Consider the following 223,161-nt stretch of genomic DNA (forward strand, 5'->3'; position numbering starts at 1 on the left):
GCCGTGCCCAGGGTGCTGCCCGCGCTCGGCAATTACACGATCTCGATGTTCAAGGAAACCCCGTTGTTGCTGGCGATCGGCGTCGTCGACGTCCTGGCGAGGGCGAAGGAGGTCGGTGCCGACACGTTCCGCGTCACCGAGCCGTACACCCTGGCCGGAGTGCTGTTCCTGCTGGTGAGCCTGCCGGCTTCGATTCTGGTGAGAAGGTTGGAGCGACGTGCCGCCCACAGTTGATTCCCCGATGATCCGGTTCTCGCAGGTGGTCAAGTCCTATGGGGACCACGTGGTGTTGCGGGACCTCGATTTCACCGTCGCGCCGGGGGAGTTCGTCTCGCTGATCGGGCCGAGCGGGTCCGGGAAGACGACGATCCTGCGGCTGTTGATGACGCTGGAGAAGGTCGACGGCGGCACCATCGAGGTCTGCGGTGACTACCTGAGTCACATGAAGCGCGGCGAAAAGCTGGTGCCCGCGGACGAGAAGTACCTGCGGGAAGCGCGCAAGCGGATCGGCATGGTGTTCCAGCAGTTCAACCTGTTCCCGAACATGAACGTGCTGCGCAACATCACCGAAGCGCCGATCCACTCGCTCGGCGTCTCGCGGGACGAGGCCGAGGCGCGGGCCGTCGAACTGCTGGAGATGGTGGGGCTCGCCGACAAGAAGGACGCGCACCCCACCCGGCTTTCCGGTGGCCAGCAACAGCGCGTCGCGATCGCCCGCGCGCTCGCGATGCGGCCGGACGTGCTGCTGCTGGACGAGGTGACTTCGGCGCTCGACCCGGAACTGGTGGCCGACGTCCTGCGCGTGCTGCGCGAGATCGCGGCGTCCACCGACATCACGATCCTTTGTGTCACGCACGAAATGCAGTTCGCGCGGGACGTTTCGGACCGGGTGATGATGTTCGACGAGGGGCAGGTGCTGGAGGACGCCGCGCCGGACAAGCTGTTCAACGATCCGGAGCACGACCGGACGCGGCGGTTCCTCAAAGCGGTGATCGACCGGGCGTGAGGCTCGCGCTCACTGGAGCGCGCTCAAGATCTTCTTCGTCGAGGTGACCGTGGCGAATCCGCCTCCGTGCAGGTTCGTCGCGGTCGCCCGGTACAGCTCGTCCGCGGTCAGGACGCCGCCGTCCGGCCCGGCGAGGTCGAAGGTGAACGTGGCGTCGAGCGCGAAAGTCACGTCGTAGCCGAGGTTCCCGCCGACCCGCGCGGTGGTCTCGCAGCAGAAGTTCGTCTGGATCCCGGCGAGCACGAACGAGCTGATGCCGCGCGTCTTCAGCCAGCCGTCGAGATCGATGTCGCCGTGGAAGGCCGAGTTGACCTTCTTGCCGAACACCAGATCCGCGCGCACGCCGTCGAGTTCCGGTTTGAAGTGGTTGCCCTCCTGGCCGGGCCGCAGCGACGAGCCGGGTTTCACGGAGTCGTGGTGCACCAGCACGATCGGCAGCCCGCGCTCCTGCCAGGCGTCGACGAGCGCCTTGATGTTGGCCTCCGCGCCGGGGTTGTTGCGCGGGCCCCAGACGGGCCGGTCGAAGCCGCGCTGGACGTCGATCACGATCAAGGCCTTGGTTTCAGTGGTCATGGCCTCGAGTCTCGTGCTCGGAGCGGCCGCCGAGGGAGTGGCAGAAGATGCGCGATGCGGTACTTTCCTGCCATGCGAACCGTGGGTGTGCTCCTCCTGCCGGGCAGCCGGTCCTTCGATCTGGGCGTGATCGGCGAGGTCTGGGGCGTGGACCGGACCGACAGCGGCATCGGCCCCTTCGAGGTCCGGCTCTGCGCGTCCGGCCGCCGCCGGGTCGCCATCCACCCGTTCGGCCAGGTCGAGGCGACCCACGGGCTGAGCGGGCTGGCGGGCTGCGATCTCGTCCTCGTGCCCGGCCGGGTCGATCCGCACGCCGAGGTGCCCGCGGCCGCCGTCGCCGTGCTCCGCAAGGCGCACCGGGCCGGGATCACCGTGGCGTCGCTGTGCTCCGGTGCCTTCACCCTCGCGGCGGCCGGACTGCTCGACGGCCGGTCCGTCACCACGCACTGGCGGCTGCTGGACGACCTCGAAACCGCCGCTCGCGACGCGGTCGTCCAGCGGGACGTCCTGTTCACCGACGAGGGTGACGTCCTGACCTCCGCCGGGGTGGTCGGCGGGCTGGATCTCTGCCTGCACCTGGTGCGCCGCGACCACGGCGCCGACGTCGCGGCCGCCCTCGCCCGGCGGCTCGTGATGCCGCCCGCACGGGAGGGCGGCCAGCGACAGTACGTCGACAACCCGTTGCCGCCCAAGCCGTCGCGGCCCAGCGTTTCGTCCACAATGGACTGGGCGCTGGAGCGTATCGCCGACGATATCGGCGTCGACGACCTAGTCGGGCACGCCGGGCTGAGTGAGCGGACCTTCCACCGCGAATTCGCCGCGGCCACCGGTGTCACTCCGGGACGCTGGCTGCGCGCGCAGCGGGTGCGGCTCGCGCGGCGGCTGCTGGAGACCACCGAGCTGCCGGTCGAGCGGGTCGCGCAGCGGTCCGGCCTCGGCACCGCCGCCAACCTGCGGCGACGGCTCCGTGCCGACGTCGGTGTCGGGCCCGATTCGTATCGCCGGACGTTCCGGTCGGTTACCGTCGAAGCATGGCCGAGTACGAGCACATCCTCGTGAAGCGGGACGGCGACACCGTCACGATCACCATGAACCGCGCCGCGCGGCGGAACTCGCTGTCCGCCGACCATCTCGCCGAGCTGCTCGCGGCGTTCCGCGAGGCGGGGGACACCGACGCGACCGGGATCGTCCTGGCCGGCGCCGGGCCGGTGTTCTCGGCGGGGCACGACTTCGGCGACGTCGCCGCCCGCGACCTGATGGGCGTACGCGAGCTGCTGCGGCTGTGCACGGACCTGATGGGCACGATGCAGTCCGTGCCGCAGGTGGTCGTCGCGCGGGTGCACGGGCTCGCGACCGCGGCGGGCTGCCAGCTGGTGGCGTCGTGTGACCTCGCCGTCGCCGCGGAATCCGCCGGGTTCGCCCTGCCCGGCGGCAAGGGCGGCTGGTTCTGCCATACGCCCGCGGTGCCGGTCGCCCGCGCGATCGGGCGGAAACGGCTGATGGAGCTGGCGCTCACCGGCGACGTCGTCGACGCCGCGACCGCGCTGGACTGGGGCCTGGTGAACCGCGTGGTCCCGGACGACTCGCTCGACGAGGCCGTCGCTTCGCTGCTGGGACGTGCGACGCGGGGCAGCCGGGCGAGCAAGGCGATGGGCAAGCAGACCCTCTACGCGCAACTGGACCGGCCCGAGGCCGACGCCTACGCGCTCGCGCTGGAGGTGATGGCTTCGGCCTCGCAGCTGCCCGGCGCCCGCGAGGGGATGGCGGCGTTCCTGGAGAAGCGCTCCCCGGTGTGGCCGGACTGAGCGGCCGTCACAGCACGCGTTCGCGCACGAGCAGGAGCGCGTAGGCCGCCAGCGTCTGCGCGTCGGTGATGTCACCCGCGGCGATCATCTTCTCGAACTCGTCGAGGTCGAACCACGCCGTCCGCATGTCCTGCTCTTCGACCTCGCGCTGGGCTTCACTCTGCGTGAGATCGGTGGCCAGGAAGACGCGCCCGCGCTGGCTCGACATCCCGGCGGCGACGTCCGTCACGCCGAGTTCGGCCATCGAGCCCGCGATCAGCCCGGTCTCCTCGCGCAGCTCGCGCGCGGCCAGTTCGAGCGGCGGGACGTCGGCCAGTTCGGGTGCGGTGCCCATCGGGAACTCCCAGCGCCGCAGCCCGAGCGGGTAGCGGAACTGCTCGACCAGGTGAAACCTCGCCCCGTCGAAGGGGATCACGACGGCGCAGGTGGGTTTGTCGACGACCGCGTAGATCCCCTCGGAACCATCGAGCCGCCGGACGTCGTCCTCGCGCAGGGTCATCCAGTTGTTCCGGTACACCTCACGCGAGCTGACACGCTGAACGGGGTCCATGCGCACAGTATCGCCGTGCTTGTCCTACCCTCGCGGGGTGCGCCTTGTGATCGCTCGCTGCCAGGTCGACTACGCCGGCCGTCTGACCGCCCATCTGCCGATGGCCACCCGGCTGCTGCTCGTGAAGGCCGACGGCTCGGTGTCCGTGCACTCGGACGACCGCGCCTACAAGCCGCTGAACTGGATGAGCCCGCCGTGCTGGCTGATCGAGGACGGCAAGCTGTGGATCGTCGAGAACAAGCAGGGGGAGAAGCTCGTCATCACGATCGACGAGATCTTCCACGACCACGCCCAGGAACTCGGCGCGGAGCCGGGCCTGCAGAAGGACGGCGTCGAGGCGCACCTGCAGGAACTGCTCGCCGAGCACATCAAGACCCTCGGTGACGGCTACACCCTGGTGCGGCGGGAGTTCCCGACCGCGATCGGCCCGGTCGACATCATGGCCCGCGACGCCGACGGGGCCAGTGTCGCCGTCGAGATCAAACGGCGCGGCGAGATCGACGGTGTCGAGCAGCTGACGCGGTACCTCGAACTGCTCAACCGCGACCCGCTGCTGGCGCCGGTGCAGGGCGTGTTCGCGGCGCAGGTCATCAAACCGCAGGCGCGGGTGCTGGCCGAGGACCGGGGGATCCGGTGCCTCACGCTGGACTACGACGCGCTGCGCGGCATCGAGTCGGACGAGTTCCGCCTGTTCTGAGCGTCCCCCCCCTCGCGTTTAGTCCTCTGGATGCGGTAGTTGCGCGCGCAACTACCGCATCCAGAGGACTAAACGCGGCAGGTTCGGGCACTGAGCAGCCGATACCGAATCGAGTCCATGATTCGGGTATCTGCATTCATTCTCGCGCCACAGAATGCCCTAAAGGGCGGCGGGAAATTAACGAACTCGCGTTCTCCCGCAAAAGAACCAGCTACTTCCGGGCCATTCGGGTGAACGCCGGATTCCTCGGTCTCGCGCTGTGTCACACTCGATTTCCGCGAGGGGTACCACCGACATCCGGTGGTCGCGGGGTCCAGAGGTGAAGTGCCATGGCTGATTCTCCGAAGTGTGTCGATCTGGTGCTGGAAGGCGGCGGCGTCAAAGGCATCGGGTTGCTGGGCGCGGTGCTGGAGTTGCACGAAGCCGGTTATTCGTTTCCCCGGATCGCCGGGACGAGCGCCGGTGCGATCGTGGCGACACTGGTCGCCGCTTATCAGAAGGCCGGGAAGGATCTCGGCGGTCTGGAAGCGGTGATGAACGACATGGACTGCCGCCGTTTCCAGGACCAGTCCCTCTTCGACAAGGTCACCGGTCCGATCGGTGACGGCGTGGATCTGCTCCTGCACGACGGGATGCACTCCGGCGACTATCTCGCGGAATGGCTCACCCCGTTGCTGGAAGACGTCGGCGTGCGTACTTTCGCCGATCTCGCCATCGACGATCCGGAAAGTACTTTGCTTCCGTACCAACGGTATTCCCTCGTCGTCCACGTCAGTGACCTGACGCGCCGCGTGCTCGTCCGGCTGCCTTGGGATTATTCCCAGTACGGCCGAGACCCCGGTGCGGAGAAGATCGTCGACGCGGTCCGCGCGTCCATGTCGATCCCGCTGTACTTCCGGCCGGTGCAGTTCGCCGTCCGTCCCGAGGGCACCGTCACCTGGGTCGACGGCGGGCTGCTGTCGAACTTCCCGATCACCGTCTTCGACCGGACAGACACGAAGAAGCCGCGCTGGCCGACCTGGGGTGTGAAGCTTTCCGGGGAACCGGTGGGCGGCAGGGACAAACCGGTGAAGAGCGCGTTGCGGATCGCCATCGGTTCGCTCGAAACCCTGCTCTCGGACTGGAATCGTTACCGGTTGCACGAGGAGGGTGTGAACCGGCGGACGGTGTACGTCGACACGACCGGGGTTTCCGCCGTCGACTTCGGGCTCGGCGAAGAGGAGAAGAAGCGCCTCTTCGAAAGCGGGCGGGAGGCCGCGCGGCGGTTCCTGGAAAAGATCGTGCCGCAATGAACTCGCCGGCGGTATTCCGGTGGGATGAGGGATAGGAGGATCCCATGCGTTATCGCCCGATCGGTAGTGACCCGGCGGACGGCCGACTCGGCCGGTTCGTCCCGGACGACTGGCGCCACGTCGAGCGCTATCCGCTGACCGCGCTGGCCACCGAGGACCGGCCCACCCGGTCGCCGGTCGTCATCGGTGTCAACTGGTACAAGGAATTCGACGTACCGGAGAAGGACGAGAAGTCCGGCGAATTCTTCGTCGCGAAGGGTGGCGCGAAATCGCTCACCAGGATTCGCGGCGGGCATTGCGTCTGCCTCGAACCCGGTGAGTCGACCGACGGCGAAAAGCAATACGCCTTCTACGACCAGGGCCGGGAAGGCGCGTGCGTCGGCTTCGGCTGGTCGCGCTGCATGTCGATGTTCAACGGCGACCTCTACGCCGCGCGGTGGCTGTGGGACCAGGCGAAGATGCGCGACGAATGGGACGAGACCAACCCCGGTGACAACAACGGCACCTCGTGCCGTGCCGCCGCCGAGGTCCTGCTCGAACTGGGGCACGTCCCGTGGTCGGAGACCTACGCCGACGACGATCACGTCAAGCGGGCCGCCTACACGCCCGACGTGAAGAACGGTATCCAGGCGTATCGCTGGGCGAAGTCGGTCGATGAGGTGCACGAGGTCCTCGGCAACCCGCGTGCCGACGAACTCGGCGCCGTGCCGTTCCTCAACTCGTGGGGTCCGGGCTACCCGCACCGCACGTACATGCCGGACGACGTCCTCGCCCGGTTGATCAAGGAGGACGGCGAAGTGGGCCTGCCCACGGACCGGTAAACCCCCGCCGGTCACGGGAGAGGGCCGTTCTCGGCGGAAACGCCGGGAGCGGCCCTTTTTCGCGCCCTTTCCCCGGCGCCGCAACACTTCCACAACATCCCCACTGACGACGGCGGGCACCATCGGCCTCGGTGAAAGGGGAATGAAATGGCCACATCCCATCTCGCTCGCCGCCGGCGGGCGACTGTCTCGGTCTTCTTGGCCGGGGCGACGGTGCTCGCGAGCGCCCTCGCCGCCCCGGCGTCGGCCTCCAGTCACCGGGAAGCCCCGCTGATCTCGGGCGACCCGGCGGTGGACAACACCGACGTGTACGCGTTCGTCAGCCCGGACAAGCCGGACACCGTGACCCTGATCGCGAACTGGTATCCGTTCGAAGAACCCAATGGGGGACCGAACTTCTACCCGTGGGCCACGGACGCGAACCACGACATCAACATCGACAACAACGGTGACGCGAAAGCGGACCTGACCTACCGGTGGACCTTCCGCACCGAAGACCGGCGCGGGAACGACACCTTCCTCTACAACGACGACCCGGTCACTTCGCTCGACGACGAGGACCTGTTGTTCCGCCAGTTCTACACGCTCTCGGTGATCGACCGGGGGACCGGGCGGACGACGAACCTGGTCACCAACGGCAGGGTCGCGCCGTCGAACGTCGGCCCGGCGTCGATGCCGAACTACGGCGTGCTCCGGAACCAGGCGATCACCCCGGTCCCCGGTGGCGGGCAGACGTTCGCCGGGCAGGCCGACGACCCGTTCTTCCTGGATCTGCGGATCTTCGACCTGCTCTACGGGAAGAACCTGTCCGAGGTCGGGCAGGACACGCTGGCCGGCTTCAACGTGAACACCGTGGCTTTGCAGCTGCCCAAGAGCGCGCTGACCCTCGGGGGCAATCCGGCCAGGAACCCGGTGATCGGGGTCTGGAGCGACACCGAACGCAAGACGATCACGCTGCGCACCCCCGGTGCGGAGCGGGCGCTCGGCGCCGACGTCCAGGTTTCGCGCCTGGGCAATCCGCTGGTGAACGAGGTCGTCGTGCCCGCCGGGCTGAAGGACCGGTTCAACTCGCTCCTGCCGGAGCAGGACCGGACGGTGCCCGCGCTGGTGAACAGGGTGACCAACCCGGAGGTGCCGGACCTCGTCCAGCGGATCTACGGCATCCCCGCGCCGGCCAAACCCCGCGACGATCTGACGGAGATCTTCCTGACCGGGATCACCACGAAATCCGGTGACAAGATCAACCTGGATCTCAACTCGCAGCTGAACAACGCCGACGTCAACCCGGCGCGGTTCGCGCCGTCGGAGCAGCTGCGGCTGAACACGTCGATCCCGGTCACCGCGCAGCCCAACCGGCTCGGTGTCCTCGGCGGCGACCTCCAAGGGTTCCCGAACGGCCGGCGGCTGGCCGACGACGCGCTCGACATCAGCGTCCAGGCGCTGGAAGGCGCGGCGGTCAGCGGCATCGTCAAAGCACTCGCGGCCGGCGACCGGGTGGACCGGAACGACGTCCCGTTCGGCGCGGTGTTCCCGTACGTCGCCCTGCCGAACAACAAGGCGGTCAACTCGACCGTCCGGTGATCCCCCTCCCCTCGGTGGCCGCCGCCGACCCCCGGCGGCGGCCACCACCCCCGACTCCGCGGAAGGCGGACCCGATGTCCCACGACGTCCCCGAAAACACGACAGGTATCCGATTCGGGAAGCGCACTCGCCGGTTCGCGCTCCTGGCGCTCTTCGGCGCGAGCCTGCTCGCCGTGGGTGTCGCCGCGTTGATCCCGCCCGAACCGGTCCTCAGCGAAGGGCCGCAGGGAAGTGTGAGCACTCTCGACCGGGCGGTCCGGACGGCGGAAGCCAAGCTCGCGAAAAATGAGCAGGATCCGCAGACCTGGGCCGAACTCGGTGCCGCCTATGTCGAAGTAGCCCGGGTCAAGGCCGACCCGGCCTACTTCCCGAAGGCCGAAGAGGCGTTGCGGAAGTCGTTGCGACAGCAGCCCGACGGCAACGGGATCGCCTTGGCGGGCATGGGCGCGCTCGCCAACGCGCGGCACGACTTCGCCGGCGCTCGCGACTGGGGCGAGAAGGCGAAGGCCGTGCTGCCGGACAACGCCGAGATCCACGGCGTGCTCAACGACGCCTACACCCAGCTCGGGGACACGGCCGCGGCCACCGCCGCGTTGCAGCGGATGCTCGATCTGAAGCCTGGCGTCGCCTCCTTCACCCGCGCCGCCTACGAATTCGAAATACACGGTCGCGTCGACGACGCCCGGCACGCGCTCGATCGCGCGCTGGCGGACGCCGTCGATCCCCACGACGTCGCGTTCGTCCGCAACCTGCTCGGCGAACTCGCCTTCGACAACGGGGATCTCGACACCGCGCAGCTGCATTTCGACGCGGGCCAGCGCGCGGTGCCACAGGAAACCTCGCTCCAGCAAGGAAAGGCCAAGGTCGCGGCGGCACGCGGGCAGACCGCCAAGGCGCTCGCCGGCTATCAGGATCTCGTGGCCCGTCAGCCGAACGTGGGGAATCTGCGTGAGTACGCCCTGCTGCTGTCGACGTCGGGGGCACCGGAATCCGCCGCACGTCAGTACGAGCTCTTCGAGGAGCAGCGACGTCTCGAAGTCGCCTCCGGTGCGAACGTCGATCTCGAAGCGTCCTTGGTGGCCGCGGACCGCGGCGACGCCGTGCAGGCACTCCGGTTCGCGCAGGCGGAATGGGAACGCAGGCAACCCGTGTTCGTCGCCGACGCCATGGCCTGGGCACTGCACCTCAACGGCCGGAACGCCGAAGCCCTCACCTTCGCCGACCGCGCGGCGGGCACCGGCTGGCGCAGCGCCTCGTTCGCCTACCACCGCGGCATGATCCTCGCCGCGCTCGGACGGCCGGGCGAAGCCGTCAAGGCACTCGCCGAAGCGCTGCGCATCAACCCGAACTTCTCCTTGACCGACGCGCGGACGGCACGCACCACGCTGGCGAACCTCGGCGGTGCCGGATGAGTCCGCAGCGGCGGGAACACGACCGGAAAGGCGGCCGACCCATGCGCAATCTGCCCACTGAAAGGGTTCCGCGCCGGTTGCGCGGAGCCGCACTGAGCACGCTGGTCTTCCTCGCCGTCGTCGTGGCGTGTTCCGAGGAGGGGGCCGACACCGGGCCACGGTTCGACGACGAGACCACCGACGGCGTCGTGACCGAATTGACCTGTATGAAGCATCAGCCGCGGGCGCCGGGCGCCCGCTACACCGACGACTCGATCCGGCGCACCGACGAGACCCTCGCCCTGCTTCGCTACTACACCGCGAACGGGGCCAAGCCATACTGCGACGGCAACGACGTCACCGACATCGATCGCCAATGGATCGACGTGTACCTCGCACTGGGCGCGGACGAGGAAAAGGTGAAACGTCCCTGAGGCGCGCCTAGACCGGACAGGAATTGTCAAGAATCGCCCCGAAACAGACACTTCAGGGCGGTCGGCGCCCACCCATACTGCCGTTCCTGAATCCATGCAGTATGGTCCGCGATTGACGCGATACCGGCGTTTCTCGTGGACATTTTCACTATGGAGGTGGGTCGGTTGCACGTGCTGGCCGATGCGAACCTGCGGCTCGACGCAAGTCCGATCGACTACGTCCTGCTCGCCTTCTATTTCGCGCTGGTGCTCGGCATCGGGTACATGGCGCGGAGGTCGGTCTCGAGCAGCCTCGACTTCTTCCTCTCGGGCCGGTCACTGCCCGCCTGGGTCACCGGTCTCGCCTTCATTTCGGCGAACCTCGGCGCGGTCGAGATCATGGGCATGTCGGCCAACGGCGTGCTCTACGGCCTGCCGACCGTGCACTACTTCTGGATCGGCGCGATCCCGGCGATGCTGTTCCTCGGCATCGTGATGATGCCGTTCTACTACGGCTCGAAGGTCCGCAGTGTTCCGGAGTTCATGCTCCGCCGGTTCGGCAAACCCGCCCACCTGGTCAACGGCATCAGTTTCGCGAGCGCGCAGATCCTCATCGCGGGCGCGAACCTGTTCCTGCTCGCCAGCGTGGTGAACCTCCTGCTCGGCTGGCCGCTGTGGGTGTCGATCATCGTCGCGGCCGCGGTCGTGCTCTCCTACACCGCGCTCGGCGGTCTTTCCGCCGCGATCTACAACGAGGTCCTGCAGTTCTTCGTGATCGTCGCGGCGCTGCTGCCGTTGACCATCGTCGGCCTGGTGAAGGTCGGCGGCTGGCAGGGCCTGGTCGACAAGGTCACCGCGAGCCCCGGCGGCGACGCGCAGCTGCACTCGTGGCCGGGTGACAACCTCACCGGCTTCGGCAACAGCTTCCTGTCGATCCTCGGTCTCGTCTTCGGTCTCGGTTTCGTGCTGTCCTTCGGCTACTGGACCACGAACTTCGTCGAGGTCCAGCGCGCGATGGCGTCGAAGAGCATGTCGGCCGCGCGGCGGACGCCGATCATCGGCGCCTTCCCGAAGATGCTGGTCCCGTTCATCGTGATCATCCCCGGCATGATCGCCGCGGTCACCGTTTCCGAGTACGTCCAGGACAAGCAGGTCCTGCTCGACGGCGGCGACGCGCCGAGCGGCGTGACCGCGAACAACGCCATCCTGCTGCTGATGCGCGACCTGCTGCCCAACGGCATGCTCGGCGTCGCGCTCGCCGGTCTGCTCGCCTCGTTCATGGCCGGGATGGCCGCGAACCTGAGCTCGTTCAACACCGTGTTCACCTACGACATCTGGCAGTCGTACGTGAAGAAGAACGAGTCGGACGGCTACTACCTCCGGCTCGGCCGCCTGGTCACCGCCATCGGCACCGTGCTCGCCATCGGCACCGCGTTCATCGCGTCGAACTCCGGGAACATCCTGACCTACCTGCAGGACCTGTTCTCCTTCTTCAACGCGCCGCTGTTCGCCACCTTCATCCTCGGCATGTTCTGGAAGCGGATGACGCCGACCGCGGGCTGGGTCGGCCTGGTGTCCGGTACCGCCTCGGCGATCACCGTGTGGCTGCTGTCGCAGGCCGGGGTCCTCGGGCTCACCGGGCAGGGCATCAGCTTCGTGGCCGCGGGTACGGCGTTCGTCGTGGACATCGCGGTCAGTGTCGCGGTCTCGCTCGCCACCGCGCCGAAGCCGGAGGCCCAGCTGGTCGGCCTCGTCTACTCCCTCACCCCGAAGGAGTCGCTGAAGCACGACGAGACGGGCGACGACGCGGGCTGGTACCGCAAGCCGGGCCTGCTCGCGGGCATCGTGCTGATCCTGACCATCGCGCTCAACATCATCTTCTAGGAGGCCGGAGATGGCTGCTTCGCAAGCTCCCAAGAAGGCCGGCGTCTTCGACATCCGGCTGATCATCGCCCTGCTCATCGGCGGTTACGGGCTGGTGCTCACGATCATGGGCATCGGCTTCACCACCGAGGAGGAGCTGGCCAAGGCCGCCGACGTCAACATCAACCTGTGGGCGGGTATCGGCATGCTGGTGTTCGCGGCGTTGTTCGTGCTGTGGGCGAAGCTGCGGCCCATCGTGGTGCCGCCGAGCACCGACGGCGAGAGCGGCGAATAGGCGGGTTGTCCGGACAGCGGCGAGGGGCTCCGGCTACCGTGCATCTCGTGCTGCTCAACGCTCGACGTCGCCGGATCGCGTCCGTGCTGGCCCTGGTCATCGCACTGGGCGTGCTCTCGGCCTGCGGTCAGAACCTCGGCAAGTCCAACTTCGCCCGCACCACCGTCGCCGCCGAACCCGGCTCCGGTTCCGGCTCGGTACCCGACGGGGACATCAACGATCCGGCGGTCACCCCAGCGGTGCTGCGCACGGTCGACCCGTGCGGGCTGGTGAGCAAGGAGATCATGAGCGGCCTCGGCACGCCCGAGGACCCGACGGCGAATCTCAGCTCGTTCGGCACTTGCCGGGCGAAGGCCGTGGACGCCGGAGGCAAGACCCTCACGGTGAGGGTCGAGATCGGCGCGTCGACCTACTCCTCGATCAATGGCGTCACCGTTTCGACGGTCGACGGGCTGCCGCAGATCGAGCGGAAGGACAAGGACGGGAAGAGCTGCGACGTCGGCATCATGACCCTGCGCAAGCCCGAGCGCGGGATCAACTTCTCGGTCACCTACGACGGCGGCGACCCGTGCGCGACAGGCCGTGCGGTGGCCGCGAAGGCAGTGAAGAGCCTGCACGCGTCACCGGCGAAGTACCCGGCGGTGCCAGGCACGCTCACCGCGGTCGACCCGTGCACCGCCGCCGACACCGCCGTCCTCAACGAGGTGGTGCCGCACGGCGCCGCCACGCTGAACTCCTTCCATTTCTGCGATTGGACCCCGGGGTCCAACCCGAGGATCTCGATCGGCTTCCGCCGCTCTCTTCCGCCGGCGGAACGCGACGGGAACAAGAAGATCGACATCGACGGCGTCGCCGTGTACCAGAAGGTCGGCAGCGGCAGTGACGCCGAGTGCAAGCTCGAGTGGCAGCACAGGCCGTGGGCGGACGACGAGGTGGAAATCGTCAGCGTCGACTACAAGAACTACGACGAGAAGAAGGACGAAGCGGCGTCGTGCGGCAAGGCGGCCAAGGTCGCCAAATCGGTGATCTCCAAGCTGCCGAAGCCCTGACGCTGGCGGCATCCGGCCGGGAGAGGTAGGAAGGGGGCACCCCACCCGCCGACGTGCCGGAGGCCACCTTGAAGAAGATCATCAACGACCCGAAGACGGTGGTCGCGGAATCGTTGCGCGGACTCGCCGCGGCGCACGCGGACGTCCTGCGCGTGGAGGACGACCCGGCGATCGTGGTGCGCGTGGACGCGCCACTGACGGGCAAGGTCGCGGTGATCTCCGGCGGCGGTTCCGGGCACGAGCCGCTGCACGGCGGCTTCGTCGGGCAGGGCATGCTCGCCGCCGCCGTCCCGGGCGCCGTGTTCACCTCGCCGACGCCGGACGCCGTGGAAGCCGCGGTCAAGGCGACCACCGGGGACGCGGGCGCGCTGCTGATCGTGAAGAACTACACCGGCGACGTGCTCAACTTCGAGACCGCCGGGGAACTCGCCGCCGCCGAAGGGCTGGACGTGCGCAGCGTTGTCATCGACGACGACGTCGCGGTCAAGGACTCCACCTACACCGCCGGCCGTCGTGGCGTCGGCGGCACGGTGCTGCTGGAGAAGATCACCGGCGCCGCGGCCGAACGGGGCGACACGCTCGACGCGGTGGAGGCCTTGGCACGCAAGGTGATCGGCCAGGTCCGGTCGATCGGGGTCGCGCTCACCGCGCCGACCGTGCCGCACGCGGGCGAGCCGAGTTTCGACCTCGCCGACGACGAGATCGAGTTCGGCATCGGCATCCACGGCGAGCCCGGTATCGAGCGGACCGCCGTGACGACGGCCGACGAACTCGTCGCGCGCATGGTCGAAGCGGTGGTCACGGACCTGCCCTTCGCCGAGGGCGACAAGGTCCTGCTGTTCACGAACTCGATGGGCGGGACCCCGCTGGTCGAGCTGTACTTGGCCCACGGGATCGCCGAGCGGCTGCTGGCCGAGCGTGGGATCGTGGTCGAACGGCGGCTGGTGGGGCCGTACATCACCAGCCTCGAGATGCAGGGGATGAGCCTGACGTTGCTGAAACTGGACGACGAGCTGACCGAGTTGTGGGACGCGCCGGTGAACACCCCGGCCCTGAGGTGGGGAGTCTGATGGCCTGCACCGCCGAGACGCTCGCCGCCGCCTTGCGGGCGGCGGCCGCGGTGATCGCCGAGCATCGTGCCGAACTGGTCGACCTCGACCGCGCGATCGGCGACGCCGACCACGGCGAGAACATGGACCGGGGCTTCACCGCCATCGTGTCCGCTTTGGACTCCGCCACGCCCGAGACCCCCGCCGCGGTCGCGAAACTCGCCGCCACGACGCTGATCTCGAAGGTCGGCGGCGCGGCGGGCCCGTTGTACGGCACGGCTTTCCTGCGCGCGTCGGTCAAACTGGGCGACGCGGCCGAAGTGGACGGTCCGCTGCTGGTCGAGGCCCTGCGCGCGGCGCTCGAAGGAGTGCAGGCGCGCGGCAAGGCCGTCGGGGGAGACGCGACCATGGTCGACGCCCTGATCCCCGCCGTCTCCGCCGCCGAGGAGGCCGTCGGCGACGGTGTCGCGGCGATCCTGTCCGCGGCCGCCGACGCCGCGGACAAGGGCGCCGAGTCCACTGTGGACCTCGTACCGCGCAAGGGCCGGGCGTCGTACCTCGGCGAGCGGGCGAAGGGGCATATGGATCCCGGTGCCCGCTCGACGGCGCTGCTGTTGCGAGCCTTCGCGGAGGCCGCCAAGTGAGCGTCGGAATCGTGCTCGTCTCCCACAGCGCCAAACTCGCCGAAGGACTCGCGGAACTCGCCGCGCAGATGGCGCCGGACGTCACCATCGCGGCGGCCGGTGGCTTGGCCGACGGCGGGATCGGAACCGACTACGACGAGGTCGTCGCCGCGACGCAGCGCGCCGATTCGGGATCGGGCGTCGTCCTGCTGTACGACCTCGGCAGCGCGCAGATGACCGCGGAACTGGCGGTCGAATCGCTCGCCGACCCGTCGGCCGCGGTCGTCGTGGACGCGCCGCTGGTCGAAGGCGCGATCGCCGCCGCCGTCGCGGCGCAGGGCGGGGCGGACCGCAAGGCCGTCGCCGAAGCGGCCGCCTCGGCGGGAGCACCCCCGGACCTGACGTTCGACGAAGGCGCGCAGGACGGCGAGAGCAGCGTCGAACTCACGCTGCGGAACGACGTCGGGCTGCACGCGCGGCCGGCCGCGGTACTGGTGCGCAGCATCGCGGGGCTGGACGCGCAGGTCACCGTGCGGCTGGGCGACGAGACCGCGGACGCCAACAGCGTGCTCGCGCTGATGGCGCTCGGCGCGCGCCAGGGCGACCGGATCGAGGTCCGCGCGAAGGGTGCGCAGGCCGACGAAGCGCTCACCAAGGTCAAGGATCTGGTGGAGCAGAATTTCGGCGAGTGAGCCGGGGCTTCGTGCCGTGAAGGCCTCCTTGCCTACCTTGAGGGTAGGGAAGGAGGCCTTCACGGACTTGAGCCAAGTACATGAAGGCCCCCTTCCTTGCGTCTAGCGCGGTGAAGGGGGCCTTCATGTACCTGATTGTCCATAGAGGACGCCCACTGTGGTGAATTGCCCGATTTGCGAAGATTTGTCCGTATTCTCAAGTCCGTGAAGGCCTCCTTGAGGGACCCAGAGTCCCTCAAGGAGGCCTTCACGGACTTGAGGATCCTTGTCGGCGGACCATCGGCACCCGGCATCGGCCGGGCGGTAGCAAAGGTCCCTTGATCCGGCCATCGGCGCCGGAGGAAAAGCGTCCCCCGGTCCTCGTCCGCGAGTGACACTTACTCGATTCGGAGGGTGACAGCCGCTGCTTTCCGCGCCCCGGCATGGCACGATCGGAGAAACTACCAGCGAGTAACCTCCGGAGGCCGGTTGTGGCGCGGGAAATCTCGAGTGTGGGAGTCATCGGTCTCGGCACCATGGGCGCCGGGATCGCCGAGGTGCTCGCGCGGAGCGGCGTATCCGTCGTCGCGGTGGAGATCGACGACGACGGCGTCCACCGCGGCCGAGGTCATCTGGAGCATTCGACCGAACGGGCGGTGTCCGGCGGCAAGCTCGACGCCGACGGCCGGAGCGCGCTCCTGGACCGGATCCGGTACACCACGTCGCTGGCGGAGTTGTCCGATGTGGACCTGGTGATCGAGGCGATCCCGGAGAACCTCGAAGCGAAATCCGACGTGTTCGCGCAGCTGGACAAGATCACCGGCCCGGACACGATCTTCGTCTCGAACACCTCCTCGCTGTCGATCACCGAGATCGGCGTGCACACCGCGCGGCCGGGCAAGGTCGTCGGGATGCACTTCTTCAACCCGGCGCCGATCCTCAAGCTGGTCGAGATCGTCCGCACCGTTGTCACCGAACCCGACGTGGTCACCGATGTCGTCGCGTTCGCCGAACGGCTCGGCAAGACCCCGGTGGTGATCGGCGACCGCGCCGGGTTCATCGCCAACGCCCTGCTCTTCGGATACCTCAACCACGCCGTGCGGATGTACGAGCAGCGCTACGCCACCCGCGAGGACCTCGACGCCGCGATGCGGTTCGGCTGCGGATATCCCATGGGGCCCTTGGCTTTGCTCGACCTCATCGGCCTGGACACCGCGTACGAGATCCTCGACACGATGTACCACCAGTCGCGTAATCGGCTGCACGCGCCGGCGCCGCTGCTCAAGCAGATGATCACCGCCGGGCTGCTCGGCCGCAAGACCGGCCGGGGTTTCTACACCTACGACGAGCCCGATTCGCCGACGGTGACCGACGCGGTCACGAAGTCCACAGTAGACACTGCGGCGCCCCGTGAGGTGCGCAAGGTCGGCGTGGTCGGGACCGGGACCATGGCGACGGGCATCGTCGAGGTGTTCGCGAAACGCGGCTACGAGGTCATCCTGCGCGCCCGGAGCGCGGAGAAGGCCGCGGCGTCGGTCGCGCGGGTGAAGAAGTCGCTGGACAAGGCCGTCGTCAAGGGCAAGCTGTCCGAAGAGGACGCCACCGCCGCGCTCGGCCGGATCTCGCCCGCCGTGGAGTTCGAGGAACTGGCCGATGTCGACCTCGTCGTCGAGGCGGTGGCCGAAGACCTGGCCGTCAAGCAGGCCGTCTTCGCCGCGCTCGACGACGTCGTGAAACCGGGCGCGGTCCTGGCGACCACCACGTCCTCGCTGCCGGTCATCGAATGCGCGGCCGCCACTTCGCGCCCTTCCGACGTGGTCGGCGTGCACTTCTTCAACCCGGCGCCGGTGATGAAACTCGTCGAGGTCGTTTCCACCATCGCCACCGCTCCCGACGTGATCGCGACCGTAGACGCCGTCTGCGCGGCCGTCGGCAAGCACCCCGTGCACTGCGGCGACAGGGCCGGGTTCATCGTCAACGCGCTGCTGTTCCCGTACCTGAACGACGCGGTGAAGATGCTCGAAGCGCACTACGCGGAGGCCGACGACATCGACACCGCGATGAAGGTGGGTTGCGGGCTGCCGATGGGACCCTTCGAGCTGCTCGACGTCGTCGGGCTGGACGTTTCGCTGGCGATCCAGCGGACGCTGTACAACGAGTTCCGCGAAGAGGGCTTCGCGCCGGCGCCGCTGCTGGAGCACCTCGTGACCGCCGGTCGGCTCGGCCGCAAGACCGGAAAGGGGTTCAAGGACTACTCGGCGCGGTAACTTGGATGCCATGCCGGTTTCCGCGGGGGTCAGGAAACGGATCAAGGAACTCCTCGATCCGGACGACGAGATCCATTACGTGTTCCCGGCCGACGTCTTCGGCAGCACCAACCCCGGAGTGTTCTTCGCGGTGACCCGCAAGACGATCACGGTCCTGACCACCGGGTACCTGAGCCGGAAGATGCCGAAACGCGTCGTCGCGACGACGTTGCGGAACCATCGGATCGGGCCGGTCGACACCTCGACCGTCCCGTGGTTCAAGTTCAACGGCGTCGACTACGAGATCGACGACGAGTACATCGCCGTCGTGCACGCCGCCGACGCCGAGATCATGCGGGCAAAACCTGAAGATCCGCTGCCGGACCTCTAAGCTCCCGGGAGTGCGTCAGCTCACATACGACGGGGTGCCCATCCCCGGCCTGAACGACCTGGTCCGGACGGCCATCCGGCTGCACCCCGCGCCGGGATTGCCCCGTCCGGACGAAAGCCACTTCGGCGGCCCGCTGCTCTGGCCGTCGGACGAGCCATGGCCGGAGTGCCCGGTGACCTGGCCGCCGGACCCCGACGCGTCCGACGACGCGTGGCCGGCCGGGCATCCGCTCGACGAGCCGGTCCCGGCGATGGTCGGCGCGGCGCAGTTCTTCCGCGACGACTTCCCGGAGCTGCCCTTCCCGGAGGGCACCGATGTGCTGCAGATCCTGTTCTGCCCGCTTGAGCACGACAACCCGTACCACCGCGGCCCCGCCGTCCGGCTGGTGTGGCGCGATTCCGCCGAGGTGGGGGACATCGCGGAGCCGCCGCCCGCACCCGAGGACGCCCAGGACGCCTACCTGCCGGAACCCTGCGTCTTCGAACCGTGCTCGATCGACGAGCTGCCGCGCCTCTGCGACTTCCCGCCGGAGACCCGCGCCGCGCTCGGCATCCCGGAAGGCGCGAGCGAAGACCCGGACGGCTGGCCCGAGCTGGACCACTACGCGAAGATCGGCGGCTGGACGGCCTGGCACGCGGCCGGTCGTGTCGACCTGGACTGCCGGGAATGCGGTGCCGAGCTGAGACAGACGCTCGCGCTGGCCACGGAGGAACACGAGGTCGGCTGCGGCTGCGGGGTCGACGACGACGAACCGGCGTGCTGGGCGTTCGGCGACCGGGGAGTGCTGAACATCTTCACCTGCCCCACCGATCCGCGGCATCCGTTCAAGGTCCGGATCGCCTGATCAGCCGGGTGGTAGCAAAGGTCCCCCGCTCCAGTGCTGGAAGACGAGGTTCGTGTGCACCCTGGCGACCTCGTCGCGGGCGGTGAGTTCGTCGAGTACCAGCCGTTGCAGCTCGGTCGCCGACGCGGTGGCGACATGCGCGAGGAAGTCGTCCGGGCCGGTCAGGTGGTAGACGGCGCGGACCTCGGGCAACGCCAGCAGATGCTCGACGAACGAATCGACCAGCGCGCGCCGGTGCGGGCGGACCTGCACGAACAGGAGCGCTTCCAGTGGGCGGCCGAGTTTGGCCGCGTCCACCTCGGCGCGCTGGCCGATGATCACCCCGAGCTCGCGCAACCGGTTGACGCGGTCGAGACAGGTCGAGGGTGCGACGCCGACTTCGGCCGCCAGATCCTTGTTCGAGATCCGGGCGTCGTTCTGCAAGAGCCGCAGAATTCGAAGATCAACCGTACTCAGTTCGACGGAATCCGACATCGGCGAATGATATCCGAGGATATTGCGGCTGTTCCGGAGAAAATCGCACCATCTGGAGTATGACCGCAACGCTGCGCACCCGAGCCGTCCACGCCGGCCGTGACGATCTCACGGACCTCGGCGTCCACGCCGCTCCGCTCGACCTGTCCACGACCTACCCGTCGCGGGACAGCGTCGAGGAGGCGGGCCGCATCGACGAATTCGCCGCCTCGGGCTCGCTGTCCGGGCTCCCGGTCTACGGGCGGCTGAGCAACCCGACCGTCGAGCGTTTCGAGAAGGCGCTGGCCGAACTCGAAGGGTTCGAAGACGCCGTCGCGTTCGCCACCGGCATGGCCGCGGTTTCGGCCTCGCTGCTCGCCGCCGTCGCACAGGGCAAGCGGCACGTCGTCGCCGTCCGGCCGGTCTACGGCTGCACCGACCACATGCTCACGTCCGGGCTGCTCGGGACCGAGGTGACCTGGGCCGATCCGGAGGACGTCGCCTCGGCGCTGCGTCCCGACACCGGGCTGGTGCTGCTCGAAACCCCCGCCAACCCGACCCTGCGCGAGGTCGACATCGCCGAGATCGTCCGCGCCGCGGGCGAGGTCCCGGTGCTGGTCGACAACACCTTCGCGACCCCCGTGCTCCAGCGGCCGGGACGGCACGGCGCCCGGTTCGTCCTGCACAGCGCGACCAAGTTCCTCGGCGGGCACGGCGACGTCATGGGCGGCGTGGTGGCTTGCAGTGCCGAAGACGCGGGGATGCTGCGGCAGATCCGCTTCGCCACCGGAGGCGTGCTGCACCCGCTCGCCGGATACATGCTGCTTCGCGGCCTCTCGACTCTTCCGCTGCGCGTCAACGCCGCGTCCGCGACGGCGGCCGAACTCGTCGAGCGGCTTCGCGGCCACGCGAACGTGAGCGCCGTGCATTACCCGGCCGTCGGTGGTCCGCTGATCGCGTTCGAGGTCGACGGCGATCCGCACGCGCTCATCGGCGCGGTCCGGCTGATCACCCCGGCCGTCAGCCTCGGGAGTGTGGATTCGCTCATCCAGCATCCCGCCTCGATCAGCCACCGGATCGTCGCCGAGGACGACCGGCGCGGCGCGGGGGTCACCGACCGGCTCATCCGCATGTCGGTGGGGCTGGAGGACGTCGAGGACCTGTGGCACGACCTGGATCAGGCACTCAAGGCGTGCTGAGTGCTTGGTGGTGAACCCGCGTCCGCGATCGACGTCGGCAGGGCGCCGCCATGTCATCCACCTCACGGACGTGGATAAGGCGCCCTGCCACCGCGATAGCGGGGCCTTCGGCCGGGCGGGTTCACGCGTCTGGTCGGCTTCCGGATCAAATCTCAGCTCCGCCATCAGGGCCGAGTTCTGCGATCGTCATCACCGGGATGTCGACAAATCGTCCGGCCTGGCTAACCTGGTCGGGTGAAAGATCTGGTCTCGTCCTGGGTGGAATCTTCGGCTCGTAGCACGCTTTCCCGGCTGCACCAGCAGATCGGTGTGGCCGGGCTCGCCGCCGCGGCGGCCGTGCCCGGGCTGTCCGCCGTCTTCGATCAGCACTCCGCCGCGGTCCGCGACATCCTCGCGGTCGGGGTCGAAGGCTCGGCGGCGGTGGCCGGGGTCGTCCTGCTCGCCGGCTACACGCGCGGGCTGCTCGACGAGGCGAAGGCCAAGGGCTGGACGTTCCGTGCTCCGGCCGATCTGACCGCGTGGACCACCAGCGACTGGGTGACCGCGCGGCTGGTCGGCGTGTGTTCGCTGGCCGCCTCGTTGGACGACCGGCGGACCCAGCCGACCGGGAACGGGTAGGGCGGCCGGACGCCCCACCCGCTCCCGTGGAAGGTCAGCGGTACTCCGGCGGAGGGGGCATGTTTCCACCGGGGGGCCGCTGGCCGGGATCCTGGTGCTGCGGCACCTGACCCTGGCTGGGCGGGAACTGCTGGTGCTGCGTCGGCGCGTTCGGGTTCGCGGCGTGATGCCCGGCGGACACCGGCTGGCTGACCGCCGTCCGCTCCGTCGGCACCTCACCCGAGCGGCCCGCGTCCTCGCGACCGCGCTGGTAGGCCTCGGCCTGCGCCTTCGCGGCGGGGATCTCCGCCTCGGCCCGGCCGAGCCACGTCTCCCAGCGCTGCTGCATCGGCTTGATGAGACCACCGCCGACACCGACGACGGCGATACCGCCGACCGTGGCGAGCACGGTGATCAGCACCGGCATCGTGACCGCGGTGGCCACGCCGATCTGGTTCAGCGCGGCGATCGCGCCGAGGCCCCAGATGAACACCGAGGCGATGGTGGCGAGCACCTTGCCGTAGGAGACACCGCCGAGGGCGTTCCCGATCAGATCCTTGACCGCCTTGGCGACCGCGCCGGCGATCACCACGATGACGATCGCGACGATGGCACGCGGCAGCCACGCGACGATGTCGTTGAGCAGCGCGCTCACCGGGTTCGGGCCGAACACGCCGAACGCGAACTGCAGGGCGATCAGCAGGATCGCGTAATAGACGATCTTGCTGATGATGCTCGACGCGTCGAACTGGCTGCGCGCGAGCATCTGCTTGAAGCCCCCGCGTTCGAGGAGCCGGTTGAACCCGACCTTCTCGAGCACCATGCTCACGGCCTTCGAGAGCGCCTTGGCGATCAGCCAGCCGATGAACAGGATGACCAGGAACGCGAGCAGTTTCGGGACGAAGGTGGCGACCGAACTCCAGGCGCTCGACACGCCCTGACCGAAGTCGACGGCCGCCAGTGCTGATGTGGCCACTGGACTTTCTCCCTTCCCACCACTGGAGCTTCCAGACTGGTGGGAAGGGGGTACCCGCCATTCGGGCGATCACACGTTACGCCACCCGAACGGGTGGGTCAGCCGCAGCAGCCTCCGCCGCAGCAACCGCCTCCACCTGCGGGAACAGGGGCCGGACCGGAAGCGGACCCGGTCAGCGCGACGGTCGTCAGCAGCTTGACGGTGTCCTGGTGGCCCTCGGGGCACGGCGCGGGCGCACCGGACTCGCTCATCGGCCGCAGCAGTTCGAAGGTTCCGGCGCATTCGCGGCAGCGGTAGGCGTAGGTCGGCATTCCGGCATTATCCCATCTCCTTCCGGCCGCCGGGATGGCAAGCTGGCCGGGTGGAACTGCCTGTCGCGGCGCATGTGCCGCATCTCGGCCAAGTCGTCCCGTCCGTGCTGTCCGCCCTCGGCGCCGAGGGGTTCGCCAATTCGCTGAGCCTGGCGGAGGCGTCCAGCGCCTGTGTCCTGCTGATCGACGGTCTCGGCTGGGAGCTGCTGGCCGAGCACCCCGCCGACGCGCCGGTGCTCACCCAGCTGGCGAAGTCGCCGCTGCGGGTCGGTTTCCCGGCGACGACGGCGGCCGGGCTCGGCGCGATCGGCACCGGCCTGGCGTCGGGGGAGCACGGCCTGGTCGGGTACAGCTTCGAGGTGCCGGGCACCGGCGTCCTGAACGCGCTGCGCTGGAGCAGCCACGTGGACGGCGGCGATCTCCGCGGGGCTCTGCCGCCGCGCGAGGTGCAGCCGCTGCCGACGACGTTCGAACGCGCGGCGGCCGCCGGGATCACGACCAGCGTGGTGTCCTCGGCGAAGTTCGCCGACACCGCGCTCACCCGGGCGACGCAGTCCGGCGCGCGCTATGTGGGCGTCCACGCGCTCGGTGACCTGGCCGCCTGCGTCCTGCACTGTCTCGAAGCGCGGCCCGCGTTTTGCTGGGGCTATCACAGCGAACTCGACATGCTGGGCCATATCTACGGGCCCGGTTCGGCGCCGTGGCGGATGCAGCTGCGGCAGGTCGACCGGCTCGTGGAGTCTCTTGTGGACGGTCTACCGTCGGGCGCGCTCCTCGCCGTCGTGGCCGACCACGGCATGGTGACCGTCGAGGGCGCGCTCGACATCGACGAGACACCCGCGCTGCTCGGCGGCGTCCGGGCCATCGGGGGCGAGGTCCGGGCGCGGCACGTCTACAGCGAAGCGGGCGCGGAGGCCGACGTCCTGGCGGCGTGGCGCGAGGTGATCGGAGACCGGGCTTGGATCCTCCCGCGCGACGAGGCCGTCGAGGCGGGCTGGTTCGGGCCGGTCTCCGATCGGGTCCGTCCGCGTATCGGCGACGTGGTCGTGGCGGCGAAGGGACGCTTCGGGCTCGTGCGGGAACTGGCGGAGGCCGTCGAGTCCTCTTTGGTAGGGCAGCACGGCTCGCTGACCCCCGCCGAGCAACTCGTCCCGTTGGTCCTCGCGCGCGGCTAGCCGCAGAATTCGGCGAACATCGCGCGCAACACGGCCGAGCGCGCGGTTTCGGAGGTCAGGTTCGTGGTGACGCCGACCGTGATCTGCCTGGTGCCGTCGGAAGTCCGCATGCTCCAGGTGTTGTAGCCGGGTACCGAACCGTTGAAGCCCCAAGCCTCCGGCGCGGCGCAGCCCTGCGGGAGCCGGAGCCGCATGACGCCGAGGCCCGAGTCCACCGCGGGAACGCCGCTGGGCACGGTCTTGCGCATCTCGGCCAGCTGCGCCGCGGGGAAGAGCCGTCCGGTGAACAGGGCGCCATAGAACCGGTTCAGATCGTCGGCGGTGGAGATCAGATTCCCGGAACCCCAGAACCGCGACATCTCGTAGTCGGTGACATCGGTCAGCGGCGCGTCGGGACCGTACAGCCGTTCGTAACCACGGGCGGCCGCGCGGTGGACGTAGGGATAGCGGTACGGGAGGGAGCTGTCCCGCATGCCCGCCTTGTCGAGAACCCGGCGCTGCAGCACGGAATTCAGCTCGTCGCCGGTGAGTTTTTCGACGAGTTTCCCGAGTACGGCGTAATTGGTGTTGGAGTACACCATGCCCTGACCGGGCGGGAAGGCCAGCGGTTTGCCCTCGGTCCCCAGCCGGATGGTCTCGTCCGGTGACTGGTGCCGCCAGCGGGTCGTGTCGATCTCCGGGAGGCTGTTCCACCGGTCGGTCGCGGGGATTCCGCTCGTGTGCTGCAGCAACTGGCGAACGGTGATCGGCTCGGTGTAGGGCAGCAGCCCGGGAAGGCGGTCCTGGACGCGGTCGTCGAGGCCGACTTTGCCCTCGCCGGCCAGTTGCAGCACGGCGGTGGCGACCACGCTCTTGGTGATGCTGCCCGCCCGGAACCGGCCGCGGGGGTCCGGCGCGCCGCCCGTCGTGACGTCGCCGACGCCGCTCCGGCCGTACCAGCCGCCGTCCTGGTCGAGCACCGCGGCGTACGCGCCGGGCGCACCGGCGGCGACGGCGTCGTCCAGCGCCTTTTGCAGACCTTCCCTGGCGGGGGCGGCGACGGCCTGACCGGCCGCGAGTGTTCCGGAGAACAAGGCGGTGCCGGCGACGATCGCCGCCAAACCGCGAAACAGACGATTCATGCACCTGACGCTAGGAGGCGCCCAGCGCCGGGACAGCCCCTAAAACCCCTGCTGTGCCCGGACTTCTCGCGAGCGACCCCCTAGGCGGGCTTCCTTGCCGAGAACTTCACGGAGCGCTTGGGTACGTGGTCGACCTCGATGTCGGTGAATCCGGCGTCGGTGAGCCGGGGCCAGAGCGAGACCGGGTCGAGCGCGTTCATCGTGTCGCCGAGGTGGAGGAGCCGGAACGGCGCGTTCGCCAGGCTGTCGATCGCGCGCAGGACACCGCCGGGGCGGAGCACGCGGAACGCCTCGGCGAAGATCGAGTCCTGTAATGCCGTCGTCGGCACGTGATGCAGCATCGTGAAGCAGACGACCGCGGAGAATTCGCCGTCCTCGAAGGGCATCGCCGCCCCGTCGCCCTGGACGATCCGCACCCGCCCGTCGAATTCCCGTTTGAGGAGGTCCGCGGACGCCTCGTCGATCTCGACGGCGGTGAGCCGGGGGACGAGCCCGGCGAGCGCGCGCGTGGTCGCACCGAAGCCGGGCCCGATCTCCAGGACGGAGTCACCCAGGTCGAAACCGGCGACGTTGCCCGGCATCTCGGCGGCGACGGCCTTCGCCCACAGCGCGGAACTGCAGAGTTTGCGGTGCACCAGGTTCATCGGCATGCATTCGAAGCTAACGGTGACCGATAGGCGATAGGCTGCCAACCGATGTCGAATATCGGACTCCTGCCGCCGATGTCCACGGCGATGGTGCTCGGTGAGATGGACCTGCCCGCGGGCACCTGGCTCCCTTGGCACGAACACGACGGCCACCAGCTCGCCTGGGCGGCGCGGGGGATCCTGAGCGTGAACGTCGGCGAGCGGTACTGGGTGCTGCCGCCGACGCGGGCGCTCTGGATCCCGGCCGGGGTCGTCCACCGGACCGGCGCCACCGCGCAGACCGTGTTGCGGGGGATCTACGCCGCCCGGGACCGATGCCCGGTGCGCTGGCCCGAGCCGACGCTCGTCGCCGTCCGTCCACTGCTGCGCGAACTGCTGGAGCACCTCGGCGCGGCCGACCTCGGCGACGACGCGCGCCGCCGGGCCGAGGCGGTCGCGTTCGACCTGCTCGAACCGGTGGACGTCGTGCCGATCACCGTGCCGATGCCGTCCGACGAACGTGCGCTGGCCGTCGCGCGGGCGGTGATCGCCGATCCCGCGGACCGCCGCGCCCTCGCCGATTTCGTCCGGCACGCGGGCGCGAGCGAACGCACGCTCGCGCGGCTGTTCCTCACCGAGTGCCGCACGACGTTCGGCGCGTGGCGGGTCCAGGCGCGCCTGCGCGCGTCACTGCCGCTGCTGGCCGAAGGCATGCCGCTGACCGCGGTCTCCCGCCGGATCGGCTATTCCTCGCCGAGCGCTTTCGTCGCCGCGTTCCGCCGCGCGGTCGGCGTGACGCCGGGCGCCTACTTCGGCGGCTGACTCCCCGAGTCACGCCTTCGATCACGCGTGTTCCGGCTTCGATCACGCGTGATCGGCCGGACGTCACGCGTGATCAGACGGACGACACGCCTGACGGAAGGCGGACCGGGTGTGACCCTGCGCGCCTACGTCGGCGGCCGGCCGGGCCCGCCGTATACCGTTTCGGGCGTGCCACGACGTAACCGGCCCGAACGCGGTGGGCGCCCCGACCTCGGCGCGTCGACCGGCTGGGCGCGCTCCGAATCCGCCTCCGACGGCGAATGGCTGGTGCGCACCGTGCCCGGCGCGCAGGCCACCAAGGACTACCGCTGTCCCGGTTGCGACCACGAGATCCGGCAGGGGACCCCGCATGTGGTCGCCTGGCCCGCCGACGACACCGGCGGCGTCGCCGACCGCCGCCATTGGCACAAGGCGTGCTGGGGCGCGCGGTCCCGGCGAAGGCCAGGTCGTTGGTGAGCTTCAGCGCCGCAGGTGCAAGGAAGGTTCTCCCGCGAATTCCTCCTCCGTGTGGATCTTGAAACCGAGCCGCTCGGCGACCCGGATGGACGGTTTGTTGGACGCCATGATGTTGGCGATCACCGGGACGTCGGGGATCTCCCGCTCCGCCCACTCGACGACGGCGGCCGCCATCTCCGTCGCGTAGCCCTTGCCCCAGGTGAACGGCCAGAAGCGGTACGCGAGGTTCAGCACGCGCTCGCCGTTCCATTCGTGATAGCGGACGCCGCCGAAACCGAGGATCGTCTCCGGATCGTCCGAAGCGGACACCGTGAGATAACCGAACCCGTACTCGGCCCACTGCTTCAGCCAAGCGTCGTACAGCTCGTTCGCACCCTCGACGGTGTGCGGCTCCGGGTTGAACCTGTTCGTCTCCGGATCGGCCTGCAGCGCGACGATGTTCTCGCGATCCGCCTCGCGCAGCCTCCGCAGCAGCAGCCTCTCCGTCTTGATCTCTGTCAGCACGGATCTGACGGTAGCGCCAGGGTGCGACAGAATTATCGCCATGAACGATCTCCCGCTGGTCCTTCTGCACGCCTTCCCCGTCGACGCCCGCATGTGGGACGCGGTCCGCGCGCCGCTCTCGGAACGTCTGCGGCTGATCACCCCCGACCAGCGCGGCCTCGGCCGCAGCCCGCTGCCGGAAACGGACCGGGAGCCGGATCTGGACGACGCCGCCCGCGACGTGGTCGCGTTGCTCGACCAGCTGGAACTCGACAAGGTCGTCCTCGGAGGCTGCTCGATGGGCGGCTACCTGACGATGGCGGTGCTGCGCCTCGCACCGGAACGTGTGGGCGGGCTCGTGTTCATCGACACGAAGGCGACCGCTGACACTCCCGAAGCCGCGCAAGCCCGGCACGACGTCGCGGCCCGGGTCGAAGCGGAGGGCGCCGGTTGGATGCCCGAAGCCGTCACGCCCGGACTGCTCGCGGAGAAGGCGCGCCCGGAAGTGGTCGAACGGCTTCGGGAGCTGATCACGACACAGCCGCCGTCCGGGATCGCGTGGGCGGCGCGCGCGATGGCGGCCCGGCCCGATTCGCTCGAAACGCTGCGATCGGCGGACGTTCCGGCGCTGGTCGTGGTCGGCGAAGAGGACGGCCTGACCCCGTTGGAAGCGGCGAACACCCTGGTGGAAACGCTGCCGGACGCGACGTTGGTGGTGCTGCCGGAGGCGGGACATCTGACGCCGCTGGAGGATCCGGCCGGAGTCGTCGAAGCGATCTTGGGCTGGTATCCCGCGTAAGAAAAGGTTCCCCTCGCCCCTTTAAAGGTATAGCCGACCCCGGGGCTTGCGGCAAGCCCCCATTCCCGGTCCACAATTCGTGCCTTCACGTTTTTGCCGAAGGGGGATTCCCATGCGTGTACTCCTGTCCACTATCGGGACGAGGGGTGAGGTGCAGCCGCTGGTGGCACTGGCGGTGCGATTGCGGGAACTGGGCCAGGAAGTCCGGCTTTGCGCGCCGCCGGATTTCCGTGAGTGGGCCGAAGGTCTCGGGATCTCCTTCGCGCCGTTGGGGCCGGAACTGCGGTCGACGGCGAAGCCGGATTCCGCGATGACCAAGGCGATGGCCACGCCGGAAGGGCGGCGTGCGATGGCCGAGGCCATGGTGGTGAACCAGTTCGAGACGATGCCGGACGTTGCCGAGGGCTGCGACGCCGTCGTCGCGGGAATGGCCTTGAACATCGCCGCCCATTCGGTGGCCGAGCGAAAAGGGATCCCGTATTTCTTCACCGCTTACTGCCCGATAACGCTGCCTTCACTGCACCATCGTCCGCCCGTTTTCCCGGGATGGGCGCCGAAGAATCCCGACGCCGACATCCCGGCGTTGTGGGCCGACGACGCGGAGCGGTGGAACGCGCAATGGGGCGACGTGCTCGACGCTCAGCGGAAACTGCTGGGCCTGCCGCCGGTCGACGACGTGCGCGGGCACATCTTCACCGAGCGTCCGTGGCTGGCCGCCGATCCGGTGCTGGCGCCGTGGCGGGGCCCGTCGGCGCTGGACGTCCACCAGACCGGTGCCTGGCTCCTGCCGGACCACAGCCCGTTGTCGCCGGAACTGGAGGCGTTCCTCGACGACGGGGAACCGCCGGTCTACTTCGGATTCGGGAGCATCCGCGCGCCGGAGGAGATCGCGAAGGCGATGATCGAGGCGGCGAGGGCGCACGGACGGCGGGCGATCGTGTTCCGGGGCTGGACCGGACTGGCGCTGATCGACGACGAACCCGACTGCATCGCGATCGGGGATGTCAATCAGCAGGCGCTCTTCCCGCGGGTCGCGGCCGTCGTGCATCACGGCGGTGCCGGCACGACCACGGCGGCGACCCGGGCCGGGGTGCCGCAGGTGCTGGTGCCGCAGATGTTCGACCAGCCGTACTTCGCCCAGCGGGTGCGGGATCTCGGGGTGGGGACGTCGATCACGGGGGAGCCCTCGGTCGAAGCGCTGACGCTCGCTTTGGGCGAGGTGCTTCGTCCCGAAGTCGCCTCCCGGGCCCGGCAGGTCGGCGGCGAGGTGCGGACGGACGGCGTCGATGTGGCGGCTGAGCTCCTGATGTCCGGCGTTTAGTCCTCTCGATGCGGTACTTGCGCGTGCAACGACCGCATTCAGAGGACTAAACGCGGGAGGTGAAGTAGCGCTCCAAGGCCGCTTCGGCCTCCGGGAGCCGTTCGGGGAACCGCTGCGCGATCACGAACCGCCACGGCACCTCGAACAACCGCCGCAACGCGATGAACGGCTCCAGCGACGAAGGCGCCACGTCCGCCGGGTACGCGTCCAGGGTCGCGCGCCCGGCCTCCGCGTAGAGCACGCCGAGGTCCCAGCCGAGCGGCCCGCGCCAGGTGTCCTCGAAGTCGAGCCAGCACGGCCCGGCCGCGGTCGCGACGACGTTCCCCCGATGGGCGTCTCCGTGCAGCGGTCGGGCCTCACCCTCCGGAAGCGCCGCCGCGACCCGTTCGAGTTCGTCGTACAACCGGGGCGCCGCACCGCCCATGACCGCGCCGTGCCGGTCGAGCAGTGTCCGGAGTTCGCGGACGGGCCCGAGTTCGGGCAGTTCACCGGGGTAGTCCGCGAGCGCCTCGTGCACCCGGGCGAGGGACAGAGCCACCTCACGAGGCGGCAGCGTGTGGCCCGGCTCGTGCGGCGTGTAGTGCCAGAGAGTGACCGGCAGCCCGTTGGCGAAATGCGGTCCTGCCGGGGGATCCGTGGTCGGTGAGACGACGAGCACATCACGTTCCGTGAGATGCCTCGACAGCTCGACATCGCGCGCGAGCCAGTCCTCGGGCGACGACCGGGCGAGCCGGGTCGTGCCGGGCACCCGTGCCACCACCGGACCCAGTCTCACCAGCACGTTCGACTTGAAATGCAGGACATCGGGACTGCCGGTCGGCAGCCCGTACCGGTCACCGACGGCGAGCGCCGCGGCCACTCCGGCACGCGTGTGTTCGTCGGTCACGGCCCGATCTTGCCAGCCGGTGCGCGCGACTGTCGGTAGTGAGGGCTACGATCCCCACTAGCCGCCGGATTGGGTCCCGAACCCGCCCGGCGACCGCAAATTGACCACCACAAGGTTTGAGTGTTGGAGGCAGGAGTGACGGCCGTAGCCCCCAAGCCGATCGCCACGCGCCCGTATCCCGCGCGCGAGTCGGTTAAGGGTTCGTACCTGCTGCGGTTGTTCCGCACGACGGACCACAAGCAAATCGGCATCATGTACCTGGTCACGTCGTTCGCCTTCTTCATGGTGGGCGGCGCGATGGCGATGCTGATCCGCTCCGAGCTGGCGCGTCCCGGGCAGCAGTTCCTTTCGCAGGAGCAGTACAACCAGCTGTTCACCATGCACGGCACGATCATGCTGCTGCTGTACGCGACGCCGATCCTCTTCGGTTTCGCGAACTTCATCCTGCCGCTGCAGATCGGTTCGCCCGACGTCGCGTTCCCGCGACTGAACGCGTTCTCGTACTGGCTGTACCTGTTCGGCGGCCTGATCGTGATGTCCGGCTTCCTGACCCCGGGTGGCGCCGCCGACTTCGGCTGGTTCGCCTACACCCCGCTGTCGGACGCCATCCACTCGCCCGGCGTCGGCGCCGACCTGTGGATCTCCGGTCTGGTCGTGTCCGGTCTCGGCACCATCCTCGGTGGCGTCAACATGATCACCACGGTGATCTGCCTGCGCGCCCCCGGTATGACGATGTACCGGATGCCGATCTTCACCTGGAACATCCTGGTCACCAGCATCCTGATCCTGCTGGCGTTCCCGATCCTGACCGCGGCCCTGATGGGCCTGCTGGCGGACCGGCATCTCGGGGCGCACGTGTTCGACCCCGCGAACGGCGGCGTGATCCTCTGGCAACACCTGTTCTGGTTCTTCGGCCATCCAGAGGTCTATATCGTCGCGCTACCGTTCTTCGGGATCGTGTCGGAGATCTTCCCGGTCTTCAGCCGCAAGCCGATCTTCGGTTACAAGGGCCTGGTCTGGGCGACGCTGGCGATCGCCGCGCTGTCGGTGGCCGTGTGGGCGCACCACATGTACGCGACCGGCGCCGTGCTGCTGCCGTTCTTCTCCTTCATGACCTTCCTGATCGCGGTCCCGACCGGCGTGAAGTTCTTCAACTGGATCGGCACGATGTGGAAGGGCCAGCTGTCCTTCGAGACGCCGATGATCTTCTCGATGGGCTTCATCGTCACGTTCCTCTTCGGCGGTCTGACCGGCATCATGCTGGCCGCGCCGGCGATCGACTTCCACGTGTCCGACAGCTACTTCGTCGTCGCGCACTTCCACTACGTGCTCTACGGCACGATCGTGTTCGCCACGTTCGCCGGGATCTACTTCTGGTTCCCGAAGATCACCGGCCGCATGATGGACGAGAAGCTCGGCAAGTGGCACTTCTGGACCACGTTCATCGGCTTCCACGCCACGTTCCTGGTGCAGCACTGGCTCGGCGCCGAAGGCATGCCGCGCCGGTACGCGGACTACCTGCAGTCCGACGGGTTCACGACGCTGAACACGATCTCCACGATCGGCGCGTACATCCTCGGTGCCTCGACGCTGCCGTTCATCTGGAACGTCTTCAAGAGCTACCGGTACGGCGAGATCGTCACGGTGGACGACCCGTGGGGCTACGGCAACTCGCTCGAATGGGCGACGTCCTGCCCGCCGCCGCGGCACAACTTCACCGAGCTGCCGCGGATCCGGTCCGAGCGCCCGGCGTTCGAGCTGCACTACCCGCACATGATGGAGCGCATCCACAAGGAGGGTGAGATCGGCTTCTTCGGGAAGCAGAAGGTCAACACCCACCGGGCGCCGTCCCAGCTGCTCACCGAGGCGGCCATGCCGGGTGACCACTCCGAGGACAACTCCAGCGAGAAGTGACCCGATAAGCGGAAACGGCGCGTGCCTTGCCTCACACAGGGGTAAGGCACGCGCCTTTTTCATGGCCGGCTGAGGGAGACTGACCTTCGTGACGCAGACACCAGTTCTCATCACCACCACCGGACCCGACAAGCCGGGCGTGTCCTCGGTGCTGTTCGCCGTGCTGTCACGCCATGACGTGGACGTCCTCGACGTCGAGCAGGTCGTGATCCGCGGCCAGCTGGTGCTCGGCGTGCTCGCCGGCGTCTACCGCGACCCCGAGGGCCTGCAGGAGTACGTCGAGCAGGCGATGGCGTCGGTCGGGATGCAGGTCGAGGTGAAGATCGGCTCGGCCATCGGCGCCGACCCGTTCGCCATCGGCCAGAAGGACTCGACGCATGTCCTGCTGATGCTCGGCCGCCCGGTGACCGCGCGTGCCTTCTCCGACGTCGCGCGCCGGCTCGCCGCGCTGGACGTCAACATCGACTCGATCCGCAGTGTCGCCGACTACCCGGTGACCGGGCTGGAGCTGTACGCCTCGCTCGCCCAGGACACCCCGGAGGCCGACGCCGCGCTGCGCACCGCGCTCGCGGACGCCGCCGTCGAGGCCGGGATCGACATCTCGGTCGAGCGGGCCGGGCTCGCCCGCCGCGCCAAGCGCCTGGTGGTCTTCGACGTCGATTCCACCCTCATCCAGGGCGAGGTCATCGAGATGCTCGGCGCGCACGCCGGGGTCGAACCGCAGGTCCGTGAGATCACCGAGGCCGCGATGCGCGGCGAACTGAACTTCGGCGAGTCGTTGGAACGCCGCGTCGCGCTGCTGGAAGGGCTGCCCGAAACGGTGCTGGACGAGGTCGCCGCGTCCATCGAGCTCACCCCTGGCGCGCGCACGACCATCCGCACGCTGAAGCGGATGGGCTTCCGCTGCGGCGTCGTCTCGGGCGGGTTCACCAAGATCATCCAGTCCCTCGTGGACGACCTCGGCCTCGATTTCGCCGCCGCGAACGAACTCGAAGTGGTCGACGGCAAGCTCACCGGCCGGGTGGTCGGGGAGGTCGTCGACCGCGCGGGCAAGGCGAAGGCGCTTCGCCGCTTCGCCGACGAGTACGAGATCTCGCTGCAGCAGTGCGTCGCGGTCGGTGACGGGGCGAACGACATCGACATGCTGTCGGTCGCCGGGATGGGTGTCGCCTTCAACGCCAAGCCCGCGCTGCGCGAGGTCGCCGACACCGCGCTTTCCCACCCGTACCTCGACGCCGTGCTGTTCCTGCTCGGCGTCACCAGGGCCGAGATCGAGGCGGCCGACGCGGCCGACGGTCTCGAGCTTTCCCGGCCATGAGCGTGCTGGAGCCGCTGGCCGCGCGCTACGCCCATTGGCTCGGCCTCCCAGCGGAAAGCACGGTGGACACCTCGGACGAGGATCCCGCCGAGGTCCGCGCCATGCCGGTGATCCTGCGGATGGAACGGGCCGAACCGCCGTCGCGGACCGCGTTGCTGGAGGCCGCCGCGGCGGCCGCGGTCGCGGTCTGCCTCGACGAACGCGCGCTGCCGGGAGGCGACTGGCACGACCCGCTCAAGGCGTGGGTCGACGGCCGGATCCGCAAGGTCGCCCGGCGGGCGCGCGGCGCGCACTGGCAGGCGGTCCAGGAACTGCCGGGTATCACGGTCGAGGTCGACGGCGCCGAGGCGCGGGCGTTGCTGCCCGGCCGGGTCGTGGAGTCCCCGAAAGAGGTCTCGCGGCTGCAGATCTCCGGCAGCGAACTCCCCGCCGACGAGCCGGGGCCCGCGCCGGAGGGCCTCCCGCGGCTGCTGCTGAACCCCGAGGTCTCGATGACCGTCGGCAAGGGCGCCGCCCAGGTCGGGCACGCGACGATGATCCTGGCGTCCGTGCTGGACGAAGCCGAACTGGCCGCGTGGGCCGCGACCGGGTTCCGGTGTTCGGTGCGGACTCCTCCGGTGGCGACCTGGAAGGCACTTTGCCCGGTCGAGGATCCCGAAGGTTCGTGGCGTCGTGACGGCGTCGTCGCGGTCCGGGACGCCGGGTTCACCGAAGTAGATCCCGGAACCGTCACGGTCATAGCCCAAAGGGCTTAGCCTCCTATACTCCCCGCATGGGTGACCGGCTGATCGCCGGGCGCTATCGCTTGGAGGAGCGGATCGGCGCCGGGGGTATGGGCGTGGTCTGGCGTGCCACCGATCTGGACCTCGGGCGGGTCGTCGCCCTCAAGCGTTCGCAGGCGGGCGACAGCGGTCAGATCCGGCGCGAGGCACGGATCGGCGCCGGCCTGCATCACCCGAATGTGGTCACCGTCTTCGACGCCGTGATCGACGGTGACGACCGCTGGCTGGTGATGGAGTACCTGCCCTCGCGCAGCCTCGCCGACGTCATCGACTCCGACGGGCCGTTGGCGCCCGGCAAGGTGGCCAAGATCGGCGTCCAGCTCGCCGCGGCGCTCGCGGCGATGCACGAAAAGGGCATGGTCCATCGCGACCTCAAACCGGGCAACGTCCTGGTGGCCGAAGACGGAACCGCGAAACTCACCGATCTGGGCATCGCGCAATGGGCGGAGGTGACCCGCACCGGCGGCGGTCTCGACGTCGGCACTCCGGGCTACGTCGCGCCCGAGATGGCCGAAGGGCGGCAGGCGGGCGCGGCGGCGGACGTGTTCTCGCTCGGGGCGACCCTGTTCGCCGCCGTCGAAGGCACCTCGGTGTGGGGCGACGCGAACGTGGGCCCGTTCGTGCAGCTCCGGCGGGCGACGGCGTACACCCTGGAGCCGATCCGGCGGGCGGGGCCGCTGGCGCCCGCGCTGACCGAACTGCTGCGGCGCAGGCCGGCGGGCAGGCCGAACGCCGTCCGCGCCGCCGAACTGCTGTCCGAGGTCGCGGACGTCGACGGTCCCGTCCGGACGCGACGGTTCCGCGTGCCGAAACGCGCGCTCGCGATCGGTGCCGTCGTGGCGGTGCTGGTGCTGACCGGGGCGCTGTTCTTCGCCACCAGGGAGCCCGCGTCGATCGCGGCGGACCCGCCGTCCGAGCTGATCGGGGACCGGCGGACGGCGGATCCGTGCGCGCTGGTGGACCCGTCCGTGCTGAACCATCTCGGGACACCGGAACTGGACAGCGCAGGCGGCAACTTCAACGCGTGCGGTGTCCGGCTGCGCCTGAGTCCCGACGCCGAGGACGTCGTCGACATCAGGCTCGAACTGACGACGCCGACGTCACCGTTGCTGGACAAGCCGATGCCGGGCCAGCTGATCGTGCGCGAGGTGCCGAGCGACTCGGAGGACAAGTGCGCGCGGGGGATCCCGCTGCCGGACGGCAACCAGGTGTGGGTGCACGCCCGGCACATCAAGAACTGGCACGCGCATCTGTGCGACTACGTCGATCCGGTGGCCACGCACGCGGTGAGCGTGCTGAACCGGGAGCCGGTCGAGCGGCGTCGCGCGCCTTTCCCCGCCGGTTCACTCGGGAGTCTCGACGCCTGTGCGCTGGGCGGGAACCTGCCGCAGGCGATCGTCGGCGGCCCGGCGACGCCGGATCCGGTCTTCGGCAACTGGGAGTGTTACTGGAACCATCGCGAGACCGAGGTGACGGTCCGGTTCGAACGGGAGCGGGCGCCGTTCGAGGACGACGGCAGACGCGTCGCTCTCGGATCGCGGGAAGCCTTCGTCGAGATCTCCACCGAATGGAAGGCTTGCCAGGCGGAGATCCCGCACCGGGGCTTCACCGGCGACGGTCGTGCCATGATCGAGACGGTGGAGATCTACGTCGCGGACAAGGTCAAGCCGCCGCAGGAGATGTGCCCGGCCGCGGAACGGCTCGCCGGCGAGATCGCCCCGAGGCTGCCGCCCCTCTGAAAGGAAACACCGTGTCTTTGGAAGTCCAGCGCGACGGTGAGCACCGCTTCATCGGCCGCAACGAACGCGGTGCCGAGGTCGTGATCGGCCGCAAAGGTGCCGAGGGCGCCTTCTCTCCGGCCGAACTGCTGCAGATCGCGGCGGCGGGCTGCTCGGCCGTCACCGCCGAGAACCTCATCACGCGCCGGATCGGGGAGGACTCGAAGTTTCGCGTCGGCGTGACCGCGGACAGGCGCGAAGGTGCTTCGGAGCTCGATGCCGTCCACGTGGCTTTCGACGTCGACGTGTCCTCGCTGCCCGCCGCGGATCGAGAGGCGCTCGCGGCGGCGGTGGATCGCGCCATCGAGCGGCTGTGCACGGTGAGCCGGACGCTGAAGAAGGGCATCCCGGTCACGGAAAGCTTCCCCGTCGAGTAGCCGCCTCCGGATGCCATGAAAGGTCCTTTCCTTGCAAAATTTGCAAGGAAAGGACCTTTCATGGCACTCGGGCTCAGTGTTTGGCGGCGTGGCCTTCGGAGCTCCACACCACGTACGCCTCGTCGGCGTCGGTGGTCATGGCCTCGATGAACTTCTCGTTGTCGAAGCCGGGCAGCGTCTGCAGCCGCTCGATCAGCGCGTCGGCGGCCGGGTCGCCGCTGGGGATCGCGGTGCCCTTCCCGTCGGCGCCCGCGAGCATGAAGAAGACGTCTTCCTTCCACGGGCCTTCAGGGATCACTCTGACCACCACCGCGGACAGCTCGGACCACGTGACGGCTTCTTCGCTGCCGTCCGCGAGCTGGCGCCGCACTCCGGTGTCATCGACGCTGACGGTCCGGGATTGTGCGTTGGGCGACTCCTGGGACAACCGGTTCTCCCTGTCTTCGGCGTTCCGTTAACGGTACTCGGCCGTGTTCCAGGCCACTCAGGCCGGGGCGGCCGCGTCGAGGCGGCGCAGCGCGTCGCGGGCGACCTTCGGGTCCATGGTCGGCCAGAACGGCGGCAGCGAGGCACGCAGGAATCCGCCGTAGCGGGCGGTGGCCAGCCGCGAATCCAGGATCGCCACGACTCCGCGATCGGTGACCGAACGGTGCAGCCGCCCGGTGCCCTGCGCGAGCAGCAGCGCGGCATGCGTGGCCGCGACGGTGAGGAATCCGTTGCCGCCCCTGGCTTCCACGGCCCGCTGCCGCGCCGACGAGACCGGATCGTCCGGGCGGGGGAACGGGATCCTGTCGACCACGACGAGCTGGAGCGACGGGCCGGGCACGTCGACGCCCTGCCACAACGACAGCGTGCCGAACAGGCAGGTGCGCGCGTCCTCGGAGAACTTCTGCACCAGCAGGCCGGTGGCGTCATCGCCCTGGCAGAGGATCGGCAGGTCGAGCCGCTCCCGCATCTCCTCGGTGGCCTGCTTCGCCGCGCGCATCGAGGAGAACAGGCCGAGCGTGCGCCCGCCCGCGGCCTCGATGAGCTCGGCCAGCTCGTCCATGGTCGAGGGCTGCAACCCGTCCCTGCCCGGCGGCGGCAGGTGTTTGGCCAGGTAGAGGATGCCGTTGCGTTTGTGGTCGAACGGCGAGCCGACGTCGAGGCCGGTCCACTTCGGGCCGTCGGCGTCGTCGCTGTCGGCGGGCGCGGCCTTGTCCGTCGCCGCGCCGGGTGCCTTCTCGACCCTGGCCCCGCCGGGCGGGAGACCCCACTGCCGGGCCATCGTGTCGAACGTGCCGCCCAAGGTCAGTGTCGCCGAGGTGAGGATGGTGGTGTGCTGGTTGAAGACGCGCTCCCGCAGCAGGCCGGCGACACCGAGCGGAGCGACCTTCAGCGCGGGCGGGCGCGGATTCGTGGAGAAGCGGTCCCCGGTCAGCCAGACGACGTCACGCTGATGCGCCTTGTCGTCGTCGAAGGCTTCGAGCAGCCGGACGGCGGTGTCGTGGACCTCTTCGAGCAGTGAACGCGCCAGTTTGCGGGCCGTGGCCTCGTCGACGTCCTCCTTGCGGTCCTTGCCGAGCGAGGTGAGGCAACGGTGCGCGGCGTCGCGGACCGCGGGGATCGCGCCGGTGAGGGCCTGGGGCAGCGAGTCCATGCGGCCCGAGGGCAGGTCGTCGAGGATGAGGGCCAGCCCGTCGCTCGCCTCCAGCAGCTGATCGGCCACCTCGTCGTCGACCAGTTTCCCGCAGCGCCGGGCGGCGGCGGAGACCATGCCGCTGGTCAGCTCGCCGGTCGCCACGGAGGTCACGCGGTCCACCAGGTCGTGCGCCTCGTCGATGATCACCAGATCGTGCTCGGGCAGCACCTGATAACCCTGCAGCGCGTCGATCGCCAGCAAGGCGTGGTTGGTGATCACGACGTCGGCCTTGCCCGCTTCGGCGCGGGACCGCTCGGCGAAGCAATCCGTGCCGATGGGACAGCGAGACGCGCCCAGGCATTCCTTGGCGGTGACGGACACCTGGCGCCATGCCTGGTCCGAGACGCCGGGGACCAGCTCGTCGCGATCACCGGTTTCGGTGTCGGACGACCATTCCCGCAGCCGGGTGACCTCCTTGCCGAGCCGGGAGACGGCGAACGGGTCGAACAGCTGCTGGTCTTCCGGCTCGTCCGGGGCGCCGGAATCGAGCCGGTGGAGACAGAGGTAGTTACGGCGGCCCTTGAGGATCGCGAAGGTGGGCTCGCGGCCGAGGGGCTTCTTGAGCGCCTTCGCCAACCGGGGGAGATCCCTATCGACGAGCTGGCGCTGTAGCGCGATGGTGGCCGTGGAAACCACGACCGTGGCCTCCTTCTCCACCGCGTGCCGGATCGCGGGGACGAGATAGGCCAACGACTTCCCGGTGCCCGTGCCTGCCTGGACGGCCAGATGCTCGCCGGTGCGGATGGCGCGGCCGACGGCGTCCGCCATCTTGACCTGGCCCTCGCGCTCGGCACCGCCCACGGACTCGACCGCGTGGGTCAGGAGTTCGAGGACACCGGGGAAATCAGCACGGGAGGGCACGGGACAAGACGATAGCCGGGGGCACCGTCAAGATCGTCCGCCCCGTGCGATGAAAGGTCCCTTCCTTGCGAAATTTGCGAGGAAGGGACCTTTCATTGCAGCTCGTGGAGCGGTGAAAGGACCGGTCACGACTCCTTGTTGAAGCGCGAGACCAGCGCCCAGGTGCCCGGAAGCAGCGCCGCCGCGACGGCGATCTTCAGCGCGTCCCCGATCAGGAACGGCACGACACCCTTGTCGAGCGCGGTCGACAGACCCATGCCGGTCGACGCCATCAGCCACGGCACACCGACCGAGTAGATGGCGAGGTTGCCGAGCACCATCGTCCCCGCCGTGCGCAGCGGCGTGCGGTCACCGCCGCGGCCGGCGAGCGCGCCCACCAGGGCGCCCGCGAGCACGAAGCCGACGATGTAGCCGGCGCTGGCGCCGAACAGACCCGAAGAACCGTTCTGGAACCAGCCGAACCCGGCCGCGCCGACGGCGAGGTACAGCGCCATCGACAGCGCGCCGCGCTTCCAGCCGAGCGCGGCGCCGACCAGCAGGGCGGCGAACGTCTGGCCGGTCATCGGCACCGGCGAGCCGGGGACCGGGATCAGGATCTGCGCGGCCACACCGGTCAGGGCGGCACCACCGGCGACCAGGACCGCGTCACGGACCAGTGCGCCGGGAACGAGGTCGGCGAGAACCGGGCGGGTGCCGGTCACGGACAGCGAAGACACTCAGACCTCCTATGAGTACACGAATGTGAACCGAGGTTAACGTCAGATGGCGGGACGCGGACCGAATGTCGGGCACCTCACGATCCACTCGACCGGGTGGCATGACCCTGCACGGGACAGGCGGTTGGTGAAGGCTGCCGGATATGAGGAAACCCGTTTCGAGGCTGTTGTCGGTGACGATGCTGACCGGGGCGCTGGTGACGGGGGGACCGGCGATCGCGTCGGCCGGACCCGCGCCCGCGACGGCGGCCGCGTCGGTCGGTTCGCTCGACGTGGAGATCGGCGACCAACACGTGGTCACCGGCGAGCTGGCGCCGTGCGACGTCGATGGCCCCTTGAACGCGAAGACCCAGGGCGGATCCACCGGCGACTTCGCCCGGTTCGGCGGCGGCGAGTCGCGCTGTGGCCGCAACGGCGCCGCGGCCATCGGCGAGGCGGCCGGGCGGCGTTTCGAGACGACCCTGCTCAAGCGGTTCGGTGGCCCGGTGATCAAGGTCCGCACGTTCCTGGCGAAATGCAGTACCACCGAGGACGGAAGCCTCGGCTACATCGAGTTCGGCGACGTCAGCGGGTTCACGCTGCCGGAGAACATCCCGCAGAACTACCGGCTGACGATCTCCGGCGGCAAGGGCGGGACGGCGCTGGCGTCGCTCACGGTCAACGAGACCGTCACGCCGACGCCGCCCGACGGCAGCCTCGTGACCCACATGCTGCACATCAAGCTGTTCCCGCAGGGCGGCGGACCGGCGAAGGGCGACATCTACCTCGGGACCGCGCGCTGCGACCCGTACGGCAAGAAGAAGCCCTGACACCCCGCATTTCGTCCTCTGAATGCGGTCCTTGCACACGCAACTACCGCATTCAGAGGACGAAATGCGTCAGGTGCGCGAGACGTACTTCGCGGCCGCGGCGACGAACTCACTCGCCCGGGTGGCGAGATCGGTCAGCGAGCCACTCGAGGTGAGCGCGTCGCCGATCAGCGGCGTGGCGGCCGCGACGGCGATCGAACCCGACTCGAGGTACTTCGCGACTTCGGCCAGGTGGACGCCGCCCGTCGGGACGAGCGGGATGTCCGGCATCGGCGCCCGGATCGCCCGCAGGTAGGCGATCCCGCCGACGGCCGCGATCGGGAACACCTTCACCGCCGCCGCGCCGAGACGCCACGCCTGGTCGATCTCGGTCGGGGTCAGCGCTCCGCAGATCACCGGCAGCCCGCGTTCGTGCGCGCGCTCCATGACCAGCGGGTTCACCGTGGACGTGACCAGGAACATCGCGCCCGCGTCCGCCGCTTTGTCCACATCGGACACTTCGCGCACGCTCCCGGCGCCGACGTACGCGTCGTCGCCGAGCTTCTTCCGGATGGTCGCGATGGCATCCGTGGCGCCCGGCGTGGTCAACGCCGCTTCGAGTACCCGCACGCCCGCCGCGTGCAGCACCGTCGCGGCGTCGGCGAACCGGCTCGCGTCCGCGGCCCGCAGGATCGCGACGAGCCGGTTTTCGATCAAGGTGTCCTGGAGGTCGTGCTGGATCATGCGGCGGGGACCGGCGCCTTCCCGGTGTAGGTCACGCCCGCCTCGTCGAAGTCCTTGAGCGCGGCGTCGACCGTCGGCTGCGAACCGCCGACCGTGAGGTCGAGCAGCACCCGCACGGTGAAGCCCGCCTTCGCCGCGTCGAGCGCCGTCGCGCGGACGCAGAAATCGGTCGCGATGCCGACGACGTCGACCTCGGTGACGTCGTGCTCCCTCAGCCACGCGTCGAGCGTCTTGCCGTCGCGCGCGTTGCCCTCGAAACCGGAGTACGCGGCGGTGTACTCGCCCTTGGAGAACACCTCGCTGATCGGGACCACGTCGAGCGCGGGGTGGAACGACGCGCCGGAGGTGCCCGCGACGCAGTGCCGCGGCCAGCTGTCCTTGAAGTCCGGCGTCTCGCTGAAGTGGTCGCCCGGGTCGATGTGGTAGTCGCGAGTGGCGACGACGTGCGCGTAGCCACCCTCCGCGGCCTGCTTGGAGATCGCTTCGGCGGCGGCGGCGCCACCGGGCAGGCCGAGCGACCCGCCCTCGCAGAAGTCGTTCTGCACATCGACCACGATCAAGGCGGTCCCCATGTGTTGCTCCTGAGTCTCTTTAGACGAATACGGTCGGGATGGCGGGCTCCCCGTGCGAGAGCTTGAGGCCTTCCCACGGAAGGCTCACCAGCGCCCGCCGAAGCCGCTGGCGCGCGTCGTCCAGCGTGGGCAAATCATCCACCGTCCGGCCGCCCCGGACCAGCGGAATCTGCAATTCGTGGTCGTTCGGTCCCCGTTCCGGGACCGGCGAGGCGGCCGTCCAGATCACCTCTTCGACGGCGGTGCCGGTCTCTCGGTGCCGTCGCAGCGCGGATTTCCGCCCGCCGCGGGATTCCTTGTGCGCGCTGCGCTTCGCGACCGGTTTGCCGTCGACCTCGACGAGCTTGTAGACCATCCCCGCGGTCGGCGCGCCGGAACCGGTGACGACCGAGGTCCCGACGCCGTACGCGTCGACGGGTTCCGCCCGCAGCGCCGCGATCGCGTGTTCGTCGAGGTCGCCCGACACCACGATGCGGGTGTCCTTGGCGCCGAGGGCGTCCAGCTGCTCGCGGGCCTTGCGCGCCAGCGGGCCCACGTCGCCGGAGTCGATGCGGATCGCGCCGAGCTCGGTGCCCGCCACCCGGACGGCCGTTTCGATGCCCTTGGTGATGTCGTAGGTGTCCACCAGGAGGGTGGTGTCGGCGCCCATCTTGTCCACCTGCGCGCGGAACGCCTGCTCCTCGCTGTCGTGCAGCAACATGAACGCGTGCGCGACGGTGCCCCGCGTCGGGATGCCGTAGCGGCGCCCGGCTTCGAGGTTGGAGGTCGTGGCGAACCCGGCCAGGTACGCGGCCCGCGCGGCGGCGACGGCGGCGTATTCGTGCGTGCGGCGGCCGCCCATCTCGATGATCGGCCTGCCGTGCGCGGCGCCCGACATCCGCGCCGCCGCGGACGCGATCGCGCTGTCGTGGTTGAGGATCGAGAGGATCAGCGTCTCCAGCACGACGGCCTCGCCGAAGGAACCGGTGACGGTCATGATCGGGGAGCCGGGGAAGTACAGCTCGCCCTCGGGATAACCGTGGACGTCCCCCGAGAAGGAGTAGTCCGCGAGCCACGAAAGTGTGGCGTCGTCCACCACGGCCGTCGCTTCCAGCTGGCTCAGCTCGGCGTCGGTGAACCGGAAGTCCGCGATCGCGTCGAGGACCCGGCCGGTGCCCGCGACGACGCCGTAGCGGCGGCCGTCGGGCAGACGACGTGCGAAGACCTCGAAGACGCAAGGCCGGTCCGCCGTCCCGTCGGACAGGGCGCTGGCCAGCATGGTCAGCTCGTAGTGGTCGGTGAGCAGCGCGGTGCTGGCGCCAGTGGCCGCCTCGGGGAAACCCATGGCACCAGCCTATTCACCCACATGGCCGGACCTGCCAGCCCGTACCGGATCGGGCCCGTGACACCATGGAGTGCATGTCCACGCCTGTCGCATCCGAGCAGACGCAGGTTGATCCACAGGGAGTAGAAGTCGTCTCTGAGGACAAACCCTGGCGGACGGTCGTCTGGAACGATCCGGTGAACCTCATGTCGTACGTGACGTACGTGTTCCAGAAGCTGTTCGGTTACAGCCGGGACCACGCGACGAAGCTGATGCTCGACGTGCACCAGAAGGGCAAGGCGATCGTGTCCTCCGGTTCCAAGGAGAAGGTGGAGACCGACGTCGCGAAACTCCACGCGGCCGGCCTCTGGGCGACTATGGAGCAGCCTTCATGAACGGATGGCGCCGCAAGGGCGAGACCATCGTCGCCGGGTTCGAGCAGCAGGAGGCCGCGGTGCTGCGCGGTCTGGTCAGCCAGCTGGAGGACATGCTCACCGCGCGCGCCGAGGAGGCGCCGCAGGACGAGCTCGCCGAGCTGACCGGGATCCGCACCGGCCCCACCGAATCGCCGGACGACCCGGTGCTTTCGCGGCTGCTGCCGGACTTCCACAAGCTCGACCCGGACAACCCGACCCGCGAGGACATCGACTCGGCCGCCGCGATGCGGTCGATCCACGAGCCCGAGCTGCTGGACAAGAAGGTCGGCGTCGCGAAGATCGTGCTGGACACCCTGCCGCGTGACGGCGGGAACGTGCGGCTGACCTTCGAGCAGGCCGACGCGTGGCTGGGTGCGCTCAACGACGTCCGGCTGGCGCTGGGCACCGCGCTCGACGTCACCGAGGACATGCCCGACGAACTGCCCGAGGACGATCCGCGCGCGCCGCATCTCGGCGTCTACCACTGGCTGACCTGGGTGCAGGAGACCCTCATCCAGTCGCTGACGTCATGATCACCGACGTCCCCGGCGTGCTGGTCGGGCACCACGAGCGGGTCGGCGACGGCTGGGCGACCGGGACGACGGTCGTGCTGGTGCCCGGTGGCGCCGTCGGGGCCGTCGACCAGCGCGGCGGCGCGCCCGGCACGCGCGAGACCAACCTGCTGGAGCCGGAGAACCTGGTCCAGCACGTGAACGCGATCTGCCTGTCCGGCGGGAGCGCGTACGGATTGGCCGCTGCGGACGGCGTCATGCGGTGGCTCGCCGAGCGGAACCAGGGCATCCCGGTGGGGACCCAGCCGCACGAAGTGGTGCCCATCGTTCCCGCCGCGGTGTTGTTCGACCTGCCGCGCGGTGACTGGGGCAACCGTCCGGACGCTTCCTTCGGCTACGCGGCGTGCCAAGCGGCCAAGGACGGCCCGGTGCCGTCGGGGACCGTCGGTGCGGGCGCCGGGGCGAAGGCGGGATCACTCAAAGGTGGGATCGGGACGGCCTCGGAGAAGGTCGGCGAGTTCACCGTCGGCGTCGTCGCCGCCGTGAACGCCGCCGGCGAGGCCGTCGATCTCTCGACCGGACGCGCCTACGCGGCGGATCACGAGGTCGACGGCGAGTTCGGCGTCCGCTGGCCCGACCGGCCCGGCGACGTCGAGGCGAAGGCCGCGGGGCTCAACACGACCATCGGCGTGGTCGCGGTCGACGCGGCACTGTCCAAGGCGGAGGCGCGACGGCTCGCGGTGGCCGCTCAGGACGGCCTCGCCAGGGCGGTGCGGCCCGCGCACACGATGTTCGACGGCGACACGGTGTTCGCGCTGGCGACCGGCGACCGGGAGCTTCCCGGGGGCGCGGGCCCCGTCGCGGCGGCGCGGCGCGCGCTGGTGCTGGACAAGCTGTGCTCGGCGGCCGCGCGGGTGTTCGGGCGGGCGATGGTGCACGGTGTGCTGTCCGCCACTTCGGCGGGGGACATGCGGGCGTACCGGGACGTGTGGCCCGAAGCGCTCACCTGACCACGCGTTTCGTCCTCTGAATGCGGTCCTTGCGTGGGCGACTACCGCATTCAGAGGACGAAACGCGGGGGTGAGTGGCGGCAATCTCAGAGTATGGACCGGCTCTGTCCAGCACCTAAGATGGGCGACGTGCTCCGGATCCGCCGTGAACTCGTCGACGAGATCGTCGCCCATGCCCGTCGTGACCATCCCGATGAGGCGTGCGGGGTGATCGCCGGTCCCGAAGGATCGGACAGCCCCGAGCGGTACATCCCGATGCTGAACGCGGCGCGCTCGCCCACGTTCTACGAATTCGACTCGGGTGATCTGCTGAAGCTCTACCGCGAGATGGACGCCAACGACGAGGTGCCGGTGGTCATCTACCACTCGCACACCGCGACCGACGCCTATCCGTCCCGCACCGATGTCTCGTACGCCTCGGAACCCGACGCGCACTACGTGCTCGTTTCCACCAAGGACCCCGATTCGCATCAGTTCCGGTCGTACCGGATCGTGGACGGGGAGATCACCGAGGAGCCCGTCGAGATCATCGGCTGAACCCGCCCCGTCCGGGAATAACCCGGACCGGCCCGAACGTCTGCGTTGCAGAGAACCCACCGGAGGTAGAAAACCATGGCCGTGACCGTGTCCATCCCGACCATCCTGCGTACGCACACCGGCGGCGAGAAGTCCGTCGAGGCGACCGGCAAGACCGTGCTCGAGGTGATCGACGACATCGAGTCCCGCCACGGCGGCCTCAAGGCCCGCCTGGTCAAGGAAGAGAAGCTGCACCGCTTCGTCAACGTCTACGTCAACGACGAGGACGTCCGCTTCTCCGGTGGTCTCGAGGCCGAGGTCAAGGACGGCGACACCCTGACCATCCTGCCCGCCGTGGCCGGTGGCTGATCGATGGCTCGCTTCGAGTCGCTGCTCGACGCGCTCGGCGGCACCCCGCTGGTCGGCCTTCCCCGGCTTTCGCCCACCCACGACGTGCGGTTGTGGGCGAAGCTGGAGGATCGTAACCCGACCGGTTCGATCAAGGATCGCCCCGCGCTGGCGATGATCGAGGCCGCCGAGCGTGAAGGCACGCTCCGGCGCGGCTCCACGATCCTGGAGCCGACGTCGGGCAACACCGGGATCGCGCTCGCCATGGCCGCGAAGCTCAAGGGCTACGGCCTGGTGTGCGTGATGCCGGAGAACACCTCGACCGAGCGCAAGCAGCTGCTGCAGGCGTACGGCGCGCGGATCGTCTTCTCCCCGGCCGCCGGCGGGTCCAACGAGGCGGTGCGCCGGGCGAAGGAGCTCGCCGAGGCGAACCCGGACTGGGTCATGCTGTACCAGTACGGCAACCCGGCCAACGCCGACGCGCACTATCGCGGCACCGGGCCCGAACTGCTCAAGGACCTGCCGACGCTGACGCATTTCGTCGGCGGCCTCGGTACCACCGGCACGCTGGTCGGCGTCGGGCGCTACCTGCACGAGGCGAAGCCGGACGTGCAGATCATCGCGGCCGAGCCGCGCTACGGCGAGCTGGTCTACGGCCTGCGGAACCTCGACGAGGGTTTCGTGCCGGAGCTCTATGACGCCAGCGTGCTCAACGGCCGGTACTCCGTCGGCGCGTACGACGCGCTTCGCCGGACACGTGAGCTGCTGGAGCACGAAGGCATCTTCGCGGGGATCTCGACCGGTGCCGTGCTGCACGCCGCGCTGGCCGTCGCCGAGAAGGCCGCCGCCGCGGGGAAGCCGGCCGACGTGGCCTTCGTGGTCGCCGACGCGGGGTGGAAGTACCTCTCGACGGGCGCGTATTCCGGCTCGCTCGACGAAGCGGCCCAAAGGCTCGACGGGCAGCTCTGGGCCTGACCCCCTCTGCGCGCGCTATGAAAGGTCCTTTCCTTGCAAAATTTGCAAGGAAAGGACCTTTCATAGCGTTCGGGAGCGGTCAACCGGATGTCATGAAAGGGTCGTTCAGGACGGAAAACGTCCTGAACGGCCCTTTCATGACATTTGGGGAGTGCCTCGAAACCCGAGGCGGTCCGGCGCTGGCACGATGGCGGGCATGAAGGTCATCGGGTTGCTGGGCGGGATGAGCTGGGAATCGTCCGCCGAGTACTACCGGCTGGTGAACGCGCGCGTCCGTGAGCTGCGCGGCGGGTACCACTCCGCGCGCACCGTGCTGTACTCCGTTGATTTCGCCGAGATCGAAGCGATACAGGCCGAGGGCCGCTGGGACGACGCCGGACGGGAACTGAACCGTGCCGCACGCGCCCTCGAAGCCGCCGGAGCGGATTTCGTCGTCCTCTGCACCAACACGATGCACAAGGTCGCCGACCGGCTCACCGACGGTCTGGACGTCCCGCTCCTGCATCTCGCCGACACGACGGCCGTCGCGATCAAGGCCGCAGGCATCAAGCGTGTCGGGCTCCTGGGCACCGGTTTCACCATGGCCCAGCCGTTCTACCGCGAACGCCTCGCCGCGCACGACCTCGACGTGCTCGTGCCGGACGAGGACGACCGCGAGACGGTGCACCGGGTCATCTACGACGAACTCGTCCACGGCGTGGTCACCGAGGAGTCCCGTGAGCGGTACCGCGAGGTCATCGCGAGGCTCGTCGAGGCGGGCGCGGAAGGCGTGATCTACGGCTGCACCGAGATCGAACTGCTCGTCGGCCCGGAAGACAGCACGGTGCCCACCTTCCCCACGACGAGGCTGCACGCCGAAGCGGCCGTGGACTACGCGCTGGGCAAGGCCTCACTCCCTCCCGCGGTGTGACGTTCGTGCTGGGCGACGGCCTGCCGCCACAGCCTGTCCTGTTCTTCACCGGTGAATCCGCCGCGAGGCACGCCGAAGACGTCCTCGATGGCCGTCCACCACTCGGCCGGTGAGTCCAGCACGGTCTTGCCGCCCGGCAGACCGGTCAAGGTCAGCGCGCGCAGCGAGTCCACGCCGTCGGCGTCGCGCCGCTGCAGCACCAGCGTGCGGACGAATCCGGAATCCTCCGCCGTCGACAGCTCGACGTGCTTCTCGGCGAAGTCGGCCATCGCGGCCGTCTCCGGGGCGAAATCCATCCCGACGAAACTGCCCTGCGGGTCGTGGTCGAGCCGCCAGCCGCCCGGCGTGACCTCCGAGGGCCGGATCCGGAACACCAGCGGGCCTTGTTTGTACTCGCCCTCACGCAGCGGGAGCGGCTCGTGGATGCCGTCTCCGAGCCCGACGTCGACCAGCCAGCCGACTTCGGGCGTTTCCGGCAGCCCGGTCACCTTCAGGGCCAGGTGGTTGAGGTGGATGCCTGCCTCCCCGCCCGGCATCTGCGCTCCGCTCGGATGCCGGGTGACCTGGTAACCGAGCGTCCCCAGCAGGGCCGAGAACGCGCCGTTGAGGTGATAGCAGTAGCCGCCGCGGCCGGCGGCGATCCGGCCGAACGACACCGCCGGGTCCAGCGAGGTCACCCGGCCGAGCTGGACTTCCAGATCTTCGTACGGCACGCGCTCCACATGGGCCGCGTGCAGGCGGAAAAGGGCGTCGAGACTCGGCGGCTCGTGCTCGAGGCCGAGTCGCGCGAGGTAGGCGGGCACGTCGACGTGCTCGGAAGAAGGGAACCCCATGTGATCGACCGTAGCGGGCACCACCGACAAATCAGGGTTCTCACGGAGGCGACCCCGCCGATCCGCGTCGTAGCCTGGGGTGGTGACCACATTGCCTCCCCAGCCGGTCCCGGCGAGCGAGTCGTCCGGTACGGATCCGGCCAAACGCGTCCTGCCGCCGAACCCGAGGGCCGCCGCGATCGTGGCGCTCGCCTTCACCGCGCTGCTCTACCTGGTGGAGCTGGTCGATGTCGTGCTGCCGGCCGACCTCGATCAAAGCGGGGGCATCGTCGCCCGTGAGGTCTCCGATCTCGACGGCGTGCTCTGGGCGCCGCTGCTGCACGCGGGCTGGGGGCACCTGTTCTCCAACACCGTCCCGGTGCTGGTGTTCGCCTTCCTCGCGATGTCCGCGGGGATCGGCCGATGGGTGCTGGTCACCGCGATCATCTGGGTGCTCTCCGGCCTCGGCGTCTGGCTGATCGCGCCGAGCGGCACGGTGACCGTCGGAGCGTCCGGCGTCGCGTTCGGCTGGCTCGCGTTCCTGCTGGTCAGGGGCATCTTCAACCGCGCCGTGGGGCAGATCCTGGTGGCCGTGGTGCTGCTGGGCATCTGGAGCGGGATGCTCTGGGGACTGCTTCCCGGTGACACGGGCATCTCCTGGCAGGGACACCTGTTCGGCGCGCTTTCCGGGGTGTTCGCGGCCTGGTTGATGGCGCGGGCCGACAGGTCCCAGGCCAGGAAAGCGGCGGGCCCCGGTAGCCTCGCCGTGTGACCAAGCCGAGCGCCGACGCCCCGATCGGCGTCTTCGATTCCGGAGTGGGCGGGCTCACCGTCGCCAGGGCGATCCTGGAGCAGCTGCCCGGTGAGCAGCTGCGCTACGTCGGCGACACCGCCCGCAACCCGTACGGTCCGCTTCCCATCGCGACGGCACGCCAGTACGCGCTGGAAGCGCTGGACGACATCGTCGAAGGCGGGGTGAAGGCACTGGTCATCGCCTGCAACACCGCCTCGGCCGCCTGCCTTCGCGACGCGAGGGAGCGCTACGACGTCCCTGTGATCGAGGTCGTCCTCCCGGCCGCGCGCCGGGCCGTGTCCGCCACGCGTTCCGGGCGGATCGGCGTGATCGGCACCGAGGGCACCGTCCGGTCCCGCGCCTACGACGACGCCTTCAACGCCGCGCAGGACGTCGAGATCACCAGCGTCGCGTGCCCGCGGTTCGTGGACTTCGTCGAACGCGGGATCACCACCGGGCGCCAAGTGCTCGGGCTCGCGCAGGGGTATCTGGAACCACTGCTGGACGCGCAGGTCGACACGCTGGTCATGGGCTGCACGCACTACCCGTTGCTCTCCGGGGTGCTGCAGATCGTCATGGGCCAGGACGTCACGCTGGTGTCCAGCGCCGAGGAGACCGCGCGTGACCTCGTGCGCGTCCTCACCGAGGCCGATCTCCTCGCCGAGCGCGACACCCCGCCGCGGCACGAGTTCGTCGCCACCGGATCCGCCGAGCCGTTCACCAGACTCGCTCAGCGGTTCATGGGCTTCGCTCCGGGTGTGCTGGCTCCCACCAGCGCCTAAAACGCCGATTCCGTGCTTAAGGTGTCACAGTGCGTCTCACGATCCTCGGCTGCTCAGGCAGCATCCCCGGGCCCGACGCCGCCGCGTCCGGCTATCTGCTCGAGGCGGACGGGTTCGTCCTGGGGCTCGAACTCGGCAACGGGACGCTCGCCAGGCTGCAGGCCCTGCGCGACCCGTTCGACCTGGACGCGCTGATCCTTTCGCATCTCCACCCCGATCATTGCGCCGACGTCAGCGCGCTCACCGTGCTGCGCCGCTACCACCCGGCGCTGCCGTATCCGGCGAGGCCGCGACGGCTCCCGGTGTACGGGCCCTCGGACGTGCACGAGCGGCTCGCCCACGCGTACGCCGCGAACGAGGACGAGCGGGCGACCACCGATCTTTCCGACGTCTTCGCCTTCGACGCGCTGCGGTCGGAGCCGATGGAGATCGGGCCGTTCACGGTCACCGCGGTCCCCGTCGACCACCCGACCCCGGCGTTCGGCCTGCGGTTCGCGTACGGCGGCAAGACCCTCGCGTACACCGGTGACACGGGTGTCTGCGACACCCTGACCGATCTCGCCTGCGGCGTCGACGTTCTGCTGTCCGAAGCGTCGTGGACCGACTCGCCCGACCGGCCCGCCGGGGTCCATCTGTCCGGCAAGGAAGCGGGCGAGCTGGGACGCAAGGCCGGGGTGGGGCGATTGCTGCTCACCCACGTCGCGCCCTGGACCGACCGGGACGCCGTCCTCGCCGAGGCGGCCGTCGCGTTCCCCACGGCCGAGCTGGTCGAGCAGGGCGCCGTCTACGACCTCTGACGCGGGGTTCTAGAGTGGCGGCCGTGGCGAGAAAAGACGGCAGGAACGACGACCAGCTTCGCGACATCAAGATCACCCGCGGCTTTCAGCGGTGGCCGGCGGGATCGGTGTTGATCGAATTCGGCGACACCCGGGTGCTGTGCGCGGCGAGCGTCACCGAAGGCGTCCCCCGCTGGCGGGCCGGTTCCGGCCTCGGCTGGGTCACCGCCGAGTACGCGATGCTGCCGTCGGCGACCAACACCCGCAGCGACCGCGAATCCATCAAGGGCCGCGTCGGCGGCCGCACGCACGAGATCTCCCGGCTGATCGGCCGGTCCCTGCGCGCCTGCATCGACCTGGCGGCGTTGGGGGAGAACACGATCGTCATCGACTGCGACGTCATCCAGGCCGACGGCGGCACCCGCACGGCCGCGGTGACCGGCGGCTACGTCGCGCTCGCCGACGCCGTCACCTGGCTCGGCGCGGCGGGCCGCCTCGCCGACCCGCAGCCGCTTTCGTCTTCGGTGGCCGCGGTGAGCGTGGGCGTCGTCGACGGCCGGGTGCGCCTCGACCTGCCCTACGAAGAGGATTCGCGCGCGGAGGTCGACATGAACGTCGTCGCCACCGATGCGGGCACCCTCATCGAGGTGCAGGGCACCGGCGAGGGCGCCACCTTCGCGCGGTCCACTTTGGACACCATGCTGGACGTGGCGCTGGCGGGCTGCGAGGAACTGACCCGTCTGCAGACTGAAGCGCTCGCGTTGCCGTACCCCGGCGAACTCCCCGAGCCGCGCCCCGACAAGAAGAAGGGCGCCAAGTGACCAAGCTGCTCCTCGCCACCCGCAACGCGAAGAAGCTCGGCGAGCTCCGGCGCATCCTGGTGGCGGAGGGGATCGAGGGCGTCGAGGTCATCGGCCTCGCCGACGTCCCCGAGTTCCCCGAAGCACCCGAAACCGCTCCGGACTTCGAAGGCAACGCGCTCGCGAAGGCCCAGGACGCGGCCGCCGCGACCGGTCTCCCGGCCATCGCCGACGATTCGGGTATCACCGTCGACGCGCTCAACGGTATGCCGGGCGTGCTCTCGGCGCGCTGGTCGGGCAAGCACGGCGACGACGAGGCGAACCTGGACCTCGTGCTGGCACAGCTGTCCGACACCCCCGACGAGCGGATGGGCGCGGCTTTCGTCTGCGCGGCCGCGCTGGTCGTCCCCGGCGGCGACAAAACCGTGGTGCGCGGGGAATGGCGAGGCTCGCTGATCCGGGAACGCCGCGGTGCCAACGGATTCGGCTACGACCCGATCTTCGTGCCCGAAGGGGAGACACGGACCTCGGCGGAGCTGGAACCGTCCGAAAAGGACGAAGCTTCGCACCGGGGGAAGGCGTTGCGGGCGTTGGTGGGAGAGCTGCGGAAGCTGGCCGGTTGAGTTGGTCGTGAGTGGCGTTTCGGGTTAGAACCCGAAACGCCACTCACGACGCTCACGCGAGCGAGAGGTCCCGCAGCAGCTTCGCGACGTGCCCGGTGGCCCGCACGTTGTACTGCGCCACCGCGATCTTGCCCTCGGGGTCGACGACGAACGTCGAGCGGATGACGCCCTCGTAGACCCTGCCGTAGTTCTTCTTCTCACCGAAGGCGCTGTACGCCTTCAAGACCGTCTTCTCCTCGTCGGACAGCAGCGGGAACGTCAGCCCTTCCGCCTCGACGAACTTCGCCAGCTTCGCGGGCTTGTCGGGCGAGATGCCGAGCACCTGGTAGCCGGCGTCGTTGAGCTGCGCGAGGCTGTCCCGGAAGTCGCAAGCCTGCTTCGTGCAGCCCGGCGTGCCGGCGTTCGGGTAGAAGTACACGACGACCGATTCGCCGCGGAAGTCGCTGAGCTTGACGTCGTTGCCCTCGCTGTCGGGGAGGGTGAAGTCGGGCGCTTTGTCGCCGGGGGAAAGTCGCTGCTCGGTCATGACGCACACGTTAGCGAAACCGGCGGCGTCAGACCTTTCCGCAGTACTTCGCGGCGACGGGCTCCGCCGGGCTCGGCCGCACCTGCAGGCGCAGCTTCACCGGCCTGTCCGGAACGGCGAACGCCAGGTTGAGGTGGACCGACCGGCCGGGCGCCACGTCCTTGCCGGCGTCCGCGACGCCGTTGTAGCCCTGCACCGGGTCGACGACCTGTTTGACCGTCGCGGTCTCCCCGTCGACCTCGCCGGTCACGGACAGCCCGGAGAGCCGGTACGTGCCGTCGCCCGCGTTCGTCACCTCGATGCCGAAGGCCACCGCGCGCGGGCTCTGCGGATACGCCGACGCGCTGGGGCGGAACGACTTCGGCGCGGAAACGGAGATCGTGACGCCGGTCGCGAACCGGTGCGGGGCGCCGAACGCCAGGTCGCCTTCCGCGTGCGTCGCGGCCAAACCCTGCGCGGGGGCGTCCGCGCCGAGCACGGCGGCACCTTTTTCCGGTGCCGGGACCCCGCACGCGGCCGCCAGCATCAGCGAGCAGGCGGCGATGAAGAGCTTCGGGGTGCGCGGGGGCGCCATGTGCGGTTACTCCAGTCGGAGGTGCGGGTGGGCCGTTCGAGGTAGGTATTAGTGCCGAAGAGTCCAGAGTGACGGTCTTCCGCAGCCGAGAGGAGCGGCACGGCCGGGTTGAGGCGCACCTGGTGTACAGCCGTGGCCGATCCGTGATCGGAAGGGTACGGCTAGTGACAGCCGTCACCTCGATGGCACATCCGCGACGGGTCAGACGGCGAAGGCGAAGAACAGGATGAAGATCGCCAGACCGGACACCCAGGCCACGATCAGCCAGCCGAAATCGCGCATCGGATCGACCGCCCGGCTCTCCTCGCCCGGGACGTAGACGCCGCGCTCTTCGAACCAGTCCGCCCACCGGGTCAGCCAGCGAAAGGGGCTTCGAGACGCCATGGTGGTCACAGTACGGGCATGGGTGAGCCGCGTCAGCCACGGAGGGGCCGCCCGAAAGGGCGAATCGGACGAACCAGTTATCGCCCACTAGGCCCTTTTGTCCAACTGGTTCACCCGTCAGGCTGTAACGATGGCGCTGGGAATAGATATCTACAGTCGCTTTCAATCCGTTACCAATTGGCAGGCCGTCAAGGATCACGGCGTGACGTTCGTGTTCGTCAAGCTCAGTGACGGCGGAGGCCTCCCGAACGGCGGCCGCAACACCGGCGACGCGTTGGTGGCAGGGGCGAGATCCGTGGGAATCCCGGTGGGGGGATATCACTACGCCCAGGCGAGTCCTTCGCCGGAGGCGCAGGCGGACGTGCTGATCGGGGAGGTCCGGCGACTCGGGGCGACCGGATGTGTCCCGATGCTCGACCTCGAGGACAACCCGCCGGGTTCGGGGACGCCGAACATCCCCGACTCGCGCAAGCGGGACTTCTCGATCAGATTCTGCAATCGCGTGGCCGGGCACGGCTTCCGGCCGGGCATCTACATGAACAACTCGCTCGCCAAGATGCTGCGCCCGGACCAGTTCGGCGTACCGGACCTCGTCATCTGGATCGCGCGCTACGGAGCCAAACCCGATCCGGCCGCGGGCCGGTACGACATCCACCAGTATTCGGACGCGGGCCAGATCTCGGGCATCCGCGCGAGCGGTGTCGATCTCAACGAGTCCTACACGAACGCCCACTTGACCGGCGGCGGCGCCGCCCCGAAACGGAAGGCGACGACAGAACTCATGGAACGCAGGACCATTCCGGCCAGTCCCTCGACCACCTCCGTGCGGCTGTTCCTCTCCGGCAGCGAGACGGCCGCGATCATCGTCCGCCCGCGTGTCGACGGGGACGGCGTCACCGACGCGCCCGTGTGGCAGGGCAACATCTACGCCTGGGGCAGCGACAAGGTCGGCGTCGGGGGCAATCCCTTGCAGACGCCCGGATTCAACCCGAAGACGGTTTCGCACCGGCGGTACCACCTGCCGGGCGCGGTGTGGGCCGACTTCGAATACAGCTCGAACATGGAGTTCGAGATCGACATCGTCGGCTGAGGCCGGAGTACGAGACTGTGCGCCCGATGTGGCATTGGGGACGTCGGGTGTCCCCAATGCCACATCGGGCGCGCGGTGTAGTGATGATCCCTCACCGGGCCGCGTCCCGGATGGCGTCCACGATGAACTGATATCCCGTGCACCGGCACAGATTCCCCGAGATCGCCTGCCGGATCTCGGCGTCCGTCGGGTCCGGGTTCTCCTTCAGCAACTCGGTCGCCGTCGCCAGCATCCCCGGCGTGCAGAAGCCGCACTGCAGCCCGTGGTGCTTCCGGAACGACTCCTGCAGCGGATGCAGTTCGCCGTCCGACGCCAGCCCCTCGACCGTGACGATCTCCGATCCTTCCACCTGCACCGCCAGCAGGCAGCACGCACGCGCGCTCGCTCCGTCGAGGGTGATCGTGCACGAGCCGCAGACGCCGTGTTCGCAGCCGACGTGCACCCCGGTGAAACCCAGGTCGTGGCGCAGGAAATCGGCCAGCGTCCGCCGTGGTTCGCAGTCCGCGCGGTAGGTCCTGCCGTTCACCGTCAGGGTGACCGTGATCATGCGCCCTCCTTGGCTCGCGCCAGCGCCCGACGGGTGAGCACCGCGGCCATCTCGCGCCGGTAATCGGCCGGTGCGTGGAGGTCGCCGGGCGGATCGGTCGCCGCGGCGGTGAGATCCGCGGCGCGGGCGATCGCGTCGTCGGTCACCGGCCCGCCGATGAGCGACTCTTCGGCGGCGGTGGCCCGAACCGGCGTCGGACCCGCGCCCGCGACGGCGATCCGCGCGGATTCGCAGATTTCGCCTGCCATCGTCACGATCGCGAAGATGGCGACCAGCGCGAGATCGCGACTCCGCCTGCTCAGTTCTTCGACGGCCCAGCCGCCTCGATGCGACGGCACCGAAATCCGCGTCAGCAATTCGCCCCGGCCCAACGCCGTCCGATGCGGGCCGAGGAAGAAATCCCGTGCCGCGACGGTCCGTTCCCCGGAGGAGCCGCGGACGGTGAAATCGGCGTCGAGCGCGACCATCACCGCGGGCAGTTCCGCGGCCGGATCGGCGTGCGCGAGACTGCCGCCGATCGTGCCCCGGTTCCGGATGGCCACGTGCCCCACGTGGCCGAGCGCGTCGGCGAGCAGCGGGACTTCGGCCCGGACGACGGCCGACGTCTCGACCGCGCGGTGCCGGGTGAGCGCGCCGATCTCCAGCCGTCCGTTCTCCTTGCGCAGGAAGGAAAGTTCGTCGAGCCGGTTGATGTCGACCACCAGCGACGGGCGCGCTTGGCGCAGGTTCAGCAACGGCACGAGACTCTGCCCGCCCGCCAGCACCCGCGCGTCCGGGGTGCCCAGCGCTTCGATGGCCTCGTCGAGCGACGAAGCCCGCAAGTACTCGAACGGCGCGGCCTTCACCGGCCCGCTCCCCGCTTCAGCGCGGCCAGCAGCCGCGGCGGCGTGATCGGCAGCGAGGTGATGTCCACGTCGTGTCCGCGCAGCGCGTCCTCGACGGCGTGCGCGATCGCCGCGCCGCCGCCGATCACACCCGCTTCCCCCATCCCCTTGAACCCACCGGGAACGTGCTCGGCGGGAGTCGACATATGCGACACGGAGAACGGCGGGATCTCGGTCGCGGTCGGCAACAGATACCCGGTGAACGAAGTGGTCTCCATCCGCCCGTCGGCGCCGTAGACCAGTTCCTCGTACAGCGCCCCGCCGATCGCCTGCGCCGCGCCGCCGTGCAGTTGCCCGTCCACGATCGTCGGGTTGATGACGGTGCCGCAGTCGTGCGCGATCAGGTAGTCCAGCAGCGTCACGACGCCGGTCTCCTTGTCGACTTCGGCGAGGACGGCGGTGCAGCCGAACGAGGTCGCGACGTTGACCGGGTCGTAGACCTCACGTTCCTCCAGCGTCGGCGTCTCGTCCTCGGGCCAGACGCCGTTCAGCCGCCGGTACGCCGCGTCACCGATCGCGGCGAGGGTGACCTGCCTGCCGGGTACGCCCTTCACCGCGACGACACCGTCCTGAATGGACAGATCGTCGGGGGATGCCTCCAGGATGTGCCCGGCCACCCGCAGGATCTTCGCCCGCAGCCGGGTCGACGCGTTCAGTACGGCCGCGCCGCCGACGGCCGCCCCTCGGCTCGCCGCCGTGCCGTAGCCGGTGTACGGACAGCTCTGGGTGTCCCCGGAGAGCACGGTGACGTGGTCGAGCGGGACGCCGAGGGTGTGCGCGGCCACCTGCGCCAGCGTCGTGTGGATGCCCTGCCCGATCGCGGACAGTCCGGTGTGGACGGTCACGTGGCCGGTCGAGTCGACCCGCACGACCTCCTCGTCGAAACCGGAATGTCCCAATCCGGCGAGGTTGATGATCCGGCTCGGCCCGAACCCGGTCAGTTCGTTGTGGAACGCGTACCCGATGCCGACGCCGTCTCCGCGACGTTCCGCCCACCCCGCGTCCTCGACGGCCTTCAGGCAAAGATCCAGGCAGTCCTCGTAGCGGCCGCTGTCGTAGACGAACACCGGGCCCTGATACGGAAACGCCTCCGGTGGGATGAAGTTCTTGCGCCGCACCGCGTGCGCGTCCATGCCGAGCCGTTTCGCCAGCTGCTCCACCAGATGTTCGTGCACGAAGTTCGCCTTCGGCAGCCCGTAACCGCGGAACGAGCCGTACGGGGACCGGTTCGTCATCACGGCGACGAGGGTGAGTTCCGCGTTCGGGATGGCGTACGGCCCGGTCAGCAGGGCGGTCGTCGTCCAGCACGGGCTGGCGCCGACGGTCCCGAGCACGCCGCCGAGGACGCCGTACACGGTGGCGCGCAGGCCGGTGATCGTGCCGTCGTCCTTGGCCGCGAGTTCGACGTCGATCTTCTGCTCGCGCGAGTGCGCGTTCGCGACGAAGCTCTCCGCGCGGTCCTCGATGAGCTTGACCGGTTTGCCGGTGCGCCGCGAGAGGATCGCCGCGACGACTTCCTCGGCGTAGAAGTCGAACTTGTTCCCGAAGCCGCCGCCGACGTCGGGCGTGCGCACGCGGATCCGGTCCATCGAGAGTCCGAAGACCTCGCCGAACAGTTCACGCGCGAGGTTGGGCGCCTGCGTGGCGAGCCAGACGTCGAGCCGGCCGGTGAACGGGTCCCAGGTCGCCACCACGCCGCGCGTTTCGATCGGCGTGCCCATCTGGCGGGCGAAGCGGAACGACTCGGTGAGCACAACGTCGGCTTCGGCGAACGCGGTGCTCACATCGCCCATCGGGATGGTTCCGGTGCCGACGATGTTGTCGGGCCAGTCCTCGTAGAGCTTCGGCGCGTCGTCCGCCAACGCCTCTTCGAGCGTGCCGGCGGCGGGGAGTTCCTCGTACTCGACTTCGATCAGTTCCAGCGCGTCTTCGGCGGTCGCCCGGTCCTTCGCCGCGACGGCCGCGACGCCTTGGCCGTGGTAGCGCACCTTGCCGATGGCCAGGGCGTGGGTCTCGGGCGTCCGCATGTCCGGCAGATTCGACCAGATCACCGGTTGGGGTGTCTTCGTGATCGCCCGGACGTCCTCGCCGGTGATGACGGCGTGCACGCCGGGATGGGCTTCCGCCGCCGCGGTGTCGACGCGCAGGATCCGCGCGTGCGGCAGGGGACTGCGGAGGACGGCGGCCTCCAGCATCCCCGGCAGCCGTACGTCGTCGATGTACTGCGCCCGTCCGGTCAGCAGGCGGACGTCCTCCTGCCGGGTCACGCTCGCGCCGATCAGCCCCATGGGCTCACTTTTCCGTACCGAGGGACCCTCGCGCATCGTGCACACGGGTCATGGCCTCCCGATCGGACACCGGGAGCCACTGCCGCTCCGGATCGAAGGGCCGGTACGCGGAGCGGACGTGCTCGATCAGCAGCGGCAGCGTGGGGTGCCGGTTGTCGTGCCGCCACAGCAGCGAGAACGGGTACACCGGCGTCGGGTCGACGAGCGGGATCTGGACGACGTCCGGATGCCAGGGCACGTGCATCTTCGCGCCGACGAAACCCAGCCGGTCCTTCGACCCGCCGAGTACCTCGATGTGGTGTTCCAGCCCGAAGTTCGGGCCATCGGTGTCGACCAGGATGCCGAACGCCGGGCACAGTTCCGCCCAGAACTCCGCCCACTCGCTGGCCCGTGCGTTGTAGGGCATCCAGGCGGTCAGGCCTTCGAGCTCCGCCATCGCCACCTTTCGCCGCCGTGCGAGCGGATGCCGGCGCCCGACCAGCAGGTTCGCCGGTTCCAGATAAGCGGGCGTGCGGCCGATCCCCGGGGACGGCGCCGTGCTGACGCGGGCGAACGCGGCGTCGACGGACTCGGGCAGCATCGACCGGCGTACCGCGCCCAGCCCTGGGGTGACGAGTTCCAGTTCGTCGTCGTGGTCGGCATGGAAGGCGCGGATGACCTCCATGGTCGCCAGCCGGGTGCCGAGGACGTCGACGCGCAGGGGACGTCGCCTGCCCTGAAGGCGCTCGACGGCTTGATCGGCGAGGCTGATCAGCGCCCGGGCGTGCTTGAGGAACTCCTCGCCGTCTTCGGTCGGCTCGGCGCCACCGCGCGTTCGCGACAGCAGCCGCACGCCGAGATCGCTCTCGAGTTTCGCGACGCGTTTGGAGACCGCCTGCTGGCTCATGTCCAGCCGGATCGCGGCCTCGCTGAAGTACCGTTCCTCGGCCACCGCGACGAACGTGCGCACCGCGCCCAGATCGAGTTCCCTTCCCGGCATCACGCCGCGCGCCGCTGCATCCTGAGCTGCCCGATCTCCGACACGTTCTTCATCAGTTCGGCGTTCACCCAGGCGACGGTGTGGGCGAAGGTCAGCCCGGCTTCCTCGCCGAACGGATAAGCGGAGGGCGCGTCGAGGTCCGCGTCGGTCAAGCGGTCCAGCCATTCCTCGCGAAGGCCGCGAAGCCAGGCGACGGCGGTTTCCGCGCCGGGCCAGACGATTTCCGTGCGCTCGCGCGGAGTCCGCCCGTTCGCGTGGTCCAGTGCGACGCTCCACCACCAGCCGATATGCCAGGTGAGCCAGGCGATCGTGGGGACCGGCACGGGGTCGGGTTCGGTGTCCGCCCAGTCGGGTGTGCCGTCCGGCCGGATCGTCCAGCAGAGGGACGTGGGCTCCCAGAGGAAGTCGCCCGGCTCCAGGTCGGCGAGGTGATACTCGAACAAGGACCAGGTCAGATCGAACTGCCAGCGGGACAGCTCCGAACGCGAGGCGGGCACCCGCCGGATCCTCCCTTCAGGACATGGCGGTCGCAACCGGTTTACGGTGCGGGCATGAGTCCCTATGTCGCGCAGCGGAACGGCCGGACGGCGACCGCCGAAGACCTGGCGCCACTCGCCTTCGCCGGTTTCGCCCACTTCACGGCCATGCAGGTGCGTGACGGCCGGGTCCGCGGCTTCGACCTGCATCTGGATCGGCTCCGGACCGCTTCGCTGGAGCTGTTCGGCGACGCCCTGCCCGACGATCGGATCCGCTCGTACGTGCGCGAGGCGCTGAAGTCCGGACCCGCCGACGTCTCCCTCACCGTGACGATCCACCTGCCGGGTGATCTCGAAGTCCTGGTGCGCACCCGGCCTCCGGCTTCGGGCCCGGTGGGCCCGCTGGCGCTGACTGCCGTCGACCACGAGCGCGTCCTGCCCGCCCTCAAACACACCGGTGAGATGGCGAAGACTTATTTCCGGCGGCGGGCCGTCGCCGAAGGATGCGACGACGCGGCGTTCGTCGATCGCCGGGGCAGGCTGAGCGAGGCGACGATCTGGAACCTCGGCTTCTTCGACGGCGATACGGTGGTGTGGCCCGACGCCGATCTGCTGGAGGGGACCACGATGGGCATCGTCCGGCGTCGGCTGGCGGCGCTCGGTGTGCCGCAACGGGTCCAGGAGGTCACGCTCGCCGACCTGCCGGGGCTCGCGGGCGCGGTGGTCATGAACTCGTGGACCCCGGGGATCGCGGTGCACCGGATCGGCCCGGCGCCGCTGCCGGATGCGCCGTCGTTCGTGCAGACGCTGCACCGGGCCTACGAAACAGAACCTCTTGTGCGACCTTGAAAGGAATGACGCCGATGAAGATCCTCGTGGTCGGTGCCACCGGGACGATCGGGGCCGCGGTCTCGTCGGCCCTCACCGCGCGCGGGCACACGGTGCTCGCCGCTTCCCGCTCGGGCGAAGTCAAAGTGGACGTCGAAGAGCCCGCCACTGTCGACGCCCTCTTCGCCGCCGAGCCGGGTATCGAGCACGTCGTGTGCTGTGCGGGGAGTGGCTCGCTTGTCCCGGTCGACGGCGGCGCTGACGAAGAGTTCACCCAAGGCCTGCAAGGGAAACTGCTCGGGCAGGTGTTCCTGCTCCGGCACGCGATCCCGCATCTGCCGGACGGCGGATCGGTCACGCTGACCGCGGGCCGGATCCCGGAAACGTTGCGCGGCAGCGCTTTCGGCGTCCTGACCAACGCCGGTCTCGAAGCCTTCGTCGCCGCGGCGGCCCGCGAACTGCCGCGTGGACTCCGCGTCAACGCCGTCAGTCCCGGCTGGGTGCGCGAAACGCTCGCGGCGCTCGGTGAACCGGAAGGCGGCACCCCGGCGGCCGACGTCGCGCGAAGTTACGTCGAGGCCGTGGAGAACGCTGACCTCACCGGGAGGACGTTGGTGCCGTAAGTCGGTTGACCGCGCTGCCACAGTGGTCAGTCGTGACCACTCATGACAAGGACAGACAGGAATTCCTCCGGCTGGCCGGGCTCGCGACGCCGATGGCGCTGCGCGTCGCCGTGACACTGGGACTGCCGGACCGGTTGTCCGGCGACGGCGCGACCGCCGTCGATCTGGCGGCGGAACTCGGCCAATCCCCGCTCGCGCTCGATCTGCTGCTGGGGCATCTGACGACGCTCGGGGTCCTCGAACGGACGTCGACCGGCTACCGCACCACCGAGTACGGGGCGAAACTCCGCGCCGACGCGGGCAACGGTCTCGCCGGACTGCTGGACATCAACGCCGCCGGCGGGCGGGGCGAACTGGCGTTCGTCGAACTCGCGCACAGCATCGCCACCGGCGAGGCGGGCTATGTCCGCCGCTACGGCCAGGATTTCTGGACCGATCTCGCCGAAAATCCCCATCTCCGGGAGACGTTCGACCGGCAGATGACCCAGCGGTACCTGACGCAGGTGCCGCGGTTCGTCACCGGTTTCGACTGGTCGCGCTTCGGCACGCTCGTCGACGTCGGCGGGGGTCACGGCAGCCTGCTCGCCGCGATCCTGAAGGCCAACCCCTCGATGCGCGGCCACCTGGTCGACCTCGCGCCCACCGCGGCCGCCGCCGAAGCGGAACTGCGCGAGCAAGGGCTCGGAGACCGGGTCGAGGTGAGCGCGGGCAGCTTCTTCGACCCGCTTCCGGCCGGGGCGGACGCGTATCTGTTGTCCGACATCCTCCACGACTGGGACGACGAGCGCGCCCATCGCATCCTGGCCCGCTGTGCCGAGGCGGCCGGTGCCGGAAGCCGGGTCCTCGTCATCGAGGCGGTCGGCGGGCTCGGGGCCCAGACCGAGTGGGACCTGGTCATGCTCGTGCTTTACGGCGGCCGCGAGCGACGTCTCGACGAGCTTCGCGAGCTCGCCGCCGCGCACGGTCTGGTCTTCGACTCCGTCACCACCCTGACCGAGCAGCGCAGCTTGCTCGAGTTCCATCGCAAAGATATTCCTTGACAAGAATATTCTGCTGAGTGAATACTTCTCGGCATGGAGCAGATCGCAGCAGCACTGGGAGACGGAGCGAGGTGGCGCCTCGTCGAGCTTCTCGCCGAGCGGCCCCGGTCCGTCGGTGAGCTCGCCGAGCTGACCGGCCTGCGGCAACCGCAGACCACCAAGCACCTGCAGACCCTTGCCCGTGTCGGGCTCGTGACGGTGTTCCCGCTCGGGCAACGTCGCGTCTACGCGGTCGAAGCCGGCCCACTGAAGGACCTCGAAGAGCGGCTGCGGACGCTGAGCACGACCATCGAGGCGAACGCGGGCGAGCGCGACGTCCTCACGCGCTATCAGGCCGCGATCGGCGCGGACACCGAGGCCGCGAAACAGGACCGGTGGGCGGACGGGCGGGCGTTCTCGTTCGACCGTCTGCTCACCGCGTCGCGGAACGATGTCTGGCGGCATTGGACCGAGCCCGTGCTGCTCGCGTCCTGGTGGGCGCCGCCCTCGATGACCGTGACCGACTGCGTCATCGAGCCGTGGAGCGGTGGCCGGGCCGTGCTCGACTACCGCGACGCCGAAGGGCGCTACCGGTCCGCGGGGAAGGTGCGCGCCGCGACCGAACCCGAACATCTCGAGTTCGACCTCTCGGTGCTGGACGCCAAGGGGGACACCTTCTTCACCGGTCACTACGACCTGCACTTCACCGAGGCGCCGGGCGGGACCCGGCTCCGGCTCGACCTGCGCATCACCGAAACCACCGTCGAGGCCGTCCCCTTCATCGCCGGTATCGAAACCGGCTGGGGCCAGGTGCTCGACAACCTCGCGACAACGCTGACCCAGGAAAAGGACTGAACGACATGACGAACCACACCGGCCGCCGCGTCACCGCCAACATCAGCCTCACCCTCGACGGGCACTACAGCGGTCCCGGCGGTCCCGGCGACATGGGCGCGATCGTCTCGTACGCCACCACCGACGTCGCCCGCGCCCACCTCGGCCGCATCCACGAGACGGCGACCACCGCGGTGCTCGGCAGGCTGAACGCCGAAGGCTTCCTGGGCTTCTGGCCGACCATCGCCGCCGACGAGAACGCCGACCCCCGCGACCGCGCCTACGCGAAATGGCTCACGGACGCCGAAAAGGTGGTCTTCTCGACCACGCTGACCGAAGCGCCCTGGGACCGCGCCCGCGTTGTGAACGCCCCCGTCGCCGAGGTCATCGCCGACCTCAAGGCGAATGGGGAAGGCGACATCCTGGTCAACAGCAGCGCCAGTGTCATCAAGGCCCTGCTCGCGGACGACCTGATCGACCGGCTGTACCTGATGATCTGCCCGGAGATCACCGGCGGCGGGCAACGGCTGTTCGTCGACGGCCTGCCGGCTTCGAAGTGGGCGCTGGCTTATCAGGAGGTCGGGGAGCTGGGGGAGATGGCGCTGGTCTACGACCGGGTGCGCTGACTTTGGGTTCTCGCCCGGGTCGTTACGATCACTTCGTATAAAGTACCTTAGGATCTAAGTAAGATTGAATCATACTTAGACAAGGGACAGCTTACATGCGATTCCAGGGACGTACGGCCGATCTTGCCCTGCTGGATAAGCGGCTGCGGGTGGTTCGTGACGCGGTCGCGACCACCCCCGGGCAGGCTGTGATCGTGACCGGCCGTCGCCGGGTGGGAAAGTCGAGGTTGGTTCAAGAGTTCTGCGACCGTTCAGGCGTGCCGTACGTCGTGTTTCAAGCCTCCCGCGGTCGTAATCCGGCTGCCGAGCGCGCGGACTTCACCGCCGCGCTGGCCCAGTCCGCATTGCCTGGCGCCGATCTCGTCGCCGGTGCAGCCGGCGCCGATTGGAACCAATCGCTGCGCAGTCTGGCGGTTGCTGTCCCGGAACGCGAACCGAGCATCGTCGTCCTGGACGAGGTGCCATGGCTCGTCGAGCAGGACGGCGAGTTCGAAGGGGCCTTGCAGACCGTGTGGGATCGCTACCTGTCGGCGAAGCCTGTGCTTTTGCTGCTCGTCGGCAGCGATCTGTCCACGATGGAGGCCCTCCAGGAGTACGGCCGCCCATTCCACGGTCGCGCCGCCCGCATGCTCGTCCGACCACTCGACCCCGGCGACGTGCAGGAGATGACCGCGCTCGAGCCTGCTGAAGCGATCGATGCGTACCTGATCACCGGAGGCTTCCCGGAGATCGTCCAACGCTGGAAGCCGGGCATCGACCGGAAGGCGTTTCTGGAGGACCAGCTCGGGGATCCGCTTTCTCCGTTGCTGATGGCAGGTGAGCTGTCGCTGCTCGGTGAGGTCCGTGAGCCGTCGCACAGCCGCTCGGCGCTTGAGGCTATCGGAACGGGCGAACGGACTTTCAGTACGATCGCCAACCGGATCGGCGCTGGTGAACCGATCCCGTCAGGGACTCTCGCGCCTATCCTGACCACGCTCACGGCCAAACGCATCGTCGCCGTCGACACCCCATTGGCCACTCGCCCCGACACCAAGAACAAGCGCTACCGGATCGAAGACTCGTACCTGCGGTTCTGGCTCACCTTCCTGCAGAGGGGGATCGCCGAGGTTGAACGTGGCCGCGGCGACCTGGTAGCCGCGCGGATTGAACAGTCGTGGACGTCTTGGCGTGGCCGCGCCGTCGAGCCGCTTGTCCGGGTAGGTCTTGCTCGGCTATTGCCTGACGAGCGGCTGCCTGGCGCGGAGTTCGTCGGCGGTTGGTGGAACCGTCAGAACAACCCGGAGATCGACTTGGTCGGAGTCGACCGAGAGCGCCCGGCGGCTACTCGCATCGCGTTCACTGGCTCCATCAAGTGGCTGGAAAACGACCTCTTCGGCAAACGTGAGCTAGAGAAGCTCGTCGCGGGGTCCATGTCGATTCCGGGACGTGAGCACGCCACCCCGCTGGTCGCCGTGTCCCGCGCCGGTGTCGAAGAGAGTCTGCCGCTGGCTGCGACGTTCGGTCCCGACGAACTCATCAAGGCGTGGCGGCGCTGAGATCGCTCGGCGAGTAAGGCGAGTGCACGCTGCATGTCTCGGCTGCGCCCAGCGGCTGAGGTGTCCTGGATGGTTGGAACTCCGCGCGAGTCTGTGTGACTCCGATCACATAAGCTCCTTCTTGTTGGCGCCGTTCCGGCTGGGGTGGCTCGCTTGAATGCGTTCGTGAGCTGCAATGCCACGCGAGACTCATTGCGCAGCATCGCTGCGCACATATGCGGGCAAGGGGGCCCCGGGGAAGTCGGCCAATGGTCTCGTGCCCTTTTCGCTGTTATCTTCACTCTCGTTCGGTGCGGATCTGGGGGTTGGCGTCGCTTGTTGTTAATCGAAGGCGACCACCAGGTTGCTGCGCAGTGCTAGTGCGCATGTAGAGTGATCTGGAAGGCGGGAGGAGTTCGAGAGTGAAGTCGTTCTTTGAGCTGTTGGGGAAGGCGATGCAGAGCACAGGCGCGACACTGAGGCTGAGCTTGTTGGTGCTTGTCGTCGCGGCGGCGTACTTGATCAGTCAACTGAAGTAAGTCAAGGGTGGAAGGGGAGTTCCAAGTGGAGACCATCGTGACAAAGAGTCGTGCCGCGGATGTCGTCGACCGGCTCTGGCGAGCGTACGCGCCCTACCAGCGTGGGAGGAACACATCCGATGACCTCGCGTCCATGCTCGCGATCCTGGTGCTCGCACGATTCGTTGTAACAGCGGGTGGACCGGCCGATGACTTCGTCAAGCGGTGGGCTCGTGCGGTCGCGGAGGCGCGAATCGGTCTCTCGCCGCTGATCGACCTCCGCGCTGCGATGACGGACGCCAGTCGGCACGCGCGCTTCCCTGTGCCCGACCTCCGCGAGCTCGCTGCGGGGAGGCTCGGCGGCGAAGGGGCGGATGACATTCCATGGGTGACCGCCTTCCTTGTCGCCCTAGAGCAGCGTCCGACGCTAGAGGAGGCTGGGTTGCCACAGGTTTGCGAACTGCTCTTCGAACGCCACGTTCAGGAGAGCACGGTATCCGTGGGCGAGTTCTACACTCCGCGTGCTGTCGTAAATCTGCTCGTGGGCTTGGTGTCCCCGCAGGCCGGAGATCGGATCCTCGATCCGGCCTGCGGGGTCGGTGGTCTGCTCGCGGCCGCGGCGCAACGAATCGCAGGAGACGGTCGGGTCGACGGTGGTTCTTTTGAGGCATACGCCACGGATCGCAGTAATCCGCGGTTGGCGACGATGAATTTGGCCATCCACGGCGTGGACCGGCCCGTCGTACGTGCCTCTGACCCAGCGTCGCTGTTTCGGGCCAGGAACAATGGCCTTGTTGACCAGGTGATCAGCAATCCGCCGTTCAATCAGCGCGTCGAGGACCTCGACCGCGACGTCTGGCCCTTCGGGCAGCCGTCCTCGTCCAACGCGAATTTCGCGTGGCTTCAGCTTGCGTGGACCCGGCTGAGCGAGGAAGGGATCGCGAAGATGATCATGCCGCCGCGGGCGGCCTGGTCCGACGGTCGCGACGCGTACATCCGCAAAGGAATGATCGCCGGTGGCGCGGTCCTTGGCATCATCGCCCTGCCGTCGAATCTTTTTCCGAACACTTCGACCCCGGTGCACATCTGGATACTCGCGCGCGACAAGTCTCGCCACCTGCCTGCGGGCGAGTCGGATGCCGTTCTCTTCATTGACGGCAGCCGACTCGGGACCCAGGTGCCGAGGCAGCCCCGTTTGCTGACAGCAGAGGACATGGACCGCATTACCGGCAGGTTCGATGCGTGGCGTCGGTCGCCTCGTGCGACGCCTGACGAACCAGGGTTTTCTCGCTCCGTCACGCACGAAGAGATCTTGGAGAACGGCGGCAGTCTTGATCCACGACTGTACGTCGAAGTCGAGCAAGAGCGGTCGGCGACAGCGCATGACGTGAACCGCATGCTGGATGAGCTGGTCCGGCATGACGAGGTCATGTCTGAATCCAGCGCCGCTCTCCTGAAGGACTTCAATCGATGCGACAGGTTGACTCGCGGCGGTATCGAACCTCCACGGGTGCTGCTTGAGGACATCATGAGCGGCGTGGGGGAGGGGGTGATCGAAGGTGGGAGCCCCGGTCGGCTTATAGCCGGGCCCTCGGGAAGTCTCATTCGTGCCGAAGACTACATAGACGTTGGTGGCGTTCCCGTCGTCATGCCCAAAGACTTGGCCGGCGACGGTTTCAGCGTGGCGAACATCAGGTGTATCACCGAGGAGCAAGCCGACAATCTGGAACGTTTCAGGCTACGCAGTGGCGACATCGTGTTGGCGCGCCGGGGAGAGTTGGGGCGGTGTGCTGTGGTTCGCGATGAGCAGCGAGGCTGGCTTTGTGGAACCGGCTGTTTCCTGCTCCGTCCCCCCGCAGGTATCAACGCCGACTATCTCGCGGCCTACCTCCGCAGCCCGGAGGCCCGCAAGTGGCTGGAAGCCCACTCCACGGGAGGCATGACGATGAAGACCATCTCGCTCAACGTATTGGGTGAGCTGCCGGTTGTGCTGCCCGATCTCGGCACGCAGCAGGTGATCGCCGACACGATGATGAGGCTGGATGAACACGAGCGACTGGTGCGAGAACAGCTCGTACTGACGCAGGAGATCCGCCGTGATGCCATGGCCGGGTTCTTCCCGAGCTAGGACGCGGTTACTTGGGTGGGCCCGGAGAGACTCGAACTCTCACTGGCACGGACCTAAACCGTGTGCCTCTGCCAATTGGGCTACGGGCCCCCAGTACTGCCCCGAAATCGTAGCGTGCGACACGATCCGCGTTTCTCGGCGTGGCCGGTGCCACGGTGAGGGGTGGCGTCCTCTAACGTGGGCTTCCAGCAAGTCCGTCGCGGCGAGGAGGACACGTGGCTCGCGATCCCGAGACCATCGAGCGTGAGATCGAGCAGGCCAGGAACGCGCTGGTGGCCACGCTCGACCAGCTGGGCACGAAGGCGAACCCCGCGAAGCTCGTGGATTCCGCGAAGACCGGTCTGCGCGCGAAGCTGGACGAGCCCAAGGTGAAGTACCCGCTCATCGGCGGGGCTGTGCTGATCGGCGTCCTGCTGATCCGCAAACTCCTGAAGTAGGTCTCAGGAGGTCTGGGCCGCCTTGGCGGGTCTCTTGGCCGGCTCGGACTTCTCCTTGGACTTCGCCTCGTCGACGGCCTTCGGGAGTTCCTTGCCCTGGGGCACCGGAGGCTTGCCGCCGGTCTTCTCCTTGGCCTTGCCGTTCGACGGCGGGGGAACCTCGAGCGGTTCGATCTCCGGGAGCGTCAGCCTCGCCGTCATGTAGGCGGCGGTGAACTCGAGCGCGCTGCCGTTCAGCAGGTGCACCACGGTCGAATGTTCCGGCGGGGACAGTTTCTCGACCAGCTGGTCGGCCCGGTCCCGTGCCGCGATGATGCCCGGCGCGCGACCGGTCAGTTCCTTACCGGAGCCGCTGACCGTGACCTTCCAGTCGTCGTCCTCTTGGACGTACGACGCGGTGATCGGTTCGGTCATCCGCCTCACCCCTCTCCTCGCGAGCATGCGTCACTCAATGGACTTCGTCACGCCGCCGTCATGACGCCACTTTCGGGTGGTGGCGCCCCCTCCTGACGGAGGCCGCGACTGTCCATCAGACTTTCTACAGTGTCATCGATACAGTAGGACAACTCTGTGTCACAAGACACTGGCGGCAATGTGCTCTGAGTGACGACCGAATGGCCTAATGCACGAGCATCTTCACAGTCGTTTCAGCGGGCCCTCGCCGACAGGCCTGACCAGAGGATGTCCATCGCGTATCCGGTCGCCGTTTCGGGGCTGACGTCCTCGTGCCGTTCGCACCAGATCGCGAGCCGTTCGCAAGCCCCGACGACGAACTCCGCGGACGCCTCGGCGCGGAGGTCGTCGGCCTGGTCGAGGTGGTCGCTCATCAGCGCGGCGATCAGGTCGGTCTGCTGGCGGCGGGTCTGCTCGATCTCGTCGGCGGCGCCGGTCCCGATCAGTGCCATCTCGTGGCGGAGCAGTGACCAGGCCTGCCGCCGTTCCCGGATGAAGACGAAGAACGCGAGCAGTCCACGCCGCAGCGCGTCCTCGGCCGACGTCGCGCCGACGGTCGCCCGTTCGGTGACTTCGCGCAGGGCCGCCCGCGACTGCTGGATGCAGGCGAGCAGGAGTCCCTCTTTCGAGTTGAAGTACTCGTAGAGCATCGGCTTGGACACCCCGACGCGTTCCGCGATGTCGTCCATCGACGCCGCGCTGTAGCCGCGATCGGCGAAGACTTCTTCAGCGATTTCGATCATTTGCCGCATCCGCTCTGCTCGTGGCATGCGTTTGCGCTTCGCCGTCGTCACCACAACACTCTACCGAAGGTAACCTACTTCGAGTAAGGTGAACTCCCGGTAACAGGTAATACGAACGAGAGGTCGGGGTCATGGGCAACCGCACCGAGACCGGTGTCGTCATCGTCGGAACCGGCTTCTCCGGGTTGGGTATGGCCATTCAGCTGCGGAAAGAGGGCACGAGGACTTCGTCATCCTGGAGAAGGCTGACGACGTGGGCGGCACCTGGCGCGACAACACCTACCCCGGCTGTGCCTGCGACATCCCTTCGCATATGTACTCGTTCTCGTTCGAGCAGAACCCCGGCTGGTCCCGCGCGTACTCGCCGCAGCCCGAGATCTGGCAGTACATGCGCGACGTCGCCGCGAAGTACGACCTGCACCGCTTCATCCGCTTCGGCCAGGAGATGACCGGCGCCCGCTGGGACGCCGACGAGAACCGCTGGCACGTCGCCTCGAAGTCGGGCGACGAGTTCGTCGCGCCCGCGCTGGTCGCCGGCGTCGGCGCGCTGCATCTGCCGCAGATCCCGAAACTGCCCGGCATCGAGCGCTTCAAGGGCCGTGCGTTCCACTCGGCGCAGTGGGAGCACGACTACGACCTCACCGGCAAGCGGGTCGCCGTGGTCGGCACCGGTGCAAGCGCGATCCAGTTCGTGCCTCGGATCGCGAAGGACGTCGCCGAACTGACCCTCTTCCAGCGGACGCCGCCGTGGATCATGCCGAAGCCGGACCGCGAGATACCTGAAGCGCTCCGGAAGACGTTCAGCTCGGTGCCGCTGCTGCAGCGCGCCTTCCGCGACGTTCTCTACTGGGGACTCGAAGCCCGCGCGATCGGCTTCAACGGGCAGCCGTGGGTGATGAAGATCGGCCAGCGCATCGCGAAGCGCAACATCTTCAAGAGCGTCAAGGATCCCGAGCTGCGCCGGAAGCTGACGCCGGACTACACCATGGGCTGCAAGCGGGTCCTGGTCTCCAACGACTACTACCCGGCGCTCGCCCGGGACAACGTCGACGTCGTCACCGACGGCGTGAAGGAGGTCCGCGAGCACAGCGTCGTCGACGGCGCCGGCGTCGAGCACGAGGTCGACGCGATCATCTACGGCACCGGATTCCACGTCACCGACGCCTTCGACGACCTGGAGATCATCGGCCGCGACGGGCGCAACCTCGGCAAGGAGTGGGCGACCGAGGGGATGCGGACCTATCAGGGCATCACCGTGTCCGGGTTTCCGAACCTGTTCTTCCTGCTCGGCCCGAACACCGGGCTGGGGCACAACTCCGTGGTGTTCATGATCGAGGCACAGATCTCGTACGTCGCGCAGGCGCTGCGGCTCGCGCGCGGCAAGGCGCTCGACCCGCGGCCGGAGGCGCAGGAGCGCTTCAACGACGAAATCCAGCGCAAACTCGCCAAGGGCATCTGGACCCAGGGCGGCTGCAAGAGCTGGTATCTCGACGCGAAGGGCGTCAACCGCACGATCTGGCCGGGCTTCACCTGGCGGTACTGGCTCGACACCCGCAAGGTGCGCCGCGAGGACTACGAACTCCTCGGCTGAGGAAAGGGGGAGGGTCCGTGAAAGCCAAGATGGGGGGCATGGCCTTCACGGACCGGGGAATGCCGCGCTCATGAGGGGTTGAGCCGGCGAAGCCTTCCGATGAGATCGACGGTGGGGATGCCGCACAGCTCGGCCATCCGTTCCAGCGCCGCGAAATCGAGGTGGACCTCGGCCGAGCCGTTGTCACCCGATCTCTTGAGCCGGTCGTCGGCCCACCGTCGCAGCGGGAGCAGTTCCTGCTGCTCGTCCTTGATCACCAGGCGCAGGTCGATCCGCACCCGGCCCGGTTCGTCCACGAACACGCGCCGATGCACCTTTGCCAGCAGATCCTGTGGCAGCTCGTCCATCGCGACGCACAGTTCGACCAGCCGCACCACGGAACAGTGCCGGGTGCCCAGCTCGTAGGTGGCCAGCGTCTGGAGCGAGATCTCGCTCTGCAGATGCTGGTTCAGTTCCTTGCGTGTCCAGCCACGTTTACGGCGGAGCTTGCGGAGCTCGTCTCCGAGTATCCGCTGATAGCTCTCAGCGTCGATCAGCACTCCCCATCCCCTGCCTTGCCAACCTTCTCCACCGCCCGTCCCGTGTGACAAAACCCGGGACGAGCGCGCTCACGTGTATGAAAGTCGGCAGGGCCGCGGCTCTTACGCGGTTTCGGGGGTGGTTTTCCCATCTATTTTGGCTTGTTGGGCCGAATGGGTGAACAAACCTGGCTCGAAGAGCGCGTCAGTTGACGCAGGGCACACCTTCGGCGGTGATCGGCTTCTCGTCGGACTGCTCGGGCGGCGGAGCCGCGGCCGACGAACCGGCGGCGTTCTGCGAGGAACCGGAGCCTTCGGCGCCGCTCGGCGCCTTGAAGTCCGAGCCGAGGAAGACCATCACGTGCCCGGCCTCGACACTCTTGTCCTCTTGGACGGTCGGGTTGCCGCCGAGTGCGTCGGCGACCGCCTGGCCCGCCGCCTTCTCACCCTTGGCGACCCAGACCACCGTCTTCTTGCGCGCGCTGGCGGTGGCCGTGTCGCCCGCGGTGAAGCCCTTGTCGACGAGCTGCTTCAGCACCGACGAGGCCAGCCCGTCCCGGTTCGTGGAGTTGCGGACGTCGACCGTGGTCGCCTTGTTGGCCGACTCGGCGGGCGGGGCCTGCTGCTGTTCGCCGGGCTGCGGGCCCGCGAGCCCCTGGACGAAGCTCTTGACCTGTTTCGGGTCGACCTGGATGGCGACGCCGTCGTTCGGGGTCTTGTACTCGATGTTGACGATCGGGATCGTCCGGAACTCGAGCTGACCGCCGGTCAGGCTCTTCATCTGCTGCGCGAACCCGAAGACGTCCCAGTTCTGGTTGAGCACGACCGACTTCTTGATGGCCGTGATCAGGTCGTTGAGCTTGCCCGGGTTCGCGAGCGTGCCCGCCGAGAGCACCTTCCTCGCCATCCCGGCCATGAACACCTGCTGCCGGACGACCCGGTCGAGGTCGCCGCGCGGCAGACCGTGCCGTTGCCGGACGAAGCCGAGCGCCTCGACGCCGGAGATGGTGTGCGGGCCCTTGGTGAACTTCGCGCCGGAGAACTGGTCGTTGACGTCGTCGTTGAGGCAGACGTCGACCCCGCCGATGGCCTGCGTGATCTCGCTGAAGCCCAGCAGGTTGATGGCGGCGTAGTTGTCGATGGTCGAGCCGGTCAGCTGCTCGACCGTCTTGATCAGCGTCTTCGCGCCGGCCTCGTTGGCCTTCTGGTCGAGTTCCTTCGGGTCGGAGACGCCGTCTTCCTGCAGCTTCTTGCGCTCGTCGAGCATCGCGCGGGCGTAGGCGGAGTTGATCTTGTGCTTGCCGAAGCCGCCGGGGATGTCGACGTAGGAGTCACGGGGGAGCGAGATCGCGACGGCCTTGGAGCCGTCGTTCGGGATGTGCACGAAGATCAGCGAGTCGGTGTTCAGCTCGCCGTCGGCCTGCCCGGCGCGCAGCTGGGCCAGCACTTCCTTCGACAGCGGGTTGCCCTGCGCGTCCGTGCGGCTGTCGAGGCCGACGAGGAGGATGTCGCGGGCACCGTCCGCGGGTTTGTCGCCTTCGTCCGCGCCGATGCCGACGTTCGCGAAGGTCAGACCGTCCATCGCGGCCCACGCGTACCCGGTCAGGCCCATCACCAGCAGCGACACGAGGCCGAGGGCGATCTTGGGGCCGCGGAACGACTTGCGCCGCGGGGCCGGGCGCCGGGGCGGCTGGCCCGCGGACTGCCGGGCAGGCACCGGGCGGGCTCCACGGGGCGGGGCCGGGCGGGAAGGAACGCGTCCGGGCGCGTCCTGCCTAGGCCGGGCGGGACGTCGATCCCCATGCCCATTCCGAGGCGGGTACTCCACGCGGTCTGCTCCTTCTGGTCGTTACCGGTTCGACGGTCTCTTCAAGGGACGCATGGTGCCTGTTGCGGGTTGTCGCAGGATTACACATCCCCCCGAAGATGTGGCACGCACCACCGGTTTCCTCTCAAGGGTACGGAAATCCCCTGGTCAGCGCCGTGTGGTTCAGGGAAGGACACGCCGGGCCGCGCGGGCGGGGACCAGCGTGGCGGCCGCCGCGAGCATCGCGACGACGATCGTCGCGACCGGCAGCGCGACGGAAGCGGCGCTCACCCGCTCGCCTTCGAGGGCGGTCATAAGGGGTGGCGCGCACGCGACCGCGCAGACCAGCCAGGTCCCGGTCATCCGGCTCGTGCCGTTGCGCACGGTGTGCAGCAGGTACACCCCGAGCAGCAGGTTGACCAGGCTCTGGACCGGTCCGAACCGGATTCCGAGGAGGTCGGCGTCGGCCGAGGCGCCACCGAACCGGGTCAGCGCGAACCCGAACACGCCGAGCATCGAGTACGCCATGCCGACCGTCGCCGCCGCGCGGCAGAACACCGTGGCCCGCAGCCCCGGCTCGTCGACCGCCCGCTGTTGAGGCCCCGAATGCCGTTCGAACCACCAGAAGACGAGCACGGCGGGCACGGCGAGCAGGGCCATCGCGAGCAGGACCTTCGGGCGGGCCAGCCAGCTGAGCCCGTCCACGAACGGCCCCGGCAGGTAGACGACCGCCACGAGCAGCAGCATCGCGGAGAGGAAGCCGAGGTACAGGCTCATCGGGGCGCGCAGGACGAGACGCGCGGCCGCGGCGATCGCCGGACGTCCGCCGAGCCGGGCCAGTGGCCGGGCGAGCAGGCCGAGGAGCGCGAGCTGCACCAGGCCGAGCAGGAGCACGCCCCACGGCGGACCCGAAAGCGCGGCCGGGGCGCCGGGACCGCCGAGCAGCATCGGTCCTTCGCCGCGGACGGCGACCGTGAGGCCCAGCCCGGTGGCGCCGGTGAACGCCGTCGCCACGAGGACGCCGCGTGACGGGCGGGCACCGGCGGCGTGGGCGAACGCCAGTTGCTGGACGAACAGCGCGAGGAACAACGTCTCCGCGTAACGGGGGACGGCCGAGCCGGACCAGTGCGCGGCGGCCTCGCTCGCCAAGGTCAGCGCCAGCAGCCCGGCGACGGAGGCGGCCCGCGTCCGGTGATACAGCGCCAGCAGCGCCGGCGCGAGGACGACGGTGAGAAGGAAGACGCCGAGCAGCCAGAGCGGATGCAGCGCGATCCGCATGACCGTGGCGTTCGTGCCCGTCGGGATCCCCAGCACCTCCAGCGCGAGCGGGACGACCAGCGCGACCACGGCGAAGATCAGCGCCGGGCGCAGCAGCGGGCTCGCCCGGTCGGCGAGGTACTGCGGATAGCGGCCGCCGCTCGCGCGGATCGACCGCCAGCCCGCCTCGTTGATCCGGCCGACCGCGAAGAAGATGAGCGGACAGAGCTGGGCCAGCCAGGTGAACGGCCACAACGACCGCTCCGGCGCCCCCGCCCAGTGCGCGAGCGCGACGGCGGATTCGCCGAGCACCATGAGCGCGACCCCGGCGACGCCGAGCAACGCCCATCGGCCGACCGGGACGACCGGCCGCGGTTCGCGGGGGAGCGTGACGGCCGTCCGGCGGGTGCGGACCCAGCCGCGGAGGCGGAACACCAGCAGCGCGCCGATCACCAGCACGCCGACGATCATCGGGCCGAGCGGGTCGCCGACCGGCGGACCCCAGCGCTGATGCCAGGAGTTGAGCACCAGACCGGCGGTGTAGAGGGAGGCGACGACGTCGCACGTGCCGCGTGAGTCCATCGGGTTGAGGACGCAGGCGTTGTGCATGTCCGCGGAGAGCCGGTCGTCGAGCGAGGCCCGCGCCTCCTGGCCGAGCGGGTGCCCCTTGCGTTCGGCGTAGCGGAGGATGTCGTAGCCCAGGTCATGGGCTTTGCAGGGGACCGCGTAGTCCCACTTGGTGTTGTCGTCGCCCCAGGGCGCCGAGCAGCCGCCGTCGGTGTGGACGGCGCGCACGGTGCCGTCCCGCGCCGTCATCACCCCCGGGGTGATGCCGCTGACCGCGGTGAAATCGGCGGGGAGTTCGGCGATCACGTTCTCGACCGGGCCCGGCCGCACCAGCGCGTCGACCGCGTTCTGCGCGGCGAGGAGATCACCCGTCGGTGGGCCCTGGTCCGGCGGCGAAGCGGGGCGTGACGCGATCAGACCGAAACCGAACACCAGCACCGTGACCAGCAGTAACCAGCCCGACGTCGACCATGGCCGCCGGATCCGGGCAGGTCGAGCGGCGGCGTCGGCTGTCGCTGGCATGGGATCAAGGGTGCCATCCGCCGATCGGGGCCGACATCCGGATAACCCCCGGGTTCACCCACCGGGTGTCCCTGAGTCAGGTGGCGGGCCGGTCGACGTCCTGGGCGAAGCGCACCTGGTTCCGGCCGTTCTCCTTGGCCACGTAGACGGCGGCGTCCGAGGCGTGCAGGAGTTCTTCCAGGGATTCACCGTGACGAGGGAACAGTGCCGCCCCGATCGAGGTCGTGCGGCCCGAGATGGTCACCCGGCTGCCCCTTTTGTCGGTAGTCACTATATGCAGTTCGGCGATAGCGCTGCGCACTCGCTCGGCGGCGAGTTTGGCCGCCGTTTCGTCGATATCCGGCAGGAGGACAAGGAATTCCTCGCCACCGAACCGGCCGATGACGTCGGCGGGCCGGGTGACCTCGTCCAATTTCCGTGCCACATCGCGGAGGACGTCGTCGCCCGCCGGGTGTCCATATGTGTCGTTAATCCACTTGAAGTGGTCGAGATCAATCATCAGAAGTGCCAGGTTGTCGTCCGATCGGGCGGTCCTTCCGAGCGCGCGATCGGCCGACTCCGACCATCCGCGCATGTTGAGAACACCGGTTTTCGGGTCCGTCCGCGCGTCGTTTTGCAGTTGGTCGATCTCGGCGAGGCGATTGAACACCACCGTCACCACGGCCATCACGATCACCATCGGTGGCATGATCAACAGCAGTACCGCGGTGACCGCGCCGAGGCCGATCGTGATGGCCTCCAGCAGGTTGTCCGCCGCGTTGCCGAGCACGGTGGACAGTGACGGCCGCTTCGGCGAGCCGATCGCGAGGATGCCGCCGATGTAGGCGATCTGCACCGCTTCGAAGACCATCCCGGTGACGATCAGGACACCGAACTCGCCGAGGGTGTCCCAGCCGGAAATCCTGCCCCATTCATGCGGTCCGAACGCGGCGAAGGTGAGCGAGGCCAGTGTCACCGAAACGCCGTGCGTGACCGACGAGAACACGAAGTTGTGCGCGGGACGCCGGGCGATGAACCAATGCTGGATCCGGACGATCGCGATGATGGAAAGCGTCAGCGAAAGCGGCAGGATGACCGCGGCCGGAAATGTCCAAACCGCGGTGAGGTCGATGAGGACGGTACGACTTCGATCGCGTCGTCTTTCTTCTTGACGCTGAGTGAGCTGAATATGTGCCGTGGCGCCGACGGCGAGAATGGCGAAACGAACCCAGTCGATTCTTCCCGGATTCGTGGAATTCATCGTCGCGACGACCATGATCGCGATTCCGATGGCCTCCATCGCGAAAAGGAACGCGATGAACCGCTTCGGCCGCTGCCACAGCGCCCACGCCCTGGGATCGTAGGGATGGCGCTCCGGCGGTCCGGCCTGGTCACCTTCCGGGCTTGCCTGCCCGCGTTCGGTCACCGGTACACCGCTGTCCGCGGCGGCCGCGGCCGTTGCGCCGTCAAGGTCGCCGGTGCCGTCACCGTGCTGGCGACGGTCGCCGGTCTCGGCTGGCAATTGCTACCTCTTTTCCGCCCGGACGGCACGGCTGAGTAATCTCACCGGTACCGACTGATACACCGTTCGTATTCCACGGCCGGTATCATCCCATCGCAACAGTTGTCCGACACCGGCAAGGGTGCCCGCGAACACGGACCGGAGGTGGCAATCGTGTCCCGTGATTTCTGATCTTGGCAGCTGAATGTTTTTCGAGACGCGTCGCGGAAGGGGTGACGGATAGTGTCCAGTCGTGACTTCTGAGCCCGGACAAGGTATTAGTTCGCAGCAACGAGGAGGCCGGGAGGTGTCGGACAGTGTCGAGCCGTGACTTCTGATCGAGTGTCGTTTCTTTTCGCCCACGTGGTGAAGGGCCGAGTGTGGAAGCAGTGTCGAGTGTGGATTCCTCATGACAGCAACGGTTCCGGGCTGGATCCGTTGATGTGGCCCCAGCTGAGCGCGACCAGTACGGCCAGCAGCAGGCCGACCACGCCTGCCAGCGCGATGGCCGAGGTCGCCGCCCCGAGCCGATCGGCGGCGAGCCCGCCGAGTCCCGCCCCTATTCCTTGAGCCACCCGCAATCCCGTGCGGTACACCCCACCCGCACCGCCCCGGAGTTCGTTCGGGACCCACGTGATGAACGTGGCGCTCACCGTGATCAGGTACGCCCCCGCGGCACCCGCCGCCGCCAGCAGGAGCAACGCCGGAATCAGCCCCGGCTTGAGCGCGAAGGCGATCAGGGCGACCATCGGTAGTGCCGCCAGCACGCCGAGCAGTTTCCTTCGTTGTTCCGCCGAGACGAATCGGGACAGCAGGAACGCCCCGATCACGAAGCCCAGCGGATCGGCGGCCAGCAGCCAGCCGACGGCCTGTTTCCCCACACCCATCTCCGCGGCGAGCGGCGCGGCCAGCCCTTCGGGGATGACGGCCAGGCCGACCAGCCACGAGAACCAGATCAGCACCCGCAGATGGCGGTTGCCGAAGACCTGCTTCACCGCGCCGAACCAGCTGCCGTTGCCGTCGGACGCCGCCGCCCGCCGGGAAACCGAGAAGCGGACCACGGCCGCGCTCAGCAGGAACGTCGCGGCGTCGAGTGCCAGCGCCCAGCTCGCCCCGACGTGCGACACCAGCAGACCGCCGCCCGCCAGCCCGAGCAGCATCGCGGTGTTGGTCGAGATCCCCCGGATGTCCTGGCTCTTCAGATAGAGGTCGTCGTCGGTGAACACCTCGCGGGTCAGCGCGTTCTGCGCCGCGTTGCCGGGCGCGTTCGCGAGCCGGGCCAGCACCACCAGCCCGCACAACAGGGCGAGCGGGGTGCCGGGGATCGCCATGATCGCGATCAGCACGCCCTGGATCAGGGACGAGACGACGAGGACGGTGCGCCTCGGGTAGCGGTCGGCCAGCTGGGAGAGGCCGAGACCGCCGGCGAGCGCGGGCAGGAAGGTCAGGGAGTAGACCACCGCGGACAGCAACGCGGAGCCGGTCCGGTCGTAGACGAGGATCGCCAGCGCCACGATGGTGAGCTGGTCGCCGATGAGGGACTGCACCTCGGCGAGCCAGAGTGCGCGGAACTCGCGGTTCGCCAGGGCGGCGGTCATCCGCGGCGCCGCGTTCATCTTCACTGCGTGACCACCTCCCCCCGATCGGGTGAACTTGCTTTCCTCGCATTCTTGCCTGCCGTGTTACGTGGTCAGCGAGGGAGTCACAGTTGCCGTCCCGCCGGACAACGTTCAGTATGCCTCCGGCTACAGCGAGACGAACAGAAGACCGGCCGATCCTTCGCCTGTTGGGCCGATCGGGCTACGCCGTCTGACCGGTGGGTGATGTCGGCCTGACTCGTCCGCGGGTATCTCCGCGCCGATCGCCCCGCCCTCGCTCGGCGCAGCCGGGCCGCCGTTCGCCGCCGCCGGAGGTCCGGCTGGGCCGAATGGTCCAACACTGAGTAGAGACCGGTCTGGAGGTGGAGGCCGGCTGGGTCAAAGGGGTGAAGGCGATGAACGGTTTGCTCGACGACAAGGCCGTCGTCGTGACCGGGGCGGGTCGGGGCCTCGGCGAGGCGTTCGCGGTGCACGTGGCGAGGGCGGGCGGGGCCGTCGTGGTGAACGACATCGACGCCGAACTCGCCGAACGGACGACGGAGAACATCCGCCGGTTCGGGGGCAGGGCGGTCGCCAGCGGCCACAGCGTCGCCGATCCGAAGCAGGCGCAGGAGATCGTGGACCTCTGTCTCGCGGAGTTCGGCGCGATCGACGGGCTGGTCAACAACGCGGGCCTGAACTACGAGGCGCTGCCGTGGGAGGACGACGTCGAGCAGGCCCGCGAACTGGTCGAGGTGAACGTCCTCGGCGTCATGTACACCGGGCTCGCCGCGATCAAGGCGATGGTTTCGCGGGGCACGCCCGGCTCGATCGTCAACATCTCGTCCGGGGCGTCGCTCGGGCAGCGCAAGCTCGGCGTGTACGCCGCCAGCAAGGGCGCCGTCGCTTCGCTGACCTACTCCTGGGCGCTCGACCTGGAGGAGAGCGGGATCCGGGTGAACGCGGTCTGCCCGCTCGCGCACACCCGGATGGTGTGGAAATCCGAACGGTCGCTGCGGGCCTGCCCGCCGGACCGGACGCCGTCGCGGATCGCGCCGGTCGTGCTCTTCCTGCTCGGCTCCGGATCCGACGGGATCACCGGGCAGATGATCCGCTGCAACGGGCCGCAGCTGCACGTCATGGGCCAGCCGTATCTGAAGCAGCCCATCCTCGAGCGGCCGGTGTGGGACACCGAGACCGTGCAGCGCGCCTTCGACGAGGTCTTCAGCGCGCACCTGGAGAACTACGGCCTCGAAAAGCGTGTCCCGCCCCGGCTCCGCAAGTGGACGGAGTCGACCCGAACCGCGTGACACGCGTGATCAGACGGACGACACGCGTGATCAGAGACGGAACTCGCGTGATCAGGCGGCGAACTCACGTGATCGGAGACGGAACGCCTTCAATCACGCGAGTCCCGTCCCCGATCACGCGAGTTCGCCCTCCAGTCACGCGTGTCGTCCGGTTTAGCCGATGACGAAGGGCAGCTTCGCGGCCAAATCGCCGAGGGCGGCCTTCTCGGCGTCGGTCGCTTCGCGGCGTCCGGTGCCGACCAGGAGCGCGTCGGTGTCGGAGAACGACTCGGGGAACTTCTCGCCGGTCCGCTCCTCCAGGATCCGCCGCGTCTCGGCGAGGCCGTCGGCGGCGGGGCCGTCGAGGTGCGGGAGATACGCGACCAGGTCGAGGTGGTGCAGCGTCCACTCCAGGACGTACGCGGAAAGGAAGTCGCCCGCGGTCAGGACGATGTCGCGGGTGGCGACCCGCGTCGCCGGGTCGGCGAGGGTGGCGGCCCGGCCGGCGGCGGAACCGACGTCGTCGAGGTGGAACTTGAGCAGCCGGGGCTCCTGATACGCGGCGGCGAGCCGCACGATCAGCGCGTCGAGGTCGTCCTCACCGGTGGGAGGTTCGTCGGAGACCTCCCAGTAGGTGACCGCGTCGCGCGTCGGTTCCGTGTCGGCGGGGGTGGCGAGGGTGATCAGCACGTCCTGGGCGTCGATCACGAGGTGACACGCCAGGTCCCGCACCAGCCAGCCGGCGCAACCGGACGGTTTGTCGAAGTCTTCGTCGGGGGTTTCGGCGACGGCGGCGAGCAGCGCCGCCCAAGATCGGGAAAAGAGATCCACGGCGGCAAGTTAGCAGCGGTCGCCGATCGGTCGCGACTCCTTTCGGCCCGGTGCGCGTGCAATGAACGGTCCTTTCCTTGCAAATTTCGCAAGGAAAGGACCGTTCCTGGCACGCGTGAGAGGTCAGGAGCCGGCGGCAGGAGCGGGTTCAGGGGTGGCGGCCGCGTACAGATCCGCGATGGTCGGCGCGTACCGGTCGTTGATGATCCGCCGCTTCAGTTTCAAAGTCGGCGTCACTTCGCCGGTTTCCGGCGTCCACGCCTTGGGGATCACGTGATACCGCTTGATCTGCTCGATCCTGGCCAGCCGCGCGTTCGCCGCCTCGACGGCCTTCTCGATCTCCGCGCGGACCTCGGCGTTGTCGGCGAGCGATTCGCCATCGGCGAGCTGGATGCCGTTCGCGGTCGCCCAGCCCGGCGCGATCTCGTCGTCGACGACGATCAGCGCCGTGACGTACGGCCGTTTCTCGCCGATCGCGACGGCCTGCCCGATCAGCGGGTGTTCCTTGAGCAGCCCTTCGATCTTCGTCGGGGCGATGTTCTTGCCGCTCGAGGTGATGATCAGTTCCTTCTTGCGGTCGGTGATCGTGACGAAACCGCGTTCGTCGATCGTCCCGATGTCGCCGGTGGCGAGCCAGCCGTCGGCGTCGACGTCCGGTTTGATCGTGCCGTCCGCCTGCAGGTAGCCGAGGAACACGATCGGGCCGCGGACGAGGAGTTCGCCGTCTTCGGCGACCTTCACCTCGATACCTTCCAGCGGACGGCCGACCGAACCGGCCTTGAACGCCGTCGGCGTGTTCGACGTGACCGCGCCGGTGGTCTCGGAAAGTCCCCAGACCTCCTGGATCTCGACGCCGAGCCCGGCGATGAAGTACAGGATCTCCACCGGTAGCGCGGCGGCGCCGCTGGAGGCGACCTCGATCTGGTCGAGGCCCAGCATCGCCCGCACCGGCGCGAGCGCGGCCGCGTCGGTCTGCGCGATCTTCTCCGCGAGTTCCGGCGGCACCTCCTTGCCGTCGCTGCGCAGTTTGTAGCCCTGCTGCAGCAGTTCGTTCGCGCCGATCAGGCCGTTCCGCTTCTCCTCCGGCAGCGAGCCGAGCAGGTTCTTCAGGCCCGCCACCATCTTTTCCCACACGCGCGGGACACCGAAGAAGCTCTTCGGGTGCACCTGGCCCAGCGCGCCGACGACGCCCGTCGGATCGCCGACGGTGTGCACGTGCCCGGCCCACACGATCGGCATGTAGATCGACAGTTCCCGTTCGGCGATATGCGCGAGCGGCAGGTACGCGATGTTCGTGGCGTGCATCGGGGAGTCGTGCAGCTTCTGGACGGCGACGGCCTGGTAGATCGCGTTGCGGTGCGACAGCACGACACCCTTGGGGTCGCCGGTGGTACCCGAGGTGTAGATCATCGACAGCGGGTCGTCCGGCGTGATCGCGGACCACGCCGTCTCGAACGCCTCCGGGTCGGCCGCGTGCGCTTCGGCGCCCGCCGCGCGAAGGTCGGCGAAGGACAGGAAACGCTTGTCGTCCTGGGGAATCACGGACGCGTCGAGCAGCACGACGTGCCGAAGCGCGGGCAGGTCGTCGAGGACCTGGGACCAGCGTTCGAGTTCGTCGGCACCGGCGAGGACGACGATGCCGGCGGCGCTGTGCCGGGCGACGAACCCGATCTGCTCCGGGCTCAGCGTCGCGTACGCGGTGCAGGGGATCGCGCCGAGATGGGCGGCGGCGAGGTCGGCGATCAGGTGCTCCGGGCTGCTCGGCGCCATGATCAGCATCCGGTCGCGGACGCCGAGCCCGAGACCGGCGAGCCCGCGGGACACCTCCGCGATGGCGGTGCGGAATTCGGCCCAGGTGAGGGTCGGCTTGCCCTCGACGTCGAGTGACGTCACCGCCGGCAGGTCACCGAACTCCTGGGCGTTGCGGTGAAGCAGGGCGGGGATGGTCTGGCCTTCGATCTGCTCGGCGACGGTCGGCTGGGTGGTCAACGCTGGCCTCCTCGATGCTGCCTGATCAGGCACACTGTAAGGGCTGTCGGCAGTGCTGGATAGAGAATCGCGGCCACGGTTGCGCTACGCGAAATGTCCACCTTTTCCGTTTTCACCGCGTCAGCCCCGAACAAGGAGGAGCCTCGACGATGACCGGTTCGGCACGCGAGTTGATCGACGCGGTCCAGGCGGAACTCGCCCCCCGCGACGGCGAGAACAGGCTGGTCCCGGCGGTCGAAGCGGGCGAGGCGCCGCGGGCGGTCTTCGCCGCGATCGCCGAGGAGGAGTACCGGATCGTCCGCAGCGACTGGCGCAGTTTCCTGCACCTCGCCTCGCGTGCGGGGGAGCGGAACGCGCGGGAGTTCTTCGCGGCCTTGGCTTCGGGCGAGGGGCTGGCGCTCGGCAAGCTGGCTGCGCTCGCGGAGGAATCGCCCGCTTTCGAGCCACGCGCGGGGTGCCAGGCGTATCCGGCGTTCGTCGCCTGGCTGGCGCTCAACGGCGAACCGGCGGACGTCATCGTGGCGATCGTCGCGAACTTCGCCGCCTTCGGCCGGTACTGCGCCGCGATCGCCGCCGCGATGCGCGAACGGTACGGCTTCGACGACGAGGCCTGCGCCTTCTTCGACTTCTTCGGCGCGCCGTCGCCCGAGCTCGAAGACCTGGCCGTCCGTGCCGTGCAGGCCGCGCTCGACGCCGGTGAACTGTCCGAAAAGGACGCTCGGACGCATGCGCGGCTCTTCCAGTCGTACGAACTGGACTTCTGGAACACACTCGCCGACGATGGTGGCCGTGACTGACCTCGTAGCCGAGGCCGCGGCGCTGGACGCGGCCGATCCCTTGGCGCACAAGCGAAATGACTTCGACCTCGACGCGGGCGTGGCCTATTTCGACGGCAACTCGCTGGGCGCCCCGCCGAAGCACGTGGCCGGTCGGCTCGCCGCGGTCGTCCGCGAGCAATGGGGCGGTCGGCTCATCCGGTCCTGGTCGGAGGGCTGGTGGGAGGCTCCGGTGCGGGTCGGCGGGCGGATCGCGCCGCTGGTGGGCGCGGCGCCGGGTCAGGTCGTCGTGGCGGACTCGACGAGTGTGAACCTGTTCAAGGCGCTGGTCGCCGCCACCCGGCTCCAGCCAGGCCGCGACGAGATCCTCGTCGACACCGACACCTTCCCGACCGACGGCTACATCGCCGACGAGGCCGCCCGGCTGACCGGGCGCACGGTGCGCCGGGTGGTCGCGGAGGACATGCCCGACCAGGTGAGCGAGCGGACGGCCGTCGCGCTGATCAACCACGTCGACTACGTCACCGGACGCGCGCACGACATGGCCGGGCTGACCGCGGCACTGCACCGCGCCGGGGCGCTGGCGCTCTGGGACCTCTGCCACAGCGTCGGCGCGCTGCCCGTCGAGCTGGACGCCACAGGCGTGGACCTCGCCGTCGGCTGCACCTACAAATTCCTGAACGGCGGCCCCGGTGCGCCCGCTTTCCTTTACGTGGCGGCGAAATGGCTGGACCGGTTCGACCAGCCGCTGGCGGGCTGGGCCGGCGACCGGGACCCGTTCGCGATGCGGGGCGCGTACGAGGCGCACGCCGGTATCGAGCGTGGCCGCGCGGGCACGCCCGACATGCTTTCGCTGCTCGCGCTCGACGCCGCCCTCGACGTCTGGGACGGCGTGGACCGCGGCGTGCTGCGGGAGAAGGGCCTCGCGCTCGGTGACTTCTTCTTCCGGTGCGCGGACGAGCTCCTCGAGGGCGCGAAGATCCCGACCCCGCGCGGCCGGGACCGCGGGCACCAGATCTCGGTGATCGACGACGACGCGGCCGAGACGATGGCGGCCTTGATCGACCGCGGGGTGATCGGGGACTTCCGCCCGCCCAATGTGCTGAGGTTCGGGCTCGCGCCGCTCTACACCACGTACGGCGAGGTGCTCCGCGCCGTCACGACGCTGCGGGAGCTCCGCGGCTGAGCGCGGAGTGACACCCGGTGTGGTGAAAATGGTGAACCGCATTCGGAAATGGGTGGCAAATAGGTGATCGCCTCGCCCCGGTGGGGGAGAACGGGCGATCTTTCGCGAATCCGCTGTTAATCTCGACATTCGCTCTCGCCGCGAGTGTGACGTAGATCCTTCCCCTGTGGCGTAAGGAAAACCCGCGCCGCCCGTCTCACTCGTGAGGCGCGGGCCACGGCGCCTGGAGAAGGAGGGGATCATGTCGTTCGCCTATGTCGTCGTCGCCGTGTTCGGTGTCGCCTCCGGTTTTCTGCTCAACGAATTCGGCTCCCGGTACCCGGTGGAGACGGTTCTCGTCGCGATCCTGATCTGCGGGGTGGCGACCCTGTGCTGGGCGGGCGTCCGGATGCTGCGGGAGGCGTCCGGACGGGTCGAGGCGCTCATCGACGACGAGCTCGGCCGCACCGAGGAAGATCATTTCGCCGAATCCCCGGTGATAAGCGTCGGCAATTCTGGATTCCGTGGCGCGAAGGGTGTTACGACGGCGTTCCTCCGTGGTGATGTCGTTCGCAAACCGAACGGTATGTGGAGCCCTGGTCCGAAAGCGTGAGCGACGTCACGGCGAGTAGTTTTCGTCGACTTTTTCGCCGGGACACGGACGCCGTGAGGTGTGACTTGATCGTGTCCGAAGAGTGCCGATCAAGCCCCTGCCTGCGCTAAACCGCCAGGTGATCTACTGGTGGGTCACTTAGCCGGGTGCCCCGTCCCACGTGGTGGACTTTCCTGGTCCGTCCGCCTCTTGTCAGCAGGTCACGGCCATATGCGACTACCCTTCGCGTCCGGACTTGACTCACCCGTTTGGGTCTCCTAGCGTCTTCGCGGGCGGAGCGGACCACGCTGTGTTGATCCGGCTATCGGATCCCGCGGGTATGAGATCCCCGGCGACCCGACACCAATAACTGCCGGAAGGAAAACGGACCACGGTGAAGCAGATTTCCCTTGGACGAGGCCGCGGCTCTTCGATTCGTTCGCGCGTTCTGACGATCGCGCTCATTCCGAGCATCGCGCTGATGCTGGTCGGTCTGGCGATCGGCGGGTACCTGATCTTCGACGCGGTCAATGGCCGTGACTACGCGCAGCGAATCCGTGACTCGGAAGCCCCTTCTCTCCCCTTCTTCGTCCAAGTACAGGAAGAGCGGCGCCTGGCGCTGCGCGAGCTCGCCGGCGACCGGTCGCAGCACGCCACGCTCACCGAGCAGCGCGCCAAGACCGACGCCGCCGCCCAGGGTGTCGCCGCACATCTGCAGAAGTTCATCGGGGACTCGCCCGACAGCGTGCAGCGCAACATCGCCACGCTGAACGGGCTCCTCCAGAAGATGCCGCAGATCCGGCAGTCGGCCGACTCCGGCCAGCTTCCGCTGCTGGACGCCTTCACCTTCTACAACCAGATCCTCGACCAGTTCGTCGACGGTCTGACCGGGCTGGCCCAGGACGCGCCGAACGCCGAGAACGCGTATCAGCGGATCACGGCGGTCCCGCTGTTCACCGCGATCGACCAGATGCAGCGCGCGAACGCCCTCGCCGCCGCGGCCGTCGCGGGCGGCGGCTTCACCGACGAGACCTACCGCGCGTACGTCACGGAGGTCGGTTCCTACCGCTCTCAGCTGGAATCGTCGGTCTCGCGGATGCTCCCGGACGTCAAGGCGAAGTTCGACCAGCTCGTCGCGAGCGATCCGTGGAAGGCCGTCAACACGGTCGAGAACACCTTCCTGCAGAACAGCAAGGCCACGCTCCCCATCCCCGAGCAGACGTGGCTGCAGGCCGCGCGCGGCGTCAGCGACGCGATGATGCGCGGCTTCGTCGAGCAGAGTGGTACGGCCACGACGCAGGCGGTCGACGACGCCGACCGGACGCTGATCACGTCGGCCATCGCCGCGGCCATCGCGCTGCTGGTGGCGATCGGCGTGTTCGTCATCGCCCTGCGGCTGTCGAACCGGCTCATCGGACGGCTGGCCCGGCTGCGCGAGGACACCCTCGACGTCGCCGAGATCCGGCTGCCGGAACTGGTGGACCGGGTGCGCGCGGGCGAACCCGTCGACCTCGACGACAAGGGTCACTTCCTCGACCACGGCGACGACGAGATCGGCCAGGTCGCCGAGGCCTTCAACAAGGCGCAGCAGACCGCCATCGCGGCCGCCGTCGAAGAGGCGAGGACCCGTGAAGGCACCAAGACGGTGTTCCTCAACATCGCGCACCGCAGCCAGGTCATCGTGCACCGCCAGCTCAAGGTGCTCGACCAGGCCGAGCGCAAGCAGGAGGACCCGGAGCAGCTGGACACGCTCTTCCAGCTGGACCACCTCTCCACCCGCGCCCGCCGCAACGCCGAGAACCTGATCATCCTCGGTGGCGGCCAGCCCGGCCGTCAGTGGCGCAAGCCGGTGACGCTCGCCGAGCTGACCCGCGGCGCCTCGGCCGAGACCGAGGACTTCGCCAGGGTGAAGACGGCGAAGATGCCCGCGATGGCGGTGCAGGGCCCGGTCGTCGGCGACCTCGTGCACCTGCTCGCGGAGCTGATCGACAACGCGACCTCGTTCTCGCCGCCGCAGTCGCGCGTCGAGCTGCGGGGCAACGTGGTCGGCAAGGGTGTCGTGATCGAGGTCGAGGACCAGGGCCTGGGTATCGAGCCCGAGCAGGCCGCCGAGCTGAACGCGATGTTGGCCGATCCGCCGGACTTCGGCATCATGGCGTTGTCAGCCGAGCCACGGCTGGGCCTGTTCGTGGTCGCGCGCCTCGCCGCACGGCACGGGATCTCCGTGCACCTGCGCGAATCCGCGTACGGCGGCACCAGGGCCATCGTGCTCGTCCGCACCGACCTGCTCGCGCCGGTCCCGTCTGATGAGCCGGAGGACGAGGTGGACCCCGAGAGCACCGAGGTGCCGGAGGCCGCGCCGCTGCTTCCGGGCCGTCGTGCCCGCCACCGCACCGAGTTCCCCGCGGAGCGGCCAGAGCTGCCCGTGCCGATGCCGGTCGCGCCGCAGCCCCAGCCCCAGGCTCAGCCGGGGCCGGAGCAGTCCGGAGGCGTTTTGCCGCCGCTGCCCCCGCGCCCGCCGCGCGTGCCCCGGCCGGAGACGCCGCGGCCCGAGCCGATCCGCCCGGAACCCGCGCGTGCCGAGGCTTGTCCGCAGCCGGTGCAGCCGCCGGCGTGGCCGCCCGCGGACACCCGGCCCCAGGACGGCCGTCCGCCGCAGACCCGGCGGCCCGGCCCCGAGGCGCCCGGCAGGCCACCGCTGCCGCAGCGCCGTCGTCAGGCGAACCTGGTCCCCCAGCTGATGGAGGACCGGCCCGCCGCCCAGCGCGAGGACGTCCGCGAGGACACCCCCGAGCTGGCCAGGAACCGGCTCGCCGCGTTCCAGCAGGGCACGCGCCGCGCCCGGGACACCGAACCCACCGACGACTACACCGACCTCGACATGTACGGAGATCGTGACTAGATGGCCAACGCGGGAGTCAGTGAACTCGACTGGTTGCTGGATGACCTGGTCAAGCGTGTCAGCGGGGCCGACAGGGCGGTAGTCCTGTCCTCCGACGGCCTGCTCATCGGACGGTCCGGGAACCTGTCGGAGCAGGACGGCGAGCACCTGTCCGCGGTCGCGTCGGCGTTCCAGAGCCTCGCGCGGGGCACGGGACGGCACTTCGGCGGCGGCAACGTCCGTCAGACCATGGTCGAGATGGACCACGCCTTCCTGTTCGTCACCGCGGCCGGCCGTGGCGCGTGCCTCGCGCTGCTGGCCAAGGAGGACGCGGACATGGGCCTCGTGGCCTACGAGATGAACCTGATGGTCAAGCGGGTCGGCGCGGTGCTCACCTCGGCGCCCCGCGCCGCGACTCCCACTTCGCCATGAGCGGGCGGCACGAGTCGTGGTTCGAGGAGGAGGCCGGCCCGCTGGTCCGGTCGTACGCCGTCACGGGCGGGCGCACCCGCTCGGACACGCTCGGCCTCGACCTGATCACCCTGGTGGTCGCCATGCGCTCCTCGCACGAGGTCGCGGGCTTCGAGCCGGAGTACGGGCGGATCCTCAACCTGTGCCAGAGACCGACGTCCGTCGCGGAGGTCGCCGCGCGTATCGATCTGCCGTTGCCGGTGGTGAAGGTGCTGCTGAGCGACCTCATCGAACAGAACCTCGTGCTGTTCCGCACCGCGACCCCGGTCACCGACACCCCCAACAAACACGTACTCCAGGCGGTTCTTGATGGCATCCGGAAACTCTGAGCCCCGGCGATCCTTGACCGCGAACGCGGTCAAGGTCCTCATCGCCGGCGGGTTCGGGGTCGGTAAGACCACGATGGTCGGTTCGGTCAGCGAGGTTCCCCCGCTGCGCACCGAGGAGGTCATCACCGCGGCGTCCGAGGGCGTCGACGACCTCACCGGTGTCGAGAAGAAGACGACCACCACGGTGGCGCTGGACTTCGGCCGCATCACCATCAACCCCGAGCTGATCCTGTACCTGTTCGGCACGCCCGGTCAGGACCGGTTCTGGTTCATGTGGGACGAGCTGGCCGAAGGCGCGCTCGGCGCCGTCGTGCTCGCCGACACCCGGCGGCTCGACAGCTGCTTCGCGGCCGTCGACTTCTTCGAGCGCCGCGGGCTGCCGTTCGTCGTCGCCGTCAACTGCTTCGACAACGCGTACCGCTACGGCACCGAGGAGGTCCGGCAGGCGCTCGACGTCGGCATGGACGTCCCGCTGCTGCTGTGCGACGCGCGGGAACGCGAGTCGACGAAGCAGGTGCTGACCGTGCTGATGGAGCACGTGCTGGCGCTTTCGGACTTGGCCGCCGGGTTGCCGCAGGGCCGCTGACGCTCTTCTGTCGTTGGTGCAATGAAGGACGCTTTCATCGCAAAATTTGCAATGAAAGCGTCCTTCATGTCATCCGAGGCGGGTCTTCAGGACTTGCGGCGGCGGCGCCACGTGTCGAGCGCGTAGGTGCCCGGCCCCACCACCGCGAACAGCAGGAAGATCCAGGAGTACAGCGCGGCCGTTTCGCCCTTGTTCTGCAACGGAAGCAGCGCGTCGGGCTGGTGGACGACGAAGTACGCGTACGCCATCGTGCCCGAGAGCAGGATCGCGACCGGGCGGGTGAACAGACCCGCCAGGACGAGCAGCGAACCGACCGTTTCGATCACCCCGGCGTACCAGCCCGGCCAGGTGCCGACCGGTACGGCGGCCTTGTCGAACAGGCCCATCTTCTGCAGACCGTGGCAGAGGAAGAGGAACGAGACCACGACGCGGACCACGGAGAGGGCCAGTCCCTGCCACTTCGGAGCGATCGGGCCAACCTCGGTGGTCGTGGCGGCGGCTGTCTGGGTCATGACGCATCCTTCCGGCTCAAGGTGGTCTAAACCATTGATGCGATTGAGGATGCCGGATACCCCCGTCGGTAGGGAACTTTCTTTCGGGGGGTAATTCCATGTTATGCCCTCATTTATTGACAGCGAATCGACAGGTACGCGATAAAAAGGCCCCTTTCCTGGAATCAATCCAGGAAAGGGGCCTCGCGATTCCCGTTCAGCGGCGGCGCAGGGTGTCGAGGGCGTAGGTGCCCGGGCCGATCGCGGCGATCAGGAGGAAGATCCAGCAGTAGAGGGTCGACAGCTCGCCCATGTTCTGCAGCGGCAGCAGCCCTTCCGGCGCGTGCACGGTGAAGTAGGCGTAGGCCATGACGCCGGAGAGGAGCACCGCGACCGGCCGGGTGAACAGACCCACCAGCACCAGCGCGGCGCCGACGACCTCGATCACGCTGCCGTACCAGCCGGGCCAGGAACCGAGCTCGACCGAGCCGCCCGCGCCGTCGACGCCACCGAAGAAGCCGAATCCCTGCAAACCGTGGCAGAGGAAGAGGAACGAGACGACGATCCGGACGGCCGACTGGATCGCGCCCTGAGCCTTGGCGGCACGCGAGGTGGTGGCGGTGGAGGTCTTGGCGGGGGTGATGGTCTGCGTCATGGTTCCGGTCCTTCCGGGAGTGTCTGTCGGGCGGCTTCTGACAACGCGTCGGACGGGATCGACGCGAATCGACATCCATGACGAAAATTTTTTCGCGGGCCGGTCACATCACCCGGTCGGAGCAAGGCCAGACTGGACGGCATGGCGGGTAAGACGAGTGCCGGGATCCTGCTCTTCCGCAGGTCGGGCGAGGTGACCGAGGTACTTCTCGGGCATATGGGCGGGCCGTTCTGGGCGAAGAAGGACGCGGGCGGCTGGTCGGTGCCCAAGGGCGAGTACGAGCCGGACGAGACGCCGGAGGCCGCCGCGCGGCGCGAGTTCCAGGAGGAGCTGGGGCTGCCGGCGCCGGAGGGGGAGTACCTCCCGCTCGGCGAGGTGAAGCAGTCCGGCGGCAAGGTCGTGACGGTCTGGGCGGTGGAGGGCGACCTCGACCTGGCTCAGGTCGTGCCGGGTGTCTTCGAGATGGAGTGGCCGCCGCGGTCGGGCCGGACGCAGGAGTTCCCGGAGGTCGACAGGGTCGCCTGGTTCGGGCTGGCCGACGCCGAGGAGAAGCTGCTCAAGGGGCAGCGCCCGTTCCTCGTCCGGCTGGGCGAGCTGCTCGACGGTTGAGCAGTCCGGCGCCGGTGACGCTTGGGCTGGGTGGGTCGTGAGTGGCGTTTCGGGTTAGAACCCGAAACGCCACTCACGACCACCTGTACCGACGACGGGCGGGGGCCTTCGTCCCTCAACGGCTGAGTAGCTCGCCCAGCGGTTTGTCGGCCAGCGAGCCCAGTACGAGGTCGGCGTGGTCGAAGTTCAGCACCGCGGTGATCGCGTTCGGCACGGCGACGCATTCGAGCCCGGCGGCCTTCGCCGCGGTGACGCCGTGCGGTGAGTCCTCGAACGCGATCGCCTCGGAAGCGGGCAGGTCCAGCGCGGCGAGGGCGGCCAGGTAGAGGTCCGGGCTCGGCTTCGCCTGGTGGAGGTCGCCGGTGAGCACGGCCTCGAACGCGTCCGCGAGGCCGAGCCGGTTCAGGTGGGTGGTGACCCAGTCGCCGGTCGAGCTGGACGCGATGGCCAGCCGCAGGCCCTGGTCCTTCGCGTCCGCGAGGTACTCCTCGACGCCGGGACGCGGCCCCACGGTTTCCAGCAGTTCGGTGACCCTGGCGCGGACGCCGGTGCGGACCGCGACCCGGTCGAGGTTCTCGTCGTTCTTCTCCAGCAGTTCGAACATCGCGACGGCGGTGTTCTGCGTGCCGATCACGGTGTGCCAGACGTCGAGGGGGAGTTCGTCGCCGCGGGCGCGGAAGGTCTCCTGCCAGGCCACGAGGACGGCCGCCTCGGTGTCGACCAGCGTCCCGTCGAAGTCGAAGATCAATGCGCCGGTCATGGGACGAGTCTACGTCTTGACTCACTGAGTGGTACGGATTACCGTACGCATTCGTTAGGAAACTTACCAAACGAACAAGTGTACTCGAAGTGAACGCCGCGCACCCGTCCCTCTCAACCCGCCGCCAAGGATTCCCGGGGAGATCGATGTGAAGGCCCGAACCCGACTACTGCCACTAGGCGCGGCCGCCATCCTGTTGCCGACGCTGCTCAGCGGTAACGCGCAAGCCGCTGATGTCCTTTTGTCCCAAGGAAAACCTGTCCTCGTCTCCTCGGTGGAGTCGTCGTCCTACGGCGGCCCGCTCGCGGTCGACGGCAAGACGAGCACCCGCTGGGCGAGCGCCGAAGGCGTGGATCCGCAGTTCATCCGCATCGACCTCGGCGGCCCCTCGGCCATCAACCGGGTCAAGCTGAACTGGGAGGCCGCGTACGCCAGCGCATATCGCCTGGAAGTCTCCAACGACGGCTCGGCGTGGACCACGATCAAGTCCGTCACCGGCGGCAACGGCGGGACCGACGATCTCACCGGGCTGTCCGGCCGCGGCCGGTATCTGCGCCTCGTCGGTACCAAACGCGCCACCAGTTACGGCTACTCCCTTTGGGAGATGCAGGTTTACGGAACGTCGGACTCGTCCGGCGACACGCAGGCGCCCACCGCGCCGACGAACCTCAAGGCCGGTTCGGTCACCGCGTCCACTGTGGACTTGACGTGGACCGGTTCGACGGACAACGTCGGCGTCAGCGGCTACGAGGTGCTGCGGAACGGTCAGGTCGTCGGCACCAGTGAAAGCGCTTCCTACACCGACAGCGGGCTGAGCGCGTCGACCGCGTACACCTACACGGTCCGTGCGAAGGACGCCGCCGGCAACACCTCGGCGGCCAGCAACCAGGTGCAGGCGACCACACAGGCGGGCGGCTCGTCGTTCGTGCTCGCTGCTTCCGGTGACATCGCCGAACAGTGCACCGCGTCCTCGTCCTCGTGCATCCACCCGAAGACCGCCGCGCTGGTCGGCCAGATGAACCCGGCCGCGGTGATCACCATGGGCGACAACCAGTACGACGACGCCCACATCGAGGATTTCACGAGCTACTTCGACAAGACCTGGGGCAAGTACAAGAGCATCATGCACCCGGTCCCCGGCAACCACGAGACCTACGACCACACCCCGCTGGGCGCCTACAAGCAGTACTTCGGCAAGATCGCGACGCCGAACGGGAAGACCTACTACAGCTGGGAAATGGGCAACTGGCACTTCGTCGCCATCGACAGCACGGAGTTCTCGCCCGGTCTGGCCGCGAACGCGATCAGCGACGAGCAGCTGAACTGGATCAAGCAGGACCTGAAGAGCAACACCAAGCCCTGCGTCGCCGCGTACTACCACCACCCGCGCTACACCTCGGGTGACCACGGCGACAACGACAAGATGGCGACGCTCTGGGAGACCATGGTCCAGAACAAGGTCGACCTGGTCCTCAACGGGCACGACCACCACTACGAGCGCTTCTACCCGCAGAACGCCGACGGCGACAAGGACGCGGCCGGTCCGGTGCAGATCATCGGCGGTGGCGGCGGGGCGACCCTCTACCCGGTCAAGACCGAACACCCGGCCACCGCGAAGGCGATCTCGACCTACGGCGTGCTCAAGCTGAACATGTCGGACAACGCCTTCTCGACCCAGCTGATCGGTCTCGACGGCAAGACGATCGACTCCTCTCCCACCTACACCTGCCACTGATTCCCGTGAGGAGGTGCCGCGTCGCGGCGCGGCACCTCCTTCCGGCGCTGGAGGTCTCCCATGTACATCGCCACCAGTAGGGGATCGGACGCCGCGGCGGATGTCCCGAAGAGCGGCGTCAAACGGGCCGTCACCGGGAACGTCGTCGCGCTCGGCCTGGTCAGCCTCGTCACCGACATCTCGTCGGAGATGGTGACCGCGGTCCTCCCGCTCTACCTCGTCCTCGGTCTCGGCCTGAGCCCGCTGCAGTTCGGTGTGCTCGACGGCCTCTATTCCGGTGTCACCGCCGTCGTCCGGCTCGTCGGCGGCCATCTCGCGGACCGCTGGCAGAAGCTCAAGGCGGTCGCCTGCTTCGGTTACGGGCTCTCGGCGCTGGGCAAGATCGGCCTGATGCTGGCGGGTTCGTCCACCGTCGCGATCGGCGCCGTGCTCGCGGCCGACCGCACCGGCAAAGGTGTCCGGACCGCCCCGCGCGACGCGCTGATCACCTTGAGCAGCGATCCCGAACACCTCGGCCGCGCGTTCGGTGTGCACCGCGCGATGGACACCTTCGGCGCGTTCCTCGGCCCGCTGGTCGCGATGGCCGTGCTCTGGCTCAGCCTGGGCAGCTACGACTCGGTGTTCTTCACGAGCTTCTGCATCGCCGCGATCGGTGTGATCATCCTGGTGGTGCTGGTCAAGGACCACCAGCCGAAGCCGCGAGCCGAGCGGACCAAGGTCTCCTTGCGGGAGACGGCGGGCCTGATCCGGCAGGCGTCGTTCCGGCGGATCTGCGTCTGGGCGGCGCTGCTGGGCCTGGTCACCCTCAGCGACTCGTTCCTCTACCTCGTGCTGCAGCGCCGCTGGGAACTCGGCGCGGTCTTCTTTCCCTTGCTGCCGCTGGGAACCGCGGGGGTGTACCTGTTGCTCGCCGTTCCGTTCGGCAGGCTTTCGGACCGGATCGGCCGCTGGAAGGTGTTCCTCGGCGGGCACGTCGCACTGGTCGTCGCGCTGCTGGCGCTGCTCGGCCCGGTGGACGGCGGCATCCTCGCGGTGCTGGCGCTGGTGCTGCACGGTGTCTTCTACGCGGCCACCGACGGTGTCCTGATGGCCGCGGCCGGCCCGCTGCTGCCCGAACACCAGCGGGCGAGCGGGCTGGCGCTGGTGCAGACCGGGCAGGCGACGACACGGATGCTCGCGTCCGTCCTTTTCGGACTCGCCTGGACCACCTGGGATCTGCACGCCGCGGTCCTGGTCGCCGCGGGCGCGCTGGCCGTGGTGGTCGTGGCGGCCGCCGTCCTCCGTCCGTTGCGGACCTACGCATGAGGGCGCGGATCCTGGGAGTGGCGGCGGCGGTCGTCGTCCTGATCGCGGCGGCCGTCGGCTACGGCGTCCTCTCCCGGGACCGCGGGCCGGCCGTCAACTCGGTCGCCGTCGTGACCGGGCAGCCGGTTTCGGTGCAGGGCAAGGGACAACTGCTGTTCCGCAACACCGCCGAAGGCCCCGACTTCGGCCATCTCGCCACCGTTCCGGCCGACCGTCCCGGTGAACCCCGGAAGGTGTCCGGCCTCAGTTGCGACCGGTTCGCCGCTTCGGCGGGGACTGCGCTGTGCCTGGCCGCGCAGCCGGGGGTGCTGCCGCCGATGACCGACGTCATCGTGCTGGACAAGGACCTCAAGGAGATCCGCCGGATCGAACTGCCCGGCACCCCCAGCCGCGGCCGGGTCTCGCCGGACGGGAAGCTCGCCTACTGGACGCTGTTCGTCAACGGGGATTCCTATGCGGAGACCGGGTTTTCGACCAGGGCGGGGATCTTCAACCTGACCACCGGGAAACTGACGAAGAGCATCGAGGAGATGGGGCTCCTCCTCGACGGCAAGCCGTACTACTCGTCCGACGTGAACTACTGGGGGATCACCTTCGCGCCCGACGGCAAGAAGTTCTACGCGACCGTGGGGACGAAGGGGAAGACGTACCTGGTCGAGGCGGACTACGAGAAGCTCGTCGCGAGGATGATCCGGGAGAACGTCGAATGCCCGTCGCTCTCGCCGGACGCGAAGCGGATCGCCTTCAAGAAGAAGGTCTCCGCCGATCTCGCGGCGCCGTGGCGGCTGGCCGTCCTCGATCTGGCCTCTGGCAAGGAGACCATGCTGGCCGAGACGCGGAGCGTGGACGACCAGGCGGCTTGGCTGGACGACCGGACCGTGGCGTACGGCGTGGACTCGGCGGTCTGGTCGGTGCCCGCGGATGGGAGCGGGGCGCCACGGGAGCTGGTCGCGCAGGCCGCTTCACCTGCCGGTGTGTAGTGGGTCAAGTGGGTCGTGAGTGGCGTTTCGGGTTCTAACCCGAAACGCCACTCACGACCCACCCAGGCCCATCGCGTCCGCCTGCTCCCGGAACACGTCGTAGGCGGCCGTCCCGAAGAGCACGAACCGCACCAGTTCCACCGAACAAGACCCGGCGGCGAGCGTGTTCGTCACGGTCTCGAGGGCGATTTCCGCCGCGGACTCGACGGGCCACCGGTAGATCCCGGTGGAGATCGCGGGGAACGCCACGGTGTGCGCGCCGAGGTCGGCGGCGACGTGCAGCGAGTTGCGGTGGCACGCCGCCAGCAGTGCCGAACGGTCTTCGGAATCGGACCACACCGGCCCGACGGTGTGCACCACCCAGCGCGCCGGGAGGCGGCCCGCCGTGGTGGCGACCGCCTCTCCGGTCTTCAGCCCCTTGCCGTAGTGGCCCGCGCGCAGGGCCCGGCATTCGGTGAGGATCTCCGGCCCGCCGCGGCGGTGGATCGCGCCGTCCACCCCGCCGCCGCCGAGCAGTGACGAGTTCGCGGCGTTGACCACGACGTCGACCTGTTGTTCGGTGATGTCGCCTTCGACCAGTTCGATCATCGTGATCGCTCCGTCAGTCGGTGAAGTACTCGATCAGGATTGGGGCAACGGCCTTCGGCTTGAGCATATGCGTCTGGCCCTCGATCGTGCGGTGCTCGGCGCCGGGGACCGCCTTCGCCAGCGCGGCGACACCGTTGCGGACCCACGCAGGGCTCTTGCTGCCGTCCATGACCAGCGTCGGCACGGAAACGCTCGCCCAGCGGCCTTCGGGCAGCGGGGTGCCGTCGTGCAGACCGTCGAACAGCGCGGCGTCGTAGCGCAGGGTCGGCGCGACCTTCTTGAGCTTCGGCCACGCGGGCATGAACTGCATCATGAAGACGACCGGCGCCGGGACGCGGACGCCTTCCCGCATGAAGGTCTTGATCGCGGTGCCAGGCTTTCCGGCGGCGATGGCCTTCTCCAGCCGCTCGTCGTAGTCGGCCGGGACCGGCGGGCGCGTGTCGTCGACGACCAGCGGGAATTCGTAGACCGCCAGTTTCGTGATCGGCAGCCCGGCCTTCGCGGCTTCGAGGGCGAGCGCGGCGCCGGACGAGATCCCGTAGACGTGGGCCGTCCCGCCCGCTTCCTTGATCAGTGCCGCGATGTCCTCGACTTCGCGGGCGACGGAGAACGGCGCGGTGTCGCCGCTCTCGCCGCGGCCGCGGCGGTCGTAGGTGTAGACGGTGAAGTGCGCGGCCAGTTCGGCGGCCAGCGGCTTGGCCGGGCCGAACTCGCGATGGCACATCGCGCCGTCGACCAGGATGACGGCGGGGCCGGAGCCGGTGCGGGTGTAGGCGATGGTGGTGCCGTCTTGCGAGGTCACGGTGCTCATGGCGGGAATTCTCCTGTAGTCGTTCAGCGGGTGGTGCGGAGGATGACGGCGGTGACCCAGCCCCAGGCCAGCATCACGGCGGCCCAGAAGGCGAGCATCACGACGGCGTTCGCGTTGCCGGAGCTCATCGTGGCGAAGGCGGCGAAGAACGCGATGCCGGTGGCGCGGGAGTAGACGGCCCAGCCGCGGTGGCCCTCACGGGAGAAGCGGCTCGCGAACACGAAGGTCGCGACGATCAGCGAGAGGAAACCGACCGAGCCGGCGGCCATGTGCAGGATGCCCGCGGTGCTGATGGTGGCGGGACCGGAACCGGCCGGGAAGCCGTTGCCCGGGTCGGCCTTGAAGACCGCGGCGAAGAGCAGGCTCACGCCGAAGACGCCCAGCAGCCGTGGCCCCCACGTGCTGCCTCTGCCCGGTTCGAGCGTCCGGCTCAGGCCGACCGCTCCCGCGATCATCAGGGCCCCGGTGACCAGGAAGTTCGTCACCTGGATCCAGCCGGCGTCGCCGTTGCTCAGCATGCTCGCCGGGTGCTTCGTCAGGTCGAAGCCGTCGCGCACGGCGGCCTGGGTGAGCGAGGTCAGGAAGTACAGCGGACCCGAGACGGCGCCGCAGGCGAGCAGGGCGCGGGCGGGAAGCGCGACGTGGGTCCGGGTGGCGGTGATGGTCATCGGGTTCTGCCTTTCGGGGCGGGGTGCGTTGGCACAACTCTCGCTCCGAAAGCCTCAGTTGTCAAGACAAAAAAATTTGTCGGTGATGCCGATGGGACACCGAGAGGTGTCGCAACGGGGTGGCTACTTGCCGTTTCGCAAGGTCAGGAGGGTGATCTCGCTCGGCGCGAAGACGCGCAGGGGCGGTCCCCAGAAGCCGGTGCCGCGGCTCGTGTAGAGCTGCGTGCGCTCGCCGTGGCGCGAAAGACCGGCCAGCACGGGCTGATCGAGCCGGACCAGGAGATGGAACGGCCAGATCTGGCCGCCGTGGGTGTGCCCGGAGATCTGCAGGTCGATACCCGCCTCGGCGGCCTGCTTGACCTGCTTCGGCTGGTGGGCGAGCAGGACGACCGGGGTGCTCGCGGCGACGCCGTCGAGCGCGGCGGGGAGGTCGGGGCCGTGGCCGGGCAGGCCGGAGGCGGCGCCGGTCGGGTCGTCGATCCCGGCGAAGACCAGTGTGTCGCCGCCCTGGTGGACGGGCAGATGCCGATTGTGCAGCGGCTCCCAGCCGAGGTCGCGCATATGGTCGAGCCAGGCCTGCGCCTCGCCGAAGTACTCGTGGTTGCCGGTGATGTAGAACTTGCCGAGTTTCGCCCGCACCTTCCCGAGCGGCGCGACCTGCTCACGTCGCTGGGCGACGGAACCGTCCGCGAGGTCACCCGCGTGGGCGACGACGTCGGCGTCGAGTTCGTTCACCACTTCGACGACCTTCTCCGACCACTTCGTCCGGTTCAGCGGGCCGAAATGCGTGTCGGTGATGATCGCGAAGCGGAGGCCGTCGAGTCCGGCGCCGAGGCGGGGGAGCACGACGTCGAGTTCCTTGAGCCTCGGTACGCGCCGGGCCTCGACCATCCCGTACGCCGCCAGCGCCGCGAAGACCACCAGCACGACGCCGGACACGATGCCCGCCGCACCGTCCACTCCGGACACGGCGAGGATCAGCCGCAGCACGTTCCCGAGTACGGACAACGAGAACAGCAGCCAGATCAGCCCGAGGGAGAGGTCGCCGATCTTCGCGGCGAGGTCGCGCTGCCACGGGCCGTGGCCGAGGACCATGCACGCGGGCACGGCGACGGCCGCGACCGCGAACACGATGGTTCCGAGGACTTCGAGCGCGGCCGGGAGTTCGGGGGAGCCGATGATCGTCCACCACGGCACACCGAACAGGAGGGCGAGGACGGCGATCAACGCGGCGACGCGGACAAGGATGCGGGGCATGATGACGGCCAGACTAACAGCCCATTGGTCTCTACCGCCGTTTTCGCTGAGGGGCGTCTCAGGTACGTAGACGGACGTACGCGCGGTGTCGCTTCACGGCCGACGCTTTCCGTGTCGCCGCGGAAGACACTCGACGGCATGATGCGGACGATCGAACGTGTCGCCTACGCGACCGGAGCGCTCCTGTTCCTCAGCGGTCTGGTGCACGCGGTCGTGCTGATCGCGTCCGGCGGTTCGTGGACCGGGCCGCTGTCGATGCGGAAGGCGGTCACGTTCGGCCTGTCGTTCGGGCTGACGTTGGTCACCGTCGCCTGGGCGACGTCGTACGTCGCGGTGCGGCCACGCGTGCGGAACACGCTGCTCGGCGTGTTCACGGGGGCGAGTGTCGTGGAGACGGTGCTGGTCAGCATGCAGGCCTGGCGCGGGGTGCCGTCGCACTTCAACTTCGAGACCGGCTTCGACAACGCCGTGTCGACGACGCTCGCGGCGGGCGGCGGCGTCATCATCCTGACAGCGGTGACCTTCACGGCCGCGGCGATGCGCGGCGAGGGAGAGACGACCGCGAGCATGCGGCTCGCGGTGCGGTTCGGGCTCGTCGCGCTGCTGGTGGCGCTGGGCGCGGGCGCGGCGATGATCGCGAGCGGCGTCGTCGAGGCGCGGGGCGGGAATCCGCAGCTCGCGTACACCACCGCCGGCGCGCTGAAGCCGCTGCACGCGGTGGCGATGCACGCGATCCTCATCGTGCCGGGGCTCGCCTGGCTGCTGCGGTTCGCGGACTGGACGGAACGGCGGCGCGTGCGGCTGGTGTGGGCGGCGATCGGTGCCTACTCGGTGCTGACCGCGGTGGTGGGGCTGGAGTCGGTGACCGGGGTTTCGCCGCTGGCGGCTTCGCCGGTGGAGATGGTGACTTCGGGAGTGGCTTTGGCGGTGCTGGGGATTGTCGGTGCGGTGGCCGGTCGTGAAGCGGTTCGGCGTCGGTCCCGGATGTCATGAAAGGGCCGTTCAGGACATCTTTTGTCCTGAACGGCCCTTTCATGACACTCGCAGGTGGAGGGAAGCGCTATCGGCCCACGTAGGTGCGAAGGTGCCGCGCCGTGAGCGTGTCACCCGAAGCGACCAGATCGGCCGGAGTCCCGGTGAACACCACCTGGCCCCCGTCCGAACCCGCGCCCGGCCCGAGGTCGACGATCCAGTCCGCGTGCGCCATCACGGCCTGGTGGTGCTCGATGACCACCACCGTGTTCCCGTCGTCGACGAGCCGGTCGAGCAGGCCCAGCAACTGGTCGACGTCGGCGAGGTGCAGGCCGGTGGTCGGCTCGTCGAGGACGTAGGTCGCCGACTTCTCCGCCATCCGGATGGCGAGTTTGATCCGCTGCCGCTCCCCGCCGGACAGCGTGGTGAGCGGTTGCCCGAGCCCGAGGTAGCCGAGGCCGACGTCGGAAAGCCGGTCCAGGATCGTCCGCGCCTGCCCCGACGGGAAGAACTCGCGCGCCTCGGCGACGGGCATGGCGAGTACCTCGCTGATGTCCTTGCCCCGCAGTTTGTAGGTCAGGACCTCGGCGGTGAACCGCTTGCCCTCGCATTCCTCGCAGACCGTCGCCACCCCGGCCATCATCGCCAGGTCGGTGTAGATCAGCCCGATGCCCTTGCATTTCGGGCACGCGCCTTCGGAGTTCGCGCTGAACAGGGCCGCCTTGACGCCGTTGGCCTTGGCGAACGCGGTGCGGATCGGGTCGAGCAGACCGGTGTAGGTCGCCGGATTGCTGCGCCGCGAGCCGCGGATGGCCGACTGGTCGAGTACCACCACGTCGTCCCTTGTGGACAGTGAACCGTGGATGAGCGAGCTCTTGCCCGAACCGGCGACCCCGGTGACCACGGTCAGCACGCCCAGCGGGATGTCGACGTCGACACCGCGCAGGTTGTGCCGGGTGGCGTTGCGGATCTCGATCTGCCCGCGAGCCGCGCGGACGTCCGTGCGCAGCCGGGCACGGTGGTCGAGGTGCCGTCCGGTCAGCGTGCCGGACGCCCGCAGTCCGGCGACGTCGCCGGTGTAGCAGATCTGCCCGCCGTTCGGGCCCGCGCCGGGGCCGAGGTCGACGACGTGGTCGGCGATCTCGATGGTCTCCGGTTTGTGCTCGACGACGAGCACCGTGTTCCCCTTGTCCTTCAACAGGAGCAGGAGACCGTTCATCCGCTGGATGTCGTGCGGGTGCAGCCCGACGGTTGGCTCGTCGAACACGTAGGTGACGTCGGTGAGGCTGGAACCCAGGTGCCGCACCATCTTCACGCGCTGCGCCTCACCGCCCGAAAGCGTCCCGGATTCGCGATCGAGGCTGAGGTAGCCGAGGCCGATCTCGACGAGCGAGTCGAGGGTGCCGCGCAGGGTCTGCATCAGCGGGCCCACCGACGGATCGTCGATCTTGCGGAGGAAATCGGCGAGATCGTTGATCTGCATCGACGAGCAGTCGGCGATGTTCAGCCCCTCGATCTTCGAGGACAGCGCCGCTTGGTTGAGCCGCGCGCCGTCGCACGCCGGGCATCGCCGGAACGTGATCGCCCTGTCCACGAAGGCCCGGATGTGCGGCTGCGTCGCTTCCTTGTCCTTCGACAGGAACAGCCGCTGCACCTTCACCAGCAGGCCCTCGTAGGTGGTGTTCAACCCGCCGAGCTTCATCTTGGTGGCGGGTTTGTGCATGAAGTCTTCCCACTGCTGCGGGGTGTAGTCCTTCAGCTTGACCGCGGGGTCGACGAAGCCGGACTCCGCCAGTCCCTTCCAGTACCAGCTGCCGGGCGCGAAGTTCGGGACGGTGATCGCCCCTTCGTCGAGCGAAAGCTCTTTGTCGACGAGCTGGTCGATGTCGATGCTGGACACCTTCCCCAGCCCCTCGCATTCGGGGCACATCCCCTCGGGAAGGTTGAAGCTGAACGCTCCCGACGTCCCGATATGCGGCTGTCCCAGCCTGCTGAAGACGATCCGCAGCATGGTGTGCGCGTCGGTCGCGGTGCCGACCGTGGAGCGGGAGTTGGCCCCCATCCGCTCCTGGTCGACGACGATCGCGGCGCTCAGGTTCCGCAGCGCGTCCACGTCCGGCCGTCCGACCGGGGCCATGAAGGACTGGATGAACGCGGTGTAGGTCTCGTTGATCAGTCGCTGCGACTCGGCGGCGATGGTGCCGAACACCAAGGACGACTTCCCCGACCCCGAGACACCGGTGAAAACGGTGAGGCGGCGTTTGGGGATGTCGACCGAGACGTCGGCGAGGTTGTTCTCTCTGGCTCCGCGCACCTGGATCATGTCGTGGCTGTCGGCGGCCGAAGGCATGGCTCTCCCCTGGTTGGAACTCTTTAGCCTGTAAAGTGAGGGTAGCAGAGGTTAGTTTATGCTGTAAGGAGTTGGCAAGTGGTCGTCTACGCGGCGCAGGGGGACCCCCGGCGGTCGATGGCACTGCTGTGGCGGACCGAGCCGCCGGACGCCGAGCGGCCCGGGCCCAAACCGGGGCTTTCGGTGGAGCTGATCGTCGACACCGCCATCGCCATCGCGGACGCGGAAGGTATGGCGGGCCTCTCGATGCGCGCGGTCGGGGACAGGCTCGGCCGGACGGCCATGGCGCTCTACACCTATGTCCCGAGCAAGAGCGAACTGGTCGATCTCATGTACGACAAGGCGCTCGCCGAGGTCCCGGTCGTTTACGACGGAGACGGCTGGCGTGCGGACGCCGCGCGCTGGGCCGAGGGTCTCTGGGACTTCTACCTGCGGCACCCCTGGGTCCTGCAGGTCTCGCAGGCGCGGCCGGTGCTCGGGCCGAACGAGTACGTCGTGCTGGAGGCGCTGGTGAAGATCCTGCGCCGGACCGGGTTGCGCCCGGCGGCGCTGCGACGGCTGGTCAGCGCGCTGTACTCGTGCGTGCGCGAGCCCGCAAGGACGGCTTCGGAGGCCAGGCTCGCCGAAAAGGTGACAGGGCAGTCCGACGACGATTGGTGGCACGCGAGGTCCGCGCATCTGAAGGAGGTCTCGCCGGACTTCGCCGAGCGATTCCCGACGCTGACCTGGATGGAGGCCGAGCAGGCGTTCCGCATGGAGGACGAAACGGTGTCCTACCTGGAGCAGGAGGCGAGGGAGGCCTTCGAGTTCTCGCTGTCCGTCCTGCTGGACGGAATCGAAGTCGCGACCAAAGCGGAGTAGCCTTCTCCGCATGCCCTCCGATTTCGCCTTGAAGACCATGAACGCCGTCCACCGCGTCATCCAGAAGGTCAGCGGCGGCCGCGCCGGCTGGCAGGTCGCCGGGATGACCGTGCTGGAACTGACCACCATCGGCCGCAAATCCGGCCAGCCGCGCACCGTCCTGCTGACCTCGCCGCTGCGCGAGGGCGACGCGTACGTCATCGTCGCCTCCCGCGGTGGCGACGACCAGCACCCGGCGTGGTTCCTCAACCTCCGCGACAACCCCGACGTCCAGGTCACGCTGAAGGGCGAGGCCCCGAAGCCGATGGTCGCGAGCGTCGCCGACGCCGATCTGCGTGCCCGCCTGTGGCCGAAGATCACCGCGGACTTCAAGAACTACGCGCAGTACCAGACCAAGACCGACCGGGAGATCCCCGTCGTCCTGCTCTCGCCCAAGGCGTAGCCCGGCATCCCCCGCACGGGCCGGGTCCATCGGCCCTACCGGCGAGTCGGTAAGCCGGGGACCGTGGACCTCGACGCAGAGGAACTACGAGAACGCGGGGATGCCGATGTCCGACTCCTTGGGTCTCGAAACGCTCGATCGCGAGCAGTGCCTGGCGCTGCTCGCGCGGGCCGGGCTCGGCCGGGTGGTGTTCACCTCCCGGGCCATGCCCGCCATCCAGCCGGCGCGGTTCGCGCTGCACCACGGCGCGATCGTGGTGCGGACGCCGTCACAGAGCGCGCTGTTCGCCGGGATACTCGACAGTGTGGTGGCGTTCGCCGTCGACGAGTTCGCCAAGGACCTGGGGACGGGCTGGTTCGTCACCGTCGTCGGCCGCGCCTCCGAGGTGCGCGACCCCCTGGTGATCGCCGAACTCGAGACCTTGCCGCTGGGCTGCTGGACCGGCCGGACGGACTCCCGGTATCTCCGGATCCCCATCGAGTCGGTAACCGGTCGAAGGATCCTCGGCGCTTGCAGTAACGAAGCACTGTCCGTGATCGACGCACCAGATGAGCGATCCGGGCGCGTTTGTCATTCCTGACCCCTCTGCCCGGGGAGTTACTCCGGGACGGTGACGGCGGTGCGGCGGGTGAGTGCGGCGAGTGACGCCAAGGCGCCCAGGATTCTGGACGCGGTGGCGGGGATCGCCCACGATCTCAGCCTGTCCGACGTCCTGCGGCGGATGGTCGAATCCGCCTGCGAGCTGACGGGGGCGCCGTTCGGCGCGCTCAGCGTGCTCGATTCGGACGAGTTCATCCGCTTCGGCGAAGCCTGGGAGCGGCCGCCGTCCGACGACGACGCCCGCGTGGTGCCCATCCGGATGCGCGGCCGCATCTTCGGGATGCTGTACCTGGCCCGCAAACCGGACGGTGAGGAGTTCACCGAATCCGAGGACGACCTGCTCGTCGCGCTCACCGCGGCGGCCGGTGTGGTGATCGAGAACGCCGCGCTGTTCGACCAGGTGCAGCGGCGCGAGCGCTGGCTCGAAGCCTCGTACCACGTCACCGGCGCGCTCCTGACCGACCAGGATCTGACCGCGACCCTCCGCCTGATCGCCGAACGCGCCCGCGTCGTCGCGGGCGGGACCGCGGGCGCGGTGGCCCGGCCACGCGGCGACGGGCAGCTGGTCTTCGAGATCGTCGAGCCGCCGGGCCCGGACTCGGACAAGCTCGCCGGTATCGCCGTGCCGACCGAGGGCACCGCGACCGGGATGGCGTTCACCACCGGGAAACCCGTCGTGGTCCGGGATTACGGCGAGAAGGTGGTCGAGTACCAGGGCGATCGCGGCGCCGTGATGCCCGCGGCGATCAAGGATCTCGACTCGACGGTCGCCGTCCCGCTGATCGTCGGCGAGGAGAAGCTCGGTGTCCTGCTGGTCGCGAAGTTCCGCGACCGGACCCCGTTCTCCGCCTACGACGTCCAGCTGGCCGAGACCTTCGCCGCGCACGCCGCGCTCGCGGTCGAATTCGCCCGCGCGCAACAGGACAGGCAGCGGCTCGCCGTCTTCGAAGACCGCGACCGGATCGCCCGCGACCTGCACGACCTGGTGATCCAGCGGCTGTTCGCGATCGGGCTCGGGCTGGAGGGGCTCAGCAGGCTCGCGAGCGAACCCGCCGTCGCCGACCGGGTGACCGGCTTCGCGCACGAGATCGACCGCACCATCCGCGAGATCCGCAACAGCATCTTCTCCCTGCAGGAACCGGCCGAGGCGCAGGGCAGCCTTCGGTCGGAGCTGCTGCGGGTCGCGCTGGACGCGGGGTGCGCGTCGGAGCCCCGGGTCGGGTTCGACGGGCCGCTCGATTCCACCGTGCCGGACACGGTCCGCTCGGACCTCATCGCGACGCTGCGCGAAGCACTGTCCAATGTGGTCAGACATGCCGCGGCGTCGACGGTCTCGGTCGACGTCGCGGTCGATCGCGACGGGCGGTGGCTCAAACTCTCGGTGGTGGACGACGGGGTCGGCATGCCCGCCGAACCCGGCCATCGCAGCGGGGTGGTGAACCTCGCCGAACGCGCGGCCCGGTGGAACGGGACGTTCCGCGTCGAGGCGCGGCCCGAAGGCGGCACGAGGCTCGACTGGTCGGTGGAACTGCCGGCCCGACAGGGGAGTGTGGGATGACGATTTCGGTGTTCCTGCTGGACGATCACGAACTCGTGCGCACCGGGCTCAAAACCGTTTTCGAGGCCGAGGACGATTTCACCGTGGTCGGCGAAGCGTCCACCGCCGCCGAGGCGTACGTGCGGATCCCCGCCGTCAAACCGCAGGTCGCGGTGCTCGACGTCCGGCTGCCGGACGGTGAGGGAGTGAGTGTCTGCCGGGAGATCCGGGCGTCCATCGACCCACCGCCCGCCTGCTTGATGCTGACGTCCTATTCGGACGACGACGCGTTGTTCGGCGCGATCATGGCGGGCGCGGCGGGTTACATGCTCAAGCAGGTCTCCGGGGGCGCGCTGGTCAAGGCCGTCCGCACGGTCGCCGCGGGCGGATCGCTCCTGGACAGCACGCTGACGGCGTCGGTGATGAACCGGCTGCGCGGCGAGACCGATGTCCCGGACCCGCGGTACGAACAGCTGAGCCCGCAGGAGCGGCGGGTGCTCGACCACATCGCCGACGGGCTGACCAACCGCCAGATCGCGGAAAAGCTGTACCTGGCGGAGAAGACGGTCAAGAACTACGTGTCGTCCTTGCTGCACAAGCTCGGCTTCGAACGGCGCACCGCCGCCGCCGTCTACGCGACCCAGCGCCGTAAGTCCTCTTCCTAGAAGAAGGTGAACCCACCGGCGAAATCGGGATCCTCGCGCAGCACACGGCGCAGTTCGTTGAGGGCGCGGTGCTGGGTGACGCGGACCGCGCCCGCGCTCGCCATGCCCAGCGCGCCCGCGGTCTCCTCGGCGCTGTATCCGTGGATCACGCGCAGCACCAGCACGTCGCGCTGCTTCGCCGAAAGAACCTCGAACAGCCGGGACAGCCGGCGGCCGCGATCCGCCCTCTCGACCTCTTCGAACGTCGGGTTCCACGGTCCGTCCTGTTCGGGCTCCGGATCGGGCACCGGCGCGGACGGGTCGCGCGCGAGGTTGCGGCGGACGTCGGCGACCTTGTGCGAAGCGATCCCGAAGACGTACGGCAGGAAGCTGTTGTCCTGGTAGCTGTAGCGCGGCAACGCGACGAGGACGGCCATCAGGACCTCCTGCGCGCAGTCCTCGGCGCCGGCGACGCCGCGTGTCGTCGCGCCCAGCCTCCCCGCGCAGTACCGGAACACGATCGGCCGCAGCAGGGCCAGCAGGCTCTCGACGGCCCGCCGGTCACCGCTGATCGCCGCACGGATCAGCTCGCCGTCCGGTTCCCCCGGCCGGGGTACGTAGGTGGGGCGCACTGCTTCGGACACCGTCATCACGCCGGATCGCCCGTTCTCGGCACGCTCCTGTGCGTTCCCATCATCCCCACCTCCCGAAAGCCCCCAGCCCTCTTTGGCCCTTCCGACGTTACGGAGCGCGCCCGCGCGTCACACCGGTATAGGAGCCCGGAGTAGTCGGGTCTTTGGACCCTGGTGGGCGCGGGGTATGGACTTTCGCCAGATTGGTCTAGACAATTAGCCCAGCGCGGCGGCAGGCCGCCCTTTCACGGAGGAATCGCGATGAGGCGTTCCAGATCCATGGCATTTCTGGCCGTTTTGGTGCTCACCTTCACCGGCCTGATCACCGGCGGGGGCACCGCGAACGCGGCCAACCTGCTCCTCAATCCCGGTTTCGAGGCGGGTTCGACCTCCGGCTGGTCCTGCGCGGCGGGCGCGGCCGTGAGCACACCGGTCCGTTCGGGCGGTTACGCCGTTTCGGTCACGCCCGGCTCGACGATCGGGAAATGCGCACAGACGGTATCCGTCCGGCCGAACACGACCTACGCGGTTTCGGCCTGGGTGAACGGGAACCCGGTGTACCTCGGCGTCACGGGCGGGCCGTCGACCTGGACCGCGGCGACCTCGTACACGCAGCTCTCGCTCTCGTTCACGACGTCGGCCACGCAGACGACGGCCGAGGTGTACGTCCACGGCTGGTACGGATCGGGCACCTTCTACGCGGACGACATCAGCCTCGACGGACCCGGCGGTGGCACTCCCGGCGCGCCGCCGGCCCCGGGAAACCCGGCCGTCGGCACGGTGACGAACTCGTCGATCGCGCTGTCGTGGGGCGCCTCGGCGGGGACGGTGACCGGCTATCGCGTGTACGAGGGCGGGACCGTGGTCGCGACGGTGACCGGGACTTCGGCGACGATTTCGGGGCTGACGGCCTGTTCGTCGCACAATTACTCGGTGGCCGCGTACAACAGCGCGGGCGAATCGCCGAAGACCACCGAGGTGGGCGCCACGACCTCCGGCTGCGTGGACACCGGCCTGCCGAAACACGCGCTGATCGGCTACCTGCACGCGAGTTTCGCCAACGGGTCCGGCTACACGCGGATGGCCGATGTCCCGGCGGCGTGGGACATCATCAACCTGGCCTTCGGTGAGCCGACTTCGGTGACCTCCGGCGACATCCGCTTCACGCGGTGCCCGGTCGCGGAATGCCCGACCGTGGAAAGCGACGCGGACTTCATCGCCGCGATCCGCGCGAAGCAGGCGCAGGGCAAGAAGGTGTTGATCTCCATCGGTGGCCAGAACGGCCAGGTCCAGCTGACCACGACCGCGGCGCGCGACGCGTTCGTCAGCTCGGTGTCCGCGATCATCGACCGGTACGGGCTGAACGGGCTCGACATCGACTTCGAGGGCCACTCGCTGTACCTCAACTCCGGCGACAACGATTTCCGCAATCCGACCACGCCGGTGATCGTCAATCTCATTTCGGCGTTGAAGACGCTGAAAGCCCGCTATGGCGCGGGATTCGTGCTGACGATGGCGCCGGAGACGTTCTTCGTGCAGACCGGATACCAGTACTACGGCGGCCTCGGCGGCGCCGACAACCGGACTGGTTCGTACCTGCCGGTGATCCACGCGATGCGGGACGCGCTGACCGTGCTGCACGTCCAGGACTACAACTCCGGACCGGTGATGGGCCTGGACAACCAGTACCACTTCATGGGCGGCGCGGATTTCCACATCGCGATGACCGACATGATCAAGGCGGGTTTCACGGTGTCGTCGACCGGATTCCGGTTCCCGGGGCTGCGGGAGGACCAGATCGCGTTCGGCCTGCCCGCCGCGGTGAGCGCGGGCAACGGGCACACCGCCCCGGCGGCGGTGCATTCGGCGCTGAACTGCCTGGTGAAGAACTCCGGATGTGGGTCGTATTCCTTGCGTGGCGGTGCTTCGCCGGCGCTGCGGGGGCTGATGACGTGGTCGATCAACTGGGACCGGTACTACGGATGGGAGTTCCAGAACGCCCATGAGCCGTTCCTGAACGCCTTGCCCTGATCCGCATTCAGAGGACTAAACGCGTCGCTTGTGGTCCCGCAAGTACGTGAAGGCCCCCTTCACTGCGCTAGACGCAGTGAAGGGGGCCTTCACGTACTCAGGGCTTGCAGGCGCCGCACCCGGATCCCAGCGAAGGACGCCCGCATTTCGTCCTCTGAATGCGATCCTTGCGCGTGCAACGATCGCATTCAGAGGACGAAATGCGGGCACAAGGGAGCGGGCCCGCACCGTGCAGCATCGGTGCGGGCCCGCAGTTCGGGGAGCAAAGGGACGTCAGAAGCCCGCGGTGATCCGCGTGAAGTCCCAGTCGTTCTGTGCGATACCACTGCAGTTCTCGGCGACCCCGCCGTTCGGGCAGCCCCGGTCCCGGTTGGCCGACCAGAACGCCAGCCTGGCGATCTTGTTGGTCTTCGACCAGTTCGTGATCCGGGTCCAGGTGTCGAGACTCGTCAGTTCCCGCTGGTCCGAAAGACCGTTCATCCCGCTGATGCCCAGGTGGGCGTACGCCGTGGCGTCGTTCCACCCGAAGGTCGACTTCAGCTTGTCCCGCAGACCGTTCGCGGCGTTGATCGTGTTGCCGTACATGTCCGCGCCGCCACCGAAGTCGAACGGCATGATCGTGTAGACGTCGATCCCGGCGTTCAGCGCCTTCGACTGGTCGATGAGCCGCTGGCCCCAGGAGTTCGGGCCGGTGGTCGTCGTGCCGAAGGTGAGAATGGTCTGGATACCGGGGTTGTTCGCCTTCACGATCTTCAGCGCGTTCAGCACGCGGTCCTGCACGGCCGCGTTCTCGAATTCATCGGTGTTCTCGATGTCGATGTCGATCGCCTTGAGACCGTAGGCGTCGATCACCTTCTGGTAAGCGCCGGCGAGCGCTTCCGGTGTCGAGCAGTTCGGGCCGAGCTTGTTGCCGCTCCACCCGCCGAAGGACGGCACGATCTGCCCGCCCGCGGCCTTGATCTGCGCGATCGCGTTCGCGTCGACGCCGCCCTGCAGCGGACGGCTGCCGTCCCAAGCGGGGTTGCAGCCACCGGACGACAGGATGAACGCCATCGTGAACCATTTGATCCCGGTCGCGTTCATCACCGTCTGCGGGTTCGGCGGGCTTCCCCAGCCCATGTACAGATACGGCGCGCCACGGCCGCCGGGCAGCGGCGGGTTGCTCGTGGTGGTCGTCGGGGAGGTCGACGTCGATGTCGTGGTCGTGCTGGTGGGCGTGGTCTGCGTCGTGGTCGGGCCGCCACCGCCCGGATCGCACGAGCCACCGTTGATCTTGCAGTTCGCCGGGGCGACGTAACCGCCGGAGTACTTGACGTTGAACCCGAAACTGGTGCTGCCACCGTTGGAAAGGTTGCCGTTCCAGGTGTTCTTCACCGTCACGTGCTGTCCGGAGACCGAGTAGCTGCCGTCCCACAGCGAAGCGATCGAGTGCCCGGCCGGGAGGTCGAATTCGACCGTCCAGGCGGGAAGGCTCGATCCCGAGTTGTTGCTGATCGTGTACTTGCCCTCCCAGCCGGAGCCCCAATCGGAGCCCTTGCTGAAGGCGGCACCGACGCCGCCGGCCGCGGAGGCCGGCGCGATCACGAGGACCGCGCCGGCCGTTGCGGCAGCGGCGGACAGGCCGATGGCCTGGATCCAAGTCCGCTTAGCCACAGTCAACCTCTCAGTTCAGGCCATTGCGCATGGCCGTGACCAGTTCACCGTTCGAGGTGTCGCCACTGAGCTCCCAGAAGAACGCGCCGCCGAGACCCTGGTTCTTGGTCCAGCCCATCTTTCCGTTGATGGTGGCGGGAGTGTCGTAGCTCCACCAGTTGTTGCCGCACTTCGCGTACGCGGTACCCGCGATCGTGCCGGTCGACGGGCAGCTGTTCTTGAGGATCTTGTAGTCCTCGATACCCGCCTCGTACGTGCCCGGCGCCGCACCGGTCGCGGTGCCGCCCGGGGCGTCCTGGGTGACGCCGGTCCAGCCTCGGCCGTAGAAACCGATACCCAGCAACAGTTTGCTCGCCGGGACACCCTTGGCCTTGAGCTTCTGGATGGCGTCGTCGGAGTTGAAGCCCTGCTGCGGGATGCCGGGGTAGGACGTCAGCGGCGAGTGCGGGGCCGTCGGGCCCTGCGCCGCCCAAGCGCCGAAGAAGTCGTACGTCATGACGTTGTACCAGTCGAAGTACGCCGAGGCGGGGCCGTAGTCGGCGGCGTCGATCTTGCCGCCGCTGCTGGCGTCCGCGGTGATCGCGGCGGTGACCAGGAACGAGGAGCCGAACTTGGTGCGCAGCGCCTGTGCCACGTTCTTGATCGCGGCGGGACCGCTGGTGTCACAGGTGAGACCGCAGGCGTTCGGGTACTCCCAGTCGATGTCGATGCCGTCGAAGACGTCGGCCCAGCGCGGGTCCTTGATCAGCTTGTAGCAGGATTCCGCGAAGGCGGTCGGGTTCTTCGACGCCTGGCCGAAGCCGCCGGACCAGGTCCAGCCACCGAACGACCACAGCACCTTCAGGCCCGGGTACATCTTCTTCAGCTTGCGCAGCTGGTTGAAGTTACCGCGCAGCGCGCCCGCGTCCCACGTGTCCGCGACACCGTCCACACTGGACCCGGCGTCGTAGAACTTGTCGTAGTCGGCGTAGGTGTCGTCGTTCGCCGTGCAGGAACCGTTGGTGACGTTGCCGAACGCGTAGTTGATATGCGTCAGCTTGGCCGCGGAACCGGAAGTGTGAATGTTCTTCACGTGGTAGTTACGGCCGTAGACGCCCCACTGCACGAAGTAGCCGAGGTTCTTCTTCGCGCCCGGGTTGGGGTTCGAAGTCGTGGTGGTGGTCGGCGGGTTGCTCGTGCTGGTCGACGTCGGGGGATTGGACGTCGTGGTGGTCGGTGTGGTCGGCGTCGTGGTCGGGTTGCCGCCACCCGGGTCGCAGGAACCGCCGTTGATCTTGCAGTTGGCGGGCGCGGTGTAGGTGCCGGAGTACTTGACGTTGAAGCCGAAGCTGGTCGAGCCACCGTTGGAAAGGTTGCCGTTCCAGGTGTTCTTGACGGTCACGTGCTGGCCGGAGACGGTGTAGCTGCCGTCCCACAGCGAAGCGATCGAGTGTCCCGCCGCGAGGTCGAACTCGAGAGTCCAGGAACTGAGGCTGGATCCCGAGTTGTTGGTGATCGTGTACTTGCCTTCCCAGCCGGACCCCCAGTCCGAGCCCTTGGTCAGGGTGGCTCCGACCCCGCCCGCCGCGTTCGCCGGGACGGTCACCAGACCGACCGCGAGCGCCGCGACGGCCGTGAACAGGCCGACCAGATGCCATCTTTTTCTCGACATTTCACTCCTTACAACCCGGTGCCGGGAAATGATCTTGGAGATGATTTCGTCAAAGGGAAATCGGCGACATCGCGTTGCCTCGGCCGAAACCGGGCAGGCGGGGATGAGTCTTCATCGACCACCTCCATGCGGAACGCTTTGTTGCGGGAGACGGTACGTGGTCTGGACCAATATGGGAAGCATCACTACGTAGAGTGGTGATTTTCCTGCTAACGGCCTAATACGTTCGACAGCGTTAATCGTTCACTGGTCCGCTGCCGTTCAGCGGCGGAACTCGTCCATTTCGCCGAGCCGGGCGATATTCGCGGATTCGTCGGGGTCGGGCAGGACGCCGGAAAGGAACACGTCGGTGATTTCGACGGCCACGTCGGGTGCGAGCCGCTTGAGGCTCAGTGCCAGCACGTTCGCGTCGTTCCACTTGCGCGCGCCCGCGGCGATCCAGGTGTCCCAGGCCAGCGCGGCGCGGACCCCGGGCACCTTGTTGGCCGCGATCGCCGTGCCCGTCCCGGTCCAGCACATCACCACGCCGAAATCGGCCTCACCGTCCGCGACCGCCCGGCCCACCGCCGCACCGAGTTCCGGCCAGACGTCCGACGCCGCCGGGCGCAGCACCTCGTGACCCGCCTCGGCGAGATACGCCTGGACGGCGTCCGTGGTGGCGTTCCGGTCGTCGGCGGCGAAGGCGATCCTCATGTCCGGATCGTAACGCCGCGTCGACAGGTGACGAACCCGAAGTCATGGGAGGATCTCGGCGTGGACTCGTCTGCGGAGGAGCACCAGGTCCAGCGTGACCAGGAGATCGCACGGACACGGATTCTCGAAACCGCCGCCCGCCTGATCGGCGAGGCAGGTTTCGCCCGGCTCAAGATCGGCATGATCTGCGCCAGGACCGGCTATCCCAGCGGCGTCGTCTACCAGTTGTTCGGCTCGAAGGAGACGCTGGTGCAGCGGCTCGTCGAGTTCGCGGCGGAGAAGTTCGCCGACGCCTTCAGCGCCGCCGTCGCCACGCGGACCGGCGGCCTGACACCCAGCCCGATGGACATGCTGCGCGCCCTGCTGGACATCTTCTTCGAGCTGCTCACCGACATGCCGCCGCTGAACCGCGCGTTCGTGGTGCTCTGGACGGACGCGACCGTCGGTGATCCGGCCGTGCGGTCGGCGATGACCGAGGCCGATCGGCGCTACCGGTTCGCCATCGCGCAGACCGTCGCCGCCGGACTCGCGGACAGGTCCATCACCGGCGTCCGCGACCCGGACGCGTACGCGGCAGCGCTGGTGGGGCAGCTGCGGGGGATCGCCGTGGCCTCGATCATCGATCCCGGCGGAATCGATCTGCGGGCGGTCCGCGCGGAGATGGAGTACGCCGTGGACCGGCTCGCCTAAACGGTTTTGGCCAGCTCGGCCGCGCCGAAGGAGACGTTGAACCGGTCGCACCAGATCGTCACGCTCGAATAGCGCGCCAGATCGGTGCCCGCCGGCAGCGTGTAGTTCTGGCTTCCCTTGTTGCCCTTGAGCTTCCCGGCGCTCACGTACGCGCCGTCGTCGAACACGGACCAGCCGTCCTTGCCGGGGAGCACCGGCGCGTCGGTGAGCCAGACCCGCAGATCCGGGCCGTTGCTCGTGTCGAGGTTTTCCAAGCGCAGCACCAGCGTTCCGTCGGCCGCGCGCAGGATCCGGACGTCACCGGTGGTCGCGTGCTCGTGGCTGATCAGCGTGCCGGTCGCCACGACCGTGGGCTCTTTCGGTGCGGGTGTGGCACTTCCGGTGGCTTGGGTGGTGGGCTGGGCCGTGGTTTCGGCCACGGGCAGCGCCTCCTGGACCGTCTCGTTCACCCAGAGCTTCCACGGCTGGAACCAGTAGAGACCCGCGGCCACCGCCACCACCAGTCCGGCCGCCACGACGGCGAGTACCCGCTTGCGTTTCATGCGTTCATTCAACCTCGCGCGGGGCGAAGAGTGCGGTTACCGAACTCTTACGGGTCACGTCTGGGTTTCGGTGGCTTGACCGGGTTCTCGCCGCTTGACACGATTGCCGATCTGAAAAGGGCATATCGGACGGAGGCCCCTCGATGGGTTCGGCGATGTTTTCGATCCTCCTGCCGATAGCGCTGGCGCTCGTCATGTTCGGGCTGGGGCTGACCCTGACCGTCGGCGACTTCACGCGGGTGCTGAAGTACCCGAAGGCCGCCGTCATCGCGCTGGTGTGCCAGATGATCGTGCTGCCCGTGATCTGTGTCGGCCTCATCGTGCTGTTCGGGCTGGAAGGCGTGCTCGCGGTCGGCATGATGCTGCTCGTCGCGTCGCCCGGTGGCACGTCGGCGAATCTGTTCAGTCACCTCGCGGGCGGCGACGTCGCCCTCAACGTCACGCTCACGGCGATCAACTCCGTACTGGCCGTGTTCACCCTGCCGCTGGTGGTCGGCCTGTCGATGGCCGAATTCCTCGACGGCGGCGCCTCGGTCGGGCTCCAGCCCGCGAAGTTCGTGCAGGTCTTCGCGATCGTGCTGATCCCGGTCGTGCTCGGGATGGCGGTGCGGCACCGGTTCACCGCCTGGGCCGAGCGGATGCGCAAACCGGTCAAGATCGGCTCCGCCGTGGTGCTCGTGCTGGTGATCGCGGCCGCGATCGCGCAGGAGTTCCGGACGCTGGTGGACAACATCGGCACGCTCGGGCCGGTGGCGCTGGCGCTTTCCGTGCTCAGCCTCGCGATCGGGTACTACGTGCCGCGGCTGTTCCGGGTGGACCGCGGGCAGGCGATCGCGTCCGCCATGGAGATCGGTGTGCACAACGCCACCCTCGCGATCGCCGTGGCGTTCTCCGTGCTCGGCGACAAGGCGATGGCCGTGCCCGCCGGGGTCTACGGCGTGCTCATGTTCCTGCCCGCCGGGATCGCGGCCTTCCTGTTGTCCCGCAGCCGGGAGAGCGCATCGGTCTGAGCTAGTTTTGGGAGTGTGGCTCGTTCCCCCATCGGTGACATCCTCGACGTGAACGGCGTCGCCGTCCATGTGCGCCAGGACGGCGCCGGGCCGCCGGTGGTGTTGCTGCACGGGTATTGCGGGTCGGTGCACTGGTTCGACCGGCTCACCCTCGGCCTGTCCTCGGCGCATCACGTGATCCGGGTGGATCTGCTGGGACACGGATGCACCGGTGGTTCGTCCGGGCTCGACGCGGTGTCGCAGGCGCGCATGGTCGCCGGTGTTCTCGATGAGCTGGGCGTCGAGGACGTTCTGGTCGCCGGTCACTCCTTCGGTGCGGATGTCGCCTTGGCGCTGGCCGAAATCTCGTCGCGGGTGGGTTCCGTGGTGTTGATCGGGCAGGCACCGGATTACAGCTACGCGTCCTTTCCGCCAGGCAGTTCGGTTCTGCTGCCGATGGCCAGCGCGCTCGTACGGCTCGTGGCTCACAGTCCGTGGGTGCGGTTCGCTTCGCGGTTCCGCCGAGCGGGCTGGTTCGACGATCCTTTGCAGGACTTGGCCGATCACGCGGTCACCGCGCCCGCGATGGCCCGGGTGGTACTCGTGGAACGCGCGCGACTGCTCGCATTTCGTCCTCTGGATGCGCAAGTGGCCGCCTTGGGGCTGCCGTGCCTGGTGATTCTCGGGCGCAGGGACCGCTTTTACGACTGTGACAAGACTTTCGCGCGCTACTCGGCGGTCGGGGCGCGGGTGGAGGTCGTCGAAGGCGCCGGGCATTCGCCGTTCTTGGAGCGGCCTGGCGAGGTCGCCCGGTTGCTTCGGGAGTTCAGCGGGTCGTGAGTGGCGTTTCGGGTTCTAACCCGAAACGCCACTCACGACCAACGCGCCCCAAGACCGGCTTGCCTTTACGCGCTTGCGTCCCCGATCGCCTGATCCAGCACCGCCAGCCCCTCCGCCAGCTCGTCTTCGGTGGCCGTCAGCGGCGGAGCGATCCGGAAGACCCCGCCCATCCCCGGCAACTGCACGATGTTCATGTGCAGCCCCAATTCGAGGCAGCGCCGCGTGACCAGCGCGCCCAGTTCGTCGGAGCTCCGTTTCGTGGCGCGGTCCACGACGAGTTCCACGCCGACCAGCAGGCCCCGCCCCCGGATGTCGCCGACGACGGGATGACGGGCGGCGAGGTCGTCGAGGCCGCGGCGGAGGAAGGCGCCCAGTTCGGTGGCGCGTTCGTCGAGGCGGTCGCGGGTGAGGACGTCGAGCACGGTGTTCCCGACGGCCGCCACCAGCGGGTCCGCGACATGCGTGGTGAAGAACAGATAGCCGCGGTCGTGCGCCTCCTGCTCGATCTCCGCGCTGGTGATCACGGCGGCCAGCGGGAGTCCGGCGCCCAGCGTCTTGGACAGCGTGAGGATGTCGGGGACGACGCCGTCGCGTTCGAAGGCGTACCAGTTTCCCGTGCGGCACAAGCCGGTCTGCGCCTCGTCGAGGATCAGCAGCATCCCGCGCTCCCGGCATTTCTCTTGCAGCGCGGCGAAATAGCCCACCGGCGGCTCGATGATCCCGCCGGAGCTCAGGATCGGTTCGACGATGCACGCCGCCAGACTGCCGACGGACTGGGCGTCGATCATCTCGAACGCGAAGTCCAGCTGGCGTTTCCAGTCCAGTTCCCCGTCCGGGCCGAGGAAGTCGGGCCGGTAGGAGTTCGGCGCGGGAATGGCGAAGTTGCCGGGCGCGGTCGGGCCGTAACCCTTGCGGCCCGCGCTGTAGGTCGCGTTCGCCGCCGCTTGCGTCATCCCGTGCCACGACCGGGCGAACGACACGATCTCGTGCTTCCCGGTCACCAGTTTCGCCATCCGGATCGCGGCCTCGTTGGACTCCGCGCCGGTGGTCAGCAGCAGCGCCTTTTCCAGCGGCGACGGCAAGGTTTCGGCCAGCCGTCGCGCGAGGTCGACGACGGGGCGGCTCAGCATCCCGCTGAACAGGTGGTCCAGCGAGCCGATCTGCCGCCGCACGGTCTCGACGATCTCCGGATGCGAATGCCCGAGGATCGCGCTCATCTGCCCGGACGTGAAGTCGAGGATCCGCCGCCCGGACTCGGTGAACAGGTAGCTCCCGGCGGCGTGGTCGATGATCTCGCGGGTGAAGTCGCCAGCTCCGGCGTAGCGCACGAGATGCCGGTCGGCGTCGGCCCAGAAACGGTCGGTGGTGGACAGGTCGGTGAGGGGAGCAGCCATGTTCCGACGGTAAGTCGGAGCCGAGCGACACGTCCAGCTCACAATTCCGGCTGTGCTGTTCGGCTGATCCGTACAACAATGGGTGCCATGCTCAATCCGTGGAGGCTCAGCCTGCTGAGCAGGCTCGACACGCTCGGCACCGTCCGCGCGGTCGCCAAGGCGGCCAACCTGAGCGCGTCGAGCGTGTCCCAGCAACTGGCGGTCCTCGAGGCCGAGACCCGCACGCGGCTGCTGGAACGCACCGGCCGCCGCGTCCGGTTGACCCCGGCCGGGCGCATGCTGGCCCGCCGCGCGCGAGCGATCCTCGACCACATGGACACCGTCGAGGCCGAGTTGCGCGGCCTCGGCGAGGGGCCCGCGGGGCACGTCCGCCTCGGCGCCTTCCAGAGCGCGATCCACACCATCGCCGTCCCCGCGGTGAACCGGCTGGCCCGGTCGCATCCGAGCCTCCAGATCGAACTGCTCGAACTCGAACCGCACGTCAGCATGCCCGCGCTCCGGGTCGGCGACGCCGACGTCATCGTCACGACCACGGATTTCGTCGAGCAACCGCTGGGGCCCGACATCGACCTGGTGCCGCTCGCGACCGACCCGATCGTGCTCGTCGTCCCGCCAGGCCATCCGGCCGCGGGCCGGGGTCCCGCCGACCTCGCCGCCTACGCGAGCGAGCCCTGGGCGTTCGACATCCCCCAGTCGTACATGGCGAACCTCGCGACCCGGCTCTGCCGCGAAGCCGGTTTCGAGCCGCGCGTGATCGCCCGGTTCAGCAACTACATGATGACCTTGCAGCACGTCGAGGCCGGGCTTTCGATCGCGCTCCTGCCCGGCCTCGCCGTCGACAAGCGGTACCGCGTCGCCACCCGCGAGCTCGCGACGCCGGTCGACCGCTCCATCACCGCGGCGATCAGGCGCGGGTCCGCGCCTCGCGCCGCGGTCGACCTGGTTCTCGAGGCGATCCGGAGTCATCCGGAACTGCCGCTGTGAACCCGTGCCGTCGCGCCACCAGCACCACGGCCAGCGTCGGCACGAGCAGCACCAGGACACTCCAGGGGAACGACCCGGCGCCGAAACCGTCGAGGAGGACGCCGCCGGCGATCCCGCCGCCCGCCATCGCCGCGTTCCACAGGGTGACCAGCATGGCCTGCGCGGTGTCCGCCGCGCCGCCCTTGTCACCCGCCCGCGCGGCGGCGGTCTGCAGCAGCGTCGGCACGCCGCCCCAGCCGAGCCCCCACAGTGTCGCCGCGACGTAGACCAAGACCGGATTCCCGCCCAGCAGAGCCAAAAGCGTCGCACCGAGCGCCACGAGCACGGTGCCCGCGACGGTCAGCGCCCGCAGCCGCCGGTCGATGTGGACGCCGACGAGCCAGATGCTGACCATCGAAGCCAGCCCGAACACCAGCAGGATCCGGTCGACCGCGCCGCCCATCGACACGTGTTCGAGGAAGGTGGCGATGTAGGTGTAGAGGATGTTGTGCGCCAGCACGAACGTCAGCGTCACGAACAGCACCGCGGCGACCCCGGGCACGGCGAGGGTCTTGCGCACCGGGAGCCTGCCGCTCTTGTCCTGTCCGGGGAAGTCGGGGACGCCCACCGCGATCCAGCCCAGCAGGCCGAGCGCGAGCACCGACATCAGCGAGAACGTCACCTGCCAGCCGAAGACGCCGCCCAGGAACGTGCCGGCGGGGATGCCGAGCGAAAGCGCGAGCGGGATACCGGTCATCACGACGGCGATCGCCTTGCCCTGCACCGCTTCCGGCGCCAGCCGCCGGGCATAACCGGCCAGCAGTGCCCAGACCACGCCCGCCGCGATCCCGGCGACGAACCGCGCGCCGAGGGTCAGGGGATAGTTCGTGGACAGCGCCGTGACCGTGTTGGCGACGGCGAACCCGGCCACTCCGGCCAGGAGCAAACGTTTGCGGCGCCAGCCCGCGGTCGCGGCGGACAGGGGGATCGCGGTCAGTGCGGTGCCGATCGCGTACACCGTCACCAGTTGCCCGGTCGCCGCTTCGCCGACGCCGAGCCCGGCGCTCATCGCGGGCAGCACGCCGGCGGGCAGCGCCTCGGTCAGGACGGTGACGAACGCCGCCGTGGTCAGCGCGAGCAGCGCGCCGAGCGGGAGTTTCGAAGTCATGCTCCGTATGCTCGAACCATCACATAGATGTGAAGGTCAAGTCGGCCGAAGTGAGGTGGCGCACATGCGGATCGGGGAGCTGGCGGAGCGGACGGGGACGTCGCGCCGTCTGCTGCGGTACTACGAGGAGCAGGGTCTCATCATCTCGGAACGGCTGGCGAACGGCTACCGCGACTACGCCGAGCCGTCGGTCGACCGGGTCATCCAGGTGCGCGGCCTGCTCGACGCCGGGCTGCCCACCAGGATCATCAAGCAGATCCTGCCGTGCCTGGACAAACCCCGGCAGATCTACTTCCCGGACGCGACCGCGGAGATGCTCCAGACCCTGGAGGCCGAGCGGGACCGGATGACCCGGCGGGCCGAATGCCTGCTCCGCAACCGGGACGCCATCACCGAGTACCTCGACGCCGTGCGCGCCTACGATCCCGCTTCCTGAGCCGGAGGGACTTTCCTCGCATCGGTCTTGACAGGGTGAGAAAGCGCTTTCAGGATGTGGTCAGGAAAGCGCTTTCAAAGGAGAACGGATGACCACGCGGAAACTCGGCGTCGTGATGAACGGCGTCACCGGGCGGATGGGCTATCGGCAGCACCTGGTGCGCTCGGTCCTGGCGATCAGGGAGGCCGGCGGGGTCGAGCTGGCCGACGGTTCGCGGGTCCAGCTGGAGCCGGTCCTGGTGGGGCGCAACGCGGACAAGCTCGAAGAGATCGCCACCCGGCACGGGCTGACCCGCTGGACCACCGACCTCGACGCCGCGCTCGGCGACGACGACCTCCCGCTCTACTTCGACGCGCAGCTGACCGCGGTCCGCGAGAAGTCGATCGTCCGCGCCATCGACGCGGGCAAGCACATCTACACCGAGAAGCCGGTGGCCGAATCGGTCGAAGGCGCCCTCGCGCTGGCGCGGCACGCCGAGGCGGCCGGGGTCAAGAACGGCGTCGTCCACGACAAGCTGTACCTGCCCGGTCTGCTCAAGCTGAAGCGCCTGATCGACAGCGGTTTCTTCGGCCAGATCCTCTCCGTGCGCGGCGAGTTCGGCTACTGGGTCTTCGAGGGCGACTGGCAGGCCGCGCAGCGCCCCAGCTGGAACTACCGCGCCGAAGACGGCGGCGGCATCGTCGTCGACATGTTCTGCCACTGGAACTACGTGCTGGAGAACCTCTTCGGCGCCGTCAACGCCGTGACCGCGAAGGCCGTCACCCACATCCCGGAGCGTGTCGACGAGAAGGGCGACCGGTACGCGGCCACGGCCGACGACTCCGCGTACGCGATCTTCGAGCTCGAAGGCGGGGTCATCGCCCAGCTCAACTCGTCCTGGTGCGTGCGGGTCCACCGCGACGAACTGGTGGAGTTCCAGGTCGACGGCACCAAGGGTAGCGCGGTCGCCGGTCTGCACAAATGCGTCATCCAGCCGAGGGAGGCCACGCCGAAGCCGGTGTGGAACCCGGACCTGGCGGAAACGCGGTCCTATCGGTCGCAGTGGCAGGAAGTGCCGGACAACGAGGACTTCGGCAACGGTTTCCGCGCGCAGTGGGAGCAGTTCATCCGCCACGTCGTGGACGACGCCCCGCACCCCTACGACTTCATGGCGGGGGTGCGCGGCATCAGGCTCGCGGAAGCCGGCCTCGAGTCCTCACGCGAGGGCCGCCGGATCTCGCTGGGCTAACGCCCGAAGACCGCGCTCGGATCCTCGGCGATCAGCACCGAGATCTCCCGGATCTTGCGGTTCGTGTGCTGCGACGCCTCGGTGAGCCAGCGAAAGGCCTCATCGGCGTTCAGCTCCAGACGTGCCATCACGATTCCCTTCGCGGTGGCGATGGCGTCCCTGGTCTCCAACGCGGCGACCAGGGTCTCCGCCTGCCGTTCGGCGGCGGCCCAGCGGGACGCGGTCAGGATGATCGCCGAGATCGCCGAGGTGAACATCGCGACCAGGGCCGCCTCCACCGGATCGAAGGCGTTCTCCTCGAAGCTCCAGACGTTGAGCGCGCCGGACAGCGGCTCGGACGCCCGCCGCCTGAAGTGCGACTCGTCCGGGACGAACAACGGGCAGGCCAGCGCGGTCCGCACGCCGAGCAGTTCGGCGGTGGCGGCGAAATCCGGCCAGCGTTCGGCCGCGTCGGCGTCCAGCAGGGTCCGCACGATCGTGCCGCTCTCGGCGGCTTTCAGACACGGGCCCTCGTCCGCGCTGTACTGCGCCTTGTCCAGGGGGAGCAGGGACTCGTCGGTGGCGGCGACGGTGCTCGGCTCGCCGTCGGAGTACAGCGTCACCGTGGCCGCGTCCGCTCCGGGCAGCAGGCCGACCACCTTCTTCGCCACCCGTTCCAGCAACTCGTCACGGGGCTCGTCGAGCCGCATCGACTCCGTGAGCTCCCGCAACGCCGAAGCGGTGTCGCGAAACTGATCCATCGTGGCCCTTTCCCTCGGACGGCGGATTTCGCCGTCCACCAAGAACGTACTCGTTCCGGCTAGCCGGGCATTGGCCGATTCGGGCTAACCCGGGGCCGGTGGCCCGCCGGTTCGGTGGTCATCAGGCCTTCGCCGTGCGTGAGACCGGGCAGCTGCTGCTCGAACCGGGCGACCTCGCCCAGCGGCAGCACCCCCGTCAGCTCGGCCCGGTCACCGCGCACCACCGAACCGGTGACGAGCCCGCCGCATTCGACCAGCCTGGAGAGCGTCGCGGTCACCGAGTCCGCGGGCAGTTCCACCTCGACGCGGCTGACCGGTTCGAGCACCTCGGTCCCCGCGTCCCGCAGCGCTTCTTCCAGCACGAACGGGGTGACCTTGCGGAAGTCGCCCGCCGCGCTGACCGGGCTGAAGTACCCGGTGTGGGTGACGGTCACCACGCAGTCGATCACCTCCCGGCCGGACGGGCCCCGCCGCAGTGTCGCGTCGACGGTCTCCTCGATGGCCTTGTGGAACGCGAGCGGGAGGGAGCCGAGTTCGACGTCGAGGCCGAAGGTCAGGCCGGATCCGGGGGCGCCCGGGCCGACCCGTAGGCCGACCGTCGCGAAAAAGGGATTCCGCTTCTCCGTGATGAGCCACACCGCGTGCCCCGTGCCGATCGGCCGTTCGACGCACACCGGCCGGGTGAGGCTGAAGCCGACGTCGAGGCCGTGTTCAGTGGCGAGTGTGTCCGCGATGATCTCCTTCTGCACTTCGCCGTAGAGCCGCACCGAGATCTTGCGGGTCTCGTCGTCCTGCCGGACGGTGATCAGCGGATCCTGTTCCGCCAGCTCCTGCAGTGCGGTGAACACCGACGCCGTCTCGGCGGGGTCGGCCGGGACGACCTCGGTTTCCAAGGCGGGCGGGGGAAACTGTGGGGACACACCGTCGTCTTCGGGGACGCCGAGGAGGTCGCCGATCCGGATCTCCTTGAGCCCGGTGATCTTGGCGATCTGCCCGGCCCTCGCGCGGGCCTCGACGGTCTCGTCGCCGAGTTCGAAGACGCGCACCGCGCTCACCTTCGCCTCCGCCGTGACCGCCCCGCCAGGGCGATGGAACCGGACGTGGTCCCGCGCGCCGATCTCGCCGGAGAACACGCGGACATAGGCGATCTTCTCGTGCGCGCGGCCGCGTTCGATCTTGAACACGGCGGCGCGCAATCGATCGTCCGGCGCGGATTTTCCAGCACCGCCAAGGAATTCACGGATACCCGAAGTCAGTTCGGCGATCCCTTCGCCGCTGCGTGCGGAGCCGAAGTAGACAGGGGAGACCGCGCCGAGCCTGATCTGGCGGACGACCTCGGCCCGGTAATCGTCGGCCGTCACGGCGTCTTCGAGATACGCGGCGAGGAAGGCGTCGCTGTGCTCGGCGAGCTGCTCGGCCTGCTCCGCCGACGGCGAGAGCGGCCGGACCTTCGCGGTCGCCGTGCCGAGGCCGTCGACCTCCGACATCGACACGCAGGCGACGTCGAGGCGTTCGGCGAGGTCGGCCAGGAGGCCGTCGTGGCGGGCGCCCGCCCGGTCGATCTTGTTGACGAAGATCAGCACGGGGATCCGCAGCCGCTTGAGCGCGCGCATGAGCACCCTGGTCTGCGCCTGCACGCCCTCGACGGCGGACACGACGAGGACGACGCCGTCGAGCACCCGCAGCGCGCGTTCGACCTCGGCGATGAAGTCCGGGTGGCCCGGGGTGTCGATCAGGTTGACGCGCAGGTCGCCGACGCGGAAGGACACGACGGCCGAGCGGATGGTGATGCCGCGACGGCGTTCCAGCTCCATCGTGTCGGTGCGGGTGTCCCCGGCGTCGACGCGGCCGAGGGTGCCGATGGCGCCGGTGTGATGGAGCAGGCGCTCCGTCAGGCTCGTCTTACCGGCGTCGACATGGGCGAGGATTCCGAGGTTCAGGTACTTCATGGATGAACGGCTCCAGGGCTGTCGAAAGGTCCATACGGCTCGGGGACTCGACAGCTCGGCGCACGCCGTTCTCCTTCTTTCCGGGAAAGCACCTGGTCGGGCCGGACGTTAGCAGCGTGTTTCCGGCCGGTCACGCGATTTAGCCCCGGCCGTTGACTTGCGGCGCCCCATGGGTTGTAATTCTTGAACATTTCAGCGCAAGAACATGACAAGAGTCAGGAAGATTCCGCTCAGTCCCCTCCCGGAACAGAGGAATGTCATGCGAACGAGGCGCCTTCTGACGTACGCCGCCCTGTCCCTTCTCCTGGCCCCACCCGCCGTGGCCGCGAGCGAAGCCCCGACGGCTTTCGCGGCCGCCGAAGCGGCCGACGCGACCTACACCGCCAGCAGTCAGCTGCCCGGTTACGCCGTCTCGAACGTCGGCGACGGGAACCAGGCCACCTACTGGGAAAGCACGAACAACCAGTTCCCGCAATGGATCCAGGCCGATCTCGGCGCGGCCACGAACGTCGCCCGGCTCGTGCTCAAACTGCCTTCCGGCTGGGAAGCCCGCACCCAGACGTTCTCGGTGCAGGGCAGCGGGAACGGCGCGAGCTTCAGTGATCTCGTCCCGTCGGCGGGCCACCGGTTCGATCCGGCGACGGGCAACACCGTCACCCTCGACGTCACCGGGAACACCCGGTTCGTGCGGCTGAACATCACCGCCAACACCGGCTGGCCGGCGGCCCAGCTCTCGGAGTTCGAAGTGCACGGCCCGGCTGGCGGGGACACGCAGCCGCCGTCCGCGCCAGGGAACCTCGCCTACACCGAACCGTCGAGCGGCAAGATCCGGCTCACGTGGTCGGCCTCGACCGACAACACGGGGGTCGCGGGCTACGACGTGTACGCCAACGGGCAGCTGCGAGGCAGTGTCGGCGGTGACGTCCTGACCTACACCGACGACCAGCCGGACAGCGCGACCGTCGCGTATTCCGTGCGGGCCCGCGACGCGGCGGGGAACCAGTCGCCGAGCAGCGGCACGGTGACCAGGACGGGTACGCGCGCCGGCACGAATCTCGCGCTGGGCAAGCCGATCACGGCGTCTTCGGTGCAGCATTCCTACGTCGCGGCCAACGCCAACGACGACTCCGTGACCACCTATTGGGAGGGGGCGGCGTATCCGAACCTGCTGACCGTGGCGCTGGGATCCAACGGCGACCTCGACCGTGTCGTGGTCAAGCTCAACCCGGATCCGGCGTGGGCCCAGCGCACGCAGACGATCGCGGTCGAAGGGCGTGACCAGGGGGCGACCGCGTTCACCACGCTGGTGCCCGCGCAGACGTATACGTTCACCCCGTCGAGCGGCAACACCGTGACGATCCCGGTGAGTGGCCGCGCCGCCGACGTCCGGCTGCGGATCACCGCCAACTCCGGTGCGCCCGGCGGTCAGGCCGCGGAATTCCAGGTTTTCGGTGTCCCAGCCCCGAATCCCGACCTCACGGTGTCGGGTGTCTCGTGGTCGCCGGCGAATCCGGTGGAGACCGACGCGATCACGGTGTCGGCGACCGTCCGCAACGCCGGGACCGCGGCGTCGAGCGCGACGAACGTGAACCTCTACCTGGGCACGGCGAAGGTCGGCACGGCACCGGTCGGCGCGCTCGCCGCGGGAGCGTCGGCGACGGTCTCGGCGGATATCGGCACCCGGGAAGCGGGTAGTCACCAAGTCATCGCGAAGGTCGACGAGACCAACGCCGTCGTCGAGCAGGACGAGGCCAACAACTCCTACACCGGCTCGACGGCGCTCGTCGTCAGCCCTGTCCAGAGTTCCGACCTCGTCGCGGCCACCGCCTGGTCGCCGAACAACCCGACGGCGGGCGGCACCGTGACCTTCTCCACGGCGGTGCGCAACCAGGGCACGGTCGCTTCGGCGGGTGGCGCGCACGGCGTCACGGTGACGATCACCGATCAGAGCGGCGCCGTCGTCAAGACGCTCAGCGGCTCGTACTCCGGCGCGATCGCCGCCGGGGCCACCGCGCCGCCGGTGAACGTGGGCACCTGGACGGCCGGGAACGGCCGGTACACGGTCAAGACCGTCGTCGCGAACGACGCCAACGAGGTGCCCGCCAAACAGGGCAACAACACGAGCACACAAGCGTTGTTCGTCGGCCGCGGCGCGAACATGCCCTACGACATGTACGAGGCCGAAGACGGCGTGATCGCGGGCGGCGCGTCCGTGATCGGTCCGAACCGCAAGATCGGCGATCTCGCGGGGGAGGCGTCGGGCCGCAAGGCGGTGACGCTGAACTCGACCGGGGCCTCGGTCGAGTTCACCACCCGCGCGGCCACGAACACCCTGGTGACCCGGTTCTCGATGCCGGACGCCGCGGGTGGCGGCGGGCAGAACTCGACGCTGAACGTCTACGTCGACGGCACGTTCCTGAAGGCCATCGACCTGACTTCGCGCCATGCGTGGCTTTACGGCCCTGAGGCTTTTCCGCAGAACTCACCGGGAGCCGGTCCCGCTCGGCACATCTACGACGAGGCCAGCATGCTTCTCGGCACGACCGTTCCCGCCGGGCACAAGATCAAGCTGCAGAAGGACGCCGGCAACGGCTTGAACTACGCGATCGACTTCGTGAACTTCGAGCTGGCCACGGCGGCCGCGAACCCCGACCCGGCGCGCTACGCCGTCCCGGCCGGGTTCACCCAGAAGGATGTGCAGGCCGCGCTGGACAAGGTGCGCCAGGATCCGAACCTCACCGGCGTCTTCCTGCCGCCGGGGCAGTATCCGGTGACGAACAAGCTCACCGTCTACGGCAAGCCGGTCACGGTGCTCGGCGCCGGTCCGTGGTTCACGAAGTTCACCGCGCCAGCCGGGCAGGAGAACACCGACATCGGGTTCGACGCGCAGGCGAGCGCGAGCGGTTCGACGTTCCGCGGATTCGCCGTGTTCGGGAACTACACGTCCCGGATCGACGGGCCAGGCAAGGTCTTCAACTTCACGAACGTCACGAACATGACCATCGACGACATCTGGGTGGAGCACCAGATGTGCCTGCTGTGGGCGACCAATGTGGACAACACGACGGTGAAGAACTCGCGGATCCGCGACATGTTCGCCGACGGCGTCAACTTCACCAACGGCAGCACGGGAAACCGGGTGACCGACAACGAAGCCCGCTCCACCGGTGACGACAGTTTCGCGCTGTTCGCCGCCACGGACCTCAACGCGGGCAACCAGTACGACAACGTGTTCGAGAATCTGACCGTGCTGCTTCCGTGGCGCGCGGCCGGGCTGGCGGTGTACGGCGGGTACGGCAACACCTTCCGGAATCTGTACATCGCGGACACGTTGACGTACTCGGGGATCACGATCAGCTCGCTCGATTTCGGCTATCCGTTCCTCGGCTTCGGCCCGCAGCCGACGACCGTCCAGAACGTCTCACTGGTCCGCACCGGTGGTCATTTCTGGGGGCAGCAGACGTTCCCCGCGATCTGGATGTTCTCCGCCTCCAAGGAGTTCCGGGGTATCCGAGTGTCCGATGTGGACATACAAAGCCCGACGTACAGCGGCATCATGTTCCAGACCAAGTACTCCGGAAGCCGTCCGGAGAACCCGGTCGAGGACACGGTGCTGACGAACGTGTCGATCACCGGAGCGCACCGCAGCGGTGACGAGTTCGACGCGAAGTCGGGGATCGGGATCTGGGTCAACGAGCTGCCGGAACCGGGCCAGGGCCCGGCCGTCGGCTCGGCGACGTTCTCCGGACTCACCCTGAGCGACAACGCCGAAGACATCCGGAACACGACGAGCACGTTCACCATCAACCGCAGCTGAGTGCCCCAGCGCGTGAAGGCCTCCTTCCCTCGGCTCAGCCGAGGGAAGGAGGCCTTCACGCGCCACCGGCGGAACCGCCCGTTGCTGAAGTGCGGAATCCGTGCTTCACTCCTTTCCATGCCGTACCGACGGACTCCGAAGACGCAGGCCAGACTGGACTCGCAGCGAGGCGAGATCCTGGCCGCGGCCATCGCACTGCTGGCCGAGACCGGCTACGCGGGCTGCTCCATGGCCGCGGTCGCCACGCGGGCGGGTGTGGGCACCGGCAGCGTGTACCGGCAGTTCCCGTCCAAGGCCGACCTCGTCGTCGAGGTCTTCCGCGAGGTCGTCTCGCGGGAGGTCGACGCCGTCGAGGCCGCCGCTTCCCAAGGCGACGTCCGCGAGCGGGTGGTCGCCGTGATCGAGACCTTCGCCGGGCGGGCGTTGAAGGCGCCGAGGCTGGCGTACGCGTTGCTCGCCGAGCCGGTCGACGCCGTGGTGGAGGCCGAGCGCCTGGTCTTCCGTCGCGCGTTCCGCGAGGTCATCGCCAGGAACATCGCCGACGGCGTGAAGCGGGGGCTGCTGCCGGCGCAGGACGCGGAGGCGACTGCCGCGGCACTGGTCGGCGCGGGCGCGGAGATGCTGGTCGGCCCGTTGGCGGGGGAGAGCGGTCCGGACACGATCCCGCACCTGGTCACCTTCACCCTTCGCGCGCTGGGAGGCTCCGATGGCGTTTGAGACGCTCACGTATCGCGTCCAAGACCGGAAGGCCTACCTGACCCTGAACCGCCCCGAGCGGCTCAACGCGATCAACGACGTCATGCCCGGCGAGATCCGGCAGGCCGTGGAACTGGCGAACGAGGACGACGCCGTCCGGGTGATCGTGGTGCGCGGCGAAGGCCGGTCGTTCTGTGCCGGCTACGACCTCAAGCAGTTCGCCGAGGGCGACGCCGAAGGCCGCTGGAACCAGGGCCCGGTCTGGGATCCGATCAAGGACTACCGGGTGATGAAACGCAACACCGACGACTTCTTCAGCCTGTGGCGGTCGCTGAAACCCACCGTCTGTCAGGTGCAAGGGCACGCGATCGCCGGCGGCAGCGACATCGCGCTGTCGTGCGACGTGCTGATCATGGCGACCGACGCCCGCATCGGCTATCCGCCCGCCCGCGTCTGGGGCTGCCCGACGACCGCGATGTGGGTCTACCGCGTCGGGGCGCAGCGCGCGAAGCGGATGCTGCTCACCGGCGACACCATCGACGGCGCCACCGCGGCGGAATGGGGACTCGCACTCGAGGCGGTGGAACCCGAAAGGCTCGAAACCGCCGTCGAGGAACTGGCCGACCGGATGGCCGGGGTGCCGACGAACCAGCTGGTGATGCAGAAGCTGATGATCAACCAGGCCTACGACAACATGGGCCTTTCCGGCACCCAGACACTCGCGACGCTGTTCGACGGCATCACCCGGCACAGCCCGGAAGGCCGCTGGTTCCGCGAGTTCGCCGAACGCGATGGTTTCCACGAGGCGGTGGCCTACCGGGATTCCGGACAGGTCATCCCGGACGGCGGCGGACCGCTGCCGGAGCACACGGATCCAAGGAGGTCGTCATGACCGCGAACACCGAAAGCGAACGGGTCGCCGAGCGTCTGCAGCGCTCCTCCGCGCGGCACTCCTACGACCCGGACGTCGACGTCGACTGGCAGGCACCGTTGGTCGACGGCGCGTACGGCAAGGCGCCGGAGCGCTGTTCCTTGTACGGCACGGCGTTGTGGGACCGGCTCGACGACGGGCAGCGCGCCGAACTGAGCCGTCAGGAGGCCGCGGCCGCCGCCGCGTCGGGCATCTGGTTCGAGCTGATCCTCATGCAGGGCCTCGTCCGGCACGTCTACAACAGCGACCCGACGACCCACAACGCGCAGTACGCACTCACCGAGATCGCCGACGAATGCCGTCACAGCACCATGTTCGCCCGCTCGATCGAGAAGAGCGGCGGTGTCGTCCGGCGTCCGAGCCGCACGGCGCACCGCGCGGGCAAGGTGTTCGGCGCGATCTGCGGTCCGGCGTTGCTGTTCGCCGGCGCCATCTACGTCGAAGAACTCGCCGACGGCATGCAACGCGAGATGATGCGTGACGACAGCCTGCAGCCGATGATCCGGATGATCTCCCGCATCCACGTGATCGAAGAGGCACGCCACATCAGCTTCGCCAAGGACGAACTGGGCCGGGCCTGGGCCCGTCATGGTCGCGTCGGCCGCGAACTGATCCGCTGGGCGATCGCCGGGATGGCCTACGTCGCGACGTCGGAGCTGTTGCACCCCAAGGCATACACCTCCGTCGGCCTCGACCCGCGCGAAGCCCGCCAGGTCGCCACCGCGAACCCGCACTGGCGCCGGACCAAGGCGGCGTGGGCGGCCAAGGCCGTCGACTACTTCACCGAGATCGGCCTCATCGGCGGCCCGAGCCGACGGCTCTGGCGCCGCGCCGGCGTCCTCGACTGAACGAACAGAAAGGCAACTCCATGTCCGCACGCACCGGCAAGCTCCTCGGCCTCGGCATCGCCGCGACCGGGCTCGCCCACTTCGCCGCTCCGGCCGCTTTCGAACCCGTGACGAAGATGGCGTTCGCCGACGACGTCCGCAACTGGACCTACCGCAACGGCGCCACCGAACTCGCCATCGGCCTGGCGATCGCGGCCCGCCCCACGCGGAAGGCCGGTGTCGCCGGACTGGCCGTCTACGCCGGATGGCTGGGCAAGCGGGTCCTCACCCGGCGCTGAGGCAGAACCGGCACGCCTCGCGGACCGAGGCGTGCCGGTGCCCGGTGATCAGGAGCCGGTCTGCTGCCTGATCCAGCTCAGGTGCTGGGCGATGCCGGTGTAGAGGGTGCTGGTGGCGCATTCGCCGCCGTTGTCGCCGGGGCCGTGGGTCTCGCCGACCAGCGTCCAGCGCCCGGTGGTGCCGACGACCGCCGGTCCGCCGGAATCACCGTGGCAGGCGGAATGCCCGCGATCACCGGAGATGCAGACATCACCGGAACCGCCACCGCCGGCGTAACAGGAGCTGCTGGGAAGCACCCGGAGGTCGATCTGGCGCAGCGTGGTCGGAGTGCTGCAGCTCGGCCAGCTGGTGCATCCCCAGCCGAGGAGACGCACGGTGGTGTTCGGCGCCGGATTGCTCGTGGCCATCGCGACCGGGGTGGCGCGAACGGCCGTGGACAGGTGCATGAGGGTGAGGTCGGTGCCCGGCTTGTTGACCCGGCGGTCGATCCTGCCGACTTCACCGCCGGAGTACTTGTTCGTCGAGCCGATCCGGCCCTGCGACGCGCCGCCGCAGTGGGTGGCCGTCACGATCCATTGAGGCGCGACGAGGCTGCCGCCGCAACCGTTGTTGAGCGAGACCATGAAACTGTAGGTCTCCGTGGCGGTGCCCCCGCCGATGATCGAGGGCTGGACGCCCGAATCCGTTTGGGCCTGTGCGATCCCGGGCGTGGACACCGCGAGTGCCGCCGCCAGGAACCCGAGAGCGATTGAAGCGATTTTCCGCATGGTTGCTCACCTTCGGGCGGCCGAGCCGCCTGGTGGTCGTAGGAGGAACGAGGGCGATGCCGGCCGCCCAAATGTTTCCCGCGACGGGAGAGCCGGAATACCTTCCTAGGTAGTAAGACGAAAGTCGCGGATCGTTCCGGCTGCACCCAGGCGCGCGGAACCCCGTTCTGCCTCCGCGTTTCCGCCACTGGCGGGCTTTCGCGATGGAAAGCCCGGAATGTTCACGGTCCGGACAAGGATCCATCGAATAATGCTTTGGAATGGTTTCTCCGAATTGTCCGAAAGATCAGGGACATTCTCGAAAGGTGCGCACTTAAAGATTATGTGCGAAGTGCTTTATCGAGGTCGTCCGGCTCGACGCCGAGTTCGGCGCGAGCGATGTCCGGGTCGAGGACCATGGCGGTGGCGTGCAGTTCACTCCATTGCGCCGGGTCGAAACCGAGCGTGAATCCTTGGCGGCGTTGGCGGATCCCCGCCCAGCGGAGCAGCAGTTCGACGGCGCGGGGATGCAGTTTCCAGATGCGTTTCGGAGGGCGGCCGTTCGCGGTCGCGAGACGCGTGAAGAGATCTGCCCACGGGAGATTCGCCGTGACGAGCGGGTAGTTCCCGTTCGCGCGACGTTCCAAGGCGGCGACTGCCGCTCGCGCGGCCTGGGTGACGGTCACGACCGCGGTGGTGCCGGGGTACACGAAGATGTTCGCATCACCGAAGGACATGCTGCGCAGCATGGGTTCGAGAGGTGATTGCCTGCCAGGAGTCGTGCCCGCCACGTATGGAAGTTCGAGAATCGCCACCGAGGTTTCCGCGGTGACGGCGGCGCGGGCGCGCTCGGCTTGGTCGATTCTGCTCGAGATATACGGACTGCGTTCGGCCAACCGGAGCTTCGGCTGTTCGCGCTGGAGGGTGGCGTAGAAACTGCCGAGGATGACGGCGCGGTCGGTCTGCGCCCGGCAGCCGGCGGCGAGCAACCTGGCGACCGGTGCGACATTGGCATCGTGGAAGAACGCGGCGATGTCGGCGCCGCGCGGTGCGGCGACGGCGGCGGCCGATGCGACGACGATGCCCTGATGACCGGCGACGATCGCATCGAGTCGTTCCTCGGACAGGTCGGTGAGGTCCCCGAGTCGAACTGTCACCGCGTCGGGAAGGTGCGTGGATGGCGTGCGGACCAGCACCGTGACGTCGTGCCCGCGTGCCAGCAGTTCGCGCACGACGTGCTGTCCGATGAAACCGCTTCCGCCTGTTACCAGGACCTTCATAGGCCTTCCTTTCATCAGGTGAACCCGAGAACGATCTGGGCCAGCAAAGCCGACGTGAAGAACGAACCGGCGAAAACGAGAAGCGTCACGACGACCGCGCGCCAGCTCATGGTCCGCAGGATCCTCAGCTGCCGGACGGTCACGCACAGACCGACGCAGCTGAGCACTGCGGTCGCCAGCGTCAGCAGGTCGACGGCGGACAGGACGCGCACCATGGTCGCCGACCACGGCAGTCCCGGAACGGTCAGCGCGGCACCGACGAGCGCCGCCCACAGCACGGTCGGCACGAACCGGCCGGTCCGGTCGCCGAGTATCCGCACCCCGAAGGCGAGGGCCAACAGCAAGAGCATTCCCGGCGCCGCATGCCATCCCGCGGTGACGAGCAGAAGCACGGTCACGGCCAAGCCGGTCACCAGCCGAGAGGGCACGACCGTCGCCGCCGGCTCGGCGGTGTCCCCGGAGACCAGCCGATTCCGTACGGCGGTGGGGGAACGGTACAGCCGTTCCAGCACCGGAAGGACGATGAAAGCACCCAGCAGCACAGTGGTGATGTAGGTCAGCACGTCACTGGCCGTCGCCAGCGCGACGATGTCGTCCTGGGGCAGGTCGCGGGAGCCGTGCGCGAGCGAACCCGCGCAAGAGATCGTCATGCCCCCGCTGCCGACCCCGCAGGCCATCGCCAGCGCCGTCGAACTGAACAGCGGAATCGCCGAGCCGATGCCCGCGAGTGCCGAGAAGAACAGGGACCCGAAGAGCGTGCCGCTGATGTAAGTGGCGAGAACACCGGAACCCTCCGGGCCGGAGATGCCGTACCGCTCGGTCACCAGGGCGATGCTGGGTTCGCGGCCGATGGAGAACGTGGCGCCGATACTCGCGCGGCCGAAGCCGAGCAGTAAGGCCGCAGGGAAGGCCAGCAGCGCCGTTCCCGCCTTGCCGAGGCTCTGCACGAGGATCGCCGGTCCGGCCTCGACGATCGTGGGGAGCGCCGTACCCAGGACCACTCCGGCTCGCACCACGAACACCACCGTCAGCAATTGCAGGAGCTGTCCGGCGCAGGACCAGATCGGTGCGGCCGCCTCCGGACGCCGCCAGGACAGCGACAGGTTGAGGGCGACCGTGATCACGAAGGCGAAGAAAAGCGGAAGCAGGACGAGCGCGAACGAGCCGATCCGTAGTTCCAGCGCGCCCGCGTACTCAGTTCCCACAGTGACCAGCGCGCACAACGCGGTCACCCCGACGGCGACCGCCGTCCCGGCGTTCGATGATCTGGCCATGGCCGTCGTCCCCCTCCCGGAACCACCATGTCCGATGATCATGGCCTCTCGGTGGCTCCTTGGCCAGGACGGCCTGTCCTGTCTGCGGTTTTCCGCCCTGGCGCAAAAGTCTCGACCGGCCGGCGAGGCGGGCGGCAAGCTGTTCCCATGCCCGTGAAGGGCCAAGGGGAGGGGAACGATGATCCGGAAAACGATGCTCGTCGGCGGCGCGATGATCTCGGCGCTGGTACTGGGAACCTCGACCGCGGAGGCGGCGACCGGCTACACCATCTGGCAGGAAAAGGACTACGCGCAGTACGACACCGTCCGCGACGCCGCCGCGGTGTGCGACGAAGAGCAGGACGGCAACGGCGTCTACGCCGAGTACAACCAGAAGAACGGGACGAAGCTGACCATCGGCGACAGCAATGGCTCGAAGGTCGGCTGCGGCAACGCCACGATCCCGGACGTGACGTCCTTCCGGATCTGCGAGGACGACGCGGGGGACGACAGTTGCTCGCTGTGGCGGATCGTGCGCTGAGGGCTCAGCCCAGCAGCGCGGCACCCATCGGCGTGAGGTTGTGCAGCACCACGGCGCCGTGGCGCCTGCTGGCGATGAGCCCGGCGTCGCGGAGCACCGTGGTGTGCCGCGAAACCGCGGCCGCCGAAATGCCGAGCCGGTCGGCGAGTTCGCCGCTGGTGGGGCAGCCCGCGACCGCGTACAGAACGGCGGCGCGGGTCCGGCCGAGCAGGGTGGCCAGATGTTTCGGCAGGGGAACGGGCTCGTGCTCGTGGGACACCGGGAAGACGAGGACCGGTGGAAGGTCGTCGTCGGCGAGCGCGACGGGGGTATCCCAGCAGAAGTAGGACGGGACGAGCCGGATACCGCGACCTTCGAGATGGAGGTCGCGGTCGACGGGGTAGCGCACGGTCAGGACCGGTTCCTCCCAACGGAAAGCGGGCCGGAGCGACTCGAGAAGACCGAGGGTTCCGCTTTCGACGGCGAGACGTGACCGCAAGGCGCGGTCGGTGTCGACCTGGGTCCGCACGTTCGTCCAATGTGGAGCGACCAGGGTGTCGTGGGCGATCCGGAGCGCCCCGGCGACCTGATCGAGCGCCGCGCTCGCACCGGCCGCCAGCCCCTGTGTCCAACCGGGCAGACGGTGGTGTTTCGCCATCAGCGCGACTTCGCGCCCGAGCCGATCCGCCGGCGTCCCGCGGAGCGCGGACAGCCCCGCCTTCAGCCCGCAAGCGGACTCGGCGGGGGTGAGGAAGTCCGGGAAGTACCGGGCAGGCGGCGCGATCGTCTGCAGGAACCGCACCGCGGCCCTGGCGTCACGCTCCCGCAGGCCTTCCCGCACCCGGCGCCGCCAGCGCGCGAAGGCGGGAATGCCGTCGAGCGTGAGCTTCTGCATGGCCAGAACCGTTTCCCACAGCGGATCCGGTGCGGCCGCGACGCGGACATGGGCCAGGTCACGGTCGGTGAAGTGAATACGAAGCATGACGCCTCCCCCATGGAGTCGTCATTCATTTATCACACTGGAGGGGAACATGAAGGGGATTCTGAGCAGGAACCTGCGGCGGGCAGCCACGGCGATCGCCGTGGCGTCGGCGGCGACACTGGCGTTCACGGGCACCGCCTCGGCCGCGACCGGTGCGGCCACCGCGTCCGGCAGCGAGGTGTACGGCTCGGCCAACTGGACCTGGACGTTCAGCGGCATGACGGGCATCAACATGGCCGTGCGGGACACGAAATGCGACGGCAACCCGGTCTACGTGTTCTTCGAGGCCGACCTCGGCATGGGGACCATCGACCCGACGCCGTACCGCTGGAACGAGAGCGGATGCGGCACCACGAGCTACTGGAGCAACCTGAAGTACAACTCGGGCACCAAGCTGAGCAGGGTCCGCGTCGTGACCTGCGTGGACGACGCGGGCTGGGACACCTGCTACCGGAGTGGATGGCAGTACAACCGCTGAGGCTTAGACCGAACCGGTATCGCCGTTGGTCGGTGACGGTGGCTCCTTCTCGGTGCGTCGCAGAAGGAGCCACCCGTCGGAGAGTTCACGTCCGCGACTTCGCCGGCGCAAACTAGTCCGCTCGTCGGCATGCTGACGCATCGGCCAAACGCGCGCCTGGCGGACGGTCACGGGTTGGTCTACCAGTTACGGATGGATTCGAGACCTTCGACGAGGTGTTCGCCTGCCCAGGTGAGATCGCGTCCGAGTTCCTCCTCGGCGGTCTGCACGATGCCGGCTAGTGCGTCGATGAGTTCTTCGCGTTCCACTGTTTCGATGAAGGGATTCCGGCGATCCATGTGGTTGAAGGCCTCGCCGTACTCGCGCCCGAGCGAGTGCAGCCTCGCCAGCTGATCGGCCATCTCGGGGGCACGTAGTTCGGTCAGCACGGCACGACGGGTGGCCTTGTACTGGGCGACGGCCTTCTTGAAGCGAGCGGTACTTATGTTTTCGCGCCCATCCCAGTCACGCAGCGGATTGTCCCGATTCTCCGCGACCCATTCCGGCTTTCGTGGCGCGCGGATGTCCACGTCGGTGCCGTTGGGGATCTCCGTGCGCCAGGTCGCTCGCATGGCGGTGGCGTATTCGGCAGGCACGCTGGACAGGGACAGCGTCTCGAGGTGCGGAACATGCTCCGGGGTGAGCCGGTCCATGCTGGTCATGCCGAAGAGGTCCGAAATGGAGAGCCGCTGAAGCGCGGCGAGCCGGTTGAGGCTCTCGGCATTGGTCAATGTGCCGAGTTTCCCGTGCAGGGTCAGCCGTTTCAGGCCGGGATAGGCAGCGACCAGACGGGAGCAGTCGAAGGTGTCCGCGACGGCGATCGTCACGTCGTAGACGTCCCCGTCGAGGCCTGGGCGACCGCCGATCTCCTGACGGAAATCCTCGTCGCTGAACGTTCGGACGCCCGGGTCCACCCAGGAGTCGTGATTGCCGCCATCCCAGGAGCGCTGCAAGGCCAGTTGCAACCCGAGCCGCCACGCGGAGCCGTAGCTGTTGGAACGTTCCGTTCGCAGCAGCGGCCGGTTGCCGATCACCTTGTGGCTACGCGGAAGAACCCAGTTGAAATGGCAATGAGACAACTCGCTTTTCCAGCTGTGATGGGTCAGACGCAACGGCCTGAGATCACCCAGGCTCAGCAGCGACGTCGGCTCTGGACCTGACCAATCCAGATCCAGCACATCCACCTTCTTCCAGTCCGCATCGATGCCGGTGATCTGCCCGGCGGTCCATGCTCCAAGCGGGTCGGAGTACGCCGCGACAACGTCGCCGACCACGATGGGCCGAGGAGGCGAGGAGAACGATCTGGCAGCCATGCGTAGAACCTACTGTTCCGCAGCCGCCCGTGACCTATGGCGCAACCCCCCCGGCACGGTATGCCCGAAGTAGCTCGGAGCGTCAGAGGCAAATGGCTCGACAGCGGTTCAAGCTGGTGAGCACACTGGCCCGGTGATCCGTTTCCACTTCCGGCTAAGGCCGCTGGCCGACGTGGAGACCTGGGGTGATCGTCACCCGCACTGGTTCGGTTTGACCGATGGCTGGTACTGGATCGACGTGAACGGACACAAACTGTTCCACCACCCGTCGAACACCGTTGCGGGAAAGCCTGCTCCAGTCGACTACTACGTCGCCCGGCTGTGGGAGGACCTTCTGGAAATGCTGCCGTCCGTGCTGGAACCCGTGCCCGCAGACCTCGTCGACCGCATGACCCGCGACCATGACGCCTGGTGCGAGGAAGCTGTGGAGGACGCGGAGGCAGCACTCGACTGGTACAGCAGCCACTTCATGTACACCGGTTACCTCGCCGCATCACCACGCGTCGTGTTGTGGCGGTCGATCGCCGACCAGGACATGATCACCGTCGACTGGCGGCACACCGCCGAACACGGACTCGACTGCACTGTGCCAAGGCAAGGACAGGCAAGCGTCCCCACCGAGCTGTTCCTGCGCGCCGTGGAGGAGTTCAACCGAGAGCTGATCGACGCGATGGGCCGGCGCATCACCGAGATCGAAGCCCGCGGGCCGAATCCAGACACCCACCTCGAACAGCTCCGCCAGGAACACCGGCAACGTTCACGATCCCTGGCCGCCACACTGCAGCATGTACCCGCGACGGACTGGACAGCCGTTCGCGAAGGTGTCGCGCGCATCTTCTCGACGCGAACTCCGAGGCCGTAGCCGCCCCGCCGCAGACTTCGCGCACCGATCGTCCACGCTCGGGCTCCGATGCGACCACAATGGACGGTGAGTAAGTGGAAGGATTGCATCCACATAACACAAAGCCCCACGTTCCCGATACCGAAAACGTGGGGCTTGGGTGTGCGCCATCAGGGACTCGAACCCCGAACCCGCTGGTTAAGAGTCGGCACCTGACCGTGTCGGATGGTGTCGAGTGATGTCGGACAATACCTTTTCGTCTGGTGGCGGCGTATCGCTGCTGTCGGGGTGTGTCGCCTGGTGTCGGACTGTTTCAGGCCTCTCGGGCGCGTCTCGGGCTCGCATGTGTCGGGTTCTATCGCCTGATCCGGCCCCCAAATCGGCGTGGCTGGCATGGTGAACGCTGGAGACCGGCGTGATCCGGTCGTGTCGGCTGTGAGCACGATGGTGGGGATTGTCGTCGGACTGACGTTCTTGTTCGGTTTCGGCAACGTGTTCGCTCTGGCTCGTCGGCTCGGTGTGCCGGTCTGGATTGCGCCGCTTGTAGCGCCAGCGGTGGATCTGACGGTCGTGGTGTTGCTCGTCGCGATCCGGCGGTTGTCTGGGGAGGGTGCCGCTCCGGACGTGTTACGGTCGACGCGGCGGCTGCTGGTCCTCGCGAGCGCAGTGACACTAGCGTTGAATGTGGCTGAGCCGCTCATCGTCGGCGAAATCGGCAAGGCGCAATTCGACGCCGTTGGGCCGTTGTTGCTGATCGGAGGTCGGACCGGGCTTGCTGCAGGCACTCGCTGAACTCCGGGAGCGCGGGCAGGGCCCTGCTGCCGATGCACCCTCGAACGGTGCGCGGGCGATCTCGTCGGAGGCGGCACCGTATGTGACTGTGGCTGGACTTAGTTGAGCGTGCGAAGCAGGTGGATGCCCAGCATCGGGAGCTGCGTCAGCGGCCGATCTCGGCCGAAGGGTTTCGCAAAGCCTTGGGTATAGGCGCGGAGCACTCCCGCATCCTGACGCGTGTGGTGCGGTCGGAATGGCGCGGAACGTCGGATCTGGTCGCGGAACCTGTTTCCTGAACGAACCCATGTTGCAGGGGCCTCTGGTCCTCGGGTTAGAGCCGATTGACGTCCAAATGGATGAAGGACGTTTGTAGAACTTGTAGTTCTTGTAGTGTTGCCATGGTGGGTGCTCTCATCGGGCCGAGAAAGATCTCTCAGGTCAACCAGGTCGCGATCCCGGTAGACGTAATGCAGCTTCTTGAGCTGGCTCCGGGAGATTCGGTGTTCTTCGAGGTTGCCGCGGGGAAACCCGACGAGGTGCGGTTGATGGCTGCGCGTGTTGCCGAGCAGCGGTATGAAGCAGGTCGCACTTCACCGGACCACGGCTCCGCTCAGAAATCTGGAGCTTCTAGGGTGCAGAGCGGCGCAACAGGGCATAGAACTAGGTCTGCAACGAAGACCTCGCCGAGTGACGACGAAGGGGCGGCAGACTGATGTCGGGCTACGACCAGCTCTTTGTGCCCGGTATGACCACATCGGCGGGCTGTGTGACACCGAGCAGTGAGTTGAGCCGGGCGGCGAAAGTTTTGAAGTGGCCTGGGATCACCATCGACGAGATGCAGTTGTTCAGCCAGCGTGTGGCGGTGGTGGCTGAGGTCGACTCTCACGCTCACGACGAGCGCGTGGCTTCGGGATGGGGGCCGGTCACCGATCGTATGGCGGTGGCGTTGTGGGAATGGGAGGAAAGCCGAGCCACGATGCCACCCGCTGTGGTCACCCTGCGCGGCGTGATCGCACGCGGTCAGCGATGGCAGCGGGTGCTCGCTGCTGCGGGCGGCTTTGTCGGCTTTTGCTCCACGGCGATCCTGCTTGATCAAAGCCATGAGCCGAACCAGCATTGCCTGATGACCGCTCACATGCACGGGATCGCTGTGCTCCGGTCATCGCAACCTGGCGAGTGTCCTCACCTGGCGCAGGTTGGTCGTGTGGGTCCGGTGGCGACCGCCAGGCCAAGCACGTTGAGCCGATGGGTCGAAGAGCTGGTCTATGCGCGGTTGTTGGACGACGACTTGCTCACCGCACAGGTGACTGGCTGAGCTGTTTGCGCAGGTGAACCCAGTTGCCCAGCGACTTGGGTGGGTTCCACTGATACGTGATGCCGTCGATAACCTCGTGCTGAAATAGGGCGCTGTCGCATTGCTCGATCCAGCTGGTCCGACGGTCGGCGAGGTTAGCGTTCTGTCCGAGGATGTCGCGGCGAATCTCGTACAAGGTGTCCAGCGAGTGCAGGAAGGCCCAGATCTCGGGGTCGGGGCTCGACCCGAGCCAATCCAGGGTGCGACCAGCGCAGAACCGGCATGAACATGACCACAGCTGATTGTCTCTGTCCGCTTGGACTGCCTGATCGATCTTGTCCAGCGAGGCGTAGGCAAGGCAGCCCTTGACCACGGCCGCGGTCTTCGGTTTGTTGTAGAACCCGTTGCTGTCGTTCTTCGGCAGCGGGTAGAGGTGTCGCAACCCCGTTGTAGTGCCGACCGCGGCCGCGGTGGCACCGAAGCACAAGGCACCCAGGGCAGAGACGTCGCAGCGCAGCATGATCACCGGAATCGGGAGCTGTAGGAGTTCGACCAGCCCCTTGACAGCGAATCGCTTGCTGAGCGGGTCTTTCTCCTGCTCCAGCGCCACAGCGATCGGAACCCCTGCCGCCCGCACACGCTCGAGGAGCAGGCCGAGGTTGCGCCGGGAGTCCAGCCAGCTCAGGTGCAACGCGAGAGGCGCGATTGTGTCCGGTCCGAGATCCTGGACTCGGCCCAGGATGCTGACCAGCCCCGATTCGTCACCCTCGCCGACATAGCCGGCATCCGGCATCGTCGCGACGAGCTTGAGTTTCCGCTGCTGGGTAATCCAGTCGGAGTCGAACGCATCTCGGGCGAACGCTCGACTGGCGCCCGAGTACCGACCGCGATCGACGAGTATCGGCCGACTGTAAAGTTGTTGCCCCACAAGGTGTTTAGCGATGGTCAGCGAATCCTTGCCGGTAAGTACCAGACCGCCGCCATTTCGATCTGAACATTCGAGCGCATCCTCATAGCCCTTACTGTCGGTCTGTATCAGCAGGACATCGGTGAGTGCTTGCTGAAGGGCGGTGGTGGAAGAGGTTGGGCTGGCCATGCGTTCTCCGTCTGCGTTCATGGCTGTGCCTTGCGGGTGTGAGTTGACGTCGAGGGTGGAACGTCGGCTAGGTAGTGGCGGCGGAATGGCTCTTGCAGCATCAACGCCAGCGTCGCCACCTGCTCGATGTCGTGATCATGCTTCGTCATCTGCGACGCGACCATCGAGCTGACCAGTTGCGGGGTCTCGGCAGGAAGGTTCCCGGGCTCTCGTTCGGACCATCCATACTGGTTGAGCCGGATTCGGAAGGATTTGAACTGGTTCGCGCTGATGCACTCCAGATCCAGCGCTCGACGGATCAGCGCGGCCATCGACATGCCCCAGATCTGCTTCAGCTCGGCGAGCTTGCTGAACTGCCGCACTGTCAGCCCTTCTAGCTGGGGGCGAACCTCGTCTGCCGGGGCGAGGAACTCACCGGCGAACCGGTTCGCCTGGCCCTCTTGATCATCGTTGGGCAGTGTGTGCATCACCAGATGTCCCAGTTCGTGAACCAGGGTAAAGCGCTCACGATCAGCGCTCAATCCGCGGTTGATCAGCACGACCGGCGCATGGCCCGGCGGCCAGGTGCTCACTGCATCCTGCGCTTCGGTGTGCAGGTCGCGGCGCACGATGGCTACTCCGAGCGTTTCCAACAGCTTTGTCACATCAGCAACAGGGCCAGTAGGCACCCGCCATGCGATGCGGAGAAGACGCGCGATCGCTTCCGGGGAGCCATGTTCGTCGACATCAAGGTGATGAAGCGTCAGGTCAGGCGCGACACTCAGTCCGGTCGAGAGTCCCTCGACGGACAGGCGGGTGAGGTGTGTCAATCCTTCTATGCGGCGAGTGGTCCCCACAGTCATCCGACTTGCGCGACGTCGATGATGCAGGCAGGTAACCTCCAGGCCGCGGACGGGCTCACTGCTGCTGAGCAGTTCGGGTGGGGCTTCCAGTGCCATCGCGACGTGCGCTAGGCGCTCGCCTTCCAGGGGTAAGACACCGTGCTCCACCTTGGAGAGAAAGCCCTGGGAGACCCCTGCCGCCTTAGCCAGACGAGCCTGGGTCCAGGCCTTCGCCTCTCGTGTCAACGCGACCATCCGTCCGGCCGCGCGGGTGTCGCTCATCTCGCCTCCTGCATCGTCGCGCCTAAGCTTGGACGAAGTATACCAGAAGTGTGTTCAAATATTCCCAAATCATGCCTGGCTCTGCATTGCGGCGAGAAACAGTGGTGTGAGGAAGTGTCCCGTCGGCCGCGAACTGACCTCCCGCTGCACGCAGCTCGGTGTAATCGGGAACCTAGATATTCGAACTTGTCTGAACGTGCTGCGGTCCAGGGGCCAGGTGGCACGGTAGGGAGAACCCGCAGGCGCAGGCGCGTGAGTCTGGACCTGCTGGTCAGACCCTCAGCGGCTGGAATCCGTGAGGTCTGGGCTGTTCGCGGCCCGGGCTGACATATCGAGCTGCAAGTTATCGGTCGCGCTGTCTTCGTGGTGCCGGTGGCGAGGGTTCAGTCGGTCAGCGTTGCGAGCATGGTGGTGAGTACGGAGGTCAGGGTGAGGGTGGCGGCGAATGCGATGGCGGCGCGAGTCAGGGCGGCCGGGTAAGTGGCGTGGTCGCGGCGCGCGAGGTAGCCGGCTGCGGCCCCGATCAATGCGGCGACCACGACGGTGAAGGCACAGGCAAGCAGGACCATGGCGGTGCGATCAGACATTGTGTTCATCCCCTTGTAGGCAACGTGGGTGGTGCTGTGCTGCCGAATATCGCGAGGTAGGTGTTCGCCGTGGTGCGAGTGGTCAAAGATGAACACTGATGAACGCACACGATGACGACAGGGTGACTGCAGGGGCCACAACGGATCCGGTGGCTGCACTGCGGGAGTTACGTAGCCGCTTGGAGACCGCTCGGGCAACGAAAAGCCTGAACAAGATGCAGTTGGCTCGTCGGGCCGGTTTGGGTCGCACTACCGTCAGCCAGGCCTTCAGCGATACGGCGCCAGCGCCGTCAGCTGACACTGTGGGCGCACTTGCACGCGCCCTTCGCCTAGACCCGGACCTCCTGTTGGGCTTACGCACCGTCGCCTGCGGTGTAGCTGATTCCCCTCGAGCGGATACGGGCGCGGTCGTAGGTACGGGAGGGGTGTGGGTCCGGGATGCTAATCCTCGGCTGTTGGGCGTGCGTCGAGCGATTGAGGTGGAGGGGGCGACAGGGGAGCTGTCGGCGTATGTGCCGCGCGACGTTGACTCCGATCCGTACGGGGTGCGCGCGGCAATCGCGGCCGCTGCTACGGCCGGAGGGCTGGTGTTGCTGGTGGGCGACTCGTCGGTCGGTAAAACCCGCTGCGCGGTGGAGGCAGTGCGGGCGCTTTTGCCGGACTGGTGGCTGCTGCAGCCTGTTGACGCCGGTGAGGTTCGGGAACTTGTGCGCGGAATGGTGCCGGATGCGCGGGTCGTGGTGTGGCTGGATGAGCTGCAGCGCTACCTGGGTGGGCAGCAGGGCCTGACCGCCGGCACTGTGCGGGCGCTGCTGCAAGGCCCAGGCCAGGTCGTACTGATCGGAACGTTGTGGCCGGAGTACTACGCCGCCTACACGGCCTTCGGCCGCGGTGATCAAGATGCCCACGAGGGGGCGGTGGTGAACCTGGCACGTGTGGTGCACGTGGGTGCCGAGCTCACTGAAGCCGAACGAGATCGGGCGCGCCAACTGGCTGCTGATGATCCGCGGATCCGTGCCGCGCTGCAGGTCAGCGACTACGGATTCACCCAGACCATGGCCGCCGCACCCCAGCTCGTCGCACAGTGGCGCGATGCCAACAACCCCTACGCGGCGGCCGTCTTGAACGCTGCGCTGGATGCCGAGCGGCTAATTGCTGGAGATGAGTCACTGTGTTTTGGGCTAGGCAGCAGTCTGCGAGGAAATGCACACAGGCCATTGTCGGCCAGCCTGCTGCGGGAGGCAGCGCCCAGCTACTGCCACGACCGAGACCGCGCACGCGCGCCGCGAAACTGGTTTGAAACAGCCCTCGCTGATGCCACTCGGATTCTGCACGGCGCTGCTGCGGCGCTGGCGCCAGTCGCAGCACCGGGACAGAGCATGGGCGAGATCGACGGATATGTCCCCGCCGACTATCTGGTTCAGTATGTGGGCAGGATTCGCGCCGGCCAGTTAGGCACGGCTACCTTGTGGAACGCCCTGGCCACACGCCTCACCGACGCGGACGATCTTTCCTCTCTAGCGCTGACCGCCGAACTACGGGGCCTGCATCGGCAGGCTGCAACGCTCTACAAATGCGCCATTGAGGCCGGCGCCCCAGGGGCCTCACGCCGGCTTTGGAGCTTCCTGAGGGGTCACGGATACGGCACCGTCCAAGCCGCTGAATGGATCGCAGGCCATACCCCCGTCATCGACTCGTACGACCTGCCTCTGATCATTGAGGAACTACCCGAGTCTGCTGGGCGCGTACTCGCCGAGCGCGCCACCGATCACGTTGATGTCACCGATCCGCAGGCGGCTGCCCGTGTGTTGCGAGGCCTAATTTCGGTAGGAGGCACGACTCGGGCGGAGGCGCTGGCCGAGCGCGTCGTTCACGACGCCGATCCTATCCAGCCGTCCGCAGTCGCTGCGTTGTTGGACGCGCTGCACCAGATGCGAGCTCACACTCAAGCGCGGGCGCTGGCTGACCGCGCCGCCCAACACGTCGACCTCACCGACGCGGTCGGCGTCCATCACCTCTTGGGTGCAATGAATCAAATCGGAGCGCAGGCACAAGTGCCCAAGCTGGCTGCCCGCCCCGAACTCGTTTCTCCAGGTGCCATTGCGCACCTATTGAAAGCGCTCAGTACAACGGGAACGAGCGTGGAAATGCAGACCCTGGCCGATCGCGCCGCACATCACGCCGTCCACGCCATTCCCGGCACTTCTCATCTGCTGGACGTTATGGTCTCGGTAGGTGCCACGCTGCAGGCACGGGTACTGGCCGATCGTGCCGCCCACGATATCAATCTAGCCCACGTCGAGGTCAAACAGGGCGAATGCCTGTGGAAGTCAATAAACGAGACAGGAACAGAAGCAAGCACAAAGCTACTAGCTGACCGAATTGCGCGCGACATCGACCTTGTCGGAATGCGGGGAGTGTCGCGTCTATTGAGACTCTTCCACGATGCGGGTCTGGAAGCACCAGTGCATATTCTGGCTGGCCGTATCGCCCGTCACGGCGACCTCAACACTCCACGACACCTCGATGTCATTGCCTGGGCAATGGACGAAATGGGCGAAATGAAATCATCTCATTCAGCGAAGGGCTTGGATAAAGGGGCTATTGCAGTTCATTCCCGCGAAATAACCGACGCCGAACTTAGTCCAATCGCTGTCTTGCTGGACACACTTCACCACGTAGGGGAAACTGCGCATTTACGCGTGCTCGCCGAGCGCACCGCTCACCATGTAGACCTCACAGAAACCATCGGCAGCCTGGTGAAAGCTCTGCAGCGGACAGGGGTCACCACGCAAGCACGAGCGCTAGCCGATCGCGCCGTCAATCACATTGACATTGCCAGTCCGAGGACCGTCTATGCGCTGCTAAATGCCCTGCACCAGATAGGATTTGCGACGCAATTACAAGCGCTGCTGGACCGCCAAATCGACCGGTACGTCGACACCGCTGATCAGTACGGAGCGCGCGCTCTGGTGGATCTGTTGCGTAAGGTGGGCGCAGAGAACCCAGCGCAGGTGCTCACCGACCGCATCGAGCCCTTCGTGGCATACCCAGACAAACCAGCAGCCGCGCGACCTGACAAGTTTCCCCACGGTCAGGAGCCCGATGGCACCCCCAGTGCTGCTTGGACCTGGAACGATCTGCTCTAAAGAACGCGAGGCGCGAAACCGCGCTGCTATGTGAACGCAAAGTGTACTGAAACATCACGTTGTTTACTGGCGTGCTATCCAGGTTCCCCATGCTGCGCGGGTGCGGCTCGCCCTCGTTGGCTTGGTCGCAGCATCGGGGGATACAAGATCCGGGCGGGGCCGGGCCGAAACAAGTCGGCAGGACGACCTGGTTGTTTCGCTTGCTTCTTACCGATGTTCACGATGAACCCTTTGGTGCTACGTACCTTCCGTTGGAAATTCTGTGGATTGAGAGGGAAACCCCAGACGGCCTCGTAGACCTGGCGGAGCTCGCTGATGGTGAATATTTTCCCACAGAAGTCGGTCGCAATGGTCGTGTGTTCCATTAGTCGGCGAGTACGCTCAAGTGCCTGCTTAAGGATGACCTCATGATCAAAAGCCAGACGATCGGAATCCAGCCATATCGACGTCTCGACCTCGACCCAGTCCGCATGGTAGGCATCGGTCCCTCCCGCGGCTTCTGGCAAGTTCGGCGCGATGGCGAGGAACGCGGTCGTCACGATACGCCCCCGAGGATCGCGTTCAGGTTGCGAGTACGTGTGCACTTGCTGTAGCGGGATTCTGAAGGCATCTAGTCCCGTTTCCTCGACAAGTTCCCGTTTCGCTGTGTCCTCTAGTGATTCCCCCGGGCGGACGAATCCGCCGGGGAGCGCCAGCTTTCCGCGATAAGGCTCGGTGCCGCGCTTGATCAGCAACACGTGGAGCCGCTCTGCGCGAATCGTGAATATGACGATGTCCGCGGTCGGCAGCGCCGCAACTCGCGGACGGCGGATTGGGCTAGTCTGGACTCCGCCTCTGACGATGCCCGCTACCAACTCATGAGGGCTGAGCACTGTGCCGCCGGGAACCTCAACGAGAAGATCTTTTGGAGGTTCGGCGTAGTAGACAGCCATGCCTCGCTCGTGGGCGCGACCTAACTCGTATGCCGTGGTGCGGCCAATGTACCCGGCGGGGTTCACTACATACACGAAGTCCGAGGCGAAGATCTTCTCTAAGGTTGCATTCTGGATGGCATGATCTGAAGTAAGGGGTGAGTCTGACTCGAAGCGGACGAACTCCTGGCGTCGGTCAATGATCGTTGATATTGGAGGTGACTTCACGGTGATCCCGGCAGCCGTGAAGATCTCGGCGGCCTCCCGAACTTCCTGATAGTGCTGCCTGAAGCTCCCGATAAGCGAGACCGATGGCAGGGTCAAGGGCGCTCCTCTGGCGTGTGGTCTGGTTTGGAAGGGGTGGAGGTTGGCGCCTGGAGCCGCCGCACCAGTTCGGCTGCCGCGAGACTGGTCCCGGTCACAACAGTGGTGATCACTGCGGGGTCGTACCGTACAACGACCATCAAAATCGCGAGTCCGAAGACGATCATGACCGCTATAAGGCCAGCTGTGACCCGACTGATCGAGTTCTTGGGGCGACTGCTCATACGGAAATACTGACATCACGGTTCGACGGTTCGGCGGTTGAGTATAAGCAGCCTGACACTAATTTACCATGTTTCCGCATGTCAGGGCCGTTTTAGGGAACTAAGCGTCATGTTGAAACCAACGCGAGTGGTGAGGTTGACGAGCCCGCTGACGGCTGATAGGACGTGGATCGGTCACTTGGTCATAATTGCGAGGGCTAGCGGCGGAAGGGGCGTCGTGGGTCGCGTGGTTCCATGTTGAGGAACCGTTCGAACCAGGCTTGAGCTCGGTAGTCGCCGATGCCGAGTTCTCGGTTTTGGTCGGTGTCGGGGTCCTCGATGCCGTCGAGTTGTTTGCTGAACAGGGCGAGTATGTCTGTGTCTTGGAACAGTGTGTCGGTGAGCATGTCCCAGTCGTGGTCATCGTCGTGTTCTGGCAGATCTGCGTAGCGTCCGGTGAGGCCGGCCCAGTCGTCGTCGACGGCGGCTTCAGCCGAGCGCAGGATGAGGTGCAAAGCCATCTCTTCGGCTGGGCAGTGTGGTTCGGGCCAGTTTCCGGCAGCCAGGTCGCCGCTGAGGTCGTCGAAGGACCGTGCGGCCTGTCGACGCCAGACGGCGTTCTGTCGCCAGGTGATCCTCGGGAACTCGTCAAACACTGACCACGTACCAGTGTCGTCGACCGGCTCATCGCCATGTTCCAGGACATCGTCGTAGGCCTGATCGGCTAGCACCCCGGCAGCGGTCCACAAGGCTGCCGCTGTTCGGGGTGTCACCTGGAACCCGCTGCAGTGATCGCAGTTATCCCTGCCGCAGGTGCAGAGAGGGAAGAGTTCGGCGAAGTGCGGCCAGACGGAGAGTGGTACGCCGTCTTCGTCGATCTCGACTACGGATTCTGTGGCTTCGACGAACTCGATCCCGGGTCGGTCATCGATCACGGCTCCCGCGTCGACGAACCATTGCGCGGCGGCAACGGCGTTGCCGCGGATGTGGTCCTGTTCTTCTTGCCTGACCTGCTCGACGCTGAGGCTGCTGTCGGGGAGGACGGAGAACTGTGCTGTTTCGATGTCGGCGAGCGCAGCCTGTTCGAGCGCGTTCTCGTCGGTGATCTCGACGATTGCTTCGACGGTCACCTTGATTCTGCGGCTGTGTCCCTGGTCGCGGGTCATTCGTCCAGGCTATCCCCGCGGACAGGTTGTGGTGGTTGAGGACGAGCAGGCGCACGCTTGAGGGTGATCTAGAAGGAGGTCGTGATGAGGCGAGCAGCGGTGTACAAGAGGTGCGGTTGCAAGACACGAGGTAAAGCCGGTGGCGGGCGGTGTCCTCGGTTGGCTGATCGGGGTCACGGGAGTTGGTATTTCTCGCTGGAGTTGCCGTGTGGCAGGGACGGCCGTCGGCATCGGGTGCGTCGTGGTGGCTTCCGGTCCCGTGCGGCCGCGGTTCAAGCACGGGCGTATCTGCTGGGGGCCGATGTGCTTCCGGGGCGGAGCGCGGTGACGGTGGGGCAGTGGTTGGACATATGGCTGGAGATGCGGCAGACCCTGAGTTTCAACACTCGTCGGCTCTATACCCAGCAGGTGAACGACTATCTGAAGCCGTACCTCGGCAGTGTGCCCTTGCGGTCGTTGACGGTGGCGCGAGTCCAAGCGATGTTCGTCGCGTTCGCGCGGGCGAACGCGAAACGACAGCGGCCGCTGTCGCCGGCGACGTTCGTGAGGATCAGGGGCACGCTTCATGCGGCGTTGAACGGCGCGATCCGGGTGGGATTGATCGAGCGGAATCCGGCGCACCTGGTGGAACTGCCGTCGGGACGGCGCCCACGGGCCGTGGTGTGGACTAACGCACGGGTCGCGCACTGGCGTGCCACCGGCGAGCGTCCGCCGGTAGCGGTGTGGACAGCCCGGCAGACGGCCGAGTTTCTGGCGCACGCGCGTGAGCATCCGATGTACGCGTTGTACCTGGCGGTCGCGCTTCTCGGACTGCGGCGCGGCGAGGCGACCGGGCTGCGCTGGTGCGATCTCGACTTGGACGGCGAGGTCGTGCAGATCTCCCACCAGGTCCAGGACCGTAACGGCCACACCGTCGTGTGTCCGCCGAAGACCGAGTCGAGCGTGCGCACACTGGCGTTGGATCACGTGCTGATCGCCGCGCTGCGGACACTTCAAGCAGAGCGGCGAGACAACGTAACCGAACCGATCGGGTTCCTGTTCACCAATCGGCACGGCGGGCCGCTCAGTCCTGGCTATGTGACCCACACCTTCACCCGGCTGGTCGCCGAGGCGGGATTGCCGCCGATCCGGTTGCACGACCTGCGGCACGGCGCGGCCAGCCTGTCGCTGGCCGCGGGCAACGACCTCAAGGTCGTGCAGGCGATGCTCGGGCACTCCAGCATCGTGCTCACCGCAGACACCTACACCAGCGTCCTGCCCTGTCTGGCGCATAGCGCCGCGGAAGCAACAGCGGAACTGGTACTGGAAGCGGCCCGTAATGCCGCGACCTCACTGCGAGGCCAAGCAGGCAAGAAACACGCCCGGCGACGGAAAGGTAGCCGCAGCCGAGGCAAGAAGGCCAAGAAATAGAGGCGTGGCCGGTACGGCCTCATTCGGCCCCACGCCGGTCCCACCCAAGATCAAAGCCCACCGGCAAGATCCTCTTTGTGGAGAAATCCTGCAGGTGGGCTTCGTATCGGAACTGTGCGCCATCAGGGACTCGAACCCCGAACCCGCTGGTTAAGAGCCAGCTGCTCTGCCAATTGAGCTAATGGCGCCTACTTGTTCCGCCGCTTTGGTGTTCCCCTCGGCGACGTGGAAAACATTAACACAGGGTGGCTGGGGCCCGTTTCAGGGGGGGTCCCCTAACGCCGGGCCGGGACGTATTCGGCCATCCGGCCGCGAGCGTTGCGGCCGGTCAGGCAGACTATAGCCAGACGTAGGGGTTGGTACCACGCGAAACGGGCGGTGTGCATGAGGGTCTGGGGAGCGACGGGGCGGTCGCGGGTGGCTTTGGTGGCTTTGGTGGCCGGGTTCACTCTGGCCGGGTGCACCAGTACACCGTCGGGTGAACAGCCGTCGCCGGGTGGCGCCCCCGGGGGTTCGCAGCAGAGCGGAGCGCCCGCGCCGGAGCCGAAGCCCGCCGTGATGACGCTGACCCCCGCGCAGGGTGCGGCGAACGTGGCGCCCGGCGAGCCGGTCACGGTGGCCGTCGCGGACGGCAAGGTGGGCGAGGTCAAACTGACCGGCACCGACGGCAAGGTCGTCGCGGGTAAGCCGAAGGAAGACGGTTCGGGCTGGGAGTCGGCGGAGCCGCTCGGTTACGGCAAGAGCTACACCGTCACCGCGGCCGCGACCGGTACCGACGGCAAGCCGGTCACCGCGACCTCGACGTTCTCCACGGCCAAGCCCGGCCGCCAGATCGGCGTCTCGATCAACCTCGTCGAAGGGGAGACGGTCGGCGTCGGCCTGCCGTTGATCTTCACCTTCACCGGCAACGTGCCGGACAAGGCCGCGACCGAGAAGGCGCTGAAGATCGTCACCGAGCCGCAGACCGAGGGCGCGTTCCACTGGTTCGGCGAGAAGACCGTGATGTGGCGGCCCAAGGAGTACTTCAAGGCCGGCACGAAGATCTCGGTCAATGCCGCGATCTACGGCAAGAACCTCGGCAACAACACCTTCGGCCGTGAGGACAAGCCCGCCAAGGTGGTCGTGGGCGACAAGCTGGTCGCGACCGCGGACGGCGGCACGCACCAGATGAAGGTCGTGGTGAACGACCAAGAGGTCAAGCAGATGCCGATCTCGATGGGCAAGCCGTCGAGCAGCACCCCGGCCGGGACCTACACGGTGATGAGCGAGCACACCGGGTACACGATGGACTCCAGCACGTACGGCGTCCCGACGGACAGCAAAGCCGGCTACCGGACGTTCGTGAAGTACGCGGTGCGCATGTCGAACAGCGGCATCTTCTACCACTCGGCGCCGTGGTCGGTCGGATCGCAGGGCAAGCGGAACGTGAGCCACGGCTGCATCAACCTGTCGACCGAAAACGCGAAGTGGCTGATGGACACTTCCAAGAAGGGCGACATCATCACGGTCACCAACTCGGGCCCGCAGGTGCTGGAGCCGACCGACGGCTGGTCGGTCTGGCAGATGTCGTGGGACGACTGGAAGACCGGCGGCGACCGGAACTGACCTGTTCTTCATGAGGGTCCTGTCAGGACGGTTTTCGTCCTGACAGGACCCTCATGGCGTTGTTGGCGAGTAATACTCCGACTGCACCTCGCCGCTGGTCTTGTAGCGGCACTTCTGGGTGCCGGTGTCCCAGATCTTCTCCGGATCACGGCGACACTTCTGATACTCGAGGTCGGCGAGGTACTTATGGGACTGGGCCTTGGTGCAGTTCGGGTAGCCGGGCTCGCATCGCCACGGTGACCTCTTGATCGTGGCCGTGTCTTCACCGGTGGAGGCGGGGTCACCGTCACGGCTGTGATCGGTGTTGGCGAGACCCTGAACTCGTGCGAGCGCCACGCCGCGTTACCGATACCCGGAAAAAGCGAAACCCCAGCCTGCCGGAAAACCGGCCGAACTGGGGTCGATGGGGTGAGCGACGGGTTTCGAACCCGCGACCTCCTGGACCACAACCAGGTGCTCTACCAGCTGAGCTACGCCCACCATCGCCGGGCTCGGGGAACCCCCCATCACCTCGGCCGCACTATATTAGCGTGCCCGTTTCCGGGGCTCGCAACGGGTTACCGTTCGTGGCGTTCCTGCACTTCAGCGGCCGCGGCCTTGGCCTGTTCGGTGGTCGGGCCGGGCTGCGGGACGAAGGCGACGCGACGGTAGTAGTCGAGCTCGCCGATGGATTCCTTGATGTCGGCGAGCGCGCGGTGCGCGAGACCCTTCTCGGGCTTGGCGTAGTAGATCCGCGGGTACCAGCGCCGGACGAGTTCCTTCACCGACGAGACGTCGACCATGCGGTAGTGCAGGTGCGCGTCGAGCAGCGGCATGTCGCGGGTGATGAAGCCGCGGTCGGTGGCGATGGAGTTGCCGGCGAGCGGGGCTACGTTGGCCTCGGGCACGTGCGCGCGGATGTACTCGAGCACGCGCTGCTCGGCTTCCTCCATGGTGACCGTGGAGCGCCGGACCTCTTCGGTGAGGCCGGAGCGGGCGTGCATTTCGCGGACGACCTCCGGCATTCCGTCGAGGGCTTCCTCGTCGGCGTGGATGACGATGTCGACGCCTTCACCGAGGACGTTGAGCTCGGCGTCGGTCACCAGCGCGGCTATTTCGATCAACGCGTCCTTGCCGAGGTCGAGCCCCGTCATCTCGCAGTCGATCCAGACTAGGCGGTCGTTCACCCCGAAACCCTAACCCGACCCGGGGATTCGTGGCGCGCGACGTGCGGGTTCGGCGCGTTGCTGGCACCGTGTGCATCCTCAGGTGAGTCATGTCACAGATCGGGGAGCGACAGTGGCCGAACAGGGTCCAGCCCAGGAGATCGCGCAGGGATATGTGAGCGACGGGGCGGCGGTGGAGCTCGGCGCCGTCGTGATCGACGGCAAGGCCGACGCCGGCGCGGCGGTCCGCCTGCCGCTGGCGACGCTGAACCGGCACGGGCTGGTCGCGGGCGCGACCGGTACCGGCAAGACGAAGACCTTGCAGCTGATCGCCGAGCAGCTGTCCGCCGCGGGAGTGCCGGTGGTGCTGGCGGACGTGAAGGGCGACCTGTCGGGGCTCGCCGCGCAGGGCGAGAGCAACGACAAGATCGCCAAACGCGCGGAGGAACTGGGCGACTCCTGGGAGCCCGCCGCGTTCCCCGTGCAGTTCCTGTCGCTGGGCACCGGCGGCAAGGGGTCTCCGATCCGGGCGACGATCACGAGTTTCGGCCCGATCCTGCTGTCGAAGGTGCTGGGGCTCAACGAAACGCAGGAGTCGACGCTCGGCCTGATCTTCCACTGGGCCGATCAGCGCGGTTTGGCGCTGCTGGACACGAAGGACCTTCGCTCCGTCATCACGCACCTGACGAGTGACGAGGGCAAGGAGGACCTCAAGGGCATCGGCGGCGTCTCGGCCGCGACGGCCGGGGTGATCCTCCGGGCGCTGTCCAATCTGGAGGCTCAGGGCGGCGAGGACTTCTTCGGCGAACCCGAGCTGGACGTCCACGACCTGATGCGCGAGGCCGACGGCAAGGCGATGGTGACCTTGCTGGAGCTGGACAACCTCCAGTCGAAGCCCGCGCTGTTCTCGACGTTCCTCATGTGGCTGCTCGCCGAGTTGTTCGAGGAACTGCCCGAAGAGGGCGACCTCGACAAACCGAAGCTGGTGTTCTTCTTCGACGAGGCACACCTGCTGTTCAACGACGCGTCGAAGGCGTTCCTGGAGCGCATCGAGCAGACCGTGAAGCTGATCCGGTCGAAGGGCGTCGGCGTGTTCTTCTGCACGCAGCTTCCGACGGACATCCCGAACAACGTACTGTCCCAGCTCGGCGCGCGCGTGCAGCACGCGTTGCGCGCGTTCACGCCCGAGGACCAAGCGGCGCTGACGAAGACGGTGAAGACGTACCCGAAGACGAAGCACTACGAGCTTGACTCGGCGCTGACGTCGCTCGGTATCGGCGAAGCGATCGTCACCGTCCTTTCCGAACGGGGCGCGCCGACGCCGGTCGCGTGGACGCGCCTGCGCGCGCCGCGTTCCAAGATGGGCTCCATCGGCGCCGAAGCCATCTCCGCGGCGACGACGTCTTCGGACCTGCACGCGAAGTACGCCGAGACGATCGACCGTGAGTCGGCCTACGAGAAGCTCGCCGCGAAGGTGGCCGCACCGCCTGCCGGTGAGGCTGCTCCGCCGCCTGAAGCTCCTGCTCCGAAGCCGGAGAAGCAGGAGCCGGGGATGGTGGAGCAGGCGATGAAGAACCCGGCGGTGAAGTCGTTCCTCCGCTCGGCGGCGAGCGCGCTCGGCCGGGAGATCACGCGCGGTCTGTTCGGGAACCGGCGGCGGTGAGGAATACCTGACGCGATCTGTCAGGTATGGGCGGCAGACTCGGTGCCATGACCAACAGCGCGACTGCGTCGTTCACCGTGGACGGCTGGGATCCCCAAGCCGCCGAGAAAGCCGAAGGCACCGAGTTCTCGCGGGTGCTCCTGACCAAGACGTTCACCGGCGACGTCGAAGGCACCAGTGCCGTCGAGATGCTCACGGCGGTGAACGAGACGTCGTCGGCGTACGTCGCCTTCGAGCGGCTGGCCGTCTCCGTCGGCGGGCGCAAGGGCGGCTTCGTCCTGCATCACTCGGCGGGGGAGAACGGGCATCACCTGATCGTCTTGCCGGGCTCCGGCCACGGTGAGCTGACCGGCATCACCGGAACGGCGGAGATCGTCCAGGACGACGAGGGCAACCACACCTTCACCCTCACGTACGAACTCTGAAAGCCCGTGGAGGCCTCCTTGCGAAAGGAGGCCTCCACGGACTGTGCCTGCTGGGCCGCCCCCTGACAGCGGTCCAGACGGCGGGCTCAGCCGACGATCTGCTCGACGATCTTCTTCGCGTCGTTGATGGGGATCGCGAAACCGATGCCGATGCTGCCGGTCGAGGCCGGGTTGTACAGCGCCGAGTTGATGCCGATGACGTTCCCCTGCGCGTCCACCAGCGCGCCGCCCGAGTTGCCCTGATTGATCGGGGCGTCGGTCTGGATCGCGGTGTAGCTCGGCCCGGCTTCGTTCGTGGTCCTGCTGTAGGGCGAGCGCCGTTCCTGGCCGCTGCTCAACTCGTCGAGCTTGCGGTTCAGCGCGCTCACGATCCCAGTGGTCACGGTGTTCTGGAGCCCACCGGGCGAGCCGATCGCGACGACCTGCTGGCCGACGGCGAGCTTGCTGGAATCGCCGAGCGAGGCCGCGGTCAGCCCGCTCGCGTTCTTCGCCTGGAGCACGGCGATGTCGGCCTTCGTGTCGGCGCCGACCACACTCGCCTTGTACTGCTTGCCGTCGGACAGCGTGACGGTCACGTCTCCCTCGGCGTCCGCGACGACGTGGGCGTTCGTGAGGATGCGCCCGTCCGCCGTCAGGATGACGCCGGAGCCGACGGCCTCACCCTGCGCGGTGGTCACGTTCACCTGCACGACGCTCGGTGTCACCTTCGCGGCGACCCCGCTGACGTCACCCGAAGTGTTGTTCCCGACCAGTTGCCCGTTGGCGACCGCGGACGAACCCGTGCCCGACGCCGACGACGTGGAGCCGAGCCCCATGATCGCGGCGCCGCCGACCCCGCCGACGAGTGCGGCGGCGAGTGCCGTCGCGCTGACGAGGACGGCCACCCGGCCGCCCTTCTTGCGCGGTGGCGGGGTGACGAGTGGATTCGGCGCGGCCTGCCAAGGGGTGTAACCGGGGTACTGCTGCTGGTGCGGCGGCTGGTGCCCACCGGTTGAGGCGGGGCCTGGCCGACTCTCGTTCTCGGTCATGGAACAAGATTCGCGCCCGTACTTGTGAACCGCCTGTGGAATCCCCCTGTGCTTTCCTGAGAAGAATTACCTGAGAAAACTCAGTCGAAGAAGGCAGGCACGTCCAGTGCTCCGCCCGACGCCTCGAACTCCTCGTGTACCGCGGCGCGGAGTTTCGCGTCGGCCAGGTAGTCGACGGCCGTCAGAGCCAGCCCCAGCGCCCCGTCGACGACCGCGCGATCGCCGTCCGGGGAACCGGCCGCGGCTGCGAACTCCTTGGTGTGCAAGGCGGTCGTCGGCCCGGCGATGGCGATCATCGGGTGGATCGCGGGCATCCGGTAAGAAAGGTTGCCGAGATCCGTCGAACCGGTGAGGAACTCGGGCACGATCCCCGGCGGCAGCGGTTTGCGGCCGGCGTCGACCTGATGCACCGACCAGCGTCCGGCGAGCGTGGTGTTGAACCGGATCGGCAGATACGCGGGCTGGGCGTCCCACCGGAGTTCGACTCCGCAGCCGGTCATCTCCGCCGCGCCGCGCGCGACCGCCGAAACCCGCTCGGCGAGGTCGCGCAGCGTGTCCGGCTGCGCGGACCGGAGATAGAACAGCAGCGCCGCGCGTTCGGGGACGACGTTCGGCCGTGCGCCGCCGTCGGTGAAGACGCCGTGGACGCGGTCACTGGAGGGCAGATGCTGCCGAAGCGCCGCGACACCCTGGTACGCGGCGACGGCGGCGTCGAGCGCGTTGCGCCCCATGAACGGCTGAGCCGACGCGTGCGCGCCGACACCGTGGAACACCATTTCCAGCTGCCGCCTGCCGAGGAACGGGTGCATGGCGATGTCGTGGCTGAACGGGTGCAGCATGAGCACGGCGTCGACGTCGTCGAAAACACCGGCACGGGCCATGGTCTCCTTGCCGCCACCGCCTTCCTCCGCCGGTGTGCCGATCAGCGAGACCCGGCCGCCCAGCCGTCCGGCGACCGCGGCCGCGCCGAGGAAGCCGCCCGCGCCGGCGGTGCAGATGACGTTGTGCCCGCAGCCGTGGCCGAGCCCCGGGAGCGCGTCGTATTCGGACAGGACCGCGATATGCGGGCCGCTGCCGGGGGTGGTCGCGACCAGGGCGGTGTCCAGTCCGCCCGCGCCGATCGTCACCTCGTGGCCGTGCCGCCGGAGCAGCTCGCCGAGCGCGCGGACCGAGCGGTGCTCGGCGAAACCCTCTTCGGGGTGAGCGTGCAGGTCTTGGCTCAACTCCACCAATTCCGCCCGCAGCGCGTCGATCTCGGCGACGACGGCGTCCCGTGTGGCGGCGTCCGCGCCGTCATGGGGCGAGCCGAGTGGTTCGGCCGCGGCGACGGCGTCCGCGGTCGCTTCGACCAGTGAACGGAGGTAGCTGTCGTCGGGAGGGATCGGCGAAGCGTGCTCAGAGCGGATCATTTCCGGATGTTAACTCCTAGCTCGCCCGTGACGATCTGCGTGACGCCGGAGTACCGCTCGTCGACGTGGTCGAAGCCGCGGCGGAACAGTTTCGCCGCGATCTCGCCGCGGTCGAACATCCGCTGTCCGCTCAGCCTGCCGAGGACGGTGTCCGCCAGCCGCATCGGCTGATCGCCGTGCCGGGCGCTCGTCAGCATCACCAGCGAGCCGCCGGGTTTCAGCACGCGGGCGAACGAATCCAAGGCGGCGTCGGGGTCGGCGAACATGTGCAGCGCGGCGAAGCAGCAGACCGCGTCCACAGTGGAATCGTCCAGTGGCAGGTCGACGGCGTCGGCGCGCAGATACGTCGCCGAAGCGGGATTGGGCGCGGCGAGCGCCTTCTCCAGCATGGTGACCGAACCGTCGAGGCCGATGGAGAGCCCGTTCGGGCCGACGGCCTCACCGAAGGCCCTCGTGAACCGGCCGGTGCCACAGGCGACGTCCAGCGCGACCTGGCCGGGGCGCAGGCCGAGCGCTTCGAGCGCGATGCGGACCTCGTCGGCCATGCTCGGGCCGTTCAGTCCTTTCGCGACCCTGCCCAGCGTCGGGCGCCAGTACCGCTCGTAGATCATCGGCACGGCGGAGGTGCGCATGAGCCGCTGGGCGAGCCCGGTCGGCGGCCCCGCTTGCGGGATTTCTCCCAGCAGATCAAGGAATCCCTCGCCCTCGCCGGTGGTCGTGATACCCGGCCGCAGGAGGCTCCTCAGACGTTCGCGTTGGTCCGGCATGGCTGCTCCCTTCACGGTGTCCACCCCAGAATCTGCCATGACCGGTCCGTTCGCGACATTCCCGCCGCCGCGACCCGAAACTGTCGGTGCCCGTCTCTAACGTCGGAGGGAGTCGCCGTTCCCCAGCCGAAGGAGCCCGAAAATGACCGGCTCGATCCTGCAGCACCCCGCGTCGACCACGCTTCGCATCCCGGTGCGCGGCCCGTTCGACCTCGACAAGTCCATCCGCTTCCTGACCGACTTCCCGCCCGCGTGCCGCGCGGACGCCGCCGCCGAGCCCGGCACCCTGCGCTTCGCCTTTCCCGCCGAAGCGGGTTGGGAGCACGTCGGTGCGGCCGTCAGACAGAGATCGCCCGGCACGATCGAGGTGGAGGTCTTCGCCGAAGAAGGGCTCGCCGTCGAGGTCGGCGCCCAGGTCCGGCGGATCCTCTCGGTGGACGTCGACGGTGTCGGCTTCGCCAAGATCGGCACGGCGGATCCGGTGGTGCGCCGCCTGCAGCGGGAGCATCCCGGGTTGCGCCCCGTGCTGTTCCATTCGCCCTACGAAGCGGCCTGCTGGGCGATCCTGAGCCATCGGACGCGGATGTCGCAGGCCGCCACCGTGAAAAGGCGGCTGGCCGAGGAGTTCGGCAGGCCGGTGGACGTCGGCGGGCAGGTTCTCAGGTCGTTCCCGGCGCCGGACGTGCTGGCCGGGCCCGAAGCCGGGCGCGGGCTCCCGGAGGTGAAGGCCGGGCGGTTGCGCGCGGTGGCCAACGCCGCCAAGGACGGTCTGCTCGACGCCGCGTACCTGCGCGCGATGCCGGTGCCGGACGCGTTGCGCTGGCTGCAGCTCTTGCCGGGGATCGGCCCGTTCTCGGCACAGCTGATCCTGATCCGGGGCGCCGGGCATCCCGACGTCTTCCCCACCGGCGAGCCGCGGTTGCAGGAGGCCATGCGGGCCGCGTACGACCTGCCGGAGGCTCCGCCCGAGGAGCTGGAGGAGCTTTCCGCGGTCTGGCGGCCGTTCCGCAGCTGGGTGGCCTTCGCCCTGCGCAACGCCCCGGAGTTTCGCACGCGGGGGATCGGAGGTTCCATGACCGCCTGACACGGGACATATCCGGCCTGTGGTGAGCTGGTGAGGTGAGCTCGTCTCCCGCCGAAACGGTTTCCGACATCGCCCAGTCCACCCCGCCCGGCACGATCACCCTGGTCACCGGTGGTCTCGCACTGCTCGTGGTGCTCTCGGGCAGGCCTTGGCGGCTCGCCCGCAACCTGATCACGCTCGTCCACGAGGCGGGCCACGCGCTGGCGGCGGTGCTGGTCGGACGACGGCTGCAGGGCATCAAGCTGCACTCGGACACCTCCGGCGTCACCGTCTCCCGCGGCAAACCGGAGGGGCCGGGGATGGCGTTCACCGCGCTGGCCGGGTACCCGGCGGCCGCGGTGCTCGGGCTGGTGTTCGCGGGGCTGCTCTCGTCGGACCTGATCACCGTCGTGCTGGTCGTGATGGCCCTGATGCTGCTGGGTGTGCTGGTGATGGTGCGCAACACCTACGGGGTGTTCACCGTGATCGCCAGCTCGGTGGTGCTCGGGCTGGTCGCGCTGGTGGCGCCGTCGTGGTTCCAGGCGATCTTCGTCTACCTGCTGACCTGGTTCCTGCTGTTCGGTGGCGTCCGGCCGGTGGTCGAGCTGCAGATCAAGCGGCGCCGGGGAGCGGCGAGGGATTCCGACGCCGACCAGCTCGGCAGGCTCACCGGGATGCCCGCGGTGCTGTGGGTGCTGGTGATGGCCGTGCTGACGGTGAGCTGTCTCTTCGCGGGCGGGTTGTGGCTGCTGGAGCCGACCGTCGCCTGACCGGGGCGGTACGGCAGACTGATGGCTCGTTCCGCGCGGAAGGAGTCAGCAGATGGACGAGGTCGCCAAGGCCGTCGAGGAATGCGCTCGATCGGCGAAACGGGCCGCGCCGTCGCTGGCCGCGGCCTCCCCGAAAGCGATCGACGCCGCGCTGAACGCCATGGCGGACAAGCTCGTCGAGCACGCCGACGTCGTGCTCGAAGCGAACCAGGCCGACATCGCCAAGGCGCGCGAAGACGGGATGAGCGCGGGCCTGCTCGACCGGCTCACCATCACCCCCGAGCGGCTGACCGGCATGGCCGAACAGCTCCGTCTCCTGGCGGGAGCGCCGCATCAGGAGCGGTCCGTCGACGTGTCCACTTTGGACGGAGGGCTGCGGCTGGTGGAGCGCCGCCGTCCGGTCGGCGTGATCGGGGCGAACTACGAGGCGCGCCCGAACGTCACGGTCGACGTCGCGTCGCAGCTGGTGAAGTCGCGCAACGGCGGCGTGCTCCGCACGGGCTCCGCCGCGCTCGGCTCGGCCCAGCGCCTGCGTGAGACCGTGATCGCCCCCGCGCTCTCCGAGGCGGGCATCGATCCGGACGTCATCCAGCTGGTGCCGCGCGCCGAACGGGAAGCAGCCTCCGCGCTGGTCCGGTTCCCCGCGCTCGTGCCGCTGGTCATCCTGCGCGGCAGCGGCGACAGCACCAGGGCGCTGGCCACCGAGGCGGCCGTCCACGGCGTCCGCACGCTGGCCCACGCCGACGGCGGCGGCGTGCTGTACATCGACGAAGCGGCCGACACCGACAAGGTGCGCGACCTGGTCTTCAACAGCCTCGACCGGCTCGGTGTCTGCAACCGGCTGAACCTGCTGCTGATCCACGAGGCCGCGCACGACCGCGTGTGGCCCGGCATCTCCGGCGCGCTGGCCGAACGCGGCGTCACGCCGTCGCTCGCCCCGCACGAGCACGCCATCGGCTACGAATGGGCGCTCGACTCGGACCGCGAAGCGACCGTCACCGTCGAGAAGGTCTCCGGCCTGCCCGAGGCGGCGGAGATCGCCAACGAGCGCACCTCGGGCCTGGCCGCCGGCATCGCGACCGAAAGCAGCGAAGCCGCCGACGCGTTCTTCGACGCGTACACCGGCACCGGCGTCTTCTGGAACGCGCCGACCCGGCTGCTCGACGGCTTCAAGCTCCTCGCCGTCCCCGAGACCGGCATCAACCTGGACAAGGTCCCCGGCCCGCGCGGCCCGGTCACCTACACCGACCTCTACGTGCGGCAATACGCCGTGCTGCCTGATCTTCGCTGACCTGCGGTAACGCAGATCGGAGTTACGTGGAGCCTGAGGGGATTTCCAGGACAGTTATCGCAGGTCAGCCCACGTTTGTCCTCGACAGCCGAAAGGGGAGGATGCTCACCGAGAGCTGCGAGCATGTTGGCTCGCGCCTCTGGCGTCTCCTGCACGTAGCCCGCAAGCTCGTCGAGGGAGGACCGCTACCGCGCCAATTCGCGGCGACCGGCATCCGTGAGCATGTAGTACGGCCGCCAGTCAGGTGTGGACTTGTCGAACTCATGGGCAACCCAACCGAGGTTACGCATCTTCGTCAGCATCTCCGCCAGCCGCCGGTGACTGACAGCCGCGGCACGCCGGAGATCCTGGGCGTAGAAGCGGGCTTCGTCGCCTCCCGCGAGGAACACGTCCGCCAACCTGCTCATTTCTCGGGCTGACCGCATGGGTCGATTCTAGTCGTCCTCGTCGTTTTTTGGCGGCCGTGGAAGCCAAGCGAACCGCTATGACGTACCCCTGTCACCGGGATGAGTCGGTCCGGCTGGTTGCACCGGTGGCCACCTTCCCGCGCTTCCGGAGACCGTGTTTCCGGTGTGGCCACCGACAAGGCAGCTTCGGCGGTCGCGTTGCCGTCGTCGTTTCTTGGGCACGACTACGCCCTCTTCGGAGGGTCCGGCGGCTTGGGGACGTTGGGCGGGCCAGAGTTTTTGTCGGTCGGTCGTGTGGGTGTGTCCTTGCCCGGTCCCGGATTCGTGGGGCTGGTCCCCGCGGGGTTGCGTTCGCGCGCCATTACGGCCTTTCCTGGTGTGGGTGAAAGGCCGAGGGCGGGATGGGCCCGCCCCCGGCCGCGCGATGAGAGGGGTCCGCGGCGCCGGGTGGACTAGTGAAATGGCCGTCGCGAGCGGCCTAAATCCCCTCGTGGTGGTGTTCGCACTTCCAGGCGTCGCCGCCGTCCTTGTAGACGATCTGGCAATGCAGGCACCGACGCTTCAGGACCAAACTCTCAGGCCACGTGGTGTAGATCGACGGATCGACCCGGCGGTGCTTGAGCGAAGCGAGCGGCGTGGCTTTCGTGACGACGCCGCGCGTTGCCTGGAGCTGTACCGCGGTCACGGTCCACCGCCTTTTCTCTCCAGGCGGACGAATCCCCGAGTAGTCACGTTCTGACACTAAGAGCGATAATGCCTGGTGAGAGGAGCCCAGAGGGTGGCCACTTCATGAGGGTGGCCAGAATCCGGGGCCGGGCGACGTGAGGGGTACCTGTGGAGCAGAACAGCGTTGGCGAACTGCTCCGAACCTTGCGTGACGGCACAGGCCGGTCGCAAACCGATCAGGCCATGGTGCTGTCCGAACTGTCGGGACAGGCCATCACCAGAAACGAGATCTCCCGTTGGGAGAGCGAGAAGCGGCTGCCGACACCGTTCTGGCAGCGGTACATCGCTGGCAGTTTCGGAGTAGAAGAGAAGAGGATCAGCCGTGCCGTTTCTGCTGCACGGGTGAAACGGCGAATGGAGAGGGTGGGCGGAGTGCAGCGACGTGAGTTCATCGGAGCAATGGCCGCGATGGCAATTCCGCTCGCTCGTACCGACCAGCCCACCGCCCGCCGGATCGGTCGTTCCGATATCGCCGAACTGCGCCGCCGAACAGCTCGGCTCCGGCGTCTCGACAACATCATGGGCGGCGCCGAAACCTTCCCGGTCTACCGCGCCGAAGCGGACTTCACTCAGCGATTGATCCGCGAATCCAGCCACACCGAGGACATCGAGCGGGAATTGCTCGCTTTGCTCGCCGAACAACAGCAACAAGCCGGATGGGCGGCATTCGACCACGGGCAGCACGCATTCGCGGAACAGCTCTACGAGGACAGCCGCCAGAACGCCGAGGACGCGCGGGCAATGGATCTCGCGGGAAACGCACTCGCCTACGCGGCATACCAGCAGACCACGAAGCAGCAGAGCGGAACCGCCCTAGCCGCGGACTCGTACGAAGTTGCCCGGCGGGTGGCAACACCGAAGGTCTCGGCGCTGCTGCTGGAGCGGAAAGCATGGGCACACGCGACCGCCGGTGAAGCGGCCGAGGCAGACCGCGCGCTGAACCTCGCGCGCGAGGCGTTGAACGCGCCGTCCACTCGGCCGGAACCTGACTGGGTGTTCTGGGTCGACGCCGCCGAAATCGACATCATGGCCGGCCGCTGCTGGACCGAACTCCGGCGACCGCTGCGTGCCGTCCCGGTCCTCGAACGGGTCCTAGCCGACTTCGACGACACACACGCCAGGGACAAGTCCCTGTATCTGACCTGGCTGGCTACGTCCTATCTTCAGGCGCGCGAGGTCGGGCAGGCGGCGGCGACACTGGGCCACGCGGCAGACCTGGCGGCCGGTGTCACGTCAGTCCGTCCGGCTCGCCGAATCGAAACGGTGGCGCGCCGTCTCGCCCGCCACCGTTCGACTCCGGCCGTCGCCGATCTCCTTACCCGGCTGAAGGTCTAGCTGGGGCGGGTGGACTCCTCGGCCCACGCCAGGTAGTCGGCAGAGCCGCGGACCAGCTCGACGGCGGTCACTTCGGGCTTGTCCCACGGGTGGTTCGCGATGATGTACGCCTCCAGCTCGGCGTACCTGGCGTCGGTCGTCTTGAACGCCACGTTGAACTCCTCGCCTCGTCCGCTTTCACCGAGATGCCAGAAGAACGACGTGATTGGCCCGACGACCTGCGCGGTACCCGCGAGACGGGCGGCGACGGCCGCGCCCGCCAGCTTCTCGCCGGACTCGCGATCAGGGGTAGCTGTCGTCACGACAAGGTGAACAGTCATGCCGACAGATTAAGGCGGCTAGCAGCGACGATCACGCACACGAGCCACACCAGCCCGGAGATCACGGCGACCGCGATCAGCCGCACGTCGGCTGCGGCCGTTCGACGGCTTGGTAAAGCCGAGAAGCCAGGATCGGCGCCGAAGCAGCATGGGAACTCCCGAGGTAGGGCCCTCGGTCCCACGTTTGTCCCATGATTTTGATAAATGTGCTGGTCAGCGATGTGCCACTGGCAGTGCGCCGTGCTGCCCGCCTGACGAGCTTCGGTCCCTTCCAGATGTCATGAAAGGGTCGTTCAGGACAAAAATGTCCTGAACGACCCTTTCATGACATCTGGGGTCGAGCATGACGTCTGGGGTCGAGAACGTCCGCAGCCGTCGGAAGTGGTAGCAAAGGTCCCTTGCTCCCCTCCGCAGGGGATCAGCGCCGCCGGCGCTTCGACCGAGGCCGCGGCGGCAACGAGTCCGCGGTGGCGTCCTCGGCCTCGTCCGAAGCGGGCGTCGGGTCCGGAGTGGCGTCGGCCAGCCCCAGCATCTCCGCCGCGAGCTGCTGTGAAGACGCGAACACGCCCGAAGGCCGGTCCCGCGCCCGCCGCAAGGACGAAGGCCGCAGCCGGTTGTAACCGCGCACCGAAACCGGCCGCCGCGTGCGGACCTCGAACTGCGGGAACTCCGAGAGTTCGGTGGCGAGTTCCTTGTCCACCAGGATGGTGCCAGGCCGCGCGGTCGAGGTGAGGCGGGCGGCGAGGTTCACGACCGAGCCGTAGACGTCGCCGAAGCGGCTGAGGATCCGTCCCGACGCCAGGCCGGCGCGCACGGCGGGCAGGGTCTCGTCCGCGTCGGCGCGTTCGGACAGGGCGAGGGCGATCTCGGCGCCGTCGACGGCTGAATCGGCGACGAACAGCACCTCGTCGCCGATCATCTTCACGATCCGTCCGTGATGGTCGGCGATCACCTCGGTGGCGACGGATTCGAACCGGTCGAGGATGTCGGTGAGCTCATCCTCGTCGACCTGCCTGGTCAGCCGGGTGTAGCCGACCATGTCGACGAACCCGACCACCTCGGTCCTGGCCTCGAGATCCTCGTCCGGCATGGCCATCGCCCGGCCGGCGTAGGCCGCGAGGTGGCGGCGCCAGACGAACTCCTGCACCTTCTCCAGCTCGGGCAGCAGCCGTTCGACGAGCCGCCCGATCTGGCGTTCGCTGCTGCCGATCTCCTTGTTCTCGGTGATCATCGTCCACAGCATGTGGACCTGCCATTCCGCGAGCCGCGAAAGGTGCTGGCCCAGCGCGCGCGTCACGGCGAGCTCGATGCCCGGGTCGATCAGGCCCGAGTTCATCAGCTGGTCCGCCGTGCGGATCGCCTCGATGTCGGCGTCGGTGAAGACGACCTCGTCGTCATCGACGGTCGCGAAGCCCAGCGCACGCCAAAGCCGCCGAGAGCGTTCCTCGGGAACGCCTGCCTTCTCGGCGACTTCGAGCCGGGTGTATTTGCGTTTCCCGCCGAGCAGGATCCGTTCGAGACGCTGTTGCAGCGCGTCGGGCGAGATCTCGCCGGGTTCGGGCATCAGGTGGTGTGGACGATGAGCACGTCCACCCCGGACTTCCGCGCGACTTCGGACGGCACGGAGCCGAGGATGCGGCCCGCGAGCGTGTTCAGCCCGCGGTTGCCGACCACCAGCAGATCCGCGGAGCGCTCGGCGACGACCTTGCGCAGTGAGTCGACCGGGTCGCCGACCACTGCGGCGGTGTCGATGTTCTTGGCGCCGGCCTTCGCCGCCCGGTCGCGGGCGGACAGGAGGGTGTCCTCGGCCGGGGCCGAGCCCACCACCTGGTACGCCTCGTCACCGAGGACGTCCTGCGCCTTCTCCACGTCGCCCTTGTTGGCGGGGTAGTAGGCGCACACGATGACCAGGGTCGCTCCGGAGTCTCCGGCGACGCCGGCCGCCCGGTCGACCGCGGCGAACGAAGAATCCGAGCCGTCCGTGCCCACGACCACGGTCCGATATGCAGCCATCCGCAACCTCCACCGATCTGACAGCCCGCACCTGCGTGCGAGCAGCGACGATAACCGCTCGTCGGCGGCCCCGCAGGCCGTCGTGAGCACGGTCGGGTGAAAAGGTTACTCGCCAGTCGGTTTCTGCGCTGCCGCAGGTCGCGGTGAAGCCTTCGCGCCTGATGTGGCCTTCGGCACATCGGCCGTCCGGAGCTGCACGGTGGCTTCCGCGTCGGGCGACGGCTTCGCCTTCAGGTCCGCCGGGACATGCGGCTCGTCGCCGAGCACGTGCGTCGCCTCGGCGAGCGCGGTCCGCGCGGCGCGGACCTGCTCGGCCAGGCTGGAGCGCACCTTGCGGAGCGCTTCGACCCGTTCGGTGGCCTGCGTGATCCGCCGGTTGGACTCTTCGGTGGCCTGCCGGACGCGGCGGCGTGCCTCGTCGGCTGCCTCGGCGAGCCGGGCGTTGGCCTCGGTGATCGAGTCCTGCTTCCGCTTGTTGGCGTCGGCGACGGACTCGCGCTGACGGCGTTCGATGTCGGCCTTGGCCGCCGTCTCCTCTTCGAGCACCTTCGCGCGGATGGCGGCGGCGTCCTCGGTGGCCTCGCGGACACGGCGGGCGGCCTCGGCCTTGCTCGCGGCCTCCTGCTCGGCCAGCGCGTGCATGGCCTCGGTGCGCCGCGACGCCATCGCGATCTCGAAGTCCTCTTCGACCTGAGTGCGACGCTGCTGCGCCTCGGCGTCGAGCTTGTCGCGCTCGGCCTTCGCCTTGTCGGTGATGTCCTTCGCCTCGGCGCGGGCCTTTTCCAGCACGCCGCGGTGCTCGGCCTCCATCTCCTTGCGACGGAGGTCGAGCTCGTTGAGCAGCTGCTCGTAGCGGGCCCGCATGGCGCTCGCGTCGGTCTCGGCCTTGGCGCGGATGTGCCCGGCTTCGGCTTCCGCGCGCGCCTTGGTGTCGGCGGCCTCGTCCTGCGCGAGCCGCAACATCCGCTGCAGCCGCTCGGAAAGGCCTTCGACGCTCGTCGGCGGCTGGGCGAGCCTGTCGACCTGCCCGCGCAGATCCGCGATCTCGCCGCGCGCGATCTCCAGCTGCCGTGCCAGGTCGCCCGCCTGTGCGATGGCGGCATCGCGATCGGCGGTGAGCATCTTCAGATCGGCGTCAAGCCGTTCGAGATGTTCGTCGACCTGTGCACGGCTGTAACCGCGCTTCGCCACGTCGAAGCCGGCTCCCAGCGGCACTAGCTCCCGTTCCTCGCCAAGGCTCATCCTTCTACCGTAGTCGAGCTGGAGTCACGGAAGGGTGAGCACCCACGCAACGCGCGGCGAAAGCGCGTTCTGGCGCGTTAAACGTTCCGGAAAGCGTTGATGCCGTCGATGTGCTTTTCGCGCAGCTCGTGGTTCCGGACACCCAGACCTTCTTCCGGCGCAAGGGCGAGCACGCCGACCTTGCCCTGATGTGCGTTGCGGTGGACGTCCAGCGCGGCCTGTCCGGTGTCCTCGAGCGCGTAGGTCTTCGACAGCGTCGGGTGGATCAGACCTTTCGCGATCAGCCGATTCGCCTCCCACGACTCGCGGTAGTTCGCGAAGTGGCTGCCGACGATCCGCTTCAGGTTCATCCACAGGTAGCGGTTGTCGTACTGGTGCAGGTAGCCCGAAGTCGACGCGCACGTGACGATCGTGCCGCCCTTGCGAGCGGCGTAGACGGAAGCGCCGAAGGTTTCGCGGCCCGGGTGCTCGAAGACGATGTCCGGGTCCTCGCCGCCGGTCAGCTCGCGGATCTTCTTGCCGAACCGCTGCCACTCCTTCGGGTCCTGGTTGTGCTCGTCCTTCCAGAACTTGTAGCCCTCGGCGTTGCGATCGATGATCAGCTCCGCGCCGAGCTTCCGGCAGATCTCCGCCTTTTCGGGGCTGGAGACCACGCACACCGGGATGGCGCCGCCGTTGAGCGCGTACTGCGTCGCGTAGGAGCCGAGGCCACCCGAAGCACCCCAGATCAGGACGATGTCGCCCTGCTTCATGTCGGCGCCGTTGCGCGAGACGAGCTGGCGGTAGGCCGTGGAGTTCACCAGACCGGGGGAGGCGGCCTCTTCCCAGGTGAGGTGATCCGGCTTCGGCATCAGCTGGTTCGACTTCACGAGCGCGATCTCGGCGAGTCCGCCGAAGTTCGTCTCGAAACCCCAGATCCGCTGCTCGGAGTCGAGCATCGTGTCGTTGTGCCCGTCCGGGCCTTCGAGTTCCACGTTGAGGCAGTGCGCGACGACCTCGTCGCCCGGCTTCCAGTTGTGCACGCCGGGCCCGGTGCGCAGCACGACGCCGGACAGATCCGAGCCGACGACGTGATAGGGCAGGTCGTGGCGCTTCGACAGCGGCGAGAGCCGCCCGTAGCGCTCCAGGAACTTGAACGTCGAGACCGGTTCGAAGATCGACGTCCAGACGGTGTTGTAGTTGATCGCGCTCGCCATGACCGCGACCAGCGCCTCGCCCGGGCCGAGCTCCGGCACCGGGACCTCGTCCACGTGCAGCGATTTGCGCGGGTCCTTGTCCCGGCTTTCGAGGCCTTCGAACATGTCGGCCTCGTCCTTGTGCACGGTCACCCCGCGATAGGTCTCCGGCACGTCGAGCGACGCCACGGCGCCGAGGTCATCGTTCAGAATGGCCTGCTGGATCTCGCCGAGCTGCGACATCGAAACCTCCGCGATTGGGGTCATGGCGTTGGGGCCACAAATTACTCACGGGTAACCAAGTCCACAACTGTACGAGACGTGGAGCACGTCCACATCCCGAAGTGTTATCGACCGGTCTTGACCGGCCGGCCAACCAAGCGGACCATCGGACGTGGAGATCTCTCCGACCTGCAGGTTCAGCCGATTTTCGGAGGTGAGCACGCATGAACGAACCCACGACGCGCCCTTGGACCCGTCCCCATGACTGGGCGGAGGTGGTCATCGGTGTCGTCGTCGCGCTTTCACCCCTCTGGATGACCACGGACAACACCGCCATGTGGACGCTCGTCGTCCTCGGCGCCCTGGTCGCCCTCGACGGTCTCGCGTCGCTTGCGATGCCTGGCATGGTCTACGGCGAAGGCATCCAGATCGTTCTGGGCGCGCTGCTGTTCATTTCGCCCTGGGTGATGGGATACGCCGACTTCATGGGCGCGTCCTGGACCGCTTGGATCGGTGGCGTCCTGACCGTGGTGGCCGGGGCGGCGGCGATGCCGATCGCCCAGGCGACGCACAGGACGGCGGGACAGCACTGACCCGGGAGGGAACGGCGTGAAAGAGGATTCGGCGAAACAGCGCATCCTGCGAGCCGCGGAGGCGCTCTTCGCCGAATCCGGTTTCGACGCCACGCCCACTTCGCGGATCGCGGAGCGGGCGGGCGTGCCGAAAGGCCTCGTGCACTACTACTTCCGGCGCAAGTCGGATCTGCTGGCCGCGCTGGTCGCCGAACTGCCCGACGCCCGGATCGAACCGGCCGTCGTGGTGGTCCCCGGCGACCTCGCGGGCAGCCTGCGCGGCCTCGTCGTGGAACTCGACAGGCGGTTCAACCGGTCGCTGGCGCTCTCACACCTGCTGTGGCGGGAAGCCGATACGCATCGCGCGGTCCGCGACGCGCTGGCCGAACGGTTCCAGCAGCTCGTCCGGCAGGTGAAGGCGGTGATCGTCGCCGCGACCGGCGGCAAACTCGCGATCGCCGACGTCGATTCGGCCTCGGGACTGTTGGCGCGGGCGGTCAGCCACCGTCACGCGACGGCGCGGCACACCGAGGACGGGGACCCCGCCGAGATCGACCGCGAGGTCCTCTTCATCGCCTCCGCGTTGACGCGGGGTCAGTGACCGTCCTTCGCGGGCTCGACCAGTTCCACCAGCACACCGCCGGCGTCCTTGGGGTGGACGAAGTTCACCCGGCTGTTGGAAGTGCCGCGTTTCGCCTCGGCGTAGAGCAGCCGGAGTCCCTGTGCGCGCAGAGCTTCGGCCGCGGCGTCCACATCGGACACTCGATACGCCAGCTGCTGCAGCCCGGGCCCGCTCTTCGCGAGGAACTTGCCGATCGCGGAATCCTCGCGCAACGGCGCGAGGAGCTGGATCGCGGTCTCGGTCCCGGCGGTGCCCGGCGCGCGCAGCATCGCCTCGCGGACACCCTGCTCCTCGTTGATCTCCTCATGCGCGACCTCCAGGCCGAAATGCTCGGCGTGGAAGGCGATCGCGGCGTCGAGATCGGGTACCGCGATGCCGACGTGGTCGATGGCCGTCACGAACGGTTTCAGCGCCTGGTTCATGCAGAGCAGGATAGGTCCGCGGGCGGGCGGACCGGCGTGCGCCGCCTCACACTGGCTCCATCAAGAGGCCCGCGACCCGGGTATGGTCGCGAAGACCCCCTTTGCCCTTGCGCCGATGCTTGGAGGACGCCGTGTCCGGTTCCGTGATCCTGGGTGCCGCCCGTACACCGATCGGGCGATTGCTCGGTTCCCTGAAGGACTTCTCGGGCGCACAACTCGGCGGATTCGCCATCAAGGCGGCGCTCGAGCAGGCCGGTGTCTCCCCGGACGCGGTCCAGTACACGATCATGGGCCAGGTGCTCACCGCCGGCGCGGGCCAGATCCCGGCCCGTCAGGCCGCGGTCGCCGCCGGTATCCCGATGAGCGTCCCGGCGCTGACCATCAACAAGGTCTGCCTCTCCGGTCTCGACGCCATCGCGCTGGCCGACCAGCTCATCCGCGCGGGTGAGTTCGACCTGATCGTGGCCGGTGGCCAGGAGTCGATGACCCAGTCGCCGCATCTGCTGCCGAAGTCCCGCTCCGGGTTCAAGTACGGCGACACCACCCTCGTCGACCACATGGCCTACGACGGTCTGTTCTGCGCCTTCGACCAGGTCGCGATGGGCTCTTCGACGGAGAAGTACAACAGCCGCTACGGGCTCACCCGTGAGCAGCAGGACGAGTTCTCCGCGCGTTCGCACCAGCGTGCCGCCGCCGCGATCGCCGAGGGCCGCTTCGACGCCGAGATCGCGCCGGTGTCGATCCCGCAGCGCAAGGGCGACCCGGTCGTCTTCTCCCAGGACGAGGGCGTCCGCGCCGACACCACCGCCGAAGGCCTCGCGAAGCTGCGTCCCGCCTTCGCCTCCGACGGCACCATCACCGCGGGCTCGGCTTCGCAGATCTCCGACGGCGCGGCCGCGGTCATCGTCGCGAGCAAGGCCAAGGCCGAGGAGCTGGGCCTGACCCCGCTCGCCGAGATCGGCGCGCACGGCGTGGTCGCCGGTCCGGACGCCAGCCTGCACGAGCAGCCGTCGAACGCGATCCTGGCCGCGCTGGCCAAGGAGAAGCTGACCGCGGACGCGCTCGACCTCGTCGAGATCAACGAGGCGTTCGCCGCCGTCGGCCTGGTTTCGGCCGACAAGCTCGGGCTCGACCCGGAGAAGGTGAACGTCGACGGCGGTGCCATCGCGCTCGGTCACCCGATCGGCGCGTCCGGCGCGCGGCTCGCCGTGCACCTGGTGCACGAACTCCGCCGTCGTGGTGGCGGTCTCGGCGCGGCCGCCCTCTGCGGTGGTGGCGGCCAGGGCGACGCGCTGCTCATCCGCGTTCCGTAAAGCCGTTGCCGGTACAGCTGGACATCGACGAACTGGTCGGTCGCGCGCGGGACGGCGTCCCCCGCGCGATCGCCCGGTTGCTGTCGCTGGTCGAGGACGCCCATCCGCGGTTGCCCGAGGTCGCGGCGAAGCTGACGCCGCACACCGGGAACGCGCGGGTCGTCGGCCTGACCGGGCCACCCGGTGTCGGCAAGTCGACATCGACTTCCGCGCTGCTCACGGCTTTGCGGGCGAAAGGCCTGCGCGTCGGCGTGCTGGCGATCGACCCGTCGTCGCCGTTCTCCGGCGGAGCGCTGCTCGGTGACCGGATCCGGATGACCGAACACGCCACCGATCCCGGCGTTTTCATCCGGTCGATGGCGACGCGCGGTCATCTCGGCGGGTTGTCGTGGGCGACGCCGCAGGCCGTCCGGGTGCTCGACGCGGCCGGGTTCGACGTCGTGCTGATCGAGACCGTCGGCGTCGGTCAGTCCGAAGTGGACGTCGTGAAACTGGCCGACACCACGGTGGTCCTGCTCGCGCCCGGGATGGGCGACGGGATCCAGGCGGCCAAGGCGGGCGTGCTGGAGATCGCGGACGTGTTCGTGGTCAACAAGGCCGACCGCGAGGGCGCGGACGCGACCGTGCACGACCTCAAGCAGATGATCTCCTTGGTACGCCGGGAGATCCGCGGTCCGAGCTGGCGTCAGCCGATCGTGCGAACGGTGGCGTCGCGCGGCGAAGGCGTCGAGGACGTCGTCCGTGCGCTCGACGAACACCACGATTGGCTGGTCCGGCGCGACGAACTGCCCCGCCGTCGTGCGGCGCGGGCCCGGGACGAGGTCGAGGCGATCGCCGTGCAGCGGCTGCGCGCGGAAATCGTCGACCTGCGTTCCGGGGACCGGCTCACCGAGTTGGCCGAACGCGTGGTCGCGCGGAAACTCGACCCGTTCGCGGCGGCCGAAGAACTCATCGGAGATCTTCGCGGTTCGTGAGGTTCAGAGGATTTCGATGACGCGGACCTTCGGCGGCCGGTTCGGGAAACTGATGTCGGTCCACCGGTTGATGCGCACGTCGGCGCCATTGCTGTCGTAGTACATCAGGTCGTTGTTGCCGGTGTAGATCCGGTCGATCCACCAGCCGCCGAAACCGATCCGCCCGCGGTTGGCGTAGCAGTCGACGCTGCTGCTCCCGCCGAGATGCGACCAGATCTTCAGGAAGTTCTCCCCGTCGCGGCAAGGGATGTGGTCGATGGCGAACGAGGTGCCGGTCGGGACGAGCAGGCTGAACGCGGCGGCAGCGGCGGCCGCCACGGTCAGGACGCGCTTCTTGATCGAGAACACGGAATTCTCCTTTAGCCGTGGAAAAGGAGCCTGTGCTTCGAGCATCTCGATCACCGGTGGCGCATGTCAATTTCCCGGTACGCCGGGACAGGCAACTCTGGTCTTACGGGCAGCGGTCAGAATTCGACGTACATCTTGATGTCGCCGAAGTCGCTGTCGAGATTGTCCAGATGGGCGATCGCGTCCTCTTTCCAGACTTCGAGCTGATTCGTCTCGCCGTACGTGAGCTCTTCGCCGTCGGCCACCTTATGGGCGTACTTCGTGATCGTGACGGTCTGCCCACGGCAGAACTCGACCCGCTCCAGGAACCGGTCCGCCATGTCGGGATCGAAGACGCGGCCCATCCGGACGTAGCCGTTGTTGATGTGCTCCTCGCAGTAGAAGTGCGCCGCGGCCGAGGCGATCCACTCGGTCAGCGTCGGTTCGCGGGGCGGCCACTTCTCCCGGACGTGCGATTTGATCTCCCTGGCGAGGCGGATGACGCGGCGCCGTTCGAGGTCGCTCAGCCCGTCCTCCTTGCGGAAGTCGAGGATCATGTCGTCGACGACCTTGGCCAGCCTGAGCATGCGCGGTTTGTCGAGTTCGGCCGGTTTCTCCGGCGGCAGCCCCGCCATGACCCGCTCGTGCACGAGGACGTACTGCGTGTACGCGTACAGGAAGGTCAGGGCGTTCAGCTGCCATTGGTGTCGTTCGGCGATCTCCACGGCTTCGACCCTAACCGCGGACCTACTTCCGGACCTGTGTGAGCGCAGGGGATTCACCCTATGCTCTCTTCTTCGTCCACGGCTGGGAGGCAGGAACCGTGCAGAGGATCGCGAAGGTCTTTGTGGCAGTGCTGGGAGCCGGGCTGATGCTCGCGGCCGGCACCGGAACGGCGTCGGCGGAAGGCGCGCCGCCGAAGGTCACGAAGGGGCCGTGCCAGTACACGCAGACGCCGGAAGACCCGGCCGCGCGCCCGGTCCCGTTGCCGCCGGACCCCCGTCGTACGCCGGACCGGGGCAAGGTCCCGGTGCAGCTGAAGACGAACCAGGGCATCATCGATATGACCCTCGATCGGGCGAAGGCGCCGTGCACGGTGCAGAGCTTCCTGCACCTGGCGAAGCACCGGTTCTACGACCGCACGACGTGTCACCGGCTGACCGCGTACCCGACGTTGAAGGTGCTGCAGTGCGGTGACCCGAGCGGCACCGGCGAGGGCGGCCCCGGCTACAAGTACAAGGACGAACTGCCCGTCGGCCTGCCGCCCGCGCCGACGGACCCGACCGGCGCGCGCAAGGTGTATTCGCGCGGTGTCCTCGCGATGGCCAACGCGGGCCCGGCGACGAACGGAAGCCAGTTCTTCGTGGTGTACGGCGACTCCTCGCTGCGGCCGAACTACACGATCTTCGGCACGGTCGGGCACGAAGGCCTCGAAACCCTGGACGACGTCGCCGCCGGCGGCATCCAGCCGACTCCGGAGAACCCCGCCCCGGTCGACGGCGCCCCGGTGCTGAAGACCGACATCCTCCGCGCCCGCGCCTGGTTCTGCTAGGTGACCCCACGCATTTAGTCCTCTGGATGCGGTAGTTGGCAGCGCGAACTACCGCATTCAGAGGACGAAACGCGGGGGTGGGGCTAGGTGACCTCGAAGATGGCCTCGCGCAGGGCCTCGGTGGCGCCGCCGAAAGCGTGCTTCGCGGCGGCGCCGTACCCGATGATGAGCCCCTCGCGCTGCGGCTCGCCGATCCAGTAGCCGCTGAGGCCTTCGAGCCCGATCGCGCGACGGCGGCAGGCGGCCAGCACCTCCATCTCCCCCGGGACCTCGCCGGGGAACTGGAGCACCAGATGCAGCCCGGCGGAGATCCCTTGCGGCAGCACGGAATCCGGCAAAGCGGCGAGCAGCTTGTCCCGCCGGGAGCGGTACTCGATCCGGCAGCGGCGGATGTGCTGGTCGTACGCACCCGATTCGATCAGCTCGGCCATCGCCAGCTGGTCCACCAGCGCGGGCCGGGCCCCGCTCTCGGCCATCGCCGCGCGCACCGGTTCGACCAGGAACCGCGGCAGCACCATCCATCCCAGCCGTAGCGACGGTGCGAGCGTCTTGCTCGTCGTGCCCACGTACACGACCCGTTCCGGCGCCAGCGCCTGCAACGCGCCGACCTGCTGGTGGTCGAACCGGAACTCGCCGTCGTAGTCGTCCTCGATGACGACGGCACCGGTTTCCTCCGCCCAGCGGGTGAGTTCCGCCCGTCGCTGAGGGGCGAGTGTGACGCCCAGCGGGTACTGGTGCGCCGGGGTGACCACCACCGCCGGACTGTCCAAAGAGGACACGGTGATCCCGTGGTCGTCGACGGGGACGCCGACCACGCGGGGACCGTTGGCGGCGGCGATGTTCCGGTAGATGTGCAGTGACGGGTTCTCGAACGCGATCTCGTCCGCGCCGCGCGCGTGCAGGACCCGCGCCAGGATCGCGATCGCGTGCGAGAACCCGCAACACACCAGGATCCGCGCCGGGTCGGCGATCACGCCGCGGCTGCGGGCGAGATACGCGGCGAGCGTCTCCCGCAGTTCCGCCGCGCCGGATTCGGCCGTGTAGTCGAACGCCGTCATCGGCGCCTTGTGCAGCGCCCGCCGGGTCGCCGCGAGCCAGGCGGACCGCGGGAACGCGGACAGGTTCGGCCTGCCGGGCCGCAGATCCCAGCGCGGTGCCGGGTCGCGGGGGACGGGCCTCGGCGCCGACGCGGGCAGCGCGCCCGCCGTCGCGACGCGGGTCGGGGCGCCCTGCGCCGTCCGCAGGTAGCCCTCGGCGGCGAGATCGGCGTAGACGCGGGTGACCGTTCCCCTGGCGACGCCGAGGTCCTGCGCCAGCGCCCTGGTCGAGGGCACCGCGGCGCCCGCCTGCCAGCGTCCTTCCCGGATGGCCGCGCGGATCGCCGTCGCGAGTCCGGTCCGGCCGCTTTCGGGACGCCAGTCCAGGTGGACGTCTATTCCCGAACTGGACCATGATTCCGCCATGACACTGGACCATACTCGTGGGCCAGTCGCCGCTAGATTCGCAGTCATGACCGAGCGAATCCACGTGGGCAAACGAGTGCCCGAGATCTACCAGGCCATGGCGAAGCTCCAGGCCGAAGTCGAGAAGGCCACCGCCAACGCCGGCGTCGACCAGAAGATCCTCGAACTGGTGAAGATGCGGTCGTCGCAGATCAACCACTGCGCGTTCTGCCTCGACATGCACTCCCACGACGCGTTGCAGATGGGCGAGTCGCCGCGGCGGCTGTTCGTGCTGCAGGGCTGGCGGGAGACCGAACTGTTCACCGAGCAGGAGCGTGCCGCGCTCGCGCTCACCGAGGCGATCACGAACGTCGCGACCCTGCACGACGTCCCGGACGACGTCTACGAAGAGGCCACGCGCGTCTTCACCGAGGAGCAGTACCGCGCCATCGTCTGGGAGGCGATCGCGATCAACAGCTGGAACCGGATGTGCGTGACCAGCCACGCGCCGCTGCCCGAGCGCGCCGAATGACCGCGGCGCGACTGCGGGAGCTGCACGTCGCGGGCGAGCCGCTCCTTCTGCCGAACGCGTGGGACGCGGACAGCGCACGTCTCGTGGAGGCCGCCGGGTTCCCGGTCGTGGCGACGAGTTCCTTCGCCGTGGCCAAGGTCCTCGGATACGAGGACGGGGAGGACGCGCCCGCCGACGAGATGTTCGCGGCGGCCGCGAGGATCGCGAGGGCGGTCTCGGTGCCGGTGACCGTCGACGCGGAAGGCGGGTACGGGCTCGAAGCGGGAGAACTCGCGGCGAGGCTGGCCGAGGTGGGTGCCGTCGGCTGCAACTACGAGGACACCGACCATGCCTCGGTCGGCGTCCTCCCGGTGGAGGCGCAGGCGGAACGGGTCGCGAAGTTGCGCGAGGCAGCCGGGGACGCGCTGGTGATCAACGCCCGCGTCGACGTCTTCCTCGGCGCGTCCGACGAGCGGGCGGTCCTGGACGACGCGATCCTGCGGGCCAAGGCGTATCTGGAGGCCGGGGCGGACTGCGTCTACCCGATCATGGTGAAGTCGCCGGAAGTACTGGGCGAGTTCGTGAAAGCGGTGGCACCGGGGGCGGTCAACGCTTCTCCGATGCCTGCGGGCCCTGATCTCTCCGCGCTCGCCACACTGGGGGTGGCGCGGATCTCGCTGGGCACCGGGCTGTGGAAGTCGGCCAGGGCCGATCTCCGCGCGAAACTGGCCGAACTGACGGCGGGGAAACTGCCGTACTGAGGGGAATGGGAACCGGGGCGGTGCGGCCGGGGGCGTTGGATGCCGGCCGCACCGCCCCGGCGACTAGTGGGCGACGGCTTTTTCGGCGCCCGCTCCGGTCAGGGACCGGACCTCCATCTCCGCGTACTTCTTCTGGTTGTGCTCCTTGGACAGCACGGTCCCGAGCCAGCCGAGGAAGAACGCCACGGGGATCGAGATGATGCCGGGGTTGTCCAGCGGGAACCAATGGAAGTCGACGCCCTGGATCATCGAGGCGCTCTTCCCGGTCTTGGCGTCGACAGGCTTCCCCGAGACGGCGGGCGAGAACACGATCAGCACGATGCAGACCGCGAGACCGCCGTAGATGCTCCACAGCGCGCCCTGGGTGTTGAACCGCTTCCAGAACAGCGAGTAGAGGATGGTCGGCAGGTTCGCCGACGCCGCCACCGCGAACGCGAGCGCCACGAGGAACGCGATGTTCTGCCCGTTGGCGAGGATGCCGCCGAGGATCGCGACCGCGCCGATCACCAGCGCGGTGATCCGGGCGACCTTCACCTCCGAAGCCGGGGTCGCCTTGCCCTTCTTGATCACGTTGGCGTAGACGTCGTGCGCGAACGACGCTGACGCGGTGATCGTCAGTCCCGCGACCACGGCGAGGATCGTCGCGAAGGCGATCGCCGCGATCAGTCCGAGCAGGATCGGTCCGCCGAGTTCCAGGGCCAGCAACGGAGCAGCCGAGTTCACGCCACCGGGAGCGGCCTTGATCTTGTCCGCGCCGACCAGCGCGCCGGCGCCGTAGCCGAGCACCAGGGTGAACAGGTAGAAGACGCCGATCAGGCCGATCGCCCACACCACGGAACGACGGGCTTCCTTCGCCGTCGGCACCGTGTAGAAGCGCATCAGGACGTGCGGCAGGCCCGCGGTACCGAGGACCAGCGCGATGCCCAGCGACAGGAAGTCGAGCTTCGTCGTGCCGGTCTTGCCGTACTGGTTGCCCGGCCCGAGCAGCGCCTCACCGGCCTTGCCCGCCTTGTCCACCGCGCCCTGCAGCAGCGAGGAGAGGTTGAAGCCGTACATGCCCAGCACCCACAGCGTCATCGCCAGCGCGCCGACGATGAGCAGCGCCGCCTTGATGATCTGGACCCAGGTGGTGCCCTTCATCCCGCCGATGAGCACGTAGGCGATCATGATGATGCCGACGATCACGATGATCGCGGCCTGCCCGGCCTTGCTCTCGATCCCGAGCAGCAACGCGACGAGGCCACCGGCGCCCGCCATCTGCGCGAGCAGGTAGAAGAACGACACGGCCAGGGTGGACGTCGCCGCCGCGGCCCGCACCGGGCGCTGCTTCATCCGGAACGCCAGCACGTCGCCCATGGTGAACTTGCCGGTGTTGCGCAGCAGTTCCGCGACCAGCAGCAACGCCACCAGCCACGCGACGAGGAATCCGATCGAGTAGAGGAAACCGTCGTAACCGTAGACGGCGATCGCGCCCGCGATCCCGAGGAACGACGCGGCGGACAGGTAGTCGCCCGCGATGGCGACGCCGTTCTGCGGACCGGTGAACGCGCGGCCCGCGGCGTAGTAGTCCGACGCGGTCTTCGTGTTGCGGCTCGCCCGGAACACGACGAACAGCGTGACCACCACGAACAGACCGAAGATGGTGATGTTGAGTACGGGGCTGCTGCCCTCGACTCCGGCGGCGAGGGTCATTTGGCCTCACTCTCGATGTCCGTGCGGATCTTCTCCGCGATGGGGTCGAGTTTCTTGTTCGCGTAGCGGACGTAGAGCCCCGTGATCACGAAGGTCGAAACGAACTGCAGCAGACCGAAGACCAGCCCGACGGTGATGTTGCCGACCAGCTTCGTGCTCATGAAGCCGTGCGCGTAGTCGGCGAGCAGCACGTAGAGCAGGTACCAGAGGAGGAACAACGCCGAGACGGGGAAGACGAACCGGCGCAACCGAGCCCGCAGTTCCTTGAACTCCGCGCTGTCATGGGCTTTGTCCCAGTCCGTTTCCGGCGGACTGGGAGCGTTCGTTTCGGTACTCATCGTGCTCTCCTCGCACCGCGAATGTGTTCCGCGACACGTTAAGGAGAGGTCAAGGAGACCGGAACCTTCAGCGGTTCAAACGTCTGCCGAGACGACGAACGGTCGACGAACGGTGGTCGGACCACGACGAAGGGGCCTCGGCCGTGCGATCGTCCAGATGCAGCCGCAGCATGGCGGCCGTGGACCAGGCGGGAGGCCTGCCCCGCCAGGAAACCACGATCATTACGCCGAATGCCAGTGGAACCGACCAAGGCGCGGGCTGCGACACCAGGATCGCGGGCAGACCGTTCAGGCTGGGGACGAACAGGGCCACGAGGATCGAGCCCGAAGACGCGACGAGCCCGGCGAGGACACCGCTGATCGCGCCCGCGGCGGTGAGCCGGTTCCACCAGATGCCGAGCACCAGCAACGGGCAGAACGTCGACGCGGCCACGGTGAAACCCCAGGTGACGAGGACACCCGCGTCCAATCTGGCCGACGGCAACGCGAGCAGGACCATCACCGCCGCCGCTCCGAGCACCGACCAGCGCAGTCTCCGCAGGCCGCCGGGCGCGAGGTCGTGCGCGACCGCGCCGGAGATCACCAGCAGCAGCCCGAGCGACGTCGCCAGGAACGCGGCGAACGCGCCCGCGGTCAGCAGCCCGGTGAACAGCGATCCCGCCCAGCCGTCGTCGATCTGCGCCGGCAACGCGACGACGACCGTGTCCGTCGCGCCGGAGACGTACAGCTCGGGCACCAGCACCCGGCCGAAGACGCCGTAAACCCCTGGGAACAGGTAGAAGACGCCGAGCAGGGCGACGGTGATCGCCGCGGTCCGGCGGGCGGCGCGGCCGTCCGGGCTGGTGTGGAAGCGCATCAGGACATGGGGCAGACCCATCGTGCCGAGCATGGTGGCGATCAGGATCGCCCACGTGCCGAGCAACGGATAGCCCTGGTCGCCGAGGTCGAGCAGCGGCCGTTGCCAGTCCGGCCCGCCCAGCGGGGCACCGCCCCGGACGGCGGGAACCGGGGTCCCCTCGGCGAATTCCAGGGTCTCGCCGCTCCTGGCCACCAGCTCGCCCGGCGGCACGACATGCTTTTCCGGTGTGAGCAGGGTGGTCGGCTCGCGCAGGGTCAGCGTCACGTCGATCTCGAAGGACAGCCGGGTGTCGCGGGCGAAGTGGCTGAATTCCACCGGATGAACAGAAGCCGATCGTTGCTCCGGGGACACCTGGGAGACCAGCCAGATCGCGGGAACGATGAACAGCAGCAGTTTCAGCACGAACTGGAAGGCCTGGACGTAGGTCGCCGCGCGCATCCCGCCGAGCGCCAACGTCGCGCTGACGGCGGTGCCCGCGATGACGACGCCGACCCAGTACGGCGTCCCGCCGACCGCGGTCAGCACCAGCCCCGCGGTGCGGAATTGCGGTACCAGGTAAAGGGTTCCGATCACGAGGACGACCACGGCGGCGAGGCGGCGCAGGGCGGGGGAGGCGAGCCGCGCTTCGGCGAAGTCCGGCACGGTGAGCGCGCCAGAGCGCCGCATCGGCGCCGCGACGAGCACCAGCATCGCGATGTACCCGGCGGTGAACCCGACCGGATACCAGAGCGCGCCGATACCGTCCTTCACCACCAGCCCCGCGACGCCGAGGAACGACGCCGCGGACAGGTATTCGCCGGAGACCGCGGCGGAGTTGACCAAGGGCGAGATCCGGCGCGAGGCGACGAGGAAATCCGACGTCGTGCGCATGGCCGCGACCCCGCGCAACCCGATCAGCAGGGTGACCAGCACGACCGGGGCCACCGAGAGCGCCGCGACCACTACTCGTCCTCGATCTTTTCCGCCCGGCGCAACTGCCACCACGACAGCAGGGCCATGGCCGGGTACGGGAGGATCGCGATCATCAGCCAGGACAGCGGGATACCCAGCAGCCGCACCGAATCCAGCCCGGGGAAGATCCCGAACACCAGCGGGAGCCCGAAGACCAGCCCGAACATCCCGGCCAGCGCGGGGAGTCCGCGACGGCGCTGGGCGCGGTACAGCAGATCCGCGCGTTCGGCGTCGCTCGCCGCCAGCCGGGGGACGCGCCAGCGGCCGCGTTCCCGGGGCCGCGACCGCGCGAGCCGGGTCTGCGGGCTGGTGACCGCGACCCGTTTGACGCGGCTCACGGGCGGCCTCCCCGGCCCAGTTCACCGCGTTGCGCGGCGGCGAGCAGCCGGTCCCGCAGGTCGCGCGCGTGGCGGCGGCTCACCGGCACGTCGCCCGCCTCCGTATGCGCCAGCAGCCCGCCGGTGGTGTCGCTGCGCAGTTCGAGCACCGCGTCCACGGCGAGCAGGAAACCACGGTGGACACGGGTGAAGCCCGTTCCCTCCCAATACTCTTCGAGCCGGGAGATCGGCATCCGCGTGACGTGGACGCCGGATTTCGTGTGCAGCCGGACGTAATCGCCGTGCGCCTCGACGAACTGGACGTCGTCGCGCCGGACGTACCGCGTGCGCCCGCCGGATTCCACCGGCAGTGCCGCCATCGCGTCCGGCGCGGGTTTCGGCTCGTCGGCCTGGTTGCCCGCCATCCGGACCACTTTGGACAGTGCGGCGGACAGCCGTTCCGCGCGGACCGGTTTGAGCAGGTAGTCGACCGCGCCGATACCGTACGCGGCCACGGCGTGCCCGTCGTGCGCGGTGACGAACACGATCACCGGCGGTTCGTTGAGCCGTGCCAGCAGGGAGGCGAGTTCGAGCCCGTCGAGGCCCGGCATGGAGATGTCGAGGAACACGGCGTCGAAATGACTGCCCTGCAACAGTTTGAGCGCGTTGACCGCGTCACCGGCGGCGACCACTTCGGCGACTTCCGGAGCCTCGCGCAGCAGGCTGCACAGCTCGTCGAGGGCGGGCGGGACGTCGTCGACCGCCAGCACCCGCAGCCCGTTCGTCACGGCAGCACCCCCGGCTGGAATCGGGGCACCCGCACCACGACCCTGGTGCCCGCGCCGGTCTCGGTCTCCACCGTCAGGCCGTACCAGGGGCCGTAGACGCTGCGCAGCCTTCTGTCCACATTGGCCAGTCCGACGCCGCCGTCGTCGCCACGTCCGGCCAGGATCGCCGCCGCGCGTGCGGGGTCCATGCCGACACCGTCGTCCTCGACGCTGATCACGCAGTCGTTCCCTTCCGCCATTCCCTGAACCTGGATGAACCCCGCTTCGGCGCGTGGCTCGATCCCGTGCCGGATCGCGTTCTCCACCAGCGGTTCCAGCACGAGGTACGGCACCGCGACGGCCAGTACCTCCGGCGCGACGCGCACCTGCACGCGAAGTCGTTCGCCGAGTACGGCGCGCTGCAACGCCAAGTACGTCTCGATGGCGCGGAACTCCTCGGCGACCATCGTGTACTCGCCGTGCCGCGCGAGGCTGTAGCGCGTGTACTCGGCGAAATCGAGCATCAGGTCGCGGGCGCGGTCCGGATCGGAGCGCACCAGCGAGGAGATCACGGTGAGCGCGTTGTAGACGAAATGCGGCGAGATCTCGGCCCGCAACGCCCGCAGTTCCGCCTCCGCGGCCTGCTCGGCGGAGGCCTCCAGCCTGCCGCGTTCGAGCGCGTGGACGACGAGTTCGACGGCCTGGCGGGCGACGGCGTTCGTGGTTTCGGTGACCAGGAGGACCCCGGCCAGTTCGTCGTGGACGTGCAGGGGCAGCGCCAGCAGTCCGGGTTCGGACACCGGTGTCTCGGAGTGGAGGACCTCGTCGAGCGCCGCGACCACGACGTCGTCGGCGGCCGGTCGGCCCGACCAGATCAGCGAGCCGGAGAGGTCCGTCAGCCCGAGGCCGGGGACGTCGAACAGCCGTCGGAGGCCGTGCGCCGCGTGGCGGGCGCGGGGCCCGGCGAGGCCGTCCATGAGGTCGTCGGAAACGCGCTGGGCGGCGGCGAGCACCGGCACCGGATCCGCGCTCGCGGCCGGACGCCAGGGCAGACGGGTGGTCATCCGGCCTCCTCCACGACGTCGGGGCCTAGATCCTAACGTCGGTGCGTGGTTTCGCCGATTACGCTCCGGGCATGGTCCCCGGTGATGCGGTGATGGTGCGCCTGGACGTCGTGATGCGGCGGGTCGCGATGGTCGGTTTCGTGGTGTTCGGCGTCGGCGGCCTGGTGGCCGTCGTGCTGGCGTTGTTCTCCGGCTCGGTTTCCGGGGTGGTGTTCAGCCTGCTCAGCGTGGCCTTCGCGGGGCTGATCCTGCTCGCTCTCCGGAAGTCGGCGAACTCGTTGGTGATCTCCGCTGTGGGGTTCTCGGTCCCGGGCGTTTTCGAGGTCCGGTGGACCGAGGTGACCCGGCTGCGGGTGTACCGGGAGAAGCGGCGGGTGGGGCGGTGGATGCACTGGTGGCACTACCGGCTCGAGTGGACCGGGTCGGGGCCCGAAGTGTTGCTTGAGGACGACGAATACTTGTACGCGCTGGGGCACCTGGGTGGGGGCGCTGCGCTGTACGCGGCTCTGACGCGCTTCGCGCCGGCTGGGGTGGTCGAGTTCGCCGAGTGAGCGCGCCCCGGATGTCATGAAAGGGCCGTTCAGGACGTTTTTCGTCCTGAACGGCCCTTTCATGACATCCGGCTTCTGCGCGTCAGCAGCTCTGCTTGTAGAAGTACTGGGCGTTCGCGTCCATGTTCGCCTTGGTGATCGAGTGCAGCGAAGCGGTCAGGCTCCGCGTCACCGGCTTGCCCTCCAGCGCCGCGATGGCCTGCTGCACGCCCTGCTGCCCGATGGCGGCCGGGTCCTGCGCGATGAGGCCCTGGTACTCGCCCTTCTTCAGGCCCTCGATCTCCGACGGCGAGGCGTCGAAGCCGATCAGGTTGACCGCGCCGACCTTGCCCGCGTTCCGCAGACCGGTCGCGGCGCCCTCACCGGTGTTGAGGTTGGTCGCGAAGACGCCGATCAGGTCCGGGGTGGACGCCAGCGCGGCGGTCACCTTGGATGCGGCCTGGTCGGGCTCGTTCTGGGTGAACTGCACGCCCGCCGACTTCAAGTTCGGGTAGTTCTTCAGCTCGTCCTCGAACCCCTTCGCGCGGGTGTTCGTGGTCGAGGTGCCGGCGATGGTGTCGAGCACCAGCACCGAGCCGGTCTTGCCCGCGGCCAGTTCCGCCATCGTCTTCGCGGCGAGCTTGCCGCCCTCGGCGTTGTCCGACGAGATGGACGACTCGGCGACGCTGGTGTCCTTCAGCGCGGTGTCGACCTCGATGATCTTCGAGCCGCGGTTCTTGACCTGCTGGATCGGCGCGAGCATCGCCTGCGCGTCGGTCGGCGCGATGAGCAGCGCGGCGGGCGGGTTGGAGCCCAGCGCGTTGACGAGCTGGGTCTGCATGGCCGCGTCGAACTTCTGCGGGGCCTGCGTGGTGAGCTCGTAGCCCGCCTTCTTGGCCTCGGCCTCGGCGCCGCACTGCATCGAGATGTAGAACGGCTCGGCCTGCACACCCGGGATGAGCGACAGCTTCTTGTTGTTGGTCTTGGCGCCGGAGTCACCCGACGGCGCCTGGCCGACGGTGCCACCGCCGCACGCGGTGAGCAGGAGGGCCGCGGAAACGGCGGCACCGGCGGCGAGCAGGGTCTTCTTCATGGGGATTGCACCTCTTTGTGCGTAGGGATCAGCGAGAATTGCGGCGACGACGGCGCCGCTGGTCGAACCAGACCGCGGCGATCAGCACCGCGCCGACCGCGATCATCTGCCAGAAGTCCTGGACCTGCGTGATGTTGAAGCCCTTCTTCAGCACGGCCGGGATGAACACACCGATCACCGTGCCCAGCACCGAACCGACACCGCCGAAGAGACTCGTCCCGCCCATCACCGTGGCGGCGATGGCGTTGAGGTTGTCGGTGGTGTGCGCCGAAATCGTCGTCGACGCGTAGTACGCCAGCGAGAGGAAACCGGCGACACCGGCGAGGAAACCGGTGAGCGTGTACACCTTCAGCAGATGCGCGGTCACCCCGATGCCCGCCCGCCGCGCGCCCTCGGCGTTCGAGCCGACGGCGTAGGTGTAGCGACCGAATTTGGTGGTGTGCAACAACCAGGCGCCGATCAGCGTGATCACCACGGCCACCAGCACCAGGTTCGGCACGCCGCCGAACGACGTCCCGTAGCCGAGCGTCTTGTTCAGCTCGGTCGGCACGCTGCGCACGTCGGACCCGTTGTTCAGCAGGTACGCGGCGCCGAGCGCGGCACCCATCGTGCCGAGCGTGACGATCAGCGGCGGGATGTTCGCCACCGCGATCAGGAAACCGTTGATCAGGCCCCAGATCGTGCCCGCGACGACGGCCGCCACGAGTCCGGCGGTGATGACTCCCCACCCGGCCTTGGTCGCGTCGCCGTCCGGGCTCAGCGCCTCCATCGTCTTGCCCGCCACCATGCCCGCGAAGATCAGCACCGAACCGACCGAGAGGTCGATCCCGGAGGTGATGATCACGAACGTCATCCCGACCGAGAGCACCAGCAGCACCGACGTTTCGATGAGCAGGGTCTGGAAGGTGAACAGCGTCGCGAACTCGGCGGGCGCGATCGCGGTGAACACGATGATCAGCGCCAGCAGCACCAGCGCGATCCAGAACGTGTTGGCCCCGATCAGCCGTTGCCCGATCGAACGTTTGCCGAAGCCACCGTCCACAGAGGTCTGGATCTCGAGGCCGTTCTTCGTCGGAGTGGACACGGTCACGCCGCCTCCTCTTGTACGAGGGCGCCCGTCATCGCGGCGACCAGGTCTTCCAGTTTCGTGCCGTCGCCGGCGAACCGGGCGACGCGTTTGCCGAGCCGCAGCACCTCGATCCGGTCGGCCACCGACAGCACCTCGGGCATGTTGTGGCTGATCAGCACGACGGCGATGCCCTTGTCCCGCACCTTCTTGATCACGTCGAGCACGCGTTCGCGCTGCACGACGCCGAGCGCGGCCGTCGGTTCGTCCATGAACACGACCTTCGACGCCCAGACGACCGAGCGCGCGACGGCGACACTTTGCCGCTGCCCGCCCGAAAGCGAGCCGATGGGGACGTCGGTGCTCTGCAGGGTCACACCGAGCCGCTGGAACTCCTCCACGGCCTGGCGTTTCATCTCCTTCTTGTCCAGCATCCCGAGTTTGCCGAGGATCCCTTTGCGGTGGATCTCCCTGCCGAGGAACAGGTTCGCGGCCGGGTCGAGTTCCGGTGCGACCGCGAGGTCCTGGTACACGGTCTCGATGCCCATCCGCCGTGCCGTGGTGGGGGAGTCGAGCACCACCGCCGAGCCGTCGAGCAGGATGCTGCCCGACGTCGGCTGTTCCGCGCCGGACAGGCATTTGACCAAAGTGGACTTCCCGGCGCCGTTGTCGCCGATCAGCGCGGTGACCTCACCGGCGCGGGCCTGGAAGGACGCGCCACGCAGCGCTTCCACCGAGCCGTAGCGTTTGACCAGGTTCTGTGCGTCGAGCAGGAGTTCGCTCACGATCGCTCCCTCTTCTCGGGTGCGGGCGGCCGGCAGCGGATGACCGTGAGCTCACCCTCCACAGTGGATTGACCGGCGTCGTGCGGTACCACGTACGTCTCGCCCTTGCGCAGCGCGTACTCGCCGCCGTGTTCGGTGCGAAGCGTGCCCGAACCGTCCATGACGACCAGCACCGCGAACGACGGGTCGAGTGACAACGTTGTCGAGGTACCGGAAACGGCGGGGCGGAGCTGATCGGCACGGAAGAACGCGTCACTGCCGTCGGCGAGCAAGTCCACAGTGGACGCTTCGGCACCGGCGGTGCGCTTGACGATCGAGCCGAGTCGTTCTTCGTCCCAGCCCGAGGTGTCCAGGGTTTCGATGGCGGCCTCGAAGCCGATCCCGAGGTGCGCCTTCTCCGGGTTCGCCAGGAAGTCGCGCCATTCCAGGGTGAGCGAGAAGTCGGTCGGCTGCTGGAGCTCGACGACGAACACGCCTTCGCCGATCGCGTGCGGCAGGCCCGCCGGGATGTAGACCGTGTCGCCGGGCGTGACCGCGACACTGTTCAGCGCCTCGAGCATGGCGGGAGCGTCCTGGGTGCGGGCCCATTCGTTCACCGTCGCTTTGTCGACGGTCTCCTTGAAGCCCGGGTAGACGCGCGGGTCTTCGCCGTAGGTGCCGACCACGATCCACGCCTCGGTCTTGCCGAAGTGCGAGTCGAAATGCCGCTTCGCGAACGAGTCCGTCGGGTGGAAGTGCACGGGCAGGCGCTGGCCCGCGTCGAGCAGCTTCACCAGCAGGCCGGTCGAATCGCCGAGCGCCTCGACGTGCTTGGCGCCGAGCCAGGCGGCCGGGTTCTCGCGGACGGCGTCGCGCAGCCAGACCCCGCTGGGCAGCTTGGTCAGGCCGTTGGTCTCCTGGCCGAACATCGTGGTGGCCGAGCCGACCCAGTCTTCGGGCCCGAATTTGGACTCCGACGGGGCGCCCCGCAACGCGGCGATGGCGTCGCCGCCGCGGTAGAACTGCGGCGGCTGGTTCGCCGGCAGGCGGATCGGTTCGAGGTGGCCGCTCATGAAGGCGCGACCTCCCCGGAACCGCGGGCTACGAGATGCACGGGCAGAACTACCTTTCTCGGTGCGGATTGATCTCCCTGTACCCGGGCGAACAGCAGTTCCGCGGCCGCCCGGCCCAGCGCGCTCACGTCGTGCGCGATCACGGAGACCGGCGGATCCAGCAGATCCGCCAGTTCGAAGTCGTCGAAGCTGATCATCGCGGGCCGCCGCTCGGCGTGGGCCAGCGCGCGCAGCAGGTGCACGGCGACCCGGTTGTTGCCCGCGACCACGGCGGTGGCCGGATTCGCGCCGGTGAGCAGCCGTTTCACGGCGTCGCCGACGCTCTCGGCGGTCGGAGTCCGCATCACGACGAGGCTGTCGTCGAAGGGGATCCCATTGCGCAGACAGCCTTCGCGGAACCCGCGCAGGCGTTCGCCCGCGGTGAAGATGTCGGGGCTGTCGGCGAGGAACGCGATCCGGCGGTGGCCGTGTTTCGCCAGGTGGGCGACCGCTTCGACGGTGCCGCCGATGTTGTCGACCAGCACCGTGTCGGCCATGATGTCGCCGGCGGGCCGGTCGAGGAACACCACTGGCGTGCCGGCGCGCATCTCGGGGACCAGATAGCCGTGCTGCATCCCGGCGGGGACGACGAGGATGCCGTCCACCCGGCGGGAGCAGAACTCCAGGACGAGTTCGCGTTCGCGGTCGGAGTTCTCCTCCGACGAACCGGTCAGCACCTGGCGGCCGAACGAGGTCGCGATCCGTTCCACGGCCCGGTTGAGCTCGGAGTAGAAGGGGTTGCCGACGTCTTCGACGATCAGGCCGATCGTCCCGGTCGTCGAGCCGCGCCGCAGGTTCCGCGCGCCGAGGTTGCGCCGGAACCCGAGCTGCTCGATCGCCGCCATGACGCGCTCCGCGGTGTCCGGATGGACGGCGGGCTCGTCGTTCACCACCCGCGAGACGGTCTTGATGCTCACGCCCGCGAGCCGGGCCACGTCACTCATCGTGGCCCGTCGGCCGGTTGTGCGGTGGCCGTTGTCCGGTCCGCTGGAAGACAACGTTGTCATAGTGGCCGGAATTGAACGCCAGCGACGCCGCCGTGTCAATGCCCGGTTCGTCCTGGGTCCGCTTTCCGAGTTCGAACCGTTACGGCCCGCCGGGTCGCTGTCCTGAATCGGACAGGGTTTGGCGGACCTCTTGACCAGGTGGTCCGTTCTTGTCGAAGGTGAGCAGGCAGCGACAACGTTGTCAGGAGGCGGCCTTTCCCATGCCTGCACGCACCTCGACCCGCGTCGCCGGGTTGCTCACCGCGCTGGTCGTTCCCGCCGGGCTGCTCACGCCCGTCGCGGCGGCGGCGCCCGGTGGCGACCCCGTGGACGCGGTCAACACCTTCATCGGCACCAAGGACGACGGCAACACCTTCCCCGGCGCTTCGGCCCCGTTCGGGATGACGCAGGTCAGTCCCATTTCCTCGCATTACGCCGGTTACCGCTACGACGACACCGCGATCCGCGGCTTCGGGCATTTCTTCCTGTCCGGCGCGGGGTGCTGGGAGCAGGGCGGGCTCGTGTCGACCCTGCCCACCACCGGCGCGGTCGGGCCCGGTGCGGCGTTCGACACCGCGAAACCCGAGACGTTCGACCACAAGAAGTACGCCTCGCCGTACACGCACGAGGGCGAGGTCGGGAAACCCGGCTACTACAAGGTGCGGCTCACCGGTTACGGCGGCGTCGACGCGGAGACCACCGCGACCACGCGGACCGGTGTCGAGCGCTACACCTTCGCGAAATCGGGCGACGCGAACGTTTTCGTCAACGTCGGGCAGGCCAACGACAAGGAACCCGTGACGGCGAGCCAGATCCGTGTCGTCGGCGACCGGACGGTCGAGGGAATGGTCGAGTCGCAGGCGTTCTGCGGTGGGAAGCCGTACAAGACCTGGTTCACCACGACGTTCGACAAGCCGTTCAAGTCCTTCGGCACCTGGTCGCCGACGGGCGGCACGCCGGGCTCGAAGGAGTCCGCCGGTGGTGAAGGGCTGCGCGGCGCGTGGCTGACCTTCGGTGGCGGGCAGGTCACCGCGACGACGGCGATCTCCCATGTGGACGCTTCCGGCGCCAAGCTCAATTCGGCCTCGGAGAAGGCTCGTTCGTTCGACGCGGTCCGCGACGGTGCCCAGCGCGCCTGGCGCAAGGAACTGTCCTCAGTGGACATCAAGGGCGGTACGAAGGACGACCGCACCGTGTTCTACACCTCGCTGTACCACGCGCTTCTGCAACCGTTGACCGGCAACGACGCCGACGGCCGTTACCGCGGGTTCGACGACAAGATCCACCGCGCGCTGGGCTGGACGTACTACGAGTTCTTCTCGCTGTGGGACACCTATCGCACGCAGAACCAGCTGCTCGCGCTGCTGCGTCCGTCGCGGGCGAAGGACGTCGCGAAGTCGGTGCTCGCCATCCACGACCAGGGCGGCTGGCTGCCGCGGTGGGCGTACGCGAACCAGGAGACGAACACGATGACCGGTGATCCGGTCACCCCGTTCCTGGTCGACCTGTGGCGTTTCGGCGCGCTGTCCGGGCAGGAGCTCCGGGCGTACCAGGCACTTCTGCAGAACTCGCGGGAGATCCCGCCCGCCTCCTCGCCGTTCCAGGGTCGCTCGGGCAACGCGAGCTACCAGAAGGACGGATTCGTCCAGTACGACAAGGACTTCCCGAAGAAGGGGCAGGACACCGACCCGAACCACGGCGCTTCGGCCACGTTGGAATACGCGCTCGCGGACTGCTCACTGTCCATCATGGCCGCCGGCCTCGGCAAGAAGGATGACGCGAAAGCCCTGTCCGAGAAGGGACGCAGCTACCGCACGCTCTGGGATTCTTCGGTGACCGACCGCGGCTTCACCGGTTTCTACCGGCCCAAACTCGAAGACGGCCAGTGGTTCAGCCCGGCGGACAAGCCGTACACCCCGCAGAGTCCGGACGGGTTCCACGAGGGCACGTCGTGGCAGTACCAGTGGCTGACGCAGCAGGACGTGCCAGGCCTCGTCGAGCGGATGGGCGGCAAGGAGAACGTCGGCAAGCGGCTCGACGACTTCTTCGCCTACGGGGATCTGGTCAAGGACCCGGCGAAGACCGTGCGCGAGGAATGGGTCGTCGGCCCGTACAACTACTACAACCAGTTCCGCTACAACCCGAACAACGAGCCGGATCTGCACGCGCCGTGGATGTACACGCTGACCGGGCAGCCGTGGAAGACCTCGGCCGTCGTCCGCGCGGCGCACACGTTGTTCACCAACGCGCCGAACGGGGTCACCGGCAACGACGACCTCGGGACCATGTCCGCGTGGTACGTCTTCAGCGCGCTGGGGCTGTATCCGGCGGTGCCGGGCACGGGGCAGTTCCTGCTGAACGCGCCGCGGTTCGAGAAGTCGGTGGTGCACTTGGAGAACGGCCGCGACATCACGATCAAGGCCGACGGCGCCGACGGGTCGAAGCTCCAGTACGTCCAGGGACTGGGATCCGGTTCGCAGCGGGCGTATGTCGGGTTGGAACAGTTGACGCGCGGGACCACTGTGGACTTCGAGCTCACCGGGGATGTGGCCAAGGCCACCTGGGCGACCGGCCCGGAAGGGGCACCGAAATCGCCCTGCGCGGGGTGATCCGAGTGGTTTAGACCGGTTCGCACCGGGGGTCGTGAGCAGCATCACGACCCCCGGTGTTCCGGTGAGGGCCGTCACGCCTCACACTGGTATTACCACGTCCGACAGTGCTGTTGACGTTCTTGGCGAGTCCGCCTTGGACAGTGCTCGTCGGACGTAGTCATGTGTGCACACATAGTGGTGAGACCCCACAGGAGGAGAAAGTGTCCAGCAAGGCCGCTCTAGTATTCCGCGTGGCCGCGGTAGCCGAAGCCCTCTCCTGGGCCGGGCTGCTGGTCGGGATGTTCCTCAAGTACGCCGTCAAGCTCGGCGAGGGCGGCGTCCCTGTCCTCGGCATGGTGCACGGCGTCGTGTTCGTCCTCTACGTGCTGGTCTCCCTGTCCGTGGCGAAGCCGCTCGGCTGGCGCCCGAAGACCCTGATCCTCGCGCTGCTGTCCAGCATCCCGCCGCTGTTCACCTGGCTGTTCGAGTCCTGGGCGCTGCGCAACGGCAAGCTCGACGGCCCGCAGCGGCTGTCGCACGGTGGTGTCGGCCTGTTCGCGGCCAAGTCCGCGGAACCCGCCGCCGTCTGATTCTTTAGCGCGTGAAGGCCCCCTTCCCTCGGCTCAGTCGAGGGAAGGGGGCCTTCACGCGCTATTCGGTGAAGTCGCCGGTGGCCTTGCGGACCTTCGTGAGCAGGTCGGTCAGCTGCTCGGTCTGCTTGCCGGTGAGCCCGGTCAGCCCGAAGTCGATCTCGGTGACCGCTTTCGTGGCCTCTTCGCGGCGGGCGCGGCCCTCGTCGGTGATCTCGACCAGCGTGGTCCGGCGGTCCGTCGGATGCGGCACGCGTTTGACCAAGCCGTCCTTCTCCAGCCGGTCGACGATGTTGGTGACGCTCGTCGGGTGCAGTTGCAGCCGCTCGCCCATCACGCGCATCGGCAGATGGGACGCGCGGGCGAAGGTCAGCAGGACCAGTGCCTCGTACCGGGCGAAGGTCAGCCCGTGCGGTTTGAGCGCGCCGTCCACCGCGGACTGGATGATCTGTTGCACGCGCATGATCCCGGTCACCGCGGCCATGGTTTCGGACGGCCCGATCCGGGCCTCCCACAGCTGCGCCGCGCGGGCGATCGGGTCGAACGGCAACGGACGGCTCATGGCGCTCGAAGTTACCAGCGGGTACCCGTGCCATGCCGCACCACCGGGTGTTATGCGTGGGAAAAGCGTCTGAACGAGGAGCAGAAGATGATCGTGGCCTTCAGTGTCAGCCCGTCCGCGGCCGAGGAGGACGGCGGGGTCAGCGAGGCGGTCGCCCGCGCGGTGAAAGTGGTCCGTGATTCCGGACTGCCCAACTCCACCAACGCGATGTTCACGAACATCGAGGGCTCGTGGGACGAGGTGATGGACGTCGTCAAGCGGGCCGTCGAGGCCGCGGGCGAGGGATCGTCACGGGTCGGGCTGGTGCTCAAGGCCGATATCCGGCCGGGCTACGAAGGTCAGCTGACCGCGAAGGTGGAGCGCGTCGAGAAGCACCTGAGCGACTGAGTCAGGGGAGTGGCGGGGTGAACGAGACCAGCCACAGCTTGTCCTTGACCGCGACGGCCACCGGATAGCCGAACGAACGGCCGTCGCCGAGCTTCCCGCTCACGGTGGCCGAGGTCGGCGCGAGATCGTCCGGCGCGAATTTCACCGTGACGTCGTGGGCGCCGCGGCCGGCCAGCGTGTCGATATAGGACTTCGCGAAGTCGCCCGCCGACGCGGGCGGGTAGTCGATGAGTTCGGAGAGGGCCTCGACGTCGTGCTCGTTGAGTGCGGCGGTGAGGCCGTCCCGGAGCTGCCCGGGACTGGCGACGCCGGGGTCGGGCTGGTGGGCGATGAGGACCGTGATGACGCTCACCCAGACGATGGCGATGCTGATCGCGACGGCCACGGTGGCCGTCCTGCGGGTCGGAATGTCGATCACCCCCTCGTGCGAGCCTGCCGGAACACCGGCGTCCTGCCAAGCGGGCAGCCGGGGGCATGCGGTGAAACGCTCGGGGATGCGTGCCAGGATGGAACCCGTGACACACCCACGCGGATCAGCATCGAAGACGGCGGCCCTCTCCGCCGCGCTTTCCGGCGCGGTCGACCTTTCCGCGCTCAAGGCGCGTGCCGAGGCGCCCCAGAAACAGCCTCCTGCCCCACCTCGTCCGGCGGACGGTGCCGCCCCCGCCGCGGGTGGTGCCGTGATCGACGTCACCGAGGCGACCTTCCAGACGGAGGTCGTCGAGCGCTCCTTGCAGCAGCTGGTGGTCGTCGACCTGTGGGCCGAATGGTGCGGCCCCTGCAAGCAGCTCAGCCCGGTGCTGGAGCGCCTCGCCGCCGAGTCCGGTGGCGCCTGGGTGCTCGCGAAGGTGGACGTCGACGCCAACCCGCGTATCGCGCAGCTCTTCGGCGCGCAGTCGATCCCGACCGTCATCGCCATCGGCGGCGGCCAGCCGGTCGACGCGTTTTCCGGCGCCCTGCCGGAACCCGAGATCCGCAAGTGGCTCGGTTCGCTGCTCGACGCGCTGCGCGACCGGCTTCCCGGCATCAAGGCGGCCGAGCAGAACGGCGGCGGTGTCGAGGTGCCGGAGGACCCGCGCTTCACCGAGGCGGAGGAGGCCTTCGAACGCGGTGACTTCGCCGCGGCACAGGCGGCCTACGAGCGCATCCTGGACGTCGAACCGGCGAACGAGGAGGCCAAGACCGCGCTCGCGCAGGTCAAGTTCACCGCCCGCGCCGAGGCCGCCGGCCCGGACGCGATCGCGAAGGCCGACGCCGACCCGGCCGACCTCGACGCCCAGCTCGCCGCCGCCGACCTCGAAGTCGCGGGACAGCAGCCCGAGGCGGGCTTCGCGCGGCTGATCGCCGTCGTGCGGCGTACCGCGGGCGACGACCGCAACAAGGTGCGGGAGCACCTGGTGGCGCTGTTCGAACTGTTCGACTCGGCGGACGAGCGCGTCATGAAGGCGCGCCGGGATCTGGCGAGCGCGCTCTACTGAGCGTCGGCAACTCCCGAACGCCATGAAAGGTCCTTTCCTTGCAAATTTTGCAAGGAAAGGACCTTTCATGGCACTTCAGGGAGCGATGACCGGACCGTTCAGCCCGATCAGCCGTACTGCGTCGAGCACACCGACGAGCTCTCCAGGTAACCCTTCCGCAGCGCCTCGAGCCGCTCGAAACCGTTGTCCACGCGCTTGCCGTTGACGTCGGCCGAGACCAGGCTCTCCGGGCTCAGCAGGTCCGAGATGGCCTCGTCGAGGTCACCGGCCGAAAGCCGCAGCGTCGCGCCGGGCACGGTGCTGGCCTTCGCCCACGCGCCGACCAGGCAGGCGGTGCGCAGTCCCGCGTTCGCGTTGTCGATCGACGCGCCGACACCCTTCTGGATGCCCATCGCGTACCGGGACGCGATCTCCGAGAACGCGGCGAAGTCGCCCTTGCCCTCGCTGTGCCCGCTTTCCCATTCCGCCTGCTGGTCGACCGGCTGGGCGAGCTCGCGCAGCTTGGCCATGTCGATGCTGACGGTGTTGTTCGACGGGCAGTACGACGCGGGCGGGGTGCTGGGGCCGCCGGGGCAGCTGCCGTTGCCGTCCTCGGTGATCTCCGGGCCGGGCACACCCGCGCCCTTGAAGGCCTCGTCGAGGCTCTTCTTCAGGATCCCGATGATCTCGGCGTCGAGTTTCTCGTCGCCCTTGCCCTTGTCACCCTTGTCGAACGGGCGCTCGGTGATCCGCGCCTTGATGTTCTCCTCGTTCATCGCGGCGCATTCCTTCGGGCCCTTCTCGAACCCGACCTGGAACGCGTACGTGCGGTCGAACGCCGTACCGTGCGCGCCCTGTTTGGTCGCGCTGGTGCCCGCCTGGTCGCGGATCAGGAACAGCGACGCCATGACCTGGTTGAGGCCTTCGGACGTGGAGACCCGGTAGTACTTGCTCTTGTCCTCGGCGACCCAGCGGAAGTAGCCGCCGGCGAAGCAGTCGGCCTGCTGTTCCTTGACGATCGACGGGGTGTTCTTCTTGATGCCCGCCTTCTCGGCGAGCCGGTACTGCACGGCGTGCCCGAGTTCGTGCGACAGCACGACGGCGCCCGCCATCTTCCCGAACCGCTCGCGCAGCATCGGCAGCAGCACGCCGCGGTCCCACGCCACCAGGTCACCCGGCGGGCAGTAGAACGCGTTGACGAGCTTCTTGACGCTCCCGCACTCGGTCTCTTCGTCGTCGGTCTTCGCGCTGTAGGACAGCAGCGACTTCAGCGGCTCGTACGGCTGCCCGAAATCGCGCGGCATGACCTCGGTCCAGTAGGCCTGCGAGTCGGCGATCGCGGCGATGGCCAGCTGGTCGTCTTCGGAGCCGTCCTCGTTGCGGACCTGCAGGTCCGGCTTCGGCGCGTTCGGCTTGAGCCCGCTCTCGAAATGCGTGATCGGCAGGCCGGCGACGTCACCGGCGCCCGGCTGGCTGCCTTGCTGACCGGTCGAGCTTCCCTTGTCGCTGCAAGCGCTCAGCCCGAGGGCCAGCACCGTCACGACCGCGATCAGAGCCGGGCGTTTGAAGCCCCGCGCTCCCCCTTGGATCATGTTCACTCGCTTGTCGTCAGGGCCCCGACCGGGCCGCGTACTCCGGCAAGCACGGACCCTACCCAGCGCTTATGGCCCGCGTGCAGGTAATCCCCGAAGTGGGTCTTGAGCGGGGCGGGGGCCCTGCCGATATGGTCGCTCCTCATGAGAGCAGTCCGCCGGTTCACCGTCCGCGCGAGCCTGCCGGAGTCGCTTTCCGGCCTCGGTGACCTCGCCACGAATCTGCGCTGGACCTGGCATCCGCCCACGCGCGACCTGTTCGCGTCGATGGACGCGGAGCTGTTCAACCGGGTTCGGGATCCGCTGCGGATGCTCACCGCCCTGCCGCCCGCCCGGCTCGACGAACTCGCCGTGGACGACGCGTTCCTCGCCCACGCGCGCGAGGCGGTCGCCGATCTGGACCGGTATCTCGCCGAGCCGCGCTGGTATCAGAAGCAGGACGATCCCGATCTCCCGCCGGCCGTCGCGTACTTCTCGATGGAGTTCGGCGTCACCGAGGCGCTGCCGAACTACTCCGGCGGCCTCGGCGTGCTCGCCGGGGACCACCTCAAGGCGGCGTCGGACCTCGGCGTGCCGATGGTCGGCGTCGGGCTGCTCTACCGCGCCGGGTACTTCCGGCAGGCGCTGTCCCTCGACGGCTGGCAGGTCGAGCACTACCCGGTGATCGACCCCAACGCCTTCCCGCTGGAACTGCTGACCGACGGCGGCGAACCGGTGCTGGTCGACGTCGCGATGCCCGCCGGGCGCACGCTGCACGCGCAGATCTGGAAGGCCCGCGTCGGCCGGATCCCGCTGCTGCTGCTGGACACCGACACCGAGGCGAACGACGAAGACCTGCGCGCGGTCACCGACCGGCTGTACGGCGGCGACGCCGACCACCGCATCCGCCAGGAGATCCTGTCCGGGATCGGCGGCTTCCGCGCGGTGCGGCGCTACTGCGAGCTGACCGGGCATCCGCAGCCGAAGGTGTTCCACACCAACGAAGGCCACGCCGGATTCCTCGGACTGGAACGGGCCCGCGAGATCATCCAGGCCGACGGGCTGGCGTTCGACGAGGCGCTGCCCGCCGTCCGCGCCGGCACCGTGTTCACCACGCATACGCCGGTCAGCGCCGGGATCGACCGGTTCCCCGTCGACCTGGTCCAGCGGTACTTCACCGACGGCAGGCTGGTCCCGGACGTCGACCCGCGCCGCGTGCTCGCCCTCGGCGCGGAGGACAACCCCGGCCTGTTCAACATGGCGCATATGGGCTTGCGGCTGGCCCAGCGCGCGAACGGCGTCTCGGCCCTGCACGGCCGCGTCTCGCGGCGGATGTTCTCCCGGCTGTGGCCCGGGTTCGACTTCGACGAGGTGCCCGTCTCGTCGGTCACCAACGGCGTCCACGGGCCGACCTGGGTGGCCCGCGAGCTGAGCGCGCTGCTCGGGCGCGACCACGAGGAGCTGGGCCTCGACGGGGCACCGGGCAAGCCGTTGCGGGACGGCGTCACCGACGAGCAGCTGTGGGCGCTGCGGCGGGAGCTGCGCGAGAAGCTGGTCGCGGAGGTGCGGCGCCGGGTGCGGGCCGCGTGGATGCAGCGTGGGGCGTCCGCGCTCGAACTCGGGTGGACCGACACGGTCTTCGACCCGGACGTGCTGACCGTCGGTTTCGCGCGGCGCGTGCCGACGTACAAACGGCTCACGCTGATGCTGCGCGACCCGGACCGCCTGCGCGCGCTGCTGCTGGACGAGCGGCGCCCGATCCAGCTCGTGGTCGCGGGCAAATCGCATCCGGCCGACGAGGGCGGCAAGCAGCTGATCCAGCAGATCGTCCGGTTCGTCGACGATCCCGAGGTCCGGCGCCGCATCGTCTTCCTGCCGGACTACGACATGTCCATGGCGCGTTACCTCTACCGCGGCTGCGACGTCTGGCTGAACACGCCGGTGCGGCAGCTGGAGGCGTGCGGCACCTCGGGGATGAAGTCGGCGCTCAACGGCGGTCTCAACCTGTCCATCCGCGACGGCTGGTGGGACGAGTGCTACGACGGCAGCAACGGCTGGGCGATCCCGACCGCGGACGGCGTCACCGACCCGCTGCGCCGCGACGAACTGGAGGCCGCGGCGCTCTACGACCTGCTGGGCCACCAGATCGCGCCGCTGTTCTACGACCGCGGCGCCGACGGCGTGCCCGGCGGCTGGCTGTCGATGGTGTGGCACACGCTGGAGACCCTCGGACCGCGTGTGCAGGCTTCACGGATGGTGCGGGAATACGTCGAATCGGGTTACCTGCCCGCCTCTCGGATGGTCGCCGAAGCCACGGGTGACGGCTACCGCGGCGCGTTGTCGCTGGCCGACTACCGGACCAAACTGGACGTTTCCTGGCCACGGGTGCGGATCTTCGACACCGAACTGCTCGTCGAGGATTCCGCGCCGATGGTCACCGGCACCGAGGTGACCATCCGGGCGCGGATCGACCTCGCCGGCCTGGAACCGTCCGAAGTGGACGTCCAGGCCGTCGTCGGGAAGGTGGGCGACGGGGACGAATTGAGCGACCCTGTCGCAGTCCCGATGTCGGGAGACGGTATCGGCGCGTTCTCGGCGCGGCTGAAACTGCCGCATCCGGGCTCGATCGGTTACACCGTCCGCGTGCTGCCGAAACACCGTCTGCTGGCCACGCCCGCGGAACTGGCCCGCGTCGTCCACGCTTAGGCCGGTACCGAACAAAAGAAACCTCCGATTCTCGATTTCCGCCGAACAATGCGGAACGGCCCGGTGAAATAGACTTTGCCGGGCCGATCGCGAATCGCGGAGGAATGGTGGCTTCGGCGAAGGAAACGAAAACATCGCGCAGGGCCAAGGACCGGCTGCACCATGTCCACGCCCGCGCCGGTATCCGGCAGGACGGCCTGCGCCGTGCGCTGGGGCCGGAACTGCGGGAAATCTGGGGGATCGCCGAGGACGCCGAGCCGGGCCGGGTGCGCGAAATCGTCCTGCTGCGGCTGAACCGCGTTCTCGAGCGGTTCGCCGACCCGCTCATGCCCGAGATCGTCTGGACCGCGTACAACCTCGGCGTGGATCCGGTGAACGGCGGGGCGGGCATGGTCGGCCGGATCCGGACGATGGTCGGCCGCGGCCGGGTCGCCGTCTCCGAGCGGACCTGCACCAGGCGGTTCTACGACTTCCTGGGGAGCGTCAAGAACAGCCTGGACGGCTTCCAGGAGGACCTCACCGGTGAGGACTTCAGGCTCGCTTCGCGATGGATTGCCGAGAACGTCCGTCCCGAGCGGGAGCGAAATCCGAGCGAGCCCGTGCCGTCGGTGATGCGGATGTTCCTCGACGGCACGGTATGCGGCCCGGCGGACGAGGCTGGCGCGCCGATCCCGGCCCGCCTCGGCGCGCACGGCGAGTGGCTCTGCGTCTTCACCGACGAACGGCTGCTGGCCGAGTACCGCGCGGTCACCGGCGCGGGCTGGGCCCGGATCCGGCACCGGACCGGCCGCGAGGTCGTGCTCGCCGCAGCCGGTCGCGACGCGGCGACGGGGGTGCTGGTCAACCCCAGGCCGACGCGCGGCGCGGGGATCCACGCCGCGCTCCCGCTCTCCCCGGACTCGATCGCGCGGCTCGCGGTCCGCCGCTAGGGAACGGCGGGCGTGCCGCCCTCCCGGACCGGGAGACCGGCCGAACGCCAGGCGCGGAACCCGCCTTCGAGATCGGTCGCGCCCGGCAGGCCGAGCCGCTGCAGATCCGCGGCGGCGAGACTCGACGAGTACCCCTCGTTGCACACGACGATCACCGTCGAATCCGGGTTCACCTGCGGCAGCCGCCACTCGCTGTCCGGCGCGAGCCGCCATTCGAGATGGATCCGCTCGACGACCACCGAGTCCGGGATCTCACCCTCTTCGAGCCGGTTGACGTGCGGGCGGATGTCCACGATCAGGGCACCGTCGCGCTGCAGCCGCAGCGCCTGCTCGGGCGCCGCCCGGTCCAGTCCGGCCCGGGCGGTGGCCAGCAGCGTGTCGATGGCGCTCATCGGCCCAGTATCGGGGCCAGCGAGGGGATCTCGGCGGGAACGTCGGCGAGCGTGGCGTATTCGCGGGTCGCGACCAGCGGCGGCGAGTAGGCGTGGACGCTGGCGGCGGGCTCGGTGCCGATGCCGGTCACCTGGTGCGCGCGGCCCGCGCCGAAGCCGATGCCCTCGCCCGCGACGTGCGTGCGGCGCCGGACCGGGCCGCCGGGGTAGCGGTACTCCTCGCCGAGTTCGCCCTGCAGCACGGTGAACGAGCCGGACGCGCCGCCGTGGTCGTGCGGTTTGGTCTGCTGGCCGGGCAGCCAGGACAGCAACCACAGTTCGACGCCGTCGGTCAGCGCGAGACGCGCCCACCAGCGGTGGTCGGCGTCGAAGCGCAGCAGGCCGCGCAGGCCCGAGGTCAGTTCGGTGGCGACGGTGGAGGTCAGGTCGGCCAGTTCCCGCGGTGTCCACAGCAGACGGTCGGGGTGCAGCAGTTCCGGCAGCAGCGGGTCGACCAGCTGCGGATGGATCTCGAAGTCCTGGCGCGGGGTGATGGACGTGGTCACGGTGAGGCTCCTCGTGAGGGTTCGCGGGCTCGGAAAGCGGGGCCGAACGCGGCGCGACACGGGGTGCCGTCGGAAGAGCGGGGACTCAGCCGTGTCGCGCGGTGGTACACCCGCACGAGGCGACGAGGAGCAGGTCGATGGCCCGGCGGCGCCAGAACGAGCCCCCGATGACGGGGAAGGCGGCGGACACGGACCTGATCACGCGCTCGATGCTGCCACAGCGGCCGCGTCCGGGTCGCGTCGTCCCACTCCCTGGACCAGCCGCTTTCCCCCGACCGGCGGCCCGGTGCACACACGCGCGCGAGTGCGGACACAATGGGCGCGTGAGCGAGCCGATCCAGCCCAGCGAACTTGACGACCTCGTGGTGAGGATGACCGGTGTCGGGGTCCGCCGAACAGGCAACGACCTCCTCGCCGACCTCGATTGGACCGTGGAACTGGACGAGCGCTGGGTGGTGCTCGGCCCGAACGGCGCGGGCAAGACCACCCTGCTCCGGCTGGCCGCGGCCGAACTCCACCCGACCTCGGGAACGGTCGACCTGCTCGGCGACCGGATCGGCAAGGTCAACATCTTCGAGCTGCGCCCGCGGATCGGGTTCACCTCGGCCGCGATCGCCCAGCGTGTGCCGGGTGAGGAGCGCGTCGTCGACGTCGTGGTGAGCGCCGGGTACGCCGTCGTCGGCCGCTGGCGTGAGGAATACGACAGCCTCGACACCGACCGCGCACTCGAGCTCCTGGGCGCGCTCGGCATCGCGCACCTGGCCGAGCGCACCTTCGGCACGCTGTCGGAGGGCGAGCGCAAGCGGACCCTGATCGCGCGTTCGCTGATGACCGATCCGGAGATGCTGCTGCTCGACGAGCCCGCCGCGGGGCTCGACCTCGGCGGCCGCGAGGACCTCGTCGCCCGGCTTTCGGAGCTGGCCCTCGACCCGGAGGCGCCCGCCATGGTGCTCGTCACCCATCACGTGGAAGAAATCCCGCCGGGGTTCACCCACGCGTTGCTGCTGCGTGACGGCCGCGCGGTCGCGTCCGGACTCGTGGACGACGTCGTGACCAGCGACAACCTGTCCAAGACGTTCGATCAGGACCTGCTGCTCGAACGGTCCGGTGATCGCTTCTTCGCCCGTCGCCGCTGACGGGTCGTACTGACCGGTAGCCTGCAATCTGTCTTGGACGGTTAAGGAGGACGGCGTGGGAGAGTTCGTAAGTCTCGAGGTCGAAGGCGGGGTCGGCACGATCCGGCTGGACCGCCCGCCGGTCAACGCGCTGAACAACCAGGTGCAGGCCGAGCTGGCCGAGGCGGCCCGTGAGGCTTCCGAGCGCGACGACGTGCGCGCCGTGATCCTCTACGGCGGTGAGAAGACCTTCGCGGGTGGCGCGGACATCAAGGAGATGGCCGAGCGCACGTACCCCGAGATCGCGAAGTTCGGCGCCGCGCTGACGGCGTCGCTGGCCACCATCGCGAACATCCCGAAGCCGGTCGTCGCAGCCATCACCGGTTACGCACTGGGCGGCGGCCTCGAACTCGCGCTGACCGCCGACCGCCGGATCGCCGGCGACAACGTCAAGGTCGGGCAGCCCGAGATCCAGCTCGGCGTCATCCCCGGCGCCGGCGGCACGCAGCGCCTCGCGCGGCTCATCGGCCCGAGCAAGACCAAGGACCTCGTGTTCACCGGCCGGTTCGTGAAGGCCGAAGAGGCCCTCGCGCTGGGCATCCTCGACGAGGTCGTGGCGCCGGACGACGTCTACGCCGCCGCGCACAAGTGGGCCTCGCAGTTCGCGAACGGTCCGACTGTCGCGCTGCGCGCCGCGAAGGCCGCCATCGACGGCGGTCTCGACACCGACCTCGCGAGCGGCCTCAAGCTCGAATCCCACCTCTTCGCCGCGCTCTGGGCGACCGAGGACCAGCGCAACGGCATGAAGTCGTTCATCGAAAACGGCCCCGGCAAGGCCACCTTCGAGGGGAAGTGACGCGATGACCCAGGTGAACGACCCGGCCCCGAATCCGCACGCCACCGCCGAAGAGGTCAAGGCCGCCTTCGACGACCCCAAGCTCGCCAACGTGCTCTACCACGACTGGGAAGCCGGGACCTACGACGAGAAGTGGTCCATCTCCTACGACGAGCGCTGCATCTCCTACGCGACGGACGTGTTCAACGCCGTCGCCGGTGAAGACGGCCAGCCGTACCCGACCGCGATGGAACTGGGCAGCGGCACCGGTTTCTTCCTGCTGAACCTGATGCAGGGCGGGGTGATCAAGAAGGGTTCGGTCACCGACCTCTCGCCGGGCATGGTGCAGGTCGCGCTGCGCAACGCCGAGAACCTCGGCCTCGACGTCGACGGCCGGGTCGCCGACGCGGAGCGGATCCCCTACGAGGACAACAGTTTCGACCTGGTCGTCGGGCACGCGGTGCTGCACCACATCCCGGACGTCCGCGCGGCGTTCGCCGAGGTGCTGCGGGTGCTGAAGCCGGGCGGCCGGTTCGTCTTCGCGGGTGAGCCGACGAAGGTCGGCGACTTCTACGCGCGCAAACTCGGCCAGATCACGTGGTACCTCACCACCAACCTGACGAAGATCCCGGTGCTGAACGGCTGGCGCCGTCCGCAGGAGGAACTCGACGAGTCCTCCCGCGCGGCCGCGCTGGAGGCCGTGGTCGACATCCACACCTTCGACCCGTCCGAACTCGAGTCGATGGCCCGCGGCGCGGGCGCGCAGGACGTCCGCGCGGTCACCGAGGAGTTCGCCGCGGCGCTGGCGGGCTGGCCGATCCGGACCTTCGAGGCCGCCGTGCCGCAGGAGAAGCTGACCCTGCGCTGGCGCCTGTTCGCGTACCGGCTGTGGCTGCGGCTGTCCGCATTGGACAAGAAGCTGCTCGCCAAGGTGCTGCCGCGCGAGCTGTTCTACAACGTGATGATCACCGGTACCAAGCGCTCGTAGGTTGCCGTACCACTTCACCCTCGACGACGTCGCCTTCCTGCGCTCCGGCGCGGGAAGCGCGGCGCTCGCCGAATGCTCGTCCCTGCCGCTGACCGACAAGACCCGCATCGCCGACGTCGCCGCCGTGCGCCGGATCGCCCCGGACCACGCGGCCGCGGTGCTGGAAACGGTGGTGCTGCGGCGGAAGTCGTCGGCCAAACTGGACTCCGCGGGTTCGTGGCTGTTCACCGGCGACGCCCTTCAGCAGGCCAGCGCCACACTGGTGGCCCGGCACCGGGCTTCGCGGCTCGCCGGCCGCGACGTCCACGACGTGACGTGTTCGGTCGGCGCGGACCTGGTCGAGATCGCCCGCGTCGCTGCGAAGGCGCTGGGTTCGGATCTGGACGAGGTCCGGCTGGCGATGGCGCGGCACAACGCTTCCGAGGCCGGGGTTTCGCCCGCGTTGCTCCGGGCCGACGCGCTGCGGCCGGTCAGCCGGTCTTCGGTCGTCGTCGCCGACCCAGCTCGTCGTGACTCCGCCGGACGCCGGGCGTGGAAGCCCGCCGATTTCCTGCCACCGCTGGACGGTCTGGTCGAGGCGTATCCAGGCCGCGAACTCTCGGTGAAATGCGCGCCGGGGCTCGATTTCTCCATCGCGCCCTGGGCGGACGAGGTCGAACTGGTCTCATTGGACGGTCAGGTCCGCGAGGCGTGCCTGTGGCGGGGCGTGGGTTCGACGGTGACGCGCCGCGCGACGGTGTTGCGTTCGGACGGTGCACAGTGGACGGTCACCGACGCCGATCCCGACGAGATCCCCGTGCGCGAGCCGGGCGAATGGATCGTCGATCCCGACGGTGCCGTCGTCCGTGCCGGACTCGTGCGGCATTACGCGGCACGGCACGGTTTGTGGCAGCTCGACGAACGCATCGCGTACCTGACCGGCGACACTCCGCCGCCGGGAATCCGGGCGTTCCGGGTGTTCGAGCACGGACCGTACAGCGAGAAGAATCTTCGTGTACTGCTGAAAAAACACGATATCGGTCGATTGGAAATCCTCGTCCGAGGTCTCGACATAGACCCGGATGCCTTGCGGCGCAAGCTGAAACCTCGCGGAGGTGAAGAAGCTACTTTGGTTCTGACCAGAATCGGTCGTTCTGGAGTAGCGTTCCTTTGCCGCGCACAGCTGACGTGAGGAGCATTTCCATGAGCCGGTTCACCGGTCTGCTGAAACTGGCCGCAGCCGCGGCCGCCGGAGCCGTCCTCGCGGGCGGCGCCACCGCCGTCGCGAACACCGACGACGCCACCTGGCGGCGCGGTCACGAACCCGCGAACATCGGCCAGGTCAAACTCGACGTGAAGGCCTACTACGGCGATGTCGTCGGCAGCGACGGCAAGCACGGGTACTCCGAGGGCAGCCGGTTCGTCTCCGACACCAAGCGCCAGGTCGAGGACGCCAAGCGCTATCTCTCGCGGCGGCTGGACCGCGGCGTGAAGAACCCCGCCGTCGTGTTCGACGTCGACGACACCGCCGAGGTCACCTACGGCTGGGAAGCGGACAACGACTTCGGCTTCGACCCGAAGAAGCAGCAGGAAGCGATCGACAAGGGCACGTTCGTCGCGAACAAGCCGGTGCTGGAGCTGGCGAACTGGGCCGCGCAGCGCGGCGTGAAGATCTACTTCCTGACCGGGCGCAACGAGTTCCAGGGCCCGCAGTCGCTCAAGAACCTCGCAAACGAGGGCTACCCGGCGCCGGCGGGGGCGTTCTTCAAGCCGAAGACCACCGCGCCGGACTACCTGCCGTGCGGGCTGACCTGCACCACCGTCCAGTACAAGGCGGGCACGCGGAAGCACATCGCCTCGACCGGGGCGACCATCCTGGCCAATTTCGGCGACCAGTTCAGCGACCTCGAAGGCGGCTACGCCGAATTCCCGGTCAAGCTGCCGAATCCGATGTACTACCTGCCCTGACGGGAATATCCGCGCGTTCGGCGTCGCTGTGCCCGGTATGTCTGACAAAAAGGTGTTGAAGCCCAGCGCGGACCACCCGATCACGGTGGCGCCGAACGAGGCGCGAGTGGTCGTCACGATCGGCGGCAAGGTCGTGGCGGACAGCGCGAACGCGCTCACCCTGCGGGAGGCGAACTACCCGCCCGCGCAGTACATCCCGCGTGCCGACGTCGACTTCGACCTGCTGGAGCGGACGGACCACTCGACGTACTGCCCGTTCAAGGGCGATGCGTCGTACTACAGCATCCGCACCGGCGACGGTCTCGCCGAGAACGCCGTCTGGACCTACGAAGCGCCGCACGACGCGGTCGCCGAGATCAAGGACTACGTGGCGTTCTACCCGACGAAGGTCGACTCGATCGAAGAGCGCTGACCTTCACGGCAGCTGGTTGATCCGGTCCCCGTCGGCCGCGAGCGAGGTGTCGGACTCGATCCGCCAGGTCTCCAGGCCCGGCGCGTCCAGCAGCGCGTCGATCAGGGCCTCGTCACCCGCGACGAGGGTCGAGTCGAAGTCGACCTCGGTGGCGACGCACCACGCGCGGTCGTCCGGCCAGAACAGGTTGGGCGACTGCGCCTCGAACCAGTTCGGCCGGGGCCGCCAGCCGAGTTCGGTCGCGGCCGTCAGCGGTCCGTGGAACAGCAGGTAATCCCGGCCGGGATGGCGCAGCCGAGGCGCGGCGAGGTGTTCGCGCGACAGCGTCGCCTCGTCGGCCCAGCCGTAGCCCTCCCAAAGGCAGAACCAGCCGTTCAGTGTGCTCGTGTGCCGGCCGAGCACGGCCAGCAGCGCGGTGAGGCTGTGTGACGGCAGCGAGCCGCGGTCCGGCGGGGAGCCCCGCCAGAGCGAGCCGGTGAGATTCACCGGATCCGGGGAGCCGACGAGCGCGTGCCACTGCATGGCGGCATGGGCCCGGCGTCCCGTCTCGGCCGCTGCCTCACGCCAGCTCGCCCAGCCGCCGCGATCACGCTCGGCGGGATGGCAGACACGCGCGTACGCGGCGTAGCCACGCGGAACCGTGCGGCCCGCCGCGCCGAACGCCCCACCGAGCCTGGGGGAGATCCACTCGGCGGGAGACGGGTCGAGCACTGGCAGCAGCACGACGGCAAGTCTTCAGCAAGATCAAGTGAAGCGCATCTTGTCGGTGGCCGGGGGCATACTGCCGGACGTGGGTGTTCCGCTGCGTCGACGGTCGGGTCGTTCGGTGTACCGCGAAAGCAGGCCGGTCGCGGCGGTGGCCGGCGTCGTCGAGAGCGTCTGGACGGGGTTGGTGGGCTGCCGTCGTCCGCTGAGGGTGTTCCCGGACGGCTGTGTCGATCTCGTGTGGGACGGGACGGTGCTGGCCGCGGTCACCACGGCGCGCGGGGTGCTGCGGCACGAGCTGCCGTCGGCGGTGTGGACCGCCGGGCTCCGCCTGCGGTGCGGCGCCGGTGGTGCGGTGCTGGGCCTGCCGATGACGGAGCTGCCCGCGGGCGCCACCCCGTTGCGTGACCTGTGGGCCGCCCGGGCTCGTCGCGCGGAGTCCGAGCTGGGCGGATGCGGGACGCCCGGCGAGGCGCGGGCGGTGTTGGAAGCGTTGGTCGCCGAGAGGCTCCGGGACGTCGAGGTGGACGGGCTGTCGATCGCGGCCGCTCGCGCCTTGAGTGCGCCCGCCGCTCGCACCGATCGAGTGGCGGCGGAGCTGGGTGTGAGCGAGCGCGGTCTCCGGCGGCATGTCCGGCACGACGTCGGCGTCGGCCCCAAGGAGTTGCAGCGGGTGCTGCGGTTCCGCGGGTTCCTGAAGCGGGTCGAGGCCGTGGCGCGAGACCACGCGTCGCTCGCCGACGTCGCCGCCGATGTGGGCTACGCGGATCAGTCCCATCTCGGGCGGGAATGCCGCCGTCTGTCGGGCGCTTCGCCCGGCGCGCTCGTGCGGTCGTGGACTGGCCGAAACGTTCCAGACCGTGGCGGCCCGTAGAGGCGAAGATCGGGAAGTGCTCGAACCTTTCCGCGTCACCATCGACATCCGTACGGACGATCTCGACCTCAACGGCCACGTCCGCGGCCCCGCCTACCTCGCGTACGCCGATCACGCGCGCTGGGAATGCGTGTGGGCGGCCGGGGTGGACCCGTTGGCCTTGAAGGCGGAGAACCTCGGCCCGGTCAACCTCGAAACGACGATCCGGTTCCGTCGCGAGCTTCGTGCCCGCGCGCGGATCGACGTCCTGACCCGGTTCGTCTGGGAGCAGGGCAAGGTGTCCCGGGTCGTCCAGGAGTTCGTGGCGCCGGACGGTGCCGTCGTGGCCGAGGTGGAAAGTGTCTCCGGACTGCTGGATCTCGAGTCGCGGCGCCTGGTCCCGGATCCGGGACGGTATTGGCGGAAATACGCTTCACGGCCGGAGGTCCTGGGCTTGCCGTGACGCGGTCACCCGCTTTTCGTAGAGGCTGGTGGGCCATTTCGCTTCAGGCGGGTCTGCGACGTGTTCGAATCCCGCGCGCTCGTAGTACCCGCGCAAGGCGGGGTTGTCCCTCGTGGTCGCCACGCGGACGAAGGTTTTGTGGTGCGCCGCGGCCTTCTCACCGACCCAATCGACGATGCGGATCCCGAGCCCGGCCGCTTCCCGCGCCACCGCGAGTCGGCCCAGATAGTAGGCCGGTTCCGTGGTTTCGCCCCAGAGTTCGGGATCCGCCTCGGACACCACACAGGTGGCGATCGGCCTGCCGGGCCCGACGATGAGCAGCGCCTCACCCGCCCGGATCTGGTGCCGCACCGAATCAAAGGGAAAGCGTTGCGGCCATTGGTGAATCCCGCGCGCGGCCAGCCATGCCGCGGCTTCGGCGAGGAGATCGAGCACGACGTCCTCCTCGCCCGTGCGGGCCGGGCGGATGGTGGCCTCCGGGGTGAGCGGCTCGGGACCGGCGAGGATCGGCATGTCTCGATGATGCCCCGGCGGTGGTTGGATGGCGGTCGTGGTCGACGAGAACCTCGTACGGAAGCTGATCGCGGCACAGTTCCCCGGGTGGGCCGGGCGGCCGATCGAACGCTGGCCCTCCGGTGGCACGGTCAACGCCATGTTCCGGCTGGGCGACGACCTGGTCGTGCGGTTGCCCCTGACCAAGAGCGGCGCGAAGGACGTCGCACTGGAACAGAAGTGGCTGCCCCGGATCGCACCGCGGCTGCCCACGCCGATCCCGGAGGTGCTCGGGGCAGGAGCGCCCGCCGACGGATACCCGTGGCCGTGGTCGGTTTACCGCTGGTTGCCGGGCGAAAACCCGCGCCCGGAAGTGCTCCGCTCGCCCGTGCCGCTGGCCGAAGACCTGGCGGAATTCGTGCTGGCGATGGGCCGTGTCCCGCCGCTACCCACGCCTTCCCTCGCGCACCGCGGCGGACCGCTCGCGACGTTGGACGCGGAGACCCGGTCGGCGATCGAAAGCCTCCGCACGATTCCGGAAGAGAACGTCGACTGCGACGCCCTCCTTGCGCTTTGGGAGGAGGCTTTGCGGATCCCCGCGTGGGAGGAACCACCGGTGTGGCTGCACGCCGATCTGATGCCGGGCAATCTGCTGGTGGATGGTGGCCGCCTTTCCGCGGTGATCGACTTCGGTTGCATGGGGGTGGGCGATCCGGCCTGCGACCTGTTCCCGGCGTGGAACCTGTTGCCCGCCGACGCGAGAGACTTGTTCCGGGAGGCACTGGACGTGGACGACGCGACCTGGAACCGCGGCCGCGCCCGGACGCTCTCGCAGGCGCTGATCGCGCTGCCGTACTACCGCACGACCAACGAGGCCATGTCGGAGAACGCGCGGCACGTGATCCGGGCTGTGCTGGAGGAGGTGGGGTGATCCACCGGCTCATGGTGCGGTCAATCCGGCGCGCGGAGCTCGCTGCCCTCAGCGCGCCGGTCTGTGGTGGCTCAACATCGCGGCGGGTCAGCAAGGCTTGGGATACGGGCGTTTACGGCCGAGGCCGTGGTTGCCCGGCTTCAGGTCGAGGGGTTGGCGTTGGGTTAGGAGTGCCTGGACCCATCGGCGGGCAGGGGCGATCGCGGCCGGTTGTTCGGTCTCGGAAGCTTCGCGGGGTCGGCCTATGCCCTGAGGTGCATGGTGTTGCGCCTCGGAGACCCGGTCGGGTCGAGGTAAGCGGGCGGGGTGAATTCCGGGAGTCCGTCCTGGGCGATCTGTACTTTCCATTCACTGCGATGAATCAGCCGATGGTGTTTGGTGCAGAGCAGGACGAGGTTGTCGATTTTCGTTTCGCCGTGGTGTCGCCAGAAAACGATGTGGTGGGCGGTGCAGCGGGGGACGGGCATGTCGCAGCCGGGGAAGGCGCAGCCTCCGTCGCGGAGGGTGAGTGCGTATTTCTGGGCCAGTGACACAGTTCGTTTGGAGCGGCCGATGTCGAGGGGTTCGCCTGCGGTGCCGAGGACGCCGGGTCTGACGCGGGCGTCGCAGGCGAGGATGCGGGCGTCGGTGGCGCTGATCGGCCCGACGAGATCCAGGTGGGCTTCGCCGATGTCGTTCATCAGGTCGTCGTAAGACATGGTGATGAGGATGTGAGTGGCTTCCCCAGCTTGGCCGGGAAGATTCCGGCTGGTGGTTTTCAACCGGACGTAGTCGGTGAAGGCGTCTCCGTAGCGTTCGTCCTGGGTGCGGGAGTCCCGGACGCCGTCGATGGCCTTGTGGGGTTTGGCCATCGGGTCCAGGTCGGATTTCAGGCGGGCGTAGGTTTCCAGGTCCAGTCTCGCTTTGAGGCCCAAGGTGCCATCGCGGTGCTTGATGAACCGTAGCTCCGGTCGGGTGTCTTTCGGGTCCTCGTTGCGGGGTTCTTTGCCGTCGGGGTCGAGTTCGTCCAGGAGGCGGCGTCCGGCGCGGGCGATTTGCCGTGGCCCGGCATGTCTGGCCAGTTCGACGAGGATCTTCTCCCCGGCCCGCACATCGTCCTCAGGAACACTGGACGGGATGCGGGCGAGGGTCTTGATGATCGCGTCGATCTGGCCACCGCCGATCGCACCTTCCGCAGCAGCCTCAGCCGTCAACGGCGCCAAGGGCGGCTCGGAATCCCCGCCGATAGCAGGGCCCGGATGCAGAGCCAGGACCCGGTCGGCACGGGCGGCAGCTTCCTTGTCCGACACCAGGAAATCCTCGAGAATCAGCCCCGCCAACGTCGAATGACCGCTGCAGCCCCGAATCCCACGGGAATTGATCTCGGCGAGGATCGCATTCTGCTCGGCATCCAGTTGGCGCTTAAGAACTTCGAGTTCCTGTTTACGCGCATGCAGCGTCGCGGTGTCGACGCGCCACCACTCGGTGGACGTCTTCGGGGATGCATCGTCGCTGGACACAAGACCAATGCTACGCCGAATCGAACACCTGTGCTATCGCATGTTCAGACTATATCGAAAGGTGTAGGGCGCCTAAAGGTAATGCGGAGGGCGTGTGTGGTCGCAATTAGTCGACTAAATGCGGCGGGGAGAGGGGCAAGGTGGGTGCGGGGCGTCTGGGGTCCGTGCTAACGTCGTCGCTGAGCCCCGTATGGGCCTACGCATGGAGGTAGCGGCTACTCGGCCACTGGAGATCGGCACATGCCGTCTCGCATAATCACTCATCCCCACGTCGTGGGATGACGCCTCCATGCGGTGCGCCCGAATATCGGGCCTAGGTGTGCTCCTCCGGTGACGGTTCCGCGCCCTCCTGTCGACACGGCGATGGGAAGGAACACAGTGAGCTTCAACGACCAGGTGATCGAAGAATTCAGGCAGGGCAAGGGCGGCATGCTCGAGGGCTGGAAGCTGATCCTGCTCACCACCACCGGCGCCAAGACCGGTGAGCGGCGGACGAATCCGTTGGCGTATCTCGAAATCGACGGCAAGACCGTCGTCGTCGCTTCGAACATGGGCGCGCCGGCGAATCCGGGCTGGTACCACAACATCCGGCGTGACCATCGGGTCACGATCGAGACGGAGACCGAGACTTACGAGGCCATCGCGTCCATCCCGCCCGCCGCGGAACGTGACGCGCTGTTCGCGAAGGTCGTCGCCGAAGAGCCGGGATTCGCCGAGTACCAAGCGAAAACGACGCGCGAGCTGCCTGTCGTGATCCTGCACCGGATCGACGACCGGGTGCGGGGGATGGGCGATTTCCTGGTGGAGGTCCACAAGTGGTTGCGGGAGGAGCTCAAGTCTCTGCGCGCCGGGGTGGAGGACATCGTGGCGGGCCGCGCCGACGCGCTCGTCATGGAGAAATCCTTGAAGGCGCACTGTGTTTCGTTTTGCGAGGCGTTGACCAAACATCACACCGGCGAGGACATGGGCGCGTTTCCCTTGCTGGCACAACGGTTTCCCGCGCTCGCGCCGACGTTGACGAAGCTCGGGGAAGATCACGTCGTCGTCGCGGCGACGCAGGAGCGGATCCGTGACCTCGTGGAGGGTTACGTGCACGGCGAGAATGATCCGGCACGTTTGCGTGACGAGTTCGACGCCCTCGCGAGCAAGCTCGAAGCGCATTTCGCCTACGAAGAGCGAAGCGTCGTGGCCGCCCTCAATGTGACGATGACCGGCTGATCGAGGCGGACGCCCTGGGGTTTCGGCCCCGGGGCGTGTACCGTAAGTGGTGGCGACGCCATCGGCGTGACGCCGTGAGGCGGGCGGAAATCGTCCCCGGCCTCGCCGAAGACCGCGAAACAGCGGTCCCCCTCGAAAGGTTTCACCGTCAAAACTCACAGCACGGACAGTGCGCTGTTCAGTCACCCGCTCGCAGCTCAGGACGAGCCCCACGAGCCGACCATCCCCCAGGGCGAGCGATACATGGATCTTTTTCGCGAACCTTCTTACCCCGCACCGGAACCATCGGCCGACGTCGTTCGTTGAGCTGACAAGTCCAACGTTTTGGGTGTCGTGTCGTCCAGCACGCTCGCGCAGAATTCGTCGCGGGCATGCCTTCGTGCGCCGCGTCGTGCCTCAGGCTCCAGCCGGCACATGCCTCGGCCATCGACAAGAAACGGCGACATGACCTCAGTTCTCAGACCCCCGGACAGTGAAGAGCGGCAGGCGCCGCAACCCCTCCTGTCGGGAGAGCAGTCCCGCACTGAAAACCTTCTCGTCAAGCTGTTCGCGGTGGTGCCCCTGGTGGCACTGGCCGCCTCCGTCCCCTTCGCGTGGGGCTGGGGCCTCGGCTGGGTGGACCTCGGCCTCGCCGCCGGGTTCTACTTCCTCACCGGCCTCGGCGTGACCATCGGATTCCACCGCTATTTCACACATGGCGCCTTCAAGGCCAATCGCGGCCTGCGGATCGCCCTCGCGGTCGCGGGCAGCATGGCCATGCAGGGCCCGGTCATCGGCTGGGTGGCCGACCACCGGCGGCATCACGCCTTCGCCGACCGCGAGGGTGACCCGCATTCCCCCTGGCGCTTCGGCACCACCCCGGCCGCGCTGGCCCGCGGCTTCTGGCACGCCCATATGGGCTGGCTGTTCGAACGTGAGAAGACCAACGCTCAACGGTTCGCCCCGGATCTGCTCACCGACCGTGACATCGCCCGGATCGATCGCCTGTTCCCGTTGCTGACCGTCGTGACCTTGCTCGCGCCGGCCGTCCTCGGCGGTGTGATCACCTTGTCCTGGTGGGGCGCGGTCACCGCCTTCTTCTGGGCGAGTCTCGTCCGGGTGGCGCTGCTGCACCACGTCACCTGGTCGGTGAACTCGCTGTGCCATCTGATCGGCGACCGCCCGTTCGCCGCCCGCGACAAGTCCGCCAACTTCTGGCCGCTCGCCATCGCCTCGATGGGCGAGTCCTGGCACAACTCGCACCACGCCGACCCGACCGGCGCCCGGCACGGCGTCCGCCGCGGCCAGCTCGACATCTCCGCACGGCTGATCTGGCTGTTCGAGAAAGCGGGCTGGGCGACGGACGTCCGGTGGCCGAAGGCCGACCGCCTCGGTCGCAAACTCAATCCCGGCCACTCGTTGTCGCTGCGCCGTCGTACGCAGCGGGCCTGAGCCGTCAGCGGATCGCGCCCGCGATGGCGTCGATCAGCTCCGGCCCGTCGGAGAATACCGGATCGTTGTGATCCGCGCCGGGGACTTCGATCGTCCTGGCACCGGCGGCCTGGGCCACCTCACGGCTCTGCTCGGCAGGGACGATCGAATCCTCGGCGCCGAACACGACGGTCACCGGCGCCTTCACACGGGCGACGGCGTCCTTCGTCGGGAACTCGTCCCGCAGCAGCCAGCGGACCGGCAGGAACGGGTAATGCCGTTGTCCGACCGACGCGAGGTCGACGAACGGCGAACGCAACACGAGCGCGGACGGCGGACGTTCGGTGGCCAATTCGGTGACGACCGCCGAGCCGAGGCTCTCGCCGAAGTAGATCAGCGGCGTTCCGGCCTCGCGTGTCAGGAAGTCCTGCGCGGCGCGGACGTCCAGCGCGAGCCCGTCCTCGGACGGCTCGCCGGGATTGCCCCCGTATCCGCGATAGTCCAGGAGCAGCACCGAGAGCCCGCGCGCGGTCAGCGCGCGGGCCAGCGGCGCGCGGAACGACCGGTTCCCGGCGTTGCCCGGCGCGACCAGCACGGCCGCTTTCGCTCCGGCGACCGGGAAGTACCAGCTCGCCAGGCTCAGCCCGTCCGAGGTGGTGAGCGTGATGTCCCTGCCGCCGGGCAGGACCGTGGCCGCACCGGGCGGCGGACCCGCCTCGGGTAGGTAGATCAGCTTGCGCTGGAAGGCGAACGCGCCACCGAAGACCACACCGACGAGGGTGACGGCCACCGCCAGCGCGATCAACACCTTCTTGCGCACGCTCAAGCCTTCGTCGGGGGAAGGCCGAACCGTGCGAACAGGTCCGCGTCGAGGAACGAGGTGATGTCGCGGATCCGATCGTCACGAAGGGACAGCACGGTGATCGACCAGGGGGTGTGCACGGCGTCCGCCGATTCGCCGAGGTAGCAGGCGACGGCGGGCTGCCCGTTGGCGGTGACGATCTCGGTGTGCCAGCTCGGGCACCGGCCGAGCGGGACCTCGGTGGCGAAGCCGGCGACCGCCTCGATACCGCTGTACCACTGCGCGAGCGGCGGCATGGACCAGGTGACGTCCTCCGTCAGCAGCGCCACGAGCGCGTCGGCGTCACCACGCTCCAGTGCGGAGGCGAAGCCCGCGGCGATCTCGCGCGTCCGGGTGTCGTCGGGCCGACCGCCGGGCGGCGGGACCTTTTCCGCCACGATCGCCCGCGCGCGTTGCAGCGCGCTGTTCACCGCCGCCACCGAAGTGTCCATTATGGACGCGATTTCGGCGGCCGAGAAACCGAGGACGTCGAAGAGCACCAGAGCGGCCCGCTGGTTGCCCGGCAGGTGCTGCAGCGCGGCGACGAACGCCAGCTCGATGGCCTCGCGCCGCTCGTACCGGGTCTCCGGGCCGTCGGGGTACGGGCCGAGCCACGCCACCTCGGTCAGCGGGGCGTGTTCGAGCACGACTCGCTCGCTCGACGGGCCGAGGTCCATCGGCAGCGCCCGTTTCCCGCGCGCCGCCGCGATGTCGAGGCAGGTGCGGGTGGCGATCGTGTAGAGCCAGGTGCGCATCGAGCTCCGGCCCTCGAACCGCTCCATCCCCCGCCAGGCCCGCAGAAGCGCGTCCTGCAGGGCGTCGTCGGCGTCGTGGGCCGACCCCAGCAGGCGATAGCAGTGGGCGTGCAGCTCGCGCCGCAGCGGCTCGACGAGCCGATCGAACTCCGCGTCGTCGGTGCGCACGACGGCTACTTGGCGCGAAGCGCGGTGACGGCGGGGGAGAACATCGTCGTCTTGATCGCGGACAGCGTGCCGCGGTCCTTCCCGGCCAGCGGGCGGACGAGATCGGCCGCGTACTCCAGCAGCGCGGGTTTCTCGGCGACAGCGTCCACGAGTCCGAGGTCGCGCGCGTCGGTGCCGCCGAACCGTCGTCCGGTGGTCATCGACGCGATCGCGGCGGCGGGGGTGAGCTTGCCCTGGATCAACGCCGCCATCCCCGGCGTGAACGGGATGTTGATGTCCGCTTCGGGGAAGCAGAAGAACCCGCGATCCGCTCGCATCACCCGGAAGTCGTGCGCCATCGCCAGCATCGCTCCGGCGCCGAAGGCGTGCCCGTTGATCGCGGCGACCGTGTGCACGCCGAGGGTGAGCACGCGGGCCAGCAGTTCATGGACGTCGGCGACGTACTGCGCGGCCGTGGCGGGGTTGCTGGTGAGCCAGTCGAGGTCGAGGCCGTTGGAGTAGAACTTCCCGGAGCCGACAGTCACCAGCACCGCCGGATCCGGATAGGCGACGACGGTGTCCAGCTGGGAATGCACGGTTTCCAGCCAGGACGGCGAGAACCGGTTCTCGTCGTCCCCGAGGTCCAGCAGGAACACCGGGGCGTCGTGGCGCAGAGTGGGCATGTCAGTCCTTCCGTGGGGGTGGGAGCAGGAGTATGGCGTGGACCGCGGCGGACAGCCGGGCCCGGGAGTCTTCGGAGATCGGCTCGCCCGCGGTGAACGCGCGGCGGAACAGGGCCGTCGGCAGGTCGACGACGCAGGTCGTCAGCACTTCGACAGCCTGAGCGTCCCGCCTGCTCCAGAGCCGTTCGGCGAGCGTGACGAGAAGCCTGACCAGGCGTTTGTCGAGTGCGAGGAGCTCGCCGGCGAGATCTTCGGGGACCTGCGGGCCGAGCAGATGCTCCTTCTTGACGGTGATGAGCAGGCGGGCCGCTTCCGGACGACGGTGGGCGAATTCCGCCGGTGCGTCCGCCGCGGCCGCGATCGCCGCGGCCGGGTCTTCCGCCTGATCGGCCAGCTCGGTCTGGAGGTCGAGAAAGGCGCTCGCCGCGCGGAGCCAGACGCGGGCCAGCAGCGCGCCGAGCGAGCCGAAAGCGTGGTAGATCGTCCCGTTGGACACGCCCGCGGCGGCCGCGAGGGAGCGCACGGTGACGCCCCGGGCGCCGACTTCGACGACGAGGCGCTCGGCCGCGTCGAGCAGCCGATCCAGGTCGTGCACGCGGGGCCGGGGCATGCGGCGAGGATAACAGAGCGCTTGCTCTAAAACGACGCGACCCTGTGACGTGCTTCACCTGGCGGGCTGTCACATCGGGCAGTTGGCCGGGGTCAACCCCGCGAACCACCGAAAAGCCAAGGAGAAACTGAAATGACCACCGCTTATGTCATCGTCACCGTCGTCGGAGCGTTCATGGCCGCGTTCTCGGCCGCCTCGATCTTCTTCCGCGCCAAGTGGGTCGTGCAGCCGCTGGCCGACTACGGCGTTCCGCGCGCCTGGTGGACCCCGCTCGGGGTCGCCAAAGCCGCGGGCGCGCTCGGCCTGATCGCCGGCCTGTGGGTGCCCGCGCTCGGCGTCGCGGCCGGGATCGGCCTGGTGCTCTACTTCACCGGTGCCGTGATCACCGTGCTCCGCGCGCACTGGCCGTCGCACGTCGCGTTCCCGCTGATGTACATGGCGCCTGTCGCCGCTTCGCTCGTGCTGGGTTTCGCGGCCTGATGTCAGGAGTCCGGGGACCACACCGCGAGTTCGGCGCCGCCGGGCTCGCGGAAGTGGAACCGGCGCCCACCGGGGAACGAGAACGGCTCGACCGTGACGATGCCGCCCGCGGCCTCGACGGAAGCCCTCGCCTGTGCGAGGTCGTCGGTGCGGATCGTCACCAGCGGCGCGGCCGTCTGCTGCGCGGTGTCCTGCTGGAAGCCGAGCGAGACCACGCCGCCGCTCTGGACGTCGGTGTACGTCGGGCCGTACGCCGTCGCCGTCCACCCGAAGGCCTTTTCGAAGAACCCGCTCGAGCCCGCCGCCGAACTCGACGGGAACTCGACGAAGTCGATTTCGTACATGGGCGCCGAAGCTACTCCGGCCCACCGACAAAAACCGCGTCAGACGCTGCGCAGCACCGAGACCACGACGCCGAGCACGCTCGCACGGTCCCCGTCGATGACCTCGTAGGCGGGGTTGCGCGGTTCGAGGTACACGTGGCCGTCGCGGCGGCGGTACACCTTGACCGTGGCCTCCTCGTCGATCATCGCGGCGACGATCTGGCCGGAGTGCGCCTCCTGCTGCTGCTTCACCACGACGATGTCGCCGTCGCAGATGGCCGCGTCGATCATCGAGTCACCGCGCACCCGCAGGCCGAAGACGTTGCCCCGCCCGGTGAGTTCACGCGGAAGGGTCATCACGTCGTCGACGTGTTCGACGGCGGAGATCGGCGTGCCCGCGGCGATGTCACCGACGACGGGGACCGGCACGGAGTCCTCTGTGGACTCCTTCGACGAGGTGCCGTGCAGGAAGGCGCGCACGTCGATGGGGCGCGAGATGGAGCTGCTGCGGCGGAGGAAACCCTTCTCCTCCAACGCCGCCAGATGCTTCGACACCGAGGACGTCGAGCGCAGCCCGACCGCCTCGCCGATCTCGCGCGTGCTCGGCGAGTAGCCATACTCCACCACCCATTCGCGGATGGTCAGCAGGATCTTCTGCTGCCGCTCCGGCAGGGAAGCGGCTTCCTCGAACAGCTCAAGATCGTGGTAGGCGGTCATCAGCGGAATGGTAGTTCGTGCGGGCCGCCGCGATCGCCGCGGTGTCCCAGTGGAACGGCCGCCGCGCGACGTGGCCGATCGACGGCGGTCATCCGTCGTCGAGATCGGCCGGATGGCGGCACGGCCGGGCCGAAAGTCCGATCCCGCGAACATCTCCGCGAGGTTGACTCGATCGTATGAACACGAAGATCACCGCGGCGGTGCTCGCCGCCGCGACGGCCACCATCGCCCTGTCCGGCTGCGGGCTCAAGGAAGGTCTGACCGAAAAGGCGAACGGACACGTCAAGACGGTCGGCTACGCGACCGGCGCGGAGGGCAAGCGGGACAAGGACGCCCGGCTGCCGGACTGGGTGCCGGACGGGGCGGCGTCGGTCACGGAGGTCATCCGGACGACGGGTTCGGAGCGGCTCCTGAAGTTCACCGGCGGCACACTGCCCGCACTCTGCGTGCCGGGGGCGGCCGCGACACAGGCGGCCACGCTCGCCGCGCAGTGGTGGCCGCAGGGCCAGGAGGGCAGGACCGACAAGGTCTGCGGCGAATGGCACGTGCTGGTCCAGGGCTCCGACGTGTACGCGTTCAAGCCGGAGACACTGGTGAGCACGAGGTCTTGAGTCATTCCCCGGGCGTGAGCGCGTCGGCGCAGACGGCGAGGTCGTGCACCAGCCGTTCCCGGCCCGCTTCCGAAAACGGGGCGAGCATACGGTCCTGGACCTCGCGCACAAGACCGCTCGCGGCGCGGAGCTGAGCGCGTCCGGCGGGGGTGAGCGTGCTGGGCAGGGCGCGGCCTTGCGGCGCGGTCGACGGCCGGGTGACCAGTCCGCGGTCCTGCAGACCGCGCAGGACCAGGTTCATCGACTGCCGGGTGACGAACACGGCCCTGGCCAGTTCCGCGTTGGACAGCCCAGGTCGCTGCGAGAGCACTTCGAGGCAGGAGTACTGCGGCACGGTCAGATCGAGGGGGCGCAACGCGGTGTCCATCGCCGTCCGGAGCGCCGTCGCCGCCCGCTTCAGCAGGTATCCCGCCGATTGGTCCAGTGGTCCGACCGTCATGTCAGCATCATGACATAACAGTGTCTGCCAGACCGGTGCCAGTGTCGTGTGCGGCGTCTGACAGCGGCCCCCGACACGCTCTGGAATGTCATTCCAGAGCGACCGAGGGGTCACCATGAACACACCTGTCACGATCATCGGCGCCGGTCTCGGCGGGCTCACCCTGGCCAGGGTCCTGCACGTCCACGGCATCCCTTCCGACGTCTACGAAGCCGAAGCGTCGCCGACCTCGCGCCTGCAGGGCGGGATGCTCGACATCCACGACTACAACGGCCAGCTCGCGCTCGAAGCCGCCGGGCTGATGGACGAGTTCCGCGGCATCGTCCTGGAGGGCCGTCAGGCGCTGCGGGTACTCGACCGGGACGGGACCGTCCTGTTCGAGCGGGGCGACGACGGCACGGGCGGCCGCCCCGAGGCGCAGCGCGGTGACCTGCGGCGGATGCTGCTCGACTCGCTCCCCGAAGGCACTGTCCATTGGGGACGCAAGGTCGTCGGCGCCCGGACGCTCGGCGACGGCCGCCACGAGGTGACCTTCGACGACAGCTCCACCGTCGTCGCGGGTCTCCTGGTCGGTGCCGACGGGGCCTGGTCACGGGTCCGGCCGCTGCTCACCGACGCCGTTCCCGAGTACTCCGGCACGTCGATCGTCGAGACCTACCTGTACGACGCGGACACCCGGCACGCCGCCGTGGCGAAGACGGTCGGCGGCGGATCGATGTTCGGGGCCGGGACCACGGAGGGCATCGGTATCAACGCCCACCGCGAAAGCGGCGACACCCTCCACGCCTACGTGGAACTCGGCAAACCGTTGGAGTGGTTCGACGCCATCGACTTCTCCGACGCCGAAGCGGCCAAGGCGGCGATCGTGGCGGAGTTCGGCGACTGGTCGCCGGAGCTGACCGCGCTCATCACCGAAAGCGACATCGCACCGATCCACCGTCCCGCCTTCACGCTGCCGTTCGGGCTGCGCTGGGAGCGCGTGCCCGGCGTGACCTTGCTCGGCGACGCCGCGCATCTCGCGCTGGCGAACGGGGAAGGCGCCAACCTGGCGATGCTCGACGGCGCCGAACTGGGCAAGGCGCTCGCCGCGCGTCCCGACGACGTCGAGGCCGCTCTCGCCGAGTACGAACACGCCATGTTCGTGCGCTGCGAAACGCCGATCGAGGAGGACTTCCTGCTCGAAAGCATCTTCGGTGAGGACGTTCCCGAGGTGCTGCTGAACATGTTCGAGGAGCGGAAGGGCTGAGTCAGGCCTTGCCGCCGGCGAGGGCCTCCAGGCCGCGGATGATCGTTTCCGCGCTGGGGGCCCGGTCCGGGGCGACGAGGTGCTGCATCATCACGCCCGCGATGAGGGCGAACTGGACGGCGCCCGCCGCCTCGGCGTCGGTGGCGGACAGCCGCTCGCCGAGGACCTTGCGGGCCTCGTCCTGGGCGTCGGCGAGCCGTTCGCGCAGTTCCGGGAAGCGGATGGCCTGGGTGGCGCTCTCCAGGACGGCGGTCCACAGATCGCGCTGCTCGCCGAAGGAGTCGACAAGGCCCTGCCAAGTGGTGGTGAGCGAAGCGTCCTCCGGCTCGCGCAGGCGCTCGACCACTTCGGTGGACAGCTCGATCATGGCCTCGTTCATGAGGGCCTCTTTGGAACCGAAGTGGTACCCGATGGAGCCGAGGTTCGCTCCCGAGGCCGCGGTGATGTCCCGCGCGGTGGTGTGCGCGTAACCGCGTTCGATCAGGCAGCGCTTGGCCCCGTCGAGGAGGTCCTCTCGTTGTCCCATGCGGCGATCCTAGCGCGGGGCTGTGACAAGCGTCTTATACAAATGTATTATACAAATGTTCAAGACGCCTAGCAGCAAGGAACCCGACGATGAATCGCTACGTCCTGGGCAACTTCGCCCCGGTCACCGAAGAGATCACCGCCTTCGACCTGCCCGTCACCGGGAAGATCCCGGACGACCTCGACGGCCGCTACCTGCGGATCGGCCCGAACCCGCTCGGCCTCGAAGACGCGTCGGCGCACATCTGGACCCTCGGGGAGGGCATGGTCCACGGCGTGCGCCTGCGCGACGGCCGCGCCGAGTGGTACCGCAACCGCTGGGTCCGGTCGGCCTCCGTGGCCGACCGGCTCGGGGAACCGCGGCGCGGGCAGGTCACCGACGAGCGCCTGGATTTCGCGCCGAACGTGCAGGTCGCGGGCCACGGCGGCCGCCTCTACGCGCTCATCGAAGGAGGTCTGGCGCCGTACGAGCTGACCGACGAACTCGACACCGTCGGGCCGGCCTCCCTCGGTGCGACCGAACAGGGTTTCTCCGCCAACGCGCACAGCAAGTACGACCACGCGACCGGCGAACTGCACTCGCTTGCCTTCCGGTACGGCGCGGATTTCGTGCAGCACATCGTGATCGGCCCCGACGGGCGCAACCGGAGCGTCACCGACATCAAGGCGCCCACGTTGCCGTACATGCACGACTTCGCGCTCACGGAGCACTACGTGGTGTTCTACGAGTCCCCGATGGTCTTCATGCCCGAGCGCCTGGCGACGGGCGTGCCGTTCGGCTGGAACCGGGAACTGCCGTCACGGCTGGGGCTGCTGCCGAGGGCGGGCGGCACGGTGCGGTGGTTCGAGACCGCGCCCGTCATGGTCGGTCACACCCTGAACGCCTTCGAGGACAACGGAACCGTGGTGGTGGACGTGGTCGTGCATCCCCGGCCGATCGACTTCGCCGACGTCGGTGCCTCGAAGCCCGTGCTCGAACGCTGGACCGTGGATCTCGCGGCCGACCGGGCCACCCGCACACTGCTGCACGACCGTCCGCAAGACTTCCCTCGCCTGAACGGCCGGTTCGGCGGAAAGCCTTACCGCTACGGCTATTCGGCGGCGGCCGAGCTGTACGCCACCCCGAGCGCCACGGAACCGGACCGCCCCGACGAGGGTTTCAGCAGCGCCTTGCTGAAGCACGACCTCCTGACCGGCGTCACCGAAGCCCACGAATTCGGCCGCGACGCGAGCGCGGGGGAGACCGTGTTCGTCCCGTCGGCCCGCGCGGCCGCGGAAGACGACGGCTACAACCTGGTCTACGTCCACGACCGCGAACGCGGTGCGGCGGACCTGGTGATCCTGGCGTCGCAGGACTTCACCGGCGAGCCTCTGGCGAGGGTTCACCTGCCCGCCCGTGTCCCCTTGGGGCTGCACGGCAGCTGGATCCCCGCGGCCTGACGCCGATGGC

229 protein-coding genes, 3 tRNA genes and 2 pseudogenes (1 of these 234 only partly in view) are annotated in these 223,161 nt (G+C 68.4%); 128 read left to right on the forward strand and 106 right to left on the reverse strand.

Annotated elements, in window-relative coordinates:
• On the forward strand, positions 1-234 hold the 3' portion of the coding sequence (gene ehuD, locus ED92_RS21600; RefSeq protein ID WP_037341435.1) for an ectoine/hydroxyectoine ABC transporter permease subunit EhuD. Its footprint begins 423 nt before the window's first position; 234 of the gene's 657 nt are visible here — the last part of the coding sequence; the start codon falls outside the window, past its left edge; its stop codon occupies positions 232-234.
• 7 nt (positions 235-241) lie between these two features.
• Positions 242-1,006 carry an ectoine/hydroxyectoine ABC transporter ATP-binding protein EhuA gene (gene ehuA, locus ED92_RS21605; protein ID WP_037341436.1) on the forward strand — a complete coding sequence of 255 codons (765 nt, stop codon included), beginning with the start codon at positions 242-244 and terminating at the stop codon, positions 1,004-1,006.
• 9 nt (positions 1,007-1,015) lie between these two features.
• Here ehuA and ED92_RS21610 read toward each other — a convergent pair whose 3' ends face one another.
• Positions 1,016-1,579: a cysteine hydrolase family protein gene (locus ED92_RS21610; protein ID WP_037341438.1), complete on the reverse strand. Its 564-nt coding sequence runs from the start codon at positions 1,577-1,579 to the stop codon at positions 1,016-1,018.
• A gap of 72 nt (positions 1,580-1,651) precedes the next feature.
• Between ED92_RS21610 and ED92_RS21615 the strand changes: the two genes are divergently transcribed.
• Positions 1,652-2,638: a GlxA family transcriptional regulator gene (locus tag ED92_RS21615; RefSeq protein ID WP_037341440.1), complete on the forward strand. Its 987-nt coding sequence runs from the start codon at positions 1,652-1,654 to the stop codon at positions 2,636-2,638.
• Positions 2,611-3,384, forward strand: a complete 774-nt coding sequence (locus tag ED92_RS21620; RefSeq protein ID WP_037341443.1) for an enoyl-CoA hydratase-related protein — start codon at positions 2,611-2,613, stop codon at positions 3,382-3,384. The genes ED92_RS21615 and ED92_RS21620 overlap by 28 nt, the downstream gene beginning before the upstream one ends.
• Before the next feature lie 7 nt (positions 3,385-3,391).
• Here the strand turns inward: ED92_RS21620 and ED92_RS21625 are convergent, their stop codons facing one another.
• A complete protein-coding gene (locus ED92_RS21625) occupies positions 3,392-3,934 on the reverse strand; it encodes an NUDIX hydrolase (protein WP_037341445.1) in 543 nt (180 codons plus the stop codon).
• Between the two features lie 37 nt (positions 3,935-3,971).
• On the opposite strand from ED92_RS21625, the gene nucS reads away from it, so the two are divergent.
• From nucS to ED92_RS21700, 15 genes are all read left to right on the forward strand, one after another.
• Entirely contained in the window at positions 3,972-4,631 is a 660-nt protein-coding gene (nucS, locus tag ED92_RS21630; RefSeq protein ID WP_037341446.1) for an endonuclease NucS, read from the forward strand.
• 329 nt (positions 4,632-4,960) lie between these two features.
• The gene (locus tag ED92_RS21635) at positions 4,961-5,923 is read left to right on the forward strand and encodes a patatin-like phospholipase family protein (RefSeq protein ID WP_037341448.1); all 963 of its coding nucleotides are present in this window, start codon (positions 4,961-4,963) and stop codon (positions 5,921-5,923) included.
• Between the two features lie 44 nt (positions 5,924-5,967).
• Positions 5,968-6,744, forward strand: a complete 777-nt coding sequence (locus ED92_RS21640; RefSeq protein ID WP_037341451.1) for a hypothetical protein — start codon at positions 5,968-5,970, stop codon at positions 6,742-6,744.
• Positions 6,745-6,891: 147 nt separating this feature from the next.
• Entirely contained in the window at positions 6,892-8,325 is a 1,434-nt protein-coding gene (locus tag ED92_RS21645; RefSeq protein ID WP_037341453.1) for a DUF4331 domain-containing protein, read from the forward strand.
• Positions 8,326-8,399: 74 nt separating this feature from the next.
• The gene (locus ED92_RS21650) at positions 8,400-9,737 is read left to right on the forward strand and encodes a tetratricopeptide repeat protein (RefSeq protein ID WP_037341455.1); all 1,338 of its coding nucleotides are present in this window, start codon (positions 8,400-8,402) and stop codon (positions 9,735-9,737) included.
• A gap of 41 nt (positions 9,738-9,778) precedes the next feature.
• On the forward strand, positions 9,779-10,150 hold the full coding sequence (locus tag ED92_RS21655; RefSeq protein ID WP_052120781.1) for a hypothetical protein: 372 nt from the start codon (positions 9,779-9,781) through the stop codon (positions 10,148-10,150).
• Positions 10,151-10,315: 165 nt separating this feature from the next.
• Positions 10,316-12,013, forward strand: a complete 1,698-nt coding sequence (locus tag ED92_RS21660) for a sodium:solute symporter family protein (RefSeq protein WP_037342516.1) — start codon at positions 10,316-10,318, stop codon at positions 12,011-12,013.
• 10 nt (positions 12,014-12,023) lie between these two features.
• Entirely contained in the window at positions 12,024-12,287 is a 264-nt protein-coding gene (locus ED92_RS21665) for a hypothetical protein (protein WP_037341458.1), read from the forward strand.
• Positions 12,288-12,334: 47 nt separating this feature from the next.
• Complete coding sequence (locus tag ED92_RS21670; protein WP_235213343.1) at positions 12,335-13,336, forward strand: DUF3558 domain-containing protein; 1,002 nt, start codon at positions 12,335-12,337, stop codon at positions 13,334-13,336.
• Between the two features lie 68 nt (positions 13,337-13,404).
• On the forward strand, positions 13,405-14,406 hold the full coding sequence (gene dhaK, locus ED92_RS21675) for a dihydroxyacetone kinase subunit DhaK (protein ID WP_037342517.1): 1,002 nt from the start codon (positions 13,405-13,407) through the stop codon (positions 14,404-14,406).
• On the forward strand, positions 14,406-15,029 hold the full coding sequence (gene dhaL / locus ED92_RS21680) for a dihydroxyacetone kinase subunit DhaL (protein ID WP_037341462.1): 624 nt from the start codon (positions 14,406-14,408) through the stop codon (positions 15,027-15,029). The genes dhaK and dhaL overlap by 1 nt, the downstream gene beginning before the upstream one ends.
• Positions 15,026-15,700: a dihydroxyacetone kinase phosphoryl donor subunit DhaM gene (gene dhaM / locus ED92_RS21685; protein WP_037341464.1), complete on the forward strand. Its 675-nt coding sequence runs from the start codon at positions 15,026-15,028 to the stop codon at positions 15,698-15,700. Before dhaL ends, dhaM begins: the two co-directional genes overlap by 4 nt.
• Before the next feature lie 470 nt (positions 15,701-16,170).
• Positions 16,171-17,946, forward strand: a complete 1,776-nt coding sequence (locus tag ED92_RS21690; RefSeq protein ID WP_037341466.1) for a 3-hydroxyacyl-CoA dehydrogenase family protein — start codon at positions 16,171-16,173, stop codon at positions 17,944-17,946.
• Positions 17,947-17,956: 10 nt separating this feature from the next.
• On the forward strand, positions 17,957-18,316 hold the full coding sequence (locus ED92_RS21695; protein ID WP_037341468.1) for a hypothetical protein: 360 nt from the start codon (positions 17,957-17,959) through the stop codon (positions 18,314-18,316).
• 10 nt (positions 18,317-18,326) lie between these two features.
• Positions 18,327-19,160 carry a hypothetical protein gene (locus ED92_RS21700; RefSeq protein ID WP_037341470.1) on the forward strand — a complete coding sequence of 278 codons (834 nt, stop codon included), beginning with the start codon at positions 18,327-18,329 and terminating at the stop codon, positions 19,158-19,160.
• Here the strand turns inward: ED92_RS21700 and ED92_RS21705 are convergent, their stop codons facing one another.
• Positions 19,161-19,634, reverse strand: a complete 474-nt coding sequence (locus ED92_RS21705) for an Lrp/AsnC family transcriptional regulator (protein WP_016336815.1) — start codon at positions 19,632-19,634, stop codon at positions 19,161-19,163.
• 59 nt (positions 19,635-19,693) lie between these two features.
• On the opposite strand from ED92_RS21705, the gene ED92_RS21710 reads away from it, so the two are divergent.
• Positions 19,694-20,812, forward strand: coding sequence for a PLP-dependent aspartate aminotransferase family protein (locus tag ED92_RS21710; protein ID WP_037341473.1), 1,119 nt, complete (start codon positions 19,694-19,696; stop codon positions 20,810-20,812).
• A 234-nt stretch (positions 20,813-21,046) separates the two neighbouring features.
• Entirely contained in the window at positions 21,047-21,430 is a 384-nt protein-coding gene (locus tag ED92_RS21715) for a DUF6401 family natural product biosynthesis protein (RefSeq protein WP_037341475.1), read from the forward strand.
• Positions 21,431-21,464: 34 nt separating this feature from the next.
• Here ED92_RS21715 and ED92_RS21720 read toward each other — a convergent pair whose 3' ends face one another.
• Positions 21,465-22,385 carry a hypothetical protein gene (locus ED92_RS21720; protein ID WP_037341476.1) on the reverse strand — a complete coding sequence of 307 codons (921 nt, stop codon included), beginning with the start codon at positions 22,383-22,385 and terminating at the stop codon, positions 21,465-21,467.
• Positions 22,386-22,483: 98 nt separating this feature from the next.
• Complete coding sequence (locus ED92_RS21725; RefSeq protein WP_016336811.1) at positions 22,484-22,696, reverse strand: FmdB family zinc ribbon protein; 213 nt, start codon at positions 22,694-22,696, stop codon at positions 22,484-22,486.
• A gap of 50 nt (positions 22,697-22,746) precedes the next feature.
• Here ED92_RS21725 and ED92_RS21730 point away from each other — a divergent pair, with 50 nt between their 5' ends.
• A complete protein-coding gene (locus ED92_RS21730) occupies positions 22,747-23,871 on the forward strand; it encodes an alkaline phosphatase family protein (protein ID WP_037341477.1) in 1,125 nt (374 codons plus the stop codon).
• Here ED92_RS21730 and ED92_RS21735 read toward each other — a convergent pair.
• Positions 23,868-24,992, reverse strand: coding sequence for a serine hydrolase (locus ED92_RS21735; RefSeq protein WP_037341478.1), 1,125 nt, complete (start codon positions 24,990-24,992; stop codon positions 23,868-23,870). The two genes, ED92_RS21730 and ED92_RS21735, sit on opposite strands and share 4 nt — an antisense overlap.
• An 80-nt stretch (positions 24,993-25,072) precedes the next feature.
• Positions 25,073-25,636, reverse strand: a complete 564-nt coding sequence (locus ED92_RS21740) for a class I SAM-dependent methyltransferase (RefSeq protein WP_152611000.1) — start codon at positions 25,634-25,636, stop codon at positions 25,073-25,075.
• Between the two features lie 51 nt (positions 25,637-25,687).
• Here ED92_RS21740 and ED92_RS21745 point away from each other — a divergent pair, with 51 nt between their 5' ends.
• Both ED92_RS21745 and ED92_RS21750 read left to right on the forward strand, forming a co-directional pair.
• Positions 25,688-26,440, forward strand: a complete 753-nt coding sequence (locus tag ED92_RS21745; protein ID WP_152610983.1) for a helix-turn-helix transcriptional regulator — start codon at positions 25,688-25,690, stop codon at positions 26,438-26,440.
• Positions 26,441-26,608: 168 nt separating this feature from the next.
• Positions 26,609-26,896, forward strand: coding sequence for a hypothetical protein (locus ED92_RS21750; RefSeq protein WP_037342519.1), 288 nt, complete (start codon positions 26,609-26,611; stop codon positions 26,894-26,896).
• Between the two features lie 3 nt (positions 26,897-26,899).
• On the opposite strand, the gene ED92_RS21755 is transcribed toward ED92_RS21750, so the two are convergent.
• The gene (locus tag ED92_RS21755) at positions 26,900-27,442 is read right to left on the reverse strand and encodes a GNAT family N-acetyltransferase (RefSeq protein ID WP_037341487.1); all 543 of its coding nucleotides are present in this window, start codon (positions 27,440-27,442) and stop codon (positions 26,900-26,902) included.
• On the opposite strand from ED92_RS21755, the gene ED92_RS21760 reads away from it, so the two are divergent.
• Positions 27,441-28,178, forward strand: a complete 738-nt coding sequence (locus tag ED92_RS21760) for an alpha/beta fold hydrolase (protein ID WP_037341489.1) — start codon at positions 27,441-27,443, stop codon at positions 28,176-28,178. The genes ED92_RS21755 and ED92_RS21760 overlap by 2 nt on opposite strands.
• Positions 28,179-28,290: 112 nt before the next feature.
• Complete coding sequence (locus ED92_RS21765; RefSeq protein ID WP_037341491.1) at positions 28,291-29,499, forward strand: glycosyltransferase; 1,209 nt, start codon at positions 28,291-28,293, stop codon at positions 29,497-29,499.
• A gap of 46 nt (positions 29,500-29,545) precedes the next feature.
• Here ED92_RS21765 and ED92_RS21770 read toward each other — a convergent pair whose 3' ends face one another.
• Entirely contained in the window at positions 29,546-30,385 is an 840-nt protein-coding gene (locus ED92_RS21770) for an aminoglycoside phosphotransferase family protein (RefSeq protein ID WP_037341493.1), read from the reverse strand.
• Between the two features lie 135 nt (positions 30,386-30,520).
• Here ED92_RS21770 and ctaD point away from each other — a divergent pair, with 135 nt between their 5' ends.
• From ctaD to ED92_RS21795, 5 genes are all read left to right on the forward strand, one after another.
• Positions 30,521-32,299, forward strand: a complete 1,779-nt coding sequence (gene ctaD, locus ED92_RS21775) for a cytochrome c oxidase subunit I (RefSeq protein ID WP_037341494.1) — start codon at positions 30,521-30,523, stop codon at positions 32,297-32,299.
• 88 nt (positions 32,300-32,387) lie between these two features.
• Positions 32,388-33,617: a phosphoserine phosphatase SerB gene (serB, locus tag ED92_RS21780; protein ID WP_005165636.1), complete on the forward strand. Its 1,230-nt coding sequence runs from the start codon at positions 32,388-32,390 to the stop codon at positions 33,615-33,617.
• On the forward strand, positions 33,614-34,372 hold the full coding sequence (locus ED92_RS21785; RefSeq protein ID WP_037341496.1) for a peptidyl-tRNA hydrolase: 759 nt from the start codon (positions 33,614-33,616) through the stop codon (positions 34,370-34,372). Before serB ends, ED92_RS21785 begins: the two co-directional genes overlap by 4 nt.
• A 17-nt stretch (positions 34,373-34,389) precedes the next feature.
• Positions 34,390-36,138 (forward strand): serine/threonine-protein kinase, encoded by a 1,749-nt coding sequence (locus ED92_RS21790; RefSeq protein WP_037341497.1) that lies wholly within the window; start codon positions 34,390-34,392, stop codon positions 36,136-36,138.
• 11 nt (positions 36,139-36,149) lie between these two features.
• Positions 36,150-36,554: an OsmC family protein gene (locus ED92_RS21795; RefSeq protein WP_037341498.1), complete on the forward strand. Its 405-nt coding sequence runs from the start codon at positions 36,150-36,152 to the stop codon at positions 36,552-36,554.
• A 73-nt stretch (positions 36,555-36,627) separates the two neighbouring features.
• Here ED92_RS21795 and ED92_RS21800 read toward each other — a convergent pair whose 3' ends face one another.
• From ED92_RS21800 to ED92_RS21810, 3 genes are all read right to left on the reverse strand, one after another.
• Positions 36,628-36,981: a hypothetical protein gene (locus ED92_RS21800; RefSeq protein ID WP_037341500.1), complete on the reverse strand. Its 354-nt coding sequence runs from the start codon at positions 36,979-36,981 to the stop codon at positions 36,628-36,630.
• A 57-nt stretch (positions 36,982-37,038) separates the two neighbouring features.
• On the reverse strand, positions 37,039-39,096 hold the full coding sequence (locus ED92_RS21805; protein WP_016336795.1) for an ATP-dependent DNA helicase: 2,058 nt from the start codon (positions 39,094-39,096) through the stop codon (positions 37,039-37,041).
• Between the two features lie 125 nt (positions 39,097-39,221).
• On the reverse strand, positions 39,222-39,812 hold the full coding sequence (locus tag ED92_RS21810; protein ID WP_037341505.1) for a biotin transporter BioY: 591 nt from the start codon (positions 39,810-39,812) through the stop codon (positions 39,222-39,224).
• A 143-nt stretch (positions 39,813-39,955) separates the two neighbouring features.
• Between ED92_RS21810 and ED92_RS21815 the strand changes: the two genes are divergently transcribed.
• Entirely contained in the window at positions 39,956-40,621 is a 666-nt protein-coding gene (locus ED92_RS21815) for a hypothetical protein (protein ID WP_037341511.1), read from the forward strand.
• A gap of 69 nt (positions 40,622-40,690) precedes the next feature.
• Here the strand turns inward: ED92_RS21815 and ED92_RS21820 are convergent, their stop codons facing one another.
• From ED92_RS21820 to ED92_RS21830, 3 genes are read right to left on the reverse strand one after another with little or no spacing between them, the layout of a single operon-like run.
• Complete coding sequence (locus ED92_RS21820; RefSeq protein WP_037341515.1) at positions 40,691-41,344, reverse strand: bifunctional 4-hydroxy-2-oxoglutarate aldolase/2-dehydro-3-deoxy-phosphogluconate aldolase; 654 nt, start codon at positions 41,342-41,344, stop codon at positions 40,691-40,693.
• Positions 41,341-41,916, reverse strand: a complete 576-nt coding sequence (locus tag ED92_RS21825; RefSeq protein WP_037341516.1) for a nicotinamidase — start codon at positions 41,914-41,916, stop codon at positions 41,341-41,343. Before ED92_RS21825 ends, ED92_RS21820 begins: the two co-directional genes overlap by 4 nt.
• A gap of 19 nt (positions 41,917-41,935) precedes the next feature.
• On the reverse strand, positions 41,936-43,240 hold the full coding sequence (locus ED92_RS21830; protein ID WP_037341518.1) for a nicotinate phosphoribosyltransferase: 1,305 nt from the start codon (positions 43,238-43,240) through the stop codon (positions 41,936-41,938).
• A 74-nt stretch (positions 43,241-43,314) separates the two neighbouring features.
• On the opposite strand from ED92_RS21830, the gene clpS reads away from it, so the two are divergent.
• The 7 genes from clpS to ED92_RS21865 all read left to right on the forward strand — a co-directional run bounded on the left by clpS (position 43,315) and on the right by ED92_RS21865 (position 47,906).
• Positions 43,315-43,614 (forward strand): ATP-dependent Clp protease adapter ClpS, encoded by a 300-nt coding sequence (gene clpS, locus ED92_RS21835; protein WP_005165655.1) that lies wholly within the window; start codon positions 43,315-43,317, stop codon positions 43,612-43,614.
• Positions 43,611-44,168, forward strand: coding sequence for a DUF2017 domain-containing protein (locus ED92_RS21840; protein WP_007028265.1), 558 nt, complete (start codon positions 43,611-43,613; stop codon positions 44,166-44,168). The genes clpS and ED92_RS21840 overlap by 4 nt, the downstream gene beginning before the upstream one ends.
• Complete coding sequence (locus ED92_RS21845) at positions 44,165-45,157, forward strand: P1 family peptidase (RefSeq protein WP_037341520.1); 993 nt, start codon at positions 44,165-44,167, stop codon at positions 45,155-45,157. Before ED92_RS21840 ends, ED92_RS21845 begins: the two co-directional genes overlap by 4 nt.
• Positions 45,158-45,277: 120 nt before the next feature.
• Complete coding sequence (locus ED92_RS21850) at positions 45,278-45,694, forward strand: Mov34/MPN/PAD-1 family protein (RefSeq protein ID WP_016336788.1); 417 nt, start codon at positions 45,278-45,280, stop codon at positions 45,692-45,694.
• 75 nt (positions 45,695-45,769) lie between these two features.
• Complete coding sequence (locus tag ED92_RS21855) at positions 45,770-46,042, forward strand: MoaD/ThiS family protein (RefSeq protein WP_005165659.1); 273 nt, start codon at positions 45,770-45,772, stop codon at positions 46,040-46,042.
• 3 nt (positions 46,043-46,045) lie between these two features.
• The gene (locus tag ED92_RS21860; protein ID WP_037341526.1) at positions 46,046-46,996 is read left to right on the forward strand and encodes a PLP-dependent cysteine synthase family protein; all 951 of its coding nucleotides are present in this window, start codon (positions 46,046-46,048) and stop codon (positions 46,994-46,996) included.
• Positions 46,997-47,192: 196 nt separating this feature from the next.
• Positions 47,193-47,906 (forward strand): aspartate/glutamate racemase family protein, encoded by a 714-nt coding sequence (locus ED92_RS21865; RefSeq protein WP_037341528.1) that lies wholly within the window; start codon positions 47,193-47,195, stop codon positions 47,904-47,906.
• On the opposite strand, the gene ED92_RS21870 is transcribed toward ED92_RS21865, so the two are convergent.
• Positions 47,867-48,739, reverse strand: a complete 873-nt coding sequence (locus tag ED92_RS21870; RefSeq protein ID WP_037341530.1) for an arylamine N-acetyltransferase — start codon at positions 48,737-48,739, stop codon at positions 47,867-47,869. The two genes, ED92_RS21865 and ED92_RS21870, sit on opposite strands and share 40 nt — an antisense overlap.
• An 82-nt stretch (positions 48,740-48,821) precedes the next feature.
• On the opposite strand from ED92_RS21870, the gene ED92_RS21875 reads away from it, so the two are divergent.
• From ED92_RS21875 to rdgB, 5 genes are read left to right on the forward strand one after another with little or no spacing between them, the layout of a single operon-like run.
• Positions 48,822-49,490 (forward strand): rhomboid family intramembrane serine protease, encoded by a 669-nt coding sequence (locus ED92_RS21875; protein ID WP_037342520.1) that lies wholly within the window; start codon positions 48,822-48,824, stop codon positions 49,488-49,490.
• Positions 49,487-50,293, forward strand: a complete 807-nt coding sequence (gene murI, locus ED92_RS21880; RefSeq protein ID WP_007028257.1) for a glutamate racemase — start codon at positions 49,487-49,489, stop codon at positions 50,291-50,293. The genes ED92_RS21875 and murI overlap by 4 nt, the downstream gene beginning before the upstream one ends.
• Before the next feature lie 29 nt (positions 50,294-50,322).
• Positions 50,323-51,090, forward strand: coding sequence for an MBL fold metallo-hydrolase (locus tag ED92_RS21885; RefSeq protein ID WP_037341531.1), 768 nt, complete (start codon positions 50,323-50,325; stop codon positions 51,088-51,090).
• 23 nt (positions 51,091-51,113) lie between these two features.
• Positions 51,114-51,890, forward strand: a complete 777-nt coding sequence (rph, locus tag ED92_RS21890) for a ribonuclease PH (RefSeq protein WP_037342521.1) — start codon at positions 51,114-51,116, stop codon at positions 51,888-51,890.
• Positions 51,887-52,492 carry an RdgB/HAM1 family non-canonical purine NTP pyrophosphatase gene (gene rdgB, locus ED92_RS21895; RefSeq protein ID WP_037341532.1) on the forward strand — a complete coding sequence of 202 codons (606 nt, stop codon included), beginning with the start codon at positions 51,887-51,889 and terminating at the stop codon, positions 52,490-52,492. Before rph ends, rdgB begins: the two co-directional genes overlap by 4 nt.
• A gap of 52 nt (positions 52,493-52,544) precedes the next feature.
• On the opposite strand, the gene bcp is transcribed toward rdgB, so the two are convergent.
• From bcp to ED92_RS21910, 3 genes are all read right to left on the reverse strand, one after another.
• On the reverse strand, positions 52,545-53,018 hold the full coding sequence (bcp, locus tag ED92_RS21900; protein WP_037341533.1) for a thioredoxin-dependent thiol peroxidase: 474 nt from the start codon (positions 53,016-53,018) through the stop codon (positions 52,545-52,547).
• Between the two features lie 28 nt (positions 53,019-53,046).
• Positions 53,047-53,592, reverse strand: a complete 546-nt coding sequence (locus ED92_RS21905) for a hypothetical protein (protein WP_037341534.1) — start codon at positions 53,590-53,592, stop codon at positions 53,047-53,049.
• A 201-nt stretch (positions 53,593-53,793) separates the two neighbouring features.
• The gene (locus tag ED92_RS21910) at positions 53,794-53,976 is read right to left on the reverse strand and encodes a hypothetical protein (protein WP_007028251.1); all 183 of its coding nucleotides are present in this window, start codon (positions 53,974-53,976) and stop codon (positions 53,794-53,796) included.
• Positions 53,977-54,106: 130 nt separating this feature from the next.
• Between ED92_RS21910 and ED92_RS21915 the strand changes: the two genes are divergently transcribed.
• Positions 54,107-55,066 (forward strand): glycoside hydrolase family 25 protein, encoded by a 960-nt coding sequence (locus tag ED92_RS21915; RefSeq protein WP_255355369.1) that lies wholly within the window; start codon positions 54,107-54,109, stop codon positions 55,064-55,066.
• Positions 55,067-55,157: 91 nt separating this feature from the next.
• Here ED92_RS21915 and ED92_RS21920 read toward each other — a convergent pair whose 3' ends face one another.
• From ED92_RS21920 to ED92_RS21940, 5 genes are read right to left on the reverse strand one after another with little or no spacing between them, the layout of a single operon-like run.
• A complete protein-coding gene (locus ED92_RS21920) occupies positions 55,158-55,613 on the reverse strand; it encodes a (2Fe-2S)-binding protein (RefSeq protein ID WP_037341537.1) in 456 nt (151 codons plus the stop codon).
• Positions 55,610-56,458 (reverse strand): xanthine dehydrogenase family protein subunit M, encoded by an 849-nt coding sequence (locus ED92_RS21925; protein WP_037341538.1) that lies wholly within the window; start codon positions 56,456-56,458, stop codon positions 55,610-55,612. Before ED92_RS21925 ends, ED92_RS21920 begins: the two co-directional genes overlap by 4 nt.
• Positions 56,455-58,785: a xanthine dehydrogenase family protein molybdopterin-binding subunit gene (locus ED92_RS21930; protein WP_037341540.1), complete on the reverse strand. Its 2,331-nt coding sequence runs from the start codon at positions 58,783-58,785 to the stop codon at positions 56,455-56,457. The genes ED92_RS21925 and ED92_RS21930 overlap by 4 nt, the downstream gene beginning before the upstream one ends.
• A gap of 4 nt (positions 58,786-58,789) precedes the next feature.
• A complete protein-coding gene (locus ED92_RS21935; RefSeq protein ID WP_037341542.1) occupies positions 58,790-59,764 on the reverse strand; it encodes a LysR family transcriptional regulator in 975 nt (324 codons plus the stop codon).
• Positions 59,764-60,261, reverse strand: a complete 498-nt coding sequence (locus tag ED92_RS21940; protein WP_037341544.1) for a DinB family protein — start codon at positions 60,259-60,261, stop codon at positions 59,764-59,766. The genes ED92_RS21935 and ED92_RS21940 overlap by 1 nt, the downstream gene beginning before the upstream one ends.
• Positions 60,262-60,315: 54 nt before the next feature.
• Here ED92_RS21940 and ED92_RS21945 point away from each other — a divergent pair, with 54 nt between their 5' ends.
• From ED92_RS21945 to ED92_RS21975, 7 genes are all read left to right on the forward strand, one after another.
• A complete protein-coding gene (locus tag ED92_RS21945) occupies positions 60,316-61,089 on the forward strand; it encodes an aminotransferase class IV family protein (RefSeq protein ID WP_037341546.1) in 774 nt (257 codons plus the stop codon).
• Positions 61,090-61,103: 14 nt separating this feature from the next.
• On the forward strand, positions 61,104-61,691 hold the full coding sequence (locus tag ED92_RS21950; protein ID WP_037341549.1) for a short chain dehydrogenase: 588 nt from the start codon (positions 61,104-61,106) through the stop codon (positions 61,689-61,691).
• Positions 61,692-61,723: 32 nt separating this feature from the next.
• A complete protein-coding gene (locus ED92_RS21955) occupies positions 61,724-62,731 on the forward strand; it encodes a methyltransferase (protein WP_037342522.1) in 1,008 nt (335 codons plus the stop codon).
• A 33-nt stretch (positions 62,732-62,764) separates the two neighbouring features.
• A complete protein-coding gene (locus ED92_RS21960; RefSeq protein WP_037341551.1) occupies positions 62,765-63,565 on the forward strand; it encodes a metalloregulator ArsR/SmtB family transcription factor in 801 nt (266 codons plus the stop codon).
• A gap of 5 nt (positions 63,566-63,570) precedes the next feature.
• Positions 63,571-64,170 (forward strand): dihydrofolate reductase family protein, encoded by a 600-nt coding sequence (locus ED92_RS21965; protein WP_037341555.1) that lies wholly within the window; start codon positions 63,571-63,573, stop codon positions 64,168-64,170.
• A 95-nt stretch (positions 64,171-64,265) separates the two neighbouring features.
• Entirely contained in the window at positions 64,266-65,705 is a 1,440-nt protein-coding gene (locus tag ED92_RS21970) for an ATP-binding protein (RefSeq protein WP_037341556.1), read from the forward strand.
• 543 nt (positions 65,706-66,248) lie between these two features.
• The gene (locus tag ED92_RS21975) at positions 66,249-68,330 is read left to right on the forward strand and encodes an N-6 DNA methylase (RefSeq protein ID WP_037342524.1); all 2,082 of its coding nucleotides are present in this window, start codon (positions 66,249-66,251) and stop codon (positions 68,328-68,330) included.
• 16 nt (positions 68,331-68,346) lie between these two features.
• On the opposite strand, the gene ED92_RS21980 is transcribed toward ED92_RS21975, so the two are convergent.
• Positions 68,347-68,420 (reverse strand) — tRNA-Leu (locus ED92_RS21980).
• Between the two features lie 125 nt (positions 68,421-68,545).
• Here ED92_RS21980 and ED92_RS21985 point away from each other — a divergent pair.
• The gene (locus tag ED92_RS21985) at positions 68,546-68,767 is read left to right on the forward strand and encodes a DUF3618 domain-containing protein (protein ID WP_005165704.1); all 222 of its coding nucleotides are present in this window, start codon (positions 68,546-68,548) and stop codon (positions 68,765-68,767) included.
• Between the two features lie 3 nt (positions 68,768-68,770).
• Here ED92_RS21985 and ED92_RS21990 read toward each other — a convergent pair whose 3' ends face one another.
• Together ED92_RS21990 and ED92_RS21995 are read right to left on the reverse strand one after the other, a co-directional pair.
• A complete protein-coding gene (locus tag ED92_RS21990; protein ID WP_200882736.1) occupies positions 68,771-69,181 on the reverse strand; it encodes a hypothetical protein in 411 nt (136 codons plus the stop codon).
• A 233-nt stretch (positions 69,182-69,414) separates the two neighbouring features.
• The gene (locus tag ED92_RS21995; protein ID WP_046200038.1) at positions 69,415-69,972 is read right to left on the reverse strand and encodes a TetR/AcrR family transcriptional regulator; all 558 of its coding nucleotides are present in this window, start codon (positions 69,970-69,972) and stop codon (positions 69,415-69,417) included.
• Between the two features lie 122 nt (positions 69,973-70,094).
• Between ED92_RS21995 and ED92_RS22000 the strand changes: the two are divergent.
• Positions 70,095-71,554: pseudogene (locus ED92_RS22000) on the forward strand (flavin-containing monooxygenase).
• A 68-nt stretch (positions 71,555-71,622) separates the two neighbouring features.
• On the opposite strand, the gene ED92_RS22005 reads toward ED92_RS22000, so the two are convergent.
• The 5 genes from ED92_RS22005 to ED92_RS22025 all read right to left on the reverse strand — a co-directional run bounded on the left by ED92_RS22005 (position 71,623) and on the right by ED92_RS22025 (position 79,327).
• Complete coding sequence (locus ED92_RS22005) at positions 71,623-72,093, reverse strand: helix-turn-helix domain-containing protein (RefSeq protein WP_037341560.1); 471 nt, start codon at positions 72,091-72,093, stop codon at positions 71,623-71,625.
• Positions 72,094-72,277: 184 nt separating this feature from the next.
• On the reverse strand, positions 72,278-73,684 hold the full coding sequence (locus ED92_RS22010; RefSeq protein ID WP_051972773.1) for an LCP family protein: 1,407 nt from the start codon (positions 73,682-73,684) through the stop codon (positions 72,278-72,280).
• A gap of 378 nt (positions 73,685-74,062) precedes the next feature.
• The gene (locus ED92_RS22015; RefSeq protein ID WP_037341563.1) at positions 74,063-76,225 is read right to left on the reverse strand and encodes a phospholipase A2; all 2,163 of its coding nucleotides are present in this window, start codon (positions 76,223-76,225) and stop codon (positions 74,063-74,065) included.
• 76 nt (positions 76,226-76,301) lie between these two features.
• A complete protein-coding gene (locus ED92_RS22020; RefSeq protein WP_037341564.1) occupies positions 76,302-77,726 on the reverse strand; it encodes a GGDEF domain-containing protein in 1,425 nt (474 codons plus the stop codon).
• 386 nt (positions 77,727-78,112) lie between these two features.
• Complete coding sequence (locus ED92_RS22025) at positions 78,113-79,327, reverse strand: MFS transporter (RefSeq protein ID WP_125734486.1); 1,215 nt, start codon at positions 79,325-79,327, stop codon at positions 78,113-78,115.
• Positions 79,328-79,698: 371 nt separating this feature from the next.
• On the opposite strand from ED92_RS22025, the gene ED92_RS22030 reads away from it, so the two are divergent.
• A complete protein-coding gene (locus ED92_RS22030; protein WP_037342529.1) occupies positions 79,699-80,592 on the forward strand; it encodes an SDR family NAD(P)-dependent oxidoreductase in 894 nt (297 codons plus the stop codon).
• Positions 80,593-80,745: 153 nt separating this feature from the next.
• Here the strand turns inward: ED92_RS22030 and ED92_RS22035 are convergent, their stop codons facing one another.
• Both ED92_RS22035 and ED92_RS22040 read right to left on the reverse strand, forming a co-directional pair.
• Entirely contained in the window at positions 80,746-81,402 is a 657-nt protein-coding gene (locus ED92_RS22035; protein ID WP_037341565.1) for a maleylpyruvate isomerase N-terminal domain-containing protein, read from the reverse strand.
• A 123-nt stretch (positions 81,403-81,525) separates the two neighbouring features.
• Positions 81,526-83,391: a long-chain fatty acid--CoA ligase gene (locus ED92_RS22040; RefSeq protein ID WP_037341566.1), complete on the reverse strand. Its 1,866-nt coding sequence runs from the start codon at positions 83,389-83,391 to the stop codon at positions 81,526-81,528.
• Between the two features lie 149 nt (positions 83,392-83,540).
• Between ED92_RS22040 and ED92_RS22045 the strand changes: the two genes are divergently transcribed.
• The 7 genes from ED92_RS22045 to ED92_RS22075 all read left to right on the forward strand — a co-directional run bounded on the left by ED92_RS22045 (position 83,541) and on the right by ED92_RS22075 (position 90,191).
• Entirely contained in the window at positions 83,541-84,188 is a 648-nt protein-coding gene (locus ED92_RS22045) for a hypothetical protein (RefSeq protein ID WP_037341568.1), read from the forward strand.
• The gene (locus tag ED92_RS22050; RefSeq protein WP_037341570.1) at positions 84,172-85,353 is read left to right on the forward strand and encodes a kynureninase; all 1,182 of its coding nucleotides are present in this window, start codon (positions 84,172-84,174) and stop codon (positions 85,351-85,353) included. Before ED92_RS22045 ends, ED92_RS22050 begins: the two co-directional genes overlap by 17 nt.
• 241 nt (positions 85,354-85,594) lie before the next feature.
• Positions 85,595-85,945: a hypothetical protein gene (locus tag ED92_RS22055; protein ID WP_037341573.1), complete on the forward strand. Its 351-nt coding sequence runs from the start codon at positions 85,595-85,597 to the stop codon at positions 85,943-85,945.
• 373 nt (positions 85,946-86,318) lie between these two features.
• Complete coding sequence (locus tag ED92_RS22060; RefSeq protein ID WP_037341575.1) at positions 86,319-88,826, forward strand: nitrate- and nitrite sensing domain-containing protein; 2,508 nt, start codon at positions 86,319-86,321, stop codon at positions 88,824-88,826.
• Complete coding sequence (locus tag ED92_RS22065; RefSeq protein ID WP_037341577.1) at positions 88,827-89,237, forward strand: roadblock/LC7 domain-containing protein; 411 nt, start codon at positions 88,827-88,829, stop codon at positions 89,235-89,237. It abuts the gene before it with no gap.
• Positions 89,234-89,605, forward strand: coding sequence for a DUF742 domain-containing protein (locus tag ED92_RS22070; protein ID WP_016336739.1), 372 nt, complete (start codon positions 89,234-89,236; stop codon positions 89,603-89,605). Before ED92_RS22065 ends, ED92_RS22070 begins: the two co-directional genes overlap by 4 nt.
• Positions 89,586-90,191, forward strand: coding sequence for an ATP/GTP-binding protein (locus ED92_RS22075; RefSeq protein ID WP_026466899.1), 606 nt, complete (start codon positions 89,586-89,588; stop codon positions 90,189-90,191). The genes ED92_RS22070 and ED92_RS22075 overlap by 20 nt, the downstream gene beginning before the upstream one ends.
• Positions 90,192-90,277: 86 nt before the next feature.
• Here ED92_RS22075 and ED92_RS22080 read toward each other — a convergent pair whose 3' ends face one another.
• Positions 90,278-90,703, reverse strand: a complete 426-nt coding sequence (locus ED92_RS22080; protein WP_037341579.1) for a DoxX family protein — start codon at positions 90,701-90,703, stop codon at positions 90,278-90,280.
• A gap of 196 nt (positions 90,704-90,899) precedes the next feature.
• Positions 90,900-91,337, reverse strand: coding sequence for a DoxX family protein (locus tag ED92_RS22085; RefSeq protein WP_037341582.1), 438 nt, complete (start codon positions 91,335-91,337; stop codon positions 90,900-90,902).
• A gap of 141 nt (positions 91,338-91,478) precedes the next feature.
• On the opposite strand from ED92_RS22085, the gene ED92_RS22090 reads away from it, so the two are divergent.
• Positions 91,479-91,946, forward strand: coding sequence for an NUDIX domain-containing protein (locus ED92_RS22090; RefSeq protein WP_037341583.1), 468 nt, complete (start codon positions 91,479-91,481; stop codon positions 91,944-91,946).
• Positions 91,947-92,061: 115 nt separating this feature from the next.
• Here ED92_RS22090 and ED92_RS22095 read toward each other — a convergent pair whose 3' ends face one another.
• Positions 92,062-92,706: an HAD-IA family hydrolase gene (locus ED92_RS22095; RefSeq protein WP_037341584.1), complete on the reverse strand. Its 645-nt coding sequence runs from the start codon at positions 92,704-92,706 to the stop codon at positions 92,062-92,064.
• 148 nt (positions 92,707-92,854) lie between these two features.
• On the opposite strand from ED92_RS22095, the gene ED92_RS22100 reads away from it, so the two are divergent.
• Genes ED92_RS22100 through ED92_RS22110 form a run of 3 tightly spaced genes read left to right on the forward strand, consistent with a single transcriptional unit; the run spans position 92,855 to position 96,726 of the window.
• Positions 92,855-94,441: a discoidin domain-containing protein gene (locus tag ED92_RS22100; protein WP_162836895.1), complete on the forward strand. Its 1,587-nt coding sequence runs from the start codon at positions 92,855-92,857 to the stop codon at positions 94,439-94,441.
• A gap of 60 nt (positions 94,442-94,501) precedes the next feature.
• Positions 94,502-95,746, forward strand: a complete 1,245-nt coding sequence (locus tag ED92_RS22105) for an MFS transporter (protein ID WP_037341585.1) — start codon at positions 94,502-94,504, stop codon at positions 95,744-95,746.
• Entirely contained in the window at positions 95,743-96,726 is a 984-nt protein-coding gene (locus ED92_RS22110) for a PD40 domain-containing protein (protein ID WP_037341586.1), read from the forward strand. The genes ED92_RS22105 and ED92_RS22110 overlap by 4 nt, the downstream gene beginning before the upstream one ends.
• A gap of 51 nt (positions 96,727-96,777) precedes the next feature.
• On the opposite strand, the gene ED92_RS22115 is transcribed toward ED92_RS22110, so the two are convergent.
• The 4 genes from ED92_RS22115 to ED92_RS22130 form a co-directional block, all read right to left on the reverse strand.
• A complete protein-coding gene (locus tag ED92_RS22115) occupies positions 96,778-97,314 on the reverse strand; it encodes an O-acetyl-ADP-ribose deacetylase (RefSeq protein ID WP_037341587.1) in 537 nt (178 codons plus the stop codon).
• A gap of 13 nt (positions 97,315-97,327) precedes the next feature.
• On the reverse strand, positions 97,328-98,125 hold the full coding sequence (locus tag ED92_RS22120) for an alpha/beta fold hydrolase (protein WP_037341590.1): 798 nt from the start codon (positions 98,123-98,125) through the stop codon (positions 97,328-97,330).
• Between the two features lie 23 nt (positions 98,126-98,148).
• Positions 98,149-98,793, reverse strand: a complete 645-nt coding sequence (locus ED92_RS22125; protein ID WP_037341592.1) for a DUF998 domain-containing protein — start codon at positions 98,791-98,793, stop codon at positions 98,149-98,151.
• A gap of 123 nt (positions 98,794-98,916) precedes the next feature.
• Complete coding sequence (locus tag ED92_RS22130) at positions 98,917-100,050, reverse strand: metallophosphoesterase (protein WP_037341595.1); 1,134 nt, start codon at positions 100,048-100,050, stop codon at positions 98,917-98,919.
• 138 nt (positions 100,051-100,188) lie between these two features.
• On the opposite strand from ED92_RS22130, the gene ED92_RS22135 reads away from it, so the two are divergent.
• Positions 100,189-101,043 carry a hypothetical protein gene (locus tag ED92_RS22135; RefSeq protein WP_037342531.1) on the forward strand — a complete coding sequence of 285 codons (855 nt, stop codon included), beginning with the start codon at positions 100,189-100,191 and terminating at the stop codon, positions 101,041-101,043.
• Positions 101,044-101,110: 67 nt separating this feature from the next.
• Here the strand turns inward: ED92_RS22135 and ED92_RS22140 are convergent, their stop codons facing one another.
• The gene (locus tag ED92_RS22140) at positions 101,111-103,372 is read right to left on the reverse strand and encodes an excinuclease ABC subunit UvrA (RefSeq protein ID WP_037341596.1); all 2,262 of its coding nucleotides are present in this window, start codon (positions 103,370-103,372) and stop codon (positions 101,111-101,113) included.
• A 78-nt stretch (positions 103,373-103,450) separates the two neighbouring features.
• Between ED92_RS22140 and ED92_RS22145 the strand changes: the two genes are divergently transcribed.
• The 5 genes from ED92_RS22145 to ED92_RS22165 all read left to right on the forward strand — a co-directional run bounded on the left by ED92_RS22145 (position 103,451) and on the right by ED92_RS22165 (position 107,477).
• Complete coding sequence (locus ED92_RS22145; RefSeq protein WP_037341598.1) at positions 103,451-104,233, forward strand: TetR/AcrR family transcriptional regulator; 783 nt, start codon at positions 103,451-103,453, stop codon at positions 104,231-104,233.
• A gap of 10 nt (positions 104,234-104,243) precedes the next feature.
• On the forward strand, positions 104,244-104,675 hold the full coding sequence (locus ED92_RS22150; RefSeq protein WP_037341601.1) for a nitroreductase family deazaflavin-dependent oxidoreductase: 432 nt from the start codon (positions 104,244-104,246) through the stop codon (positions 104,673-104,675).
• 100 nt (positions 104,676-104,775) lie between these two features.
• Complete coding sequence (locus ED92_RS22155) at positions 104,776-105,255, forward strand: pyridoxamine 5'-phosphate oxidase family protein (protein WP_037341604.1); 480 nt, start codon at positions 104,776-104,778, stop codon at positions 105,253-105,255.
• A gap of 30 nt (positions 105,256-105,285) precedes the next feature.
• Positions 105,286-106,833 carry a GAF domain-containing protein gene (locus tag ED92_RS22160; RefSeq protein WP_052120785.1) on the forward strand — a complete coding sequence of 516 codons (1,548 nt, stop codon included), beginning with the start codon at positions 105,286-105,288 and terminating at the stop codon, positions 106,831-106,833.
• Positions 106,830-107,477: a response regulator transcription factor gene (locus ED92_RS22165; RefSeq protein WP_037341610.1), complete on the forward strand. Its 648-nt coding sequence runs from the start codon at positions 106,830-106,832 to the stop codon at positions 107,475-107,477. The genes ED92_RS22160 and ED92_RS22165 overlap by 4 nt, the downstream gene beginning before the upstream one ends.
• Here the strand turns inward: ED92_RS22165 and ED92_RS22170 are convergent.
• On the reverse strand, positions 107,474-108,106 hold the full coding sequence (locus ED92_RS22170) for a sigma-70 family RNA polymerase sigma factor (RefSeq protein WP_037341613.1): 633 nt from the start codon (positions 108,104-108,106) through the stop codon (positions 107,474-107,476). The two genes, ED92_RS22165 and ED92_RS22170, sit on opposite strands and share 4 nt — an antisense overlap.
• Positions 108,107-108,349: 243 nt before the next feature.
• Here ED92_RS22170 and ED92_RS22175 point away from each other — a divergent pair, with 243 nt between their 5' ends.
• On the forward strand, positions 108,350-110,119 hold the full coding sequence (locus tag ED92_RS22175; protein ID WP_037341617.1) for a chitinase: 1,770 nt from the start codon (positions 108,350-108,352) through the stop codon (positions 110,117-110,119).
• 273 nt (positions 110,120-110,392) lie between these two features.
• Here the strand turns inward: ED92_RS22175 and ED92_RS22180 are convergent, their stop codons facing one another.
• The 3 genes from ED92_RS22180 to ED92_RS22190 all read right to left on the reverse strand — a co-directional run bounded on the left by ED92_RS22180 (position 110,393) and on the right by ED92_RS22190 (position 114,116).
• Complete coding sequence (locus tag ED92_RS22180; protein WP_369797431.1) at positions 110,393-111,745, reverse strand: cellulose binding domain-containing protein; 1,353 nt, start codon at positions 111,743-111,745, stop codon at positions 110,393-110,395.
• Between the two features lie 37 nt (positions 111,746-111,782).
• Positions 111,783-113,423, reverse strand: a complete 1,641-nt coding sequence (locus ED92_RS22185) for a glycosyl hydrolase family 18 protein (RefSeq protein WP_037341623.1) — start codon at positions 113,421-113,423, stop codon at positions 111,783-111,785.
• A gap of 261 nt (positions 113,424-113,684) precedes the next feature.
• Entirely contained in the window at positions 113,685-114,116 is a 432-nt protein-coding gene (locus ED92_RS22190) for an RpiB/LacA/LacB family sugar-phosphate isomerase (RefSeq protein WP_037341626.1), read from the reverse strand.
• 60 nt (positions 114,117-114,176) lie between these two features.
• Between ED92_RS22190 and ED92_RS22195 the strand changes: the two genes are divergently transcribed.
• A complete protein-coding gene (locus tag ED92_RS22195) occupies positions 114,177-114,806 on the forward strand; it encodes a TetR/AcrR family transcriptional regulator (protein WP_037341637.1) in 630 nt (209 codons plus the stop codon).
• Here ED92_RS22195 and ED92_RS22200 read toward each other — a convergent pair.
• The gene (locus tag ED92_RS22200) at positions 114,803-115,348 is read right to left on the reverse strand and encodes a DM13 domain-containing protein (protein ID WP_037341640.1); all 546 of its coding nucleotides are present in this window, start codon (positions 115,346-115,348) and stop codon (positions 114,803-114,805) included. The genes ED92_RS22195 and ED92_RS22200 overlap by 4 nt on opposite strands.
• 143 nt (positions 115,349-115,491) lie before the next feature.
• On the opposite strand from ED92_RS22200, the gene ED92_RS22205 reads away from it, so the two are divergent.
• Positions 115,492-116,358 (forward strand): bile acid:sodium symporter family protein, encoded by an 867-nt coding sequence (locus ED92_RS22205; RefSeq protein WP_037341643.1) that lies wholly within the window; start codon positions 115,492-115,494, stop codon positions 116,356-116,358.
• Positions 116,359-116,406: 48 nt separating this feature from the next.
• Positions 116,407-117,177, forward strand: a complete 771-nt coding sequence (locus ED92_RS22210; protein WP_235213345.1) for an alpha/beta fold hydrolase — start codon at positions 116,407-116,409, stop codon at positions 117,175-117,177.
• A 65-nt stretch (positions 117,178-117,242) separates the two neighbouring features.
• On the opposite strand, the gene ED92_RS22215 is transcribed toward ED92_RS22210, so the two are convergent.
• A complete protein-coding gene (locus tag ED92_RS22215; RefSeq protein ID WP_037341647.1) occupies positions 117,243-118,571 on the reverse strand; it encodes an aspartate aminotransferase family protein in 1,329 nt (442 codons plus the stop codon).
• 87 nt (positions 118,572-118,658) lie between these two features.
• On the opposite strand from ED92_RS22215, the gene ED92_RS22220 reads away from it, so the two are divergent.
• Positions 118,659-119,555 (forward strand): LysR family transcriptional regulator, encoded by an 897-nt coding sequence (locus tag ED92_RS22220; protein WP_037341651.1) that lies wholly within the window; start codon positions 118,659-118,661, stop codon positions 119,553-119,555.
• On the opposite strand, the gene ED92_RS22225 is transcribed toward ED92_RS22220, so the two are convergent.
• A complete protein-coding gene (locus tag ED92_RS22225; RefSeq protein ID WP_037341655.1) occupies positions 119,476-120,702 on the reverse strand; it encodes an MFS transporter in 1,227 nt (408 codons plus the stop codon). The two genes, ED92_RS22220 and ED92_RS22225, sit on opposite strands and share 80 nt — an antisense overlap.
• 64 nt (positions 120,703-120,766) lie before the next feature.
• On the opposite strand from ED92_RS22225, the gene ED92_RS22230 reads away from it, so the two are divergent.
• Both ED92_RS22230 and ED92_RS22235 read left to right on the forward strand, forming a co-directional pair.
• Positions 120,767-121,138 (forward strand): MerR family transcriptional regulator, encoded by a 372-nt coding sequence (locus ED92_RS22230; RefSeq protein WP_037342533.1) that lies wholly within the window; start codon positions 120,767-120,769, stop codon positions 121,136-121,138.
• Between the two features lie 88 nt (positions 121,139-121,226).
• Positions 121,227-122,366, forward strand: coding sequence for a Gfo/Idh/MocA family protein (locus tag ED92_RS22235; RefSeq protein WP_037341658.1), 1,140 nt, complete (start codon positions 121,227-121,229; stop codon positions 122,364-122,366).
• On the opposite strand, the gene ED92_RS22240 is transcribed toward ED92_RS22235, so the two are convergent.
• Entirely contained in the window at positions 122,363-123,106 is a 744-nt protein-coding gene (locus ED92_RS22240; protein WP_037341660.1) for a GAF and ANTAR domain-containing protein, read from the reverse strand. The genes ED92_RS22235 and ED92_RS22240 overlap by 4 nt on opposite strands.
• Before the next feature lie 59 nt (positions 123,107-123,165).
• The gene (locus tag ED92_RS22245) at positions 123,166-125,055 is read right to left on the reverse strand and encodes a translation factor GTPase family protein (RefSeq protein ID WP_037341661.1); all 1,890 of its coding nucleotides are present in this window, start codon (positions 125,053-125,055) and stop codon (positions 123,166-123,168) included.
• A 259-nt stretch (positions 125,056-125,314) separates the two neighbouring features.
• Between ED92_RS22245 and ED92_RS22250 the strand changes: the two genes are divergently transcribed.
• The 5 genes from ED92_RS22250 (at position 125,315) to ED92_RS22270 (ending at position 131,625) form a co-directional block, all read left to right on the forward strand.
• Positions 125,315-128,872: a discoidin domain-containing protein gene (locus tag ED92_RS22250; RefSeq protein WP_037341662.1), complete on the forward strand. Its 3,558-nt coding sequence runs from the start codon at positions 125,315-125,317 to the stop codon at positions 128,870-128,872.
• 117 nt (positions 128,873-128,989) lie between these two features.
• The gene (locus ED92_RS22255; RefSeq protein ID WP_037341663.1) at positions 128,990-129,589 is read left to right on the forward strand and encodes a TetR/AcrR family transcriptional regulator; all 600 of its coding nucleotides are present in this window, start codon (positions 128,990-128,992) and stop codon (positions 129,587-129,589) included.
• The gene (locus tag ED92_RS22260) at positions 129,579-130,460 is read left to right on the forward strand and encodes a crotonase/enoyl-CoA hydratase family protein (protein ID WP_037341664.1); all 882 of its coding nucleotides are present in this window, start codon (positions 129,579-129,581) and stop codon (positions 130,458-130,460) included. The genes ED92_RS22255 and ED92_RS22260 overlap by 11 nt, the downstream gene beginning before the upstream one ends.
• On the forward strand, positions 130,457-131,347 hold the full coding sequence (locus ED92_RS22265; protein ID WP_037341665.1) for a diiron oxygenase: 891 nt from the start codon (positions 130,457-130,459) through the stop codon (positions 131,345-131,347). The genes ED92_RS22260 and ED92_RS22265 overlap by 4 nt, the downstream gene beginning before the upstream one ends.
• 20 nt (positions 131,348-131,367) lie before the next feature.
• Positions 131,368-131,625, forward strand: a complete 258-nt coding sequence (locus ED92_RS22270) for a hypothetical protein (protein ID WP_037341666.1) — start codon at positions 131,368-131,370, stop codon at positions 131,623-131,625.
• A gap of 48 nt (positions 131,626-131,673) precedes the next feature.
• On the opposite strand, the gene ED92_RS22275 is transcribed toward ED92_RS22270, so the two are convergent.
• The 3 genes from ED92_RS22275 to ED92_RS22285 all read right to left on the reverse strand — a co-directional run bounded on the left by ED92_RS22275 (position 131,674) and on the right by ED92_RS22285 (position 134,926).
• On the reverse strand, positions 131,674-132,393 hold the full coding sequence (locus tag ED92_RS22275; RefSeq protein WP_037341667.1) for a trypsin-like serine protease: 720 nt from the start codon (positions 132,391-132,393) through the stop codon (positions 131,674-131,676).
• Between the two features lie 320 nt (positions 132,394-132,713).
• Positions 132,714-133,652 carry an NAD(P)-dependent oxidoreductase gene (locus ED92_RS22280; RefSeq protein WP_037341669.1) on the reverse strand — a complete coding sequence of 313 codons (939 nt, stop codon included), beginning with the start codon at positions 133,650-133,652 and terminating at the stop codon, positions 132,714-132,716.
• 14 nt (positions 133,653-133,666) lie between these two features.
• Complete coding sequence (locus ED92_RS22285) at positions 133,667-134,926, reverse strand: DUF3100 domain-containing protein (protein WP_037341671.1); 1,260 nt, start codon at positions 134,924-134,926, stop codon at positions 133,667-133,669.
• A 178-nt stretch (positions 134,927-135,104) separates the two neighbouring features.
• On the opposite strand from ED92_RS22285, the gene ED92_RS22290 reads away from it, so the two are divergent.
• Positions 135,105-135,446 (forward strand): hypothetical protein, encoded by a 342-nt coding sequence (locus tag ED92_RS22290; RefSeq protein WP_037341673.1) that lies wholly within the window; start codon positions 135,105-135,107, stop codon positions 135,444-135,446.
• A gap of 4 nt (positions 135,447-135,450) precedes the next feature.
• Here ED92_RS22290 and ED92_RS22295 read toward each other — a convergent pair whose 3' ends face one another.
• Positions 135,451-136,407, reverse strand: a complete 957-nt coding sequence (locus tag ED92_RS22295) for a helix-turn-helix transcriptional regulator (protein ID WP_037341675.1) — start codon at positions 136,405-136,407, stop codon at positions 135,451-135,453.
• A 49-nt stretch (positions 136,408-136,456) separates the two neighbouring features.
• Here ED92_RS22295 and ED92_RS22300 point away from each other — a divergent pair, with 49 nt between their 5' ends.
• On the forward strand, positions 136,457-136,885 hold the full coding sequence (locus tag ED92_RS22300; RefSeq protein ID WP_037341677.1) for a hypothetical protein: 429 nt from the start codon (positions 136,457-136,459) through the stop codon (positions 136,883-136,885).
• 179 nt (positions 136,886-137,064) lie between these two features.
• On the opposite strand, the gene ED92_RS22305 is transcribed toward ED92_RS22300, so the two are convergent.
• Positions 137,065-138,237, reverse strand: a complete 1,173-nt coding sequence (locus ED92_RS22305; protein ID WP_052120787.1) for a hypothetical protein — start codon at positions 138,235-138,237, stop codon at positions 137,065-137,067.
• A 133-nt stretch (positions 138,238-138,370) separates the two neighbouring features.
• Here ED92_RS22305 and ED92_RS22310 point away from each other — a divergent pair, with 133 nt between their 5' ends.
• The 3 genes from ED92_RS22310 (at position 138,371) to ED92_RS41425 (ending at position 141,167) form a co-directional block, all read left to right on the forward strand.
• Positions 138,371-139,099 (forward strand): DUF5984 family protein, encoded by a 729-nt coding sequence (locus tag ED92_RS22310; protein ID WP_037341681.1) that lies wholly within the window; start codon positions 138,371-138,373, stop codon positions 139,097-139,099.
• Between the two features lie 372 nt (positions 139,100-139,471).
• Positions 139,472-139,870, forward strand: a complete 399-nt coding sequence (locus ED92_RS43400) for a hypothetical protein (protein ID WP_052120789.1) — start codon at positions 139,472-139,474, stop codon at positions 139,868-139,870.
• Positions 139,871-140,564: 694 nt separating this feature from the next.
• Positions 140,565-141,167, forward strand: coding sequence for a hypothetical protein (locus ED92_RS41425; RefSeq protein ID WP_052120791.1), 603 nt, complete (start codon positions 140,565-140,567; stop codon positions 141,165-141,167).
• Here the strand turns inward: ED92_RS41425 and ED92_RS22325 are convergent.
• The 3 genes from ED92_RS22325 to ED92_RS22335 form a co-directional block, all read right to left on the reverse strand.
• A complete protein-coding gene (locus tag ED92_RS22325) occupies positions 141,145-142,242 on the reverse strand; it encodes a hypothetical protein (protein WP_037341683.1) in 1,098 nt (365 codons plus the stop codon). The two genes, ED92_RS41425 and ED92_RS22325, sit on opposite strands and share 23 nt — an antisense overlap.
• A gap of 17 nt (positions 142,243-142,259) precedes the next feature.
• Positions 142,260-143,345, reverse strand: coding sequence for an ImmA/IrrE family metallo-endopeptidase (locus tag ED92_RS42000; protein WP_081975885.1), 1,086 nt, complete (start codon positions 143,343-143,345; stop codon positions 142,260-142,262).
• Positions 143,346-143,728: 383 nt separating this feature from the next.
• Positions 143,729-143,932 (reverse strand): hypothetical protein, encoded by a 204-nt coding sequence (locus ED92_RS22335; RefSeq protein WP_037342538.1) that lies wholly within the window; start codon positions 143,930-143,932, stop codon positions 143,729-143,731.
• A 98-nt stretch (positions 143,933-144,030) separates the two neighbouring features.
• On the opposite strand from ED92_RS22335, the pseudogene ED92_RS43815 reads away from it, so the two are divergent.
• Both ED92_RS43815 and ED92_RS41440 read left to right on the forward strand, forming a co-directional pair.
• Positions 144,031-144,267, forward strand: a pseudogene (locus ED92_RS43815) (helix-turn-helix domain-containing protein); the annotation flags it as partial.
• Between the two features lie 120 nt (positions 144,268-144,387).
• Entirely contained in the window at positions 144,388-147,081 is a 2,694-nt protein-coding gene (locus tag ED92_RS41440; RefSeq protein WP_235213346.1) for a hypothetical protein, read from the forward strand.
• A 74-nt stretch (positions 147,082-147,155) separates the two neighbouring features.
• Here ED92_RS41440 and ED92_RS43820 read toward each other — a convergent pair whose 3' ends face one another.
• The gene (locus ED92_RS43820) at positions 147,156-148,316 is read right to left on the reverse strand and encodes an NUDIX domain-containing protein (RefSeq protein WP_369797423.1); all 1,161 of its coding nucleotides are present in this window, start codon (positions 148,314-148,316) and stop codon (positions 147,156-147,158) included.
• 421 nt (positions 148,317-148,737) lie between these two features.
• Positions 148,738-149,685, reverse strand: a complete 948-nt coding sequence (locus tag ED92_RS42005; protein ID WP_052120800.1) for a hypothetical protein — start codon at positions 149,683-149,685, stop codon at positions 148,738-148,740.
• A gap of 84 nt (positions 149,686-149,769) precedes the next feature.
• Here ED92_RS42005 and ED92_RS22355 point away from each other — a divergent pair, with 84 nt between their 5' ends.
• A complete protein-coding gene (locus ED92_RS22355) occupies positions 149,770-151,095 on the forward strand; it encodes a site-specific integrase (protein WP_063777620.1) in 1,326 nt (441 codons plus the stop codon).
• Between the two features lie 115 nt (positions 151,096-151,210).
• Here ED92_RS22355 and ED92_RS22360 read toward each other — a convergent pair.
• A tRNA-Lys gene (locus ED92_RS22360) sits at positions 151,211-151,283 on the reverse strand.
• A 196-nt stretch (positions 151,284-151,479) separates the two neighbouring features.
• On the opposite strand from ED92_RS22360, the gene ED92_RS22365 reads away from it, so the two are divergent.
• Positions 151,480-152,700: an Ig-like domain-containing protein gene (locus tag ED92_RS22365; RefSeq protein ID WP_200882737.1), complete on the forward strand. Its 1,221-nt coding sequence runs from the start codon at positions 151,480-151,482 to the stop codon at positions 152,698-152,700.
• Between the two features lie 51 nt (positions 152,701-152,751).
• Here the strand turns inward: ED92_RS22365 and ED92_RS22370 are convergent, their stop codons facing one another.
• The 3 genes from ED92_RS22370 to orn form a co-directional block, all read right to left on the reverse strand.
• Positions 152,752-153,036 carry a hypothetical protein gene (locus tag ED92_RS22370; protein WP_037341688.1) on the reverse strand — a complete coding sequence of 95 codons (285 nt, stop codon included), beginning with the start codon at positions 153,034-153,036 and terminating at the stop codon, positions 152,752-152,754.
• A gap of 68 nt (positions 153,037-153,104) precedes the next feature.
• Positions 153,105-153,180, reverse strand: a tRNA-His gene (locus tag ED92_RS22375).
• Positions 153,181-153,257: 77 nt separating this feature from the next.
• Complete coding sequence (gene orn, locus ED92_RS22380) at positions 153,258-153,866, reverse strand: oligoribonuclease (RefSeq protein ID WP_081975886.1); 609 nt, start codon at positions 153,864-153,866, stop codon at positions 153,258-153,260.
• Positions 153,867-153,978: 112 nt separating this feature from the next.
• On the opposite strand from orn, the gene ED92_RS22385 reads away from it, so the two are divergent.
• Both ED92_RS22385 and ED92_RS22390 read left to right on the forward strand, forming a co-directional pair.
• The gene (locus ED92_RS22385) at positions 153,979-155,508 is read left to right on the forward strand and encodes a helicase HerA-like domain-containing protein (RefSeq protein WP_037341690.1); all 1,530 of its coding nucleotides are present in this window, start codon (positions 153,979-153,981) and stop codon (positions 155,506-155,508) included.
• Positions 155,509-155,555: 47 nt separating this feature from the next.
• Positions 155,556-155,933, forward strand: a complete 378-nt coding sequence (locus ED92_RS22390) for a DUF3224 domain-containing protein (protein WP_037342546.1) — start codon at positions 155,556-155,558, stop codon at positions 155,931-155,933.
• An 86-nt stretch (positions 155,934-156,019) separates the two neighbouring features.
• Here ED92_RS22390 and ED92_RS22395 read toward each other — a convergent pair whose 3' ends face one another.
• From ED92_RS22395 to ED92_RS22405, 3 genes are all read right to left on the reverse strand, one after another.
• Positions 156,020-156,961 (reverse strand): S1C family serine protease, encoded by a 942-nt coding sequence (locus tag ED92_RS22395; protein ID WP_037341693.1) that lies wholly within the window; start codon positions 156,959-156,961, stop codon positions 156,020-156,022.
• An 80-nt stretch (positions 156,962-157,041) separates the two neighbouring features.
• Complete coding sequence (locus tag ED92_RS22400; RefSeq protein WP_037341696.1) at positions 157,042-158,370, reverse strand: M20 family metallopeptidase; 1,329 nt, start codon at positions 158,368-158,370, stop codon at positions 157,042-157,044.
• Positions 158,367-159,137, reverse strand: a complete 771-nt coding sequence (locus ED92_RS22405; RefSeq protein WP_037341698.1) for a class I SAM-dependent methyltransferase — start codon at positions 159,135-159,137, stop codon at positions 158,367-158,369. The genes ED92_RS22400 and ED92_RS22405 overlap by 4 nt, the downstream gene beginning before the upstream one ends.
• A gap of 142 nt (positions 159,138-159,279) precedes the next feature.
• Here ED92_RS22405 and ED92_RS22410 point away from each other — a divergent pair, with 142 nt between their 5' ends.
• The 3 genes from ED92_RS22410 to ED92_RS22420 are packed head-to-tail and all read left to right on the forward strand — an operon-like array spanning position 159,280 to position 162,261.
• Positions 159,280-160,221 (forward strand): DNA-3-methyladenine glycosylase, encoded by a 942-nt coding sequence (locus tag ED92_RS22410; protein ID WP_052120804.1) that lies wholly within the window; start codon positions 159,280-159,282, stop codon positions 160,219-160,221.
• A gap of 35 nt (positions 160,222-160,256) precedes the next feature.
• Positions 160,257-160,970 carry a M50 family metallopeptidase gene (locus ED92_RS22415; RefSeq protein WP_037341700.1) on the forward strand — a complete coding sequence of 238 codons (714 nt, stop codon included), beginning with the start codon at positions 160,257-160,259 and terminating at the stop codon, positions 160,968-160,970.
• A gap of 52 nt (positions 160,971-161,022) precedes the next feature.
• Positions 161,023-162,261: an aldehyde dehydrogenase family protein gene (locus tag ED92_RS22420; protein ID WP_037341702.1), complete on the forward strand. Its 1,239-nt coding sequence runs from the start codon at positions 161,023-161,025 to the stop codon at positions 162,259-162,261.
• 185 nt (positions 162,262-162,446) lie between these two features.
• Here ED92_RS22420 and ED92_RS22425 read toward each other — a convergent pair whose 3' ends face one another.
• Positions 162,447-162,686, reverse strand: coding sequence for a helix-turn-helix transcriptional regulator (locus ED92_RS22425; protein WP_081975887.1), 240 nt, complete (start codon positions 162,684-162,686; stop codon positions 162,447-162,449).
• Positions 162,687-163,146: 460 nt separating this feature from the next.
• Positions 163,147-163,353, reverse strand: a complete 207-nt coding sequence (locus ED92_RS22430) for a hypothetical protein (protein ID WP_037341706.1) — start codon at positions 163,351-163,353, stop codon at positions 163,147-163,149.
• 149 nt (positions 163,354-163,502) lie between these two features.
• Here ED92_RS22430 and ED92_RS22435 point away from each other — a divergent pair, with 149 nt between their 5' ends.
• Positions 163,503-164,729, forward strand: coding sequence for a helix-turn-helix transcriptional regulator (locus ED92_RS22435; RefSeq protein ID WP_152610986.1), 1,227 nt, complete (start codon positions 163,503-163,505; stop codon positions 164,727-164,729).
• On the opposite strand, the gene cutA is transcribed toward ED92_RS22435, so the two are convergent.
• The 5 genes from cutA to ccrA form a co-directional block, all read right to left on the reverse strand.
• Positions 164,726-165,049: a divalent-cation tolerance protein CutA gene (gene cutA / locus ED92_RS22440; protein WP_037341710.1), complete on the reverse strand. Its 324-nt coding sequence runs from the start codon at positions 165,047-165,049 to the stop codon at positions 164,726-164,728. The genes ED92_RS22435 and cutA overlap by 4 nt on opposite strands.
• Before the next feature lie 418 nt (positions 165,050-165,467).
• Positions 165,468-166,613 (reverse strand): adenylate/guanylate cyclase domain-containing protein, encoded by a 1,146-nt coding sequence (locus ED92_RS22445; protein ID WP_037341712.1) that lies wholly within the window; start codon positions 166,611-166,613, stop codon positions 165,468-165,470.
• Positions 166,613-167,062 carry a universal stress protein gene (locus ED92_RS22450; RefSeq protein ID WP_037341714.1) on the reverse strand — a complete coding sequence of 150 codons (450 nt, stop codon included), beginning with the start codon at positions 167,060-167,062 and terminating at the stop codon, positions 166,613-166,615. The genes ED92_RS22445 and ED92_RS22450 overlap by 1 nt, the downstream gene beginning before the upstream one ends.
• 105 nt (positions 167,063-167,167) lie before the next feature.
• On the reverse strand, positions 167,168-168,277 hold the full coding sequence (locus tag ED92_RS22455; protein ID WP_037341716.1) for a chromosome segregation protein: 1,110 nt from the start codon (positions 168,275-168,277) through the stop codon (positions 167,168-167,170).
• A gap of 104 nt (positions 168,278-168,381) precedes the next feature.
• Positions 168,382-169,722 carry a crotonyl-CoA carboxylase/reductase gene (ccrA, locus tag ED92_RS22460; RefSeq protein ID WP_037341718.1) on the reverse strand — a complete coding sequence of 447 codons (1,341 nt, stop codon included), beginning with the start codon at positions 169,720-169,722 and terminating at the stop codon, positions 168,382-168,384.
• Positions 169,723-169,925: 203 nt separating this feature from the next.
• On the opposite strand from ccrA, the gene ED92_RS22465 reads away from it, so the two are divergent.
• Positions 169,926-170,294 carry an SPW repeat protein gene (locus ED92_RS22465; RefSeq protein ID WP_037341721.1) on the forward strand — a complete coding sequence of 123 codons (369 nt, stop codon included), beginning with the start codon at positions 169,926-169,928 and terminating at the stop codon, positions 170,292-170,294.
• 16 nt (positions 170,295-170,310) lie between these two features.
• The gene (locus tag ED92_RS22470) at positions 170,311-170,874 is read left to right on the forward strand and encodes a TetR/AcrR family transcriptional regulator (protein WP_037341723.1); all 564 of its coding nucleotides are present in this window, start codon (positions 170,311-170,313) and stop codon (positions 170,872-170,874) included.
• Here the strand turns inward: ED92_RS22470 and mce are convergent.
• The gene (gene mce / locus ED92_RS22475; RefSeq protein WP_016336653.1) at positions 170,868-171,317 is read right to left on the reverse strand and encodes a methylmalonyl-CoA epimerase; all 450 of its coding nucleotides are present in this window, start codon (positions 171,315-171,317) and stop codon (positions 170,868-170,870) included. The two genes, ED92_RS22470 and mce, sit on opposite strands and share 7 nt — an antisense overlap.
• 131 nt (positions 171,318-171,448) lie before the next feature.
• Here mce and ED92_RS22480 point away from each other — a divergent pair, with 131 nt between their 5' ends.
• Together ED92_RS22480 and meaB are read left to right on the forward strand one after the other, a co-directional pair.
• Positions 171,449-172,630 carry an acetyl-CoA C-acetyltransferase gene (locus tag ED92_RS22480; protein ID WP_037341726.1) on the forward strand — a complete coding sequence of 394 codons (1,182 nt, stop codon included), beginning with the start codon at positions 171,449-171,451 and terminating at the stop codon, positions 172,628-172,630.
• 5 nt (positions 172,631-172,635) lie between these two features.
• On the forward strand, positions 172,636-173,604 hold the full coding sequence (meaB, locus tag ED92_RS22485; RefSeq protein WP_037341729.1) for a methylmalonyl Co-A mutase-associated GTPase MeaB: 969 nt from the start codon (positions 172,636-172,638) through the stop codon (positions 173,602-173,604).
• A gap of 3 nt (positions 173,605-173,607) precedes the next feature.
• Here the strand turns inward: meaB and ED92_RS22490 are convergent, their stop codons facing one another.
• Together ED92_RS22490 and ED92_RS22495 are read right to left on the reverse strand one after the other, a co-directional pair.
• Positions 173,608-173,952, reverse strand: a complete 345-nt coding sequence (locus ED92_RS22490) for a beta/gamma crystallin domain-containing protein (protein ID WP_037341734.1) — start codon at positions 173,950-173,952, stop codon at positions 173,608-173,610.
• A gap of 116 nt (positions 173,953-174,068) precedes the next feature.
• Complete coding sequence (locus tag ED92_RS22495) at positions 174,069-174,656, reverse strand: hypothetical protein (RefSeq protein ID WP_016336650.1); 588 nt, start codon at positions 174,654-174,656, stop codon at positions 174,069-174,071.
• Between the two features lie 146 nt (positions 174,657-174,802).
• Here ED92_RS22495 and ED92_RS22500 point away from each other — a divergent pair, with 146 nt between their 5' ends.
• Positions 174,803-175,483 (forward strand): peptidylprolyl isomerase, encoded by a 681-nt coding sequence (locus tag ED92_RS22500; RefSeq protein ID WP_052120846.1) that lies wholly within the window; start codon positions 174,803-174,805, stop codon positions 175,481-175,483.
• Between the two features lie 83 nt (positions 175,484-175,566).
• Here the strand turns inward: ED92_RS22500 and ED92_RS22505 are convergent, their stop codons facing one another.
• Positions 175,567-176,946: a PLP-dependent aminotransferase family protein gene (locus tag ED92_RS22505; RefSeq protein WP_037341738.1), complete on the reverse strand. Its 1,380-nt coding sequence runs from the start codon at positions 176,944-176,946 to the stop codon at positions 175,567-175,569.
• Between the two features lie 46 nt (positions 176,947-176,992).
• Here ED92_RS22505 and ED92_RS22510 point away from each other — a divergent pair, with 46 nt between their 5' ends.
• Both ED92_RS22510 and ED92_RS22515 read left to right on the forward strand, forming a co-directional pair.
• Positions 176,993-177,457: a carboxymuconolactone decarboxylase family protein gene (locus tag ED92_RS22510; protein WP_037341740.1), complete on the forward strand. Its 465-nt coding sequence runs from the start codon at positions 176,993-176,995 to the stop codon at positions 177,455-177,457.
• A complete protein-coding gene (locus ED92_RS22515; protein WP_037341742.1) occupies positions 177,454-178,197 on the forward strand; it encodes an isocitrate lyase/phosphoenolpyruvate mutase family protein in 744 nt (247 codons plus the stop codon). Before ED92_RS22510 ends, ED92_RS22515 begins: the two co-directional genes overlap by 4 nt.
• Before the next feature lie 63 nt (positions 178,198-178,260).
• Here ED92_RS22515 and ED92_RS22520 read toward each other — a convergent pair whose 3' ends face one another.
• The 6 genes from ED92_RS22520 to ED92_RS22545 all read right to left on the reverse strand — a co-directional run bounded on the left by ED92_RS22520 (position 178,261) and on the right by ED92_RS22545 (position 184,185).
• Entirely contained in the window at positions 178,261-179,889 is a 1,629-nt protein-coding gene (locus ED92_RS22520; RefSeq protein WP_037341744.1) for a cation acetate symporter, read from the reverse strand.
• Positions 179,886-180,227: a DUF485 domain-containing protein gene (locus tag ED92_RS22525; RefSeq protein WP_037341746.1), complete on the reverse strand. Its 342-nt coding sequence runs from the start codon at positions 180,225-180,227 to the stop codon at positions 179,886-179,888. The genes ED92_RS22520 and ED92_RS22525 overlap by 4 nt, the downstream gene beginning before the upstream one ends.
• A gap of 67 nt (positions 180,228-180,294) precedes the next feature.
• Positions 180,295-182,028, reverse strand: a complete 1,734-nt coding sequence (locus tag ED92_RS22530; RefSeq protein WP_037341748.1) for a cation acetate symporter — start codon at positions 182,026-182,028, stop codon at positions 180,295-180,297.
• The gene (locus tag ED92_RS22535) at positions 182,028-182,375 is read right to left on the reverse strand and encodes a membrane protein (RefSeq protein ID WP_037341752.1); all 348 of its coding nucleotides are present in this window, start codon (positions 182,373-182,375) and stop codon (positions 182,028-182,030) included. Before ED92_RS22535 ends, ED92_RS22530 begins: the two co-directional genes overlap by 1 nt.
• Entirely contained in the window at positions 182,372-183,142 is a 771-nt protein-coding gene (locus ED92_RS22540) for a LytTR family DNA-binding domain-containing protein (protein WP_037341755.1), read from the reverse strand. The genes ED92_RS22535 and ED92_RS22540 overlap by 4 nt, the downstream gene beginning before the upstream one ends.
• On the reverse strand, positions 183,139-184,185 hold the full coding sequence (locus ED92_RS22545) for a sensor histidine kinase (RefSeq protein ID WP_037341758.1): 1,047 nt from the start codon (positions 184,183-184,185) through the stop codon (positions 183,139-183,141). Before ED92_RS22545 ends, ED92_RS22540 begins: the two co-directional genes overlap by 4 nt.
• A 71-nt stretch (positions 184,186-184,256) precedes the next feature.
• Between ED92_RS22545 and ED92_RS22550 the strand changes: the two genes are divergently transcribed.
• A complete protein-coding gene (locus tag ED92_RS22550) occupies positions 184,257-184,736 on the forward strand; it encodes a hypothetical protein (protein ID WP_235213347.1) in 480 nt (159 codons plus the stop codon).
• An 82-nt stretch (positions 184,737-184,818) separates the two neighbouring features.
• On the opposite strand, the gene ED92_RS22555 is transcribed toward ED92_RS22550, so the two are convergent.
• The 5 genes from ED92_RS22555 to ED92_RS22575 are packed head-to-tail and all read right to left on the reverse strand — an operon-like array spanning position 184,819 to position 189,694.
• Positions 184,819-185,808, reverse strand: a complete 990-nt coding sequence (locus ED92_RS22555; protein ID WP_037341760.1) for an ABC transporter substrate-binding protein — start codon at positions 185,806-185,808, stop codon at positions 184,819-184,821.
• A gap of 28 nt (positions 185,809-185,836) precedes the next feature.
• Positions 185,837-186,898, reverse strand: a complete 1,062-nt coding sequence (locus tag ED92_RS22560; RefSeq protein WP_052120808.1) for an ABC transporter permease — start codon at positions 186,896-186,898, stop codon at positions 185,837-185,839.
• A complete protein-coding gene (locus tag ED92_RS22565) occupies positions 186,895-187,659 on the reverse strand; it encodes an ATP-binding cassette domain-containing protein (protein WP_037341762.1) in 765 nt (254 codons plus the stop codon). Before ED92_RS22565 ends, ED92_RS22560 begins: the two co-directional genes overlap by 4 nt.
• The gene (locus ED92_RS22570) at positions 187,656-188,711 is read right to left on the reverse strand and encodes a class I mannose-6-phosphate isomerase (RefSeq protein WP_037341765.1); all 1,056 of its coding nucleotides are present in this window, start codon (positions 188,709-188,711) and stop codon (positions 187,656-187,658) included. Before ED92_RS22570 ends, ED92_RS22565 begins: the two co-directional genes overlap by 4 nt.
• Positions 188,708-189,694: a LacI family DNA-binding transcriptional regulator gene (locus ED92_RS22575; protein WP_037341767.1), complete on the reverse strand. Its 987-nt coding sequence runs from the start codon at positions 189,692-189,694 to the stop codon at positions 188,708-188,710. The genes ED92_RS22570 and ED92_RS22575 overlap by 4 nt, the downstream gene beginning before the upstream one ends.
• Positions 189,695-189,957: 263 nt before the next feature.
• Here ED92_RS22575 and ED92_RS22580 point away from each other — a divergent pair, with 263 nt between their 5' ends.
• Both ED92_RS22580 and ED92_RS22585 read left to right on the forward strand, forming a co-directional pair.
• Positions 189,958-192,345 carry a GH92 family glycosyl hydrolase gene (locus ED92_RS22580; RefSeq protein ID WP_037341769.1) on the forward strand — a complete coding sequence of 796 codons (2,388 nt, stop codon included), beginning with the start codon at positions 189,958-189,960 and terminating at the stop codon, positions 192,343-192,345.
• Between the two features lie 203 nt (positions 192,346-192,548).
• A complete protein-coding gene (locus ED92_RS22585) occupies positions 192,549-192,917 on the forward strand; it encodes a DUF3817 domain-containing protein (protein ID WP_037341771.1) in 369 nt (122 codons plus the stop codon).
• Between the two features lie 61 nt (positions 192,918-192,978).
• Here ED92_RS22585 and ED92_RS22590 read toward each other — a convergent pair whose 3' ends face one another.
• The gene (locus ED92_RS22590; protein ID WP_037341773.1) at positions 192,979-193,479 is read right to left on the reverse strand and encodes a MarR family winged helix-turn-helix transcriptional regulator; all 501 of its coding nucleotides are present in this window, start codon (positions 193,477-193,479) and stop codon (positions 192,979-192,981) included.
• 87 nt (positions 193,480-193,566) lie between these two features.
• Here ED92_RS22590 and ED92_RS22595 point away from each other — a divergent pair, with 87 nt between their 5' ends.
• Positions 193,567-193,866, forward strand: coding sequence for a thiamine-binding protein (locus tag ED92_RS22595; RefSeq protein ID WP_037341775.1), 300 nt, complete (start codon positions 193,567-193,569; stop codon positions 193,864-193,866).
• Between the two features lies 1 nt (position 193,867).
• On the opposite strand, the gene ED92_RS22600 is transcribed toward ED92_RS22595, so the two are convergent.
• Positions 193,868-194,251 (reverse strand): hypothetical protein, encoded by a 384-nt coding sequence (locus ED92_RS22600; RefSeq protein WP_369797424.1) that lies wholly within the window; start codon positions 194,249-194,251, stop codon positions 193,868-193,870.
• Positions 194,252-194,381: 130 nt separating this feature from the next.
• Here ED92_RS22600 and ED92_RS22605 point away from each other — a divergent pair, with 130 nt between their 5' ends.
• Entirely contained in the window at positions 194,382-195,344 is a 963-nt protein-coding gene (locus ED92_RS22605; RefSeq protein ID WP_037342549.1) for a tetratricopeptide repeat protein, read from the forward strand.
• A 107-nt stretch (positions 195,345-195,451) separates the two neighbouring features.
• Here the strand turns inward: ED92_RS22605 and ED92_RS22610 are convergent, their stop codons facing one another.
• Positions 195,452-196,915 (reverse strand): neutral zinc metallopeptidase, encoded by a 1,464-nt coding sequence (locus ED92_RS22610; RefSeq protein ID WP_037342550.1) that lies wholly within the window; start codon positions 196,913-196,915, stop codon positions 195,452-195,454.
• Positions 196,916-197,059: 144 nt separating this feature from the next.
• On the opposite strand from ED92_RS22610, the gene glgP reads away from it, so the two are divergent.
• Both glgP and ED92_RS22620 read left to right on the forward strand, forming a co-directional pair.
• On the forward strand, positions 197,060-199,600 hold the full coding sequence (glgP, locus tag ED92_RS22615; protein ID WP_037341779.1) for an alpha-glucan family phosphorylase: 2,541 nt from the start codon (positions 197,060-197,062) through the stop codon (positions 199,598-199,600).
• 104 nt (positions 199,601-199,704) lie between these two features.
• Positions 199,705-200,529 carry a hypothetical protein gene (locus ED92_RS22620; RefSeq protein WP_037341782.1) on the forward strand — a complete coding sequence of 275 codons (825 nt, stop codon included), beginning with the start codon at positions 199,705-199,707 and terminating at the stop codon, positions 200,527-200,529.
• On the opposite strand, the gene ED92_RS22625 is transcribed toward ED92_RS22620, so the two are convergent.
• Complete coding sequence (locus tag ED92_RS22625) at positions 200,526-200,921, reverse strand: rhodanese-like domain-containing protein (protein ID WP_037341784.1); 396 nt, start codon at positions 200,919-200,921, stop codon at positions 200,526-200,528. The two genes, ED92_RS22620 and ED92_RS22625, sit on opposite strands and share 4 nt — an antisense overlap.
• On the reverse strand, positions 200,918-201,466 hold the full coding sequence (locus tag ED92_RS22630) for a cysteine dioxygenase family protein (RefSeq protein ID WP_037341786.1): 549 nt from the start codon (positions 201,464-201,466) through the stop codon (positions 200,918-200,920). The genes ED92_RS22625 and ED92_RS22630 overlap by 4 nt, the downstream gene beginning before the upstream one ends.
• Before the next feature lie 323 nt (positions 201,467-201,789).
• Between ED92_RS22630 and ED92_RS22635 the strand changes: the two genes are divergently transcribed.
• The 6 genes from ED92_RS22635 to ED92_RS22660 are packed head-to-tail and all read left to right on the forward strand — an operon-like array spanning position 201,790 to position 206,763.
• The gene (locus ED92_RS22635; protein WP_037341789.1) at positions 201,790-202,602 is read left to right on the forward strand and encodes an ABC transporter ATP-binding protein; all 813 of its coding nucleotides are present in this window, start codon (positions 201,790-201,792) and stop codon (positions 202,600-202,602) included.
• A 55-nt stretch (positions 202,603-202,657) separates the two neighbouring features.
• Positions 202,658-203,437 (forward strand): enoyl-CoA hydratase/isomerase family protein, encoded by a 780-nt coding sequence (locus tag ED92_RS22640; RefSeq protein ID WP_037341792.1) that lies wholly within the window; start codon positions 202,658-202,660, stop codon positions 203,435-203,437.
• A gap of 4 nt (positions 203,438-203,441) precedes the next feature.
• Positions 203,442-204,404, forward strand: coding sequence for a class I SAM-dependent methyltransferase (locus tag ED92_RS22645; RefSeq protein ID WP_037341794.1), 963 nt, complete (start codon positions 203,442-203,444; stop codon positions 204,402-204,404).
• 1 nt (position 204,405) lies between these two features.
• A complete protein-coding gene (locus ED92_RS22650) occupies positions 204,406-205,575 on the forward strand; it encodes an SAM-dependent methyltransferase (RefSeq protein ID WP_037341796.1) in 1,170 nt (389 codons plus the stop codon).
• Between the two features lie 11 nt (positions 205,576-205,586).
• Complete coding sequence (locus ED92_RS22655) at positions 205,587-206,351, forward strand: HAD family acid phosphatase (protein ID WP_016336615.1); 765 nt, start codon at positions 205,587-205,589, stop codon at positions 206,349-206,351.
• A gap of 37 nt (positions 206,352-206,388) precedes the next feature.
• Positions 206,389-206,763 (forward strand): DUF427 domain-containing protein, encoded by a 375-nt coding sequence (locus ED92_RS22660; RefSeq protein ID WP_037341798.1) that lies wholly within the window; start codon positions 206,389-206,391, stop codon positions 206,761-206,763.
• Between the two features lie 3 nt (positions 206,764-206,766).
• Here ED92_RS22660 and ED92_RS22665 read toward each other — a convergent pair whose 3' ends face one another.
• Complete coding sequence (locus ED92_RS22665; RefSeq protein WP_037341800.1) at positions 206,767-207,486, reverse strand: hypothetical protein; 720 nt, start codon at positions 207,484-207,486, stop codon at positions 206,767-206,769.
• Positions 207,487-207,553: 67 nt separating this feature from the next.
• Between ED92_RS22665 and ED92_RS22670 the strand changes: the two genes are divergently transcribed.
• The gene (locus ED92_RS22670) at positions 207,554-208,342 is read left to right on the forward strand and encodes a helix-turn-helix domain-containing protein (RefSeq protein WP_037342551.1); all 789 of its coding nucleotides are present in this window, start codon (positions 207,554-207,556) and stop codon (positions 208,340-208,342) included.
• Between the two features lie 16 nt (positions 208,343-208,358).
• Positions 208,359-208,784 carry a thioesterase family protein gene (locus tag ED92_RS22675; RefSeq protein ID WP_037341802.1) on the forward strand — a complete coding sequence of 142 codons (426 nt, stop codon included), beginning with the start codon at positions 208,359-208,361 and terminating at the stop codon, positions 208,782-208,784.
• On the opposite strand, the gene ED92_RS22680 is transcribed toward ED92_RS22675, so the two are convergent.
• Positions 208,755-209,297: a GNAT family N-acetyltransferase gene (locus tag ED92_RS22680; protein ID WP_037341804.1), complete on the reverse strand. Its 543-nt coding sequence runs from the start codon at positions 209,295-209,297 to the stop codon at positions 208,755-208,757. The genes ED92_RS22675 and ED92_RS22680 overlap by 30 nt on opposite strands.
• Before the next feature lie 28 nt (positions 209,298-209,325).
• On the opposite strand from ED92_RS22680, the gene ED92_RS22685 reads away from it, so the two are divergent.
• Positions 209,326-210,207 carry an aminoglycoside phosphotransferase family protein gene (locus ED92_RS22685; RefSeq protein ID WP_037341806.1) on the forward strand — a complete coding sequence of 294 codons (882 nt, stop codon included), beginning with the start codon at positions 209,326-209,328 and terminating at the stop codon, positions 210,205-210,207.
• A 242-nt stretch (positions 210,208-210,449) separates the two neighbouring features.
• Here ED92_RS22685 and ED92_RS22690 read toward each other — a convergent pair whose 3' ends face one another.
• Positions 210,450-211,706: an HNH endonuclease signature motif containing protein gene (locus tag ED92_RS22690; RefSeq protein ID WP_037341807.1), complete on the reverse strand. Its 1,257-nt coding sequence runs from the start codon at positions 211,704-211,706 to the stop codon at positions 210,450-210,452.
• Between the two features lie 429 nt (positions 211,707-212,135).
• Here ED92_RS22690 and ED92_RS22695 point away from each other — a divergent pair, with 429 nt between their 5' ends.
• Both ED92_RS22695 and ED92_RS22700 read left to right on the forward strand, forming a co-directional pair.
• The gene (locus ED92_RS22695) at positions 212,136-212,924 is read left to right on the forward strand and encodes a nitroreductase/quinone reductase family protein (RefSeq protein ID WP_052120848.1); all 789 of its coding nucleotides are present in this window, start codon (positions 212,136-212,138) and stop codon (positions 212,922-212,924) included.
• Positions 212,925-213,368: 444 nt separating this feature from the next.
• Positions 213,369-214,355 carry an acyl-CoA desaturase gene (locus ED92_RS22700; protein WP_052120810.1) on the forward strand — a complete coding sequence of 329 codons (987 nt, stop codon included), beginning with the start codon at positions 213,369-213,371 and terminating at the stop codon, positions 214,353-214,355.
• A 4-nt stretch (positions 214,356-214,359) separates the two neighbouring features.
• Here the strand turns inward: ED92_RS22700 and ED92_RS22705 are convergent, their stop codons facing one another.
• From ED92_RS22705 to ED92_RS22720, 4 genes are read right to left on the reverse strand one after another with little or no spacing between them, the layout of a single operon-like run.
• Positions 214,360-215,154, reverse strand: coding sequence for an alpha/beta fold hydrolase (locus ED92_RS22705; protein WP_037341812.1), 795 nt, complete (start codon positions 215,152-215,154; stop codon positions 214,360-214,362).
• Positions 215,155-215,156: 2 nt separating this feature from the next.
• The gene (locus ED92_RS22710; RefSeq protein WP_037341814.1) at positions 215,157-216,098 is read right to left on the reverse strand and encodes a sigma-70 family RNA polymerase sigma factor; all 942 of its coding nucleotides are present in this window, start codon (positions 216,096-216,098) and stop codon (positions 215,157-215,159) included.
• A gap of 5 nt (positions 216,099-216,103) precedes the next feature.
• Positions 216,104-216,760, reverse strand: coding sequence for an enoyl-CoA hydratase-related protein (locus ED92_RS22715; protein ID WP_037341817.1), 657 nt, complete (start codon positions 216,758-216,760; stop codon positions 216,104-216,106).
• Between the two features lies 1 nt (position 216,761).
• Positions 216,762-217,370 carry a TetR/AcrR family transcriptional regulator gene (locus ED92_RS22720; RefSeq protein ID WP_037341820.1) on the reverse strand — a complete coding sequence of 203 codons (609 nt, stop codon included), beginning with the start codon at positions 217,368-217,370 and terminating at the stop codon, positions 216,762-216,764.
• A gap of 132 nt (positions 217,371-217,502) precedes the next feature.
• On the opposite strand from ED92_RS22720, the gene ED92_RS22725 reads away from it, so the two are divergent.
• Positions 217,503-217,850 carry a DoxX family protein gene (locus ED92_RS22725; protein ID WP_037341825.1) on the forward strand — a complete coding sequence of 116 codons (348 nt, stop codon included), beginning with the start codon at positions 217,503-217,505 and terminating at the stop codon, positions 217,848-217,850.
• Positions 217,851-217,852: 2 nt separating this feature from the next.
• Here ED92_RS22725 and ED92_RS22730 read toward each other — a convergent pair whose 3' ends face one another.
• Entirely contained in the window at positions 217,853-218,194 is a 342-nt protein-coding gene (locus tag ED92_RS22730) for a VOC family protein (RefSeq protein WP_037341826.1), read from the reverse strand.
• Between the two features lie 39 nt (positions 218,195-218,233).
• Positions 218,234-218,890 (reverse strand): transcriptional repressor LexA, encoded by a 657-nt coding sequence (lexA, locus tag ED92_RS22735; protein WP_037341828.1) that lies wholly within the window; start codon positions 218,888-218,890, stop codon positions 218,234-218,236.
• 176 nt (positions 218,891-219,066) lie between these two features.
• On the opposite strand from lexA, the gene ED92_RS22740 reads away from it, so the two are divergent.
• On the forward strand, positions 219,067-219,501 hold the full coding sequence (locus tag ED92_RS22740; RefSeq protein ID WP_037341829.1) for a hypothetical protein: 435 nt from the start codon (positions 219,067-219,069) through the stop codon (positions 219,499-219,501).
• Position 219,502: 1 nt separating this feature from the next.
• Here ED92_RS22740 and ED92_RS22745 read toward each other — a convergent pair whose 3' ends face one another.
• Positions 219,503-219,940: a MarR family winged helix-turn-helix transcriptional regulator gene (locus ED92_RS22745; RefSeq protein WP_037341831.1), complete on the reverse strand. Its 438-nt coding sequence runs from the start codon at positions 219,938-219,940 to the stop codon at positions 219,503-219,505.
• A 115-nt stretch (positions 219,941-220,055) separates the two neighbouring features.
• On the opposite strand from ED92_RS22745, the gene ED92_RS22750 reads away from it, so the two are divergent.
• Positions 220,056-221,186: an NAD(P)/FAD-dependent oxidoreductase gene (locus ED92_RS22750; protein ID WP_037341832.1), complete on the forward strand. Its 1,131-nt coding sequence runs from the start codon at positions 220,056-220,058 to the stop codon at positions 221,184-221,186.
• 1 nt (position 221,187) lies between these two features.
• Here the strand turns inward: ED92_RS22750 and ED92_RS22755 are convergent, their stop codons facing one another.
• Positions 221,188-221,712, reverse strand: a complete 525-nt coding sequence (locus ED92_RS22755) for a TetR/AcrR family transcriptional regulator (protein ID WP_037341835.1) — start codon at positions 221,710-221,712, stop codon at positions 221,188-221,190.
• Between the two features lie 89 nt (positions 221,713-221,801).
• On the opposite strand from ED92_RS22755, the gene ED92_RS22760 reads away from it, so the two are divergent.
• Positions 221,802-223,151, forward strand: a complete 1,350-nt coding sequence (locus ED92_RS22760) for a carotenoid oxygenase family protein (RefSeq protein WP_037341836.1) — start codon at positions 221,802-221,804, stop codon at positions 223,149-223,151.
• The last annotated feature ends 10 nt before the right edge of the window (positions 223,152-223,161 follow it).

This window comes from Amycolatopsis sp. MJM2582 (assembly GCF_000754115.1).
Taxonomy (GTDB): domain Bacteria; phylum Actinomycetota; class Actinomycetes; order Mycobacteriales; family Pseudonocardiaceae; genus Amycolatopsis; species Amycolatopsis japonica.

Excerpts from the sequence above, each read along its gene's own strand:
- ED92_RS22130 (WP_037341595.1), bottom strand. The coding sequence starts at position 100,050 with ATGCCCCGCATCCTTGTCCGCGTCGCCGCGTTGATCGCCGTCCTCGCC.
- ED92_RS22205 (WP_037341643.1), top strand. The coding sequence starts at position 115,492 with ATGGGTTCGGCGATGTTTTCGATCCTCCTGCCGATAGCGCTGGCGCTC.
- ED92_RS22075 (WP_026466899.1), top strand. The coding sequence starts at position 89,586 with ATGGCATCCGGAAACTCTGAGCCCCGGCGATCCTTGACCGCGAACGCG.
- ED92_RS21950 (WP_037341549.1), top strand. The coding sequence starts at position 61,104 with ATGAAGATCCTCGTGGTCGGTGCCACCGGGACGATCGGGGCCGCGGTC.
- ED92_RS21990 (WP_200882736.1), bottom strand. The coding sequence starts at position 69,181 with ATGACCGAACCGATCACCGCGTCGTACGTCCAAGAGGACGACGACTGG.
- ED92_RS22625 (WP_037341784.1), bottom strand. The coding sequence starts at position 200,921 with ATGAGCGCCATCGACACGCTGCTGGCCACCGCCCGGGCCGGACTGGAC.
- ED92_RS22275 (WP_037341667.1), bottom strand. The coding sequence starts at position 132,393 with ATGCGGAAAATCGCTTCAATCGCTCTCGGGTTCCTGGCGGCGGCACTC.
- ED92_RS43400 (WP_052120789.1), top strand. The coding sequence starts at position 139,472 with ATGGTGAACGCTGGAGACCGGCGTGATCCGGTCGTGTCGGCTGTGAGC.
- ED92_RS22525 (WP_037341746.1), bottom strand. The coding sequence starts at position 180,227 with ATGAGTACCGAAACGAACGCTCCCAGTCCGCCGGAAACGGACTGGGAC.
- ED92_RS22305 (WP_052120787.1), bottom strand. The coding sequence starts at position 138,237 with ATGGCTGCCAGATCGTTCTCCTCGCCTCCTCGGCCCATCGTGGTCGGC.
- ED92_RS22555 (WP_037341760.1), bottom strand. The coding sequence starts at position 185,808 with ATGAAGAAGACCCTGCTCGCCGCCGGTGCCGCCGTTTCCGCGGCCCTC.
- ED92_RS22295 (WP_037341675.1), bottom strand. The coding sequence starts at position 136,407 with ATGCTTCGTATTCACTTCACCGACCGTGACCTGGCCCATGTCCGCGTC.
- ED92_RS22050 (WP_037341570.1), top strand. The coding sequence starts at position 84,172 with ATGGTGGCCGTGACTGACCTCGTAGCCGAGGCCGCGGCGCTGGACGCG.
- ED92_RS21830 (WP_037341518.1), bottom strand. The coding sequence starts at position 43,240 with ATGGGTTTCCCCGAGGCGGCCACTGGCGCCAGCACCGCGCTGCTCACC.
- ED92_RS22425 (WP_081975887.1), bottom strand. The coding sequence starts at position 162,686 with ATGCGGTCAGCCCGAGAAATGAGCAGGTTGGCGGACGTGTTCCTCGCG.
- mce (WP_016336653.1), bottom strand. The coding sequence starts at position 171,317 with ATGAACCAGGCGCTGAAACCGTTCGTGACGGCCATCGACCACGTCGGC.
- ED92_RS22230 (WP_037342533.1), top strand. The coding sequence starts at position 120,767 with ATGCGGATCGGGGAGCTGGCGGAGCGGACGGGGACGTCGCGCCGTCTG.
- ED92_RS22720 (WP_037341820.1), bottom strand. The coding sequence starts at position 217,370 with ATGCCCCGGCCCCGCGTGCACGACCTGGATCGGCTGCTCGACGCGGCC.
- ED92_RS21870 (WP_037341530.1), bottom strand. The coding sequence starts at position 48,739 with ATGGGGTTCCCTTCTTCCGAGCACGTCGACGTGCCCGCCTACCTCGCG.
- ED92_RS22465 (WP_037341721.1), top strand. The coding sequence starts at position 169,926 with ATGAACGAACCCACGACGCGCCCTTGGACCCGTCCCCATGACTGGGCG.
- ED92_RS21615 (WP_037341440.1), top strand. The coding sequence starts at position 1,652 with ATGCGAACCGTGGGTGTGCTCCTCCTGCCGGGCAGCCGGTCCTTCGAT.
- ED92_RS22655 (WP_016336615.1), top strand. The coding sequence starts at position 205,587 with ATGAGCCGGTTCACCGGTCTGCTGAAACTGGCCGCAGCCGCGGCCGCC.
- ED92_RS21920 (WP_037341537.1), bottom strand. The coding sequence starts at position 55,613 with ATGATCACGGTCACCCTGACGGTGAACGGCAGGACCTACCGCGCGGAC.
- ED92_RS22510 (WP_037341740.1), top strand. The coding sequence starts at position 176,993 with ATGACCGAGCGAATCCACGTGGGCAAACGAGTGCCCGAGATCTACCAG.
- ED92_RS22685 (WP_037341806.1), top strand. The coding sequence starts at position 209,326 with ATGGCGGTCGTGGTCGACGAGAACCTCGTACGGAAGCTGATCGCGGCA.
- clpS (WP_005165655.1), top strand. The coding sequence starts at position 43,315 with ATGTCCACGCCTGTCGCATCCGAGCAGACGCAGGTTGATCCACAGGGA.
- ED92_RS22135 (WP_037342531.1), top strand. The coding sequence starts at position 100,189 with ATGATGCGGACGATCGAACGTGTCGCCTACGCGACCGGAGCGCTCCTG.
- ED92_RS22265 (WP_037341665.1), top strand. The coding sequence starts at position 130,457 with ATGACCGCGAACACCGAAAGCGAACGGGTCGCCGAGCGTCTGCAGCGC.
- lexA (WP_037341828.1), bottom strand. The coding sequence starts at position 218,890 with ATGACCGCCTACCACGATCTTGAGCTGTTCGAGGAAGCCGCTTCCCTG.
- ED92_RS21695 (WP_037341468.1), top strand. The coding sequence starts at position 17,957 with ATGCCGGTTTCCGCGGGGGTCAGGAAACGGATCAAGGAACTCCTCGAT.
- ED92_RS41425 (WP_052120791.1), top strand. The coding sequence starts at position 140,565 with ATGTCGGGCTACGACCAGCTCTTTGTGCCCGGTATGACCACATCGGCG.
- ED92_RS22680 (WP_037341804.1), bottom strand. The coding sequence starts at position 209,297 with ATGCCGATCCTCGCCGGTCCCGAGCCGCTCACCCCGGAGGCCACCATC.
- bcp (WP_037341533.1), bottom strand. The coding sequence starts at position 53,018 with ATGACCGAGCAGCGACTTTCCCCCGGCGACAAAGCGCCCGACTTCACC.
- ED92_RS21860 (WP_037341526.1), top strand. The coding sequence starts at position 46,046 with ATGGCTCGCTTCGAGTCGCTGCTCGACGCGCTCGGCGGCACCCCGCTG.
- ED92_RS42000 (WP_081975885.1), bottom strand. The coding sequence starts at position 143,345 with ATGAGCGACACCCGCGCGGCCGGACGGATGGTCGCGTTGACACGAGAG.
- ED92_RS21915 (WP_255355369.1), top strand. The coding sequence starts at position 54,107 with ATGGCGCTGGGAATAGATATCTACAGTCGCTTTCAATCCGTTACCAAT.
- ED92_RS22500 (WP_052120846.1), top strand. The coding sequence starts at position 174,803 with ATGCTCGCGGCCGGCACCGGAACGGCGTCGGCGGAAGGCGCGCCGCCG.
- ED92_RS22595 (WP_037341775.1), top strand. The coding sequence starts at position 193,567 with ATGATCGTGGCCTTCAGTGTCAGCCCGTCCGCGGCCGAGGAGGACGGC.
- ED92_RS21850 (WP_016336788.1), top strand. The coding sequence starts at position 45,278 with ATGGGCGACGTGCTCCGGATCCGCCGTGAACTCGTCGACGAGATCGTC.
- ED92_RS21635 (WP_037341448.1), top strand. The coding sequence starts at position 4,961 with ATGGCTGATTCTCCGAAGTGTGTCGATCTGGTGCTGGAAGGCGGCGGC.
- ED92_RS22570 (WP_037341765.1), bottom strand. The coding sequence starts at position 188,711 with ATGAGCGGCCACCTCGAACCGATCCGCCTGCCGGCGAACCAGCCGCCG.
- ED92_RS21735 (WP_037341478.1), bottom strand. The coding sequence starts at position 24,992 with ATGAATCGTCTGTTTCGCGGTTTGGCGGCGATCGTCGCCGGCACCGCC.
- ED92_RS22390 (WP_037342546.1), top strand. The coding sequence starts at position 155,556 with ATGACCAACAGCGCGACTGCGTCGTTCACCGTGGACGGCTGGGATCCC.
- ED92_RS22225 (WP_037341655.1), bottom strand. The coding sequence starts at position 120,702 with ATGACTTCGAAACTCCCGCTCGGCGCGCTGCTCGCGCTGACCACGGCG.
- ED92_RS22300 (WP_037341677.1), top strand. The coding sequence starts at position 136,457 with ATGAAGGGGATTCTGAGCAGGAACCTGCGGCGGGCAGCCACGGCGATC.
- ED92_RS22660 (WP_037341798.1), top strand. The coding sequence starts at position 206,389 with ATGTCTGACAAAAAGGTGTTGAAGCCCAGCGCGGACCACCCGATCACG.
- ED92_RS22715 (WP_037341817.1), bottom strand. The coding sequence starts at position 216,760 with ATGCCCACTCTGCGCCACGACGCCCCGGTGTTCCTGCTGGACCTCGGG.
- ED92_RS22750 (WP_037341832.1), top strand. The coding sequence starts at position 220,056 with ATGAACACACCTGTCACGATCATCGGCGCCGGTCTCGGCGGGCTCACC.
- ED92_RS22215 (WP_037341647.1), bottom strand. The coding sequence starts at position 118,571 with ATGGCTGCTCCCCTCACCGACCTGTCCACCACCGACCGTTTCTGGGCC.
- ED92_RS21645 (WP_037341453.1), top strand. The coding sequence starts at position 6,892 with ATGGCCACATCCCATCTCGCTCGCCGCCGGCGGGCGACTGTCTCGGTC.
- ED92_RS22170 (WP_037341613.1), bottom strand. The coding sequence starts at position 108,106 with ATGACGGTGTCCGAAGCAGTGCGCCCCACCTACGTACCCCGGCCGGGG.
- ED92_RS22055 (WP_037341573.1), top strand. The coding sequence starts at position 85,595 with ATGTCGTTCGCCTATGTCGTCGTCGCCGTGTTCGGTGTCGCCTCCGGT.
- ED92_RS22045 (WP_037341568.1), top strand. The coding sequence starts at position 83,541 with ATGACCGGTTCGGCACGCGAGTTGATCGACGCGGTCCAGGCGGAACTC.
- ED92_RS22505 (WP_037341738.1), bottom strand. The coding sequence starts at position 176,946 with ATGGCGGAATCATGGTCCAGTTCGGGAATAGACGTCCACCTGGACTGG.
- ED92_RS21705 (WP_016336815.1), bottom strand. The coding sequence starts at position 19,634 with ATGTCGGATTCCGTCGAACTGAGTACGGTTGATCTTCGAATTCTGCGG.
- ED92_RS22165 (WP_037341610.1), top strand. The coding sequence starts at position 106,830 with ATGACGATTTCGGTGTTCCTGCTGGACGATCACGAACTCGTGCGCACC.
- ED92_RS22085 (WP_037341582.1), bottom strand. The coding sequence starts at position 91,337 with ATGACGCAGACCATCACCCCCGCCAAGACCTCCACCGCCACCACCTCG.
- ED92_RS22760 (WP_037341836.1), top strand. The coding sequence starts at position 221,802 with ATGAATCGCTACGTCCTGGGCAACTTCGCCCCGGTCACCGAAGAGATC.
- cutA (WP_037341710.1), bottom strand. The coding sequence starts at position 165,049 with ATGACTGTTCACCTTGTCGTGACGACAGCTACCCCTGATCGCGAGTCC.
- ED92_RS22175 (WP_037341617.1), top strand. The coding sequence starts at position 108,350 with ATGAGGCGTTCCAGATCCATGGCATTTCTGGCCGTTTTGGTGCTCACC.
- ED92_RS22745 (WP_037341831.1), bottom strand. The coding sequence starts at position 219,940 with ATGACGGTCGGACCACTGGACCAATCGGCGGGATACCTGCTGAAGCGG.
- ED92_RS21820 (WP_037341515.1), bottom strand. The coding sequence starts at position 41,344 with ATGATCCAGCACGACCTCCAGGACACCTTGATCGAAAACCGGCTCGTC.
- ED92_RS22240 (WP_037341660.1), bottom strand. The coding sequence starts at position 123,106 with ATGGATCAGTTTCGCGACACCGCTTCGGCGTTGCGGGAGCTCACGGAG.
- ED92_RS21960 (WP_037341551.1), top strand. The coding sequence starts at position 62,765 with ATGGAGCAGATCGCAGCAGCACTGGGAGACGGAGCGAGGTGGCGCCTC.
- ehuA (WP_037341436.1), top strand. The coding sequence starts at position 242 with ATGATCCGGTTCTCGCAGGTGGTCAAGTCCTATGGGGACCACGTGGTG.
- ED92_RS22125 (WP_037341592.1), bottom strand. The coding sequence starts at position 98,793 with ATGACCATCACCGCCACCCGGACCCACGTCGCGCTTCCCGCCCGCGCC.
- ED92_RS21740 (WP_152611000.1), bottom strand. The coding sequence starts at position 25,636 with ATGAACCTGGTGCACCGCAAACTCTGCAGTTCCGCGCTGTGGGCGAAG.
- ED92_RS22015 (WP_037341563.1), bottom strand. The coding sequence starts at position 76,225 with ATGCCAGCGACAGCCGACGCCGCCGCTCGACCTGCCCGGATCCGGCGG.
- ED92_RS21825 (WP_037341516.1), bottom strand. The coding sequence starts at position 41,916 with ATGGGGACCGCCTTGATCGTGGTCGATGTGCAGAACGACTTCTGCGAG.
- ED92_RS22515 (WP_037341742.1), top strand. The coding sequence starts at position 177,454 with ATGACCGCGGCGCGACTGCGGGAGCTGCACGTCGCGGGCGAGCCGCTC.
- ED92_RS22740 (WP_037341829.1), top strand. The coding sequence starts at position 219,067 with ATGAACACGAAGATCACCGCGGCGGTGCTCGCCGCCGCGACGGCCACC.
- ED92_RS22695 (WP_052120848.1), top strand. The coding sequence starts at position 212,136 with ATGCTCGAGGGCTGGAAGCTGATCCTGCTCACCACCACCGGCGCCAAG.
- ED92_RS22450 (WP_037341714.1), bottom strand. The coding sequence starts at position 167,062 with ATGGCTGCATATCGGACCGTGGTCGTGGGCACGGACGGCTCGGATTCT.
- ED92_RS22545 (WP_037341758.1), bottom strand. The coding sequence starts at position 184,185 with ATGACCACCCGTCTGCCCTGGCGTCCGGCCGCGAGCGCGGATCCGGTG.
- ED92_RS21785 (WP_037341496.1), top strand. The coding sequence starts at position 33,614 with ATGAGCGTGCTGGAGCCGCTGGCCGCGCGCTACGCCCATTGGCTCGGC.
- ED92_RS21945 (WP_037341546.1), top strand. The coding sequence starts at position 60,316 with ATGAGTCCCTATGTCGCGCAGCGGAACGGCCGGACGGCGACCGCCGAA.
- ED92_RS21935 (WP_037341542.1), bottom strand. The coding sequence starts at position 59,764 with ATGCCGGGAAGGGAACTCGATCTGGGCGCGGTGCGCACGTTCGTCGCG.
- ED92_RS21930 (WP_037341540.1), bottom strand. The coding sequence starts at position 58,785 with ATGGGGCTGATCGGCGCGAGCGTGACCCGGCAGGAGGACGTCCGCCTG.
- ED92_RS22290 (WP_037341673.1), top strand. The coding sequence starts at position 135,105 with ATGATCCGGAAAACGATGCTCGTCGGCGGCGCGATGATCTCGGCGCTG.
- ED92_RS21710 (WP_037341473.1), top strand. The coding sequence starts at position 19,694 with ATGACCGCAACGCTGCGCACCCGAGCCGTCCACGCCGGCCGTGACGAT.
- ED92_RS22150 (WP_037341601.1), top strand. The coding sequence starts at position 104,244 with ATGCCCTCCGATTTCGCCTTGAAGACCATGAACGCCGTCCACCGCGTC.
- ED92_RS22620 (WP_037341782.1), top strand. The coding sequence starts at position 199,705 with ATGGTGGCTTCGGCGAAGGAAACGAAAACATCGCGCAGGGCCAAGGAC.
- ED92_RS21865 (WP_037341528.1), top strand. The coding sequence starts at position 47,193 with ATGAAGGTCATCGGGTTGCTGGGCGGGATGAGCTGGGAATCGTCCGCC.
- ED92_RS22445 (WP_037341712.1), bottom strand. The coding sequence starts at position 166,613 with ATGCCCGAACCCGGCGAGATCTCGCCCGACGCGCTGCAACAGCGTCTC.
- ED92_RS21650 (WP_037341455.1), top strand. The coding sequence starts at position 8,400 with ATGTCCCACGACGTCCCCGAAAACACGACAGGTATCCGATTCGGGAAG.
- ED92_RS22610 (WP_037342550.1), bottom strand. The coding sequence starts at position 196,915 with ATGATCCAAGGGGGAGCGCGGGGCTTCAAACGCCCGGCTCTGATCGCG.
- ED92_RS22255 (WP_037341663.1), top strand. The coding sequence starts at position 128,990 with ATGCCGTACCGACGGACTCCGAAGACGCAGGCCAGACTGGACTCGCAG.
- ED92_RS21755 (WP_037341487.1), bottom strand. The coding sequence starts at position 27,442 with ATGGCGATAATTCTGTCGCACCCTGGCGCTACCGTCAGATCCGTGCTG.
- ED92_RS22155 (WP_037341604.1), top strand. The coding sequence starts at position 104,776 with ATGCCGATGTCCGACTCCTTGGGTCTCGAAACGCTCGATCGCGAGCAG.
- ED92_RS21845 (WP_037341520.1), top strand. The coding sequence starts at position 44,165 with ATGATCACCGACGTCCCCGGCGTGCTGGTCGGGCACCACGAGCGGGTC.
- ED92_RS21665 (WP_037341458.1), top strand. The coding sequence starts at position 12,024 with ATGGCTGCTTCGCAAGCTCCCAAGAAGGCCGGCGTCTTCGACATCCGG.
- ED92_RS21815 (WP_037341511.1), top strand. The coding sequence starts at position 39,956 with ATGAGGAAACCCGTTTCGAGGCTGTTGTCGGTGACGATGCTGACCGGG.
- ED92_RS22550 (WP_235213347.1), top strand. The coding sequence starts at position 184,257 with ATGGTCCCCGGTGATGCGGTGATGGTGCGCCTGGACGTCGTGATGCGG.
- dhaL (WP_037341462.1), top strand. The coding sequence starts at position 14,406 with ATGGCCTGCACCGCCGAGACGCTCGCCGCCGCCTTGCGGGCGGCGGCC.
- ED92_RS22730 (WP_037341826.1), bottom strand. The coding sequence starts at position 218,194 with ATGTACGAAATCGACTTCGTCGAGTTCCCGTCGAGTTCGGCGGCGGGC.
- ED92_RS22410 (WP_052120804.1), top strand. The coding sequence starts at position 159,280 with ATGACCGGCTCGATCCTGCAGCACCCCGCGTCGACCACGCTTCGCATC.
- ED92_RS22065 (WP_037341577.1), top strand. The coding sequence starts at position 88,827 with ATGGCCAACGCGGGAGTCAGTGAACTCGACTGGTTGCTGGATGACCTG.
- ED92_RS22580 (WP_037341769.1), top strand. The coding sequence starts at position 189,958 with ATGCCTGCACGCACCTCGACCCGCGTCGCCGGGTTGCTCACCGCGCTG.
- ED92_RS22070 (WP_016336739.1), top strand. The coding sequence starts at position 89,234 with ATGAGCGGGCGGCACGAGTCGTGGTTCGAGGAGGAGGCCGGCCCGCTG.
- ED92_RS22080 (WP_037341579.1), bottom strand. The coding sequence starts at position 90,703 with ATGACCCAGACAGCCGCCGCCACGACCACCGAGGTTGGCCCGATCGCT.
- ED92_RS22590 (WP_037341773.1), bottom strand. The coding sequence starts at position 193,479 with ATGAGCCGTCCGTTGCCGTTCGACCCGATCGCCCGCGCGGCGCAGCTG.
- ED92_RS21655 (WP_052120781.1), top strand. The coding sequence starts at position 9,779 with ATGCGCAATCTGCCCACTGAAAGGGTTCCGCGCCGGTTGCGCGGAGCC.
- ED92_RS21620 (WP_037341443.1), top strand. The coding sequence starts at position 2,611 with ATGGCCGAGTACGAGCACATCCTCGTGAAGCGGGACGGCGACACCGTC.
- ED92_RS22200 (WP_037341640.1), bottom strand. The coding sequence starts at position 115,348 with ATGAAACGCAAGCGGGTACTCGCCGTCGTGGCGGCCGGACTGGTGGTG.
- ED92_RS21965 (WP_037341555.1), top strand. The coding sequence starts at position 63,571 with ATGACGAACCACACCGGCCGCCGCGTCACCGCCAACATCAGCCTCACC.
- ED92_RS22520 (WP_037341744.1), bottom strand. The coding sequence starts at position 179,889 with ATGACCCTCGCCGCCGGAGTCGAGGGCAGCAGCCCCGTACTCAACATC.
- ccrA (WP_037341718.1), bottom strand. The coding sequence starts at position 169,722 with ATGTCGCAGCTCGGCGAGATCCAGCAGGCCATTCTGAACGATGACCTC.
- ED92_RS22725 (WP_037341825.1), top strand. The coding sequence starts at position 217,503 with ATGACCACCGCTTATGTCATCGTCACCGTCGTCGGAGCGTTCATGGCC.
- ED92_RS22185 (WP_037341623.1), bottom strand. The coding sequence starts at position 113,423 with ATGTCGAGAAAAAGATGGCATCTGGTCGGCCTGTTCACGGCCGTCGCG.
- ED92_RS22285 (WP_037341671.1), bottom strand. The coding sequence starts at position 134,926 with ATGGCCAGATCATCGAACGCCGGGACGGCGGTCGCCGTCGGGGTGACC.
- ED92_RS22095 (WP_037341584.1), bottom strand. The coding sequence starts at position 92,706 with ATGACCGGCGCATTGATCTTCGACTTCGACGGGACGCTGGTCGACACC.
- ED92_RS22260 (WP_037341664.1), top strand. The coding sequence starts at position 129,579 with ATGGCGTTTGAGACGCTCACGTATCGCGTCCAAGACCGGAAGGCCTAC.
- ED92_RS21725 (WP_016336811.1), bottom strand. The coding sequence starts at position 22,696 with ATGCCGACCTACGCCTACCGCTGCCGCGAATGCGCCGGAACCTTCGAA.
- ED92_RS21625 (WP_037341445.1), bottom strand. The coding sequence starts at position 3,934 with ATGGACCCCGTTCAGCGTGTCAGCTCGCGTGAGGTGTACCGGAACAAC.
- ED92_RS21790 (WP_037341497.1), top strand. The coding sequence starts at position 34,390 with ATGGGTGACCGGCTGATCGCCGGGCGCTATCGCTTGGAGGAGCGGATC.
- ED92_RS22365 (WP_200882737.1), top strand. The coding sequence starts at position 151,480 with ATGAGGGTCTGGGGAGCGACGGGGCGGTCGCGGGTGGCTTTGGTGGCT.
- ED92_RS22420 (WP_037341702.1), top strand. The coding sequence starts at position 161,023 with ATGGACGAGGTCGCCAAGGCCGTCGAGGAATGCGCTCGATCGGCGAAA.
- ED92_RS22645 (WP_037341794.1), top strand. The coding sequence starts at position 203,442 with ATGACCCAGGTGAACGACCCGGCCCCGAATCCGCACGCCACCGCCGAA.
- glgP (WP_037341779.1), top strand. The coding sequence starts at position 197,060 with ATGAGAGCAGTCCGCCGGTTCACCGTCCGCGCGAGCCTGCCGGAGTCG.
- ED92_RS22245 (WP_037341661.1), bottom strand. The coding sequence starts at position 125,055 with ATGAAGTACCTGAACCTCGGAATCCTCGCCCATGTCGACGCCGGTAAG.
- ED92_RS21855 (WP_005165659.1), top strand. The coding sequence starts at position 45,770 with ATGGCCGTGACCGTGTCCATCCCGACCATCCTGCGTACGCACACCGGC.
- ED92_RS22030 (WP_037342529.1), top strand. The coding sequence starts at position 79,699 with ATGAACGGTTTGCTCGACGACAAGGCCGTCGTCGTGACCGGGGCGGGT.
- ED92_RS22235 (WP_037341658.1), top strand. The coding sequence starts at position 121,227 with ATGACCACGCGGAAACTCGGCGTCGTGATGAACGGCGTCACCGGGCGG.
- ED92_RS22325 (WP_037341683.1), bottom strand. The coding sequence starts at position 142,242 with ATGGCCAGCCCAACCTCTTCCACCACCGCCCTTCAGCAAGCACTCACC.
- ED92_RS22140 (WP_037341596.1), bottom strand. The coding sequence starts at position 103,372 with ATGCCTTCGGCCGCCGACAGCCACGACATGATCCAGGTGCGCGGAGCC.
- ED92_RS42005 (WP_052120800.1), bottom strand. The coding sequence starts at position 149,685 with ATGACCCGCGACCAGGGACACAGCCGCAGAATCAAGGTGACCGTCGAA.
- ED92_RS22190 (WP_037341626.1), bottom strand. The coding sequence starts at position 114,116 with ATGAGGATCGCCTTCGCCGCCGACGACCGGAACGCCACCACGGACGCC.
- ED92_RS21995 (WP_046200038.1), bottom strand. The coding sequence starts at position 69,972 with ATGCGGCAAATGATCGAAATCGCTGAAGAAGTCTTCGCCGATCGCGGC.
- ED92_RS21970 (WP_037341556.1), top strand. The coding sequence starts at position 64,266 with ATGCGATTCCAGGGACGTACGGCCGATCTTGCCCTGCTGGATAAGCGG.
- ED92_RS22280 (WP_037341669.1), bottom strand. The coding sequence starts at position 133,652 with ATGAAGGTCCTGGTAACAGGCGGAAGCGGTTTCATCGGACAGCACGTC.
- ED92_RS22755 (WP_037341835.1), bottom strand. The coding sequence starts at position 221,712 with ATGGGACAACGAGAGGACCTCCTCGACGGGGCCAAGCGCTGCCTGATC.
- ED92_RS22700 (WP_052120810.1), top strand. The coding sequence starts at position 213,369 with ATGACCTCAGTTCTCAGACCCCCGGACAGTGAAGAGCGGCAGGCGCCG.
- ED92_RS22270 (WP_037341666.1), top strand. The coding sequence starts at position 131,368 with ATGTCCGCACGCACCGGCAAGCTCCTCGGCCTCGGCATCGCCGCGACC.
- ED92_RS22575 (WP_037341767.1), bottom strand. The coding sequence starts at position 189,694 with ATGAGTGACGTGGCCCGGCTCGCGGGCGTGAGCATCAAGACCGTCTCG.
- ED92_RS21765 (WP_037341491.1), top strand. The coding sequence starts at position 28,291 with ATGCGTGTACTCCTGTCCACTATCGGGACGAGGGGTGAGGTGCAGCCG.
- ED92_RS22400 (WP_037341696.1), bottom strand. The coding sequence starts at position 158,370 with ATGATCCGCTCTGAGCACGCTTCGCCGATCCCTCCCGACGACAGCTAC.
- ED92_RS22395 (WP_037341693.1), bottom strand. The coding sequence starts at position 156,961 with ATGACCGAGAACGAGAGTCGGCCAGGCCCCGCCTCAACCGGTGGGCAC.
- ED92_RS22115 (WP_037341587.1), bottom strand. The coding sequence starts at position 97,314 with ATGATCGAACTGGTCGAAGGCGACATCACCGAACAACAGGTCGACGTC.
- ED92_RS22010 (WP_051972773.1), bottom strand. The coding sequence starts at position 73,684 with ATGGGCCTGACCGGGTACGCGTGGGCCGCGATGGACGGTCTGACCTTC.
- ED92_RS21910 (WP_007028251.1), bottom strand. The coding sequence starts at position 53,976 with ATGGCGTCTCGAAGCCCCTTTCGCTGGCTGACCCGGTGGGCGGACTGG.
- ED92_RS22355 (WP_063777620.1), top strand. The coding sequence starts at position 149,770 with ATGAGGCGAGCAGCGGTGTACAAGAGGTGCGGTTGCAAGACACGAGGT.
- ED92_RS22120 (WP_037341590.1), bottom strand. The coding sequence starts at position 98,125 with ATGAGCACCGTGACCTCGCAAGACGGCACCACCATCGCCTACACCCGC.
- ED92_RS21640 (WP_037341451.1), top strand. The coding sequence starts at position 5,968 with ATGCGTTATCGCCCGATCGGTAGTGACCCGGCGGACGGCCGACTCGGC.
- ED92_RS22110 (WP_037341586.1), top strand. The coding sequence starts at position 95,743 with ATGAGGGCGCGGATCCTGGGAGTGGCGGCGGCGGTCGTCGTCCTGATC.
- ED92_RS22090 (WP_037341583.1), top strand. The coding sequence starts at position 91,479 with ATGGCGGGTAAGACGAGTGCCGGGATCCTGCTCTTCCGCAGGTCGGGC.
- ED92_RS21610 (WP_037341438.1), bottom strand. The coding sequence starts at position 1,579 with ATGACCACTGAAACCAAGGCCTTGATCGTGATCGACGTCCAGCGCGGC.
- ED92_RS22220 (WP_037341651.1), top strand. The coding sequence starts at position 118,659 with ATGCTCAATCCGTGGAGGCTCAGCCTGCTGAGCAGGCTCGACACGCTC.
- ED92_RS21840 (WP_007028265.1), top strand. The coding sequence starts at position 43,611 with ATGAACGGATGGCGCCGCAAGGGCGAGACCATCGTCGCCGGGTTCGAG.
- ED92_RS22105 (WP_037341585.1), top strand. The coding sequence starts at position 94,502 with ATGTACATCGCCACCAGTAGGGGATCGGACGCCGCGGCGGATGTCCCG.
- ED92_RS21905 (WP_037341534.1), bottom strand. The coding sequence starts at position 53,592 with ATGGCGCCCCCGCGCACCCCGAAGCTCTTCATCGCCGCCTGCTCGCTG.
- ED92_RS22335 (WP_037342538.1), bottom strand. The coding sequence starts at position 143,932 with ATGTCTGATCGCACCGCCATGGTCCTGCTTGCCTGTGCCTTCACCGTC.
- ED92_RS21745 (WP_152610983.1), top strand. The coding sequence starts at position 25,688 with ATGTCGAATATCGGACTCCTGCCGCCGATGTCCACGGCGATGGTGCTC.
- ED92_RS22250 (WP_037341662.1), top strand. The coding sequence starts at position 125,315 with ATGCGAACGAGGCGCCTTCTGACGTACGCCGCCCTGTCCCTTCTCCTG.
- ED92_RS22405 (WP_037341698.1), bottom strand. The coding sequence starts at position 159,137 with ATGCCGGACCAACGCGAACGTCTGAGGAGCCTCCTGCGGCCGGGTATC.
- ED92_RS21760 (WP_037341489.1), top strand. The coding sequence starts at position 27,441 with ATGAACGATCTCCCGCTGGTCCTTCTGCACGCCTTCCCCGTCGACGCC.